This window comes from Bremerella volcania (assembly GCF_007748115.1).
GTDB classification, from domain to species: Bacteria; Planctomycetota; Planctomycetia; order Pirellulales; family Pirellulaceae; genus Bremerella; species Bremerella volcania.
This window is the reverse complement of record NZ_CP036289.1, coordinates 3516043-3746728: the sequence shown is the minus strand read 5'-3', so window position 1 is coordinate 3746728 and position 230686 is coordinate 3516043. Positions and strand designations below refer to the sequence as shown.

The 230686-nt window shown below is 56.4% G+C and carries 170 protein-coding genes, 2 tRNA genes and 1 pseudogene (1 of these 173 cut by a window edge); 74 read left to right on the top strand and 99 right to left on the bottom strand.

What is annotated here, in order from left to right; translation table 11 throughout:
- Positions 1 to 87 precede the first annotated feature (87 nt).
- Positions 88 to 1152, bottom strand: coding sequence for a hypothetical protein (locus Pan97_RS14930; RefSeq protein WP_144973853.1), 1065 nt, complete (start codon positions 1150 to 1152; stop codon positions 88 to 90).
- A 337-nt stretch (positions 1153 to 1489) separates the two neighbouring features.
- Between Pan97_RS14930 and Pan97_RS14925 the strand changes: the two genes are divergently transcribed.
- Both Pan97_RS14925 and Pan97_RS14920 read left to right on the top strand, forming a co-directional pair.
- Positions 1490 to 2182 carry a hypothetical protein gene (locus Pan97_RS14925; protein WP_144973851.1) on the top strand — a complete coding sequence of 231 codons (693 nt, stop codon included), beginning with the start codon at positions 1490 to 1492 and terminating at the stop codon, positions 2180 to 2182.
- A gap of 198 nt (positions 2183 to 2380) precedes the next feature.
- Entirely contained in the window at positions 2381 to 2974 is a 594-nt protein-coding gene (locus Pan97_RS14920) for a DUF1796 family putative cysteine peptidase (RefSeq protein WP_144973849.1), read from the top strand.
- 23 nt (positions 2975 to 2997) lie between these two features.
- Here Pan97_RS14920 and Pan97_RS14915 read toward each other — a convergent pair whose 3' ends face one another.
- Entirely contained in the window at positions 2998 to 4029 is a 1032-nt protein-coding gene (locus tag Pan97_RS14915; protein ID WP_144973847.1) for a phosphotransferase enzyme family protein, read from the bottom strand.
- 251 nt (positions 4030 to 4280) lie between these two features.
- Here Pan97_RS14915 and Pan97_RS14910 point away from each other — a divergent pair, with 251 nt between their 5' ends.
- The 5 genes from Pan97_RS14910 to Pan97_RS14890 all read left to right on the top strand — a co-directional run bounded on the left by Pan97_RS14910 (position 4281) and on the right by Pan97_RS14890 (position 9724).
- Positions 4281 to 5225 carry an acyl-CoA desaturase gene (locus Pan97_RS14910; RefSeq protein ID WP_144973845.1) on the top strand — a complete coding sequence of 315 codons (945 nt, stop codon included), beginning with the start codon at positions 4281 to 4283 and terminating at the stop codon, positions 5223 to 5225.
- Positions 5226 to 5396: 171 nt separating this feature from the next.
- On the top strand, positions 5397 to 6002 hold the full coding sequence (locus Pan97_RS14905) for a hypothetical protein (RefSeq protein ID WP_144973843.1): 606 nt from the start codon (positions 5397 to 5399) through the stop codon (positions 6000 to 6002).
- A gap of 283 nt (positions 6003 to 6285) precedes the next feature.
- Positions 6286 to 7293 (top strand): DUF1559 domain-containing protein, encoded by a 1008-nt coding sequence (locus tag Pan97_RS14900; RefSeq protein ID WP_144973841.1) that lies wholly within the window; start codon positions 6286 to 6288, stop codon positions 7291 to 7293.
- A 92-nt stretch (positions 7294 to 7385) separates the two neighbouring features.
- On the top strand, positions 7386 to 8540 hold the full coding sequence (locus Pan97_RS14895) for a PepSY domain-containing protein (RefSeq protein ID WP_144973839.1): 1155 nt from the start codon (positions 7386 to 7388) through the stop codon (positions 8538 to 8540).
- Between the two features lie 50 nt (positions 8541 to 8590).
- Positions 8591 to 9724: a CREC-EF hand family protein gene (locus Pan97_RS14890; RefSeq protein WP_144973837.1), complete on the top strand. Its 1134-nt coding sequence runs from the start codon at positions 8591 to 8593 to the stop codon at positions 9722 to 9724.
- A 66-nt stretch (positions 9725 to 9790) separates the two neighbouring features.
- Here Pan97_RS14890 and Pan97_RS14885 read toward each other — a convergent pair whose 3' ends face one another.
- Together Pan97_RS14885 and Pan97_RS14880 are read right to left on the bottom strand one after the other, a co-directional pair.
- Complete coding sequence (locus Pan97_RS14885; protein WP_144973835.1) at positions 9791 to 10264, bottom strand: hypothetical protein; 474 nt, start codon at positions 10262 to 10264, stop codon at positions 9791 to 9793.
- Positions 10265 to 10409: 145 nt separating this feature from the next.
- A complete protein-coding gene (locus Pan97_RS14880; RefSeq protein ID WP_144973833.1) occupies positions 10410 to 11243 on the bottom strand; it encodes an alpha/beta hydrolase in 834 nt (277 codons plus the stop codon).
- 277 nt (positions 11244 to 11520) lie between these two features.
- Here Pan97_RS14880 and Pan97_RS14875 point away from each other — a divergent pair, with 277 nt between their 5' ends.
- The 3 genes from Pan97_RS14875 (at position 11521) to Pan97_RS14865 (ending at position 14824) form a co-directional block, all read left to right on the top strand.
- Positions 11521 to 13491, top strand: a complete 1971-nt coding sequence (locus Pan97_RS14875; protein WP_165698774.1) for a CASTOR/POLLUX-related putative ion channel — start codon at positions 11521 to 11523, stop codon at positions 13489 to 13491.
- A 182-nt stretch (positions 13492 to 13673) separates the two neighbouring features.
- Complete coding sequence (locus tag Pan97_RS14870) at positions 13674 to 14150, top strand: cupin domain-containing protein (RefSeq protein WP_144973829.1); 477 nt, start codon at positions 13674 to 13676, stop codon at positions 14148 to 14150.
- 200 nt (positions 14151 to 14350) lie between these two features.
- A complete protein-coding gene (locus Pan97_RS14865) occupies positions 14351 to 14824 on the top strand; it encodes an EF-hand domain-containing protein (protein ID WP_144973827.1) in 474 nt (157 codons plus the stop codon).
- Positions 14825 to 14876: 52 nt separating this feature from the next.
- Here the strand turns inward: Pan97_RS14865 and Pan97_RS14860 are convergent, their stop codons facing one another.
- On the bottom strand, positions 14877 to 15278 hold the full coding sequence (locus Pan97_RS14860) for a transthyretin-like family protein (protein ID WP_144973825.1): 402 nt from the start codon (positions 15276 to 15278) through the stop codon (positions 14877 to 14879).
- A gap of 104 nt (positions 15279 to 15382) precedes the next feature.
- Positions 15383 to 16297 carry a DUF1559 domain-containing protein gene (locus Pan97_RS14855; RefSeq protein ID WP_144973823.1) on the bottom strand — a complete coding sequence of 305 codons (915 nt, stop codon included), beginning with the start codon at positions 16295 to 16297 and terminating at the stop codon, positions 15383 to 15385.
- An 898-nt stretch (positions 16298 to 17195) separates the two neighbouring features.
- Here Pan97_RS14855 and Pan97_RS14850 point away from each other — a divergent pair.
- Both Pan97_RS14850 and Pan97_RS14845 read left to right on the top strand, forming a co-directional pair.
- A complete protein-coding gene (locus Pan97_RS14850; RefSeq protein WP_144973820.1) occupies positions 17196 to 18134 on the top strand; it encodes a DUF1559 family PulG-like putative transporter in 939 nt (312 codons plus the stop codon).
- Between the two features lie 112 nt (positions 18135 to 18246).
- The gene (locus tag Pan97_RS14845) at positions 18247 to 18657 is read left to right on the top strand and encodes a hypothetical protein (RefSeq protein ID WP_144973818.1); all 411 of its coding nucleotides are present in this window, start codon (positions 18247 to 18249) and stop codon (positions 18655 to 18657) included.
- A gap of 93 nt (positions 18658 to 18750) precedes the next feature.
- On the opposite strand, the gene Pan97_RS14840 is transcribed toward Pan97_RS14845, so the two are convergent.
- Both Pan97_RS14840 and Pan97_RS14835 read right to left on the bottom strand, forming a co-directional pair.
- Positions 18751 to 20202 (bottom strand): catalase, encoded by a 1452-nt coding sequence (locus Pan97_RS14840; protein WP_144973816.1) that lies wholly within the window; start codon positions 20200 to 20202, stop codon positions 18751 to 18753.
- Between the two features lie 245 nt (positions 20203 to 20447).
- A complete protein-coding gene (locus Pan97_RS14835; RefSeq protein ID WP_144973815.1) occupies positions 20448 to 20936 on the bottom strand; it encodes a DinB family protein in 489 nt (162 codons plus the stop codon).
- A 241-nt stretch (positions 20937 to 21177) separates the two neighbouring features.
- Between Pan97_RS14835 and truB the strand changes: the two genes are divergently transcribed.
- Positions 21178 to 22056, top strand: coding sequence for a tRNA pseudouridine(55) synthase TruB (truB, locus tag Pan97_RS14830; RefSeq protein ID WP_144973813.1), 879 nt, complete (start codon positions 21178 to 21180; stop codon positions 22054 to 22056).
- A 180-nt stretch (positions 22057 to 22236) separates the two neighbouring features.
- Positions 22237 to 25137, top strand: a complete 2901-nt coding sequence (locus tag Pan97_RS14825; protein ID WP_144973811.1) for a DNA translocase FtsK — start codon at positions 22237 to 22239, stop codon at positions 25135 to 25137.
- A gap of 68 nt (positions 25138 to 25205) precedes the next feature.
- Here the strand turns inward: Pan97_RS14825 and Pan97_RS14820 are convergent, their stop codons facing one another.
- Both Pan97_RS14820 and Pan97_RS14815 read right to left on the bottom strand, forming a co-directional pair.
- Positions 25206 to 25589: a carboxypeptidase regulatory-like domain-containing protein gene (locus tag Pan97_RS14820; RefSeq protein ID WP_144973809.1), complete on the bottom strand. Its 384-nt coding sequence runs from the start codon at positions 25587 to 25589 to the stop codon at positions 25206 to 25208.
- Positions 25590 to 25625: 36 nt separating this feature from the next.
- Positions 25626 to 26612 (bottom strand): DUF1559 domain-containing protein, encoded by a 987-nt coding sequence (locus Pan97_RS14815; protein WP_144978434.1) that lies wholly within the window; start codon positions 26610 to 26612, stop codon positions 25626 to 25628.
- Between the two features lie 638 nt (positions 26613 to 27250).
- On the opposite strand from Pan97_RS14815, the gene cimA reads away from it, so the two are divergent.
- Positions 27251 to 28873, top strand: coding sequence for a citramalate synthase (gene cimA, locus Pan97_RS14810; RefSeq protein WP_144973807.1), 1623 nt, complete (start codon positions 27251 to 27253; stop codon positions 28871 to 28873).
- 210 nt (positions 28874 to 29083) lie between these two features.
- Positions 29084 to 32242 carry a valine--tRNA ligase gene (locus Pan97_RS14805; RefSeq protein WP_144973805.1) on the top strand — a complete coding sequence of 1053 codons (3159 nt, stop codon included), beginning with the start codon at positions 29084 to 29086 and terminating at the stop codon, positions 32240 to 32242.
- A gap of 36 nt (positions 32243 to 32278) precedes the next feature.
- Here Pan97_RS14805 and Pan97_RS14800 read toward each other — a convergent pair whose 3' ends face one another.
- Positions 32279 to 33052, bottom strand: coding sequence for a trypsin-like peptidase domain-containing protein (locus Pan97_RS14800; RefSeq protein WP_165698772.1), 774 nt, complete (start codon positions 33050 to 33052; stop codon positions 32279 to 32281).
- 260 nt (positions 33053 to 33312) lie between these two features.
- Between Pan97_RS14800 and Pan97_RS14795 the strand changes: the two genes are divergently transcribed.
- The gene (locus Pan97_RS14795; RefSeq protein ID WP_105359611.1) at positions 33313 to 33714 is read left to right on the top strand and encodes a bifunctional nuclease family protein; all 402 of its coding nucleotides are present in this window, start codon (positions 33313 to 33315) and stop codon (positions 33712 to 33714) included.
- Between the two features lie 278 nt (positions 33715 to 33992).
- Here Pan97_RS14795 and Pan97_RS14790 read toward each other — a convergent pair whose 3' ends face one another.
- The 6 genes from Pan97_RS14790 to tdh form a co-directional block, all read right to left on the bottom strand.
- Positions 33993 to 35033 carry an IS110 family RNA-guided transposase gene (locus Pan97_RS14790; protein ID WP_144972314.1) on the bottom strand — a complete coding sequence of 347 codons (1041 nt, stop codon included), beginning with the start codon at positions 35031 to 35033 and terminating at the stop codon, positions 33993 to 33995.
- A gap of 312 nt (positions 35034 to 35345) precedes the next feature.
- Positions 35346 to 37127, bottom strand: a complete 1782-nt coding sequence (locus tag Pan97_RS14785; protein ID WP_144973801.1) for an aspartate kinase — start codon at positions 37125 to 37127, stop codon at positions 35346 to 35348.
- A 72-nt stretch (positions 37128 to 37199) separates the two neighbouring features.
- Entirely contained in the window at positions 37200 to 38402 is a 1203-nt protein-coding gene (locus Pan97_RS14780; RefSeq protein ID WP_144973799.1) for a cofactor-independent phosphoglycerate mutase, read from the bottom strand.
- 156 nt (positions 38403 to 38558) lie between these two features.
- Positions 38559 to 39866: a homoserine dehydrogenase gene (locus Pan97_RS14775; RefSeq protein WP_144973797.1), complete on the bottom strand. Its 1308-nt coding sequence runs from the start codon at positions 39864 to 39866 to the stop codon at positions 38559 to 38561.
- A gap of 175 nt (positions 39867 to 40041) precedes the next feature.
- Positions 40042 to 41229 carry a glycine C-acetyltransferase gene (locus Pan97_RS14770; RefSeq protein ID WP_144973795.1) on the bottom strand — a complete coding sequence of 396 codons (1188 nt, stop codon included), beginning with the start codon at positions 41227 to 41229 and terminating at the stop codon, positions 40042 to 40044.
- Positions 41230 to 41370: 141 nt separating this feature from the next.
- Positions 41371 to 42402, bottom strand: coding sequence for an L-threonine 3-dehydrogenase (gene tdh, locus Pan97_RS14765; RefSeq protein ID WP_144973793.1), 1032 nt, complete (start codon positions 42400 to 42402; stop codon positions 41371 to 41373).
- 353 nt (positions 42403 to 42755) lie between these two features.
- On the opposite strand from tdh, the gene Pan97_RS14760 reads away from it, so the two are divergent.
- Positions 42756 to 43157, top strand: a complete 402-nt coding sequence (locus Pan97_RS14760) for a VOC family protein (protein ID WP_165698771.1) — start codon at positions 42756 to 42758, stop codon at positions 43155 to 43157.
- An 88-nt stretch (positions 43158 to 43245) separates the two neighbouring features.
- Here the strand turns inward: Pan97_RS14760 and Pan97_RS14755 are convergent, their stop codons facing one another.
- Positions 43246 to 43773: a hypothetical protein gene (locus tag Pan97_RS14755; protein ID WP_144973789.1), complete on the bottom strand. Its 528-nt coding sequence runs from the start codon at positions 43771 to 43773 to the stop codon at positions 43246 to 43248.
- 245 nt (positions 43774 to 44018) lie between these two features.
- The gene (locus Pan97_RS14750; RefSeq protein ID WP_144973787.1) at positions 44019 to 45320 is read right to left on the bottom strand and encodes a Gfo/Idh/MocA family oxidoreductase; all 1302 of its coding nucleotides are present in this window, start codon (positions 45318 to 45320) and stop codon (positions 44019 to 44021) included.
- 383 nt (positions 45321 to 45703) lie between these two features.
- Here Pan97_RS14750 and rpsD point away from each other — a divergent pair, with 383 nt between their 5' ends.
- The 7 genes from rpsD (at position 45704) to Pan97_RS14715 (ending at position 54471) form a co-directional block, all read left to right on the top strand.
- Positions 45704 to 46312: a 30S ribosomal protein S4 gene (gene rpsD / locus Pan97_RS14745; RefSeq protein WP_144973785.1), complete on the top strand. Its 609-nt coding sequence runs from the start codon at positions 45704 to 45706 to the stop codon at positions 46310 to 46312.
- 189 nt (positions 46313 to 46501) lie between these two features.
- Positions 46502 to 47932 (top strand): dihydrolipoyl dehydrogenase, encoded by a 1431-nt coding sequence (gene lpdA, locus Pan97_RS14740; protein ID WP_144973783.1) that lies wholly within the window; start codon positions 46502 to 46504, stop codon positions 47930 to 47932.
- A 290-nt stretch (positions 47933 to 48222) separates the two neighbouring features.
- The gene (gene aceE / locus Pan97_RS14735) at positions 48223 to 50922 is read left to right on the top strand and encodes a pyruvate dehydrogenase (acetyl-transferring), homodimeric type (RefSeq protein WP_391529989.1); all 2700 of its coding nucleotides are present in this window, start codon (positions 48223 to 48225) and stop codon (positions 50920 to 50922) included.
- 96 nt (positions 50923 to 51018) lie between these two features.
- The gene (locus Pan97_RS14730; protein WP_144973779.1) at positions 51019 to 52401 is read left to right on the top strand and encodes a 2-oxo acid dehydrogenase subunit E2; all 1383 of its coding nucleotides are present in this window, start codon (positions 51019 to 51021) and stop codon (positions 52399 to 52401) included.
- Between the two features lie 191 nt (positions 52402 to 52592).
- A complete protein-coding gene (locus Pan97_RS14725) occupies positions 52593 to 53537 on the top strand; it encodes an MJ0042-type zinc finger domain-containing protein (protein ID WP_144973777.1) in 945 nt (314 codons plus the stop codon).
- A 35-nt stretch (positions 53538 to 53572) separates the two neighbouring features.
- Entirely contained in the window at positions 53573 to 54004 is a 432-nt protein-coding gene (locus tag Pan97_RS14720; protein ID WP_144973775.1) for a hypothetical protein, read from the top strand.
- A gap of 29 nt (positions 54005 to 54033) precedes the next feature.
- Positions 54034 to 54471 (top strand): hypothetical protein, encoded by a 438-nt coding sequence (locus tag Pan97_RS14715; RefSeq protein ID WP_144973773.1) that lies wholly within the window; start codon positions 54034 to 54036, stop codon positions 54469 to 54471.
- 55 nt (positions 54472 to 54526) lie between these two features.
- Here Pan97_RS14715 and Pan97_RS14710 read toward each other — a convergent pair whose 3' ends face one another.
- From Pan97_RS14710 to leuS, 3 genes are all read right to left on the bottom strand, one after another.
- A complete protein-coding gene (locus Pan97_RS14710; protein WP_144973771.1) occupies positions 54527 to 55819 on the bottom strand; it encodes a glucose-1-phosphate adenylyltransferase in 1293 nt (430 codons plus the stop codon).
- Between the two features lie 160 nt (positions 55820 to 55979).
- Positions 55980 to 56528, bottom strand: coding sequence for an inorganic diphosphatase (locus tag Pan97_RS14705; protein WP_144973769.1), 549 nt, complete (start codon positions 56526 to 56528; stop codon positions 55980 to 55982).
- A 172-nt stretch (positions 56529 to 56700) separates the two neighbouring features.
- Entirely contained in the window at positions 56701 to 59535 is a 2835-nt protein-coding gene (gene leuS, locus Pan97_RS14700) for a leucine--tRNA ligase (protein WP_144973767.1), read from the bottom strand.
- A gap of 322 nt (positions 59536 to 59857) precedes the next feature.
- Between leuS and map the strand changes: the two genes are divergently transcribed.
- The 6 genes from map to Pan97_RS14670 all read left to right on the top strand — a co-directional run bounded on the left by map (position 59858) and on the right by Pan97_RS14670 (position 66710).
- Complete coding sequence (map, locus tag Pan97_RS14695; protein ID WP_144973765.1) at positions 59858 to 60655, top strand: type I methionyl aminopeptidase; 798 nt, start codon at positions 59858 to 59860, stop codon at positions 60653 to 60655.
- A gap of 99 nt (positions 60656 to 60754) precedes the next feature.
- Complete coding sequence (locus Pan97_RS14690) at positions 60755 to 62047, top strand: SH3 domain-containing protein (RefSeq protein WP_144973763.1); 1293 nt, start codon at positions 60755 to 60757, stop codon at positions 62045 to 62047.
- 111 nt (positions 62048 to 62158) lie between these two features.
- Positions 62159 to 62824, top strand: a complete 666-nt coding sequence (gene rsmG / locus Pan97_RS14685) for a 16S rRNA (guanine(527)-N(7))-methyltransferase RsmG (RefSeq protein WP_144973761.1) — start codon at positions 62159 to 62161, stop codon at positions 62822 to 62824.
- 171 nt (positions 62825 to 62995) lie between these two features.
- On the top strand, positions 62996 to 63904 hold the full coding sequence (cysD, locus tag Pan97_RS14680; protein WP_144973759.1) for a sulfate adenylyltransferase subunit CysD: 909 nt from the start codon (positions 62996 to 62998) through the stop codon (positions 63902 to 63904).
- Between the two features lie 125 nt (positions 63905 to 64029).
- Positions 64030 to 65961: a sulfate adenylyltransferase subunit CysN gene (cysN, locus tag Pan97_RS14675; RefSeq protein WP_144973757.1), complete on the top strand. Its 1932-nt coding sequence runs from the start codon at positions 64030 to 64032 to the stop codon at positions 65959 to 65961.
- Between the two features lie 86 nt (positions 65962 to 66047).
- Positions 66048 to 66710: a metal-dependent transcriptional regulator gene (locus tag Pan97_RS14670; RefSeq protein WP_144973755.1), complete on the top strand. Its 663-nt coding sequence runs from the start codon at positions 66048 to 66050 to the stop codon at positions 66708 to 66710.
- Here Pan97_RS14670 and Pan97_RS14665 read toward each other — a convergent pair.
- The 4 genes from Pan97_RS14665 to Pan97_RS14650 form a co-directional block, all read right to left on the bottom strand.
- On the bottom strand, positions 66707 to 67225 hold the full coding sequence (locus Pan97_RS14665; protein ID WP_144973753.1) for a DinB family protein: 519 nt from the start codon (positions 67223 to 67225) through the stop codon (positions 66707 to 66709). The genes Pan97_RS14670 and Pan97_RS14665 overlap by 4 nt on opposite strands.
- Positions 67226 to 67247: 22 nt before the next feature.
- On the bottom strand, positions 67248 to 67694 hold the full coding sequence (locus Pan97_RS14660; RefSeq protein WP_144973752.1) for a MarR family winged helix-turn-helix transcriptional regulator: 447 nt from the start codon (positions 67692 to 67694) through the stop codon (positions 67248 to 67250).
- A 104-nt stretch (positions 67695 to 67798) separates the two neighbouring features.
- Complete coding sequence (locus Pan97_RS14655) at positions 67799 to 69982, bottom strand: FdhF/YdeP family oxidoreductase (RefSeq protein ID WP_144973750.1); 2184 nt, start codon at positions 69980 to 69982, stop codon at positions 67799 to 67801.
- Between the two features lie 215 nt (positions 69983 to 70197).
- Positions 70198 to 71301, bottom strand: a complete 1104-nt coding sequence (locus Pan97_RS14650) for a glucose 1-dehydrogenase (protein ID WP_144973748.1) — start codon at positions 71299 to 71301, stop codon at positions 70198 to 70200.
- A gap of 202 nt (positions 71302 to 71503) precedes the next feature.
- Between Pan97_RS14650 and Pan97_RS14645 the strand changes: the two genes are divergently transcribed.
- Positions 71504 to 72001 carry a DinB family protein gene (locus Pan97_RS14645; RefSeq protein ID WP_144973746.1) on the top strand — a complete coding sequence of 166 codons (498 nt, stop codon included), beginning with the start codon at positions 71504 to 71506 and terminating at the stop codon, positions 71999 to 72001.
- Positions 72002 to 72006: 5 nt separating this feature from the next.
- Here Pan97_RS14645 and Pan97_RS14640 read toward each other — a convergent pair whose 3' ends face one another.
- Positions 72007 to 74532: a tetratricopeptide repeat protein gene (locus Pan97_RS14640; protein ID WP_144973744.1), complete on the bottom strand. Its 2526-nt coding sequence runs from the start codon at positions 74530 to 74532 to the stop codon at positions 72007 to 72009.
- 260 nt (positions 74533 to 74792) lie between these two features.
- Between Pan97_RS14640 and Pan97_RS14635 the strand changes: the two genes are divergently transcribed.
- The 5 genes from Pan97_RS14635 (at position 74793) to Pan97_RS14615 (ending at position 79931) form a co-directional block, all read left to right on the top strand.
- A tRNA-Met gene (locus tag Pan97_RS14635) sits at positions 74793 to 74866 on the top strand.
- A gap of 784 nt (positions 74867 to 75650) precedes the next feature.
- Positions 75651 to 76625, top strand: coding sequence for a hypothetical protein (locus tag Pan97_RS14630; protein WP_144973742.1), 975 nt, complete (start codon positions 75651 to 75653; stop codon positions 76623 to 76625).
- 217 nt (positions 76626 to 76842) lie between these two features.
- Positions 76843 to 77244 carry a hypothetical protein gene (locus Pan97_RS14625; RefSeq protein WP_144973740.1) on the top strand — a complete coding sequence of 134 codons (402 nt, stop codon included), beginning with the start codon at positions 76843 to 76845 and terminating at the stop codon, positions 77242 to 77244.
- An 80-nt stretch (positions 77245 to 77324) separates the two neighbouring features.
- The gene (locus Pan97_RS14620) at positions 77325 to 78347 is read left to right on the top strand and encodes a hypothetical protein (protein ID WP_144973739.1); all 1023 of its coding nucleotides are present in this window, start codon (positions 77325 to 77327) and stop codon (positions 78345 to 78347) included.
- A gap of 573 nt (positions 78348 to 78920) precedes the next feature.
- Positions 78921 to 79931 carry a hypothetical protein gene (locus tag Pan97_RS14615; RefSeq protein WP_144973737.1) on the top strand — a complete coding sequence of 337 codons (1011 nt, stop codon included), beginning with the start codon at positions 78921 to 78923 and terminating at the stop codon, positions 79929 to 79931.
- Positions 79932 to 80538: 607 nt separating this feature from the next.
- Here Pan97_RS14615 and Pan97_RS14610 read toward each other — a convergent pair.
- Positions 80539 to 81117, bottom strand: a complete 579-nt coding sequence (locus Pan97_RS14610; RefSeq protein WP_144973735.1) for a recombinase family protein — start codon at positions 81115 to 81117, stop codon at positions 80539 to 80541.
- Positions 81118 to 81571: 454 nt separating this feature from the next.
- Here Pan97_RS14610 and Pan97_RS14605 point away from each other — a divergent pair, with 454 nt between their 5' ends.
- On the top strand, positions 81572 to 82282 hold the full coding sequence (locus Pan97_RS14605) for a hypothetical protein (protein WP_144973733.1): 711 nt from the start codon (positions 81572 to 81574) through the stop codon (positions 82280 to 82282).
- A 105-nt stretch (positions 82283 to 82387) separates the two neighbouring features.
- On the opposite strand, the gene Pan97_RS14600 is transcribed toward Pan97_RS14605, so the two are convergent.
- From Pan97_RS14600 to Pan97_RS14500, 22 genes are all read right to left on the bottom strand, one after another.
- Complete coding sequence (locus Pan97_RS14600; RefSeq protein WP_144973731.1) at positions 82388 to 82861, bottom strand: hypothetical protein; 474 nt, start codon at positions 82859 to 82861, stop codon at positions 82388 to 82390.
- The gene (locus tag Pan97_RS27045) at positions 82861 to 82995 is read right to left on the bottom strand and encodes a hypothetical protein (RefSeq protein WP_261342355.1); all 135 of its coding nucleotides are present in this window, start codon (positions 82993 to 82995) and stop codon (positions 82861 to 82863) included. Before Pan97_RS27045 ends, Pan97_RS14600 begins: the two co-directional genes overlap by 1 nt.
- 304 nt (positions 82996 to 83299) lie before the next feature.
- Entirely contained in the window at positions 83300 to 84082 is a 783-nt protein-coding gene (locus tag Pan97_RS14595; protein ID WP_144973729.1) for a sulfotransferase, read from the bottom strand.
- Positions 84079 to 84276, bottom strand: coding sequence for a hypothetical protein (locus Pan97_RS14590; protein ID WP_144973727.1), 198 nt, complete (start codon positions 84274 to 84276; stop codon positions 84079 to 84081). The genes Pan97_RS14595 and Pan97_RS14590 overlap by 4 nt, the downstream gene beginning before the upstream one ends.
- A gap of 3 nt (positions 84277 to 84279) precedes the next feature.
- The gene (locus tag Pan97_RS14585) at positions 84280 to 84990 is read right to left on the bottom strand and encodes an HK97 family phage prohead protease (protein WP_144973725.1); all 711 of its coding nucleotides are present in this window, start codon (positions 84988 to 84990) and stop codon (positions 84280 to 84282) included.
- Complete coding sequence (locus Pan97_RS14580; RefSeq protein ID WP_144973723.1) at positions 84977 to 85471, bottom strand: hypothetical protein; 495 nt, start codon at positions 85469 to 85471, stop codon at positions 84977 to 84979. Before Pan97_RS14580 ends, Pan97_RS14585 begins: the two co-directional genes overlap by 14 nt.
- Positions 85472 to 85479: 8 nt before the next feature.
- Positions 85480 to 85734, bottom strand: a complete 255-nt coding sequence (locus Pan97_RS14575) for a hypothetical protein (RefSeq protein WP_144973721.1) — start codon at positions 85732 to 85734, stop codon at positions 85480 to 85482.
- Between the two features lie 521 nt (positions 85735 to 86255).
- The gene (locus tag Pan97_RS14570; protein WP_165698770.1) at positions 86256 to 86561 is read right to left on the bottom strand and encodes a methyltransferase family protein; all 306 of its coding nucleotides are present in this window, start codon (positions 86559 to 86561) and stop codon (positions 86256 to 86258) included.
- 64 nt (positions 86562 to 86625) lie between these two features.
- Positions 86626 to 87753, bottom strand: coding sequence for an ISAs1 family transposase (locus Pan97_RS14565; RefSeq protein WP_144970136.1), 1128 nt, complete (start codon positions 87751 to 87753; stop codon positions 86626 to 86628).
- Between the two features lie 92 nt (positions 87754 to 87845).
- Complete coding sequence (locus Pan97_RS14560) at positions 87846 to 88127, bottom strand: hypothetical protein (RefSeq protein WP_144973717.1); 282 nt, start codon at positions 88125 to 88127, stop codon at positions 87846 to 87848.
- Positions 88127 to 88753, bottom strand: coding sequence for a tellurite resistance TerB family protein (locus Pan97_RS14555; RefSeq protein WP_144973715.1), 627 nt, complete (start codon positions 88751 to 88753; stop codon positions 88127 to 88129). Before Pan97_RS14555 ends, Pan97_RS14560 begins: the two co-directional genes overlap by 1 nt.
- Positions 88754 to 88912: 159 nt before the next feature.
- Entirely contained in the window at positions 88913 to 90868 is a 1956-nt protein-coding gene (locus Pan97_RS14550; RefSeq protein ID WP_144973713.1) for an MBL fold metallo-hydrolase, read from the bottom strand.
- A 118-nt stretch (positions 90869 to 90986) separates the two neighbouring features.
- The gene (locus Pan97_RS14545) at positions 90987 to 93722 is read right to left on the bottom strand and encodes an MGH1-like glycoside hydrolase domain-containing protein (RefSeq protein WP_144973711.1); all 2736 of its coding nucleotides are present in this window, start codon (positions 93720 to 93722) and stop codon (positions 90987 to 90989) included.
- A gap of 205 nt (positions 93723 to 93927) precedes the next feature.
- Complete coding sequence (locus tag Pan97_RS14540) at positions 93928 to 96681, bottom strand: hybrid sensor histidine kinase/response regulator (RefSeq protein WP_165698769.1); 2754 nt, start codon at positions 96679 to 96681, stop codon at positions 93928 to 93930.
- 258 nt (positions 96682 to 96939) lie between these two features.
- Entirely contained in the window at positions 96940 to 98142 is a 1203-nt protein-coding gene (locus tag Pan97_RS14535) for a VWA domain-containing protein (protein WP_144973707.1), read from the bottom strand.
- Positions 98143 to 98155: 13 nt separating this feature from the next.
- A complete protein-coding gene (locus tag Pan97_RS14530) occupies positions 98156 to 100504 on the bottom strand; it encodes a DUF5682 family protein (protein ID WP_144973705.1) in 2349 nt (782 codons plus the stop codon).
- Complete coding sequence (locus tag Pan97_RS14525) at positions 100501 to 101625, bottom strand: AAA family ATPase (protein WP_144973703.1); 1125 nt, start codon at positions 101623 to 101625, stop codon at positions 100501 to 100503. Before Pan97_RS14525 ends, Pan97_RS14530 begins: the two co-directional genes overlap by 4 nt.
- 44 nt (positions 101626 to 101669) lie before the next feature.
- Positions 101670 to 103484 carry a HEAT repeat domain-containing protein gene (locus Pan97_RS14520; protein WP_144973701.1) on the bottom strand — a complete coding sequence of 605 codons (1815 nt, stop codon included), beginning with the start codon at positions 103482 to 103484 and terminating at the stop codon, positions 101670 to 101672.
- A gap of 35 nt (positions 103485 to 103519) precedes the next feature.
- Positions 103520 to 104962 (bottom strand): SWIM zinc finger family protein, encoded by a 1443-nt coding sequence (locus Pan97_RS14515; RefSeq protein ID WP_144973699.1) that lies wholly within the window; start codon positions 104960 to 104962, stop codon positions 103520 to 103522.
- 181 nt (positions 104963 to 105143) lie between these two features.
- On the bottom strand, positions 105144 to 107621 hold the full coding sequence (locus Pan97_RS14510; RefSeq protein WP_144973697.1) for a hypothetical protein: 2478 nt from the start codon (positions 107619 to 107621) through the stop codon (positions 105144 to 105146).
- A 41-nt stretch (positions 107622 to 107662) separates the two neighbouring features.
- Complete coding sequence (locus Pan97_RS14505) at positions 107663 to 109126, bottom strand: CBM96 family carbohydrate-binding protein (RefSeq protein WP_144973695.1); 1464 nt, start codon at positions 109124 to 109126, stop codon at positions 107663 to 107665.
- Complete coding sequence (locus Pan97_RS14500; RefSeq protein ID WP_144973693.1) at positions 109126 to 109698, bottom strand: sigma-70 family RNA polymerase sigma factor; 573 nt, start codon at positions 109696 to 109698, stop codon at positions 109126 to 109128. Before Pan97_RS14500 ends, Pan97_RS14505 begins: the two co-directional genes overlap by 1 nt.
- Before the next feature lie 172 nt (positions 109699 to 109870).
- Here Pan97_RS14500 and Pan97_RS14495 point away from each other — a divergent pair, with 172 nt between their 5' ends.
- Together Pan97_RS14495 and Pan97_RS14490 are read left to right on the top strand one after the other, a co-directional pair.
- The gene (locus tag Pan97_RS14495) at positions 109871 to 110800 is read left to right on the top strand and encodes a DUF1559 domain-containing protein (RefSeq protein WP_144973691.1); all 930 of its coding nucleotides are present in this window, start codon (positions 109871 to 109873) and stop codon (positions 110798 to 110800) included.
- Positions 110801 to 110897: 97 nt separating this feature from the next.
- Positions 110898 to 111329 (top strand): hypothetical protein, encoded by a 432-nt coding sequence (locus Pan97_RS14490; protein WP_144973689.1) that lies wholly within the window; start codon positions 110898 to 110900, stop codon positions 111327 to 111329.
- Between the two features lie 11 nt (positions 111330 to 111340).
- Here Pan97_RS14490 and Pan97_RS14485 read toward each other — a convergent pair whose 3' ends face one another.
- From Pan97_RS14485 to Pan97_RS14470, 4 genes are all read right to left on the bottom strand, one after another.
- Positions 111341 to 115102, bottom strand: coding sequence for a family 16 glycoside hydrolase (locus Pan97_RS14485; protein ID WP_144973687.1), 3762 nt, complete (start codon positions 115100 to 115102; stop codon positions 111341 to 111343).
- Positions 115103 to 115254: 152 nt separating this feature from the next.
- On the bottom strand, positions 115255 to 119298 hold the full coding sequence (locus tag Pan97_RS14480) for a PVC-type heme-binding CxxCH protein (RefSeq protein WP_144973685.1): 4044 nt from the start codon (positions 119296 to 119298) through the stop codon (positions 115255 to 115257).
- Between the two features lie 192 nt (positions 119299 to 119490).
- The gene (locus Pan97_RS14475) at positions 119491 to 120897 is read right to left on the bottom strand and encodes a DUF1501 domain-containing protein (protein ID WP_144973683.1); all 1407 of its coding nucleotides are present in this window, start codon (positions 120895 to 120897) and stop codon (positions 119491 to 119493) included.
- A 9-nt stretch (positions 120898 to 120906) separates the two neighbouring features.
- Entirely contained in the window at positions 120907 to 123393 is a 2487-nt protein-coding gene (locus tag Pan97_RS14470) for a DUF1553 domain-containing protein (RefSeq protein ID WP_144973681.1), read from the bottom strand.
- Between the two features lie 229 nt (positions 123394 to 123622).
- On the opposite strand from Pan97_RS14470, the gene Pan97_RS14465 reads away from it, so the two are divergent.
- Complete coding sequence (locus Pan97_RS14465) at positions 123623 to 124558, top strand: GNAT family N-acetyltransferase (RefSeq protein WP_196782108.1); 936 nt, start codon at positions 123623 to 123625, stop codon at positions 124556 to 124558.
- A 9-nt stretch (positions 124559 to 124567) separates the two neighbouring features.
- On the opposite strand, the gene Pan97_RS14460 is transcribed toward Pan97_RS14465, so the two are convergent.
- The 3 genes from Pan97_RS14460 to Pan97_RS14450 all read right to left on the bottom strand — a co-directional run bounded on the left by Pan97_RS14460 (position 124568) and on the right by Pan97_RS14450 (position 130507).
- Positions 124568 to 126001, bottom strand: coding sequence for a sulfatase family protein (locus Pan97_RS14460; RefSeq protein ID WP_165698768.1), 1434 nt, complete (start codon positions 125999 to 126001; stop codon positions 124568 to 124570).
- 88 nt (positions 126002 to 126089) lie between these two features.
- Complete coding sequence (locus tag Pan97_RS14455) at positions 126090 to 129647, bottom strand: proline dehydrogenase family protein (RefSeq protein ID WP_144973678.1); 3558 nt, start codon at positions 129645 to 129647, stop codon at positions 126090 to 126092.
- Between the two features lie 140 nt (positions 129648 to 129787).
- On the bottom strand, positions 129788 to 130507 hold the full coding sequence (locus Pan97_RS14450) for an AraC family transcriptional regulator (protein ID WP_144973676.1): 720 nt from the start codon (positions 130505 to 130507) through the stop codon (positions 129788 to 129790).
- A 258-nt stretch (positions 130508 to 130765) separates the two neighbouring features.
- Here Pan97_RS14450 and Pan97_RS14445 point away from each other — a divergent pair, with 258 nt between their 5' ends.
- The gene (locus Pan97_RS14445) at positions 130766 to 131269 is read left to right on the top strand and encodes a hypothetical protein (RefSeq protein WP_144973674.1); all 504 of its coding nucleotides are present in this window, start codon (positions 130766 to 130768) and stop codon (positions 131267 to 131269) included.
- 48 nt (positions 131270 to 131317) lie between these two features.
- Positions 131318 to 132205 (top strand): hypothetical protein, encoded by an 888-nt coding sequence (locus tag Pan97_RS14440; RefSeq protein ID WP_144973672.1) that lies wholly within the window; start codon positions 131318 to 131320, stop codon positions 132203 to 132205.
- Here Pan97_RS14440 and Pan97_RS14435 read toward each other — a convergent pair.
- From Pan97_RS14435 to Pan97_RS14420, 4 genes are all read right to left on the bottom strand, one after another.
- A complete protein-coding gene (locus Pan97_RS14435) occupies positions 132202 to 134823 on the bottom strand; it encodes a sodium:solute symporter family transporter (RefSeq protein WP_144973670.1) in 2622 nt (873 codons plus the stop codon). The two genes, Pan97_RS14440 and Pan97_RS14435, sit on opposite strands and share 4 nt — an antisense overlap.
- Before the next feature lie 223 nt (positions 134824 to 135046).
- Positions 135047 to 136636, bottom strand: a complete 1590-nt coding sequence (locus Pan97_RS14430) for a sulfatase family protein (RefSeq protein WP_144973668.1) — start codon at positions 136634 to 136636, stop codon at positions 135047 to 135049.
- A gap of 98 nt (positions 136637 to 136734) precedes the next feature.
- Entirely contained in the window at positions 136735 to 137997 is a 1263-nt protein-coding gene (locus Pan97_RS14425; protein WP_144973665.1) for an NAD(P)/FAD-dependent oxidoreductase, read from the bottom strand.
- Positions 137998 to 138034: 37 nt separating this feature from the next.
- Complete coding sequence (locus Pan97_RS14420; protein ID WP_241676306.1) at positions 138035 to 138982, bottom strand: dihydrodipicolinate synthase family protein; 948 nt, start codon at positions 138980 to 138982, stop codon at positions 138035 to 138037.
- Positions 138983 to 139116: 134 nt separating this feature from the next.
- Here Pan97_RS14420 and Pan97_RS14415 point away from each other — a divergent pair, with 134 nt between their 5' ends.
- The gene (locus Pan97_RS14415; RefSeq protein ID WP_144973663.1) at positions 139117 to 139854 is read left to right on the top strand and encodes an AraC family transcriptional regulator; all 738 of its coding nucleotides are present in this window, start codon (positions 139117 to 139119) and stop codon (positions 139852 to 139854) included.
- A gap of 6 nt (positions 139855 to 139860) precedes the next feature.
- On the opposite strand, the gene Pan97_RS14410 is transcribed toward Pan97_RS14415, so the two are convergent.
- On the bottom strand, positions 139861 to 141873 hold the full coding sequence (locus tag Pan97_RS14410; protein ID WP_165698767.1) for an SHD1 domain-containing protein: 2013 nt from the start codon (positions 141871 to 141873) through the stop codon (positions 139861 to 139863).
- A gap of 312 nt (positions 141874 to 142185) precedes the next feature.
- On the opposite strand from Pan97_RS14410, the gene Pan97_RS14405 reads away from it, so the two are divergent.
- From Pan97_RS14405 to Pan97_RS14395, 3 genes are all read left to right on the top strand, one after another.
- Entirely contained in the window at positions 142186 to 142920 is a 735-nt protein-coding gene (locus Pan97_RS14405; RefSeq protein WP_144973659.1) for a TetR/AcrR family transcriptional regulator, read from the top strand.
- Between the two features lie 67 nt (positions 142921 to 142987).
- Positions 142988 to 144223 carry an efflux RND transporter periplasmic adaptor subunit gene (locus Pan97_RS14400; RefSeq protein ID WP_165698766.1) on the top strand — a complete coding sequence of 412 codons (1236 nt, stop codon included), beginning with the start codon at positions 142988 to 142990 and terminating at the stop codon, positions 144221 to 144223.
- A gap of 8 nt (positions 144224 to 144231) precedes the next feature.
- Positions 144232 to 147390 (top strand): efflux RND transporter permease subunit, encoded by a 3159-nt coding sequence (locus tag Pan97_RS14395; protein ID WP_144973655.1) that lies wholly within the window; start codon positions 144232 to 144234, stop codon positions 147388 to 147390.
- Here Pan97_RS14395 and Pan97_RS14390 read toward each other — a convergent pair.
- The 5 genes from Pan97_RS14390 to Pan97_RS14370 form a co-directional block, all read right to left on the bottom strand.
- Positions 147381 to 149273, bottom strand: coding sequence for a metallophosphoesterase (locus Pan97_RS14390; RefSeq protein WP_144973653.1), 1893 nt, complete (start codon positions 149271 to 149273; stop codon positions 147381 to 147383). The genes Pan97_RS14395 and Pan97_RS14390 overlap by 10 nt on opposite strands.
- A gap of 8 nt (positions 149274 to 149281) precedes the next feature.
- Positions 149282 to 150079 (bottom strand): phosphonoacetaldehyde hydrolase, encoded by a 798-nt coding sequence (gene phnX / locus Pan97_RS14385; RefSeq protein ID WP_144973651.1) that lies wholly within the window; start codon positions 150077 to 150079, stop codon positions 149282 to 149284.
- Positions 150066 to 151229, bottom strand: a complete 1164-nt coding sequence (locus Pan97_RS14380; RefSeq protein ID WP_144973649.1) for a TIGR03364 family FAD-dependent oxidoreductase — start codon at positions 151227 to 151229, stop codon at positions 150066 to 150068. Before Pan97_RS14380 ends, phnX begins: the two co-directional genes overlap by 14 nt.
- A gap of 17 nt (positions 151230 to 151246) precedes the next feature.
- Positions 151247 to 152620 (bottom strand): DUF5690 family protein, encoded by a 1374-nt coding sequence (locus Pan97_RS14375; protein ID WP_144973647.1) that lies wholly within the window; start codon positions 152618 to 152620, stop codon positions 151247 to 151249.
- 96 nt (positions 152621 to 152716) lie between these two features.
- Positions 152717 to 153250 carry a shikimate kinase gene (locus tag Pan97_RS14370; RefSeq protein WP_144973645.1) on the bottom strand — a complete coding sequence of 178 codons (534 nt, stop codon included), beginning with the start codon at positions 153248 to 153250 and terminating at the stop codon, positions 152717 to 152719.
- 242 nt (positions 153251 to 153492) lie between these two features.
- Between Pan97_RS14370 and Pan97_RS26300 the strand changes: the two genes are divergently transcribed.
- Complete coding sequence (locus Pan97_RS26300; protein ID WP_165698765.1) at positions 153493 to 153666, top strand: hypothetical protein; 174 nt, start codon at positions 153493 to 153495, stop codon at positions 153664 to 153666.
- A gap of 184 nt (positions 153667 to 153850) precedes the next feature.
- On the opposite strand, the gene Pan97_RS14365 is transcribed toward Pan97_RS26300, so the two are convergent.
- Positions 153851 to 154999 (bottom strand): Gfo/Idh/MocA family protein, encoded by a 1149-nt coding sequence (locus Pan97_RS14365; RefSeq protein WP_144973643.1) that lies wholly within the window; start codon positions 154997 to 154999, stop codon positions 153851 to 153853.
- A 216-nt stretch (positions 155000 to 155215) separates the two neighbouring features.
- Here Pan97_RS14365 and Pan97_RS14360 point away from each other — a divergent pair, with 216 nt between their 5' ends.
- The 3 genes from Pan97_RS14360 to Pan97_RS14350 all read left to right on the top strand — a co-directional run bounded on the left by Pan97_RS14360 (position 155216) and on the right by Pan97_RS14350 (position 160071).
- Positions 155216 to 156376: an AraC family transcriptional regulator gene (locus tag Pan97_RS14360; protein ID WP_144973641.1), complete on the top strand. Its 1161-nt coding sequence runs from the start codon at positions 155216 to 155218 to the stop codon at positions 156374 to 156376.
- A 257-nt stretch (positions 156377 to 156633) separates the two neighbouring features.
- Positions 156634 to 158826 (top strand): DNA helicase RecQ, encoded by a 2193-nt coding sequence (gene recQ / locus Pan97_RS14355; RefSeq protein WP_144973639.1) that lies wholly within the window; start codon positions 156634 to 156636, stop codon positions 158824 to 158826.
- Positions 158827 to 159180: 354 nt separating this feature from the next.
- Positions 159181 to 160071, top strand: a complete 891-nt coding sequence (locus Pan97_RS14350) for a hypothetical protein (RefSeq protein WP_144973637.1) — start codon at positions 159181 to 159183, stop codon at positions 160069 to 160071.
- A gap of 110 nt (positions 160072 to 160181) precedes the next feature.
- On the opposite strand, the gene Pan97_RS14345 is transcribed toward Pan97_RS14350, so the two are convergent.
- Together Pan97_RS14345 and Pan97_RS14340 are read right to left on the bottom strand one after the other, a co-directional pair.
- Positions 160182 to 160388, bottom strand: a complete 207-nt coding sequence (locus Pan97_RS14345; RefSeq protein WP_144973635.1) for a hypothetical protein — start codon at positions 160386 to 160388, stop codon at positions 160182 to 160184.
- A 156-nt stretch (positions 160389 to 160544) separates the two neighbouring features.
- The gene (locus Pan97_RS14340) at positions 160545 to 164177 is read right to left on the bottom strand and encodes a caspase family protein (RefSeq protein ID WP_144973634.1); all 3633 of its coding nucleotides are present in this window, start codon (positions 164175 to 164177) and stop codon (positions 160545 to 160547) included.
- A gap of 106 nt (positions 164178 to 164283) precedes the next feature.
- On the opposite strand from Pan97_RS14340, the gene Pan97_RS14335 reads away from it, so the two are divergent.
- The gene (locus Pan97_RS14335; protein WP_165698764.1) at positions 164284 to 166374 is read left to right on the top strand and encodes a vWA domain-containing protein; all 2091 of its coding nucleotides are present in this window, start codon (positions 164284 to 164286) and stop codon (positions 166372 to 166374) included.
- 243 nt (positions 166375 to 166617) lie between these two features.
- On the opposite strand, the gene Pan97_RS14330 is transcribed toward Pan97_RS14335, so the two are convergent.
- Together Pan97_RS14330 and dps are read right to left on the bottom strand one after the other, a co-directional pair.
- The gene (locus tag Pan97_RS14330; RefSeq protein ID WP_144973630.1) at positions 166618 to 169155 is read right to left on the bottom strand and encodes a WD40 repeat domain-containing serine/threonine protein kinase; all 2538 of its coding nucleotides are present in this window, start codon (positions 169153 to 169155) and stop codon (positions 166618 to 166620) included.
- Between the two features lie 248 nt (positions 169156 to 169403).
- Positions 169404 to 169874, bottom strand: coding sequence for a DNA starvation/stationary phase protection protein Dps (gene dps / locus Pan97_RS14325; protein ID WP_144973628.1), 471 nt, complete (start codon positions 169872 to 169874; stop codon positions 169404 to 169406).
- 435 nt (positions 169875 to 170309) lie between these two features.
- Between dps and Pan97_RS14320 the strand changes: the two genes are divergently transcribed.
- Positions 170310 to 171758, top strand: a complete 1449-nt coding sequence (locus Pan97_RS14320; protein ID WP_144973626.1) for a sigma-54-dependent transcriptional regulator — start codon at positions 170310 to 170312, stop codon at positions 171756 to 171758.
- Here Pan97_RS14320 and Pan97_RS14315 read toward each other — a convergent pair.
- The 4 genes from Pan97_RS14315 to Pan97_RS14300 all read right to left on the bottom strand — a co-directional run bounded on the left by Pan97_RS14315 (position 171755) and on the right by Pan97_RS14300 (position 176431).
- The gene (locus tag Pan97_RS14315; protein ID WP_144973624.1) at positions 171755 to 172252 is read right to left on the bottom strand and encodes a hypothetical protein; all 498 of its coding nucleotides are present in this window, start codon (positions 172250 to 172252) and stop codon (positions 171755 to 171757) included. The genes Pan97_RS14320 and Pan97_RS14315 overlap by 4 nt on opposite strands.
- Before the next feature lie 158 nt (positions 172253 to 172410).
- Positions 172411 to 172581, bottom strand: a complete 171-nt coding sequence (locus tag Pan97_RS14310; protein WP_144973622.1) for a DUF1328 domain-containing protein — start codon at positions 172579 to 172581, stop codon at positions 172411 to 172413.
- 238 nt (positions 172582 to 172819) lie between these two features.
- Positions 172820 to 176083 carry a response regulator gene (locus Pan97_RS14305; RefSeq protein WP_144973620.1) on the bottom strand — a complete coding sequence of 1088 codons (3264 nt, stop codon included), beginning with the start codon at positions 176081 to 176083 and terminating at the stop codon, positions 172820 to 172822.
- Between the two features lie 192 nt (positions 176084 to 176275).
- On the bottom strand, positions 176276 to 176431 hold the full coding sequence (locus Pan97_RS14300; protein ID WP_144973618.1) for a DUF3309 family protein: 156 nt from the start codon (positions 176429 to 176431) through the stop codon (positions 176276 to 176278).
- Positions 176432 to 176799: 368 nt separating this feature from the next.
- Between Pan97_RS14300 and Pan97_RS14295 the strand changes: the two genes are divergently transcribed.
- From Pan97_RS14295 to Pan97_RS14285, 3 genes are all read left to right on the top strand, one after another.
- Positions 176800 to 177141, top strand: coding sequence for a hypothetical protein (locus tag Pan97_RS14295; RefSeq protein WP_144973616.1), 342 nt, complete (start codon positions 176800 to 176802; stop codon positions 177139 to 177141).
- 254 nt (positions 177142 to 177395) lie between these two features.
- The gene (locus Pan97_RS14290) at positions 177396 to 177866 is read left to right on the top strand and encodes a PA2169 family four-helix-bundle protein (RefSeq protein ID WP_165698763.1); all 471 of its coding nucleotides are present in this window, start codon (positions 177396 to 177398) and stop codon (positions 177864 to 177866) included.
- 67 nt (positions 177867 to 177933) lie between these two features.
- Complete coding sequence (locus tag Pan97_RS14285) at positions 177934 to 178122, top strand: YqaE/Pmp3 family membrane protein (protein WP_144973612.1); 189 nt, start codon at positions 177934 to 177936, stop codon at positions 178120 to 178122.
- 86 nt (positions 178123 to 178208) lie between these two features.
- On the opposite strand, the gene Pan97_RS14280 is transcribed toward Pan97_RS14285, so the two are convergent.
- Positions 178209 to 180284 carry a prenyltransferase/squalene oxidase repeat-containing protein gene (locus tag Pan97_RS14280; protein WP_144973610.1) on the bottom strand — a complete coding sequence of 692 codons (2076 nt, stop codon included), beginning with the start codon at positions 180282 to 180284 and terminating at the stop codon, positions 178209 to 178211.
- 294 nt (positions 180285 to 180578) lie between these two features.
- On the opposite strand from Pan97_RS14280, the gene Pan97_RS14275 reads away from it, so the two are divergent.
- Positions 180579 to 180652: transfer RNA gene (locus tag Pan97_RS14275), tRNA-Met, on the top strand.
- 589 nt (positions 180653 to 181241) lie between these two features.
- Positions 181242 to 181763 (top strand): DUF4279 domain-containing protein, encoded by a 522-nt coding sequence (locus Pan97_RS14265; RefSeq protein ID WP_144973608.1) that lies wholly within the window; start codon positions 181242 to 181244, stop codon positions 181761 to 181763.
- A gap of 186 nt (positions 181764 to 181949) precedes the next feature.
- Here Pan97_RS14265 and Pan97_RS14260 read toward each other — a convergent pair whose 3' ends face one another.
- Positions 181950 to 184841, bottom strand: coding sequence for a protein kinase domain-containing protein (locus Pan97_RS14260; RefSeq protein ID WP_144973607.1), 2892 nt, complete (start codon positions 184839 to 184841; stop codon positions 181950 to 181952).
- 12 nt (positions 184842 to 184853) lie between these two features.
- Complete coding sequence (locus tag Pan97_RS14255) at positions 184854 to 185456, bottom strand: sigma-70 family RNA polymerase sigma factor (protein WP_144973605.1); 603 nt, start codon at positions 185454 to 185456, stop codon at positions 184854 to 184856.
- A gap of 127 nt (positions 185457 to 185583) precedes the next feature.
- Between Pan97_RS14255 and Pan97_RS14250 the strand changes: the two genes are divergently transcribed.
- The 5 genes from Pan97_RS14250 to Pan97_RS14230 all read left to right on the top strand — a co-directional run bounded on the left by Pan97_RS14250 (position 185584) and on the right by Pan97_RS14230 (position 190383).
- Positions 185584 to 186222, top strand: a complete 639-nt coding sequence (locus Pan97_RS14250) for a hydrolase (protein ID WP_144973603.1) — start codon at positions 185584 to 185586, stop codon at positions 186220 to 186222.
- 82 nt (positions 186223 to 186304) lie between these two features.
- Positions 186305 to 186976 carry a hydrolase gene (locus Pan97_RS14245; RefSeq protein ID WP_144973601.1) on the top strand — a complete coding sequence of 224 codons (672 nt, stop codon included), beginning with the start codon at positions 186305 to 186307 and terminating at the stop codon, positions 186974 to 186976.
- A 77-nt stretch (positions 186977 to 187053) separates the two neighbouring features.
- The gene (locus Pan97_RS14240) at positions 187054 to 187593 is read left to right on the top strand and encodes an antibiotic biosynthesis monooxygenase (protein WP_165698762.1); all 540 of its coding nucleotides are present in this window, start codon (positions 187054 to 187056) and stop codon (positions 187591 to 187593) included.
- A 23-nt stretch (positions 187594 to 187616) separates the two neighbouring features.
- On the top strand, positions 187617 to 189398 hold the full coding sequence (locus Pan97_RS14235; RefSeq protein ID WP_144973597.1) for an amidohydrolase: 1782 nt from the start codon (positions 187617 to 187619) through the stop codon (positions 189396 to 189398).
- Positions 189301 to 190383 (top strand): zinc-binding dehydrogenase, encoded by a 1083-nt coding sequence (locus Pan97_RS14230; protein ID WP_315861148.1) that lies wholly within the window; start codon positions 189301 to 189303, stop codon positions 190381 to 190383. The genes Pan97_RS14235 and Pan97_RS14230 overlap by 98 nt, the downstream gene beginning before the upstream one ends.
- A gap of 206 nt (positions 190384 to 190589) precedes the next feature.
- Here the strand turns inward: Pan97_RS14230 and Pan97_RS14225 are convergent, their stop codons facing one another.
- The 3 genes and pseudogenes from Pan97_RS14225 to Pan97_RS27175 all read right to left on the bottom strand — a co-directional run.
- On the bottom strand, positions 190590 to 190877 hold the full coding sequence (locus Pan97_RS14225; protein WP_144973593.1) for a hypothetical protein: 288 nt from the start codon (positions 190875 to 190877) through the stop codon (positions 190590 to 190592).
- Positions 190878 to 190993: 116 nt separating this feature from the next.
- Positions 190994 to 192553, bottom strand: a complete 1560-nt coding sequence (locus tag Pan97_RS14220; RefSeq protein WP_144973591.1) for a recombinase family protein — start codon at positions 192551 to 192553, stop codon at positions 190994 to 190996.
- Positions 192550 to 192942: pseudogene (locus tag Pan97_RS27175) on the bottom strand (DUF2924 domain-containing protein); the annotation flags it as partial. The gene Pan97_RS14220 and the pseudogene Pan97_RS27175, both read right to left, overlap by 4 nt.
- A 208-nt stretch (positions 192943 to 193150) precedes the next feature.
- On the opposite strand from Pan97_RS27175, the gene Pan97_RS14210 reads away from it, so the two are divergent.
- The 10 genes from Pan97_RS14210 to Pan97_RS14165 all read left to right on the top strand — a co-directional run bounded on the left by Pan97_RS14210 (position 193151) and on the right by Pan97_RS14165 (position 207073).
- Positions 193151 to 194325, top strand: a protein-coding gene (locus Pan97_RS14210) for an IS3 family transposase (protein WP_144970036.1) whose coding sequence is annotated in 2 segments (ribosomal slippage) — positions 193151 to 193415 and positions 193415 to 194325 — 1176 coding nt in all. Because the reading frame shifts where the segments join, the coding sequence is not laid out codon by codon here.
- Positions 194326 to 194417: 92 nt separating this feature from the next.
- Positions 194418 to 195539 carry a DUF58 domain-containing protein gene (locus tag Pan97_RS14205; protein ID WP_144973588.1) on the top strand — a complete coding sequence of 374 codons (1122 nt, stop codon included), beginning with the start codon at positions 194418 to 194420 and terminating at the stop codon, positions 195537 to 195539.
- The gene (locus Pan97_RS14200; protein ID WP_165698761.1) at positions 195529 to 197826 is read left to right on the top strand and encodes a transglutaminase-like domain-containing protein; all 2298 of its coding nucleotides are present in this window, start codon (positions 195529 to 195531) and stop codon (positions 197824 to 197826) included. The genes Pan97_RS14205 and Pan97_RS14200 overlap by 11 nt, the downstream gene beginning before the upstream one ends.
- 62 nt (positions 197827 to 197888) lie before the next feature.
- Positions 197889 to 198803, top strand: coding sequence for an AAA family ATPase (locus tag Pan97_RS14195; protein WP_144978426.1), 915 nt, complete (start codon positions 197889 to 197891; stop codon positions 198801 to 198803).
- A gap of 3 nt (positions 198804 to 198806) precedes the next feature.
- Positions 198807 to 200381, top strand: coding sequence for a permease (locus tag Pan97_RS14190; RefSeq protein WP_144973584.1), 1575 nt, complete (start codon positions 198807 to 198809; stop codon positions 200379 to 200381).
- Positions 200378 to 202177: a protease modulator HflK gene (hflK, locus tag Pan97_RS14185; protein WP_144973582.1), complete on the top strand. Its 1800-nt coding sequence runs from the start codon at positions 200378 to 200380 to the stop codon at positions 202175 to 202177. Before Pan97_RS14190 ends, hflK (Pan97_RS14185) begins: the two co-directional genes overlap by 4 nt.
- A gap of 21 nt (positions 202178 to 202198) precedes the next feature.
- On the top strand, positions 202199 to 203227 hold the full coding sequence (hflC, locus tag Pan97_RS14180; protein ID WP_144973580.1) for a protease modulator HflC: 1029 nt from the start codon (positions 202199 to 202201) through the stop codon (positions 203225 to 203227).
- A complete protein-coding gene (hflK, locus tag Pan97_RS14175; RefSeq protein ID WP_144973578.1) occupies positions 203224 to 204309 on the top strand; it encodes a protease modulator HflK in 1086 nt (361 codons plus the stop codon). Before hflC ends, hflK (Pan97_RS14175) begins: the two co-directional genes overlap by 4 nt.
- Complete coding sequence (locus Pan97_RS14170; RefSeq protein ID WP_144973576.1) at positions 204306 to 206246, top strand: heavy metal translocating P-type ATPase; 1941 nt, start codon at positions 204306 to 204308, stop codon at positions 206244 to 206246. Before hflK (Pan97_RS14175) ends, Pan97_RS14170 begins: the two co-directional genes overlap by 4 nt.
- Before the next feature lie 47 nt (positions 206247 to 206293).
- Positions 206294 to 207073, top strand: a complete 780-nt coding sequence (locus tag Pan97_RS14165; RefSeq protein ID WP_144973574.1) for a HoxN/HupN/NixA family nickel/cobalt transporter — start codon at positions 206294 to 206296, stop codon at positions 207071 to 207073.
- A gap of 952 nt (positions 207074 to 208025) precedes the next feature.
- Here the strand turns inward: Pan97_RS14165 and Pan97_RS14160 are convergent.
- From Pan97_RS14160 to Pan97_RS14085, 17 genes are all read right to left on the bottom strand, one after another.
- Entirely contained in the window at positions 208026 to 211106 is a 3081-nt protein-coding gene (locus tag Pan97_RS14160) for an error-prone DNA polymerase (protein ID WP_144973572.1), read from the bottom strand.
- Positions 211106 to 212641: a Y-family DNA polymerase gene (locus Pan97_RS14155; RefSeq protein ID WP_144973570.1), complete on the bottom strand. Its 1536-nt coding sequence runs from the start codon at positions 212639 to 212641 to the stop codon at positions 211106 to 211108. The genes Pan97_RS14160 and Pan97_RS14155 overlap by 1 nt, the downstream gene beginning before the upstream one ends.
- On the bottom strand, positions 212592 to 213314 hold the full coding sequence (locus Pan97_RS14150; protein WP_144973568.1) for an ImuA family protein: 723 nt from the start codon (positions 213312 to 213314) through the stop codon (positions 212592 to 212594). The genes Pan97_RS14155 and Pan97_RS14150 overlap by 50 nt, the downstream gene beginning before the upstream one ends.
- 530 nt (positions 213315 to 213844) lie before the next feature.
- Positions 213845 to 214405, bottom strand: a complete 561-nt coding sequence (locus Pan97_RS27090) for a LuxR C-terminal-related transcriptional regulator (RefSeq protein ID WP_144973566.1) — start codon at positions 214403 to 214405, stop codon at positions 213845 to 213847.
- 369 nt (positions 214406 to 214774) lie between these two features.
- The gene (locus tag Pan97_RS14140; RefSeq protein WP_165698760.1) at positions 214775 to 215932 is read right to left on the bottom strand and encodes an AraC family transcriptional regulator; all 1158 of its coding nucleotides are present in this window, start codon (positions 215930 to 215932) and stop codon (positions 214775 to 214777) included.
- Between the two features lie 136 nt (positions 215933 to 216068).
- Positions 216069 to 217034: a dihydrodipicolinate synthase family protein gene (locus Pan97_RS14135; RefSeq protein ID WP_144973562.1), complete on the bottom strand. Its 966-nt coding sequence runs from the start codon at positions 217032 to 217034 to the stop codon at positions 216069 to 216071.
- 37 nt (positions 217035 to 217071) lie between these two features.
- A complete protein-coding gene (locus tag Pan97_RS14130; protein ID WP_144973560.1) occupies positions 217072 to 218784 on the bottom strand; it encodes a sialidase family protein in 1713 nt (570 codons plus the stop codon).
- A gap of 7 nt (positions 218785 to 218791) precedes the next feature.
- The gene (locus Pan97_RS14125) at positions 218792 to 219241 is read right to left on the bottom strand and encodes a hypothetical protein (RefSeq protein WP_144973558.1); all 450 of its coding nucleotides are present in this window, start codon (positions 219239 to 219241) and stop codon (positions 218792 to 218794) included.
- A gap of 60 nt (positions 219242 to 219301) precedes the next feature.
- Positions 219302 to 220240: a DUF1559 domain-containing protein gene (locus tag Pan97_RS14120; RefSeq protein ID WP_144978424.1), complete on the bottom strand. Its 939-nt coding sequence runs from the start codon at positions 220238 to 220240 to the stop codon at positions 219302 to 219304.
- 40 nt (positions 220241 to 220280) lie between these two features.
- On the bottom strand, positions 220281 to 220754 hold the full coding sequence (locus Pan97_RS14115) for a hypothetical protein (protein ID WP_144973556.1): 474 nt from the start codon (positions 220752 to 220754) through the stop codon (positions 220281 to 220283).
- Entirely contained in the window at positions 220755 to 221684 is a 930-nt protein-coding gene (locus tag Pan97_RS14110) for a DUF1559 domain-containing protein (protein WP_144973554.1), read from the bottom strand.
- 621 nt (positions 221685 to 222305) lie between these two features.
- On the bottom strand, positions 222306 to 223736 hold the full coding sequence (locus Pan97_RS14105; RefSeq protein WP_165698758.1) for an HTTM domain-containing protein: 1431 nt from the start codon (positions 223734 to 223736) through the stop codon (positions 222306 to 222308).
- A gap of 107 nt (positions 223737 to 223843) precedes the next feature.
- The gene (locus tag Pan97_RS26295) at positions 223844 to 224302 is read right to left on the bottom strand and encodes a hypothetical protein (RefSeq protein WP_165698757.1); all 459 of its coding nucleotides are present in this window, start codon (positions 224300 to 224302) and stop codon (positions 223844 to 223846) included.
- 63 nt (positions 224303 to 224365) lie between these two features.
- Positions 224366 to 225316, bottom strand: coding sequence for a DUF1559 domain-containing protein (locus tag Pan97_RS14100; protein WP_144978422.1), 951 nt, complete (start codon positions 225314 to 225316; stop codon positions 224366 to 224368).
- 56 nt (positions 225317 to 225372) lie between these two features.
- Positions 225373 to 226359, bottom strand: coding sequence for a glycerophosphodiester phosphodiesterase family protein (locus tag Pan97_RS14095; protein WP_144973550.1), 987 nt, complete (start codon positions 226357 to 226359; stop codon positions 225373 to 225375).
- A 221-nt stretch (positions 226360 to 226580) separates the two neighbouring features.
- On the bottom strand, positions 226581 to 228146 hold the full coding sequence (locus tag Pan97_RS14090; RefSeq protein ID WP_144973548.1) for a LamG-like jellyroll fold domain-containing protein: 1566 nt from the start codon (positions 228144 to 228146) through the stop codon (positions 226581 to 226583).
- Positions 228143 to 228670, bottom strand: a complete 528-nt coding sequence (locus tag Pan97_RS14085; protein WP_165698756.1) for a sigma-70 family RNA polymerase sigma factor — start codon at positions 228668 to 228670, stop codon at positions 228143 to 228145. Before Pan97_RS14085 ends, Pan97_RS14090 begins: the two co-directional genes overlap by 4 nt.
- Before the next feature lie 983 nt (positions 228671 to 229653).
- On the opposite strand from Pan97_RS14085, the gene Pan97_RS14080 reads away from it, so the two are divergent.
- Positions 229654 to 230686, top strand: partial view of a DUF1592 domain-containing protein gene (locus tag Pan97_RS14080; RefSeq protein ID WP_144973544.1) — the beginning only. It continues 1331 nt past the right edge of the window; only the first 1033 of its 2364 coding nucleotides appear in the window; it begins with the start codon at positions 229654 to 229656; the stop codon falls past the right edge of the window.

The window sequence follows — 230686 nt, the reverse complement described above, 5'->3', positions numbered from 1 at the left end:
AACGGGTGTGGGGAGAAAGGCTGCATCGCACTCGTTATGTTCTGACCCTCAAAGATCTTGTTTTGACTGCAAGACACGAATGAGTTACTAGTTACGTGCCGAAACCCAATTGAGAAAGTCACCCAGGACCTTCAACTGGGACTCGTCTACATTCCAATTCCCATTTTCTCTAAACATAAAGCCTTTCTTTTCCAGCCAATCAAGCCGCAAGGAATGAAAGGGGTGACGACGAGCCATGGAGTCAATAGACTCAGAATCGTCTGAGCCTCGATGGAGATCATCACTTTCCTTCTTTCGAGACTGCTCCCGTAATAGTCTCAGATAGTCTTTTAATTGCCACGCGATGATATTCAGTTGATGAATTCCATCCAATATAAAACTATTGAAGATAGAGTCATACGAAGAGTTCTGTGTTGCTGGATTTGACTCACGAAATTCCCTCACGATTTTCTTGCGTCTTCGTCTTGTCAGGTATTCCGTGGGAAGAGCAATTAAAAGCATCAGCAGAAAGATCGAAAAAAAGGTGCCAAAAAAATATCCGATGCCACGAAGAAATTGAACCAGAAGGTTACCTCCGAAAGATTTGGTTAGTAGTCCTTCATCATCTTGCGTTGAAGCACTATTGATAATGTCAATGTTTTTAACGTTTGCAATCTTGCCGGTTGATGAGAAATTCGGCATTTTTTCCTTCGGGTGTAAGATAATCGTTTTGACTCGGATCCATTCATTGGATTCAAGAATGCAAGGTGTAATCAATACATCAGTTTTTGTCGTCTGTTTAATCGACGCATTTTGCAAGTATTCACTGCTTCCATCTAAGACTTCTAACCTGACGATCTCACCTCCGATTAGTTCGAATCCGAAAGGGTATGAACTGTCAAAATGAGATGGCAATATCGTGGCATTGCCATCATTTTCGAGTTGCAGTACGACAACTCGAAGTGACAATCCCGCGCTATGAATGTCTTGGCCGCGGTATGTAATTCCGAGATCACTGATATTCTCATTTACGTTCAGAACACTCGCGTCACTCAACGTCGTCAGCGTTATCGATGGCGTGTCATCGCGTATGAATTCCGTGTAGACGGTTAGGATTCCAAAGAACGCCCCAATCAGAAAACCAAGAAATGACCATGCGAAACGTTGGTCCATCGTTCTTAAGTAGTGGAGCACGTGCATGGATATCCCTTTGCTTCTACATAGGTGTCAAAATGAGACGTGCAATTACCGCGATAAGTCATATCAAATAGCGATTTCTTGTGCAACTTACGACAGAGTTGGAAGAACTAACTGACGAAACGATTCTTGCGTGCGACAGGCTATCGGTTGCCGGGGGCAACCCACCATAAGAAAGGAAGATATACAGTAACTCGCCCCCCCAAAAAAAATTTCCCGCGCGCACTATCTCACTGAAGCGCTCCCCCACTAAACTGCAATCAGAACATTCACCCATGTCTCATTTTCACCACGTACCGGAGCATCTTTCGCCATGTCTTTGTCCCACGAACCACCTGAACACAGCGGCCAGCGCTCGACCGAGCGCGCGCCCCAGGTGGTCGTGCGCGCTGGCAAGACTTTTGTTTGCTCGTCGTGTGGGACGCTGGTGGAGGTGCCGGCGGACGTCGTGGGGCAGTTGGTGATTGCGGTCGGTCATTCAGGGGAGGAAACGCATATCGATCCGGCGCCCTCGAAGGAAGGGCAGGTTGCCGTGAAGCCTTCACCTCGCGTCCACCCGCGACCAAAGTTTCCGCGACCAAAGTCTTCGCAACCAAAGTCTTCGCAACCAAAGTCTTCGCAACCAAAGTCATCGCGACCAAAGTCATCGCGACCAAAGTCATCGCGACCAAGGCGGCCCCAACCACCGAAGCGTGTTGGTTTCAGCGGTGAGATGATCGACGGGCTCAACGTACCCTCGGCCAAGCAGTTGGACCGCGCGCTGGCCTGGGTTTCGTTCCACCTGAAGGTGCTCGACCGGCAAGGGAGCGAGATGAAGCGGCTGCGGAAGCTGCTGAAGCAGCCCCCAAAGCAGCCGATGGTTTGCGATCGTGCTCGGCGGCATGCGCAGGCAGTGCCTGGGCGCGAGGTCCGCGCGCCTGCCTGTCCTAAAGGGAAAGGCCATGCCCCTGCAGACCAGGGGAGGGTGCCCGGATCGGTAAACGACCCGGGGCGAGGTCCGCCGTGACCTGGCGGCAGACAACGGGAACCTCGGTAAGCGACTCCGGATCGGCGGGCGTCGTGAGTCGTTGCGTGCGCGGCTGGGCCAGGCATAGGCAATTGCTCGCCAAATATTAACCTCCTGGTCGAGCCAAATTGAGTAAGGTGTGAGAGGAAGCGTTATAGTATGGGTTCGATTGATAGGATCATTTTCCGATAGACTGTTATGCCATCTTCCCAGCCGTTGTTTATTTCCCTTGGTCAAGACTGCGAGCCTGCCCATCATATTTGGCGGCTCAAGCTACCCACCGTTCGCACGCCGTTCGATAGTGCCCGCGTGCCGGACGAAGCCTTGCGGCAGTGTCTGCTTTCTGATTTCAAGCGGGCATTTTCCGACAATTCCATGCGGGTTGGCTGTTACGAGACGAATCTGACTTGGGGGCATATCTCGTACCAGGCACTCAGCCAGGAGATGCGCGATCGGTGGACGTGGCAGGTGAATAATTTCCTGAGCCTGAAGGAGAAGCAGGTACTGTTCGTTCGCGAAGTGAGCGAAGTCGATGACCTGGCAAAACAGCATGACGAAATATCTCACTGGTTGAACGAAGCGGGCTACCGCTCGTTTCGATTGGCATTGGCCGTGAAAGGAGCGTGCGAGAGGACCGACCGCTGGTTTCCCTTGACCCGCGAGCCTGACGAGCAAGGCGTCGGAAGCTGGAAAGGAAGCCGCGCCGACTGGGACGAGTTCTTCGCGCATGTCCAACAGCCAGGGCAGTCGAAGAAAAGTACCTTGTACTTTCGATCGGATGTGACCTGGTAGTTGGGCACTGAGTTGCAGGAAGGTTATACCTGGCTCAAATCAACTTCCAGTTGATGCCCGGTGAGCCACAGGTTTTCCAGCCAGACCATGCTTTCGGCGACCGTGCATGACTCGCTTTGAATGGCCAGTTGCCAATGCTCGATCGCCGGGCGAACGATGACGTAGTTCAACGTGCTGTGGATGAGCACCATATCGGCGACCGTTTCCAATTGATCGTCGTCGACGGTGTACTCTTCGCGGTACCCCTGCACCAACAGGCCCAGGCACGCGCCTGCTTTCTTCGGGGATGCATCCGGCACGCTGATGCTGGGGAAGTAATACCTGGCAAACAGCAGCGTCGCGAAATCCATCGTTCGCCAGCCGTAGCAGCCGAGATCGAAATCGATGATCTCGATCTTGCCAGCGTCGACCAAAAAGTTGCCGGCGTGAATGTCGCGATGCACCAGGCCGTACTGCCGCGGCTGCGTGGGACGCTGGCGAATGTTGCTTAAGAAGGCCTGCATCACGGCGACGACCTCGGTGTTGTACGCCGGAAGGAGCGGATCGGGGAAATGCGTTTCCTCGATTTCATACCACTGCTTGCGGTCTTTATCGGGCGGCAGATGAAACTCATCGGAAAGGCGATGAATGCGACCAATCTGCCGTCCCAAGTCGATCAGCAGTTGATCGTTCCATTCATCCGTCGAGTTCTTGTGCAGGTGCTTGCCGGGGAAGCGCTCGAAGCAGGCCACATGCAGCACGGCGTCGTCGCGCTCGATCGTTTCCAGCAGTTCGCCACGCCTCGACGGAATCGGATGGGTGACCGCACAGCCGTTGTTTCGCAAATGCGCCAGCCACAAGAGTTCGCCGAACAGTTCCGCCTCGCTCCGGACCGCCCCGTCAGAGATCCGCACGATCACCGGGGCCCCGTCGCGGGTCTCGGTGCCGTAGACGTGATTGATCCCGTCGCGAATCAGCGAAGTCTTGTCGAGAACCAAACCCCAGTGGTCGACGCACTGGGCGAGCGCATCGTGATAGGCAGACGAATCATCGACAGGCAAATGATTAGGATCCACGGAACGCTCCTGGCAGTCTGCGCGGGTGGCTGGTTATGGGCTGGCTTCGATGATAAGGAAATGCCAGCGATGGGAAAAGCTTTTGAACCAGGCTTACCTATTTTGGGTATCAACAAAGACACCAACCCATTAAAATCCAGCGTACCCTTTTTCGTTTGATCTCCAAATACATGCCGTCGCGATCCGCACCGCGTTAAGCTGGGTGGCGATTGCGGGGGAGGATCCCCTTTCATCTTTGGCTAGGAGTGCCCATGGCTAGCGTTTCGCGAGTGCCGCTGCGTCAGGAAAGACCGCCTGGGGCTGTCCCGTCGAAAATCTGGTGGCCCTATGCCATTGGGATCGGCGGGATGCATGTGCTGGCGCTGTTGGCATTCTGGCCATGGCTGTTCAGTTGGTCGGGCGTGGCCGCCGTGCTGATCGGCCATCATCTGTTCGGCATGCTGGGCATGACGGTGGGATACCATCGATTGCTGACGCATCGCAGCTTTCAGTGCCCGCGTTGGCTTGAGCATACGTTTGCCGTCCTGGGTGTTTGTTGTTTGCAAGATACGCCGGCTCGCTGGGTGGCGACGCACCGGCTGCATCATCAGCATTCGGATCAATCCCATGACCCGCATAGTCCCCTGGTCAACTTCATGTGGGGGCAGATGGGTTGGCTGATGGTGAATAACCGAGACGTCAACCGGCTTTCGCATTTGGAGAAGTACGCGAAGGATTTGATGCGTGATCCTTTTTATATGTGGCTGGAACGATCGCACCACGGGCTGTTGGTATTCGCCGCCCATGCCGTGGTCATCTTCTTGCTGGGAGCTGGCATCGGTTGGCTGACCGGCGGACCCGACCATGTGCTGCGAATGGGCTTGAGCCTGTTGGTTTGGGGCGTTGCCGTGCGAACGGTTTTCGTGTGGCATGTCACATGGGCGGTCAACTCGCTGACGCACTTGTGGGGCTATCAAACGTACGCGACCAGCGACAACAGCCGCAACAACTGGTTGGTCGGATTGCTGGCCCACGGAGAAGGATGGCACAACAATCACCACGCCTTGCCAACCGCCGCGGCACATGGACGCAAGTGGTGGGAGCTGGATCTATCGTATCGCGTGATCTGCTCGCTCGAACGGATGGGTCTGGCCTGGAACGTATCGCGGCCGGAAGCCCGGAACGAGCGGGTGTTGGCGACCGAAGACGCCGGGTAGCCGCTCGACGTGGCGGTTGGGGGATCGTCGGAAGTCTTCCTTGCCACTTTCCGGCAAGTTGCCGTCACCCCCACCATTTGTGTCATAAGCTATTAGTAGCCTAAGCATGTCGCGTGCTGCCAGGGCGATCGGGGCGTTCTCTTCCGACTCTCTTCATAACGGAGCCTATCGATGGGTGCTGTCCGTACGCTCGTGGTCTGTAGTTTGGTATGGGTAAGTACGAGTTGTGCCGTACATGCCGAAGAAGCCAGGACTTGGGTTGATACTCACGGGAATCAAGTCCCCGGCGAACTGGTGGATGTGACGACCGATCAGATGGTCGTCCTGCGGGTTGAAGGGGCGGAAGTGTCGATTCCGCTCGATGTATTTTCAGAGGACGACCGAGCCTATCTTCGCCAGCAGATGCCCGAAAAGGTGAAAGAAGTTCAGGAAACAAAAGAGCCGCCTGAGGCTAATTCCAGCGCCAAGTCCACTGCGAAAGAACAACCGAAGCAGAAACTCACCGGGGCCGACCTATATCAGCCACCTCGTAAGAATCAGACCCTTCAATATTACTGTACCGGCTGCTACGGGGATCTCTCGTCAAGCATCGGCGTGGGAGATCACTGCCCTCGCTGTGGCATCATGATTCAGTACGAAGAAGACGAGAACGGCAACGTCATCAAAGGAAGCAAGCCTCCCTGGTTCGCATACCTGCCGGTGCGGACGATCGGGTTTTTGATCGTCATGGTGCTGAGCACTGCCTGGAAGTTTCGCCGATTGATTCCCATGGGATAGACCGATTCTCCCAAACGACACCGCTACAGTCGCATAGAGGTTGCTTGTACGCCATTAAGGCGGTGATCCTGAATTTAACGGCTGTCGGGGTGCTTTGATACTTGACGTGTGGACGTGGGGATCATTATGGTATTGAGAATCGATCTCATGATGTTTGCCAGCCACGTCTGATTTTCTTAGGCCGAGCTAGCTTGCCAATCAAGCCAGCCACTGGACCGAGCCAGCTTCAGGACATCTGCGGATATTCAATCCCTCCCCTGAATCAACCTGGAGCTCTTGGACCATGCGCGAACGCCGCGGTTTCACGCTAGTCGAACTGTTAGTTGTCATTGCCATCATTGGCATTTTGATTGCCCTGCTGCTGCCGGCCGTTCAGCAGGCCCGCGAGGCAGCCCGGCGCATGTCTTGCTCGAACAACTTGAAGCAAATCGCGCTGTCGATGCACAACTACGAAAGTGCGATGCGGCAGTTTCCACCCATTGGCGAATCGATCAATTATTCGTTTTCGGTTCAAGCACAATTGCTTCCGTTTTGCGAGCAAGAGAACCTCCGGCGGCTGATCGACTTCCATGTCGAACTGGGCCATCCGCGAAATGGGGTCAACCCGGAACACGCCGTACCGGCTCTTACGCCGGTCGAGTTCTTCACGTGCCCGAGCGATGACACGCCGGTTGTCAAAACGGTGGAAACGGCCTCAGCGGGTCCGTTTGAATTTGCCGGCACCAACTACTGCGTGAACGTCGGGAGCGGTACCGGCGACTACGTCAGCTTTGGTGATCCGACTGACGGGATCTCGTGGGCAGGTGCCAAGGTAAAGTTCCGCGACATAACCGACGGAACGTCGAACACGGTTGCGTTTGCGGAAACATTGATGGGGCCCGGTACCGAACCGGCGAGCACCCCGCAAGGGAAGCTGATGCAGAAATACATCGCTAAGGGCAGCGGTCGCAACATTTCCGACGTCCACGCTTTACGAAACTACATCGACGCCAACGATTTGTCGGGCATGTTGAGCCAGGTGACCGGCTGGGATGGTCAGCGCGGATCGACTTGGATTCGCGGCTTCGGTAGCGGCGGTGGGGCGATGAACGGCTACATCACGCCCAACAGCAAGTTCCCCGACATTTCGATTCGTGCTTACGTGGTCATGGGACCGCGCAGCAATCACCCAGGTGGAGCGATGACGGTGTTCTGCGACGGCAGCGTTCACTTCCTGGCCGATACGATCAACGTCGAGACCCTTCACAATTTGTTCGCCCGCAACGACGGGGAAGTGATCGGCGAATACTAACACCCGACGCGAACGCATCGGATCGCTGCCGAAGCCGCGATCCATTTTCTCGTACGCGGCGAGACTTAAATCAATTACCTCAGGACCGACTTATGTCGACAACGGAAGCAACGCCAGAAACACCGTCGCAGGCTTCGGCAGCCGATGATACGGCTTCGATACTCGCTGCCGCCCGTGCTAAGTCTTCTGGCAAAGAGAAGCCTGCCCCGAAGCGAAAGAACTTCGCCGAGAAGGCCTGGAACGAGTCGCTGAAGCTCATCCGCCGCATTCACTTGTATTCCGGCATCTTCATGCTGCCGTGGGTGCTGCTGTACGGCTTCACGGGTTGGTTCTTCAATCATCCCGGCTACTTCACCGGCGATCAGGTCACGTCATTCAGCGCGGCCGACGTCGCAGGCGGGCAGTTGGCCGTACTTCCCCAAGCCGACGCGATGGCTTCTCAGATCGTGGAAGAACTGAACATCGAATCGTTCCTGGTGGATGGTCCCGAGATCAAGCTGACCGATTCCCGCGCGCCGGAGTTCAGTGGCTTTCTGAAGTTTACCGTCGTCGCCGAAGATGCTTCGCACGACGTCGAGATCGATCCGGTGAGCGGCAACGGTACCGTCCGTACGACCTTCTTCCGCGACGAAGACAAGTCGGATCCCGACTTGCCACCCGCCAATCCGCTGCAAGATATCCGCGGCGTTCAGATTCCGGAAAACGCCTTGGCAAAAGCTCAGGACGCGACGCCGCAGGTACTATCCGACCTGGGGCTATCCTCAGGCACGGCCAACACCGGTCGGCGATCGGCGAACTTGACTTTCTCGGCCGAAGTCGACGGTACGCCCTGTATCGTGACATGCAACCTGGGTAACGGGAGCATCACGGCGCTGCGAGAAGACGCCAAGGCCGAGATCGAAACGAAGAGCTTTTTGCAGCGACTGCACCTGGCTCGGATGTATACGCCTCACTGGAATGTCCGTTGGTTCTGGGCATTGATGGTCGATGCGATGTTTCTGTCGATGGTCTTCTGGGGCATCTCAGGCATCTTGATGTGGTGGCAGATCAAACGCTCGCGGCTGTGGGGGGGCGGGTTCCTCGTGGCCAGCGTCATCTGCGCCGTCCTGTTGATGGTCGGCATGCACGATAACCTCTCGACCTCAAGCCGTGGTCGAGGCGCCGGCGGGCCAGGCGGCGGTGCTCGACCAGCAGCGGCTGAGGTAGAAACGGACGCCGACGTCGATGAAGTTGCCGCTGCCAGGTAAATCGAAATTTCGCTCGCTCACCCTCACAAGAATCATTCAGGAACCCACCCATGCGAACTGCTGTCTTCTTTATCGTGGCCATCGCGGCCGCTTCGACGGCGTCGGCGATTGCCGCTGAATCCGAGTCGCCATCGATTGATACGATGACCGCTTCCCTCGAACAGGGCTTCCAAGCACTCGATCAAGACCACGATGGAAAACTACCGTTGCTCGAAGTGATCAAGGCCGTGCGGCCACTGGGATTCGGCGCCCAAGCGGAAGCTTCGAGCGAGGCTCGCGGAAATCAAGGTCGCGGTGGCAATCGTGGTGGTCGTGGTCAACGCGTCGGCGAAGCAGGGCGAGATCAACGCGGCCAAGGGGGCGGTAACCGAGGTGGTGGTAATCGTGGCGGCGGCGCTGGCGGGCGAGGCGGTTTCGACCCAGCCGAGCGTTTCAAGTCGTTCGATCAAGATGGAGATGGCGTGTTGAAGGGAAGCGAGATCAACGCTCGTCTGACTGGTTCGAAGTATGCCGAAGATGGCGAGGTGAGCCTGGAAGAATTCCAAGCGGCCTTCGAGGAAATGCGTGCCCAGATGGCATCCGGCGGTGGGCATAGCCACGGCGGCGGAGGGCCCAGCCACGGTGGCGGCGGTCCTGGTGGTTCGTCGGCTACGACTTCCCAAGACGCTGCATTGTTGGTTTCCTTCGACGGCAATCGCGATCGCCTGATCAGCATCGACGAAATCAAAGCGGCCTTGCAAAAGGAAGTCGATCGACAGACGCTTGAGAAGTTGAAGCTCGATAAGGATGGGGACGGCCAGGTTTCCAAAGCGGAATATGCCGCCCAGATCGAAGCCGAGGAAGGAACCGAATTGGACGAAGAGGGGCTCGATCGTCGCTCGCGAATGACCTTCTCGCGCGAGGATGCCGACCAGGATGGCGTAATCACCAAACAGGAAATCACGCAGCAGGTTTTGCGTCAGCTTAGTCTTCGCGCCGAGGCACTCGGCTACTGCTTGCTATTGGCCAGCGTCGATGCCAACGATGACGAAAAGATCTCGGCGGATGAATTGAAGAAAGCCGCACCGAGTGAGTTGGTCGAGTTGCTGAGCATCTCGGCCGAAGAGCCGTTAGCCAGGCAATCGTTCTACCCAACGGTTCGTCGCCGACTCGCCCGCCGAGCGTCGGCAATCGTTGGCTCATAAAAAAAGCCAGGTCGCCATTTTGTTAGCGGCCCGGCCTTTCGTGATTCGTGCCAGCGGATGGCGTGATTACTTCGTTTCCGACTTCTTCGCGTCGGCGACTTCGAAGCCGGCCTTTTCCCAGGCCTCTTCGCCGAACAAAGCGGTCAACTGTTTATCCCCTTCCATCCCTTCGGCTTTACCTTTGCAGTTGTTGCAGCAGAACTTAATGGTAGCGCCGTTAACCGTCAGTTCGGTCTTCATGGGGCCGCCGGTGAATGGGCAGTGTTCCTGCTTGGCTTGTTTCGTGGCGACCAACTGAAGGTTGCCTTTGGCCATCACGGTTTTGTCTTTGGCGTCCAGCTTCTTGGCGAAACCCTTGGGGCAGTTGTCGCAGCAGAAGAAGACTTTGCCCCCTTTGTAGTCGAGCGACTTATCAGCCTTGGCGGCGGCCTTGGGGTTCATGATGCACTTGACCCCTTCCAGGTCAATTTCAGCAGCGACGAGGGACACCGTCGCAACGGCCAGGAGGGCCATACCGGCGAGCAGAAAACGAGCTTTCATCAGAAAGATCCTTTCGCAGGAGGGAATAAGGGCAGATCAAAATCTCGGCGATTTCCCGTATTATCAACGTAGCAAATGGGGCGAGTCAAGAAAAACTGGGGGATTTAGAGGGTAAAGTCGGCTGGGTAACGACCGAGCCGACGAATCATGGGTTCGTTATGTTGAGCTGACTCGCCAAGAACTCTAGCATCGTACTACTGGTTTCCTGGTGGTACTTGCCAAGATTGTGATTCGTGTCTTCCAGCACCACGACACGATGCGGAATCATCCGTTCATCCAGCACGGCTTGGAGCGGCTTGAAAGCGTCAGGCCGGTCCTGGTCGCCGTTGATGGTGAGCAGAGCGTAGTGGTTGGCTTTCAACTTGTCGGCGTTCTGCTTGGCGACGGCCAGGAGCGGGCTGTCTTCGCCGCTGCCTCGAAACGAGAGGGCCCCACCCCAACTACCGGCCCCGCAGAACAGCTCCGGGTGATTGAGCGATAGATGCACCGAGCCGGCGCCACCCATCGAGAAACCGCAGATCACGCGTCCCGATGGCTGGACCTGGGTGGGGTAGTCTTTGTCGACCAGGGGAATCAGTTCGTCGATGATCATTGCTTCGGCGTCCCCTCGATAGCCGCTCATGCCGCCGTTGGGAAAGACGCAGATCGCCGCAGGGAACTTGCCTGAGCGAATCGCCCCGGCCACTTGCGAGGCGAAACCGGCGGCGTCCGACTTTTCGCTGCCGCCTGCTCCGTGCAGGAAGTAGACCACCGGGTAACGCGTCTGGCCGCTGATATCCATCTCGGGAGGCGTCCAGATGACGTAGCCGACCGGATGACCGAGCGATTTGCTGTCGAGCACTTTGTGCACCAGACCCGGCATGGTGGGGATGTCCGGGTTCACCCATTGAACCTCGCGCCGCGGACGTTGGGCCATCGCCATTGAAGTCATGCCGATGGCAAGGAACAGGGCAAGTGCCAAAGTCGAGCGGGCATTCATAGCGGATCACCTGAGTAGGAAGAGTGAGCGGGAAAAGAGACGCAGCCTACACGATAATCGTAACGAGAAAGTGAAAGAATCCTGACAAAACTTACCAAGATCAACTGGCGAGAATAAGGAATCTTTCAAATCCCACCTGAAAACTGTTGGTTTTCCGCCGACAGGTACGTTATAAGATTTCCAACCTTCAACGTGGGATTCGATGCGGAACTCGCTTCCGTTCCCGCTGCCTCGTTTCGATGCCTTGCCCCGGATCTTCACCAATTCAGGAGTCATCGTGAAACCAGTCACTTTGCGTCAGCGGCTTCGTTACCAGTTCGACACGTTCATCTCCAAGGGAGGTGGTTCGATCTTCGTGAGCCTGGTGGTGGTGTTCCTGGTGTTGTTCGCCGTCCTGGCCGGGCTGCGCGGCCTGAGCATGTTGATCGAGCCGGCCGGCGTTTCGCACGAAACCCACAATTCGTTTCTCGGCCAGGTCTATATCATTTTTCTGGAGCTGACCGACCCGGGGAACATGAACCAGGACAAGTTCTCGTCGCCGCTGATCAAGATCTCAGGCATCTTGGCCGGGCTGGCCGGCGTGATCATTCTGTCGATGCTGATCGCGTTCATCACGACGGCACTCGATCAGAAACTCGCCGAGCTTCGCAAAGGCTTTTCCCGCGTCATCGAAGATGACCACACGCTGATCCTGGGTTGGAATCATCGTGTGCCGGAGATCCTCCGCGAACTGGTGATTGCCAATGAAAGCGAACGCGATGCCTGCGTCGTGATTCTGGCCGACGTCCCGAAAGAAGAGATGGACGACTTCCTCAGCGTTAACGTCACCGACCGCCGCACGACCCGCATCGTCACCCGTAGCGGCAAGCCGTCGGCGAAGCTGAACCTGGAAATGGTTTCGCTGTCGACCAGTAAGAGTGTCGTCGTGCTGGCCTCGTGTCCGGAAGCAGCCACCGACGCGGAGAAAGCGGCCAGCGATATTCGCACCATCAAAACGATTCTCGGCGTGATGGCCTCGCGCGATGAGAACGAACATGAAGAGCTGAACATCGTGGCCGAACTGTTCTTCGAGCGGAGCCGCAACATTGCCGAAGACATTTCGCCGGAGGTCACGGCGATCGACGGGCAAGAGATTCTGGCGAAGTTGCTGGTCCAGACGAGCCGTTCGTTGGGCTTGAGCGTGGTGTACGCCGAGATGCTTTCGTTCGACGGCTGCGAGCTGTATTTCCATCGCGCTCCGTGGAACGGCATTACCTTTGGCCAGGTGCTGTATCACTTCCCCGATGGCGTTCCGATTGGCCTGCGGCATGCCGACGGGACGGTCGTGATCAACCCCGAGGCCGACCTGGTGCTTGAGGAAGAGGACGACATTTTGATTCTGGCGGAAGACGATTCGACGATCGAGTTCGTCAAAGACGCCGTCGCGAAGCCCAATGGATTGACGCTGGCCGACGGTAAGAAGAGCGAGCAGACGGTCGAACGCGAACTGCTGATCGGCTGGAACGAGAAGCTGCCGCTGATTGTCCGCGAGTACGCCGACTACGTTCAGCCAGGCTCACAGATCGATATCATGCTTCGCGAACCGACCGATGCGATTCGTCAAAAGGTCGACCAGTTGGACCAAGAACTCGATAACATGAGCGTCCGCCTGATCGAGGGAAACCCGACCGATATCCCCTCGCTGACCGCGCTCGAGCCGTTTCGTTACGACAACATCATCATCCTCAGTTCCGGCGACGTCGAAGCCGATTCCGAGACGTCTGACTCCGAGACGATCGTCATCCTGATTCTGCTGCGGAAGATCTTCTCGGAAGCTGGGGATGGCGTCGATACGACCAAGACGAAGATCATTACCGAGGTGATGGACTCCGACAATCAGGAACTGGTTGCCAGGGCAGGGGTGCACGACTTCATCATCTCGAACCGCTTCGTCAGCACGATCCTGGCCCAGATCAGCGAAGAGGCCAGCATCAAGGCCGTCTACGACGACTTGTTCTCGGAAGATGGTTCCGAGATTTACCTGAAGCCGGCCCGGCTCTACTTCGAGTCGTTCCCGGTGGAGGTCACCTTCGCCGACATGATGGACGTCGCCCAGCAGCGCCAGGAGGTATGCATCGGTGTCAAAGTCCAGGCCTTGGAAAACAACATGAACCAGAACTTCGGCGTGAAGCTGATCCCCGAGAAGAACACCAAGTGGACCCTCAATGCGGAAGACCGTTTGGTGGTGGTTTCGGAGGATGAGACTTAGTGTGGCGGCGTTAGGCTGGGTCAAGACCCAGCGACTACAAAGCGGAGGCGGATACGTCATCCATATGAGATCATGGCGGTATAGTAAGATCGCCCTCATCACCCTACCGCCGAACATCGTTCGATAGCGGATTGTCAAAGCGGGTCGCGCCCCGGCCTACCAAGGAAGAAAGACTCAAACCGATGATGCACCCCGCTACGATTCGCCCCGCCAATGAAGGCACCCGAGTTGCCGTTGTTGGCGATCTGTACCGCTACCTGGCCACTGGCAACGAAACGGGCGGCGCGTATGCGATGATCGACGCGTTGATTCCGCCGGGCGGTGGACCGCCGCCCCATGTTCACAGCCGCGAAGAAGAGTCTTTCTTCGTGCTGGAAGGGGAGATCACGTTTCGGCTCGACGGTGAAGTGGTCGTCGCCGGACCGAACACCTTTTTGAACATGCCGATCGGCAGCCTGCATAGTTTTAGGAACGAAAGCGGACAGCCAGCTCGCATGCTGATCACCCTCGCCCCGGCTGGCCTAGAGAAGATGTTCTTGGAAGTAGGTAAGGTGTTGACCACCGAAGAGGAACCACCGCAACCGCCAACCGAGGAAGAAATTCACAAGCTTTTGGAAGTGGCGCCGAAGTATGGGGTGGAGATTCGTCTGCCGCATTAGGTTGGGTTGAGGTCATGAATGTGGCAAGACGCGAGCCGAACGGGCAATGGGCTGGTAGGAGACCGCGCCAATAAGATTTCTACTGGTTTTGCCGTAATTCTTTTGCCAAAACCGAGTATCGCATGTGGCTGACAGGTACGCTGGCAGCAGGCCAGTCGATTTCCCCCTTGTCTCCTGCATAAAAGAATACGGTGCTTTCCATGATGAACCAACGAAGCGTTGTTACCTGCTTGACGATTGTTTGCCTGGCTCTTTTCGTGTCGTTCGCGGTTGCTCGCGGGCCGAAGAATCAGGGGGCCCAGCAGCGTGGGGCTGGCGGGGCGAACAACGCCAATCCGCAGGCCGCCGGTGCCGCGAACGGGAACGCCCAGCGTGGCAACGGGATGGACCAGAATAGGATGCAGCAGCAGAACATGCCCACCATCGAGCAGCTGGCCCAGGCACTGCTCGCCCAGTACGACGCCGACGGCAGTAACGCCCTGGATCAAGCAGAACTACAAACGGCTTTGGCGGGTCTGCGACAGATGATGATGCAGAACCAGGCAGCTGCCGGCGGGCAGCAGCAGATGGGGGCGATGATGCCGCAAAATCAGAACGGCATGCCCCCAGCGGGACGCGGACCAGGACGCCCCGGCGGCGGTCAAGGAGGCCAAGCCGGGCGCGGTGGTCGCTAAAGGTTTGGTCTTAGAACGAGCCAGGCTGGGTTGAGGCCCAGCCTGACGTCCGCTATTTGCTCGTCAGCTCGAAATCAAACTTGTTCTCGCCGGAAGTGACGGTCGCTTTCAGGTCGGAATCTTTGTTGTACTTGGGAGGAACCCGCATCGTCGTTCCGTCATCGAGCGACTCGCCTCCCGAGATGCGAACGATATAGTCACCCAGGGGAGCCCCGGTCTTATACCCGGGGTAAACCAAAGCGTAACTGCCGTCTTGCTGGGTGTAGCCGGTCGCGGTCGTTCGATCTTTGGTGTCTCCAGTCGGCTCGAAGTTGACTTCGAGACCGGAGACCGGCTTGCCATCGAACGTGACCACCCCGGTAACGGGAGCCATCGAGTCGCCAGAGCAGCCGGCAAAACCGATCAAAACAGTAAGCAGTGCGAAGCAGGAAGCAGTCTGAACCGACAGACGCATATCATCAGATCCTTGAGATATTAGCTATCAGAGCGACAACACGCTCATCTCGTGTTGTCGCCTGAGTTGCGAGTGAAGAAGTGGGAACGACGACTCCGTGAGCCTTAGAAAGGCGCCTCGAATGGAGTGCCATCGTTACGAAGGCTTAGCGGCTTCAAGACGTTGTTCTTGTCGGTCGTTTCGGGAACGAAATGGACCGAGGCGTCCGCGGTGAGCGACATGACGCCCCCAGGATGCAAGCTCGACCAGCCCTTGCCGGCGTTCTGTGGTTGACCTGCGGCAGAGTAGTCGAAGTTAATCGTGAAGGCACCACGGAAAACAGTTCGAAGTGTCGCTTCATTTCCGTAGCTATTGTTCCTCCCGACCCCAAGCCAGGTTGCGGCGCGCCCCTTGGGATATTCGCGTTCGGAAACGAGCAGTGTGTTGCTGGTGCCGTCGGTAATGTCCGAGAAGTTCAGGAAGCTGTTGCCCCACAAGAGACCACCAGCGTCTTTGTCTTGAACGGGATAGTCGGGGGTGTTGCTCCAGCCGGCACAGCCAACGTAGTTCGACACGGCCACGTCAAAGTGATCGGTGCTGCCAAACTTCTGGCTTTGGGCAAGTTCTGGAGCGGCATCCGAAGGACAGATATACGCTTCAAGTCGCTGCTGCAGCAGTGCCTTATCGGCGGCGGTGGCGCTACTGGTGTAGCGGTTGTACAGCGGCGTCTTGCCGGGATCGAGTTGGTCGTAGAAGTTCTGCTGTTCGACGAAGGGCAGAATGGCCACGGCCCAGCCGTAATTGCATTTGCCACTGCCGCCCCGGTAGAGCCAACCAGCTGGCAAAGCACCATAAGTATCGTGATAGTTGTGCAGAGCCAAACCGATCTGCTTCAGGTTGTTGCTGCACTGCATCCGGCGAGCGGCTTCACGGGCTTGTTGAACGGCCGGCAGCAAGAGGGCGATCAGAACGCCGATAATCGCGATGACTACCAGCAACTCGACAAGGGTAAAGCCTCGATTAATGAACTTAGCGCGCATAGAAGATTTCCAACGAAAAAGAGTAGAGACAGAAAAGAGAAGAATTCTCATAATTACTGACATTTAAGGTAACAATGTACCCTGAGAGCGTCAACGGAATTCTACACGCGCAATCAACCGTCAATGTTCATCAAGACGCCATTGTTATGGTATTAGAGGGAAAACAAAGTGTAAAGAAACTCAGAAGTATGTGTAATAGTCATCGGTGGGGGAAATGCTATTTCGCTAAATATTTAAAGAACTTGCGACTTTTGTCTAGGCAATGCTGCGCTGACAACACGCTCAACTGCTCGAAGAGTCAAAGAGTGGGGCTTTTTTCGAGAAAAAATATGGCGGATAAATCCTCATGAAGCGCTAAAGAACTCATCGCTATTGAGCAAGTGCGCCTAACCGCAAGTGCCGCCTGACGAGGGAATTGAAAAACAACCCACCAATAGTTTGTTGCTTTCTGCGAGAGTTTTCTCGGTCCTTAAGGCCAACCTAGTGCTTGCTACTCTGCTTGTTTGCGACAGGGGTGCCAAGCAAAAAGTCTCAGAAATGTGGATTTCCGAAGCCGCAGGCTGAGTTGCGGCTTGTTGCCTACACGACGTCGCCATATGAGGTTGGACAGCAGGATCGTCGCTCCTGGGCTTGCTCCTTGGGCTCTCAGACTCCAAGCAAGTTCTCAGAACGGGCGTACGAGACGAGCATGGCTCGTGACGCTGCCATCTCGGAGTCGGTTCCTGAAAACGTGGATGAATTTCCCAAAAGCGATGAATGGAGTGTTTAAAGTGTAGTCAGCTAATGGTGTTGTCCTACATTAGGCAGCCCTTAGCAATTGCGATCATCCAAAAACATCCCATGCCACTGGTTGCGACATTCCCGTTCATTCCTGTTTCATTTTCCGTCGGAGACTTCGATGCCAAAAAGATCGTACGGATTTACGTTAGTCGAGTTGCTTGTCGTCATTGCCATCATCGGTGTTCTGATTGCCCTTCTTTTGCCAGCAGTCCAACAGGCCCGTGAAGCCGCTCGCCGGATGCAGTGCACCAACAACCAAAAGCAGATCGGTCTGGCGCTGCACAACTATCACGACACGTTCTCGCAGTTTCCGCCGGGGTGCTTCGTCAATACATCGAATGCTCCGGAATCAGGTGGCGGGACGTCAAACCCGATGCGTTACGGTTGGATGCACCCACTGCTGCCGATGTTTGAGCAAAACGCACTTTTTGAAGCCTTCATCAAGGAAGTTCATGGCTCAGGCACCTATCCGTGGAATACAACCGTCGACGAGAACATCGTCGATGCGCTGCTGTGTCCTTCGGATCCCAATGCCGGGAAGATCGTCCGCGGCGATCTTGGGTTTGCCGGAAACTACGTTCTGTTTTCTGGTACCAACGGCCTCGACGGGTCCGGAACCAATGAAAACGGGATGTTTTACTGTTGGTCGAAGACGAAGTTTCGTGACGTAACCGACGGCACGTCGAACACCGCCATGGTGGGCGAGATCATCATCGCACCGGAATCTGGCAGCGATCATGATCGCCGCGGTGGCTACTGGATTGCCGACGGAGGAGGCGGAAACTTCCTGGCGGCTTCCTTCTATAACCCGAACTCAACGACTCCGACCTCTGCGGACCGTCAAAAAGCGGGCAACTATATCAGTACGCCCCGTGCGCCCTGTGCCGATTCCGTAAGTGGTGGCTTCTATCGCGTTACTTCGCGAAGCTATCACCCCGGTGGGGTCCTCACGACCATGGCCGACGCGTCGGTGAGTTTCTTCCCCGAAACGATCGACAACCCGATTTGGGTGGCCCTGGGAACTCGTAGCGGCGGCGAAGTGAACAGCGGCAACTAGGTCTGCTGGACACTGAGCTAATCAAGAAGTCCCGAGAACATCGGTCGGACGCATCACCGATCGATGTCTTCGTGAGTGCATTAATCACAACATGGAAATTAGATCGATAGTCATGATGAATTCGAAACTCACCAGTCTCATCCTCTTCATGCTCGCGGCAACCCTAAGTTGTGGCTGCCAGTCTGGGGATAGCGGCCCGCCTAAATACTCCGTCTCCGGCAAGGTGTCTTACCAGGGGAAACCGGTTGAGGATGGAACGATCATCTTCGTTCCCACAACGACCGGTGGAGGTGGCCAGGTGGGTCTTCCCATCACCAATGGGACGTTCCAAGGAGAAATCACAGCCGGGGCCAAGAGGGTCATGATCGAAGCAAGTCGACCGGGACCGCCAGTCACGAACGACTTGGGCGAAGTGCACCAGAGTCAGGACTGGTACATTCCCGTCAAGTACAACGAAGCGTCCGAATTGACGTACGAAGTCCTTCCTCAGGAAAACGTTGAAGTCAACTTTGAATTGAAATAGCGTCTGCGCCGAGCATTTCTCTGCGTCACGCATGAACAAACGATCCCCAGTCGAGTCAAATCGTCTGGGGATCGCTCTTGTTACGCGTACCGTTTAGCCCTTCACCCCCTTCTCAATTCTCTTCCCAATATCGGGGTCAATGTTCTTCCAATACTCGAAGGCCCGCTGGAGCACCGGCTCGGTGATGTCCTGGCGTAAGTGGCCGACGACGTTTGAGACCAGTCGATCTCGCGCCGCGTCGTCCATCACCTCGCGAACGAGCGTGCCGGCCTGACCCCAGTCGTCGTCATCTTTACGCTTGGTGTAAGCTGCCCGGACGAACTCGCCATCGGCGCTCCAGGCTTCCGTTTCCGGGTTTCGTGAGGGATCGGCGGCGGGACCTCCTTTCGAGTTCGGAGCGTAGACCGGATCGGTCACGTTCTGGGTTCGCATCGCGCCATCCTTCGAGTAGCTATGGAAGGGGCACTGCGGCTGGTTGACCGGGATCTGCTTGTAGTTGACCCCCATCCGTGCTCGGTGAGCGTCAGCATAGGCGAACATGCGTCCCAGCAGCATTTTGTCGGGGCTGACGCCGATGCCGGGAACGATGTTGTTGGGCTCGAACGCTGCCTGTTCGATCTCGGTGTGGAAGTCGGTCGGATTCCGATTCAACGTCAACTTGCCGACTTCATGTAAGGGATAGTCGGCATGCGGCCACACTTTGGTCAGATCGAACGGATTGAAGCGGTAGGTCTTCGCTTCTTCAAACGGCATGATCTGCATCTTCAGCGTCCAACTCGGGTAGTTGCCCTCTTTGATCGCGTTGAACAGATCGCGACGATGGACGTCCGAATCTTGCCCGGCCATCTTTTCGGCCTCGTCCTGGGTGTAGAACTCGATGCCTTGATCGGTTTTGAAGTGATACTTCACCCAGAAGCGTTCTCCCTGGGCGTTGACCCACATGTACGTATGGCTGGAATAGCCGTTCATGTGCCGCCATGTTTTAGGAATGCCGCGGTCTCCCATCAGCCATGTGACCTGGTGGGCCGATTCCGGCGACAGCGTCCAGAAGTCCCACTGCATATCGTGATCGCGCAGACCGTTGTCGGCACGACGCTTCTGCGAACGGATGAAGTGTTGGAACTTCAATGGATCGCGAACGAAGAAGACCGGCGTATTGTTGCCGACCATGTCGTAGTTCCCCTCGGTCGTGTAGAACTTCAAGGCAAATCCCCGCGGATCGCGCCAGGTGTCGGGGCTACCCCGTTCGCCCGCCACGGTCGAGAAGCGAATGAGCGTATCGGTCTTGGTGCCAGGCTGAAACACGGCGGCCTTGGTGTACTGGCTGACGTCGTGCGTGACTTCAAAGAAACCGAAAGCGCCCGAGCCTTTGGCGTGTGGCTGACGTTCCGCGATGCGTTCGCGATTGAAGTTGGCCATCTGCTCGATCAGGTAATGATCGTGTAACAGGATCGGGCCATCGGGGCCGACGGTTAACGAGTGTTCGTCACTGGGAACCGGAATACCGGCATCGGTGGTCGTGGGTTTAGGCTTATCGCTGGACATGCTTGTCTCCCTGGTTGACGGTTGCGGGTTGGTACGGGAGTGGTGACACGCTCATTCTAAGAAGCATGGAAGAGAGTAAACCGACAACTCGCCACGGTGTTGCCCAGGGCAGGCGCATTGATGCCGGGCGTGGAAGGAATTATTTTCAGCGTGCGGGACAATTGTTCTCGGCGACTGCTGGGCCTTCGCGGCGAAGATGCACGCGTCGAGTTCCGCCAGCTTTCCGTCGAGCCGCTTAAGCCGAACTAAAACAGCGGAGCAAAACCAGCTTCGCGGCGGCAACTCGATAACTGCGCGAGGTGAAAGCCGAAGTGATTGGTCAGCAGCAGCGTGATGACGTCCCCGACATTTTGGATTGGCGATCCATCGAACAGTCCAATGCCGTGCGGCTGGGCAAGTCGCTCCGGCGTTGCGTCCTCGAGGGCCATCTTCTGTAGCTGCGCGTAGGCGCCAGTGACGGCGTCGATCATCGTTTGCTTGGTCAACCCGGTATCGGTGGAGACTTCACCTGAACTGCCAGGCGCAAACAACGGCATCCAGTCGGGGTGAGCCACGGTTCCACCCAATGCTTGCTGCCCCATCTCACCGGTCAGTGCCAGGTGCCCCATCACCCACACCGGCAGATGCTGATGACCAGCCGCCGGCTTGTAGAGGACCTCGTCGGGAACATCCGCCGCGATCTTCTGAAAGCCGGCGAGTTGAAACTGATTGATAGCAACGGCGCTAGACAGCATGCGTGGTCTCCGCGAAGCAACGGTGGTTGTGGGGACGAGCGGGAGAGTCCCGATGTTGGCTCCTTAGATGACGCCGGGGCGAGAAGGTTACAAAGAATTATGGTTTTGTTTGGAGGTCGAGTTGCCATTTGACTGCTCGCCAAGTCGATCGCGTCGACTTGAACCGTTGATGATTCTTGCTCACCCAGTTACAACCATGGATTCGATTGCGAAGACTGGTTAAGGGAAAGTAGCAGGCAGAATGCACGGAATTCTGAATATCAATAAGCCGGCCGGTAAGACGTCGCGCGACGTCGTGAATATCATCCAGCGGCTCATGCGTCCGGCGAAGACGGGGCATGCTGGTACGCTCGACCCGCTGGCGACCGGGGTGCTGGTTTGCCCAGTGGGACACGGCACGAAGCTGATCGAGTACATTCAGCGGATGCCCAAGACGTACGAGGCCTGCTTTCTTTTGGGCCGGCAAAGCGATACCGAGGATATCGAAGGCAACGTGCAGCTTTTGGACGATCCGCCGCGCCCCTCGCGTGACGAGATTGAAGCCGTGTTGCTCAACTACCTGGGAACGATCGAGCAGGTCCCGCCGGCGTTCTCGGCGCTGAAGGTCGCCGGCAAGCGTGCGTACGACCTGGCTCGGCAGGGCAAGGAGGTGGAACTGGCCAGCCGCGAGATCGAAGTCTACGCATTGGAGATCCTGGCGTACGACTATCCCCAGCTTCGCATGCGGATCGAGTGCGGCAGTGGAACGTATGTTCGTTCTTTGGGACGGGACATTGCCCGCGATCTGGGAACCGAAGCGATCATGTCCGAGCTTATGCGCACCGCGATCGGGTGCTTCCAGATCGACGATGCGATTCACCCGGACGATCAGTTAAGCCGAGGAACGCTTGCTGCCGCGCTGCAGCCCACCTCGCTGGCCGTGTCCCAGATGCCGCAGGTAACGGTCGATCACGACAAGATCGTGCGGCTGGCCCAGGGGAAGCTAATCGAGGTGGACGTGGATACCGCTTCCCAGGAAGTCGCCGCGATGACGCAGGCCGGTCAACTGGTGGCCGTGCTTGTTCCCGGAAAAGAAGGCGGGTGGCGGACGGCTCGCAACTTTGCCAACGACTACCTGTAACGATTCTATCGATCTTGCGGCGGTTGTCGGATCTGCGCGTTAGCGAATCGCGCGTATGGGCGAGAAACGAACTGCGGCATTCTCGCTAGCAGTGCCGAAGGAGGAAAGTGGAGCGCTGTAACTCATGTGCGAGCTTGGGTCAGCCGCTGACGTTCTCCCCCCAGTTTTCCGGCACCGTGCATGTTCGAAGAACGAAGTATCCAGCGAGACCTGATCGCCATTGGATTGTCCGCGTTGACGATCTTCCTGGCGCTGTCGCTGCTGTCGTATCGTGCGGATGACGCCATCGGCGAACTGCCGGCTCCTTTCGCTGCGATCTATCAGCCCGATCAAGTCGCCTACCCTCAGCCGCACCAGGTACACAACTTGTGCGGTGGCGTTGGGGCGCTGGCCGCCGACTTCCTGCTGGTCAATTTAGGAGTCGGAGCCTACTTTGCCGTGGTCAGCCTGGCTGCGTTCGACGTCATTCTATTGATGCGAAAAGAAATAACCTCGCCTGCGGCGCGGCTGATTGGTTGGTTGATGACGCTCACCGGCATCACTACGCTCGTCACGATCGTCGCCCCAGGGGCCTCGCCCGGACCCATCAGCAGTTCAGGCGGACGGCTCGGCCTGGTCGGTCAGCAGTTCTTAAGCGAACACTTCGCCACGACCGGGGCCGTGATTCTGTGCCTGGCCGTTACCGCGTGTGGCGTGCTGCTGTGCACCGAGTACGAACTGGTTCGCTTGACCGTATGGAGCTTTCTGAAAGCCAAGGAAAAGACGCAAGCCGGAGCCGCTGCCTGGAAGACGCGTCGCGAACGATTGAAGGAAGAACGCAAGGCGAAGCTATTGGCCGAGTTTGGCCTGGATGATGAAGAGGGGGAATACGAAGAAGAGGAAGTCGAATACGACGAACAAGGCGTCCGCATCAAGATCGGCGGCCGTCAGATCAAGACCGACGTCGACCAGGAGATTCCGTTCGAAGACGGCGAAGAGGTCTTCGAGGAAGAAGCAGCCGGCGACGAGGATGAGGTCGAGCAAGAGGAATACGAAGAGGAGGAAGAGTTCGACGAAGAAGTCGAAGAGGAACTCGACGAAGAAGAAGTGGAGGAGGAAGTCCCCATCACGCGCGTCGAAAAGCCCGAAGAATCGCCGCTGGCAGTCAAGAACCGCAACAGCAAAAAGCAGCAGCAAGAAGATGCCCGCAAGAACGTGATGAGCGAGTTGGACAGTGCCGCCAACGGCCGGGCGAACCCCAAGAACTACGAACTACCTCCGATCGAACTGTTGATCGAGAGCGACGACTTCTCATTTGAAGAGCAGGAACGCGAAGTTCGCAAGAAGGCCAAGGTCCTCGAGAAGACGTTCCTCAACTTCGGCTTCAACGTGAAGGTGGTCGAAATCGAAACGGGCCCGGTCATCGCTCAATACGAAGTTGAACTGGAAGCCGGTCTGCGTCTGTCGAAGATCACCGGCCTGGCCGACGACCTGGCGATTGCTTTGCGTGTGCCGAGCGTGCGTATCGTGGCCCCGATTCCCGGCAAGAATACGGTCGGGATCGAAGTCCCGAACGACGAACGCCAGATGGTTCGCCTGCGCGAGGTGATGGAAGAAGCGAGCGGCCGCATCAACAAGATGAAGGTGCCCATCTTCCTGGGTAAGGACGTTTCGGGGAACTCGCTGGCGGTCGACCTGGCTTCGATGCCTCACCTACTGATCGCCGGTCGGACGGGCACCGGTAAGTCGGTCTGTTTGAACGCGCTGATTACGTCCATCCTCATGACGCGTCGTCCGGATGAAGTGCGGATGTTGATGATCGACCCAAAGATGGTCGAGTTGTCATGTTATCGCACGCTGCCGCACCTGATGCATCCGGTGGTGACCGATATGAAGAAGGCCGAAGCCATCTTGGCGTGGGCGGTCGAGAAGATGGAAGAGCGTTACCAGTTGCTGGCCCAGGTGGGCGTGCGTCACCTGAGCGCGTTCAATGCGCTGGGTGAAGAAGAGATCTGGGATCGCCTCGGCTGCGAGGATGAAGGAGAGCGGAACAACGTCGCGACGAATCTGCCGTACATCGTGATCGTGGCGGACGAAATCGCGGACATGATGATGACGGCCGGTAAAGAGGTCGAACAGCACATCATTCGTTTGGCTCAGAAGTCGCGTGCGGTCGGTATCCACTTGATTCTCGCCACGCAGAAACCAACGGTCGACGTCATTACCGGTCTGATCAAGTCGAACTTGCCGGCGCGTATTTCCTTCCAGGTTGCCAGCCGTACCGACAGCCGCGTGGTGCTCGACGAGATGGGTGCCGACAAGCTGCTGGGCAACGGTGACATGCTCTTCCTCTGGCCAGGCACCTCAACCCTGATGCGTGGTCAAGGGACGTACCTGTCCGATGAAGAAATCAACCGCGTGGTCGAGTTTGTCAGCACCGGCGAGCAAGACTTCGTGAAGGAACTCGTGCAGCTGAAGGTCGAAGACGGCGCGACCGCTGACCCAGCCAAAATGAAGAAGCGCGACGACCTGTACGAGCAGGCCGTCGACGTGATCGTCGCCGAACAGCGCGGCAGTGTTTCGCTACTCCAGCGTGCCCTGGGCGTCGGCTACGGACGTGGTGCCCGGCTGATCGACTTCATGGCCGAAGATGGCATCGTCGGCCCGTACAACGGATCGCAGGCCCGCGAGGTGATCATCACGCCGGAAGAATGGGAGCTGATGAAGTCCGGCCAGTCGAGCGGCAGTAGTGTCGCCGATGAGATCGAAGAGGAAGCCCCAGCCCCAAAGGCGAAACGTTCGAACAAAATCCGCCCTCACCTTGTCGAAGATGAGGAGGAAGAAGAGGAAGTCGACGAAGAAACTGAATACGAAGAGGTCGATGGAGAAGAGGAAGCCGAGTACGAAGAAGAAGAGTACGAGGAAGGCGAAGAGGCGGAATACGAAGAGGAAGAAGAAGCCGAATACGAAGAAGAGGAAGACGCGGAGTACGAAGAGGAAGAGTACGAAGAAGAGGACGCCGAGTACGAGGAAGAAGAATACGAGGAAGAGTCCGAGGAGGAAGACGACGAGGAAGGCAAGTACTACGAAGAGAGTGCTTAATTCCCCATCAAAAAACAGCTAAGGCTACCGAGGGCGTTTCCTGGGTAGCCTTTTTTTGTTATCCGTTTCTAACGCTTCGTGGTCAGCTCGAAATTAAGTTCGTTCTTCCCAGGCGTGACTTCCGCGGTCAGTTCCGTCTTGGCGTTGTAGCGAGTCGGGATTCTGACCTTGGCTTCCGAACCGGAGGGAATGTCGATCCGCACACGGTACTTGCCCAGCGAGGCACCTTCCTGGCTGGCCGTATATTGCAGCTGATAGTGCCCTTGGGCATCGGTGAACCCGATCGCCGGTCGGCCGCTCTCAGGCTCAAAGGTTACTTCCAGGCCTTCGGCCAGTTGGCCGTCGACGGTAACGTTGCCTTCGACTGTGGCAAACGACGGATCGCTGCCGACGCAACCCACAATGCCCAGCACGGCCACGCAGGCCGACAGAAGGATCCAACGAGTCATCATATTTGCTTTCTCTAGCTTAGGAGTGTTTCGATTTGATTAGGGAAGTTCCACCGGCTGACCGTCGTTGCGAACGCCCAGCAGTTGATAGACGCCCAGGTTCGTGACGTCGTAGTGGGTCGGATCGGGATCGTCCCAATAGAAGTCGCTGGTGCGATACTCGATCGTCTCAGGGAGGAAGCGAACCGAACCGTCGACCAACAGAAACTGCGAGCCGCCTGGGTGCAGACTGCCGAACCCTTTACCGTTGTGGTCGGCACCGGCGACCGTCTCACGGTTCATCGGCTGGGCAAAACTTGCCAAAACGTCCATCACGCCGCGTGGCCACTTACGTGAGGCATTCATCGTGCCGGCCCACACACCACCACGACGTGCATTGCGGCCCGACGTGGTGCCATCGACGTCAGCCCCGTCTCGTTCGCCCACGAAGATCGTATTGCTGGTGCCGTCGGTCACGTCACGCATCTTGACGCCGCTGTTGCCGTGGAACATGCCATGCGACTTCTGGGCTTGGCTGATGTGTACCATCCCTTCGCTGCCGATGTAGTTCGACTCGGCGATGTTCTCGTTGTTGCTGCCATAGGTTGCCCAGGGATTGAGGTCTGGGGCGGTATCCGAAGGGCAGCGATAGCCGTCGATCGGCGTCTTGACTAGGGCCAGGCAGTTAGCGTTGCCAATGCAGTCGGTCAGCCGCTGTTTCGTGACGCCAATCTGATCGTGCATCGAACCTTGCTCGATGAACGGCAGAATCAACGCACCCCACGACCATTGAACGTTGCTGGTCGAGTCGTACATGAACCCGCTGGGAAAGGTTTGGTAAGTGTCGTGGTAATTGTGCAGGGCCAAGCCAATCTGCTTGAGATTGTTGGAACACTGCATTCGTCGAGCGGCTTCGCGAGCCTGTTGCACTGCGGGCAACAGCAGGGCGATTAGCACGCCGATGATTGCGATCACCACCAGTAGCTCAACCAGAGTAAAAGCATGTCGGCGCGCACTGTGCGCGCAGAATGAGTTCGGGGAACGCATGGGGGATTCCTCGTGGGTAGGCCAAAAGGGGAGGGGTTAATCGGGTGGGATAAAACCTGATAATTAGTATGCTATTTATAGTTAATTGTCCACAAGTAGTAAATGACAGAGCGGCCCTTGGGCGGTGCGGACAAGCTCACTGGCAAGTCAAAGACGAAGCGGCTGATAATGTAAGTCGATCAATTGACTTGATTTACGACATGCTGCCGTAAACTCTGGAGTAAATTCCAAGTCGACCGATGAGATTTGGTAGGCCAGAAGACACCCTACCGCTGTGCGATGTTCCGGAAGCGGAAACGAGCCTTAGACGATCGACGCGTGTCTTTCGCAAAGTGGGGGATTTCTGTGACGGGGCCGCCAACCAGTCACAACTTGACAGTTCTTATTGCCACACCTAAACTTACGACTTCAATAGACTTGAAAATAGCCCTTCGGGGAACCTATGTTGCAGCCCGTTACTGTCATTACCGTAGTAAGCACGATTAGTATTGTGGGAGATCCCACAACCTTGGCGTAGGGACTGCGAACACGAATGATTCAAAGGTAAGCCCTGACGCCGCAACGGCTTCAGGGCTTTTTTGTTGAACCGATCGAACTGGCTATGCCGGTAGACTCGGTACCACTAAGCGGATCGCCCCATGAAAAAGATTGAAATCTACGACACGACCTTGCGTGACGGCGCCCAAGGAGAAGGGGTCAGCTTTTCTCTGCAGGACAAGCTGGCCATTACCGAGCGTCTGGACGAAATTGGCGTCGATTTCATCGAAGGGGGCTACCCTCTTTCCAATGAGAAAGATGCCGAGTACTTCCGTCGCGTCCAAGAGATGGACTTGAAGCAGATCAAGGTCTGCGCCTTCGGGATGACGCGCCGCAAAGGGATGCTGGCCAAAGACGATCCCGGCATGCAGGCCCTGGTCAACTCCGGCGCCCCGGTGCTGACGATCGTCGGCAAGACGCACGACTTCCATGTGACCGACGTGCTGCGCGTGACGCTGGAAGAGAACCTGGCGATGATCGCCGACTCGGTAGAACTGATGGTGACCGAGGGGCGCGAGGTGATCTATGACGCCGAACACTTCTTCGACGGCTGGAAAGCAAACCCTGAGTACGCGGCCCAAACGATCCAATCCGCCGCCAAGGCCGGAGCACGCATGGTCGTTCTGTGCGATACCAACGGTGGTAGCCTGCCGGAAGAGATTGCCGAACTGACCAAAGCCGCGATCGACGCCCTCAGTGAATTCAACGTTCCGGTGGGCATCCATACCCATAACGATGGCGACCTGGCGGTGGCCAACGCGTTGGCCGCGGTGGATGCCGGGGCGCTGCAGATTCAAGGGACCATCAACGGCTTCGGCGAACGCTGCGGCAATGCCGACTTGATTTCGTGCGTGGCGAACCTCGCGCTCAAGAAGGAGGGCTACGAAGTCCTCGGCGGAGATGGGTTTGAGCACCTGACCGAGCTGTCGCGATTCGTCTACGACACGGCTAACGTCAATCGCCGCAACAACCAGGCCTTCGTCGGTCAAAGCGCCTTTGCCCATAAAGGTGGAATGCACGTGCACGCGGTCAACCGGGCCGCTTCCAGCTACGAGCACATCTCGCCGGAAGCGGTCGGCAACGAACGCCGCGTGCTGGTCAGCGAACTATCGGGTCGCTCGAACATCATGGCCCTGACGACCAAGATGAACATCGAGCAAGACCGCGAGGTCATGGACAAGATCCTGGCGAGCGTGGTCGAGCTAGAGAACCGCGGCTTTCAATTCGAAGCGGCCGAAGCGTCGTTCGAGCTGTTGGTTCGTAAGACGCTCGGAACGTTCAACCCGCACTTCAAAACGCTCAAGTATCACGTCGAAGTCGAAGACGTCGTGCATTATCAGGACCTGGAATTGACCACTGAAGCGACCGTCAAGCTTGACGTCGCCAACGCGATCAAGCACGAGGTGGGTGAAGGAGACGGCCCGATCGACGCACTTAGCGCGGCACTGCGCAAGGCGCTGTTGGAAACCTATCCGAACTTGAATCAATTGAAGCTGGTCGACTACAAGGTCCGCGTCGTCAACAGCGAAGCGGGCACGGCTGCCCGAACACGCGTACAGATCGAGTGCAGCGACGAACACGACGTATGGGGAACCATTGGCGTCAGCGAAAACATCATCCAGGCCAGCTGGAATGCGTTGGTCGATGCCGTCGAATACAAGCTGCACAAGGACGAAGCGGCGAGCCAAACGCCGGCCAAGTCCCAGATCGTAGCAACCAATTAGCCAGTCATGCCAAGGCGGAATCGGCAAGGGATTCCGTCTTTTGTCTCATGTCCCCTCTCCCTTTCAAAGGGAGAGGGCTAGGGTGAGGGTTGAGAACGGGTACACGTTTTGCCCCCACCCTAACCCTCTCCCTCGCAGACGGGGGCGAGGGGACATGAGACCAAACATTCGAACACTTCACACTGAAAACTAAACACATAGCGAGTCATACTGGTGGCGTTCTCCGCTCAGGATATTCCCAATCGATTTGATTTCTCGATCTCGCCCAAAATCTACGAATACTGGGAATCGCAGGGATTCTTTCATAGCGAGCCCGACCCCAATCGCGAGCCGTTCACGATCGTCATCCCTCCGCCCAACGTGACTGGGGCACTGCATCTGGGGCACGCGCTCAACAACACGCTGCAAGACGTGTTGATTCGTTACAAACGCCTGAAGGGCTTCAACACGCTGTGGATGCCTGGCACCGACCATGCCGGCATCGCCACCCAGGCCGTGGTGGAACGACGCATCTTCGAATCGGAAAAGAAGAGCCGGCACGATCTCGGGCGTGAAGAACTCGTCAAGCGAATCTGGGACTGGAAAGATCAGTACGAGAAACGCATTCTCGGCCAGCTCAAGCGGCTGGGCAGCAGCTGCGACTGGGAGCGAACCCGATTCACGCTCGACGACACGTGCGCCCGGGCAGTGCGGCGGACGTTCTATGATCTGTTCGCCAAGCAGTGGATCTACAAGGGTAAGCGGCTGGTCAACTGGGATACGTTCCTGCAAACAGCGGTGAGTGACGACGAGGTGTTCCACGAAACGACCGACGGTAGTTTCTGGCACTTCAAATACCCGGTGATCGATCCGCAGCCGGGCGAACCAAAGTTCGTGACCATCGCGACGACGCGTCCCGAAACGATGCTGGGCGATACGGCCGTGGCCGTGCATCCCGATCCGGCCAAGGCGCTCGACACGATCGAAGCCGAGCTGAAGCAGAAGCTCCAAGAAGCCGCTGGCAAGGATAAGCCAGCCATCCAGGAACAGCTGGACCAGATTGCCGATCGCCGCGAGACGATGCTGCCGCAGCTGATCAAGCTGCGTGACATGGCGCTCGATGGCCGCAAGCTGATGCTGCCGCTGGTCGATCGCGAGATTCCACTGGTGGCCGACCAATGGGCCAAACCGGAACTTGGCTCAGGCTGCGTGAAGATCACGCCTGCTCACGACCCCAACGACTACGAAGTGGGGCGTCGACAAGAGTTGCCGATGATCAATATTTTGAACGCCGACGGCACGATGAATGAGACGACCGGCGAGTACGTCGGGCTGACCATTCCCAAAGCGCGGCAGGCCGTGGTCGAGGATCTCGACAAGCTGGGCCTGTTGGAAAAGATCGAAGACCGCAAGATCGAGCTGGCCTATTCCGACCGCAGCAAGACGCCGATCGAACCGTACCTGGCCGACCAGTGGTTCATCAAGATGGACCAACTGGCCCAGAGCGCGATGGACGCGGTGAAGGATGGCCGCGTGAAGATCTTCCCGTCGCGTTACGCCAATGGCTACCTCGATTGGTTGAGCGAAAAACGCGACTGGCCAGTCAGCCGTCAGTTGTGGTGGGGGCACCAGATTCCGATCTGGTCGATCGAGTGCGAATACAAGGAAGAGCACGACAAGCTGATCGCCAAGCTCCAGGCCGACCCCGACATCAAGAGCGGCAAGGCCAACTTCCAGGTCGAACGGGACGAAGAATTGGAAGTGGCTGAAAAGACCGGCACCATTCAGGGCGCGGTCCGCGTGACCATGCCTTATGCCCAGGTGCACGTGTGCATTGCCAACGAAGACGAGACGCTCGCCAAGAAGTACGAGGCCATGGGCTTCGTGCGCGAACAGGACGTGCTCGATACCTGGTTCAGCTCGGCGCTGTGGCCGCACTCGACCCTCGGCTGGCCGGAGCAAACGCCGGAACTGGCTTATTATTACCCTACCAGCACGCTGATCACCAGCCGCGACATCATCACGCTGTGGGTGGCTCGCATGGTGCTGGCCGGGCTGAACAACATGGGAGAAGTGCCGTTCCGCGAGGTGTTCATTCACCCAACCATTTTGGATGGCCTGGGCGAGCGCATGAGCAAGTCGAAGGGGAACGGCGTCGATCCGTTGGACGTGATCGAGAAGTTCGGTGCCGACTCGCTCCGCTTCGGTTTGGCTTACCTGACCACCGAAACGCAAGACGTGCGGATGCCGGTGCAGTTCGAGTGCCCCCACTGCGACGCGCTGATCGATCAGACGAAGAAGAATCGTCAGCTGCCGCGCGTCGAATGCAAGAAGTGTGGCAAGCCGTTCAGCACCCAGTGGGCCGAAACGGCCGAAGACAAGGCGCTGCCCCGCGGTGCGGTGGTGAGTGAACGTTTCGAGCTAGGTCGTAACTTCTGCAACAAGCTGTGGAACGCCGCCCGGTTCACGATGATGAACCTGGAAGGGTACACGCCTGGCGATGTGTCGCCTGAAGAGATGCAGTTGGAAGATCGCTGGATCCTTTCACGCTTGTACACCGTCAGCCAAGAGGTGACCAGGTGTTACGAAAGCTACGGCTACGCAGACGCGGCTCGGGCAACGTATGACTTTGCCTGGGACGAGTTCTGCAGTTTCTACGTGGAAATCCTCAAAGAACGTTTCCAAGACGATAAACAGCGGGCAGCCGCCCAACGGGTGATCACCTACGTGCTCGACGCGATGCTGCGGCTATTGCACCCGATCATTCCGTTCATCACCGAAGAGATCTGGCAGACGCTCGGTAAGATCGCTCCGACGCGCGGTATCGAATCGCCCACCGAAGCGACCGAAAGCATCATGCAATCGACCTGGCCCGAGATCGACCCTAAGTGGGAAGACCGCTCGATCGAACGCCAGTTCGCCGTGTTTCAAGAGACACTCGGCAGCCTGCGGGAAATCCGCAGCCGTCAGAACATCGCGCCGAAGGACACGATCGAATTCGTCATCCGCTGCGACGAGCCAACCGCCAAGCTCCTGGAAACGATGTCGCCGTACTTCCTCTCGATGACCAACGCCAAGAGCTGCGGCCTGGGTAAGGACGTGACGGTGCCGGAAACGAACGCCGCGATCACGGTGGGAGATATGGAGATCTTCGTCGATCTGAAGGACTTCATCGACGTCGATGCCGAGATCGAGCGTCTCGAGAAGCAAGAGCAAAAGCAACAGCAATTGGTGACCAGCAAAGAAAAGAAGCTCGGCAATGAGAGCTTCGTTGCTCGCGCCCCAGCCGATGTCGTGGCCCGCGAACGGGAGAGCCTGGAGCAAGCCAAGCTGGAACTTGAGCGTACCCAGGCTGCTTTGGCGAAGCTACGAGAGTCGGCGGCGAAGTAGGTTTTGCCTACGATGCGTGATGGTCACGCTTGGTCGTTACTTCATAAGATCAATCGTCTCGATGATAAACGACGAGTGCACGACAATCGCCAGGCCGAATTGGTGGTGCGTCTTCACCGTGATGTAGTCTCCTTTCACGGTGTTGTTCACGAAACGCTGGCCATGGATGATTCCTACAATCATGGGGACATTTGCGGCTGAGTCATCGCCGCGGCGGGGCATGTAGACGGGGCCACCGCTGTCGCCAGCGAAAATATGGGTACTGACGTAGAATGTCTTTATCTTTTGCGTGGGGAGCAGCGGGAAGGACGCGATCGGGCCGCCTCGCAGAATGGGAAAACCTGCTTCGCTGGCTTCCTCTCGGTGAGGGTAGCCGAGGAAGACCATCTGCTTTCCGGGATGAACCTGGTATTTTCTCAGGTCGTCGTCGGTCGCCAGAAGATCGGTGGAAACGTGCGCCAGGTCCGCATCCTCAGGCGGCGTGACGGCAATCACCGCGACATCCTCACTGGGGTGCTTCGTCCAGAGGGGCGTCTCATCGTTTCGGATGATGAGTTTGAGCGGGAGCTTCTTGTAGAGCCCCTTTTCGACCTTACGGCGGAATAGGATGGTAGTCTCGCTCCCCTTCGTGTTGGCGAGAACGTGATTGGCCGTGACCAGCAGAAAGCTTTTTCCCTGGTCAGGCGTCAGGATGAAACCGGTGGCGGTGGAATCGTCATGGCTCAACTTCACCGTGGCCCGCAACATCCGCGTGTTCAGGTCTTCGACCTCGGCCGATAGAGGTGACGCCCCGAAAAGGAGAAGTGTCATGGAAGAGAATAGGAACCAGCGGGAAAGTATTCTTAACATCACGGGCAAAGTTGGGTTCGGGTTGCGAGCGCGAGCTGTGTATCTTAAGTGAATGTATACTTTTGCGAATGAGCGTGCTATCCGGTAAAGGCGTTTTCTCTGGATCGGAACTTTGCCATTTGCCGCAGCGGACCAATTTGGGGACTGTTCCCTCAGAAATTTCCAGGGATATAATCGAGTTAATTGAACGAGAATCCCTGAGCAAGAATTCAGATCCCCTTATGCCGATTCAGATGGAACTCTCGCGGATCATCATCAGCGAGATTAACGACCAGCAGGTAATCTACTTGAAGGAAGTGGACGGAGAACGCCAGTTTCCCATTATGATTGGCATCTTCGAGGCGACCAGCATTCACCGCCGCGTGAAAGATTTCGTCCCGCCTCGTCCATTGACGCATGATTTGATCGTCAGCATCGTCGAACGCCTGGGGGGCGAACTCGACAGCGTCATCATCAACGATCTGAAGGAAGGAACCTACTTCGCCAACCTTCGCGTGAAAGTCGACGGCGAACTGGTTTCAATCGACGCCCGCCCTTCCGATGCAATCGCCGTGGCCGTCACCAGCCAGCCGCACCTACCGATCTACGTGGAAGAACACGTGCTGGAAGAATCGGAAGTCTAATTATCGGCCTGATTTCTTTCAGGGTGGCCCTCTATGAAGACAGACTCGTTGTCAAGTGTTTTCACCGGTGGTTCCCTTCCTCTATCCGAGCGTTTCCCGTGGTGGGATAGCCCCTGTGGGTGTTTTCGAAGTAAAGGGGAAGGCTGCCCTAACCAGAGACGAGCTTGAGCCCAGGGCCACCTCGAGCGTACCTTCCCGCCGGAACAGGTGAATGCTTGACCAGTCGCTTCTTTCGAAGGATCTCCCAGAGTTCTATCGAGTTGTGGGGATTCCTTAATTTAAACGGCTTGCTCTAAAACGCGATCCGCTTGGGGCGTTTCGCGGCGTAGTTCGTGGTGCAGCCAGCGAACCCAACGATTGGCGACCGCCGCGACCACCACGTTCTTCGGTTTGCCTCGACTCAGCATGCCGGTCGCTAGCTTGGTCCATGGGCCACTTGTTTGTCGAATCAGTCGATGCCCCAATTCGATCAACACAGTCCGCAGGTCGGGGTTGCCGGCCTTGATCAGTCCTGCATCTGCCTGACGTTGTCCACTGCTGGCATTGCGAGGCGTCACTCCGCAGAACCGAGCCAGTTGCTTGCCACGCGTGAAGCGATCGAAGCGACCGATCTCGGCGCGAAGCGTAACCGCCGTCACCAGCCCCACGCCGGGCATTGTCAGAAGCTTCGCAACGACCGGATCGTCTTCGACCGTGTGCCTGATCTTGGCTTCCACAGCACGGATGCGACGCCCCAGGGAAGTCAATTCCTCGAGGTGGTCTTCCACAAGCCACCGGTCGCTTGGTGCCAAGTCGTCTGTTTCCTGCAGCCATGTGAGCCACTTCTTCGTCCAAGGCGTGCCGCCCGGTGAAGGCACCCGGTTTTCTCGTAAAAGCCCACGAATCCGCAGTTTAACGTCCCGCCGCCGCCGCACCAATTGAGCCCGATGGCGGACCAGGCGTCGCAGTTGCCGCGTTGCTTCGGGGGCCAGCCACACGCTCGGCAGGTAATTGACGCGAGCCAGATCGGCCAGCAGTTGGGCATCGGCCAGGTCGGTTTTGTCAGGCGAACGCTTCATCCGTGCGACGTAGCCTGGATGAGCCAGCTGCACCGGCAAATTGCGATGGGTGACCAGTTCCTCGGCCAGATCGGCCGCCCCGCAACAGGCCTCGATCGCCACGCGTTGCGGCGTGCCATGCTGCAACGCAAAGCGGGCAATCAAATCAGCCTCATTCCGCACCGACCGATTCGCCAGCGTCCGCCCTTCCGAATCCAAAACACACACCTGAACCAAATCCTGATGGTAATCAAGCCCGACGAAAGTTGGTAAACTAGACATCGCTCGTTGCTCCTTTTGGGTTTATGGGTTACTAACACACTCGTAGTAAACCCTAGGAGCAACGGGTCTTCATCCCTATCCAGAGGGCATCTCTGGGTGCCGAAGGCACAAGCGGCTCATGAGTTCGGCTTGAATCAAACAGAGGCATCGCTTCCCGGTAACGTTCTTGCATTAGCCGCTTGTGGCCAGTGGCCACCTAGAGATGCTCTCTGGGCTACTCAGGTTGAAGTTTCGCTTGAGAAGTCCATAAAAAATGGCCACCGAATCAGGCGGCCATTTCCTTGAGACCTTTTATGTTGCCGGCCGACGCATTCACGTGTCGAGCAGGACGTCTTTGAAGGCGGCTTGCAGGGCCTTGAGGCCTGGTTCTCCTTCGTGTTCGTCGACGATGACGTTCACGCGGACTTCCGAGGTGCTGATCAGGTCGACGTTGATGCCAGCGCTGCTGAGGGCCTGGAACATGCGGACGCCGACGCCGGTGTGGCTTCGCAGTCCGATGCCGCTGACGGTCAGCTTGGCCGCTTCGCGGTTGCCTTCGACTTCTCCTTCACCCATTTCCTTCACGACTTCTTCCAAGGCCGCGAAGGCCTTTTCGTAGTCGGCCACCGGGCAGGTAAAGCTGACGTTGGCACAGTCATCACGGCCGACGTTCTGAATGATCACGTCGATGTTGATTCCCTTGGCGGCAACGGCATCGAATACCTGGGCGGCGATCCCGGGGTGATCCGGCACGCGACGAACCAACAGCAGCGATTGGCTGCGATCCAGCTCGATGTCGTCGATCGCCAGGTCTTCCATTTCGCGTAGACGTTGTACGACGATCGCCGGATCGGTCACGTCGCGAACGCGTACCGAACTGACTTCCGCCGGGGAATCTTCCGGCGTGACGTCGAGTTCGAATCCGTTATGCACGGCTTGCAGCGCCCGCTGGGCATCGGCCTGGCTGACCAGGACCGAGATCTTGATCTCGGAAGTGGAGATGGCTTGGATGTTGATTCCTGCTTCCGAAAGGACCTGGAACATTTTGTTGGCGACGCCCGGCAGCGTGGCCATTCCCAGACCGACGACCGAAACCTTCGAGACATGATCGTCGAAGGTAACGTTCTCTGGCTGCAGCAGTTCCGAGGCCTGTTTGACGGCGTCGAGCGTGACCTTCAATTCATTCTGTGGAACGGTGAAGCTGATGTTGGCTTTGCCGTCCTTACTGATGTTCTGCACGATCATGTCGACCGAGATCGCCTTGGCGGCGATGCGGCGGAACAGTTCCAGCGAGACGCCAGGTTCATCCGGAATGCCTTCGAGCGTGATGCGGGCTTCCTTCTTGGTGATCGCCGCGCCGCTCACCGGACGCGTGCGCGACTCCGGATCGTGCACGATCAGCGTGCCGGGGACGTCGGTGAAGCTGCTGCGCACGTGGATCGGCACGCCGAACTTCTTGGCGAATTCAATCGAACGGCTGTGCATCACGCCGGCACCCAGACTAGCCAGTTCTAGCATTTCGTCATAGGCGATCTGCGGAACGCGACGGGCATCGGGCAGCACGCGCGGGTCGGTCGTGTAGACGCCGTCGACGTCGGTGTAGATTTCGCACGTGTCGGCATCGAGCACGGCGGCCAACGCAACGGCAGTGGTGTCGCTACCGCCGCGGCCGAGGGTCGTGATGTTGAGGTTCTCGTCGATGCCTTGAAAACCAGCGGCGATGACGATGTTACCTTCATCCAGCAACTGCTTCACGCGAGACGTTTCGATCGAGCGGATGCGGGCCTTGGTGTGGGTGCTGTCGGTGCGGATACCGATTTGGGCACCGGTCAGGCTGACGGCCTTCGAACCGAGCGCGTCGATTGCCATCGCCATCAGAGCGACGCTGACCTGCTCGCCGGTCGAGAGGAGCATGTCCATCTCACGGGCAGGTGGGTTGTCGCTGACCTGCTGGGCCAGATCGACCAGGACGTCGGTGTTCTTGCCCATCGCGCTGACGACCATGACCACTTGGTGGCCTTCTCGCTGGGCGCGAATCGCCTTTCTCGCTGCGGCAACAATCTTCTCGCAGTCGGCGACGCTGGTACCTCCAAACTTCTGAACAATCAATGACATGGGATCGTGTCACCCGTAATAAATTTCGACTTGGCAAAGAGACTCACGCCGGCGACCGCCGGAGTCAGCGATTTACACGCCGAGGAAGTATGGCATCATCTTCCAACCTTCGTCGAAGCTTAGCGACGAGGCGTCGGCGTTGCGTTCGTTGTAAGCCTCGAACGCGTCGGCTTCGATGCCGCTGCCACACATGGTCAGCGGGACGAAACCGTGGCTATGGGTTTTCGTGCGGCAGAACGTCGGATGATCAGGGAGCACGATCATGCGGTACTCGCCGTACTTCTTGAGCGCTTCATGCAGCGGGCCGACGATCTTTCCATCGATCGCTTCGAGGGCCTTGATCTTTTCTTCGACGTCCCCTTCGTGCGAAGCTTCGTCGGTGGCTTCGACATGCACGCAGATCACGTCGGTGGAATCCAACGCGTTGATGGCATACTGCCCCTTAGCGGCGTAGTCGGTGTCGGTATAACCGGTCGCACCGGGGACTTCGATGCGGTCCCAACCGATCAGCGCGGCCAGGCCACGCAGCAGGTCGACCGCGGTGATCATCTTGCCGGTCTTACCATATAACTCGTTGAACGGCGTCAGGGCAGGGCGGCGGCCCAGGCCCCACAGCCAGATGTTGGTAGCCGGCGGCTTGCCTTCGGCGATACGCTTTTTGTTGACTGGATGATCGGCGAATAGTTCGACGCTACGGCTCATCATGTCCGAGAGCCAATCGCTGCCGAGGCCACGTGGGTAACTATCGGCGACCGACTTATCGCTTAAATCGTGTGGCGGCGTGGTGCGGGTTTCCATGCTGAACGGGGCAGGGCGGTCCTGTCCGCGATAGATCAGCAGATTGCGGTAGCTGACACCGGGATGGAATTCGACCCTTTCGCCGCCCAGTTTCTGTTGGGCCGTTTCCAACAGGGCCTTGGCTTCTTCCGACGAGATCTGCCCGGCGGTGAAGCTCTTCATGATCTGGTCTTCGATGGTGACCAGGTTACAGCGGACGGCCCAGTCGTCGGCACCCAGCTCGATGCCTTGCGCGGCGGCTTCTAACGGGGCGCGGCCGGTGAAGTACTGCAGAGGGCTATAGCCGAGCAGGCTCAGGTTGGCCACGTCGCTACCGGCGGGAAGATGCGCCGGGACGTTATCGGCACGACCGACGACGCCTGCTTTGGCGATGGCGTCCATGTTCGAAACGTTGGCAGCTTGCAACGGAGTCTTACCGCCGAGCGACTCTTGAGGTTCGTCGGCGCAGCCGTCGGGAATGACAATCGCGTATTTCATTTTTCCCGAATCTCCTTGTTGGGTTGGGCATGACCGAAGGTTTGGGCGCCACTGGCATCCTACCAGCGGTTACATTTGCAATCGCGAGTCCGCTTCCTAAGCACTGGCCAGAGGCCAGTGGCACACGGACAATCGCACCTGACGGTAAACGCTTCGCTAGTCTTGAACCAGCATCTTGCGGGCGCCTGGTTTGACCGTGGGCATCTTGCTGATCGTTTCCAGCGCGCGGGCAGCTTGTCCCTGGGTTGCCGTGTGGGTCATGATCACCAGCGGCGTGTAACTCTTGGTGTCGCCATCGAAGTTCTCTGGTTCGTGTTGAATCACCGAGGCGATCGAGATCCCTTGTTCGCCCAGGACGCGGGCAATTTCGGCCAGCACGCCGGGACGGTCTTCGACGCTGAAGCGGAAGTAGTGTCGGCCGCGAATCTGGTCGGGCGAGCACATCTGGACGTCGCTGTGGTTCTCGGTGAAGAGTTTCAGCGTGCGGAACGTCAGGGCAGTACGTCCCACGGCCATGTCGATCATGTCGGCGACGACCGCCGATGCGGTTGGCTTCTGACCGGCACCTTGCCCATAGTAGAACAACGGTCCGACCTGGTCTCCTACGACGCTGATCGCGTTGAAGGGGCCACGCACTTCGGCCAGCGGTTCGCCGGCGCGGATCAGCGATGGCGAGACGTGTAGTTCCAGCCCTTCGTCGCTCAGCTGAGCCGAGGCCAGCAGCTTGATGCGATAGCCGAGTTCCTTGGCAAAGCGAATGTCGACCGGCAGCAGCTTATCGATCCCTTCTCGGGGAATCGTCTTCCAATCGATTTTGATGCCGAAGGCAATATGCGCGAGGATGGCCAGCTTCTGGGCGGCGTCGGTGCCGTCGACGTCCATCGTTGGATCCGCTTCGGCGTAGCCGAGTCGTTGGGCTTCCTTGACGGCCCACTTGTAGCTCGCCTCTTGCTCTTCCATCGCCGAGGCGATGAAGTTGGACGTGCCGTTCAAGATGCCGCTGAGCGAACTAAGCTGGTTGGCGGTCAGGCACTGGCTGAGATTCGTGATGATCGGAATCCCGCCTGCCACGGCGGCGTCGAAGGCGATGCTGCGGCCCAGCTCGCGTGCCCGGGCAAACAGCTCGGCGCCATGTTCGGCGATCAATGCTTTATTGGCGGTAACGATATCTTTACCGCTTTCCAGCAACTGCAGCATGATGGTTCGGGCGGGCTCGATCCCCCCAATCAACTGCGCCACGACCTTGATTTCGGGGTCGCCTGTCACCTGGCTCAGGTCGTCCGTCAGCACGCCGTCAGGCAGTTCACAGTCTCGAGCACGGCCCAGATCGCGAACGACGGCTTTCTCTAACCATAAGGTAGTGCCTGCGTTACGCGCAGTTCGGTCGCCATGATCGAGTAGGATTTTAGCGACGCCAGCTCCGACGGTTCCTAAGCCGACGATGGCGACCTTCGTTTTGTGCATAGGTATGGACAAACGGTATGAGGATGAACGAAATCGGTCGTGAAAGGGATCATCCTAGGTTGCCTTAGGGCGACTAGTCAACTGGGCTAAAGTTGTTGCCCGCCAATAGGTTGGGCCAAGCGGCGCGTCATTTTGCGCAGCTTGGGGAAGGTGGTCCCGCGAGGGGCGGGGGAACCTAGAGCCCCAGTTCCTCTTTCACGGCCGCGAATTGCTCGACGGCGAACTTCAATTCTTCGATCGAATGTCCAGCGGAAACCTGGGTGCGGATGCGGGCCTTGCCTTGCGGTACCACGGGGTACGAGAACCCAATCACGTAGATTCCCCGCTTCAGGAGCCGCTCGGAGAACTCGGCCGCGACCTTGGCGTCGTAGAACATCACCGGCACGATCGGGTGCTCGCCGGGCAGGACATCGAGCCCTAGCTTGGCGATTTCTTCGCGGAAGAACTTGGTATTGGCTTCGAGCTTGTCACGCAGCGCGGTCGAACTTTGGATCAGTTCCAAAGCCTTCAGCGAGCCAGCGACAATGGGGGGAGCCAGCGTGTTAGAGAACAGGTACGGCCGCGAGCGTTGACGCAGCAGGTCGATGATTTCCTTGCGGCCGCTAGTGTAACCGCCGGAAGCACCGCCGAGTGCCTTGCCAAGGGTTCCGGTGATGATGTCGATGCGGTCGATCACGTCGTGGTGCTCGTGCGTACCCTTTCCGGTCTTGCCCATGAAGCCGACGGCGTGCGAGTCGTCGACCATCACCATCGCACCGTACTTGTCTGCCAGATCGCACAGGTCCGGCAGGTTGCAAATGTAGCCATCCATGCTGAACACGCCGTCGGTCGCAATCAGCTTAACGCGGGCATCGGCGGCTTCCTGTAGCTTGGCCTCGAGATCGGTCATGTCGTTGTTCTTATAGCGGAACCGCCGTGCTTTACAGAGACGGACGCCGTCGATGATGCTGGCGTGATTCAGTTCGTCGGAAAGAATGGCATCTTCCGGACCGAGGATCGTTTCGAACAATCCGCCGTTGGCATCGAAGCAGGACGAATAGAGGATGGTATCCTCCATACCCAGGAACTTGGTGATCTCGTCTTCCAGGTCTTCGTGCGCCTGCTGCGTACCGCAGATGAAACGCACCGAAGAGAGCCCGTAACCCCAACGATCGAGACCTTCCTTGGCGGCCGCGATGATCTCGGGGTGATCGGACAAACCAAGATAATTGTTCGCGCACATGTTCAGCACTTGCTGCTGCTTTGGCAGGTCGATCTTCGACTTCTGCGGCGAAAGAATCGTCCGCTCGCTCTTGTACAAGCCCGCTTCACGGATCTCGTCGAGGATGCCTGAGTAACGCGATTTAACTTCTTCGTTCCACATCAGAATGTCTCAATCAATTGTCCCTTCTCCCTCGAAGGGAGAGGGCTAGGGTGAGGGATTTTTTGAGTTTAAAGTATTCAGTTTTCCGTGTTCAGTAAGAAGTTGGTAGGCGGCTACCACCGAACACTTCAAACTCAATAACTATTTCTCCGACCAATCAAGCACAACCTTCCCGGACTGTCCGGAGAACATTGCCTCGAAGCCTTGTTCAAATTCGGTATAGTGCAAACGGTGCGTGATGACCGGATCGAGGTCGAGCCCGCCTTGCAGTAGCACGGTCATCTGGTACCAGGTTTCGTACATCTGGCGGCCGTAAATGCCTTTAATGGTCAGCATGTTGAAGATGACGTCGTTCCAGTCGATCGCGATGTCATCCGGCGGAATGCCGAGCATCGCGATCTTCCCGCCGTGGCACATGTTTTTGATCATATCGCGGAAGGCCGTGTCGTTGCCGGACATTTCCAGACCGACGTCGAAACCCTCGTGCATGCCGAGTTCTTGTTGCACGTCCGATAGCTTCTCGTTACGCACGTCGACCACTCGCGTAGCGCCCAGCTTTTTGGCCAACTCCAATCGCCAAGGGTTCACGTCGGTTACCACCACGAAGCGTGCCCCAGCGTGTTTGCATACGGCGGCAGCCATGCAGCCAATCGGACCGGCACCGGTGATCAGGACGTCTTCGCCGAGCACAGGGAAGGTGAGCGCCGTATGGACCGCGTTGCCGAAGGGATCGAAGATCGAAGCGACGTCTAGGGGAATGTCGTCGGCGTGATGCCAGACGTTGGTCATCGGAATCGAGATGTACTCGGCGAACGCACCGGGGCGATTGACGCCTATCCCTTCCGTTTCCGAGCAAAGATGCCGACGGCCGGCCATGCAGTTGCGACACTGACCGCAGACGACGTGCCCTTCGCCACTGACGATTTGGCCAGGCTCGAAGATGCCGACGTTCGAGCCGACTTCGACGATCTCACCGACGAACTCGTGACCGACGACCATCGGTACCGGGACGGTCTTCTTGGCCCAGGCATCCCATTTATAGATGTGAAGATCGGTCCCACAGATGCCAGTCTTGAGAACCTTAATCAGAACGTCGTTGATGCCGATGGCTGGTTCCGGGACGTCTTCCAGCCACAATCCCTTCTCTGCGTGACGCTTGACGAGCGCTTTCATGAAAACAACCTATTGATGTTTGCGCACGGAATCTAACGATACTTCGAACCGAAATGCTACGAATTCCGGGGCTTCCGTTGGTCGCCCCTACCAGGCTGATTGCACAAGCCTCGGGCAGTTAGCTTCTGCGCAAAGTTAAACATTGAGTTCAAGCTTTGATTGTAACGCCGACGCGCCGCAAGCGAATGCCCAACAGGCCTTCCAAGGCAACAAAGTTGGCGGATGTTTGGTGGAAATCGCTGACAGCTAAACAACCGTTTGGTGACAGTGGCAACTGTACCCATGGCGAGAGGGCATTTGGTTGCATTATGTTAGAGCGGAACCACAACCAGTCCTTCCCGAGAGATTGCCCCATGCCCCGTCCGATTCCCATCCAAAGCTTGAATCACCTGGCCCTGGCCGTTCGCGATGCCCGGGTTGCTTGCGGCTTCTACCGAGACGTTCTCGGGTTTCGCGAAGTCGAACGCCCGCCGTTCAACTTCCCCGGGGCCTGGCTGGTGGGATATGGCATTCAGATTCATATCCTGGAAACGGAACACCTCGGAGATTACGGCGACAACCCGAACTCCCGCGCGAATCATTACGCGTTCGCCGTGGACGACAACAGCGACCTGGTCGAGATCCTCAACGAGCACGGCATCGAGTTCATCCAGCGCGTTAATGCCGGCAACGTGCACCAGACGTTTTTTCAAGATCCGGATGGGCACACGATTGAAGTGGCGGTGTATCCGGCGGATCCACCGTTTATTGATTAGTATCCAAGGAATACGAAAGCCCTGGTTGGTGATGCCAGGGCTGAGAGCGTTCTCGTCTGGAACTTCATTGATCTTACCGATAAAGTCGTTAAGTACTTCTTCGTGCTTTCGCTTCAGCAAGTATTTCGTCGGCAACTCGCTTCTGCGTCTTGTTGAACTCAGGGGACCATCGGTCATGTATGTCTTGAAGTGCCTCTAGTGCTTCGTCATTGCCAATGGCAGCCAGGGCTTTGAGGGAAGCAGATATCGGGTTCCAATTATCGATGTGATCGAATCGTTTGATGAGAGGTATGATTTCAGGGCATGATTTGTCCACAGAAATGAGCGTGTTGAGACATTCCGGATAGGCCTGGGGTAATCCGGTATGGTCGACATATGCCGCGGCTGCGAGTAGATCGGGAACAGCCTCTCGGGCGTTCTCCTTCATCTTGCCTATGGCGACGGCAGCACATTTGACAAGGTGATGATCGCCTGAAAGCAGCGCTTCTCGCAAAACAGGTAAGGCGTCTAGTGTTGGCTTTCGTTTGCAGTAGTTATCGAAGTAGATGCCTCGAAAACGCTTGTCTTTCCCTTTCATGCAGGCGACGAGATCCACCACCTCAACACGCTTTGGCACCGTCTTCTGGCATTTGCGGCAGAGTCCGCCGGTGTCTTGATGGACTGCGGGAGGCACAGTTACATTACATCGGTAGCAAACCGGGGCTTGATCCGTATCCACTGAGATACCCTGGGCGACGAACGTCGAATTGATGCGAGAGGTCTTCTGGAAGAGTTTCTCTAATCATAAACTCTTTGACTCAAGAAACCAAAAAAGCCCTGGACATTTTGCCTAGGGCTTTTTGGCTTTCGCGACCTAGGACCTTAGATCCGCCACCCTTCGCGGTACTTCCGCTCAATGAACTGGTTTGCCGAGTCGTTGTTGGTGACCTTCAGGCTAGCTGCGTCCCACTCGATCGGTCCGCCGCTACGGTAGGCGATGTTGCCCAATAGAACCGTTTCGGTCAGGGGGCCGCTGTAGTCGAAGCTACAGGTCGTGGGGGTGCCTTCCTTGCAGGCCTTGATCCATTCCTCGTAGTGACCGATGGAATTGGGGATGCTCTGTTCAGGGGCTTTCCAGTCCTTAAAGTTTTCTTCAGGCAGCAGGGTGAAGTTGCCGTAGGTGGCCAGCATCATTCCCTTGTCGCCGTGGAACATTACGCCGGAGCCGGGAACCTTGTGCCCGTTGATTTCTTTCGGGCCGTGGTTGCCGTCGCGCCACTTCATGGTGATGGCCGGGGCGACGTCGGTCTTGGGAAACTCGTAGTTCACGGTAAGTCCCAGGGGGGCCGTGTGGGCATCGGGCTCGGGGCCTTCAGCCGAGACCTTCGTGGGATACTTCAGCTTGAGTGCCCAGAAGACCAAATCAATGTAATGGCAGCCCATGTCGCCGAGCGTGCCGCCACCGAAGTCCCACCAGCGTCGCCATTGGGCTGGCATGTAGACTGGCGAGTAATCCCGGTAGGCTGCCGGGCCGAGCCACAAATCCCAATGCACGTTATTAGGGACCGGAGGCTTATCGGTGGGGACTGTGCCGCCACCCCAGCCTTTGCCGACCCAGACGTCGACGTGTTGCATGTTACCGATGGCACCAGCCTGAACCGCTTCGACCACGCGGCGATAGTTATCGCCAGCGTGAATCTGCGTGCCCAACTGCGTGGCCAGCTTGTTCTTGACCGAGAAGTTGGTCATCTCACGGGCTTCGTGAACCGTGTGCGTCATTGGCTTTTCGCAGTAGACATGCTTGCCCAACTGCATCGCCCACATCGAGGCCGGCGCATGCGTATGATCCGGCGTGCTGACCACGACGGCGTCGATGTTCTTCTCTTTGTCCAATAGGACGCGGAAATCGTTGTACTTGTTCGACTTGTGCTTGCTGTACTGACCAGCAGCCTTGTTCAGGTAGTTATCGTCGATATCGCACAGCGCGACCAGGTTTTGGCCACTTACCCCGCTGACGTTTGCCGAGGCACGATTCTGAACACCGATGCACGCGATATCCAGTAGCTCGTTGGCGGAGTTCGACTCAGCAGCCGAGGCCAATTGGTGAAAACCAGTGCCCGCAACCATGGCGGCTGCGGCAGAAGTTTGGAGAAAAGAACGACGGCTTAACGCTGGTTTTCTCATGCAGAAAATCCTTCAGGCAAGAAGTCTAGTAGAGGGGTAGCCGAAAAAATGGCTGGCAGGAAGTTACATCATTCTCACTGATGTATCTCCAGGATACAAAGTTTCGCGACAAGAACCACAACGTTTTTATCCACTTTATTCAACGGAAAAGGGTTGAATGGCTGAACTGCGGCGGGTTTTACGGCACTTAAGTACAGCCCCAATTTTGACTAAAGGGCTGTAAGAGCCCCTTGTCAAAGGAGGGTAGGTGCGGCACAATGTGTGGTTTCCACCCGGTCTAAAGTTTTGACCTGGGAACAAACGTGGATGTAGGAATCACGTTTTCGTCGCTGATACAGCGGTATGGTGATTCCTGGAAATCGAATCTTAGGAGTGAATCGCACATGGGCCATTACACAGGTCCCAAGGCCAAAATCAACCGTCGCCTCGGTGCCGTTATTTACGAAAGTCGCGGCGCCATGCGTGCTGCCGACCGTCGGCCTAACCCCCCCGGCATGCACAATCGTCCAAAGCGCCCGTCCAACTACGGTGCCGCTTTGATGGAAAAGCAAAAGATCAAGCACTATTACGGCATTGGTGAAAAGCAGCTCCGTCGCTACTTCGCCCACGCCAAGCACAGCAAGGGGAACACGGGTGAAAATCTGCTGTCGCTTTGCGAACGCCGCTTGGACAACGTGGTTCGTCGTGCCGGTCTGGCTCTGACTCGCTGCCAGGCTCGCCAGGGGATCGTTCACGGTCACTTCCTGGTCAACGGCCACAAGGTCGACAAGCCTTCCTATCAGATGCGTCCCGGCGACGTGGTTAGCGTTCGCAACCGTGAAAAGCTGCAGATCCTTTACCGCAGCATTCACGCGGACGCTTCCGGCGAACCAGCGGCATTTCTGTCGCCTGATCCGGAAACCCTGTCGGTGACCTACGACGCCGTTCCAGGCCCGGAAGACATCAGCCTGCCGGTGGACGTGAACATGGTGGTCGAATTCATGTCGCGTTAATTTCCGAAATCAATTTTTCGGCAATTCGCAGATTTCAAAGGGATTCCGGCACGACAGCCCGTCGCGGAGTCCCTTTTTTTTTGGTTCAATGTGCCACTGTTACCAGTGGAACTTGAGACGCATCTCCCCACTACCGCATCTCAAGTCAGTAACTCAATTTTGCCTTAGTAAATTTGCTAGAGAGACATCATGGCTCATACCCAATTGGCGGTCATCGGTGGTGGTCCCGGGGGCTACGCAGCAGCATTCTTGGCTGCCGACGAAGGAATGGAAGTCACCCTCATTGAAAAAGAACCGCGTCTCGGGGGGACGTGCTTGTTGCGTGGATGCATCCCGTCCAAGGCACTGCTGCACGTGGCACGCGTAATTGATGAAGTCCACGAACTGAACAAGGACTGGGGCGTTACCTTCAGCGACCCTCAGATCGAGCTAGACAAGCTGCGTGCTCGTAAAGAAGGGGTCATCAAGTCCCTTTCCACCGGCCTCGGTCAGCTCGCCAAGAAACGTAACGTGACCGTCATCAAGGCGAAGGCCAGCTTTGTTGATTCGAGCACCCTCGAGTTTGAGGGGGACGACCCTTCCATTCCCGAGGGTGGCAAGCTGACGTTCGATCATGCGATCGTCGCGACGGGCTCGGTGGCCGCCATGCCGCCAGCTTTCCAGATCGACTCGCCACGGGTGATGGACTCGACCGGCGCGCTGGAGCTACAAGACATTCCCGAGACCATGCTGGTCATTGGTGGTGGCTATATCGGGCTGGAAATGGGCACCGTCTACGCCCATCTGGGTACCAAGGTCAGTGTTGTCGAACTTACCGACGGGCTTCTGCCGGGTGCCGACCGCAACCTGGTCAAGCCGCTGGCCAAGAAGCTGGAAGAACTGTTCGAGGGGCGTATCTTCACCAACACCAAGGTTGGATCGCTGGGCGATCGCGACGGCAAGGTTGAAGTCGCGTTCGAGGGACCCAACAAGTTCGGTACGTTCAAGTATGACCGCGTTTTGGTTTCGATCGGTCGTTGGCCGAATACCAAGGGAATTGGCCTGGAAAACACGCAGTGCGTCGTCGACAAACGCGGTTTCATTGGGGTCGATAAGCAGCTTCGCACGGCCGATCCGAAGATCTCGGCGATCGGCGACGTGACCGGCAATCCAATGCTCGCTCATAAAGCGACCCACGAAGGTCGTGCCGCCGTCGAGGCCATTTTGGGGCATCCCGTTTCGTTCGAGCCAGCCGCGATTCCGGCCGTGATCTTCACCGATCCCGAAATTGCCTGGGCTGGTCTGATGGAAGAAGAAGCCAAGGCCATGGGGAAGAAGGTCGAGGTGGCCATGTATCCCTGGGCGGCCAGTGGTCGTGCCCAAGCATTAGGTCGTACTGATGGGTTGACCAAGTGGATCATCGACCCCGAAACGCAGCGTGTTTTGGGTTGCGGGATCGTCGGGCCAGGTGCCGGTGAGATGATTTCCGAGGCCGTTTTGGCCCTGGAAATGCGTGCCGAAGTCTTTGATCTGACTTCGACAATTCACCCGCATCCGACCTTGAGCGAGACCGTTATGAACGCTGGCGAGGTATTTTTCGGAACCGCCACCGAAATTTACAAGCCGAAGAAGAAGTCGTAACGTCTTATCATTAAATAACTTGTGGTTTTAATTGGGCTTGTGCCGATTCTGCTGCCTGCAGAACACGGAGAGGGTTCGCCTACCACTCGCTGACAAATATACTCAGCGCGGTAGAATTCAGACTCGAAGCCCGCCTCGGGCCTAAACCGAGATTGATCTTTGAGATAAGTTAATCGAGGGTTGCTTCGCCAGACCTCGTCGCGCAAATAGAAGTCGCGACGGAAGAAATTTTTTCCTGGCGCAAAGCAACGGACTGAAAAAAGGGAAGTTGCATGGCGAACGCCAAAATCATGCCAGCGGAAGAGAACTTGATGCGGAACAACCCGTCGACCTTTTCCCAAGATGTGGACCCAGCCGAAACGCAGGAATGGCTTGACTCACTCGACTATGTTCTGGAAGGAAAAGGGGATGACCGCGTTCGCTTTCTTCTCTCAGCATTAGAAAACCGAGCCCACGCACGCGGCGTGGATGTTCCGTTTGCGGCCAATACGCCCTACATCAACACGATTCACGCTTCGGATCAGCCGGCCTACCCAGGCAACCGTGAATTTGAACGCCGCATCAAGAGCATCATCCGCTGGAATGCGATGGCGATGGTCACGCGGGCCAACAAGAACTTTGAAGGCCTAGGCGGTCACATCAGTACGTTCGCCTCGAGCGCGACGCTGGTCGAAGTCGCATTCAACCACTTCCTGCGTGGTCGTGGAAGCGGCTACGAAGGGGACCAGGTTTACTTCCAGGGGCACGCTTCACCGGGGATTTACTCGCGGGCGTTTGTCGAAGGTCGTCTGACCGAAAAGAACCTCGAGAACTTCCGCCGCGAACTGCAGCCGGAAATGGGGCTGTCGTCCTATCCGCATCCGTGGCTGATGGACGAATTCTGGGAATTCCCAACCGTTTCGATGGGTTTGGGGCCGATCTGCTCGATCTACCAGGCTCGCTTCAATCGCTACCTGCACGATCGCGGGCTGAAAGACACCAGCAAGACGCGCGTCTGGGCGTTTCTCGGCGACGGCGAATGCGACGAGCCCGAAACGTTGGGTGCGATCAGCCTCGCTTCGCGCGAACAGCTCGACAATCTGACCTGGGTGATCAACTGCAACCTACAGCGTCTTGACGGTCCGGTCCGTGGTAACGGCAAGATCATTCAGGAACTGGAAGCGGTTTTCCGCGGTGCCGGCTGGAACGTCATCAAGGTGGTCTGGGGAAGCGACTGGGATCCGCTGCTGGAAGCCGACAAGACCGGCCTGCTGGTCAAGCGAATGGAAGAAGTCGTCGACGGCCAATACCAGAAGTACGTCGTCGAGTCAGGCGATTACATCCGCAAGCACTTCTTCGGTAAGTACCCAGAACTGCTGGAACTGGTGAAGAACTACTCCGACGAGAAGCTGCAGAAGCTGACCCGCGGCGGTCACGATCCCGAAAAGGTTTACGCGGCTTATAAAGCGGCGACCCAGTGCAAGGGCAAGCCGACCGTCGTGATCGCCAAGACGATCAAGGGATATGGTTTGGGCGAAGCTGGAGAAGGCCGCAACGTTACCCACAACCAGAAAAAGCTCAACGAAGAGGAACTGCGAGAGTTCCGAACGCGCTTCAGCATTCCGATCTCGGATGAAGAAGTCGTGAAAGCTCCATTCTACCGTCCGCCGGAAGATAGCGCCGAGATGCGTTACCTGAAGAAGCGACGCGAAGAACTGGGTGGCCCGGTTCCGTCTCGCCCAAAGTCGCACCCGACGTCGACGATCCCGACCTTGGAGGAATACAAAGAATTCCTCGGTGGCAGCAAGGGGAAAGAAATGTCGACCACGATGGGCTTCGTCCGCCTGCTTTCCAAGCTGTGCAAGGACCAGAACATCGGTCAGAACATCGTGCCGATCGTGCCGGACGAATCGCGTACCTTTGGTATGGAAGGGATGTTCCGCCAGGTTGGTATTTACGCCCACTCGGGCCAGTTGTATGAGCCGGTCGACTCCGATCAGCTGATGTACTACAAGGAAGCCAAAGACGGTCAGATCCTGGAAGAAGGGATCACCGAAGCGGGTTCGATGTCGTCGTTCATCTCGGCTGGCAATTCGTACTCGCAGCACGGCATCAACATGATTCCGTTCTTCATCTACTACAGCATGTTCGGCTTCCAGCGGATCGGTGACCTGATCTGGTGTGCGGCAGACACGCGTGCCAAGGGTTTCATGATTGGCGGTACCGCGGGTCGTACGACCCTCAACGGTGAAGGTCTTCAGCACCAGGACGGCCACAGCCACCTGAACGCGATCGCCTTCCCAACGGTTCGCTCGTACGACGTCTGCTACGCCTACGAAACGGCTGTCATCACCCTCGACGGGATGAAGAAGCTGTACGAACAAGGCGAAACAGCCATCTACTACATCACCGTGGGTAACGAAAACTACGTGATGCCTGAGATGCCTGCAGGTGCCGAGGAAGGCATCATCCGCGGGATCTACAAGCTGAAGTCGCAAGACGCCGACAAGCCGCGTGCGAAGGTTCAGCTTATGGGTAGCGGGACGATTACCCGCTGCGTGCTCGATGCCGCTGTATTGTTGGCCGAGAAGTACAACATCGCCAGCGACGTCTGGGGCGTGACGAGCTACACCGAACTGCGTCGCGACGCTCAGACGTGTGAACGCTGGAACATGTTCCACCCCACCGAAGAGCCGAAAAAATCGTACATCGAGACGGTCATGGAAGGGGTCGAAGGGCCTTTCATCTCGGCTTCGGACAACGTCCGGGCCTGGGGCGAACAGATCCGTCCTTACCTGCCTGGCAACATGGTTGCTTTGGGAACCGACGGCATGGGCCGCAGCGAAACTCGCGAAGCTCTGCGTCGTCACTTTGAGGTCGATGCCGAGTCGGTGGTCATTGCTACGCTTTACGAGTTGGCTCGCACCGGCGTGATCGAGCGAACCGAAGTCGCTCAGGCGATCAAGGATTTAAATTACGACGCGGAAAAGCCAAATCCATATTTTGCCTAGCGGCATATTGGCAGCATCGTCGGCCGGCCAGACCCCCGGCCGACGACCGCTTTTCCATGCGACTTGAAATACGCATTCCAAGCAAGGTTATTCACCATGTCGATAGACGTACAACTGCCTGATCTGGGCGATGGAATTGAATCGGGAGACGTGCTGGCCGTCCATGTTTCGGTTGGCGATACGGTCGAAAAGGGACAGACCCTGATCGAAATCGAAACCGACAAGGCGACGGTCGACGTTCCCAGCACCGAAGGGGGCAAGATCGCGAAGGTCCATGTTAAGACGGGCGATACCGTCGCGGTTCATGCGCCGATCGTGACGCTCGAAGGTGCAGGTTCCGGTGGTGGAAGCGCTCCAGCCGCTGAACCACCGAAAGAAGAGAAAGCTCCCGAGCCAGAAGCCAAAGAAGAAGCTCCTGAGCCTGCTCCTCCGAAAGAAGATCCCACACCTGCGCCGGCACCGCCGAAGCCAGCTCCGGCGCCAGCAACTCCGCCTCGCATGACCACGCCTCCACCGGTACCCGTTGCCGAAGCACCGTCCGCCGACGACAGCGTACCAGCCGGTCCCGCCGTGCGTCGCTTCGCCCGGGAAGTGGGTGTCGATCTGCGTAACGTGCAAGGCTCTGGCCCCAACGGACGCATCGAGCGGGACGACGTGCTGCGAACGGTTCGCGATCTGAATCAAGGGGGGCCATCGACGAAGTCGGGCACGGCTTCCGCTCCGGCCGCGACGGGTTCGCTGCCATCGCTCACCGGTGAAGCGAACGAGGACAAGTACGGTCCAGTTCGCATCGAGAAGATGAAGAAGATCCGCAAGGTCACCGCCGCTCAAATGAGCAAGAGCTGGACGACCGCCCCGCGGGTTACCAACTTCGACGACGCCGACATCACGGCCCTTGAAGAACTGCGTCAGCAAAGCAAGGACGACTACGCCGAAGCGGGCGTCAAGCTGACTACCATGCCGTTTCTGATCAAGGCCGTTGCCGTTGCTCTGCGTGAGCATCCGGAACTGAACGCCACGATCGACATGGAACAAGAGCAGATCATCTACAAAGATTACGTGAACGTCGGCATCGCTGTCGATTCCGACCGTGGTCTGCTGGTGCCGAACATGAAGAACACCGATCGGATGTCGATTCCGGACATCGCTCGCGGCCTGCAGCAAACGGCTTCTGACATTCGCGGCAACACGTTCGAGATGTCGGCCCTGCAAGGCGGAACTTTCACGATCAGCAACCTCGGCGCGATCGGCGGCACCTACAGCACGCCGATCATCAACGTTCCGGAAGTTGCTATCCTGTTGGTTGGCCGCTCGCGCAAGATGCCGGTCGTCGTGAAAGACCAAATCGTGGCTCGGTTGATGATGCCACTGAGCCTGTCGTACGATCACCGCCTGGTCGATGGTGCCACGGCTCAGCGATTCCTGAACGACGTGAAGAGCCTGCTGGAGAACCCCAGCAAGCTGCTGATGGCTCCTTAGGGTTCCGAGCCTTCATCGATTTACCTACGAACAAGCCCTCTCGCGCAGACAGATTGCGAGGGGGCTTTTTTATGGACGGTGAAGAGCACGACGTTCCAATTCTATGCCACCCAACAGAATGGAGTTCAATCTCCTATTTCTGGTGGTTATAATTGACGCGAATTTAAACCCGATCTTGCTAGTGGGTGATCATGGCTAAGCTTCATATTGTCTGTCCCAGCTGCGGCACCAAATATCCGGTTGCCGACCAGAAGCTCGCCGGCCGGCGAGTGACCTGTAAAAAGTGCTCGCAGAAGTTCGTCGCGGAAATTCAAGGGGCGGCTCCACCTCCGGAGGAAGAGCCCTTGCTGATCCCTGCGAGCGCTCCGGATCCGCTCGGGGATGATCTGTTCGGCGACATTCCGACTTCCGAGCCAGCCCTTTCCGGCCCAGCGCTCGGGACGTTGCCACCGAAGCAAAACAACAGTTCATCCGGTTCGTTTTCTGTCGTGCCTGTGTTACTGGGCATGGCAAGAGTCACAGGCGTAACGGTCGTGGTCGTCATCGCCTTCTCAACACTTTATCCAGTGGCTGGTTCGGGACAGGGAGCGCCTCGGGATCGAGATGTATCCGGTGGCCAATTTGGCCCGGGACCATCGCGAGGTGAAGGGGCATTCGCACCTCCGCGTGGCCCAGGAGGCGCGCGAGATGAAGGAATCTATGTTCCACCACATGATGGCACGAACCAGTCGCAATCCCAACAGCCAGGCCCGCCTCCTCAGGGGCAACCTTTTGGCCCATTGGGTCAAGGGGGGCGCCCGCCGGGTATGCCTGGCGGCCCAGGATTCGGCGGACGAGATCTTGCGAAGGAAGCAATCAGCCGGATGGAGCAGGAGTTTGGCGCGGATAAGCTCGTGCGTCTGGAGTGCGAGTCGATCAGTCGTGAGCAAGCCAAGGAGATTTATGAAATCCTCAAGCAGGAGATGATCGCCCATACCCATGTGCATTGGTTTGATCCTAATATCCGCCAGCGCGTCTTCACGTTTCCATACGACGGTGATGTCCGGGAACTCGCGTCGAAGATCACCTTTGGCGAAGTGGACGAGGTCCTGGTCAGTGAACGAAGGATTCGCTTGAAATCAATTACGCTGCCGTAGGATAGCCGGAGAGCGATCCGGCTTTAGCCTTTCTAATGAAAGCCAGCCCGCTTGTTCAGCAGATCATCAAGACCCCGCAACTTCTCCATCAGCATGCCGCGCTGATGGAGAAGCTTCCCCCTGGCAAGTCGATCGAGTTGGTGCCACAACTGGTTCAAGCTTTCCATGAGCACAAGTTGTGGCCGAAGGATGCGGCCTGCATCATCGCGGTTTGCCGGCCGACGGACGAGCAACTACTTGATCTATTGAAAGATGACGGTGAACGCTGCCAGAAACTAGGCCTCCATATCCTTGCTCGATTGATCGGTAATGAAGATTTCAAGCAGCGCCCCCACCATGCCTTGGCACACGAGGCACTTCGGCTGTTGCAGACGGAGGCGGTTCGACCGAAGCGAAAGCAGTTGAAGCCGTTGAAGGACTGGGCGGAAGCCCATGTCACCGAGATCGACCGCATTAGTCCTCCATAAACTGTCATTGGGAATCGGAGAACAACTCAGTGCTTCTACGTAGTATCTTGGGCCTGATTGCAGGCCTCGCAGTTGCGTTCGTCTTGGTGATCGCCGTCGAACTGTTCAGCGCGGTGGTGCATCCGTTTCCCGAAGGCTTTGGGGGAACGAAAGAAGAGATCTGCGCCCACGTCGAGAAATATCCGGCCTGGGTGTTGGCCGCGGTCGTACCAATGTGGGCGCTGGTCGTGTTTTGTAGCGTGTGGGTTGCGCGGAAGATTGGCGGCCTGGCGACGTCGATCGTCGTTGGGGCGCTGCTATTGGTTGCCGTGGGATTTAACCAATGGATGCTGCCTTATCCCGTTTGGTTTGAAGTGGCGAACTTCGTGGCGTTGCCACTAGCGATGCCGGGTGCGATTCGCTTGGCTCGCCCCACGGTAGTATCTTTGCCGGAAGAGGATGGAGACGAAGAGACTCCCTCACCCTAGCTCTCTCCCTTCGAGGGAGAGAGGACTGGAGATCATTTTTGGGGACGCGCTTCGACTAGGTAAGCGTCCAGCCGTCGGGTAGGCAGGCACCTTTTTCGACGACGGGGATGCCATCGACGATGGTGACCCCTTCCGGATATTCCTTGTCCGGCAGGTTGTCGCTGTTCACCACGCGGACGTTGTTGCCGATGTGGCAATTCTTGTCGACGATGGCTCCCTTGATGACGCTGCCGGAACCGATCTTCATGCGCGGTCGTCCGGATGATTCGTCGGCTTCGGTTTCCATGCGGGTCGCGTAGTAGTCGCAACCCATCAGCACCGAATCTTCGATGGTGACGTTTTCTTCGATGACGCTACGCAGACCAATGACGCTGTTCTTGATCGTGCAACCTTTGCCGATCTGGCAACCATCGGCAATCATGCTGTTGGCGAAATTGCCTTCCATGACCATCGTGGGCGGCAGGAAGCGAGCTCGGGTGAAGATCGGGGCTTCTTCTTCGACGAACTCAAACGGAGGCGTCGGAGCCAACGTGGCGAGGTTCGATTCGTAGAACGCTTTGATCGTCCCGATGTCTTCCCAGTAGCTGTCGAACATGTGCATCTGCACCTTCTTAGCTCGAATGGCGGCCGGGAAGATCTCTTTACCGAAGTCCTGGTAGTCAGTCTTTTCCAGCAGTTCGACCAGCGTATCGCGGTTGAACAGGTAATTGCCCATGCTCGCCAAGCAGTCACGACCGTTCGATTGGATGCCGCGAGCATCAATCCAGGCCGGGTCGGTACGGACGTGAGCCAGTTCTTCCGGCGTCTTGGGCTTCTCAACAAAACCATTCACGCGGCCTGTCTCGTCGATCTTCATGATGCCCAAGCCGCTGGCGTCCTTCGAGTGAACAGGCAGGCCTGCGATCGAGACGTCGGCGCCCGACTCGATGTGCGAGTCGAGCATCTCGCGGTAGTCCATGCGGTACAACTGATCGCCGGAAAGGATCAGAACGTATTCGATGCCGTGCTGCTGGATATAACGCAGGTTCTTACGAACGGCATCAGCGGTGCCTTGGTACCAGTCGGAACCTTCGCTGGCAGTCTGTTGGGCAGCCAGCAATTCGACAAAACCACCGCTGAAGTGATCGAAGCGATACGTCTGCCGGATGTGGCGGTGCAAACTCACCGACATGAACTGCGTCAGCACATAGATGCGATTCATCTGGCTGTTCAAGCAGTTGGAAAGTGGAATGTCGATCAAGCGGTACTTGCCCGCCAGCGGAACGGCTGGTTTCGAGCGGTATTTGGTCAATGGATAAAGCCGGGTTCCACGGCCTCCGCCCAGAACCAGGCAGATGACATTACGCATAGGTCACCTTCTTTCCATGGAAGAAAAGCATTGGGGATATTTCAGTCGGTGGCGTTCGAACGATAACGTGAGGCATCGCGACTACGCAAGCCAATGCGCATCCGCCCACCCGATATTGCCGCAACTTAATGCAATTATTGCGCCGCAACGGATGCGACGCTTACTTTCGATAAAATCCGCGGCGACGCTGTTCGCTGTAGCGTTCCAGGGCTTCGTTGATGATCGGCAGGGCCAACTCAGAAGGAAGGATCTCGTCGACCTCAACCGATTTCCCTTCCAACATCTTGTAGTCTTGGAAGAAGCGCCGCAACATGTTTCGGCGATGATTAGGCAGATCAATCGCTTCATTATAGGAAGAGTATTCCGGATCGGTCACCGCGACGGCGATAATCTTGTGATCAAGCTTGCCGCTATCGACCATCGTCATAAGCCCCACGGCACGTGCGGTGATCAGAGTCAGCGGGGCGACTGGTTCCTGGCACAACACCAGCACGTCGAGTGGGTCGTCGTCTTCAGCCAGCGTTTGCGGCACAAAACCATAGTTGGCCGGATAGTGAACGGCCGAGTAAAGCATGCGGTCCATTCGCAAAAGCCCGGTGTCTTTGTCCAGTTCGTACTTGATGCTGGACCCAGTGGGGATCTCGATGACCGCACAGAATTCCCTTGGGATGTCTTCACCGGGGGTCACGTCGTGCCAAGCGTGCGTCATAGATGCGAATTTTCCTCAAGAGTCAGGCTTTTTTCTGACTCCAATAGGTTTACCAAATTGCCATACGTCGGTCCGGCCTCCGCTATTAGACATAGTCTAACGGAAGCAAATCATTGCTTGTAAGCATCCGTCGTAACTGGCGCCGCGTCAACCGCAGGCAGCGGAGCTAAGTTCATTTCACAACGAAATTCACAAGACGGCCGGGTACGACAATCGTCTTGACAATTTGTTTTCCCTCGAGAAGCTCTTGAACGCGAGCATCCGACTTCGCGAGAGCTTCAAGATCATCCTTCTTAATGTCGGCAGGAACCGTGATACGGCCGCGAACTTTACCCATAATTTGTACGGGTACTTCGATCTCGTTGTCCTTGGTGTACGACTCGACAAACTGTGGCCATGGCTCGTAGGCCAAAGTGTTATCGTGCCCCAATAATTGCCAAAATTCTTCGGCCAAGTGGGGTGCCAAGGGGGAAAGCATCAACGCGAACCACTCCATCGCTTTTTTCGGCCGCGTCGACTCCTTGGTGAAGAAGTTGGTGAACTCCATCAAACGGGCAATGGCCGTGTTGAAGCTGATGTTGTTGAGGTCGTGGGTGACGCTCTTGAGCGTGCGGTGGAGCATCTTGTTCTGCTCTTCGGTGGGCTCGACGTCTTCAATGGCCGCGTTGAGGACCAACTCTTCCGCGTTGTGATCGATGAGCATGCGCCACGCTCGATCAAGAAACCCACGAACCCCCTTCACGCCATCCATTGCCCAAGGCTTGGTGGCTTCGAGAGGGCCCATGAACATTTCGTAAAGACGAAGACTATCGGCACCATAATCACGAACGACGTCATCCGGATTGACCACGTTGCCGCGGCTCTTCGACATCTTATGGGCCCGAGAGTCGACCCGAATGTCGTTGTCGGCGGCCAGGACGAAGCCGTCTCCCTTCTTGAAGACGTCCGCCTCGGTAAGGGCAACCGACTTCACTGGGTTCCCCTTGTCGTCGACGAGCGATCCATCTTCCTGCTTCTTGACGAGGTTGCTGCCGATCCAGGCGCCATCCTCCAATTGGAAGCCCATGTATTCGATCTCGCCCAAGATCATCCCTTGGTTGACGAGCTTCTGAAACGGTTCCGGCGTCGAGACGTAACCACGGTCGTAAAGCACCTTGTGCCAGAAGCGGGAATACAAGAGATGAAGCACCGCGTGTTCGGCACCACCGATGTAAAGATCGATCGGCATCCAAGCCTTTTCTTTTTCGGGATCAACAAAGACGTTGTTGTTCTTTGGATCGATGAAGCGAAGATAGTACCAGCACGAGCCAGCCCACTGAGGCATGGTATTCGTTTCGCGCTTGTATTTCACACCGTCGATCACGGGATAGAGCCATGACTCGTCTGCTTTTTCAAGTGGCGGTTCTGGCCTGCCGATCGGTTTGTAGTCTTCGATCTGCGGCAAGTCGACCGGAAGCTCTTCGACAGGCACGGCGCGGATCTTGCCGGTGGGTTCCCCCTTGTCGTCAAGCTCTTTGAGGATTGGGAAGGGCTCGCCCCAGAAACGCTGGCGACTGAAGAGCCAGTCACGAAGCTTGAAGTTGGTCGCTTCGCGGCCGAGGCCGTTCTGTTCGAGGTCGAGTGCGATCTGCGCTTTCACCTCGCCGGTCTTCATGCCGTTGTATTTGCCCGAGTTGATCGCCACGCCGTCGAAGGTCGCACAGGCCTTGCCGGCAAGGACCGCGTCGCGGTCAATGTCCGACTTGTCGCCGGGATCGACGACGGCAATCACGGGAATGTCGAACTTCTGAGCGAATTCGAAGTCGCGATCGTCGTGCGCCGGAACGGCCATAATGGCCCCCGTGCCGTAGCTGGCAAGGACGTAATCCGCGATCCAGACCGGCACCGGCTGGCCCGTTACCGGATTGATCGCATGCGAACCAGAGAAGACGCCTGTCTTCTCTTTGGCGAGTTCCGTACGTTCCAAGTCGGACTTGAACGCGGCGGCCTGACAGTACTTGTAGACAGCGTCGGCCTGCTCGGCGGTGGTCAACTGTCCGACAAGCGAATGCTCCGGGGCGATGACCATGTAAGTTGCCCCAAAGAGCGTATCGGGGCGCGTCGTGTAAACGCGAAGGACCTCGGTGCCTGGCTTGCGAGGATAGCCGAGTTTCTTCCGCTCAATCTCCCAAGGGGTGTATTCTTCCTGGGTGCCGAGGAAGAAGTCGACTTCGGCACCAACGCTACGGCCGATCCAGTTTCGCTGAAGCTGCTTGATGCTATCAGACCAGTCGAGTGATTCGAGGTCGCTCTCAAGTCGGTTTGCGTAGGCGGTAATGCGGAGCATCCACTGGCGGAGGGGCAATCGCTGAACGGGATGGCCGCCACGTTCGCTCTTGCCGTCGATCACTTCTTCGTTCGCCAAGACGGTACCAAGTTCAGGGCACCAGTTGACCGGGGCTTCGCTGACGTAGGCCAAGCGATGCTCGTCCTGATAATCGCGAATCGCTTCGTCCCCAGCGGCTTTCACATCGTCTGGAATAGGAAGCTCGGCGATGGGGCGGCCTTTGCCGGCGTCGTGGTCGTACCATGTGTCGAAGAGAACGAGGAAAATCCACTGCGTCCAGCGGAAATAGTCGACGTCGGTGGTGGCAATCTGGCGATCCCAATCGTAGCTGAAGCCGAGCATCTTCAACTGGCGGACGAACTCACCGATGTTCTTTTCGGTCGTTTCGCGCGGATGGACGTTGTGCTTGATCGCGTATTCTTCAGCCGGAAGGCCGAACGAGTCGAAGCCCATCGGGTGCAAGACGCTTTTGCCGTTCATGCGGGCAAAACGGCACACGATATCAGTTGCCGTGTAACCTTCCGGGTGTCCTACGTGCAAACCAGCACCACTTGGATAAGGAAACATATCCAAGACATAAAGCTTTTCGCCTTGCGGTATTTCGGGCGTGCGGAAAGTGTGATTCTCGTCCCAGTACTTTTGCCATTTTGGTTCGATCTGGGCCGGGTTGTAGCGAGGCATGGGTGATATCCAGTTGTCTAATTTGCGGTGGTGCCGCAGCTCGGTCTGCTTATAAGTTGGGGCGCTTCGGGCAGGGATCGCCGCAAAATGTTGTTACATAGGGCTTTCCCGCAGTCTCGCGAAGGTAACGATTCTAATGGTCCTCGCGAAAACTGACAATTCAAGGACCCGCTAGGTTCTGCGGAACGTTCGCGCTAAATCGACCACCTGAGTAAAATCTGTACTAGGATTTCGCGAGAATTGCATGTTGCCAGGACGATTACCCTGGTAGACTGCTGGTTTCCCAAAATTTCACCCCCCCAACACAAACCCCTGAATCCTTATGCTTCACGGACGACGTCATCTTCAGCTGGTTGATTCCGAACGCGACGCAATGCGAATTGCCTGTCAGTTCAACGCGCAACTGATGGACTTCGTACGCCCCCATGTCAAAGCTGGCATCACGACCGAAGCCATCGATCGGATGGTGCACGAGTACACCTTGGATCACGGTCACACGCCTGCTTGCTTGAACTACCAGGGCTTCCCTAAGAGCTGCTGTACCAGCATCAACGAAGTCATTTGCCATGGGATTCCGGACAAGTACGAGCTGAAAGAAGGGGACATCGTCAACGTCGACCTGACTTCGATCGTTGACGGCTGGCACGGCGATCAGTCGGAAACGTTCCTCATTGGCGAAGTAAGCCCGGAAGCGAAGCAGGTTACCCAGTGTGCGTTCGATTGCCTGTATCTGGCCATTGACGCGATTTACCCCGAGTGCCGCGTTTCGGAAATCGGCCGGGTAATCGTCGAAGAGGCAAAGAAATACAACTTTGGGGTTGTCGAAGAATTCGTCGGTCATGGGCTCGGACGCCGTTTCCACCAAGATCCGTCGATTCCTCACGTCCCGACACGTGCCGCCCATTCGGTTCGCCTGCTGCCAGGCGTCTGCTTCACGATCGAGCCGATGATCAACATCGGTGGTGCGGCCACTCTGCTCGATCCAACCGATGGTTGGACGGTCCGTACCCGCGACCGCAGCCTGAGCGCCCAGTTCGAGCACACGATCCTCATGACCGAGAACGGTCCTGAGATCCTTTCGGTGACGAAAGATGGTCCGCAGAAGGGACATAAGTTCTAAATCGTGCCGCGATAGCACTGAAATTAATCTTGCCGGCGACGGTGCTTTTTTGGTAATTCCTCGGGCAATGACTCAAGTTCTTGCCTGAGGGATCCGGCTATGTTCTCTTTTCGACCACTTTGCTTGCTGATGCTGGCTGGCATTTGGCCTTGCGCTTCGACGGCTTTGGCCGGTGAGCCTTACAAAGGGCGTGTGACCACCGCGCAGGTCTTTACACGCAGCGGTCCGGGCCAGAACTACTATCCGACGGCCTACCTCGAAAAGAATACGGTCGTGGATGTCTACCGCGAAGATGTCGGCGGCTGGCTGGCCATTCGCCCTACCGAAAGCGAGTTCAGCCTGGTCCGGGCCGAAGACCTTTCATACGGTGACGACCGCCGAATTGCTTATGTGCGGACGGCCGATGCACCCGCTTTCGTGGGTAGTCAAATCAGCGACCAGCACCATATTACGCACGTGAAGCTCGACCAGGACGAACCGCTGGAAGTGCTGGGAATCGTCGAACTTCGCGACCCTGAGACCGGCAAGAAGGAAGCCTTCTATCGCATTGCGCCTCCTGCCGGAGAGTTTCGTTGGATCAACAAGCATTTCGTCGAAGCGATCGGCATTCAGCCGCGCCCGCAGGGACCAACCGTCGATTCGGCCGCCATGGCCGAGTCGATTCAGGATGACCAGTTTTGGAAAGAGAACGAGCAGAAGCTGAGCGTCGTTCGGCCGGTTTCGTTCGACGAAGAAGCCGACAAGCCGGGCGCGACCATCACCGGCGAGCTTCAACCACTGGATGAAATCGGTCCCGGCACCAGTTTGAACCTGATCGAGCTTGAATTACACGTCAGCCGCGAATGCATCAAGCCAGTGGAAGAGTGGAATTTCAAGCCGCTGAAAGATCAGGCCAAACGCCTCATTGTCGAAGGGGAAACGCCGCTGGAGCGGGGTAAGGCCCGATTGCTGCTGGAGAAAATCGAGCAATTCAACGATCTGTACGAGCGCAAACTAGCGGCGAAGGAAGCGATGGCTAATGTATCCCTTCCGCTGAGATCCCCCTTGGTCGGTGATGACGAGCTGGGAGAAGTCGAGCCCTCGACCGACCCGGCCGCTTCGTTCAAAAAAGATGGCGTCGACCCACGCTACGATGGCAAAGGGTGGCTGATGCCGGTCATTACGCGGGCCTCGTCCACCCGAAATCCGAATCAATACACGCCGCCGTTCGCGTTGACCGACGCTCAGGGGAACGTACTGCAGTTCGTCAGTCCTTCGCCAGGGCTGAACTTACGACGATATGCCCGGATGCAGGTCGGTATTTACGGGCAGATTTCTCCGCTGGACCAATACACAAAGCAGCATCTGACGGCGCACCGAATTGTGGTGCTGTCACGGCACGAAAAGAAGTAGCTTTGCGATGAGTGTCATGGCCCAAATGGGCGAATCATGGTCAAATAGTGGGAATTGACAGGCCATTTGGTTTCGGTCTGTCTGCTTGACGAATTCTCACTGAAAGCCAGCATGAGCGAAGACGGTTCCCCCAGCGCCACTCTTGAAGATGCCCTGCAGAAGTATGGGGCCCCGCTGCCCGCTGAAATCCGCGACCAACTTCAGCGGTACATCGACGCGCTTTGGGAGATCAACAAGTCGCTGAATCTCACGCGGCATACCGACTACGACAAGTTCGTCGCCCGTGATCTGATCGACAGCCTGGCATTGGCAGGGCAGTTGAAGCCGAATGAAGAAATCCTCGACATGGGAAGTGGCGGGGGAGTGCCTGGCATTGTGATCGCGATCCTTCGTCCTGACGTTCGTGTCACGCTGTGTGATTCGGTGGGCAAGAAGGCTCACGCGATGCAAGCCATCGTTGAACAGCTCGACCTGGAGGTTCCCGTTTACCACAATCGAGCGGAAGAGATCCTGGAAGACCTCAGCTTCGACGCCGTCGTGTGTCGCGCCGTTGCGCCGATGAAGAAACTGCTGACGTGGTTGGATGGGCATTGGCTGGCTGCTGGCCGACTGTTGACGATCAAGGGTGGCCGTTGGCTCGAAGAAGTGAAAGAAGCCCGTCATCATGGTGTGACTAAGGGAGTTGAGATCCGCAACGCCCACGAATACGAGACGCCCGGCAATGATCACCCCAGCGTGATCGTGAAAGTTTGGCCGAAAGGCCGCAAAGAGCCTTAAGCCCGTTCAACTTACGGCCGATTAGTGTCGTTGTTGATATGAGTTACGACCCGTATAATCAGACGATTCTCTCCTGGCTTCCCCAGGCAGTAGAGAGAAACCGCCCCCAGCGTTAGTTGGCCCCACGCAAAATGGCCAAGCTACCTAACTTCAACCCACAGCGATTGATTGATGTCCGGTTATCAGATTACGCATCTCAAACAGCTGGAAGCAGAGAGCATCCACATCATCCGCGAGGTCGCGGTCGAGTTTGAGAACCCGGTGATGTTGTATTCCGTCGGAAAAGATTCTTCCGTCATGGTTCAGCTGGCGTTGAAGGCCTTCTACCCGGCAAAGCCACCGTTTCCCTTGATGCATGTCGATACGACGTGGAAGTTCAAGGAAATGATTCAGTTCCGCGAGGATTACGCTCGCAAGGAACTGGGACTCGATTTGATCGTGCACATCAACGAAGAAGGCAAGAAAGTCGGCATCGATCCGTTCGAGGACAGTGTCCGTCACACCGACTTGATGAAGACGGTCTCGCTGAAGCAGGCACTCGACAAGTACAAGTTTGACGCTGCATTCGGTGGTGCTCGCCGCGATGAAGAGAAGTCGCGAGCCAAGGAACGAGTTTTCTCGTTCCGTGATAAGAACCACCGCTGGGACCCAAAAAATCAGCGTCCCGAGTTGTGGAACCTGTACAACACCAAGGTGAACAAAGGGGAAAGCATTCGCGTGTTTCCTCTTTCCAACTGGACGGAACTCGACGTCTGGCAGTACATCCACTTGGAAAAGATTCCGATCGTGCCGTTGTACTACTCGGCCAAACGCCCCGTCGTTTGGCGAAACGATATGTGGATCATGGTTGACGACGACCGCATCAACCTTCAGCCAGGCGAAAAGGTGGAAGAGAAAATGGTTCGGTTCCGCACGCTCGGCTGCTATCCGCTGACCGGTGCCGTGGAATCGGAGGCCGACACGCTTCCCGAAATCATTCAGGAAATGCTTCTGACCACGACGTCCGAACGCCAAGGACGCGCAATCGACAAAGATCAGGGCGCCTCGATGCAGAAAAAGAAGGAAGAGGGTTACTTCTAACGCTCGAGGCGAGTGTTCAGTTTTCAGTTTTCAGTTTTCAGCAAAGAGAAGAAGACTGAATCGTTGTGAAGGCTGGACCGCAAATCCTACTGAAAACCGAACACTGAACACTGAAAACTAGACTCATGTCTCACAAATCTGACCTGATCGCGACCGACATTCACGCTTATCTCGCTCAACACGAGAAGAAGGAACTGCTGCGGTTTTTGACGTGCGGCAGCGTCGACGACGGGAAGAGCACGCTGCTAGGCAAGCTTTTAATCGAATCGAAAGCGGCGTACGAAGATCAGTTGGCGGCGATCGAAAAGGAATCGGCCACGCACGGTACGGTCGGCGGCGAGATCGACCCGGCCTTGTTGACCGATGGTCTGAAAGAGGAACGCGAGCAGGGCATCACGATCGACGTGGCCTATCGTTACTTCTCGACCGCCAAGCGAAAGTTCATCGTTGCCGATACTCCAGGGCACGAGCAATATACCCGCAACATGGCTACTGGCGCTTCGACCGCCGACTTGGCCATCATTCTGATTGATGCTCGCCAAGGAGTACTGACCCAAACCAAGCGGCATAGCTTCATCACGTCGCTGCTGGGGATTCGCCACATTGTGGTCGCCATCAACAAGATGGACCTGGTCGACTACAGCCAGGAAGTGTTCGAGAAGATCAAGCAAGATTACATCGACTTTGCCGCGAAGATGTCGGCCGACGACGTTCACTTCATTCCACTCTCGGCCCTCAAAGGGGACAACCTGGTCGAGAAGAGTGCGAAGATGCCATGGTACGAAGGTGCCACGCTGATGCACATGCTCGAGAACCTGTACATCGGTTCCGACCGCAACCTGCAAGACTTCCGCTTCCCGGTGCAACTGGTCAACCGGCCCGACCTGAACTTCCGTGGTTTCTGCGGCACCGTCGCCTCAGGCACGATTCGCCCCGGCGAAGAAGTCATGGTCCTTCCGTCCAAGAAGACCAGCAAGGTGAAACGCATCGTCACGATGGATGGCGACGTCGAAGAAGCCTATCCGCCGATGTCGGTCACACTGACTTTCGAGGATGAAATCGACTGCAGTCGTGGTGACGTCATCGTACGTCCTGGGAACCGTCCGAAAGTCGACAGCAAGTTCGACGCGATGGTGGTTTGGATGTCCGAAGAACCGCTGGTGCCTGGCAAGCAGTACTTCGTTAAACACACCACCAAGATGATGAATGGGACCGTTTCGCGGATTCGCTACAACGTCGACGTGAATACACTCCATCGCGAAGACACGCCGGCCCTCAAGCTCAACGAAATCGGCCGCTGCAGCATCAAACTGAATCAACCGGTTTGCTTCGATCCGTACGCGAAAAACAAGACGACCGGGGCGTTCATTCTGATCGACTACATGTCCAATCGTACCGTGGGTGCCGGTATGATCATCGATCGCGATGCCAGCGACACCGACGAGCTGTGGGACGTCGAAGGGGACGAGACCTTGCAGAGCACCAAGGGGAACGTTTCCGCCGACGAGCGAGCGGCCCGCTTCGGTCAGAAGCCGGCGACCGTGCTGCTGACCGGTTTGACCGGTGCCGGCAAGACGACGATCGCTTACGCTCTGGAGCGTCGTCTGTTCGACGAAGGCAAGACGAGCGTCGTGCTCGACGGGCAAAACCTGCGCCGCGGTATCAGTAAGGATCTGGGGTACACGGCCGAGCAGCGCAGCGAGAATCTGCGTCGCGGCAGCGAGATTGCCCGAATGCTGAACGATTCGGGCATGCTCTGCATCGCGGCCTTCCTGGCACCAAACGCCGAAGTTCGCCAGCGAGCCAGCGAAGTGGTTGGTACCGATCGATTCCTGACCGTTTACCTTTCGGCTCCGATCGAAGTTTGCCGTCAGCGAGAAGACTCCGGCATGTACGCCAAAGCCGACAGCGGCGAGATCGCCAACTTCCCGGGGGTCAGCTACGAATATGAAGTCCCTGAGAGTGCCGACCTGGTACTTCCCACGCACGAGCTAAGCGTAGACGAGTGCGTCGACAAGATCTACGAACTGCTGCAATCGCGCGGGTTGATCGACTAAGGCCGCGGCGCGGGATTCCACAGATTGTCGCCTTGGTGTGAACCGTCTAAAATTCCGGTGCCTTGATACCTCCGGAGCCGACCCTCATGCCCAGCCTGACGATTGAAAACTATGTCAAAGCGATCTATCAGATCGCGCTTCAGACACCGGAAAAGGCGGCCTCGACCGGTGAAATTGCGATCGCCCTGCAAGTTTCGCCCGGCACCGTCACCAGCATGCTGAAAACCCTCAGCGAGACCGGTCTGGCATCGTACACCAAGTACGAAGGGGTTCGCCTAACCGAGAGTGGCCGCAAGCTGGCGCTACGTGTGCTGCGTCGCCACCGATTGATTGAACTGTTCTTAGTTCACACGCTCGACCTTGCCTGGGACGAAGTCCACGAAGAGGCCGAGAATATGGAACATGCCGTCAGCGATTTTCTGGTCGACCGCATCGATCAGTTTCTGGGGTACCCTTCGTCCGATCCTCACGGTGACCCTATTCCTACGGCGGATGGCAAGATTCGCACCGAGCAAGGCGTCAAGCTCACCCAGTGGGAGCCTGGCAAGTCGTTTCGGCTGGTGCGCGTGATGGATCAGAGCTCGGAGTTCTTACGCTACCTGAGCGAAGAATCGCTGCAGCCAGGCTGCGAAGCCAAGTTGCTTACCAGTCGAGCCGAAGCGGGGATCGTCACCATCGAAATCGAAGGCCGCATCACGGCATTGGGGTTGGAAGCGGCCGAAAAGTTGATGGTGACGGCGGTTAGTTAAACCCCCGGCGTGCTCGGTGGCGGCGTCATGGCCGGTTGATGCCCCAGCGAGCGGCGGACCATGGTTAGCTGACCGCTATGTAAACCTTCGTGCCAGATAGCGGTCTCGAATACCTGGCCATAGTCAGCCAGGAAGTCAGGGGTGCCATCCGGCGTTTTCTTAGCCAGGTCGTCGTCACTGAGCGATGCGAGAATCTCGAGAAGCACTTTGCGGCGCTCGTCCATGTAGCCGCGCACTTCTTCAACCGGGGGATAATCTTCCAGTTTGGGTGAGGGTGTCGAGCCGAGACCGAACATCTCTTGGTAGTGCTCTTTCGCCACGGCCTTCTCGGGGGCCAAAAGCGAGATAAAGAAGTTATCGGTCGTGGCCATATGACCAATAAACCATAGGGCATGGTTGCTTTGATTGCAGATCTGCGCCACCCAGTCTTCAGTTTTCTGAAAGTCGGCCAGGATTCGTGTCGTAAAGCCGCGGGCCGATTCAAGTTGATGTTGTAGACGCTCAATCATGGACATGATGTCTCTCCTGGGATTGGGACTAGCTGGGACGATCTAGGGAAGAGCCTGCACTCCGGAGTATTTCCAAGAAACACGCAACTTGCTCGTCGCTGTAACCGCCGAAGAAGTCCTCGTGAACTTTTTCCTGTAACTTCATGATGACGGGCTTGAGTTGCTCCACGGTTTCTTTCCCCTGTGGCGTCAGGTAGATCCGGAGAGCGCGTCGATCGGCTGGATCGCGCATGCGGCGAATAAGCTTCGCTTTCTCGGTGCGATCAAGCAGGCCGGTCATGCTGCTGGCATCCAATTGGACCTCTTCGGCCAATTCGCTTGGCTTTTGTCCGTTACGACAAGCCAGGCAAGAAAGCATAAACAACTGGGCTGGGGTGACTTCGTACGCTGCCAAACCTTCGGCGTAAATTCGCGAAATTTTTCGCATCGCCACGCCCAGATGAAAGCAGAGCAGATCGTCCTTTTTCCAATTCATTCGGAAGATATTTAAAAAGAGGATGCCGCGCACCCACCATTCTAGCGATGGGCGAATGCGGGGTAAAAGCAAATCAACGGGGAAGGTTTCAAACTAGCGCCAGACTAGGTGGGACGCACCGTGACGACGACTCCCTTGAACGCTGGTGTCTTCGACTGGGGATCTGCCGTGCGGGAAACAAGGGTGTTGGCCTCGGGGTAATACATCAGGGCGTTTCCAGGCTTGATATCGGTAAACTCGTGGACGACGAAACCATCAATCTGGCCAATGCTTGACTGGATCGTTACCTTTTGCCCGGCTGTTACGCCGAGACGCTTGCAGTCGTCGGGATGAAGCACGATGACGTCGCGGCGGTCGATGCCACGGTAAACATCATATTCCTCGTACACCACCGTGTTGAACTGTCCCTCACTCCGCACGGTCATCAACCGAAGTTCGTTTTCTCCGGTCCCTTTCAGTTCGGGGATCTCGTGATGGTGCAGAATCAAGCGTCCGCTAGGCGTGGGGAACTGGGGTGTGTGGAAGGTTCGCCCGTCGATCTGGAATTCCTTTTTGGTTTTGTCGATGTCGGCGATCTTTTCAAAGCCAGGCACGACCTTGGCCAGGGCGGCACGAATTTTGTTCGTATCTTGCATCGACTTCCAATCGATCGGCGTGCGATTCTCGAGAACCCCTTCGCCGATCGAAGCAATCACATCGACCTCACCCCGCGGGCCTTCCAAGCGTCGTGGTCCTCCTTCCGACATGCGAACGTAGTTGAACATCGATTCCTGCGTCGATGGGTAAGGCTCTTCGTCACGGGCCAACACCGGCAGAATGATCGTTTCCTTGGCCAGGCCATGCGCGTGACCGGTGTTGAGCGTCGTGCTGAGGTAGACCATCGTTTCAAGGCGTTGGATCGACTCCGCGGCAAATGCCAGATCGGGATTGCTGCCGTAAAGGTTGCCACCCAGGCAGAGGCCCATCTTCAGTTTGCCGGCGTGAGCATCCTCCATGCATCCGAGCGTATCGAGCCCTGGCGTGGTGGGGAGCTGAACGCCGTATTCCTTTTCGAGACCATCGAAGATGGCTTGCTTGAGCGTGGGAGTAACACCGACCGAGCCAATCCCTTGCACGTTGGAATGCCCGCGAATGGGCATCAGGCCGCAACCAGGTTTTCCGACCATTCCGCGCATCGCGGCCAGACCGGCAATCGCCTGAACGTTATTCACACCGTGCGCATGATGCGTGATACCCATCGTCCAGCTGAAGATGACGCGTTTGGCTTTGATGTAACGTTGGGCAATATCCTCGACCTGAAGCTTGCCCACGCCGGACTTCGCTTCGATTTCTTCCCAGGGAAGCTGCTGCAGGAAGTCGATCCACTCGGCCGTGTTCTCGCAGTGGTTATCGAGGAACTCCTGGTCTTGTCCACCTAGTTCCAGGACCCGCTTGGCGATGCCGTAGAGCAGGGCGAGGTCGCCTCCAATGTCTGGCTGAACGTAGAGCGTCGCGATCTTCGTACCGAATAGCAGGCTGATCGGATCGCTCGGCACGCGGAAGTTGACCAGGCCGGTTTCAATGACCGGATTGATGACGATCACCTCGCCACCGCGGCGGCGAACTTGTTTGAGCGTCGACATCAACCGCGGGTGATTGCTGGCCGGGTTGCCGCCGATCAAGAACACCAGGTCGGCGTGCTCAACGTCTTCCAGTACGATCGTCGCCGTGCCACTGCCGACGGTACTTGCCAGCCCAACGCCACTGGCCTGATGACAGTAGTAGCTGCAATTGTTGACGTTATTGGTGCCATACAGGCGCGCAAATAGCTGCAGCAGAAAGCCGGCCTCCATGCTGCTGCGGCCACTGAAGTACCAGAAGGTTTCGTCGGCGGCGAGCGACTTCAGCTTGTTGATCACGCGGCCCAGGGCATCTTCCCAAGAGATCGGACGATAGTTCTGCTGCCCTTCCTCCCACAGCATCGGCTGCGTCAGGCGACCGGCGTGCTCCATCTGATAGGGAGTGAACTTCTTCAGCTGGGGGATGCTATAATTCTTCCAGAAGTCTTCGGGAATCCCACCTTGCATGTCGGCGGCCATGGCCTGCATCGACTTTTTGCAGACTTCCGGGAACGAGCCTTGCTCGTTGACCATGCCTCCCTTTTGGCCGCCCATGCCCAGGGCGCACGTCTTGCACGCGTTCTTACTCCGCATGGCTTTCCAAAACTTCCAATAGCCGCCCGCCTCGCGCGCTTTCTGAAAGGTGTATCGGATCGCTTGCCAGCCGCCGCCACTGGTTGGCTTTTTCATATCGGGTCATCCTGAATGAGTAAGAAGGGCAAGGAGCAATTCTTTCGATATTCTCCTGAGAATTACCATTCTAGCAGATCGGGCGAATTGCGAAATGTCGATGCGCAAATCTCAGGCCCGTATGATCGTCGGGGGCAAAGGCGAGCAATTGTTATGTTGCTCGCCGACTTCCCAGACCTCATGACGGGCCTTGTTTTCAATGATCGAATAGGCGGTTATTCGGAAGCGACGTTCACGTAAACCTTCAGCGCCGAATTGTCCTCGACAAGCAGTCGCATCATTTCGGCGTAATTGTCCAAGCCATTAACCGGGTTGGTCAGAATCTTTTCCACGACGCCAGGGTACATCATTTCGCCCAGGGCCAGATCCTTGATCCCCATCTCGAAGTGGTCGCGGTTGGCGTTCACGCTACCCAAGAGCAGCTTATTGCCCAACACCCATTCCAGGTTGATCTTCGAGGTAGGCAGTTCGTGCTTGTCACTGTCGCCGGTAACGCTGGTGAAGACCAACACACCGTTCAGGCCCAGGTACTTCATGCTCTCGAAAGCAATGATACTGCTACCCGTGGCGTCGACGATGACGTCCGGTCGGCCGGTCTGTTTGACCAGTTCGTCCAGGTCGGTGGTCTTGGTGCTGACGTAGTTGGCTTCCATCCCTTCGGTGATCTCTTGCTTGAGATGCGGGCCGGGGGAACGGGCAATCGTGCTGACCTGCAGACCGCGAAGACGGAGGCAAAGCGTGGTGAGCAAGCCAATCTGACCGGCGCCCATCACCCAGGCCACCTTCGGGCTCCAGACTTTCATGCGACGCTGCACTTCGTACGCTTGATGAACGGCCTTGGCGGCGCAGCTCATCGGCTCCATCAGAACGTGCAGGTGCGTCAGACCCTGCGGGACGCGAATGATGTAGTCTTCTTCGTCGACAAACTTCTCGGTGAGGTAACCATGCAGCAGGTTGATGCCGCGTTCGTAGTAGGTTTCCTCGCTGGTCATGTCGTAGGTGCCGATCTTATCGTAGATCGAACCACCGGGACGACGAACCGTAGCGGTAACGTAGTCGCCTGGCTTGAAGCGTGTGACGTTTTCGCCGACCGCTTCGACGATGCCGAACGACTCGTGACCGATGACCATGAATTCGTCCCCTGGAGGGGCGTTGCCGTAGAGGGCTTCGTTAATTTCTTTGTCGGTCGCATCGACCCCAACTTTAAGCACCTTCACCAGCACGCCCTTTCCGTTGGGGAACTGATCGAGGGAAGGTTCAGGAATATCACGAAGATGAACGCTGTTGGGGGTCCCGGGGTTAACCGCAATCGCCTTCATAAGGAGCCGACTCTTCAGGATAGTAGGGTGAATGGTTGGACGCGTTTTTGCGTTAAAGCAGCGTAATTTACCATAATGCCCACCTTAGAGGAATCGGGGCGACCACATGAAGTTCAATTCCGTTAGTGAACTTTGTACGCTGTCAAATTGTCCTGCATCTTAGTTGGTTGGCATCAAAGTAACTCTACTTTTCGGGGGAATTATGACGGAACCTGCACCCTTTCAGCGTTACCTGGACCTGGCTCCTGAGCAGAACTGCGAGATCGCACTCCAGATTCAACACGAGCAGGAACTCCCCAAATTCCAGCTGGTTTCGGAAGACCAAGCGTGCATCGTCCATCCCCCGTATCAGTGGACCATTAAAGAGGTCGTCGGACACTTGAGCGATACCGAACGTGTATTCGCCTATCGAGCGTTAAGGTTTGCACGAGGGGACGCCACGCCACTGCCCGGTTTCGATCAAGATGCCTACATGTTGACGGCCAACTTTAACGATCGACCGTATGAAGAGCTGGTACAAGAACTGAACTTGGTACGGCAAGCGACGGTCGAGCTGTTTCGCACGCTGCCCGAAGAGGCCTTCGAACGCGAAGGGACCGCCAGCGGATATCAGTGGACCGTGCGGAATCTAGGCCGCTGCTGCGTGGGGCATGTGCGGCATCACTTAGAGATCGTGCAGCGACGCGTTAGTTCCGCTTAATACGTCTATTGCCGCTGCTGTGCCTGTCGCGGTGAATACCGAGCGTCGATCTGCTGCTTCAAACCGCGGAAGTCCGGGTTGTTGGGATCGAGTTCCAGCAGGTCGGCGATGGCCTGATCGGCTTCGTCCCAGCGTTCGAGGTACTGCGAAATCAGGGCGAACATGTAGGCGTACTGCACGCTGTTCGGTTCCAGCTCTTTCGCCTTTTCGTAGGCGTCGAATGCTTCATCGTAGAACGGGGCGGCACTGTCTGGTGTCGTATTCCGCGCGGCCAGGTAAAGGGCCGATCCGAACTGATACTGCAGCGGAGCGAAGTCCGGCTGCTGGCTGACGTCGCGTTTCAAGTTGTCGAGTTCTTCCAGGCGGAAGCGAGCAATCTCGACAGCTCGTTTGGCGAGGTCAGTCGTCATTTCTTCCGCCGCAGGGCGGTTGCCCTGGACGACCAACTGCCGCATCCGCTGCTCTTCCATGTCTTGTCGCTGTTGCAACAAGCTGATCAGATTGGAACGCGGTCCGGTGAAGTTCGGTCCGATGCGAATGGCGGTGCGGTACGCTTTTTCTGCCTTGGCGACGTCTCCCATGCGTTCGTAGAGCACACCCAAAGAGAGATGCGCTGACGGCTGATCACTATCGCGTTCGAGTTGGACGATCGCTTCGTTCAATGCCTTTTGGAAAGCCTCGCTCTTGCCACGCAGACGCAGTGCTTCAGCATCTTGATTGGCCAGCGACCAGGCCGCTTCCGTCCGCACGGCGCGATCTTCATCGGTCAAACGCGTGAGCAGGGCATCCAGCACCTGGCCCTGAACGTCCGGGGCCACGGCCGGCAGGTCACGTAATGTTTCAATCGCGGCGATACGCACCTGGGGGTCGTCGTCGGATAGGTACCGCAGTGCGGTCCGCACACCATCCTCGTTCAAGTAATTGGCCAGATACATCATGCCGCTGGCCCGGACGATGCCTGGCTGCTGCGTGTCGCGAACCAACTCGATCAAGTCTTTGCCGGCATTGGGATGGTTGTCCCAAGCCTTACTCAGTTTGTACGCGAAGTGCTCTCCCTTGGGAATCTTCGAGGATTCGCGATACCACTGGTCGACCGCATCCAGTGCCCACTTGTCGACTTTGGCTAGCGCCTCGCGAACCTTTTCATCGCCGCCGCGGGCCAAGGCCATCCATTGGTCGTAACGTTTCGCCTCGGGATGCTCTTCGGTGGGAAGCTCAGCCTTGTCGAGATGGCACTTGGTGCATGCGTTGGGTGTCCCTAAGTTGACCGAAAGATCAGGGCGGGGAATACGGATGCTATGGTCGCGCCGCGGATCAACTTCCATGTAGGTCGTTTCCGGCATGTGGCACTCGACACAGGAAGCCCCGGTTGAGCCAGTCTTGTGGAAGTGGTGAGCTGGCGTGTCGTACTTGCCTGCGGGATGCTGGTGGCATGACGTGCAGAGCAGGTTCCCTTCAAACTTGATCTTGGTCGAGTGAGGATCGTGGCAGTCGGTGCAGCGGATCCCTTTGTGGAACATCTTGCTTTGCAGGAACGAACCATAGACGTAGTCCTCGTCCATGATCTGACCGTCGCAGTAGTAGGTGTGCTCGGAAATCAGCTCGTTGCTGTACTGGTCGTAGTAGTTGTCGCCGCGCTGATAGTCGGGGCAGATCACCTGGCGGCGCGAATGACACGTGCCGCACGTTTCGACCTGGTTGAGCTGAGCCTCGGTCGTATCCCCCTTCAGCTTCTTGAGACCATAACCGAGGTTGCGATCCCAGAACAGGCTGGTCGACTTGGCGAGCTTCACATGCGCGCTGCCAGGCCCGTGACACGTCTCGCAGCTGACATCGATTTCAGAAAACGTAGTGTGGAACGTATCGGTTGCCAGGTCGTGGTTCTTCTTCAAATTGGTCGAATGACAGTCGGCACAATAGTGATTCCAATTCTGCGTGCGGCCTGTCCAGTGCAGCGGATCGTCAACTTCCAGCTTTTCGTGCACGTCTGGCGGCGAGAGATAGAACCATTGTTTCTTCTCGGTATCCCACGAAACACGAAGCACCTGGACGCGGCCAATCGAGCCTTCTTCCGAGCCAGGCGTCGGGGGTTCGATTTCAACCATGTACTGCTGCAAAGGGCTCACGCCGAAGACGTACTTGATCTCAAAATCTTTTAGCTCGCCGTCGGGGCCTTCGGTGTTGATCATGTACTTGCCGTCGCGGCGGAACATTTTCGACGTGATGCCGTAGTGTTCGATCTCTTGCCCGTCAAAATCGGCCAGGACGGTCTCTTCGGTCGCCAGATCCATCGCCAGATCATGGTACGAGCCTTCCCATTTGGCGTGCTCGGACTGATGGCATTCGATACACGAGTTGCGTCCCACGTAGGTCAGCTTGGTGTCCGACGGCATCGCGTAATACCAATCGGCCGTGACCAGAGAGACCGCCAGGAGAATGAAAATCAAACTTCCACCGGCCAGAAGTACCGAGCGAGGAATGGTCTTGGAAGCGGCGGGCGATTGCTTGCGTTTTTGCTTGCGTGATGACATGGATGATGGGGGAAGAGATGATCTTATTTCGTGATAAGTGCGGCAGGAAACATACCATTATTACGAGTGTGTCCCCGAGAAGGGAACATGCCGAGTCACTTATCAAACAATTCCCCCAAATCGACAGCCCAACTGAGCCATTAGGTCGACCTATTCCATCTATACCAATGATCCGTGTTTTCCGCACGAAGTTTACCGCAGACAAGATGTTTCCCCCGTTGACGAACCTAACGGGAAATCTTAATGTCTAGAGTTCCCATGGCGGCATAGCTCAGTTGGTTAGAGCAGCGGAATCATAATCCGCGTGTCGGGGGTTCGAGTCCCTCTGCCGCTACTTCTAAGCTGTTTCTCAGCAAGAGTTTACGTCAAACCGGGCGAGGAGTGATTCGTCCGGTTTTTTCGTGCTTTGAACCCAAAGTGTTCCCTAACTGTTCCTTTGGTGTTCCCTAGGTGTACCCGATGGTCATGTTCGATCTGTTGAGATCGGGCTTTCGGCCATTAGGAGTAAACCCGGAGTCCCTCTACAATCTTGCCCTCACCGGCCCCCACAAGTCGGAAATTTTGAGGGAAAAGTCATGCCATTTAAGTATCAACTCACTTGGGTTCCAAACGCTGGGAAATGGAGAAAGCGATACCTAGGCCGAACGTACTATTTGAAAACCGAGACAAACGGCAAGCGAGATCGGGAAGGATACGAAGCTGCCTTGAGAGAATGGGAGCGTTTGAAAGCAAGCATCGACGGGCTAGGTCCCGATCCGTACACCAGGACCGGGGCACTCATTCCTGAGAATCAGGTTGTTGTCTCTGCCCCCGCTTACTTTCCACCCATGCCGGAAGCACCAAACGGGCAACAATCGAACGTTGCCATCTCTTCCGCACCGAAACGGGAAGAGATCGAACCGACTCCCGCACGCTATGACGATACGCCGGATTGGATTGAATCGTTTGGGATTGGGGCATCGCTTCACCCCGAGCTATTGATAACCAACGGGAAAACTGTTCCGTACACTGGAGAGCGACGAATAGGGACCTTGGCTCAATCGTGGCTAGATCAGCGGAAAGCCCAAGCCGAGCGGGGAGAGCTTTCACTTAAGCAATGGTCCGAAGATCGGGCAAAGTTGGAAGTCTTCCGCAACTTCATCATTGCGAACTATCCAACGGTTGTTTTCATCGACCAGATATCCCCGTCGATGCTCAATCTCTACCGAGACAAGCAATGGGAATTCATCGACCACGAAAACCCCCAATACCGAATCAGCAAGGCAACCCTTAAGAAAAGACTCGACGCCGTTTCAAAGTGGCTGCATTGGTTGGTTGATCAAAACATTCTGGCAGAACTGCCCAAGGACCTGAAAACCTACGGGCGTGTGAAGCTCGACAAACCCAAGCCGATATTCTGGGAGGTGTCAGACGTTCGGAAGCTGTCCGAGAATTCGCCTATCCGGACTCGGTTATTCATCATGTTGGCACTCAATCTTGGGTACACCCAGAAGGACATAGCAACTCTAGAGCCCGATATGATCGACTGGGAAACGGGAATCGTTACCCGTGCGAGAAATAAGACTGGGGTCTATGGCAAGGCAAGACTTTGGCCGTCTAGCCTAAAGCTACTTATGAAGCTTGGGAATTGCCAAGCAGACGGGCCAATACTCACTGGCAACAATGGAGCACCGCTCTACGCTGAAACCGTAAACGAAAACGGCAAGCTCGCAACGAATGACGCAATTCGGCTTGCCTTTACTCGGGCAAAGAGACAGCTTGCTAAGGTAGAGCTTGAAAGCCGATACCCTGAGACGTTTTCTCTCAAGCGGGAAGGGGTCAACGGTGATATCTCAATGGAGCAGTGGCGAGAGATTCAGGAAGAGCGACGAGCCGAGCGGGAACGACTAATTAAGAATTGGCTTGCTGACGAAAAGCGAAGTTTCAAGCACCTGAGAAAGACTGCAGCGAACGAGATAGAGAAGGTCCGGCCCGATCTAACCGAGTTGTTTCTGGCTCATTCTGAGGGCGGCATGAAGCGAGCTTATGTCGAAAGACACTTTCGGGAGTTGTTTATCGAGACCGACAAGCTAGAAAGTCTCTTCGGGTTTTGAACCCTCCCCGCAACTTTACCCCTTCTTAAGCCCGGTTAGCTCCCGGGCTTTTTTGTTTGTCCTCACGGTTGGATAGGATATTTTTCCGAGTCCGGAATAATTAAGAAAGTGCGTATCTGTTGTTTCGGAAGTCCTGAAGAATTGACATGGGATACGCTAGCCGTATAATACCCTGGTTGACTGATAGTCCGATAGCAATGTTATAAGGAGAGGTGATATGCCCGAAGGTAATAGCTTGCGGTTCTTGGCGGTTTACGAGCACGCTTTCCCCCGCCTTTTGGAATTGATCGACCAAGGCTACACCCAGGCGGAAGCAGCTAGGGTGCTCAACGATGAAGGAATACGGACTTCTACCGGTGCTCCTCTCAATCAGCCGACAGTATGCCGAATGCTCAAATTTGCTCGGCAACGTCAAAGGGCTCAACAAGTCGTTGCCGTCGAATCACCCGGTAAAACATGGGATGATTTGAACATGGTTGAACGATATCAGCGTATCGAGGCAATCGAGCAAGCTCCCAGAATCGATGATTCTGATTTCGTCGCCAGAGAGCTAAACAAGCAACTTGAAGAGCAAGCCCAAGCAATTCGATACGCTACGTCTGGCAAGTTTATCGGCTAACCAAAAAAAGAGCCCGCAGCTATTTGCAGTAGCTACGGGCATGTCCACCAGGAATTTCTTACCACTGGGAGAGAGGCAAAATGGACTCGCATATTATACCAATAGAACCTTATAACTCAAAGCAGCTTGTCTATGATTGCGGGTGGTATAAGACGGTCGATCTACGGATTGCCTCCCGCTATCTTCCCGACTATCCCGAGGAAGACGGTTCTCTCGTTCTTCCTTGGGCTTTGCTTCGGGCAATTGGCGTCAAGCGTACGCATGCTTTAGCCGCCCTCTGGAACGTCCCAGAGTTGCGTTCAAAAGGATCGACCAACTTTGCCCAAGACAACATAGCCAAGCACGCTTGTATTCGTCCCCGCACGTTCAAGCGTCACCTAGCCGAATTGAAGGAAGCGGGGGCAATCACAATCGAGCGGGTAAGCCGTCGATCCCCCGCCAAGATTCGACTAGCCCCAGAGATTCGGAAGCTCTTCAAAGCGGGATCAGACGAGAACTTTCTTCTCCTCCCGAAAATCTGGTTCTCCCGCCATGCCGGGATGAACGATAACAACCTAGCTACCCCGCTAGTTCTGCTTGCCTACTACCGTTTCCGCATGGGCCATAAAGCGGGCTATTGTGTCGACTCGTTCGATACGATCACTGCCAACATTGGCGGAACGGCTACGACTTGGAAGCGTGCATCGTCGCTCATTGCTGACATCGGGGAGGTTAAGCGGGCACCGATGAAGCGGGGAAACTATTGCGTCAGTGATCCTAGCAACCGGTACGACTTCCCCAACTCCCGACAAGAGCGGGAGGACATCGGGCAAGCGATCCTAGCCGTTTGGCGGGAGTCGCACTTCGAACGGTTCGGAACCGAGCCAACTACGGGCAGTGTGCTTGACGCTTGGTCGATCTACGAGACATCCCGCAGGCAGCTTGATTTCGCCCTCTCATACGTTCGGGAGGTGGTTTGCGAATCCGAGGGCCGTCTCACCTTCCGGGACGTTGTGAACCGACTGGGGCGGGAGTTCTCGGCACTCGCCCCCGAGGGGTCAACTATCAAGGCAACAATTGAGAGCTTCCCCGAGCCGTTCGCCTATAAGCCGAAGATGAAATAAATCCCATGCTTTCACGGTCCATATTGGCACAACAACTCCGCACGTTTGGAGTCCAAAATTCACGGTCCAAATTGGCACAACAAAAAACGATTCACGGTCCATATTGGCACTGCAAAATCAATTCATGGTCCAAATTGGCACAACTATAAGGAACTAAACCTGATATGGAATGGAACGGGATAAGGAATCTGGAACGGCAACCGCGTACGCGATTGCCCTATCGGGTGAAGGGGATGTTTTTGGGGAGAGGGAATTCCCTTTACGAAGAGGAGAGGAAGATACGCCGGCCACACCCCTAAAACATCCGGAAACATTACAGCCAGGCATGGCTACTTAGGTTCGCCCCGAAGCTCCTCCCAGATGTCATCGAGAATAGCCTCATCCTCTTCGGAGAGATCGTCTATGAAATCACCCTCACTCATTTGCCTTTCTCCCGGTTTGGCTCTGATACGGCTTGCTGGGGCCGATCTGTTGAAATCGGCCACTCGGGCATTTTGAGGAAATCGAACCACTTTGTAAACTGTCCCAGCTTTGTAGCGAGTAACTTTGAACTTTGTCAGGAGTCAGTGAAAAATGGCTAACGTAATTTCCCCCGATGAATTTCAAGAGAGCATCTCTCAACACGTTCGGTCGATGGGGCCGGAAATTGCCGAGAAGCTTTCCGAGGTAGCAGAACGGGAGGTGAAGCGGGCTATCTGGGATGAGTTCGACCGACTCAAGCGAGAAGGTCAAATTGTGGGCTCTGACGACGTTTGGAAGAAAGCCCGTCTACAGTGCTTGTTTGACTTGGCGAGTCACTTTGAGGCATTGCTGGAAGACATGGGGGAAGGACTCCAAGAGGAAGTGCTGGAGGAGCAGCAAGAGCGTTCTCGCATCGTTCGGGAGTTCTCGATTCTTAACTACGTTGGCAGCGATCTGCCCGCAGACATCGAACTTACGCGACGTTCCAAGTGTGCTCGGCTTTTGGATGAAGCTTTCCCCGATCCCGCTTTTGAGCAAGCGTCTCGGGACCTAGTGAAGCTCTGCCAGGATGCCGGAGGCATCATTAAATCTGAGGAGCGTTCTCCCCAAGTCGATTTTGGGGATCATCTGACCATCGACGAGGACGGCAACGAAACGCAACTAGCCGAGTCTCCCGAGTTCCTCCGCACGTTTGAAGTTGTTGCCGAGTTCCAGACGATTGAAGCAGCGAACCAAGTTTGCCGTGAGTTCATGTCTCGACATTCCGAGACAGGCCGGATTATAGCTTGGTACTCGCTATTCGCTCAGACGCCCTCTTTCGAGTTCACACGTTTGGAGGCGTCCGAAAGCGAGGAAGCCCGTCAGTACGTCGATGAGGTAGCCAAGCAGCATGGCGGAATCTATTTCGGGCCGGAACACTTCAGCTATAACGCCGAGGAAGTCTATTGGTTTGCCGATCCTGCCAACGTTCGACCGGTCATCCAAGCGATTGAAGAACGCTATTCGGGTTTGATAGGCATTCGATCCCCCGAGTTTCGAGATAAAAGCTGGATGGAATGGGAGGACCCAGTCCCAGAATTAGACCTGGATGACCACCTTCACCACTTCGAAGATGAGGAGTGACACGCGGTGGCTCGATCACCGTACTGATTCACAACACCTTTAGGGGGTGTATCTAGCTATAGCCCGGGAAAAACGGACTTTTCCCCAGGTTTGGAAAATGGCACGTTTGGCACTATTGGCACTATTGGCACTATTGGCACGGTGACAGGCTCCACACGTTTGGAGCCCGAAAGATGAGCGGGAGGCCCGAGAATCGGGCGGGAGGACAAAAAACAAGAAATATCGAAAGCACCTAAAGTTTTTCCCGAGTAGCGTCGATCCATTAGAGAAGTTACGACCAACTTTTCTAAGCAAGGATAGGACGATACTTAATCATCATCGACTTGAGGGAACGTCTGTCTTAAGTGAAAGTCGGGGGATTCCCTGGAAAACCATGGTAAGCGGACTTGTTGTTGTGGTAGCAGTCTCGATTCCTGCCACCGCGATAGTTTGTCTAATTGAGCAATGGTGGGTTCCCATTTTCATCACTATGTATTATGGCGTCATGGATATGACGTATCGCATTCCGAGGCTGTCACGAGAAGAATAGCGGCAATGTGCTTCAAAATCTCAATTCTGAGTGCCCGCGTATATGTGCGGGAAGTGATTCTCCCCACCGTTATACAATTCAGCCCAGATATCGGATGACCGTGCTACGGCTTACTCCCATTGCCGTAGCTATCTCTTCATGAGTGAGGCCCTTTTCTCTGAGAGCTTGGGCTCTAGCTGGCTTGGCTTTCGTTGTCCCCGGTTTTCTGCCCTGGTAGACGCCCCGTTCCTTCGCAGCGAAAATTCCAGCGGCTTGCCTTTCCCGTCTGGTTTCTTGCTCCATTTCGGCAACGGCAAACAGAACCGACGCTACAAGCTTTCCCGTCGCCGCTGAGAAGTCGAGTTGCTGAGTTACCGAGACAACCCGCAAGCCGCTTTCGCACCAATCACAGAGAGTATTGATCCCATCCCGCAACTTTCGGGAGAGTCGATCCAATTTCCAAACAATGACGGTTCCCACCTCCCCGTTGAAGATAGCCGATCGAAGCTTCTCGAATTCGGGGCGGGCAAGAGAATCGCCAGACTCTTTATCAGAGAACCAAACAACCGACTCGGGAGAGATACCGTTACCGTTAAGCCAACGAGTTATCTCCCGTTTCTGGCTTGCTGAATTTTGGCCTACGGTACTGACTCTGACGTAACAGGCTACCTTTTTCATGGCTTGAACTCACTCGCTTGGGCTTGGTTGGTGTCTCACATGGAGTGTACCCAAAATGGAACAGGCTAGCAAGCGAAAAAACCAGTGAGTTAGCAGCCAGAAACAGCCAAAACAGAGAGAGACCCTAAATGACATACTCGGACATAAAGAGCGGGGAGCAGGACCGACAGCGTGTCTACCTCTTACGCTGCCGATCCGCTCAACCCTTCACCACTCAAAAAGAAAGCCCGGGGGCCTAAGAATCGGGGAGAGAAAACGAATACAGTTACAAGATTGATATGGGCTCACATATTGGGGATGATATCGGGCTCGGTAGTTGGGCTAGTTCGGGCAAAGCTGGATTTTGAAAAATGCTTAAGGCGAGTCCAGACGCCATTCCGCAAGCCCTACACTCCTAGCTATTGTGTATTTTTATTTTTCTGAGAAATCGGCAATTCAAGAGGCTTCGCTCGCTGTGTCAATCTTTGCTCAACTTCGCAAGCATTGGTTTAGTGTTCTAATGCTTTCTCTATTGGCGGTCGGTGTAGTTGCTTTGGTCGTTAAGGATAATCCTTGGATTCTCGTGAAGATCAATTATCTAGGCTTTTGGACACTCTACTGGCTCGTATTGAACTGGCAGTTCTTGCTCACTCTCTTGGTGACGTTGATTGCAGCCGCAGCGGCTTGGTACGGTCCCCGTTCTAGTGTTCGCATCGCTCACGAAATGATGGAGAAAGAAAATCGTCGTCGTGATACTTCGGCACTCTTTCGAGAAATCGTCAGGGATGCGAAACGTTTTTGCGATGTTGTGCGGCAGGGGCTACTAAATCAAAAGCTCGAAGACATGGCCACGGAACGTCTCAATGAAAGTGAATCGGTTGAAGAATTCAACATTGAAAAGAAAAGCCATGATGAGCGATCCAGAATCTTGGAGGCCAGTGAGAATCTAAGGATGGAACTTGATGGGACTATTCAAACTCATATTTTTGCACTTCAAGAGGCCTATCCGGACAAGTGCGAAAGTGCAATAAGTCATCTGGCTGACCTGATTATTATTGCGGAGGAATGGGAGGAGGAAGGCGACACTGAAGAAATGAGTAGGTTTTCGGCAAGGTTGCAGCGAAAATACAATGAACTTTTTATTGACCTGAGATCGCTTTCTGAATCTATACAGGGAAGGGCTTAGCTCCTCCCGCCCCGACTCCAAACGTTTGGAGCGATAAAAAATCGCCAGGGTCCCGAAGGACCCGAGCGACTTGCAAGCCATAAAAAACGGCTACGCTGGAATGAGCTAGAGATTCCCCTTGCGGCGTTGGAAAAGTTCCCAGTCGGAAACGTCCCGCTCAAGTTGGCTTTGGGGAAAGTGTTTTGGTCGATTGGGATCGGGGGCCTTTCCCCGCTCATTGGCTTGATAATCGTTGAAGAATTCCCGGGCTTCATTCTCGGATAGGTACGTCAGCAAGTTTCCGTGAGACTGAGCCGCAGCAATCTGAGGATCGTTGTATTGATCGACTACCTTGCTGACGAGTTCCCAGGTTTTGCCCTTGTCGTTGTAATTGCGTTGCATCCGTGCGTGCAAACGTTGCTCGGCTTGCTCCCGGTTTTCAGCATAGACCCAAACGTATTTTTCGGGCCGACAGCGGAAGCGGAAAAACGTCTTGATACAGGTCGGCAGCAATGCCCGTAACTCATCGATGCGGGCTTCAAGCTCGGCAATTTCGCTTAAGATTTCGCTACGGGATCGGGTTTCTGTTTGAGTGCTCATTAGGTGGTGACCTTATCGGGAATGAGTTGGTGAATCAGCTTTACAATTTCCGGCTTGAGGTTTCCTTCACTTCGCTGCCGGTAGTACCGATCTTGGACAAGCGAAACAAATTCACCGTGAGGGAGCCGTTTCAAAAAATGTTCATGGTGTCGGAAGGAAACTTCACGTTCTGGGATTTGACGAGTCCCGGTGACCGAATAACGAGACCGCTCAAGCCCATTATTTCCCATTCTCTTGTCGAATCGTTCCAGAGCGGTATCGAGGTGATCGCAGTAAATCGGCATAGCCGAAATTTCACGTCCCCAAACCTTGTAACGAATTACGAAAAGAGACCGCATTTTTAACTCGCAAAATCGGCTTGAAGCTCTGCCCAATCTTCGGGGGTGAGAACGTCCTCAAGTCGCAGATTCGATTTCAAAAATCGGGGGCTGTATTGGTTCACTCCTCCCGTTTCAACAAGATAGGACTTTGAAACCGTACCCGTTCGCAAAAGGCTAGGGTCAAGTTCCAATACTTGGTCAAGAACTTCCGAGCTTGGCGAAAGCCGAGAAGCAAGTTTTGTCCTAGCCGATGACTCATCGGAGGCGTAGACGTGGGCTCTGACTCCTCGTAATTGGGAGGCTTTTTTGTGCCAGAGAATGAAGATCGTTTTGAGCATTTGAATTTCTCGCTGATTTGTTGGAGCTTTCGCTCCCCAGTGTTCAGGCGGGGGAAGCCGATATCGTTTCTCGGTAGTTCTAAAAAGTCCGCTATCTTCTGGGCGGCTTTGTCCGGATCAGAGCAAACGTCAACAATCAAAAGTTGGTCAAGCTTGCCCAATCGTTTGAACGTCTCCCGGACTCGGCTCTCGTGCTCCTCTTTCTCCCGTCGCCAAGCTTGAGTGTCTATTTCCGTCCATGACCGTTTGCCCGTAACGGTGCGATTGTGCAGTACGTGAATGATGCGGCTATCCACCCATTGTTTTGTGTCCCGAGTCGTCATGATGTAGCGGGCATCCGGGAACCGCTCCAGCAACCTCTCATGGTCGATATCTTCGGGCAGGTCGAAAAAAGCATCATTCGAGAACATGAAAGGGACAGCCCTTTTACCCCGGTTGATAGCATCTCGAATGCTCTTCCCATTAGGCCGGTCGTGCATGGTTCTCAGTCCGAGTTGCTTGACAAATTGTGCGGTACTTTTCGTCCCGGTCTTATTTATCCCAATTCCGAAAACCTTTCTCATCGTTCCCCGTCCTTGTCGTCAAAGTATCGAGCCAAGGCCCGCAGGGTCGCAAGACTCACACGCTTGCCAGAAAGCACGTTACAAACGGTTGCCCCCGACAGGTTGCAAGCCGTATAGACTGCTTTCGGCTTTTCATCCAGCAAGCGGGCTCGGACTTCCCGCTCTATCGCTTCGAGTTGTTCGAGTCGAGACATCGTCTACCGCAGGTATTCAGGGAACAAATTTGTAAGGTCAGGATCGTTACCAAGTCCGGAGCCCAAGCCGTTCGAGTCGTCGTCTGCTTTTTGAATCTCTTCCGTCTCTTCGTAGGTCGGGAAAATCCGCCCATCGTCGAACACCGAATTCGGGTCTCCGAGGGACTTTGCAACAACGAACTTGGCGTTGGGATTTGCGGGGGCAGCTACCAACGAGATTTCAGCAAGATCAATGTCGGTGAGGTACTTGGTAGCAATTCCAAAAATGTTCTTAAGAACATGAGTCAGGCCACGCCACGAAAAGCCCTTGAAAATGCCAGATTTCGCCTTCTCGACAACTTCGGGTTTTGTAACTTCCGCAGTGACGAAAAGACCGAGCGTCCCGTTCTGATAATCGGGGGCATTCTCTCTGGGGTAAGTGTTGATTTGCTCCCCGCTCTCGGAGTCGAATACGCCCCAATTGTCGATATCACCTATCTCGCTTAGGAATGCCTTGTTGAGCGTCATAATCTGGCCTACGGGTTCTCCCTTGTGCTCTTCCAATAGTTGGGGCCAATTGTTCCAGTTGAAGCTTGAAACGTTGACGGTATGTCCGTGAAGGTCGACATCGGGAGTTGACGCAAAACCTTTGACTACGCATCGGTCAGGGTCGGCAGACTTGGAGACGACAAGCGTCGAACCTAGCAAAAATTCGATCAACTCATTCTGAGGCATCGGAAACCCTCTGAAAGAAGAAAGGACGGGAGCCGTATTCCTTCATGCAAAGCTCATCGGCAGCACGCATAGCCGAGGCAAAGTCCGGAGCGTACGTCTCGTGAAACTGGACATGTCCGTCCTGATCGGTTGCCGAAAATTTGAACCGTTGCAGTTTCAATTTCTCGGTAAGCATCCCGACATGAACGGCCAAAGCCTTTTGTAGCGTGGCGATATTGTCCTGGAGGGAATCAATGATTTCGAGAATTGCGTCCGCCAGGAATTCAATCTTGCCATCTTCATTGACGTACTTGAGAAGTCCGTTTCTCTTCATCGTCCCGAGCGTTGCCTCACACATCGGTATGAGGTGCGTGATTCGGTCCCTTGTCCCGAGTCGTCGGCTTGCCCTGGAAACGCAATCGTCGGGATTGTCGGCAATGATGAACGCCCCGACAGGAAGCCCGCTCTTAATGGCAGTTACGGCATACAGTGTTTTCGGCATCTGGGGACCTACTCGGGATCGGGGAAGACGAAAAGAGAATCTAGGATTGCGTTAGGGTCAGAGCTTGCGGGGGAAAGCACTTCATCAAAGTTCGTGACCTTCTCATCCCGGAAAGTCTCGTAGGGGATAAGCTCCCCGTAAGCTTGGGCCGTCTTGGCAACCTCTTCCCGCTTGGTCTCAATAAAGCTCTGAATAGCTCCAATCTCGAAAGCCATTGCTTTCAGGATGAGCGGAGAAGCTTGCTTGAATTCGTTGACGCTCATTTCCGAGGGATCGAACCCAAGCCGAGTCTGGCAGTATTGAGAGAGTTCTTTCATGGCACTAACTGAAAAACCGGGGAGGAGTGTTTCGCTAGGCGAATCGTACCCAAATTCAAATAGTTAGTCAAAAAGAATTATCGAAATAGTTGTGATTCAGTGAAGCACTATTTAAGAAATTATTCCGACCCCGGAAGAATTTAATCCAATCGACTGGAGCGAGATACGGCAGAATCTTCCCAGAGAACCCTAGAGCGGCGGAATGAATGGGGTTATAAAAGGGATAGAAAAAGGTCAAAAAAGGGTCAAAAAAGGGATAAAGATTGTCGCCTAGTGCGACGTAAACCCAGAATTAGAAATAGCTTACGGCAAAACCACTCGGAGGCATCATAATCCGCGTGTCGGGGGTTCGAGTCCCTCTGCCGCTACTTTGCAGTAAGTTATTGCTGAACCAAGATTTATGTAAACGCCTTGCGAGATTTCGTGAGGCGTTTTTTTTGTGGATTTTGGCCGGTTTTCATGCAAGGTCAGTGCGCGGCGGCGGCCAGGACTTTGTCTTCTCGGCGAATGCGCCACATAGAGATTGGTGCTAAGACACAGCCGGCGACAAGTGCCGACCATGGGGCTTGTAGCACGAGCGGTCCGCCCACGGTGATTGCCAGCAGGCCTATTTCCGACGGATGCCGCAGGTATCGGTAGATACCGACCGAGACAGGTGGTGCGTCGCAGCAGACGTCGGAGACGAATCTTGGTCCTAATGCGTGAATTGCCGATGCGCGCAGAAAGATGCCTGCGATCAACAGAGTAGCGCCGCAAACGGAGAGAGGCCCCATTTGCGGTTCTGTCAACCAACGCTCGAATTGGGCTCCCCAGTACGCACGGCGATTGCACCATAACTCACCGTCCCAGCAGGACTTCCATGCGGTAGTCATCGCCCCAGCCGCATTTTAATCGTTTGTTCTTCACGCCGACCTTGGCTGTCTTGTTGTTCTTCAGCAGGCTCAGGCTCGTCCTTCGTAGCAGGCTAAAGTTGGCGTCGGCGTGCCCTTTGCGGATGCGAGATTGATCTTCACCGAACGTCACGTCCAGTTGCCAGTGCAGGCTGTTTTCAATGCCCCAATGACCGCGAACGGCCTCGGCGAAACGCTTGCCGGAAAGGTACTTGCTCAGGATATAGTATCGCACCTCGCTCGTCTCGTTCCCGCCTTGCTTCACGATATTGATCGTCATCCCGATCGCCCTCAAGTTCGACCAACGATCTCGTGTGATGATCTCGTCGTTCACAGGGCAGATATAATAGGAACGCGACTCCTCGCGACCATGCCCTTTCTCGTGCGTTTCGTGACGGTGTACTTTGGCTCGCTTGAAATTGCTTTCCTGCTGCGCGACAAAAAAATCTTCGATCGAATCGTGGAGGGTCGGCTGATTGCGCTTCACGGCCAGGCAATAATCGGCTCCCTGGTCGACGATCTTCTGAGCGATGTCCTGTTGGCAACCTTGAGCGTCAATCGTCACTAAACTGCCGGAAACCTCGACGATTTCAAGCAGTTTGGGAATGGCGGTGATCTCGTTGCTCTTCGCGTCGGTTACTACCTGGCCGAGACTCACATGATTGGCAGTCGCCCAGGCACTGACCATGTGAATGGCCGCCTTGCTGCTGGCCTTGTCGAAACTCCGCCGCAGCGTCTTGCCGTCAATCGCGATGATCTGCCCGTCGGTGATTTCGTGTAAGGCGGTGATCCAAGTCAGCAAACACTTCTCAAACTCAGCCGGATTCAGCGAAGCCAAGATCGCATTAAAGCGATCGTGCGAAGGGATGCCGGAACTCAAATCAAGGAACTTACCCAGCCACTCCTTCTTCATCTCGGCCCAGTCGGCGATAGCCACAAAATCATCCGCCCCACTCATCACCGCACACAGCGCGATGGTCACGATATTCGTTAACGGATAAGTCACCTTGCGAGTCCGCGGATCGGTCAGATCGGCAAAGCACTCTTGAAGGGAAACAGGCGAACGTGACGACATGAGAAAGGCACCTGAGAACACCGGATCAGGCCGCGACAACCTCCGTCACAAAATCGCCTGACCGCCATTGCCTCAGTGTCGCAGATAACCCATCATGGCGCAATCGCCGTGCCCCAGTACGTCAGCAGAATGATCAGTCCGACAAGAGCCGCGACTTGCAAGGCACGCGGGTCATGCTGGCTTTCCAGCTGGGGTGGCGTAACGAGCAGGCTTTCGATTAGTGCAGCCGCTGTGACCAGCACGGCAAATAACGTAACGGAAGCCTGACCGACTCCGTTAACGGACAATATGAGAGTCGGTAACAGGACGAGAATCAGATGAAGCAAATGCCCTGCGACGAACGTCACCGCGCCACGAGGCGATAAGAGCGGCATCAGGCTAATTCCTCGTGCTGCGATTCCTGGAAGTGCTTAATCAGCTCCATGAGTTGGACTTTCTGGATGCCAAGCGTATCGGCCAGTTGATCTAACGCTCGATCCTGAGAAGGCGTCATTTCGCCGGCGGCACTCATGACGTGGTAAGCGAGCTTGAGAACCAAGGCCCGGCCATGTCCCGAAAGCCCGTCGACCATTCCGCCGACGAACCGACTCAGCGTGACTTGAGATTCGACCGCCATTTTGATTTCCTGGTCGAGGGTCGAGTCCGCGACCGGCAGCCCGGTCAGCTCCATGTACTGCTTCTTGATCTCGGCCCGCTCGAAACGATCGACTTCCTCGTCGGCCAAGGCTGCCATAATCATGACCCGCAGCATCTTCTGCATCGTCTCGGCGTGCTCCTGATCCGGGTCGTATTGCCAAACCTCTTCGGCAAAATTACCGCCGCATGAATGGCATTCGACGTACTTTCCACGCGAGCCCATCGGGATGAGAGGAATGAAGTAGAGGGTGAAAAACGTGCTAACATTCTTCAGACTGCCGTCGCGCTTGGTGCGGCACTGTGGGCAGTTAAACTGATTGCTTTCTACGGTCGAGGTGATTCCGCGCGTACCAAAGATGATCATCGGCAATGTCTTTCATGGAGCGGAGAAGAGGATTTGAATCGGTCGCCAAGGGCGAAATCAGTCGATCGAACCCTGTGGAAATGGAGATAAGTGGGGTTTCCAAAAGTGGTGCTTATTAGACTCTCTGCAGAGGGGGGAGTCAAATAGTTTTAGCATCCGCTAGTTCGATGAATTGCTTTGACGACCGATCAGAAAATCGAACCACTGACCGTAGTGCTTTCCATCGAGTTCGATATCAAGCGGGATGATTTCGACCTCAGCAAGACGATCCGGATCCTTTGCCAATATCTGAATCTCGTAAGACTGCCTGCTTTCCGCGGGGACCGTTCCCTCAAGGATGGCAGGCTCAGCGGTTATCCCTTCCGGGAGAACCAACTTCACGCGGTGCTTCTGCGGTTGGTCTCGGAAATTGCGGACCGTGATGACCACCCGGTGTGGCCTGCCGTCAATCAGGTTCACGCGGTAGGGATAAGCCGATACCCAGTAGGGATCGAAGAGATATTCGTAGTCCTTTTCTGGCAGCATCTCTCGGAAAAGGGCAGCCATCTCTTTTGACCAGTTGTGGTACCGCTGAAGGATTCCTTGTGGTTCCGGCATCACGTATCCGTGGGCGGCCATGACGATGTCAGGCTTCAAATCGAGCAGGTACTTGCTGCCCAGGATGTGACCTTCCTCAAGGATGGCACTGTTGCGTGCGACGACGCAGTCATGAGCCGTTTGGGTTTCGTCCCGTGGGTCACCAAATAAATTGTCTCCGGTGAACGCGATTCGTTTGCCGTCGATCTCCAACCACAGACAACAGCCGAACTCGGTTTGGCCGGGTAGCCAGTCGACTTGAATCTTATAGCCTTCCCAGTCAATCGTTTCCCCGTCAGCAAAGCCTTTGTCGATCGGCATGCCGTCGAAGCCATCGCCGTAGGCGGATACCAGGGCTGCGTAGTCATACTTTCGTGGGTTCTCGCAGCGGTCGACGATTTTATCGAGCGTCCAGGCCTTGGCTCCGTACTTCTCTCGGAGCAGTGGACCATGCAGGAAGTGGTCGCCGTGCATGTGGGAGATCCAGAACGCGTCGATCTGTTTCAGACCTCTGTGCTGCCGAAGGCCGAGGATGACTTCTTCCAGCACTGACTTGGGAAAGAGGCCGCAGTCGAGGATCAGCCCATGACCGCTATCGGAAACAATGATTGAGAAGTTTCGGCCTTGGAACTCGTCGTTCAGTTTGTAGAGATGGGGCGTGACTTGATTCAGGTGAGGGATCTCGGTCGGCTTGGAAATACGATCGCGTTTGTCCGGGTCTTTGTCGAAGACGGGGTAGCCGCGAATATATGCGGCGAGAAACGTATCAAGGCGTTCTCGGTAGGTCTTCAGCTGAGCTTTTGCATCGCGAATGGCTGGTCCCTGGATCGGCAGCATGACGTTAAAGTCTTCTGCAATGAGTCGATCGACTGAGGCTGTCAACGCGTCGATTCCTTTTGCGAAGCCGTAGTCCCACTCTGAGTCGAACCAGTTGGTAAACCGCGATCCGTCATGCATGAGCCCTCCGGAGAAGGCCACCGTTTGGCCATTCTTCGAGATCAGATAGGTCACCTCGCCCGGCGAGTGTCCTGGCGTCAAGAGGCACCGTATGCGGTACCCGTGCCAAGTGAATTCGGCGTTGTCTTCCAACGGTTGATCGACGGGAATCGGTTTTTGTGGCGGACGGGCATAGCTGGCACCGTAGACCGAGTACTGGTCACCTAGTGTTGGATACCATTTACGAAAGCTGGCAGGTGACTGAAGGATCTCGGCTTCGATCTTGGAGGCGGAAACCTCGGTCGCGCTCGTATCGACGCGGGCAAACCCTTGCAGATTTTCTCGATGGTGGTTGTTGAGAAGAATCTTGTCGACGCGCTTGATACCGATCTTCGGCAGCACGTCGAATAGCTGGCCTGCGCCGACATTGATCAAAAGCGCGTCGGCGTCGTGCTTTAGAATGTAGACGTGGCAAGTGTCGGTGAACTGGTACAGTTCCGGGAATGATTCCGGCAGCGGTTGTGACAATCCTGGCGGCATCGGGTTGGCCAGACAGGCAGTTGCCAACCAAAACGAAAGGAGTAACCCCAGAAGCTTCTGCATGGTGCGGCTCTCTTGCAGTAACAAACGCAAAAAACAGTTCTGCTCGCATCTTGTTTTAGCAGAACGGGCTTGTGGATGTCCAAGATTGCTCGGAAGCTGAAAGCCGTAAGGGGAACGGTCAGGTTTGCTTGCTCAGCGTTTTCTTAGGGCTGGTTGCCGCGGCGGCGGCTTCATTTCGGCGTGAGGCGAGGGTACCCAGAATCGGAGAGATCAGCGCCGTCCAGCCGGTCTGATGGCTGGCGCCCAGGCCTTTGCCGGTTTCGGCGTCGAAGTACTCGTAGAACAACACCAAGTCGCGCCAGTGCGGGTCCTTTAACAGCACTTCGGTACGAGCATAGCTGGGTCTGTCCCCTTCGGAATCGGCCAAGAATAGTTTGGCTAATCGTTTGCGAATCTCGTCAGCGACTTGCTGTAGATCCATGTACTTGCCGCTGCGTGCCGGACATTCGACCCGCAGTGACTTGCCGTAAAACTGATGGTATCGTTCGAGCGCCTCGATGATCAGGTAATTGAGTGGGAACCAGATTGGTCCGCGCCAGTTCGAGTTGCCACCGAACAGCCCACTGTCGGACTCGGCCGGCAAGTACTTTACGCAAAGTCGCTCGCCGTGCAGTTCGTATTCAAACGGATGTTCTTCGTGGTACTTCGACAGGGATCGAATTCCGTACGGGGAGAGAAACTCGTCTTCGTCCAGCAAATATCGGAGCATCCGCATCAGGCGATCTTTGGTAGGAATCGCCAGCAGTCGATGCCCGTCGTTTTCCCCTTCCGGTTCTTTCTCCATGTAGGTCATGAACTTGGTCAGTTCCGGGCGGAAATTGAGAAACCAATCCATGCGTTTGCGAAACGCGGGAAGTTTGGCGATCGTTTTCTCGAAGATCACGTCGACGGTCAGCAGTGGAATCAGCCCCACGATGGAGCGGATCTTCAAGGGGATGCTCTTTCCGTCGAGATGCAGGTGGTCGTAATAGAAGCCGTCTTCTTCGTCCCACAGTCCCGTCCCGTCCAAACTGTTCATCGCCTCGGCGATCGAGACGTAATGCTCAAAGAACTTGGAAGCCATGTCTTCGTAGGCCGGGTTGCCATCGGCCAGTTCGAAGGCGATCGAGAGCATGCTCGAGCTGTAGAAGGCCATCCAGGCGGTCCCGTCTGCCTGTTCCAGGTGTCCTCCGGTGGGAAGCGGTTTCGAGCGGTCGAAGATCCCGATGTTATCGAGCCCTAAGAAGCCGCCGCTGAAGACATGCTTTCCACGAATGTCTTTGCGATTCACCCACCAAGTGAAGTTTAACAGCAGCTTCTGGAAAACGCGTTCCAGGAAGACACGATCGCGGTCGCCGTTGGAAGCCGTCATCTGGTAAACCCGCCAACATGCCCAGGCATGCACCGGAGGGTTGACATCGCTGAAGTTCCACTCGTAGGCCGGCAATTGGCCGTTGGGGTGCATATACCATTCGCGGAGGAACAAGATCGCTTGATCCTTGGCGAAGAAGGGATCGATCTTGGCAAACGGTATCAAATGAAACGCCGAATCCCATGCCGCATACCAGGGATATTCCCACTTGTCAGGCATCGAGATGATGTTCTTGTTGTACAAGTGTCCCCAGTCGGCATTGCGAGGACTGGGCGCGCCGGGCATCGCTATGTCGGCGTTCTTCTTGGGATTGCCTTCATTTTCCAGCCATCGCGGGATGACGTAGTGGTAAAACTGTTTGGTCCACAGAAGGCCGGCGTCAGCCTGGCGAAGGACCGTTTGTTCATCTTCCGATAAGCCGGAAGAAACTCGCGACCTGGCGTAGCAATCAGCCTCGTTGATACGTTGGGCGAAGACTTCCTCGAACTCGGCTCCAAAAGGGGTCGCGGGAAGTTCACCGGTAGGAGCGATCCTCAGGCGAAACTGAACCGACTCCCCAGCAGGGACAGTGCACTGAAAGTGTGCCGCAGCTTTCGTGCCGCTGGGCTTGGGATTAACGACCCCTTCCATGCCATCGACGACCGCCAGGTGAAATGCGTCTTTGCACGAAGGACGTCGGCTTTCGCCATCTTCGAAACGCCAGGTATTCGTTTCGTTCTCGGTGAACAGCCAAGGCGGCGTCTCGCCGCCAGGACCTTCATCGACGAAGATTCGATAGTCGCCCAGGGTTTCGTGGCGGACCTTGAGCTGATCGGGGCTGACTTCCGAGAGGTACGGTTTGGCTTCCGGCTTTTCCAGCGTAGGGCCCCAAGCCCAAGTGTTACGAAACCACCATGTCGGCAACAGGTGAATGGGTGCCTCATCCGGTCCGCGATTGAAGACGGTGATCCGGATCAGAATGTCTTCAGGGGTTGCCTTGGCGTACTCGGCCTGGACGTCGAAGTAGCGCCCTTCGTCGAAGATGCAGGTATCGGTCAGTTCGAACTCCGGCTCTTGACGGTTTCGACGAGCGTTTTCGTCTCGCAGCTGTTGGTAGGGGAATTCGGCCTGAGGATACTTGTAGAGTGCCTTCAGGTAAGAGTGCGTAGGGGTCGAGTCGAGGTAGTAGTATGCCTCTTTAACGTCTTCGCCATGGTTCCCTTCGGGGCCAGTCAGCCCGAATAGACGCTCTTTGAGAATGGGATCTTTCTCGTTCCAGAGGGCCAATGCGAAGCAAAGACGACATTGCCGATCAGAAATGCCCAAGAGGCCGTCCTCACCCCACCGATAGGCTCGCCATCGAGCCTCTTCGTGGGTGAAGTTAAGCCAGGGTTCGGCGTTGACCGTGCTTTCTCGCACGGTGCCCCATTGTCGCTCCGCCAGGTAGGGCCCCCACCGCCGCCAATTTGCTCCCTCGTCTCGACGAGCCTCCGCAGTAAGCCGCTCCCATTCCGCTTCAGGCATAGATCTCCCATCGAGTAGGCACTATTGTGCCTACAAAAGTTGCTAAACGTGCGCACAAATCAAGCTGGTCACCGTCATCCTGACGGCTCTCGACCGTATCTTACCAATGTCGAAAAAATCTATGCGAATCCTATTCCCAATTTGCGGAAAGATCGACGATTTTCTTGGGGACACGCGAGTTTGCAGGCACCAGCAGCCTAACCCGCTAGGGGAGTGTCTGTCGGCCCTCAACAACGTGAGACGCTTCCTCGAAAAGCGTATCGATATGGCTGCGTAGTTGCTGAGAGAGGTCCCTGGCCCCGTCGACTGTGCCTTGGTGGGCTACTTTCTCGATTTGTAGGGCAACGTTGCCTGCTTCGGAAGGGCCAATGATACGAAGCGAACCGACCACCGTATGAGCCGAGCGGTGGATGGCCTCGTAATTCTCCTCTTCGATTGCTTTGTCCAGCGCATCCAGTAGTTCTGGTGTTTCCTCCAGGAACAGGTGCAGCAGATCGAAGAACAAATCTTTGTCACCATCACATGCCCGCAGCGCATGAGACCAGTCAACCCGAGGCTCGTCCGCCGACACCGTAGGCTGTTGCTGATCTTTGGTAGGGGAATCTGAGGCGAAGAACTGAGCAATTGCCTGATGCAATTCCTGGATTCGCAGCGGTTTGGACGTGTAGCCATCCATTCCGGCGTCCAGGCACTTCTCGCGATCGCCGGCCAGAGCGTGCGCGGTCATGGCGATTATCGGTACATGCCCGCCGCGCTCTTGTTCGCGCTGGCGAATGATTCGTGTTGCCTGCAGGCCATCCATCTCCGGCATCTGCACGTCCATCACGACTAAATCGAACTTGTCGCGCTCCCAATGGTCGACGGCTTGCTTGCCTGATTCGGCGAGCGTGACGTCGTGGCCCCATTTTTCCAGCAGCGCGATCGCCAGGCGCTGGTTGGCCCGGTTGTCTTCCGCCAACAGAACTTTGAGCGGGCGAATCTTTGGTAGGCTTCCAATCGACTTGACTTCGTTTTCATCCTCAGGCGAAGCAACGCCAAGGGCCACGATGATCGCATCGAATAGTTCCGACTGTTTCACCGGCTTCATCAGAAAGGAACTGATTCTCAGGTCTTCACACCGCTTCCGCGTGGTGGGGCGTTCTGAGGAACTGAGTACGATGACCAGCGTATCCTTCAAGTTGGGGATGTCACGCATTGCGGTGATCAGGTCGATGCCGTCCTTGCCGGGCATTTCGACGTCGGTCAACAAAACCGCATGAGGGTCGCCTATCGAATAGGCTTCTTTCAGAAGCATCAGGCCTTCTTCGGCATCGGCGGCCAGCTGCGTTCGCATTCCCCAACTTCGTGCGATTTCATCCAGAATCGTCCGGTTGGTGGCATTGTCGTCCACGATCAGTACGCGGGTGCCTTGGATGCGGGCGGCTGCCCGAGGGTGCGGTACTCTATCGGCGCGTGTCACAGGGAAAGGGGCCGTGAAGTGGAACGTGCTACCGTGCCCGACTTGGCTTTCAACCCAAATCTTGCCCCCCATCAAATCGACGAGTCGAGCACAAATGGCCAAACCCAGGCCAGTTCCGCCGTACTGCCGAGTCGAACCTGAATCGGCCTGTTCGAAAGCTTCGAAGATCGTTCCCAGCTTGTGTTCCGGAATACCGATGCCGGTGTCGCGGATCTGGAAATGAAGCTCGACATTGCCGTTGTCTCGTGACTCGACCGAGACATCGAAGTCGATCTCGCCTTGTTCGGTAAATTTGATCGCATTGCCTACCAGGTTCACGACAATCTGGCGGAGCCGGTGAGGATCTCCTTCAATCACCGCCGGAACGTCCGATTCAAAATGGCATGTCAGTTCCAAGCCGTTGCCGCCTGCCCGGACGCCAAGCGGCTTCATCATATCGCCCACGGTTTCACGCAGGTCGAATGGTTTGCTGACCAGGTCGAGCTTGCCGGCCTCGATCTTTGAGAAATCGAGAATGTCGTTGATAACCGACAAAAGCGACTCGCCCGACTCGTGCACCATTTTCAGGTAGTCACGTTGCGTCTGCGTGAGGGACGTATCGAGCAGCAGTTCGGCCATGCCAATGACGGCGTTGAGCGGCGTGCGAATCTCGTGGCTCATGTTTGCCAGAAACTCGCTCTTGGCGCGATTGGCCTCTTCGGCGGCTTCCTTTGCTTTTAGCAACGCGTCGACGGCCATTTGACGTTCGGTAACATCCCAGAAGATGGCCTGGGTGCCAACGACGTTTCCGTGAGCGTCGCGAATCGGGGACTTGATGACTTCGACCCACGAGGTATGCCCATCGGTCGTGTTGACCTCGATGTCGCGGAATTGCTTGCCCGACTCTGACACCTTGCGATCGTCCTCGCGAAACTTTTCCGCCACGTCGGGCGGCGAGAGGTCGAAGTCGGTCTTGCCCAGGATGTCTTCGACGACGTGCCCCGTGAAGTCGCTGTACGCCTGGTTGGCGAAGATAAATCTTCCGTCCAAGTCCTTCTGCAAGACGCAGACGGGAAGCGAATTGACGAGACCGCGGTAACGGGCCTCCGAGTTTTCCAGCGTCGATTCGACCAGTTGGCGATGCGTTCGCTCGATCGCGTAGCGGACGCATCGGGTGAGCGAATCGGGATCGACATTCGACTTGGGAAGACAATCTTGGGCGCCGTCTTGAATGGCTCGGGCGGCTAAGTCACGATCGACTCGATCGGAAAGGACGACGACCGGCAAATGGGGCGACTTGGCGTGCAGCGACCGAATGGTTTCCAGGCCGTGGCTGTCGGGCAAGTCAAGATCGAGCAAAATGACGTCGATCTGGCCGGCCTTTAGCTTGGCGAGACCTGTGTCGAGACGATCGACGTGAACGACCGAGAAGTTCTCTTCCGCTTCGCGCAGATATCGCTCGACCAGCCCAGCCTCTTTGGGTGAGTCTTCGATCAGGAGAATGCGGATATTTTCAGGCATCGCGCAGCGCATCCTTCCCCAAGGGGTGCCTACCTTCCTGGCGGCAAACGTCTGATGTGGTGATGGTGTGAAAAGGAGGGCGAAACTAGCGAATGGGGCAGTTACGCCTATCTCTTATTCTAAAAGAGCGAAATCTTGCGAAAAGACTTTTGTTCTAATCTTTTACCGACAAACCAATAGCCGGGCAGGTTTTTACGTGGAATGTTCGCAAGGGTTACGATGCGGAGTGAATCCTGGCAGGTTTTGCCGAATGATTCGCTACTTGTCGGTTGCTGTCTCGGCGAACTTCTTTAGATCGTTGCCACGCAAGACGGCCTCAAGCATGTCCGGCAGGCGGTTAGGCGTACAGGCAAAGCAGGGCATGCCCAGTCTCGCCAGCTTGTTGGCCAGATTTTCGTTGTACGAGGGCTTGCCTTGATCGGAAATGGCCAGAAGGCCGATCGCTTTGAGACCTCCTTCCAAAAGCCCCTCCATCTTGCGGACGAAACGGTTTTCGTTGGGGCTTGTGTCGTACAGGTCACCCAACACAATGTACAGCGTCTTGTCAGGCGTGTGCATGAAACGCTCGCAGTAACTGGTTGCCATCCAATAGTCCTCGGCTCCGCTTAGCTGAACGCCGAAGAGCAGATCGACCGGGTCGTGACAATGCTCGGTCAGGTCGACGACTTCTTCATGGTTGAACGCCACTACGTGCGTTTCCACGGCCGGCATGCTGGCCAGGATCGCTCCCATGATGCCGCCGAAAATGAGGGACGAGTGCATCGACCCTGACTGGTCCATCGCGATGATGATGTTCCAGTCATTTTGCCGCTGCTGTCGGCTGAAAAACGAGATTTGCTCGGGGATGATCGTTTTGAGCGTCGGATTGTAATTCTTGATGTTCTGTCGAATGGTTCGCGTCCAATCGAGATTCGGCAAACTGCGAAAAGGGGAATGCCGATTTCGATTGAGTGCTCCGCGAACCGCTTGGACAAAACGCTGTTCCAGACGGCGGCGAATGTCTTCCACAACGGTTCGTACCAAATCCCGAGCCGCCTCTTTCGCTTTCTCGGGTACCAGGTTCTTTAGTTCGAGCACGGTGCTCGCCAGGTCCAGCGAGGGCTCGACCTTGGAAAGAATCTCTGGCTCAAACAGCAGTTCCTTCATCCCGCGCCGCTGGATGGCATCGTGCTGGATCAAGGTCACCACGTCCGTCGGAAAGAAGTTCCGAATCTGGTCGAGCCATTTGGCAACCTTCGGCGTAACGCGACCCTTGGAAGGGCCATGTCCCACTTTCTTCTCTCCGGATGCCCAGTCTTCCTGAGAAAGCTCTTCGTCGCCGCCGCCGTAGATCTCTGCCAGGGCGGCGTCCATTTCCATCTGCTCAGCCGACAAGCTGCAGCCAGGCCCCATACCGCCGAGCGATTCCTGCGAGGCTGCCCCGAGAATCAGACGCCAGCGTGCGAGTTGTTCTGCATCCATCAGCTGCGTCCTGCTAAAAGTCGTCGAAGTCGAATTCGTTCAGATCCGAGAGTTTTTCTTCTTCCTCATCGCTCAGCGGAGCTTCCAGAAGCTCTGCGGTCTCATCCCGATTGAGCCCCCAATGTTCTGCCAGGTTCTCGCAAATCTGACGTCGTTCGCGAGGGAGAAACTGGGCGAAAGCTCGGCGGAGGAAGACGAGTGCCCGTTTGAATTGGTCATCATCCAGCGAAGCCACGTACTCGGCGAGTTGCTCCCACAGTGTTTGCCGCGCCAACAAGGCGTAGCGGTTGCGCTGGGCAAGCCCCTCGAACCAGCCGGCTCCCAGGTCGGCCGGAACACCAGGCGACAATCGCCGCGAGACTTCCCGCGACAGGGCCTCGTTGGGAATCAGTCCGCGTTCCAGTAATAAAGCACACGCGTAACCGGATAAAAGCGGATTGCGATCGTCGGAGTCGGCCAGTTGTTGCAGGCGATCGGTCCAAAGACTCTCTTCGACCCGTTCGGCGAATTCCAACCCGACACGATTCACCTGGTCGATCGCTTCCAGCAGGCTCGCGGCGGCACTGTCGTCGCAATTAGCGGCCGAGTAAAGTGCCAGCGAGGCCTCAACGAAGAGTTCCTCAATCAAGGGAATCAGCGGTTCGGGATCAAAGCGGCGGACGTTACCGTAGCGTACGACCTGGGCCAACTCAAACGCTGCCCGAGCAATGGCCACAAAGTCAGACGTACCGGACGATAGCTCTTGCAGCCGTTGCCGGGCCTGGTCCATGGCTTCCATCATTCCGCACTGGCAAGCATCGTTGACCAGCTTGGCGGCATCGGCGATTGTGCGACTCTTTTCCAGTAGCGTGTTGAAGCGGAACGCGGTCGCCAGGAGGATCGTTTCTCCTTCCAGCACGGCCTCAACCAAGGCAATCTCGCTTTCAGGCGTCCACTGCACCACCCACCGTTCGGCCCACGTGGTCGACTGTTGACGCGTATGATTCCACGTGGCAAAGGGAACATCGAGCATCCTGAGACGATGAAACAGGGACGACCGATTGAGGTCCAGGAACGCGGCTTCTTCACTCGATACCTGGCGATTTTCACGCAGATCGAGATCCAGCGTCTGCTGGACGGCGGTCTTGTATTTTGAAAGCTTGAGCCGCTTCAGTTCGCGTTCGAAGTCGGCTTGGATCGACGTCTGGCTGACCCCCTCCGGCAATTCACCGATCTCGGTTCCCACATCGACCCGTACCAACGCATCCTTCACGGCGGTCAGTTCTCCGTGGCCAAGCAGCGTGACCGCCGCGTCGCGTAGATCGGTCAAGGTAGGAGCATGCCCTCCGTTGAGTGCCGAGAGGGTCTCGGCCAAGCGAACCCCCTCGATGACCTCAGCCGTCGAGCGGTGCGTGCCTGCGTTTCTTAAATTGGTAGCAACCTGCGATAGATAACGATGCGAGAGCGCGCGAACGTTTCCTTCGTTAAGCGATCGCCAAAGCAACTCGAAATAGGCCGGCGCCCGATTGCCAGCCCCATAGCCAGACTGCGAGGAAAGCTTGAAGTAGGAGTAGGGCATCAACGTGAGTTTGCTCGATCGGCGACGCAGCGAAGCCAGTTCCTCGTCGGTCATTGCTGGTAGATCGCCACGCAGCACTGGGGCATGAAATGCACCCACAACGGCAACGATCTTTTCCGGTGGCGTGCCATCGTCGATGGTCTGTTGAATGCGACGACGCATGTAGGCCTCGCGAACGAGGTTCTCGGCCCGCCAATGCGGTTGGGCTTCTTCCAGGTCACGCACGGCGGCCCCGAATTCGTACGAGGAACCGCGGTAGCTTCCCTGAGCCAGGTTGTGCTCGAAGTGGCGTTCCCAATAGGTCTCGAAGTCGGTTTCGCCAGCCTGCCTGGCCACGCGCTGGTAAAGCGAAAGCTTGGGCTGATCGAGTGGCGTGGCGATCTCATCCGGGTCGGAGAACTCAGTCTCTGCTGTTTCCTTTTCAGCCGCTTCCAACGCCTCGCGCCGCTCCTTGTCGCGCCGTTCGTATTCGGCGTCGATCAAACCAAGGAAACATTCCGACGGAAGATCGAAGAATTGGGCCTCGACCTTATTTTCAGCTGCCCAAAGGATGGCCTGGTATTCGGGGCTGTACCGGGCAAAGGGGGTGACGATCGTCCGAACAGGGAGCGTATCGGTATAGGCCAGGATCGCGATCGGGGGATGTGTCGTCTTACGAGTCATATCGCCGACCAGCGGCGTGGCATCGTCGATCCCTTCGACGAGAATCACCTCGGGGCGTATCTCGTCGAGATAGGCGCGCAGCTGCCAGGCTCCCATCGGTGAGAGGTGACGTACGCCGAAGACTGGGATCTGCCAGCTCACGAATTATGCTCCGAGCAGGCTTTGTAAAGCGGCCGCCAGTCCGAGCCTCGCTTCTTTAGAACGTTGGTCAGGTATTCTTGCCAGGCGATGCGATCTTTCTCTTCGTCTTTCACCACCGCGCCCTGCAGGCCTGCGGCGATGTCTTCGGCGGAAACGCGGCCGCTGCCGAAGCTGGCGGAAAGGGCCATGCTGTTAGCCAGCACCGAAATGGCTTCCGCCGTAGAAAGAACCCCGGATGGGGACTTCAGTTTATTCTTGCCATCAAGGGTCTGCCCGCTGCGCAGTTCGCGGAAGATGGTCACGACCTGCTCGATCGCATCGGTGGCCGGCAATTCCGATTTAAGGGCCAGGTTCGACGCAAGTTCCTGGACCCGCTTTCCGACGATCTCGATCTCGGTTTCGATCGAACTGGGGGTGGGAAGGACGATGATGTTGAATCGCCGTTTGAGAGCCGCCGACATATCGTTCACGCCGCGATCGCGCGTGTTGGCGGTCGCGATCACCGAGAACCCTTTTTGGGCCGGGACTTCGACCGCCAGTTCAGGAACGGAAAGCCGCTTTTCGGATAGAAGCGAAATCATCGCGTCCTGGACCTCAGACGCGCAGCGCGTGATTTCCTCGAACCGAGCCAGGCTGCCGCTTTCCATCGCGCGGAAGATGGGGCTTTTGATCAATGCTTCCCTGCTGGGGCCATGGGCGATGAGCATCGCGTAGTTCCAGGTATACCGGACCTGTTCTTCGGTGGTGCCGGCGGTGCCTTGAACCACCTTGGTGGAATCGCCATTGATGGCGGCCGTAAGGTGTTCCGAGAGCCAACTCTTGGCCGTGCCGGGCTCACCAATCAGCAGCAGTGCTCGATCGGTCACAAGCGTGGCGATTGCAATCTCGACCAGGCGGTTGTGCCCAATGTACTTGGGAGAAATGTCGAGCTTGCCGGCCTTGCCACCGCAGATGTACGTATGCACGGCCCTGGCCGACATCTTCCAGCCTGGTGGTTTGTCGTGCTTGTCTTCCTTGATCAAAGCCTCGATCTCTTCGGCAAACATCTGTTCGGCCGGAGCGCGAAGATCGCCGCTTGAGTCCGTCTTGTTCGCGGCGGAGGAAGTCGACTTCTTCGCCATGGGAGGATCCTTGCTATGGGGTGAGTTGGATGTGAACGATGTCATCAGCGGCGGTTCTTCAGTTCGGCCACGGCCAACACGTAGCGGTCGGCTTCGTTGTCAGGCAGTTCGCTTAAGAGCGCCTCGAGTTTCGGTAGTGCGCTTTTGTCCAACGCAGGAATCAAGCGGGCCAGGGCATATGCGTAATAGCCGGTGCCGCGTTTACTGGCATTTCGGATCGTTTCAATGATCAGGTCGGCCGAGTCCGGGTGCTTCGCGCGGACGACTGCCTGGACGAAGTCCATCAGGTGATAGTCGACCCGTTTCGCCTTCAGGCGTTTCTGGAGTTCCGCCTCGAGCGCCTTGTGAGCCGGTTTGTGATCGGGCCGAGCCAACGCGTAGACCAATTCCATGTTGTTATGCTTGACGGCCAGGTCGAGCCAGCGAGGATCGAATTGGTCGCGTTTTCGGACGACTTCCTGCTCGCGTTCTTGGTTGATGATTTCGTACCAGTAGTGATAGACCGAGCCTATCTCGTTGCAGATTGCCTGGGTGATCGCTTCGGCCTTCGACTGAGCGGATCGCTTCTTGGTTTTCGCGTTTTTGCCGCTCTCGATATAGACGTGGAAGACGTCGTAGAACTTGGCCGGGTCATCTTGTTGCAGGGCCGCTCGGGCGGCGATGGCCAGTTCGTAGTCTTCGTAGGTCTCATGCTCGGCAATGAGCAATTCGCGCGTTTTGTCGCTGCACTCCGACATACGGGCTAAGATACAATCGGAACATGTCTTGGCGCCATGTTTCCCTTCGGCCTTAGTGATCGCAGCCCGTTGCGGAAACAGCTCGAGAAGAAGCTTCTCTGTTTCCTTGTCGCTGCGATGCTCGAGGGCCGACAGAAGCGTTACCAGGCGAGTGTGGGCTGCCTCGTGCGCCTTCTTGTCGGTCTCCTTCGTGTCGAGCAGCGTTTGCCAGGCCGCGCGCGTTTCATCCAGCAGCACTTTCACGGCCTTTGGGTGACGGCTCTTGAGCCCTTCGCGTATCGACCTCAGATGTCCTTTCTCTTTCATCCGCTCGATGAGATACTTCGCGCCCTCGTCGCTGTCGATTTCAGCAAGAGCCGAGAATGCGGCGTCGCGCACTTTGGACGCCTTGGCTTTCGATTGTTCAATCAGAAAGGGAACACTCTTCGGATCGCGCAGCTTCGAGATCGCGACGATTTTCACCTCGCTCGAACCGTCCTCGAGCACTTCATGAATGATCGATTCGGCTCCCTCAGGATCGACGCGATGCAACAGCGATAGTCGCCGGGCATCGCCAGCCCCTCCTTTGCGGTCGAACTTTTCGAGCACGATCGGAACGATGGACTTGCCGTACTGGGGGAGAACGGCCTTCTCGACCAGGTCGCCAACCTCGTAGTAGGAACCATCGAGCGCATCGATGGCGGGCCCGAGTAGCCGTGGGTCGGGGAAGGGATCTTGCGCGAGAGACTCCTGGACTAGTTCCAGCCGCCCCGAGCCGGCGGTCGTCAGGGCCGTGGCGACCGATTTCAGCAAGCTGGCCGGCGTCCGTTTGGGGAGGATGCCTTCGCCGATCTGCTCTACCGGTTCCAGGTCTCCTTCGGCACCGACTTCCCCTTGCGTGTAAAGGATGGCGTTGACCAGGGTGCTCAAGTCGAGCAGTGCTTCGGCAGAAGTGGTTTCGTTGCTTTCGATGACTTTGCTGACCGATTCGGCGACCTTCTTGAAAACCGGTGCCTTTTCGCCGGACTTTTCGAGCGGGGCGATCAGTTTCTTTAAACGAAAGTCACCCGGGGCGACGCTACTGCCGGCGATTGAGAGTCGACGTACTTCGTCGTAGACCTGGGCGAGAACCGCGATACTCATCGGAAGACTCCTCCAACCAATTGGGGTATGCGACGTCAGTACGTGAGGCGATCAATGGACGTGGACGTGACGATCGACAACGGTTTGACCTGTAGCTTGCGCGTATCGAGGTCATGTCGAAAGCGAGCGATCAGAATCTGCCCAGCCAGCCGCGAAGAGGGCAAGAGGGGCAAAAGATTGCAGGTACTTGGCTCTTCGGCGAGACCCACTTCGGTGAGAACCAGTCGCTGTCCTTGGGAATCTTGAACGACCAGTTGATCCCCAACGCGGCCGATGCGATCGAAGTTCAACGCATACACCGGCAACTTATCGGCCAAGGGACTTTTGAGTTGGTTTTTTACCTGCTTGATGACCTCGGCAAAGCTGTCGTGCGCAAAGCTGCGAATCCTTTTGAAGTCGTTGGCTTCGAGCGGTCGCATGGTCATCCCTTCCCAGCGGATGCGCGGATTCACATCGCCGGGATAGACGCATAGCTCACTAACCTGGGCAACCTGGAAGAAGCTGTCTTCCGCTTTGATGTGCTTGGCGGCCGAGTAGGGACGATAGTTTTGCGTAAGTTGAATGGCCCCCGTGCTGAGATTCATCCAGGTACCCGTATCGACCCATTCGCGGCGGGCCACATCGTCGTAGCTGTTGAAAGCCAGTTGAACGAGTTGCACGTCGGACTGCACGAGGCCAGCATCTTTCAGCTCGCGAAGCTGCCAGGCGTGTCCTAGCCAGGCAGCAATCGAAGTTTCTGTTTCTGGCGCAAGCTCAGGATCGTCCAGGCGGTTCTGAAGATAAGAACGTCCTTGTTTCACCAGTGAATGGAGCCGTCCTAACTGGTCGAGGGCCTCGCTGTAGACGGCTTCCTGGGCGGCCGTTGTTTTGACTTCCTCCTCGTCGAAGAAGAGCTTGGTGTAATCGTGCAGCGCCGACTGGGCACCAGGCAGATAAGCGTTACCCAACAGCTTGGCCTGCTTCTCGATTTCGCTGGCCGACTTGGCATTCATATTGCCAATGCCGAGTCGTACCAGGTCGAACGTCAGCTTTTCGAGCAGATCGAGGCCATCGAGCTGGGCTTTGATCTTTTTGGCCAAGGCCGACTTGTTCACCTTGCGAGGCTTGGCCGCATCGACTTTTTTCTTTTCGGCCCTGGCGGCGGCCTTCTCGCGCTTCTCCTGTAGCGACTCGGGGACCTCGCTTGGCGTGAACGACTTGCCTTCGACGTAGGCGTATAGGAGTCCTAGCGAGTGCTTGCAGGGAAACTGCCGGCTGGGGCAACTGCAGCGATAGGTGACCGATTGGGGGTTGGTAAAGTCGGCCGAGCAAAGATACGGCGTCTTGCCACTTCCCTGACACTCGCCAAACAGCAGCGATTTGTCGTCGGAGTGATGCAGCGCGATGAATTTGTTTTTCAGTACGAGCCCGCGTCCATTCTTGGCTGCCGCTGCATTAGGAGCTGCCGCCGCGATGAAATCCTCATCAATCGATATCATGACATCCATCTCGCGCCATGTTGCAGAAAAGATCGTCCATCCAAGACGTTTCGCATTTTGGCCGGGTGGTGCGCCACAATCAAGTTAGGGGGCGGCGGATTCTAGGAAATTCCTGAATCCTTAGCCCACAGCCAGCGACATCAATTATTGCCGCTGGCGTGTTGTCACCATGGATGAGCACCTACTCGTAGGTCAACTGCCCGGTGACGGTCGCGTCGTGCGAAGATACCAGGCGAACCCAATAGGCCTGAAATTCTTCCGGGAACGAGAGGGACTTGTTCTCTCCTTCACCGAGGCTCAGCGTCTGGTAAATTCGCCAGGTGCCGGTTCCATCGACATCGACTTCGACGCGGATATCGGTTGGCTTATCGCTGGAAACCGCGAGGGTCTTCTTGTCGTACCCGGTCATCAGGTACGGATCGGAAGGGGTGTCGGCAGTGACCTGGGTGTTCTTCCAGGGACCTCCGACGCCAACGGGTTTGCCGAGCTTCCACAGATCGTCGATCACACCTGCCCAGACGGCGACGCGGCCGTCTTCGGAGCGAATGATGTGCTCGCCGGAAGCGCCGGAATCGACGCCGGTCAGAATCATCATTCCGCGGTAGCTGCAGTAGTCGTTGATCGCGTAGGGATGACTGCAGACGGGACGAATCTTGGCGATCCCGTTCGCGTTGCGGGCAGGCAGTTCATAGAACGTGCCACCGCAGTTAAACAGGTCACGCTCGGTGGCCACCTCGCGCGCGATTCGTAACGGCCCAAAGCCAGCAATGTCGGTCTTGGTGCTTCGGGGAAGACGCCAGCGATTCCCTTCGTCGTCGACGTACAGAATGGATGCGTCGTCAAATGTCAGCACGCCTTCTGGAATGGGGGCGTTGTCGTGAGTCCACTCGAAGGCAATTCGGTCATGCTTGTTGGTCAGGTTCAAGTTGGCGTCGAGTTCGTAGAGGCCTTCATGGGTCGGCTGGCCATCGACGACCTGGGTCGCTGCGAAGGACATCGTTTGCAGGCGATTGCCACGAACGCGAACGATCCCTTCCGAGTAGGCTGTCGAACCCGGCTTGCGTAGTCCTTCGAAGATCGTTGCCTCGTCCGTATCCCGGACGTCCCTATTGGCATATTGGAACTGGGCGGTCGCTTTCGGGCAGTCCTTATCGGTAGCGATACGCAGCCAGACGCCAGCTTCCTCTTGGGGGAAACTATGCCAGATGGTTTCGCCTGCCGGTACGGTGACGGTCGTCAGTTCGATCCACTGATCCTTGCCCTCGCGGTCGACTTCCAGGCTGAACGTTACCGGTGTCTTCGCGTCGTGAAACAGGCATAGTGAACGGCGCTCGAAGCCTGAGAAGAGATAGGGATCGGACGGCACGCCTGCTTTCACATCGTCATTCAGCCAGACACTCCCGCGTCCGATTGGGGCCCCCAGCTTGTCGAGGATATCGGTCGAAGTGAACCACAAGTTGGAGTGCGACTGACCTGGCCCGGCGACTTTGCCTTTGGCGCGGCGGGTATTGAGGAACTCGCTTTGAGCGGCATCATCGCAGCCGAACACGAGTTGGTCGTTCCAGCGGCAGTAGTCGCCGATCACCTTCAAATAGGTGGAACGGGGAGCGATGCCAGCAGAGTTGGCTCGGGTAAACGTCTTGGGAAAATGCCAGAACATGCCGTGCATATTCATGGCGAAATCCTCTTCGCCGATGTCATGAATGCGTGGCCATTCGGTGTTCCAGCCGTGGGCGCCGTCGTAGCAGTGCGAGGCCTTGGGCAGGCGGTAGGTGTACCATTTTCCCTCGTCCAGCAGCATCAGCAGTAGCGAGCGGTGATCCCAGCCGATGGCCCAAACGGGATCAGTTTCGGGGTGGGGATTACCGAGCAAGTCGCCAGGGCCGCGGACGTCGGTGAACTGATTGCGGCGAACGACCTGCCAGGTCTTGCTCTTTCCGTCCCACTCGGCCAGACAGCCGGAAGGAACATCGGGGCGCGAGCGAGCAAGTCCCGAAGCTTCGCCGTTGTTCGCGTAGATCAAACGGTTCTGTCCGGAGTAGAGACCCTTGCCGTGATAACCAGGGAGTGCGGCGTAGGGGACGTCGTGAGCGGTTGGGTCAGGACCAACCTTCTTGCCGTGCGACTGATCGTCTTGGAACAGCTCGGTCACTTCCAGCGTCTTCAGGTCGACTTCGTAGAAGCCTTCTTCCATGGTCGCGTAATAGGCTTTGCCGGTAGGATCGAACAAGTGCCGAGCATTACCGGTCAGTCGACCGGGCATAGCGTCGGGTGGAATGACGCGGATGTTCGCCTTCTCGTCGATCACATAGGGGCCGATCAATAGCTGATTGGTTTCCTTGTGAATCATGCGATTGGCCGGAGTACCCCCCACGCTTCCCGCAAAGGCTTCGATCTGCATGTCGGGCGTGATGGAGTAGAGCTGATCGGTAGAGCCATGGGGGTAGTGAGGGCCGTAGGTGATGACCCACAGCTTGCCTGCCCAGGGAACGACTGCGCCGGTTCCGCATTCGCCATGATCGTTCCAATAGGCCAGGTGAGGATATATGCCGCTGATACTGCGCGGCTTGGCTTCGGTCTTCGCTTCGTCCGCCAGTAGGAAGCTGGAAAACGCCAATGACAAAACTACGGTAAGACAGGCAAGTCGTCGATGAACCATCGTGCTGATCGCGCTAGGGGGGAATTTGGAAAGGGACAAACCTATTTCTCCATGATGAGTCGAAGGGTAGGTGGGGGCAAGGTTAAGTGGTTGCCGGCGGCGAAGCCATGGACGAGCGCGCCGCTGATTGCTTCACGCGTCTTGGGAACAATGATGAGAGTAACCAGTCGATTGGCGTCCGACTTGATGAGGTCGACCAGGGAGGCACCCGATATCGAATACGTACCCTGTTTTCGACCGCGGGGAATCGTGAACGTTCCCAAGGGCGTGGTTTTGGTTTCGTCGAGTTGGTCGCCTGAGGGAACATTCGCGGGTGCGTTTTCCCAGGTCAGATCGTCCATCGCCCAGGCATCGAGTTGGTCGTCGGTCAGGGCAAAGACCTCGAAGGTGGCGTCCGGCATTCGCGACGCATAGCCGATTCCGGTCGGTGAGGCAGTCATCGTCAACGAAGCCTCTTCCAATCGCGTGAGATCGATCTTCGTCAGATCGAACTGAAGGTAGATCTTACGGTCGAACTGCTTGTAGTCACGTTTGGCGAGCTTGATCATCAGTAGGTCGTCCGGGCCGTATCGCTCGTCCGGATCACGAATGATCCATTGGTCCTGGCCGGCACCGGTGGCGGTGGTAAGCTGGATCTGGCGACGTTCCTCCTCGCTATCCGACTTGCTGAAACCGCCGCGGAATGCTTCCGTAAAGTTTGAATACTTGGCAACCCCTTGCTGCGAAATCTCGGCTGCTTCCTGTTCGCGGATCGAAAGCTTGGTGCCGCTTTCGTGGTGCTTGATATCGACCAGGCCGTCGAAGACCTGCAGGCTCGACATGCCCTGGTCGGTCACGTTCACGCCAAAGCTGGTGCCTTGGTCGATGAGCAGCGCGTCAGGCGTTTCGATCGAAAAACCCTTCGAGGTCGGGCTCATCGTCGCGACCAGTTTTCCCGTGTGCAGTTCGCATCGCATGTCGCTAAAGATTTCGAAGTCGGCAGGCCCTTCGATCTCGACCTTGGCGCCGTTATCGAAGACGAACTTCGCGATGCCGTCGGCGAGTTGGACGCGACCAACCCCGATACGGGTGTCGTTGGCCGTGGGGATCGAAGCGGAGATCCAGCGGCTTCCGTCGGTGGTCGAGATCGTCGCGAAGGTCAGGTTCTTCGGGGCCTGCGGAGCGGGACGGAGGATCATCACCAGTGAAAGTGCCAACGCCAGGGTCGCCGCGACGGCGGTCCAGATCCTGGTTTTGCCGCCGGAAGGACCTGGCAGCGATGCTTGCTTGGATGCTTGTGTTTCTGGCGTAGAAGCTTCGCCATCGAGGATTGCTTGCCAGCCTGCTTTGCGGGCCATGGAAGCCAATGAGGCGTGCAGGTGTGAAAGCTCGACGAACTCGCGCCGCAGGGGCTGCGAAGAAAGGAACAGCATCTCAAGTCGCGTCATCTCTTGGGCCGTGATGCGGTCTTCGAGAAGCTTTTCGCACAGCTCGCGGAATTCTTCTAGGTGTTCTGGGGCGTTCATCACGCGTCCTCGAGGATGAGTTGATCGGTTACGCAATCTTGCAAGCTGCGCCGTATGCGACTGAGCAGGCGATAAACGGCGTCGATACTGCGTTGAGTTTGTTCGGCGATTTCGTTGATGGCATGCCCAGACGAATAGCGGTAGGCAATCAGTTGACGATGATGTTGTGGAAGTTTGGCGATGCAATCATGCAGCAACTCGTACCGCTTCTTGAGGTAGTCCGCGCTGGAATCGAGTTCCTGGCTGAGGGCATCGAGAAACTCGTCGGAAAACTGAAGCCGGTCTCGCTGCTGTTTCTTTCGCCACGCCCGGACTTGATTCAGGGCTACCGTGCATGACCACGCCATGAAGTTGGTGCCGGACTCAAAACGTTCGAACTCGCGCCACAGAACCAACATCGTCTCTTGAAAAATATCGTCCGCGGAATTCTGGTCGTGGACCAGGCTGACCAGATAGATGTAAATCTGGTGCTGATTCAGCGTAAAAAGCTGCACGAATTCCTCGTCCCGGGTGGTGGGTCCACCTGGGGGACTGGGCATTGGGCGATCGTTTTCGTCGTCGGATTCGGGCATGAATTGGGTCTCCTAGCAGTTAGAGCCTAACATGCTGATTTTGGACAGAAAAACTTCGTCAGAAAAATCTGAGCAGGAATGTCCAATTCTGCGTGGAAGTGCTCTGTTCTTTTAGAGGAGAGGCAATATTCCTCGTTTTCTTCTTATCTCTCCTACATGTTGGAGTCATTTCATGACGTTTCGAGTGGGCTTTTCTTCCGGGAAATACAAAGGATTTACGCTCGTTGAATTACTAGTTGTGATTGCCATTATCGGTGTGCTGATTGCTTTGCTATTGCCAGCCGTGCAGCAGGCACGCGAGGCCGCGCGGCGGATGCAATGCAGTAACAATTTGAAGCAACTCGGGCTGGCCCTGCACAACTACCACGATACCTTCGGCAAACTGCCATCGGGGGGACATCAAGAGACCGAACTGAGTTGGCACGTTTCGGTGCTGCCGTTTATGGAGGAATCGGCGCTGTACGACCTGTTTGCCTTCACGGCCGGCGGCTATGCCCAGACCAATAAGGTGCAGCATGCCACCCACCGTGTCGATGGTTTTTTATGCCCTAGCGGTACGCTTGAAAAGGCCACCGACTCGGGACATACCGATAAGTACACGACGCACTACTACGGTGTGATGGGGCCCAAGGGGACCAACCCTGTTTCCTCAAATGCGTACGTCGGTAATTACTCTTCCACCGGTGGTACTTGCCCGGTTAGTTCCCACGGCGGTCTTGCGGATCAGGGAATGCTTCGTACGAATCAGAATCGAGCCTTCCGGGATGTTACCGACGGAACCTCCAACACGTTGATGATCGGTGAGAAGTCGTGGGATAAGCCCTCAGGCGGCGCCGACTTCGCTCGTTACCGACCTTGGACGCGCGGCTCGGCCGGCACCAGCGGCGGATGTTGGGCATCGGGAGTGAAGAATTTGGCCTACCCCATCAATTCGCAGCACGTCACGCAGTTCAACGACATCTCGTTTGGCAGCGAGCATCCAGGCGGAGCCATGTTCCTGAACGTGGACGGCTCGGTCGCATTTCTTCCAGAAACGATCGACTTTGGCGTGCTGCTTTCCAACGCCAGCCGCGATGGTGGTGAACCAGTGGTGCGGAACTAAGCTGCAAACGAACTGGTTCGACGGCGGACGCTCGGCAAGCTCACAATCGTTGCCGAGCTACCGATCTTCTCGTCTCTCTACTTCTAGACCCAAGAAAATGAATAATCGATTCCCCATCGTTTTGCTTTTCTCGCTGGCTGTTTTTTGTGGTTGCCACGATTCATCGGGTATCCAACGTTTCGATGTCCGCGGTACCGTGACCTATGACGGCAAGCCAGTTCCCGCGGGCACCATCATGCTGACCCCTTCTCCTGGCAACACAGGGCCAGGCGGTTACGCTGAGATACGTGACGGTAAGTTTGACACGGCCGAAGGTGGCCGCGGACCCACAGGTGGACCGCATCACGTCGTCATTCAGGGATATGACGGCAAAGCCAGTCCTGCGAACGAACTGCCGATGGGAAATGCTCTGTTCGATCCCTACGAAACCGACGTAAACCTGCCGACTGCAGATTCGCAGAACGCTTTTGATATCCCAGCCTCGGCGATCCGCAAGCCGACTGCCAGCGGATCGCGAGGAAAGGTCTGAGTCGCTAGCGACTACTTGCCTTTGCTGTAGCGTTTGTCGTTGGGGTTGCCGGAGGCCATCAGATAGTTCACCAGATCGCGAACTTCTTCCGGGCTCAGAGGATTGAGCAGGTCCTTCGGCATTTGCGAAACGGGAGACGGTTGAACGTCTTCAATTTCATCCCGGGCAACCTTCACCGGTTCAGCGTTCGGTTCGTTCGGATAGATAGTGACCTCGTCGTCATTTTCGACGAGCAGGCCTGTCACGACCCGGCCGCTGTCCAGCAGCACCACCGACGATCCATATTGATCGGAGATATGCTTGCTCGGATCGACGATCGCTTCAACGACGTAGCGCTGATCGAACTTGTGCGGAATGCTGGTCAGGTCGGGACCGATGCTTCCGCCGAGCGTTCCCAGGCGGTGGCACTTGCCGCACGTGGCACTAAAGAAAAGCGAACGGCCACGCTCGAAGTCAGGCTTGCCGCGAACGGCTGCCATGGCAGAATCCAACGTGTACTCCTTGCCGGGGCCCTCGATCTTGGCGATCGGGAAATCGGGAACCGGGTTGAAGTCTTCGCCGGTAATGCTTTCGAGTGCCTTACGCTCGGCATCGGTGCAGTTGCCCAGTGCTTCGTCGCGAATGCGCGTGAGGTAGCCTGGGTAACTGGCACCGCCAGAGGCCTTGGCCGCTTCGTTCAAAAAGGTGAAGTACGCCTTACGCTGATCGAGCGTCCAGCCGGTGCGCATGTTTCGCAGGATGAACGCATAGCCAAGTTCACGTGTCGGCGGGTGGTTATTCAGCAAGGCATTCACCGTCCCGCCATACCGGGCATTACGTGAGGCAAGCGTCGACCAGTCAGGAATCTCGGGAGTTGAACGCTCTTCGATCAAGGTCATCGTCTTGGCAACGACGCTATCGGCACGAAGATACGTGAGAACACGAATCAGTTCGGTATTGACGTCGGCGTCGCTACTGGGAAGCAGCGGATCGAGCTGAGCAATGATCTGCGTGCGTTCTTCTTCGGTTGGGGCACCCAGTCGAATGAACGTAAGAGCGTAAGCCCGCAAAAGACCAAGTAGTTGTCCCTTGTCGAGCGACTTGGCGTCCATCTTCACAAGGCTGGCCAGTTGCGGTGCTCGGTGCTCTTGGCTGCCCATGCGTGCCAGGGCAACGGCTGCCGTCACGTGGGCTTGTGGGTTGGGTTCGGTGAATACCGAAGCGGCCCACGTCTCGACCGGTTGGCTTTCAATCGCAGCGCGCGCGGCATTTCGCAGGAAACGGTCCTCGCTGGAAAGAAACGGCCAGGCAAACTCAACCGCTGCCGGTGCTTTCGTTCCGTGGAATGCTTCCAGTTGACGCCGTTTCATGCGGGCCTCGGCGGCCGCGGGATCGACTTCGCTGGGAACGTCGAGCGACTCGTCACCGATATAGCGAACGCGGAACATGGCCGACTGCGTTCCTCGTCCACCGATGGTGAAATACAACGCACCATCCTCGCCAACAATGGCATCGGTTACGGGAAGAGGGGAGCCAAAGGTAAAAGGCTCGGCCTCGCCTTGGTAGCCGGCTCCGTGCGGTTTGAGGTGAATGGCATAGATCGTACCGAAGGTCCAGTCGAGTGCGAAGAGAGCATCCTGGTAGCGAGTCGGAAAGGCGGTACCCGCGCCGGAGACAACGCCGGTTGGCGAACCAGGACCGATGTCGACCACCGGTGGAACGCTGTCTTCGTAATAGGCTGGCCACTTGCCGCTGCCACTACGCCAGCCATAGTCAGCACCGCTGGCCACATGGCAAATGCGAGTCGGGCGATACCACGGAAGGCCCAGGTCCCATTCCATGTCGGCATCGTAAGTGAAGACGTCACCGAAACGGTTTTTATCGATGTCGTACTGATTGCGGAAGCCGATCGTGTAGACCGTTTGTTCTTTCGTTTCGGGGTTCAGACGCGTGACCCATCCGCCAGGGGCAAGCCGACCGCGAGCATGACCGTTGGCATCCCACATTCGCGGCAGCAAAAGATCTTCGTCCCAAGTCGCGACATGCGTCTGCATGTATTCGCCGAGTGCGGCATGGTTGCCTCCGTCAAGATAAAGTTCGCGTCCATCCTCGGTCACGATCACGGCGTGGTTACCATGCTCGCCGCCGCCGGTCCCGCCGGGGATCTCTTCGGCCGTGTCGAGCTTGTCATCGCCGTTGGTGTCGGTCAAGCGATAGAGGTGACCGCCGTTGCGATGGACCCAGAGGCTGTCGAAGGCCCAGATCATCCCCTGAATGCCGGAGATCGACTTGAGGGCATCGACCGAGACAGGCTCGATCCGTGGCTGCTCGTTTTCACGAACAGTAATGCGGTAGAGGCCAGCTCCCCCTTGATCGCACGCGTAGAAACGTCCCTTGGGGTCGACGGTAAGTGAAACCCAGCTCCCTTGTTCTTTGGGGACCGTGTAGATGTGATCCACTACGAAACCCGGTGCGGTCAGTATGTTTTTGGGATTGAGCGGGTCCTTGGCTTCCCCTTTGGCGGTCTGAGAAGTGTAGTTGGGGATGCCCCAGGGACCATCCCCCAAGGTGCCCTTGATGGTAGGCTTGGTCCAGCTTGCATCGTCGAAGGTGACTTGCTCCCATCCGGCTGCTTTCGCGTCGCTGATCTTCCAGCTTTCGTCGGTGACGATCGTTTGCCTCGTGCCGTCGGCAAGCTGGACGACCAGCTTCAAAACCAGCGCGGCGACGCCACCTTCGTTTTCGCCGGCAACGGCCAGAACGTTCTTGCCTGGCTTGAGCGACTTGGTGACGTTCAGTTCGATGGGCGACTGCCAGTTGTTGCTGCTTTTGATGGGCTTGCCATTGAGGATCAATTTCATGCTATTGTCGCACGTGGCATACAGCCGAGCCGCTTTGACCTGGCCGCCAACTTCAAACGACTTGCGAAGGTTGAGCTTGTGACCGTCAGGCGAATCTTTGGCCCAGATCCACTTGGCGATGGGCTCGGTGGTGAGCCAGGCCTCGTTGGACTCGGGAGCCAAATCGGTAGGCGTATCGGATGCGGTCTTCTCGCTGGGTGTGCCTGAGGCGATCGCTTCGTTGAGAATGGCCTTTGCCTGGTCTCCCTTGAGTTCGCGGAGAAGAAGGTTCCGGAATTCAACCTTCATCGGAGGACCCTGGTGAAGCTGCAAACCCAGGACGCCCTTCAGCAAGGCCTCTTTGCTGTTGTCGGTTACATCAACCGTGGTGACGCCGTTGACCTGGTGAATAAGGCGGTGGCCGACGACGACGATTCGCAGATCGTTCCATTCGTCGTCGGTCAGTTGGGTACCATCGCCAACCTTGCCGGTGACTTCCTTTTTCCCTTCGGCGTTGATCATGACTTGCTCGCCGCGGGTAGCGATGATGCCTCGGCCGGTCTTTTCGCCATAGAGCATTCCGAAGTATTCCTGCTTCGGATGCAGATCGGCCTGGTACCCTTTGAGGACATAATTATCGGCATCGACGATCTCGCTACGATATTGCACGCCGGAGTTGTTGCCCTGGAAGCGGACCTTGCAGCGGAACTCAAAGTCACTCAGTTCGGGGCCTTGCCAGACGAGAAACGTGTTCCCCTTGGTTGGGTTCTCGGAGGTCGTTTCACCGACAATCGATCCATCTTGGACCGACCAGAACTTGTCGTGTCCCCTCCAACCGGAAAGGTCCTTTCCGTTGAACAAGACCTGGAATTGCTCTTCGGCTGCCAGCAGAGAACTTCCAAGGGCCAAGCTAACAGTCAAAGAGAGAAGGAGGCGCGAATAGAGTGTCGTCATGGGTTGTGTTTTCTGGGAGGAGCTTGAAGGGTAGGAAGGTCGTGCAGGCGTGCCTGAGAGCCGCACAGCATATGCTCTATATTACCTCGCTGGCAGGTTGAAAGTGAGCCAGCGAGGGAGTTTTTCCAAAGGAGATATGCCGAAGACTTGGTTTAGGGCAGAATTTCCAACTTCAAATTGCGGAATCGGACTTCGGTCGGTCCGCCGGAATGAAGTTGTAAGGCGAAAACGCCGCGTTTGGCTCCCTGGTCATCATGCAGCTGTACGCACGGCTGACCATTGAGAAACGTCTTGATATCGGGTCCATGGGCGACGATTTCGTATGTGTTCCACTGGTCCGGCTTCAAGTGCGGTTCGCCTGATTTTTCCCAAAGCAGACCACGGCCGTGCTCCTCGTAGAGCTTGCCCCACCAGCCGGCGCCGATATCGGCCTGATATCCTTTGACCGATCCGCCGGCCAATGGTTGGCTGCGGAATTGCACGCCGCTGTTTCCTTCGTTCTTCACCAAGCGAACTTCCATGGTCAGGCGGAAGTTTTCCGCGGCAAGGTCACTCACGAGGAAACTATTGTGCGGAATCCCTTTGGTCGTCTTGCCAACGATCTCTCCCTCTTCGGCAGACCACAGCGCGGGATCGCCTGACCACCCCTTCAGGTCGGTACCGTTGAAGAGTTCCACGGCATTCTCGGGCGTTGCCAAGAGCGCCGTTTGTCCTTTCCCTTGCAGGTAGGCCACCAGCGAACGCACGTCGTGCTCGGAAAACGGTCGCAACTGATCGTCGGGCATCATTGATTTGTCGCTGAGACGTCGTTCTTCGATTTCTTCTTTGGGAAGCGTCAGAACGTCTTCGGCCGTTTCCAGCACGATTGTCTTTTCATCTTCCTTGCGAACGATGCCCGTTAGTACGCGACCGGAATCCAATAGAATGATCGAAGGCTGATATTCCTTGGCCATCACGGCACTCGGGTCGACGACGTTGCTTAGCAGATAATCGAGGTTCGCCCGGTTCGAGCCGGTCAGATCAGGTCCGACCGCTCCGCCAACACCGTACAGCGTATGACACCGCTGGCAGGTCTTGGCGAAGATCGCGCGGCCCAGTTCCAGGTCGGCCTTCGGCAGGTTCTTCTGGGCGATTAACTTTTTGTACTGCTCGATCAGTTGGGCCTTTTCTTCGGGGGTATCGCGGATCGAACCCCAGACCGAACCAAGCTGCGTATCGATCTCCTTGTCCTGCAGGTTCGAAAGCTGGCGAACCAGATCAGCGGTCAGATCACTCGCAGGAATGTCTCCGCTAGCGATCGTCGCAAGCAAGGCTTTGCCATACGCCGGTCGCGAACACAACGTAGCCAGGGCCAAACGTTTGGCAGTGGGGGACATCTGCCCGTACAGCGCGAGCACTTTGCTTGCCGTCTGAGGATCGTCGTACTGGGCGAGGCCCTTCAGAGCGACTTCGCGGTAGGTGGGATTGCCAAGCAGCGACTGCAGCGTGCTCGGCAAGTTGGGGTCGGCGGCGGCAAGCAGGGCTTCGATCGCCGCAGTGCGCGAGCGCTGGTCGGCGCTTTCATCCTGGGCCAAGTGACGCATTCGCTGCAGCGCGTTGGCATCGCCAAAGGTAACGCCCAACGCGGTTGCTTCCACGGCAACTTCGCCATGGCTACCCGACATTAGCTTGCCACTTACCTTTTCCCAGCCTGCCGGCATGGCAACTTGACGCCGCCCAGCCAGGGCCGTTCGCATGGCTTTCAGGAACGTGAGCTGAGTGGCTGGAGCTTCCACGGTGGAAAGTCCTTTGACGAGCGTTGCCAGCGAACTCTTCGAGTCACCACTGCCGATCCGGCGGAGCATGAACTGACCCAATTGTGGTATCGACTCGCTCGCGGCCAACCCCAATGCCAACGCACGCTCAGGTGCGGCATCGGCCAGCGGTTCGGCGGCGTACCAGTACATCAGCGGAAGATTGTGATCCTGGGCGTCTTCGGGGTGAGAGGTCAAGGCGGTTAACAAGTCCCAACGCGAGTCGAGCGACATCCGCTGGGCTGCCGATGCCAGGTACAGCCGAACGACCGGTGACGGATCCTCTTTCGCCAAACGTACCATGATTTGCTCGAGGGACTTCGAAGGCTGATGATTCTTTTCTAATGCCAATTGAAATGCCCACGCGCGAACATAGGCATCGGTATCGTTGGTCATCTGTTCGATCTGCTGGGCATCGAGCTTACCAATCGCATGCAATGTCCAGTAGGCGCGCAGGCGTCGCGTGGCATCGGCATGCGTGCTGGCGATCTCTTTCAGGCGAGCGATTGCGTCCGGGGCGATCTCAACCCTCGACGTTCGATGTTGCAGGACCTTGCGGGCATGGCGTACGTACCAGTCGTTCACGTGCAAGGTGAGTTCGGCCAGTTCCAGGTCGCTCATACCGGGCAGGTTGACTTTCACCGACTCGCTCTTGCCGTAGCAGATTTTGTAAACGCGGCCGTTACTGCGATCGTGAACGTCGGCATTTCGGCTATGGCAGGCCTGCATGTCGTACCAGTCGATCATGTAGGCATTCCCATCCGGCAAATAGCGGATATTCAAAATTTGAGAAGCTCGATCTCGGGTAAGCAGGAAGTCAGGACCATGACTGCCCACGTAGCCTGAGCCTTCCGGCTGCAGGATGTCGACATTCAGACGCTGGCCATGAATGTTGTTCATGAAGATCTGGCCGCGGTACTCGCTGGGCCAGCGATTGCCCAGGTAGATCATCGCGCCTGCGTGCGCATGTCCGCCGCCGGCCTCGTCCGATTTGTTGTTGCCGCTATGCGGAGTGGCACCCAGATAGTGCAGGTGGTCGGCGATGGTCTTGATATCGTTGTAGGTGTGCGGGTTGAAGTGCGAACCGGCCTGGCGCTGGTACCTTGCCCCTTGAATCATGTGGTAGAGATGCGGAATCACACAGGCGGTCGCGAATGCCTGACCGTAGTCGTTGAAGTCGACCCCCCAAGGATTACTCGTGCCGTGGCAGAATACTTCGAACTCGTGCCGCAGGGGATGGTAACGCCAGATGCCAGCGTTGATCCGCTGCCGCTCCGAGTCGGGTGCCCCGGGCTTGCCCACATGGGAATGGGTAAACACTCCGTGGCAGCCATAGAGCCAGCCATCGGGACCCCAGATGAACGCGTTGAGCGTTTCGTGCGTGTCTTGATATCCCCAACCGTCGAGCAGCACCTTAGGCTCGGCATCAGGGACGTCGTCGCCGTTTTCGTCGGGGATGAAAAGCAGGTAGGGAGCCGCCCCGACCCAGACGCCACCAAAACCAACTTCCAGGCCACTGACGAGATTCAGCCCCTCGTAAAAGACCTTCCGGCTATCGAACTTGCCGTCTCCGTCGTTGTCTTCAAAAATCAGGATGCGATCGCGTCCCTCGCCATCTTTGGCACGCAGTGGGTACTCAAACGCTTCCGCGACCCACAGCCGCCCGCGATCGTCCAAGGCCATGGCGATCGGCTGCGTGACGTCAGGCTCGGCGGCGCTCACGATTACCGAGAATCCTTCCGGCAACCGCATGGCGGCCGCCGCTTCTTCGGCCGATAGGCCTGCGTGCGGGTAGTCATCCGCCACGAGTGGTTTTTGAGGCGGCTTCGGTTTGGCGGGGGCTTCGTCGTAGAAGCGGAAGTTGTCGAAGTTCAAGTGTCCCCAACCGCCGCGATGCTCGTCGACCAGGCGAATATAGATGTTTTTGCCTTGCATGCGTTTCAAGTCGACCACGACCAGTCGCATGTTTTCACGTGCTTCGCCGACGGTGAAATAGAAGACCTTGTCGTTTTCAGCATCGACCAACTCAACCCGCGTTTTTCCGTCAGATCCACCGTTGTGCAAGAATGCCGCCCAAGGGTGCGTGACCTTAAAAGGGACCGAGGTAAGCGTGCCGATCGGCTGATCCTGCTTACGTTCGTACCCGCCGATCCAGAACTTGCCTTGGTGCTGGCTCTTCATGTCGCCGCGTCGACGATTGACCGTGTCACCTTCGATCGGCTGCTGTTGGAAAGCTTCCCCGTGGGCCGACCAATCTTGGAGCGTGCCGGTCTCGAAGTCGAGGTTCAACGGTCGACCGTCACCTCCCTTGGGAAGATGACCTTCAGGGGCGGCTGCCGGTAATGCCGATACGAGGCAACACAAGAAGCAGACAGCGCAGGCGGAGATCACGATCGTTCGCATGGTCGGGATCCTTTGTCGGGCAAAAGGCAAGACGGGATGAGGGTACTGGGAGGGAATGACCAGGGCGTCATGCCCCGTAAGGTGAACCAAAACAACCGCGGCGGGCTGCTTGGGGTGTTCAGTCTACCACCCATTCCTAGGAGGTTTCCTTGTAAATAATGTCCAACACCTAGAGAAATTTACCAGCGGCGGTCAGGCAAGAATCGGACGAATCAAGCTCCCGTGGACGTCGGTCAGGCGGAATTCGCGACCTTGGTAACGGTACGTGAGCCGCTCGTGATCGATGCCCAGGAGATGCAGAATGGTGGCGTTAAGGTCATGAACATGGACGCCATTCTCGACGATGTCCATGCCGAAGTCATCGGTGCGACCGTGACTGACGCCTCCTTTTACGCCCCCCCCGGCCAGCCACATGGTGAATGCGTCTTTGTGATGGTCGCGGCCTGCCACGGAGTTTCCTTTGGCATTTCCCCCTTGGCGAAGTGGCGTTCGGCCAAATTCGGAACCCCAGACGATCAAGGTATCGTCCAGCAGTCCACGCCGCTTGAGGTCCCTGATCAGCGCGGCGATCGGCTTGTCGGTTTCCTTGCACTTGGCCGGTAGGCGTTTATCGAGCCCGCTATGATGGTCCCAGTCGGCATCGTAGAGTTCGATCAGCCGCACGCCTCGTTCGACCAGTCGCCGAGCCAGCAAGCAGTTATTGGCAAACGATGCCTTGCCAGGCTGGGCCCCGTAAAGGGCGAGTGTTTCCTTCGTTTCCCCTTCCAAGTTCATCAGATCCGGGACCGAGGCCTGCATGCGGAAGGCCATCTCGTACTGCTCGATCCGTGTTTCAATCTCGGGATCGCCGGTGGTTGCCAGCTGCTGCCGGTTGAGATCGGACAAGGCGTCGAGAACATTTCGGCGGTCTTGTGCGGTGTGGTCTTTCGGGCTGGAGAGAAACAGGACCGGGTCTCCTTCGGAGCGGAACTGAATTCCTTGGTGAATACTGGGCAGAAAACCACTTGACCAAAGACTCGTGCCTGCGCCCCCTTTAGGACCGCTTAATAGAACGATGTAGCCTGGCAGGTTTTCGTTCTCGGATCCGAGACCATACGAAACCCAAGATCCGAAACTGGGACGACCGCCGCGACCAAAGCCAGAGTGCAGGAACATCTGCGCCGGGGCATGGTTGATCTCTTCGGTATGGATCGAATGGATCATCGCGATCTCATCCGAAACGCCGGCCAGGTGGGGCAAGAGTTCCGAAAAGTGGTGACCACACGCGCCATGCTGGGTGTATTTAAAGGGGGAACCGGCGAGCGTGGACGTCTTGCCAATGAAAGCAAAATCGCGGTCCTTGGTGACTTCCGCGGGGCACGGTTGATTGTGGCGTTTGACCAGCTCCGGCTTCGGTTCAAACAGATCCAACTGCGAAGGAGCGCCGATCATATGCAGATAGATTACGTGCTTGGCCCGCGGCATGACATGCGCGGGGAGCGTTCCGGCGATCGTCTCTTGCTGCAGGAGAGACGCCAGCCCGATGCCGCCAAACCCGATGCCTGAGTTTTGCAGAAACCCGCGACGCGTCATGGCTGGTGGTTGGTTTTCGATGCTCATCGCGTCACGCTAGTCCTTGGTGATGGTTTCGTGCAGGTTCAACAAGGCCGTCGAAACGTTGAACCACGCTTTGTCGGCGTCGTCGGGATAAAGCTGGACCAGATTTCTCAGGGTTGCCATTTCCGATTCGCTGGGCGACCGCGCGGTGCACAACTGGAAGGCGTAATTCAACTGCTCGTCAAGCGGCTGATCCTTGGCTTCCGTTTGAATACGCTTGGCCAAGGCCTGGGCGGCCTCGACATAGACTGGGTCGTTCAACAGCGTGAGGGCCTGCAGCGGAGTATTCGTTCGCGATCGCTGCACCGTGCAGGCGAGCCGCGCGGTCGCATCGAAGTTCAGAAAACTGGGGTAGGGGGAACCCCGTTTCAGAACGACGTAAATCCCGCGGCGATGTTGTTCGCTGCCGGGGCTGACCTGGTAGTTGTACTTCTGGCCACCCACTTTGGTCCAAATGCCACTGGGTTGATAGGGACGAATCGGAGGCCCGAACTGCTTGAGGCTCAGCAGTCCCGAAATTGCCAGGGCGTTGTCCCGGATCATTTCGGCATCCATTCGAATACGCGGCCCGCGTGCCAGCAGCTTGTTCTGATCGTCGACTTCCAGTAGTTGTTTGGTCATATTCGACGACTGCTGGTAGGTCGCCGAAAGAACGATCTCGCGGAGAAGCTGTTTGCGCGACCAGCCGTTTTCCATCAGTTCGACCGCCAGCCAGTCCAACAGCTGTGGATGCGTGGGCAACTCTCCTTTGATGCCGAAGTCTTCTTCGGTGGCCACGATCCCTTGGCCGAAGAGTTCCGCCCACCAGCGGTTGACCACCACGCGGGCAACCAAGGGGTTCTCTTGCGAAGCAAGCCAACGTGCCAGCGTCAGTCGATTGGCTGGCCCTTCCGGCATCGCATGCAGCGCCTCGGGCGTGCCGGGCTCAACCAACTCGCCAGGGCTTTGGTAGTTTCCTCGCTCGAAGATATGGGTCGGTCTCATCTCTTCAAGTTCGATCATTACCAGCGTGGTGTCTGGCTGGGCGGCTTTCAGGTCTCGCTCGATCTTGCTGAGCTGCTTGTCCAGCTTCTGACTCGAAGTGTCTTGCTCGATGCAAAAGTCCAGGAGTGTCTTCTCTTCCTTATCCGTCCACTTTTCCGGGCCTTTGGCGATCGCCTTTTTTACCGGGTCTGGCATCGACTCCATGGCTTCGGCCTCGATGCTGGTGACCCAAGTCTTCAGGTCCGCTTCGAGTTCGCCCCGTCGTTGCGTCTTTTGTTTCTTAATTTCGGCTTGTTGCGTTTGTAGCTGCTTACGGCGCTTCTCTTTCTCGGGATCTGTCAGATCCATTGAGGGACCTTGGAACGCAATCGAGCTGGGCTTTTTGGGATCGGTGCGGTCGGCCTCGCGTTTGGTGCTGTTGAAGAAGGCCAGCATCCGGTAGTAATCCTTCATTAGAAAAGGATCGTACTTGTGGTCGTGGCATTGGCAGCATTCCAGCGTCGTCCCCAGCCATACGGCTCCCGTGGTGTTGACGCGGTCGATGATTTGTTCGGTTCGGGTTTCTTCGGGGAGGGAGCCCGCTTCAACGTTCGTCGGCGCGCAGCGATGAAAACCTGTCGCGATTCGCGTCGACTCGGTCGCATCGGGCAAGAGGTCGCCGGCGATCTGCTCGATCGTAAATCGATCAAACGGCATGTCATCGTTCATTGCTTGAATGACCCAATCGCGATAGGCCCAAATATCGCGGAGGTCGTCGCGCTGAAAGCCGTGCGAGTCCGCATAGCGCGCCAGGTCCAGCCAGGGGCGGGCCCAGCGTTCGCCAAACTGAGGTCGTGCCAGAAGCTCGTCCACGATGCGTCGGTAGTGTTCCGCAGAGGGATCGGCAACGAAGGCATCTACCTCGGCAGGCGTCGGCGGAAGACCGATCAAGTCGAAGTGGACGCGGCGGAGCAGCTTCTCCGGCGTGGCCGCCGGTGACGGTTCCAGCTCAGCCGATTCGAGCCTGGCCAGAACGAACCGGTCGATCGGCGACTGAACCCACTGCTTGCGTTTCACCTCGGGAAGTTCCGGCCGCTCTGGTTTGACGTAAGCCCAGTGCTTGGGTGGAGTGAAGTCCTCAGGCCAGTTTGCTCCGCTGGCAATCCAGCGGCGAAGAGAACGAACTTCGCCAGGTGAGAGGGGATCGCCCACCGCCGGCATGATCTCGTCGTGCCCCTTGGGCAAGGTCACACGACGCAGTAGTTCGCTATCTTCGGGATGCCCAGGTACAACGCTGCCAGAATCGAAAAGCGCGGCACGCTCGTCGACGCGTAATCCGGCCTCTTGCGTATCGACCCCGTGGCACTCGAAGCATGCCTTATGCAGAAGGGGGTAGATCTCTTTCGCAAAGCTCACATCCGACGGTGATGCGGAATCTGCTGCAAGAGCAAACCCCGACACGAGGCCGACAACGACAATCGCTGTGATCATCGTTCGAAGGCGAACGAAATAGGTTGAATGAGGCAGCTTGGTCATGCGATAGCCACGCTCGAACAGGGAAGGAGGGAAATCGAAAAGATTAGGGGGAAGGGCATGGAATGGTACCGCGGTGCCCGAATTGCCATTCTAATGGATTGTCGGAAATAAGGCGAGACTTTTCTCCATGAAAATGATCCCACTGCCGGCAGGGTGGCAGGAAGATTCCGATCGTTGCAGAATATCGTCAATAACCTAGCCAGCCGCCAGCCGCGATTCAGGACGAAACATGTCGAGCTACACGATTCGATCGATGACGACCGAAGATCAAGATGAAGTGACGTCGTTGATCTACCATTCGACCAACGCCTGGTACCAGTCGCATGCTCGTCCGCCGATCTTCACCGGCGACGTCTCGGTTGCCAGCGTGTTTTGCGACGTGTACCAGGCCCTCGATCCTGGCTGCTGCGTCTTGGCCCAGTGTGATGAAACAGGAGCGATTGCCGGGTCATGCTTCTATCATCCTCGCCCGTCGCATATGTCGCTGGGAATCATGAACGTTCATCCCAATCACTTCGGCGGAGGGGTCGCGCGGAAGCTGTTGGACTTCGTCATCGCCGTCGCGGAGAAAGAGGACCAACCGGTGCGGCTGGTATCAAGCGCCGTGAATCTCGATTCGTTTTCGCTCTACAACCGTGCCGGCTTCGTTCCCCGCATGACCTTTCAAGACATGTACTTGGAAGTTCCCCCGGAAGGCATTCAACGAGGCATTCCGCCACAGCGATTGGATCGCGTTCGCCAGGCAGCCCGTGAAGATCTCGATGCAATCGTCGCGCTGGAAGAGGAACTACATCACATTCGGCGGCCAGACGACTATCGCCACTTTCTGGAGAACCAGTCTGGCCTGTGGCACATGTCGGTCATCGAGAACGACACCGGCAGTATCGATGGGTTCCTGGCCTCGGTATTCCACCCAGGCTCGAACATGCTGGGGCCTGGTGCGATGCGAACGGAGGAAGACGCCGCGGCGCTAATCTATTTCGAGCTACAGCATCACGCCGGCCGCACGCCAGTCTGGCTCGTTCCGGTAGAAGCGAACCAACTGGTCCAACAACTGTACAGCTGGGGAGCGAGAAACTGCGAGCTGCACTTTTCCCAGGTTCGAGGCGATTGGAAAAAGCCTCAGGGGATCGTCATGCCGACCTTCATGCCTGAGACCAGCTAGGACGTGGCGTCACTGCTTGAGCCCCAGTTCTTTCTCCCACCATTCGAGATACGCTTGCGGCTCGACGTCGCGCGTCATGCCGCGGCGATCGTATGCTTTGTCAGACCACTTTCGACTGGCCTTGAGGGTGTCTTGCAGCTTAGGTTCGGGTTGATAGCCTTGATCGTTGGTATCGGCGATCCACTGATCGAGGTCACCTCGAAGATCGGCCAATACCTTCTGGTATTTTGGATCACCGGCAACGTTGTTGGTTTCGTCCGGGTCGGCATTCAGGTCGTACAGCTCTTCCGCCGGTCGAGACTCTTCCCAGAAAGCCGCCGGGGGACCTTCCAGCTTGCCCTGCTGCTTGAGCACACGAGCGACCGTCATGCCGGGGTATTGAAGCTCTTTGTAACTGCTTGTCTGCGTGTAGGGGCGTTCGGGGAAGTCGTTGCGAATATATTTGAACGAGTCGGTTCGCACGCAGCGAATTCGATCGACCGCATCGCCGCATCGATCGCGCGCCGCGAAGATCCTTTCTCGACCCTTGAAGTCGCTGGCAAGAAAATCCTGGCCATCCATCCACGGGGGAACCGCGATGCCTGCCGCCGCGATGGTGGCCGCGCTGACGTCGATCAGGCTGACTAAATGGGGCTTGACGACACCAGGCTGCAAATGTCCCGGCCAGCGCACCAGCAGCGGCACGCGCAGGCCTCCGTCGTAGAGCCACTGCTTGTCGCGATAATGAGGCCGGCCGTGGTCTCCGAAAAAGAAGATCACCGTGTTGTCGAGTTCCCCTTCTTTTTCGAGCCGCTGAAGCAATGCGCCGACATGTTGATCGAGCGTTTCGATACTGGCGAGATAGTTCGCCCAATCTGCTCGGATGACAGGGTGCTGAGGGTAATACGTAGGAATCTCGACGTCGTCGGCCCGAGTGACGTCCTTGGCTTGCACGAACGGGCGGTGCGGTTCGTGGATCTGAACTTGAGCGAAGAAGGGTTGCCCTTGGGCACGCTTCGACCAGTCGATGCCGTCGAACAAGTTGCCGGTGGTGGTAAAGTTGTAGTCGGTCTTGCCGGCGCGCGTCAGCGTGTTGTTGCCGTTGCTCAGATAGTACCCGGCATCTTTTAGTAGCGCAAGGATCGGCGCGACTGGACTTGGCAGTGGGCGTTTGACTTCGGTGCGGTGGTGGTGCGTCCCGGTGGCCGTTTGATACACCCCGGTAATGAACGCGGATCGCGACGACGAACAGACCGGCGCGGTGGAAAACGCCGCCGTATAGCGATGCCCCTGGTTGGCAAGCCGATCGATGTTGGGCGTGCTGACCCCTTGGTAGCCGTAGCAGCCCAACTCGGGGCTAAGGTCATCGGCGATGATCCAAACGATGTTGGGGCGCTCTGCCGCCATGGCGGCAGAGGTCAGCGAGCAGACGGCAACCAGGACGAGCGTGCGAAGGATGTGCATGAGAACGTGAGTCGATGGGGAAATTAGGGAGGGTTTTTCCAGAGCTGCCATCATACCATCGACTCGGACCGCGTTCTATCGAGCCACCTTATCGCCGCTGTGGTTGCCGAGATGTCGTGTTTCCGTGCCGGTGGACGATTTCAGTGACCGATTGCTCCCTCAGGAATCCGAGCCATTCGAGCCGACCGTTGGAGTAGCAGTGGGAACTCAAGATCCGATAGCCACAGCGTTTCAGCTTTTCGATCGAACCGAGATCGGACGTACCGACAAGTCGCAGGCTACCCGGTTCCAATTGCGACAACCGCTGGGTGAACTGCTCCTCGGTTTCCACGCAGGCCTGCTGCTTCATCACCGCAGGCAGCATGGCCAACCAATCGCTTGTCGAGTCGGTACTCAACTCCCATGGAATATCGGCGATGTGGCACAGCAGAAAACTCTTCGCCAAGTCAACTGTCGACACATCGTCTCCCACGGCACGCACGACATGCGACGGCAACGGGCGATAGCGGAAGTGATTCGTCTCGCCATGGAGTGCCGACGGATCATGCTCGAGCGAGAAGCATTGATCCCACCAGTATGCATAGCTTGCCGCGGCAGCATGTAGCTCTTGGCGATCTTCGTCCGAGGCCAGGCCTTCGCAGAGCTTCGTGACCAGGTCACTCTGTTTAGATGACGGTGGTTGATTGCTTGTGGGGAGAGCGTTCTCCGTCCAATCTCGGAATGCCGCCACGTAGTTCGGTCCGCCAGCTTTGGCACCTGGGCCTACGGCGGAATGCTTCCAGCCGCCGAACGGTTGCCGCTGAACAATCGCGCCGGTCGTCGTGCGGTTGATGTAGGCATTGCCAACTTCGACCGACTCGCGCCATGTTTCGATCTCGTCGACATCCAGCGAATACAAACCGCCGGTCAGGCCGAACTCATTATCGTTCTGAATGCGGATCGCCTCTTCAAAGGAATTGACGCAAATGATCCCCAGCACCGGACCGAAACATTCCGTGCGGTGATACCAGCTACCAGGCTTCACGCCCAGCCGAATGCCAGGGCTCCACAGGCACGGATTGTCGTCGATCATCTTGGGCTCCAGCAGCCAAGATTCGCCGGGGTCGAGCTGGGTCAGACCTCGCTTTAGTTCGGCATGCGGAGGGCGGATGATCGGCGTGACGTCGGCCGAGAGATCCCAGCTCGGAGCGACACGCAAGCTGGCTGCCGCGTCGCGCAGCTGATTGCGGAACTGATCGCTTTCGTATACATCGCGCAATACGATCGCCAGGCTCGCTGCCGAGCACTTCTGGCCTGCGTGACCGAAGGCGCTGCGCACCAGGTCTTTGATCGCCAGATCGAGATCGGCCGCCGACGAGATGATCATGCTGTTCTTACCGCTGGTCTCGGCATACAGCCGCATCTCTGGCCGCCACGATCGAAACAGCTGAGCCGTCGAGTAGGCACCGGTCAAAACGACGATTGAGGTACGAGGATCGCTCAGCAACTTCTTACCGTCGTCGCCGTCGACCAGGGGAAGGAATTGCAGAACGTCGCGGGGAACGCCTGCCTCCCATAGCTGACAAGCCAAGTGCCACGCCGTCAGTACGGTCTCGGGAGCTGGCTTCAGGATGACGCTGTTGCCGGCCATCAACGCGGCCAGGCAACCACCGGCAGGAATCGCGTACGGGAAGTTCCACGGCGGCGTGACCACTACCACGCCGGCCGGCGACGAGGTCGTCCCGTCGTCCCATCCTGCGGTATCGAGCGAGCGGCTGTAGTACTCGGCAAAGTCGATCGCTTCGATGATTTCGGCATCACTCTCGGAAACGGCCTTGCCCGCGTCCCCCATCATGATTCCGATCGTTTCGCCACGCTGCTGGGCGGCCACGACAGCGAATTGCCGTAGAATCTGCCCACGCTTCTCGACTCCCAATTCTTCCCAAGTCGGTTGAGCACTAGTAGCCGTTTGCAAGGCAAGTTCGACGTGCGAAGCGTCACCGTTGGCGAAGCGATAGAGAACCTTTCCGGGTCGCGATGGATCGAGCCCCTGCGAGAGGTTCTCGGTCGTCTCTTCCACGCCACCGACTTGCATGGGAATGGTGCCGAACGTCTTGCCTCGCCATACATCGACCAGTTCTTCAATCCACTGGCGATTGGCACGTATCGCAAAATCGGTATTGGGAACGTTGGTGAAGGGTTCGTCTGCATTCGTAGGCGTGATGTGCTCGGTGCCCCGGTCCTGGATGCGGTTGGGTGTGCTGGCCAGCTGATCGGACTGTGCCAGACGGCAGGCGTCGAGGAACCGTTGGCTTTGGTCGTGCCAGGCAGGCGAGTCGACTTCCATGGCGAAGAGCGAACCGAGGAAACTGCCTGGCTGGGTGTTCTCGTCGAAGCGACGAACCAGGTAAGCGACCGCCGAGTCGAAATCGGCGTCGTAGCAAATAGGAGAGTAGACCAGCAGGTCGCCCGTGCGATCACGCATCTCGCGAGCCTGGGCGTTTGCCATCCCTTCGAGCATCTCGAAGTCGACACGCCGAGTAACCTCGCGGTGTTGGGCCAGGCGTAGTGCGAACGCAATATCAAACAAGTTATGACTTGCTAGACCGATGCGTACTGCTTCGGCGTTTTCCGGCCGGAAGGCATACTCGACCATACGCTTGTAGTTGGCGTCGGTTTCGGTCTTGGTGTGGTAGGGTGCTTGGGGCCAGCCATTGAGCGAGGCTTCGACCTGCTCCATGGCCAGGTTCGCTCCTTTGACCAGGCGAATCTTGATATCGGCTCCGCCCGCCGCGACACGCTGTTTCGCCCACCGCGTCAGAGACTTTTGCACGGCATGGGAATCAGGCAGGTAGGCCTGCAGAACGATGCCCGCCGACAGATCGTGAAACTCAGGCTCTTCCAGCACCGAGCGGAAGACGTCGACCGTCAGGTAGAGATCGCGATATTCTTCCATGTCGAGATTTACGAACTTGTGCTTGCCTTCTCCCTGGCTCATCGCCGCGCGATACAGTACGCGCAGCCGCTCTTTCAACTCGGGAAGCGTTTCTTGATACCCCGTCAAACTGATATGGGCCGCGACCGACGATAGCTTCACCGAAACGTATTTGATCGCCGGATCTTCAAGGCGCCGGCGATACAATTGCAGTCGGCGCTCGGCTTCTTGCTCGCCAAGAACGGCTTCGCCAAGCTGGTTCAAGTTGATGCGAATGCCGTCGCGCTGGCGCTGTTCCAGGTAGCGCGCAAATGGTTTCGGCTCGGCCGAGATGATCACGTGGGACGAGTCGGCTTGAATGCGCTTACGAATCAGCGGCATCACAACGCTTGGTGCCACCTGAGCGGCCCATACGCCTAGCTGAAGTAAACATCGATCGAGCGGGCTGAAGTACTTGGGCAGTCCGTACTGCTGTACCAGCGACCGCAGATGATGCGCCGAGCGACGCGGATTTTTAATTCGCAGCACCTGGTCGACCATCGCGACGGTTAGCTCTTTGCCGTCGTGATCGCTGATCAGCCCGGCTACCTTGGCCAGGTTAGCTCGGTCCTGGCTGGTTTCACGTCCCTTCGATGCCTGAAGGATCTCCGCGGCAAGCGGAATCGCTTCCTGGGCGATGACGTCAAAGACCGAAATATCCATTTTTCGCTGCGACGGCGTAACGATAGACACAAATGCACCTTCAAGGGTAAGCCTAGTAATTCAGTTCACTGAATTCTAGAAATGACTACCCTTAACGGTATTGAGCATTTCCGGCGCCGGGCGTGCTGGTTTCCGTAAAAATGCGACTGGGAAAAAAAGTTCTGTTTTTCCTAACCCTGCTTCTGGTGCGACTTTCGGTAGGCAAGCGGCGTCTGATTGGCAGCCGCGCCAAAGTGCCGGGTGAAGGCGCTTTGGTCACTAAAACCACACTCCAAAGCGATTTCTGAGAGGGACTTTTCGCTGGAGACTAGCAGCTGCTGGGCCAGATCCAACCGATACTTCATCACGAATTTCTTCGTGGAGAGACGAAACACGCGGCGCATCCGTCGATCGAGCTGGGTGACGGATAGACTGACTTGTTCGGCAAGCTCTTCCGTCTTCAGCGGCTGGGCAATGTGCTGTCGAATGTGGTCGACGACCACCTTTAAGTCGGCCAGTTCCAGGTCGCTGTCGCTGGGTTGTTTCAGGTCCTGCGAAACGCCTACCAGGCCGATCGTTTCGCCGCTGCTATTGAGAAGCGGGAACTTGTTCGACAAATACCATCCCCGCGAGCCATCAGCCTGAGAGATCAACTCCAATTGATCGCGAAGTGGTTGACCGGTGCGTATCACTTCGCGGTCCTGGTCGTCGTAAACTTTGGCCAGTTCCGGAGGGAAGTACTCGGCGGCCTGTTTCCCGATCAGCTCGGAAGGGTCGGCCACGCCGATGCGTTCGGCGAATGCATGATTGACGAACGTATAACGTCCGTGCAAATCCTTAACGCAGTAAACCACGTCCCCCAGGCAGTCAAAAATCTGCTCGAGCAATCCGTCTTGAAACTCGTATCTCATCCGACTTCCTACGTGGCGCGCTCAATCGTCGCAATCTAGCCCAGTCCCATTGCTTTCCATTTATTCATATCGCCCGAGAGAGCATTCCGCTACCCGTGCGACTTCAGGGCATGCCATGGGATAGGCTATCTCCGGTCGAAGTCGAGAGAATTTTAAGATCTGATTTTTTGCACGGAATTCGAGGGAAACTTCTTGGTGCATCGGGTACGTTGAGGGGAAAGGTGCTTCTCTTTTATCGACCATCGGGGGTGGTTTTCCATGAACAACTGCCAGGCATTCTCGCGACGGTTTTTGCTTCTGATTTTGGTCTTCTGCCCTGTGCTTTTTGGTTGTCGGGAGTCGGAGTCGCGTTGGGACGCGGCCCAACAGGCAACCCAGGATGGATCCACCGCCGTTTCCGAGGCCGCGCTGGACGGGGCGGTATTCAACAAGTTCTTTCCTGCCCAGACGGACGGTATCGATATCGTCTACAAGCAAGAGAAAGCTGGCTTTTCGCAGGCCTCGCTTTACCGCGATGGCAAACTGCTCGCCATGCTTTCGATTTCCGACACGCGTAACAATCCGGCGGCTCGCGATAAGTACCAGGGGTCGACCGTTTCCGTTCAAGGTTACCCCGTTGTCCATCGCGACGACACAACTTCGATGCTGGTAGCCGATCGCTTTCAGGTTCAAATTCAATCGGAAGGAGACGCGTTGACCAAAGAGGACCGGATGAAGTGGCTCGAGAAGTTCGATCTGGGTGGATTGGCCAACGCGTTTTAGCCGTTGGGTGGCGACCTTCGCAGTTCTTCTGGTAAGGAATAACGAATCATGGCACGACCTTTCTTTAAAGTCGTTGACGATCTGCCAAGCATGGGACTGACGGCTGGCCTACTTGGGGCGCTCGACTGGGTGACGCCGGGCGAATATACCAACATCACCAGCTTTGAGGGGATGGTGAAGGACGTCACCAAGTCGACCGACGAGAAGTTCATTCAACAAGTCGGCGAACGGGCGATCTTCCTGTTCAACGATTCGTCGCAAGGTTATCAGCGGGCCTTATGGCTTTACCAGACGATCGATTCGACCCAAGGGGTTGCCGGGTTTGCGTCTTTTCTTTCCAAGATGGCTGAAAACTTCAGCTTTCTCAGCTTCTTGAACAATGTCACCCCCAAGGCCGATACGACGCAAGCGGTCGATCTTGGCCTGAAGTTGGTTGCCGAGATCGTTGCGTTTTGCTCGCTCAATGGACTGCCGGGGGATAGCATTGGCGACTTCGTCGAGTCGCTGGCCGACTATCGACATGAAGCATTGATGCGGATGACGGCACTGGTGTGCGTGGATGGAGTCTTGCCACTTGGCCCTGACTTCGTCTCGAAGGCGATGGGTATGCTCGATTCGTCCGGCATGACGGAGCTGGCCGGCAACGAACGCTTTCAGCGCGTCTCGGGGATGATTCCCGGCGACTCGACCAAAGAGCAACTTGGTTTCATGAAAGAAGGACTTGGCTCGATTAAGGACTGGGCAGGCAACTTCGTCGCCAAGCACAGCATCACGGTCGAAAAGGTCGCCGGTAGTCTGAAGGGAGTTTCCGATCGCTGGGAAGGAAGCATGGACTGGATGGCGTCGGTGATTGACATGACGACCGACTACTACGAGCACACCGGCGTGCAGACCGTTGCCCGGCAACTGATCAGCCGAGCTGCCGCCGAAGTTTAGTTCGCCGGATGGCTGACCTCCACCTGCACATGGTCTGCGTCACTGGTCGGGGCATCGTAGATCGTCAGGCCGGAAAGATCTCGCGGCGATTGACCGGTAACAAAGCTGGCCAGGTACCCGACGATAAAGCAAACCGACAGTCCCGCCGCTGGGTAAACGAAGCCGTTCACCTTGGTGAACTTCCAAAGAGCAAGCATCGTGACGGCTCCAACCAACGCGCCGCAAAGCGCCCCCAGCTGATTCGTTCTTCGCGTGAACGCCCCCAGCAGAAACAGTCCACCCAGGATTCCCATGAAGATTCCCAGGATCATGATGAACGCATCGAACAGCGAACGAATATCGGGATTCACAAACAGCAAACCGAGAAGCGTTCCGATGGTTCCCACCGCGAAGGTACAGATCCTGGCGGCATTCAGGTAACCACGTTCGGTCGTGCAGAAGCTGAGCGGGCGAAGGAAGTCGACGATGATGGTCGTCGCCGAGGAGTTCATGCTGGTCGAAACGGTCGACTGGGCGGCGGCGAATACGCCTGCCACGATCAGCCCTGCCAGCCCCACGGGAATTTCCCGCGCGATGAACAGCGGAAAGATCTGATCGGTCGTGATCAGCGGATCGAGCTTGTCTGGCTGGCTTTGGTAGTAGGCGAACAGTGCCGTGCCGATGCCAAAGAAGAGAAGGGTTGCAGGTATCGTCAGGATGGCACTCATCCAGATCGATCGAGCGGCGAGTTTTTCAGTGGACGTCGTTACGTACCGCTGAACGACTGCCTGGTCGGCCGTGTACGAAGAGACGTTCTGGGCAACGGCCCCGGCCACGATGACCCACAGCGCGACCTGCGCGTTGGTGACGTCCCAGTTCGCATTGACCATGTTGAATTTGTCCGCCGTGTGGGCAATTTCCCAAAAGCCGGCGAAGCCGCCTTCTATGCCGCCAACAAGCAAGGCAAGTGCCAGGATGGCCCCGCCCAAGAGGACGAACGTTTGGATCGTATCGGTCCAGATCACCGCCTCGATGCCCCCCATAGTGCAGTAGACAATACTCAACACGCCCATCAACAGAACCGACTGCACCGGCGTCAAGGGCGTTGCCACGGCCAGGGCCAGAGCAGTGAGCGACATCACGATCGCCATGCGAAAGAGATGGAAGAAGACGAAGCTCATGCTGGCAAACATGCGCGTCAGACGTCCAAATCGCATTTCCAGGTATTCGTAAGCACTCGTCGCATCGATGCGACGGTAGAATGGCAGGGCCACAAAGACCGCCAGAATCGCGACGAAGGGAATCGTTAAGTTCGAGACCGCGTAGACCCAGTCTTGGGCGAATGCCTTGGAAGGCAGCCCGGTGAAGGTCAACGAACTGAGCATCGTCGCGAAGATGCTACAGCCAGCCGCCCACCAGGGGATTTGCTTCCCGCCGCGGAAGTAGTCGTCGGTGTTCTTGTTCTTCTGCGTGAAATAAACCCCAATCCCGACCATCGCCAGCAAGTAACCGAACAGGACCACGTAGTTCAATACGCCAAAGCTCTTCGCAGGCGTACTCGGTGTGATCTTCCAGATGTGTGGCGAGCGGACGCGAGGGCGGATTTCTCCACTGGGCAGAATGATCGAGTTGCCCCAGCGAACGGCAGTGGTCGTCACCGGACTGGCTGGCGTTTCACCGGCGCGGATCCATGAGTCGGTGATCGTATGGTAGGCGTAGGCTTCTTTAGGGAAGCCAGGATGGTTGTCTTTAAGCTCATCCTCCTTGCCCCAGTTGCTTTGGTCGGCCCTGCTGAGCACAAAGATGTGACTCTGGCCAACCCCAATGGCCTCGCCGGCCATCATCACACGCGGGGCATCTTTCCGTTGCCGCCAGGTGTTGGTCTTGGGGACGAACTGCCAGACATCTTGTAAGAACTGCGTCTGTCCGTCGGCATCGCGGCGCCCTCCGATGACGTAGATCGCATCGTTGAAGCCATCATGCTGAGCGGCGACCATCGCGAACGCACGCGTCGGCCCTGGCAGCGGCGGCAACTCCTTCCACTGGAAGTCCTTCGGCTGGCCTGGCTGCGAAAGATCGAGACTCCACAACGCGTTGGTCGCGCTCGAAAGTGCTGGCTCGCTCTGACCGCAGGCAACGTAGACCGTCTCGCCGATCATCGTGGCTTGAGCGTAGACGATCGGTCGGGGCAGGGGAGCGCAAGGGACCGTCTCGATCTGCTGCCCATTCCATCTCAAAAAATACGCGTCGGAGAAGACCTGCTCGGCGTCGTTGCCTCCCACGCAGAGGACGCCATGCCTGGTCGAAACGCTCGCTCCGTATGCCGTCGGACGAGGCAGCGAGCCTCCCTCTTTCCAGGCGTAGCCCTCGTCTGTCGGAGCCAGTACATGGATCGTGTCGACCCACTGCTTATTGGATTGCCAGACGGGCTGCGGAAAGTTCGCGCCGCCAGCGACGATCAGCGCGCTGCCGCTGATCCCGGCGAATGGCCCGGCGACACCCAGCGGGTTGGGGAGATCGGGTAGCTTGTTCCAGTCGAGATGCGTTTCTCCCCGGCCAACTCGAGCCGATGAAAAAGCGAGCAGAGCGATCGCAACGACGAGAAGCGTACGCCGGAAAAGATTCCGTCGGAAGAGCATCGGAGACCTTTTGAATGTTTCGCAGATGAAGATGAACGACCGCGGTGGGCCGCGGGTGGGGGCTCATGTTGGCAGAGATTTAAGCAGAACTCAATTGGCAGAAATATTTCTGGCGTTTATTTCTGCGATTCGCTCTATTTCGATACCATATCGCGCTTAAAAAAGGCCCTTCAATACGTTTTGAAGGGCCTTCGCTCCATTGATTGCCTCGAAGTGTGCGACGTTATTCGTAGTCCCACTTCATGATCCAAGGGTCGTCCAGCTCTTTCTGCTTGGCTTTGAGCTTGGCCTTGTACGCTTCCAGCTGTTTCGCGTAGGCCGGATCGTTGGCCAGGTTCAGCGATTCATGCGGATCGGTTTCGACGTTGTAAAACTCGAACTCGGGACGATGAATGTACTCGCCAACGGTCTTCTTGCCGTAAGGGGCATCTTCACCCTTTTGGAACTGAGCTTGCCAGCTCGATGCGGCCCACAGGTCAGACGCGAACGGATAGTCGAGCTTGTGGGCGATATTCCAAATCAGCTTGAAATGGTTGTCGCGATAAACTCGCATCGGGTAGTACATCTGGATCTCGTGGAACGTGTGCGACGCGAAGATCGAATCGTGCGTGGTCGCTTCCGGATCGCCCAAGAGCGGAATCCACGACTTGCCGTGATACTGATCGAACTTGTTGCCGCCGTTGCGATTCTCTTTCAGGGCTTCGCCGCGCTGCTTCCAGAAGGCATTCGCGTTGATCGGATGCTTCGGACGCTGTGCTTCGCGATCCAGGGCCCCGGCAAAGTCGAGAATCGAAGGAGTTATGTCGACGTGGCTGATCATCGCATTGGTTTCCACGCCGCGATTTTCCTGGTAGGGATCTCGCACGACGAAAGGAACACGCAGGCCCCCTTCGTAAACGGTCGTTTTGCCGCCCGAGAACGCCATGCCGTGGTCGGATGTGAAGACGATCATCGTCTTGTCGTACAGACCGTTCTCTTTCAAGATGTCGACCAGCTGCTTTAGCCCTTGATCGATACGCGAAACGGACTGGTAGTACTGGGCCAACTCTTCCCGCGTGTCAGGCGTGTCTGGCAGAAACTCAGGAATGGGAACCTTGGCAGGGTCGTAGAAGACTTCTTCGATCCCGGGATAGGCCTTCTTGTTGGGCTTGTTGCCGAAGAGGTTCGGCTTCAGTTCCAGCTCTGAAGTCTGATCGTTGCCGCCACCGCGGTGCGGATCGCTGGTGGCGAAGTACAGGAAGAATGGCTTATCGCTTGCTTCGGTGATGAAGTCCTTGCAGTTATTCGCCATCTCGACCGGGGAGCGCGTGTTGCCGGGAATGTATTGGTCGAAGTGAAAGACCGCTTCGGGAGCGACGTGATACTTGCCGCACTGGCCGGTGCGATAGCCGGCCTGGGCCATCAAGCGTGGAAGGGCCAGGCTGACCACATCGTGGTACGACGAGAACTTGTGGAAATGGTGCGTGTGCCCGTATTGGCCGTTCATGTGATTGTGCAGGCCGGTCATCACCACCGAGCGGCTGGCACTGCAACTGGCCGTGGTGGCGAACGCATTGCGGAACAGCGTTCCATCTTTGGCCAACGCGTCGATGGTTGGCGTGACGGCAACCGGGTCGCCGTAGCAACCTAGCGTGGGGCTTTCGTCATCGGTAATGAAGAAGATAACGTTGCGATCGGGACGCTTGGCATCCTCGGCGGCCTGACTGGTGGCGGCAAAGGATGACAGACAAGCCAGCGACAGAACAACCGCAGTCGAAATTCGCGCAAACGATAGGACTGTTTGTTTCAAGGGACACCTCAAACAGTGGAGCATTTTAAGGAGGGGGATGGGAAAGGGAGTCCCCACATTCTAATCAAAAACGAGACCGAAGCAGGGACAACTTCCCAAGAAATGTACTTCTGCGGCGGGAACTAAGCAAATCGCAGGGGAGAGTACGGCTTGGGATCGATGTGCGGAGTCAGTCGCGTCATCATTTCGCTGATCAGTCGCCCGGTCGCCGTGGCCATGCTCAGACCGAGCATGTTGTGCCCGGTCGCCAGGTAAGCGTTCTGCAGTCGAGGTACCTGCCCAATGATCGGCAAGCTATCCCAAGTCATCGGCCGCCAGCCGTACCAGGTTGCTTGCGTCTCTTTGGTGTCCGGGGTCCGCAAATAGGGCGTGGCCGATTGACGCAGTTGCTGAATGCGCTTCTCAGGGATCGACTCGTCGTAGCCGCAGAACTCCATCATCGACCCCAAACGGTAGCCTCCTTCAAACGGCGAGACACCCACTTTGTGTTCCGGCAGAAGCATCGGATACTTGGGGCAGGGAGCCGGCCGCGACATCGTAACCGAGTATCCCTTGCCTGGCTCAATCGGAATGCGGCACTCCAAGGACTTGCCCAGCCGCGTGCTCCAGGCACCTGTCGCGATCACAAACTGATCGGCTTCAAGCTGGCCCTGAGACGTCTGCAAGCACACGATCCGGCCTTTCTCTTTTTCGATGTGCTGCAGTTCGCAATTTTCCAGAAACGTGACGCCGCGCTGTTTCAGCTTGGCTACCCAATCAGCATTCAGGCGATCAGGACGAACCGATGCATCGCCTGTATAGTGAAACGCCCCGGCCAGGTTATCGTTCAAAGCGGGATCGAACTTGGAAAGCTCACTGCCGTCGATTCGCTGCGCCGATACGCCGAAGTGATCGGTCAGAAACCGATCGGTCTCGACGAACGAGCGCATTCCCTTCTTGGTCTGAAGCACGTACAGAAGACCGGTTTCTTTCCACTCGCAGTCGAGCGACTCTTCCTGGACCAGTCGGCGGTACTCGGTCATCGAAGCATCCAGGATCGACTTGAGCGCCGCGCCAGCGGTTAGCATCTGCTGGTGATTGCAGCGGCGGGCGAACTGCCACATCCAGTTCCACATCGCCGGACTGAAGCGAGGCTTCACACGAAACGGGGCGTTGGGTTGCAAGAGCGACTTCGCCGCCGTGCGAATGGCCTCTGGCTCGGTCAACGGCAACACGTGGCTAGGGCAAATGTAGCCGCAGTTCCCATGCGAACAGGCACCCGCGATCGTGCCGCGATCGATCACGGTGACTTTCAATCCCTGTTTCGATAAATAGTGCGCACAAGCGATTCCTACAATACCGGAACCAACAATCAGCACACTTTCAGGATGCGAGGCCGTAATCATGGAGCACTGTCCAACGAAGCATTGACGCGGGTGGAAACTAACCTTGCGAGCCCGGCCACGAATCCCACCACTTGCGGAAAAGTTCCCACTGAGCTTTCAGGTAGTCGCGCTGGCTGGGGCTCAGCTTGTCGGTTTCGTTGAAGTGATGTTCGTACTCAGAGTTCCCTTCGAGGACCATCAAATACTTGTAATACAGCACCAGGTCGGGGCCCTCGTCGAAGGTCGACAGAACGGTCAGGGCCTCGTTCAGTTCCCAGGCCAGCTTGCGCGATTGGGCACAGCCGGCGGCTCCCTTCTCGCACAACTCGACCAGTCGCAAAATCTCTTTGGGCAGCGCGTTACCAACGCCGGTGATGGCTCCCTTGGCGTTGCAGCGGAGAAAACCGTGGTAGACCTGCGTATCGACACCCACCATCAACACCAGGTCAGGGTTGGTTCCGGTGATATGTTCGGCGGCATAGGTCAGCGAGGTTGCTCCGCCAAATTCCTTGAACCCAACCAGGTTTGAAAACTCGCGTCGCAGGTCGAAGAACAAATCGGCTTTCGTTTCAAAGCCGTAGTAGGGACTGTTGTAGATCACCGCCGGCAAGTCGCCAGCCGCGGTGAGAATGGCCGAGAAGTGATCGCGCTGGGCAAGCTTCGACGTGCCGCGGGAAAGGACGCGAGGAATCACCATCAAGCCAGCGGCCCCCACCTGCTTCGCATGCGCGGCGTGCACTGCAGCGAGCTTTGGGTTCTGAGCCCCGGTTCCAACAACCACCGGCACGCCTGCTTGGGTCAACTGGCGAACCCCTTCCTGACGCTGGGCGTCGGTCAGCAGGGGCCAGTCTCCCATCGAACCGCAATAAACGACTGCCGACATGCCGACGTCGATCAGCTCTTTCCCTTTGGCGACCAGGGCCTCGAAGTTGGGCGTGCCATCGGCGTGGCAGGGTGTCATGAGTGCCGGAATACAGCCGCGGAAAACTTGCGATTTATCGTTCACTAGCGCTACTCGGTAATAAGGTAAGGCCGGAGGTAGATTCGATCTTTCCCTGATATTACCCTTCCGGCAGCCGTTTTGTCTTGACAAACGGCCCAATTGCGACTTGAATTTGCGCACATACGAAGAAGGGGCCTATGATCTCGGAAATTCAAGATATTCTCGGTCAATTGGACAAGCCTTTCACCGGCGAAGAGCTGTTCGACCACCTCCCTGACATTGTGTTTTTCATCAAAAACACCAAGGGGCAGTACCTGGTCGTCAACAACACGCTCGTCCAGCGCTGCGGAGCGCAAAGCAAGAGCGACCTGCTGGGCCGCCTGCCAGGCGAGGTGTTACGTCCGCCACTTGCGCAAAGTTTTGAAGACCAGGACCGCAAAGTGCTCGAAACGGGGCAACCATTGGTGGGGCAGCTGGAACTTCATTTCTATGCGACCCGTGACGTGGGGTGGTGTCTGACCAGCAAACTGCCGCTACGAAACCGGCAAGGCGAAGTGGTCGGACTGGTGGGGGTTTCCCAGGACCTTCGCCTGCCTGATCTTTCGACCGACGAATATCAGCACGTGATCGCCGCGATCAACTTCGCCGAAGCCAATTTGCATGATCCACCCAGCGTCGCCGATCTGGCAACTATTGCGGAAATGTCCTCCTATCAACTCGACCGCCGCATGCGACGCGTGTTCGGTCTGACGACTGGTCAGTGGCTATTGAAGCTGCGCATCGACCTGGCTCAGCGCCGCCTGAGGACCTCGGACGAGTCGATCTCGAGCATCGCCATGCAGGCCGGTTACTCGGATCAAAGCGCTTTCACGCGGCAGTTTCGCCGCGCGACCGGGATGTCGCCGCGCGACTACCGCAACGCGCGCCGCGGTTGATAGAACCTAGTTCAAGCCCGAGGCCGTGATGTTCGACTTCCCCAAACCCTCTTTGATGGTCGACTTCAAGATGTACGATGGCATCTTGATCCCGCTAAACCACTTCGGGTTGGGGTGGATGTGTTTTAACACGGCGGTCTGCAGGGATTCGTCTTCCTCGGTTTGAAAGCTACTTGGCGCGCCGCGTGTGTACTCGCTTTTGAACAAGACGTCATTGCCGTTCTTGAGGACGAAGCTGTGAATCCAGGGACGGAACTTGACCTTCTCGGTCGGTCCCGTCGGACGACCACCGAAGGGGCGTGGAGTCGGGGGAAGGACGATGCCACCCAGCGTGCGGCTTTTCTCGGTATAGTACTCTTCTTCTTTCTGCTCGCCTTCCTTCACCGAGACTTCCAGAACGACGCTGGCACTGTTGTCGTTCACCCAGCCACACTCTTTCAGTTTGGCACTGACCGCCTCTTCGATTTGCCGCTGATCCTCGGCTGACACGTTCACGAATTGGTAATTCACGCGGGCTTTACTCCCAGGCGACATCACGTAAAGGGTCTTGGGATCGACCGTTTCCGCGGAATGAAGCGCCGTGTCGTGCGGCAAGGTAGTGATCGTTAATTGGCTCGACTGCTTGTCCCCGAAAACGGCGAACATGCGATTGTCGTAAAGCTGGTTGGCTGAACCTCGCGAGTTGTACGTCCATAGAGGCAAGCTGCGCTCGATATCGTAAATGGTGTCCTCCAACTTGACGTAATCACCTACCCACTTCAGTTCGCCATCGCCCGTGTCAGCCACGGGAATCGTCTTGAGGTGTGAGCCGTCCTCCATGCTGTAGATGACCAGCTTGTCCCACAACTTCACGGCGACGCGTTTGCCGTCGGCTGACAAGGCGACCCGCTCGACGTCGGACTCGGGCTGGATGCTACCGACGAGGTTTCCACTGGCCGTGTCCAGAAAGCCCACGTACTGCTTGGCCGGAAAGGCCATCAATTCGCCAGCCGGTGAAAAGCTGACGTGTACCGAATGGGGAAGTTCCCCTTGCAGCACCCCCCGCGGCACCGAGCCGCTCAGGTCCCAGAACGTCAGCTTCTTATCTTTGGTGATCACCGCCAGGCGGTTGTTGGGCAGAAAGTGCGCCGACGTGAATTCCTTCCAACTGCCTCCCCCCACGGTGAATTCATACAGAGGAGTAATCGCCTGATCATCGATCGTAAACAGAGCAAGATCGTTGCCGGTGTCCCAGCCTTCGACACGAATCGCTGCGAACATCTTCGCATTGGGGGCGACCGCGACGATACGGTAAGGCTGTTCGAATTCCATCTCGCGAGAGGTGTTCTTGGTGATGGGATCAACGATCATGAATCGGCCGTAGTTGTCGGAGGCCTTGCGACCTTCCTGATACACGTTGACGACGACGGTGGGTGCTCGGCCGGCGACTCCCATGGCCATCTTGCCGAAGAAGGGCTTGGCCAGGGGGACCGTGATGATCGAGTCTTCGAGCGAAATTTCCGGAAGCGCGACCGGCGGCTTGACCGACCAGAACTCTCGCCCCGGCGCGAGACTCAGAGGGCGCGCCCCTCCCGAGGTCACGTTCACCTTGTTTACCCGGCCAATGCCCGCCGGTGGTGGCGCGGCGTTGCCCGTCGTGGCCGGCATCGCTGCGGCGGGCTGACCTCCGGCAAACGGATTCTCTGGTTCACCCCCGGCGAACGGATTGTTGGGATCATTTTGGGCCGCTTCCGCCTTCAGGAACTCTTCGACAAACAGGCGGTCCTTCTCACTCATCTTGTCGAGCGGAACAGTGACGACTCGACCGTCCGACTTGAGGATCTGCACCTGCTTCTCGTCGGCCATCTTCAAGGTCCCACCGATCTGGAACTTGCCGGTGGCGTCGACCCATGTCCGGTTCTCGGCATACTTCGACAAAGCACCGGTTGGTTCGCCGCCGAGTGCTAGGTGAGGTAACAACACGCCGCAGATAGCAGCGATCCACAAATAGCGATGGGATAAGAAGCGGATAGGAGTCATTCCAAGCATCCTCAACGGTCACGGGGAGGAGTGAGAAGAATAAATGGAAAAGAATCGGAATCATTGTAGCAGGGTAAAGTTGAGACTCTAGCCAATTCCTCGTGAAATCTCGATACGCCTGCTGGCCATTATGGGGGAGGTGTTGGGGGTGTGCGAATCGCCGATTACGGCGTACTATTCTTGATAACAAGGTCATTCGGTCTGATTTTCAGCAAGTCCGTCGCAAGATATTGTCGCTGCCAGGCCGATTCCGTTAGAACAGAAGCAAATTTCTCTTGCCAAAAGTGGACGAAACGTCCATAATGATCACTGATGCCAACACTAAGCCGTAAACAGCGAGAAATCCAGGACCGCGAAGCCCAGATCCTCTCGGTAGCACGCGAAATGCTGCTGAGGGATGGTTACTTGGGCTTGAGCATGGATCGAATCGCCGAAGCGGTTGAGTATGGAAAAGGGACCGTTTACCGGCATTTTCCCAACAAAGAAGACATCATCCTGGCGCTGGCCGTCGAGACCCAGAAGAAGCGCACCTCCTTGTTTCAGAGGGCATCGCTGTTTCGCGGGGCCTCGCGCGAACGGTTGACCGCCGTGGCGGTCGCTTGTGAGTTATTTGTTCGGCTTTATCCGAGCCACTTCCATGTCGAGCAGGTCGTTCGCTTGTCTTCGATCTGGGAAAAAACGTCGGAAAAGCGGCAAAACGTGATGCGTACCTGCGAACAGGCATGCACGGGAATCGTGGCTGGAATCGTCCGAGACGCCGTCAACCAAGGGGATTTATCCCTGCCTGGCCAGATGACGCCGGAGGACATGGTGTTCGGCATGTGGGCGATCAATTTCGGATCGTTTTCGATCATGTCGACCAGCGGAGCGCTGGACGAAATTGGGATTGTAGACCCCACACTGGCGATTCGGGGTTGCATCAACCACATGTTGGACGGTTTTGGGTGGAAAGCGCTTTCGACCGAACACGACTACGAGGCCGTTTTTCATAAGGCCCTGACGGAGACCTTTGCCGATGAGTACCAGCAACTACTCACCCTCGAGTGAGTCTTTTTTTGGCCAAAAATGGACGGAACGTCAACTTTGGACGTTTCGTGTCGTGGGCGCGACTCTCATGGGTATGCTCGTCGGGGGAGTTCTTTACTGGAACTATCCGTTCGCCAATGCCCAGCCCATGTCGGCGCCAGAGGCACAGCCCATGCCGGTCGAAGTCGTGACGCTTGAGTCGCAAGGAAGTTACGCGGCCCAGCGCACCTACACCGGCGTGCTCGTAGCCGCCAAGACCAGCGAGCTTAGCTTCGAACTGCCTGGCAAGATCACCCAGCTTTCAGTCGACGAAGGAGATCACGTCCAGGCCGGCGACCAGCTTGCCGTGCTCGACGATCGTCACTTGTCGGCGAGAATCGCCCAAACGAAAGCCGAACACGCCCAGCAACTGGCCATTCTGGAAGAACTCAAAGCGGGGCCGCGCGAGGAAGTCATCGCAGCCGCCGAGGCGGAGGTCCGCCAACTCCATGCCGAACTGCAACTGCAACAGGCCAACAAGAAACGTCGCGAGCAACTCATCGAGCGTAGCGCTATCTCGCGCGAGACCTTGGAAGACGCCGTGTTCGGGGCCGAAGCCGCACAAGGTCGACTCGACGCGGCGAAAAGTCGCTTGGAGGAACTGCGCCAGGGAACGCGAGTCGAACAGATCGACGCCCAGCAAGCACGCGTCGCCGGACTCGAAGCCCAACTGGTCGATCTCCAGCACGAACAAGAAGACACTCGGCTGGTGGCTCCTTTCTCCGGCACCATCGCACGGCGCAACTTTGATGAAGGGGCCGTGATCACTGCCGGCCAGGCCGTGTTCCGGCTCGTCCAGCACGAACCACTCGAAGCCTGGTTCGGCTTGCCACCTGAAGCGGCGACTTCGTTGTCGGCGGGCGACGTCCTGCCGGTAACGGTCGACGATCAAACGCGTCAGGCAAAGGTCACCGGCATCGTCCCCGAACTCGACACGATCACCCGCACGCAGACCGTCGTCCTTTCACTCGATGCCAATACGTCGCGTGGCTGGGTGCCGGCTCAGGTCGCCCGCGTTTCCCTGGCCAGCGAGCGAAATGAAGAAGGTTTCTGGCTTCCCAATTCCGCGCTGCTGCAAGGTTCGCGCGGTCTTTGGTCGGTGTACGTCGTGGAAGAAGACCACCGCGTCCAGCGCCGCGAGGTGGAGATCATCTACAGCGAGAGCGAGCGTTCGTTCGTGCGTGGTACGTTATCCTCCGGCGAACGCGTCATTGCCAGCGGCGTGAACCGTTTAGTGCCGGACATGCACGTCCGTATCCATCCAACAAGTGAGTCAGAGAATTGAGCCAATCCATGTTCAACGCATTCTATCGTGACAAACGGATGCTGGTCCTGACCATTGCGGTCATCATCGTGGCGGGGCTCTCCTCGTACTTCGTGCTGCCGCGGCTAGAAGATCCCACGCTCACGCCGCGTTTCGCCATCGTAACGACCCTGTTTCCCGGGGCGCGCGGCGACCGGGTCGAGGTCCTGGTCAGCGATCGTCTGGAAGAAGAACTACAGGAAGTCGAAGAGATCAAAGAGATCCGCTCGACCAGCCGCGCCGGGGCTTCTTCGATGGTGATCGAACTGCGGGACGATGTATACGAGGTGGGGGAGATCTGGTCCCGCATTCGCGACAAGCTCGACGACGCCCAGGTTGGTTTCCCCGAAGGAGTCGGCGAGCCTGACATCGAGCTGATCACCACCAAGGCCTATGCCTCGATCGTCGCCCTGAAATGGACTCAACAGGGCGAACCAAGCTACGCGATCCTGTTGCGGCTGGCCGAACAATTGGAAGATCGCCTGCGAAGCGTGCCGGGGACAGAAGACGTCGAGATGTTCGGCGAGCCGGAAGAGGAGATCTCGGTGGAGGTCCATCCCGCGCAGTTGGCCAGCATCGGTCTCACGGCGGCGGACGTTGCCCGGCATCTATCGGCCAGCGATGCCAAGCTATCGGCCGGCCAGGTTCGTTCGTCGCAGTCCAACTTTCTGATGGAAGTCGATAGCGAACTGGACTCGATCCATCGCATCTCCGAAACGCCGGTGCAGTATGGCCAGGACGGCAAGTTCGTTCGCCTGGGTGACATTGCCAGCGTGAGCAAGGGAATCGCCCAGCCGCCACGGCAGATGGCCATCGTCGACGACCAGGCCGCGGTGACGCTGGGGACGCTCGTGCGCAGCGACTACCGACTCGACGTCTGGAACGCCAGCGCGCAGCAAGTCATCACGCAGTTCGAGTCGGAACTTCCCAAGGGAGTGGAACTGTCCCGCATGTTCGAGCAAAGTCCCTACGTCGAGGCCCGCCTGACCAACTTGTTGTGGAACCTGGCCATCGGGGGCGCGGCGGTGGTCAGCGTCATCCTGGTGATGATGGGCTGGCGAAGTGCCATCGTGGTCGGCACGGCATTGCCGCTCTCGGCTTTCATGGTACTGGCCGGCATGCGGTTCATGGAGATTCCCATGCACCAGATGTCGATCACAGGGCTCATCATCGCGCTGGGCCTGCTGATCGACAACGCGATCGTGATGGTCGACGAGGTTAAAACGCGAATGGAAGAAGGGGACGACGCCGCGCATGCGGTTGCCAGCAGCGCACGTCACCTGGCGATTCCGCTGCTGGGGAGTACGTTGACCACCGGGCTGGCATTCGCTCCGATCGCGCTGATGCCGGGCCCGGCGGGTGAATTCGTCGGCACGATTGCCATCAGCGTGATGCTTGCGATCGGCAGTTCGTTTCTGCTGGCAATGACCGTGACCCCGGCCTTGGCGGCGCTGTTTGTCGACTCGAAGCAGGATGGCGATCACCACTGGTGGACCATTGGATTGGAAAGCCCCCGGCTCGCCGCCGCGTGGCGCAATACGCTCGATTTCTTATTGGCTCGACCTCTCTTGAGCATTGGGCTTTCGGTCGTGTTGCCGATTGTTGGATTCGTGCAGGCCAGGCACCTGCCGGAGCAGTTCTTCCCGCCGGCCGATCGCAATCAATTTCAGATCGAACTGGAACTACCGCCGCAGGCGTCGATCGATCACACTGCGCAGACGGCCCGCAAGATCAGTCAGATTGCCAAAACACACCCAGAAGTCACCGGCATCGATTGGATCTTAGGGGAGAGCGCCCCGTCGTTTTACTACAACATCGTCCGCCGCCGCGAGAACAACGCGCCGTATGGTCAAGCCATCGTGCAGTTGAAATCGGCCGAAAGGGCCGCCGAGGTGATCAACGCGCTACAGCAAGAGTTCGACGAGTTCGTACCGGAAGCTCGCGTGTTGGCGAGGCAGTTGGAACAAGGGCCGCCGTTCGATGCCCCGGTCGAATTGCAATTGTTCGGCCCGGACCTTCAAGTCCTGCGTGCACTCGGGGAACGCGTTCGTGCTGAACTGGCACAAATCCCTGAGGTAACGCACACGCGAAGCGACCTGGGAGACGACCTTCCGAAGTTCGCGTTGGTGCTGGACGAAGAGAAAACACGTCTGGCAGGGCTGAGCCATGCCCAGGTTGCCCAGCAGTTGGCGGCTTCCACTGAAGGGGCCCTGGGGGGAACCATCCTCGAAGAAACGGAAGAGCTACCCGTTCGCGTCCGCGTACCGCAGTCGTATCGCGCGAGCCTGGCCGATATCGCTTCGCTCGACCTGGTGGTCCCCGGCATGGCTCACGAAGGCAAGCTGAACACCGTTCCGTTCTCGGCGGTCGGTTCCTTAGAGCTGAAGCCAGAGATCTCCGCGGTGACGCGCTTGAACAACCTGCGGATGAACGAGGTCAAAGCATACGTCCAAGCAGGCGTGCTTCCTTCGATCGTTCTGACGAAGCTCGAAGACCGCCTCGCGGCTTCCGGATTTGAGTTTCCCGCTGGATACCGCATGGGATTGGGAGGCGAAGCGAACGGGCGCGATCAGGCGGTGGGCAACTTGATGTCCAGCGTCGGCGTGCTGATGGTGTTGATGGTCGCGACGCTGGTGCTCTCGTTTAGCTCGTTCCGGGCCGCCTCGCTGATTGGCGCCGTCGGCTTTTTCTCGGTCGGGCTGGGTCTGGCCGCCTTGTGGATCTTTGGCTATCCCTTCGGCTTCATGGCCATCGTCGGCACGATGGGTCTGGTGGGGATCGCGATCAACGACTCGATCGTGGTGCTGGCCGCGCTGCGCGAAAACGACGAGGCAAAAGCTGGCGATCCGATTGCCGTCCGCGAGGTCGTCATGCGAGCCACCCGGCACGTTTTGGCAACCACGGCCACGACCGTCGTGGGCTTCTTGCCGCTGGTGATGTCGGGAGGTGGGTTCTGGCCGCCTCTGGCCGTTTCGATCGCTGGCGGCGTGGTGGGCGCGACGTTGTTGGCATTGACCTTCGTCCCCACCGCGCACATGGTGATGGCCAACCCGGCGACGCTGCGGCTGCCCTGCAAGCGGGCCAAGCAAACCGAGACGAGCACTTCAGCCGAGAGCTTTCAACACGACGGCGTGGCCGTTTATTCCTGATCTGAGTCCGCCTTCTTTTCGATTACCATCTGATCGAACAGACGGTTGTCGAGATCGTAGGCCTGAAACTCGAGGTTCGATCCGTTGATCCGAACCATCGCGTAATGATGGCCGCGACGAACGGTGTTCATGAAGAAGGGGCGAATGGGGCCGGGCGTTTCCAGGTGACCGCCACCCCCGCCGGTGATCATGTAAACCGGTGCGCCCCCGTCGACCGCTTTGTTCTCGCGAATCGGCCAGGTGCGTTCGTAGGAATGGATATGCCCGTTCCACACGATGTCAACGTGATACTTCTCGTAAAGGGGGACCAACTGCCGAGCCTTGACGTCGCCGCGCGTCCCTTTGTTGGTCTTCCAGAGATTGCCGTAATCGTCCTCATCGGAGGTGTAGGGGGGATGATGGTGGCAGACGAATTTCCAAGTGGCATCCGATTCGGAAAGCTGCTTCTCTAACCAGGCGTACTGCTCGGAATCGGGGCCGACGTTGCGGTTGGTATCGATCATGAAGAACTGGGCATTGCCGAATCGATACGTGTAGTAGTACTCGGGATTGGGAAGCGAGACATAGTCGTAGTAGTACTGGGCGTTTCGCTCGTGGTTTCCCAGAACCGGGTAGAACGGCACGTGGCGGATCAGCGGATTCATGCTCGGAAAGAAGTGCTGCGTCCAGTGCGAGTCATCCGGGCCGTTGGAAACCAGGTCGCCCGGGTGCAGTAAAAAGCTGGGACGCTGCTCCCAGGCAAACCCGGCCAGTTTGCCGCTGACGGCCGGGTTCCCTTGCGTATCGCTGATCACCGCGAACGCGAACGGCGTTTCTCTGTTGACGGCCGTTTGAAACGTTGCCACTTCGCTCAGAAGAGGTTCTCCGTCTTCCACGAGGCGCGTCTCGGTGCGATAGAAATATTGCGTCTCGGGCTGAAGGTTCTCGATGCGGATTTCATGAATCGTTTTGAGGTCACGCACATCGATTCGCTGCTGGCAGTCGGCCGTTTCTCCGTAGCATAGCGTGGCCATGGCAGGGCGATTCGATCGCCACATCACCGTCATTGTCGTTTGTGTGCCGAACTGCAGGTAAGGATCGATCACGAAGGCGAGCGGTTCGTGGATTTCCACCGCGGGAAGCTTGGCCAGGTCGGCGTTGTGCTCGTAGTCATGCTCGACCCAGGCCTTCTTGGCGGCCAGGTCGTACAGTACCACGTCGCGAATCCGCCCGCGATGACCGTAGAACTCGTTGTCATCGCGATAGGCCCCGATCATGAAGGGAGCTTTCGCCGGGTAATGAATGGGGCCGGACTGCGCGGTGCTTTCCGCATCCAACTTGCCGTTCACGTAGAGCTCCATCGTCTTGCCATCGTACACGGCAACCAGGTGATACAGTTTGCCAGGCTCGTACTTGGTGGTCCCCCGCAAGTACGTCAGACTGCCAGGGCCCATCTCGCCACGCAGCGCGAAGGCGAAGGTCGATTCATCGTAACCCAGCAACCAGCCTGCTTCGCTGGAGCCGTTGTCCTGGATCACCCCCACCAGGCCGCCCCACTTTTCCCCGCGATCGATCGAAACTACGGCTGACACGGTAAGTGATTCTTTCGGTAAGAAGCGCGCGGCCTGGTTGTGATCTTCTGCCACAACGATGCCCGACTTCTCGCCAGGGAGGAAGATCGCCTCTTCGTACTTTTCGCCAATGATCTGATGCTTGCCCAGTACGGTCCCGTCAGGGCCGCGACGGGCACGTAGCGTGGTGGCATCTCCTTCGGCGGCGATGCTCTGCGAATCAAACCGCCAGCGTGCCAACGGATCGGGGCCTTCATGGGCCTGGCAAATGTGGGAAGCAGCCGTCAGGAGGACGGCGAAAGCAAGGACGAACCGTGGAATCAAGTGAGTCATGGCAGTCGTTAGATCTGGGGAAGGATGGCAGGCAAATCGGCAATGGTGTCGATGACGAAATCGGCTTCAGCTTCGCGGAAGATCACGCGAATCGGCTCGAGCTTTTCGTGTCGCTCTTCCGGCGAAAGCGTTTCAAACTCGGCTTGCGTCAAACCTAGCTCGTTTCCGGAAGCCGCCAGGGCGACGGTCACGCAGCCGGCTCGTTTGCCGGCGGTGATGCCGACCGGCGTGTCGTCGACTTTGACCACTTGGGCCGGGTCGGTGATGCCGGACAGAGACATGATCTTCTGAATCATGTCCGGGGCAGGGCGCCCCTGCGCGACTTCGTCCGAGGTCAGCACATAGTCGGGCGTGATCCCCTGGCTGATCGCAAACGGCAGCAGCACGTCCATCAGTTCACGCGTGTAGCCTGTGGTGGAACCGATCTGAATTCCCTGCTCATGCAATTGATTGAGCACCTCCACGGCGCCTGGGATCGCGCCGGCATGCTGACTGAGGATCTGCTTTTGCAGCGGAAGGAAGTCGGCATAGATCGCATCGACGTCCGCTTCCACCGGCCGCGCGCCGAACCTGGCTTCCCAGCGATCCGCCACTTCCGGCATCGCCAGAATCGCGGCGATATGATCCCGTTTGGCGGCACCCATCGGTTCGCGAGCCTGGGCGGTGCTCACTGGTACGCCGCGCTGCTCAAATAGTGCCAGCAAGACCTCGACCGGGGCCTGACAGCCGAAGTCGATCATGGTGCCGGCCCAATCGAAGATGACCAGGCGAGCCGACGTTTCGATTGCCGTGTTAGTTGGTTCCATGAAGCACCTCCCATTGTGCGGAATTTCGCCAGCGATGGATGATCGATTCCGAGAAGGCCAAGGAAAGGGTCATTCCGTTGCCACCGAAACCATTGACGACGAGAACTTCCGGGCGAACCTCGCACACGAAACACATTTGCGTCGGGTGCTTGGCGTACAAGCCGTGCCAGCGCCGGGTGATGTTCCAGTTAGGAACGTTCATGATCTTTTGAAGTTCCTCGAGCATCAGCGCGTCGATCTCGGCCTTGTCGGTCGGTTCGATATCGTCCCCGTACTCGTGCGAATCACCCAGGATCAAGCCGCCGTTATCGGCCTGCGAGGCCATCACGTGAATGCCATAGCGATCGAGTTGGGGCGAGTCTTCCGCGAACCGCTGTTTGACGGCGGCCAACGAAGGGCAATCGCGGAACGAAGGATAGTGACGGAGGGTCAGTCCGCTGGCGATATGCGGACCGAGATTCCACCCGGCAGGCTGGGCTTCGGTGAGCATCATCTGCAGTTTGCAAATCAGAAGCCGTTCGGCCTGGTGGGCTTCAGGAAACAGATGCTGAAAGTAAGCACCGGTCGCGATGACGATGCGCTCGGCCGTCCAGGTCTGTCCATGGGAGCTGGTGACCTCGCCCGAATCGACCTTGATGATCGGGGAATCGAAATGGAACTTCACGTTGTGCGCGTCGGCCAGGTAGGCCGAAATCGAACTAACCGCCGTCGGAGGGGTTACCCGCAGTTCGGTATGCGAATAGAGACCACCCTTCAAGCCCGCCTGGTTGGCAGCCGGCGTGAGGTCGGCAATTTGCCTGGGCGTAACCAGTTCAATATCGAGACCGTCGGCAGCCGTCGAGGGAGCAAACTCCTGGAGCACGGCCAGTTCGTCGTCGTGATGAGCCAGGTGGAGCGATCCGCACTCGTGTACCGGGAAGCCAGCCGCGGCGCCCAGTTCTCGCCACAAAGTACGGCTGCGCAACGCGAGTGCCCGCTGCGTTCCCGCTGGCTGACCAACGGGCCAGATCATGCCGAAGTTGCGAATGCTTGCCCCTTCGGCGCGCGGGTTATTGTCGAAGACGGCCACCGTCTGACCCTGTTTCGCGGCCGCCCAGGCATGGCCCAGACCGACAATGCCGCCACCGACGACGATCAAATCGTAATGCATGTGAATGACTTTCGTTCCTATTGCGAGATAACTTCAGCGGCTTGGGGACACGCCGAAGGCTGTGAGCTGTTGTTCTGGCTAAGGACCCGTTTGCGTTGCCCGATCAAGATCGCCAGACCACTGATCACCAGGCAGCAGATTCCGCAAGCCGACAGGGCAAAGGAAAAGTGCTGAAAGTAGGTCAGGCGATCGAGGGAGTCGGCTCCCAGGTCTTTATAAAGTTGAACGCCGATGCTTCCCGTATACCCGAGTGCGTCGGCCAAATAGATTCCGAACACCGCGCTGCCGGCCCCGCGCAGGGCGACGAGTCGTTCAAACAGCACGGCATTGAAAGGGACGTAGGCCAGGTAGCTGCCGAGTCCGACCAGAATCATCCAAGTCAGCCCTGAAATCATTCCGGCGTAAATCATACTCGTCGAGGCAAAGATGATCGCCATGCCCAGGATCATCGAACTATAGATGGCCATCAATCCGTGGCGGTGGTTCTGTACGAGGATCAACGCCCCCAGCGCCAGGGTTACCAGCAAAGCGACCGGGAGTTCCATGCGCGAAAAGATCGCAGGTGCCTCGGCGTAGCCCAGCTTGTTCAAGATCTCGACCGAGTAGTTATCGCGAAAGTCGCGGTACGCCGTCAGACCCATGTAAAAGAGGAGCAGGGGCCACAGCGTATTCCACTGCGTGCGGACAAACGACCAGCGATCGCTGGCGGACATCTCCCCCCGTTTCGAACGCGACTGAACGTCCGCTTCATCCGGAGCCGGCAAACACATCAGCATGCCCAGGGCCAGCAGAAACATGGGCAGGAAACACAGCCCGGTGACTGCTGGCATCCAGTACGGGTCGACCCCGACGCCGATCCATGCCCGACCGACGTCTTTCACGACGCCGCTCGAAACGATGAACGAGCAGCACAAGCACGCCAGTAGCAGGTCGCTGCTGCGTCGTCCTTCCAGGTAGCGAACGACCAGCCCCCAAACCAATCCCAGGGGGAGGCCGTTGAGGAAGATGGCAAACACCTTGCCAGGCGTCGGCAGCACGGCGAACAGTACCAACGCCAACTCGGCGAGCCCAATCAGCGCCAGTAGCGCCAGGGTGCGGAAGCGATCGGGGATTCGCGTACAGAAATCGATTCCGAGATACTTCGACAGCGCATAGCCGATGATCTGAGCGATGACGAACGACGTCTTCAGCTCGATACCACTTCCCCAGAGGCCTTCGCCCGCGTAAGTCGCCGCCGTGAAGGGCTTGCGAAACGCGTACATGGCGAAATAGGTCAGAAATCCGGCCGCCGCGGCCGTGGCAATAACCGACCAGCGACTAGGTGCTGCTTCGCGATTTTCGGGGGAGTGCGGGTTGGTCACGGCTGTCTTCAGGCGAGTGGGAATCGTCATTCGAACGAGCCCTCATTATGCAAAATGCCCCCCTCACGCGACGATGACCCTATGCGTCAACTAAATTGACCTTTTTCCCCTCGCCTTCACAGTTCCTTATTCTGACGTCGGCCGGACCGCTCGTGAGAGGGCCGCTTCGATCCGTTCAGAAATGCGTTCGACGTTCAGACCGTCGCACTCGATGGTGATCTCGGCGTACTTTTCGTACAGCTCGTTCCGCTCGTTGAGCAGATGTTCCAGGCTTTGCCCCGGTTTCAGGGCGATGCCGCGCGTTGCCATGTTCGACAAACGCTGCTCGAGGGTTTGCAGGCTGGTCTTCAGAAAGACGATCCGCCCTAACCGCTTAAGGTGGGCCATCCCTTCCGCCCCGTAGCAAACGCTTCCGCCGGTGGCGATCACGTGGTGGTCGACCTCCAGGCTCAGCACGGCGTTTTCCTCGATCTGGCAGAATCGGTCGAAGCCTTCGGCATCCATGATTTGCTGTAGCGTCCGCTGCTGACTGGTTTGGATGATGAGGTCGGTATCGACGAACTGCAGGTTGATCCGTTTGGCCAGTACGACCCCGATCGTGCTTTTGCCCGAGCCTGGCATCCCGATCAACGTGACGTTGGTTCCAGCTTCGACTGTCATAGAGACTCATTTGAGGAGGAGACGTTTGCGTAAAATCGTTCCTTTCATCTCACGTCATCTTCGGCTTTTTGCCAACCCTTGGCACGGGGAAATGAGAGGGAATCGGCTGAGAATTCGGGGACTTCCCGAAATTCGCGGCTGACATTCAAAGAGGGATAGGAGCTTCGCCCCAGACGAGATTAAAATTAGCTGGTTCGGATTCGCGTGAATCCATTAAGCATGTCCCTGAGGCATCGTTCTATATGACCAAAAAGACCGAGATCGAAAACAAAGTTGCCGTGAAAATGGCTCTCGCCGACAAGTACCGCCGCCTGGCGACGCTGACCCACAGCGTTCCGGCCAAAGCCAGATTTCTTCGCCGCAGCGAATGTTTCCAGCGACAAGCTGGCGTGATCGGTAAAGCTCTGGCCGTTTAGGCCGCAGCTCTCCTAAGCGATCGAGAACCGCTCGACCGCTTGAATGAACTCGAAACGCTTTGCACAACTCCAGCGGTCTTCAAAGCGTTTCTCTCTTTCGCTGTTCGAACGAAAAAACGGACAGCCAAAGCCTCCCAAGGAAGGCTTCAACTGTCCGCTGGGTGGACGGAACGGATCGGGTTGCTTAGGAAGCGGTAACCGTCTTACGGGCCTTCGGCTTCTGCAGCGTGAATTCCGGCAGGCGAACGATTTCGCCACCCTTCATGGCGGACTCGTGGGCACAAATGCCGACGCAGGTCCAATTGGCCGACGTGACGGCATTCGGCATCGGATCGCGATCTTCGATCAACGCGCTGATCATTTCATGGACCAGGTGCGGGTGCGAGCCGCCGTGACCGCCCCCTTGAATGAATGAAAGGTGCGCGGCGTCTTCGATCGACTGCGTGAACTTCTGGATCGGTTCCGGCAGCAGGTGAGCGAAGTCCGGGATCTCGACGTGCGACGCGATTTCTGGTTCCGGCAACTTAGCCGTGTGCAGCACGTGCGGTTCCCCTTCGACGAGCGACCATTCGAAGCTCTTCTTCGTGCCGTAGACGTCAAAGCTTTCGCGATACTGACGAGCCGTATCGAACAGGAATCGCCAGATCTGAGCGGAGATGTCGCTGTCTTTAATCTTGATGTGGCACGATTCAACCGCGAAGGGGTTGCCCGACTTCTGGGCCAGTTCGTTGCTGATGCTGCCTGAACCGAAGCAGCTGACGTACTCGGCCAGGCCATCGACCAGACCCAATACCGGGCTGACCACGTGGGTGGCGTAGTGCATCGGGATCATGCGTTCCCAATATTCCGGCCAGCCTTCCATGTCTTGCGGGTGCGAGGCCTGCATGTATTGGACCTTGCCCAGTTCGCCCGATTCGTAAAGCTGCTTGATGAACAGGTACTCTCGGCTGTAGACGACCGTTTCGGCCATCATGTACTTCAGGCCGGTTTCGGCGACCTTCTCGACGATCTGGCGGCACTCGTCGATGGTGGTGGCCATCGGCACGGTGCACATGACGTGCTTGCCGGCATCCAGCGCCTTCAGCGACATCCAGGCATGGTCCGGAATGGGCGAGTTGATATGAACGAAGTCAACGTTCGGATCCGCCAGGACGTCTTCGTATTCGGTATACAGTTTCTCGATACCGAACATGTCCCCCGATTTCTTCAGCGCAGTTTCGTCACGGCGGCAGAGGGCGTAAACGTTAGCATTGGGATGAGCTTGGTAAATGGGAATGAACTCGGCTCCAAAACCCAAACCGATCATCGCGACATTAATAACTTTTTCGCTCATTGGAATCTACCTGGAGGGGACTAGACGAGGTGAATGGCAATGCCTTACTCCATTCAGCAGAGCAGAAATGACGCGCAAATGCTATGAGAAAACTTGCACTAAACAATAGGTATTTCACAAGCTGGGGGGATTCGCCGCCATAAATCGACTATCATAATGATCCTCGGTTCCCTTTTCAATTTTCACACCAGCTGCTTTTCATCTCCGAGGACGACCATGATTCAACCTCGCAAAGAGGTCGCTCTATTGATCGAGACCTCCAATGAGTATGCCCGGGGGCTCTTGGATGGCGTTGTGAGATACATGGAAGAGTACCAGCGCTGGTCGATCTTCCTACCCGAGCAAGGTCGCGGTGCGACGCCGCCGAAGTGGCTCAAGCAGTGGAATGGAGATGGCATCATCGCGCGGGTCGAAACGCCGGAGATTGCCGCCGCGCTGAAGCCGCTCAACATCCCGATCGTCGACGTTAGTGCTGCCCGCTTGATGCCGGAACTGCCGTGGGTCGAAACCGACGACAAGGCCATCTCGCAGATGGCGGTCGAGCACCTTCTGCAGCGCGGCTTCGCCCACTTCGCCTTCTGCGGCGATAGCACTTTCGCGTGGAGCAAGCTGCGCGAGAAGTTTTTCGTCGAAGCGCTCGCCGCGCATGGCCATGGTTGTCACGTGCTCGATCTTCCGACCGGTGAAGATGGGAAGAACTCGACCCCCAAGAACGTCCAGAAGCTCGACCGCTGGATCGAACGTCTGCCGCAGCCGATCGGCATCATGGCCTGCTTCGATATTCGTGGTCAATTGTTGTTGGAAGCGTGTCGAGAACTGGAGATCGACGTGCCGCGTCAAGTCGCCGTGATCGGGGTCGATAACGATCGCCTGTTGTGCGATCTTTGCTCGCCGCCGTTATCCAGCGTCATTCCCGACAGCCGCCGCACCGGCTTCGAGGCCGCCAAGCTGCTCGATCAAATGATGAAAGGGCAAACGCCCAAAGAGATGAAGAAGCTGATCCCGCCGCTGGGCATCGCCACGCGCCGCTCGACCGACGTGCTGGCGACCGAAGACCCGCTGGTCGGCATGGCGATGCAGTTCATTCGCGAACACGCGTGCGACGGCATCAACGTCGGCGACGTGCTCAAGGCCGTCGATAGCACGCGCCGAATTCTCGAGTACCGCTTCAAGCAGATCACCGGCCAAACGCCCCACGAAGCGATCGTACACCAGCGTCTCGACAAAGTCCGCCAACTGCTGCACGACACCGATTTAAGCATCGGTGACATCGCCGACCGCGCCGGCTTCGAACACGTCGAATACATGAGCGCCACCTTCCGCAAAAAGACGGGCCTCTCGCCAACCGCCTATCGCCGCAAGGTTCAACCGAACTAGCTGTGCAATTGCATCCGTCTGTGCAACTGAATCTGGATGGGGATATACTCTTCTCCTGTCCCCTCGCCCCTATGGGGAGAGGGGACCAGAGAGAGCGTGCCTGCGGCACCTAGAGGCCACCCTGTCTCTTCATCCTCCATCCGCCACGGTTGCCTCCTGGAATCAGCGCCTCTACACTAAACGTTCCTCGCTGATGGCGATGCGAAGGACGGATCGCGCGGGGTGATGTTTCGGTTCTCGCGCTTCGGGCAAAACTCATGGATTCAACGTCGCCAGCCAGTACCGAAGATTTGCTGGCGACCATGCATAAGTACTGGGGGTACGAGCAGTTTCGTCCCTTGCAGCGCGAGGCGATGGAGTCGGTCCTTGAAGATCGCGACTCGGTCGTGGTCATGCCCACCGGCGGCGGCAAGTCGCTCTGCTACCAGGTACCAGCCCTCTGCAAGCCTGGCGTCGCGGTGATTGCTTCACCGCTGATCTCGCTGATGAAAGACCAGGTCGATGCCCTGACCGCGTGCGGCATTCGCGCGGCGTGCATCAACAGCACCGTCACCCCAGCCGAGCGGCGTTCGATTGCCGCCGACATTCGCAGCGGCGACACGAAACTTGTATACCTGGCCCCCGAACGGCTGCTTTCCGATCGTACGCTCGACTTTTTAAGCAGCGTCGACGTCTCGTTCTTTGCCATCGACGAATCGCACTGCATCAGCGAATGGGGACACGACTTCCGCCCCGAGTACCGCATGATGCGGATGCTCAAAGATCGCTTCCCCGGCGTCGGCATTCACGCTTACACCGCCACGGCGACCCAGCGCGTCCGCAGCGACATCGCCCAGCAGCTAGGCCTGGTCAATCCCGAGATGCTGGTTGGCTCGTTCGATCGTCCGAACCTGGTCTATCGCATCCAACGCCGCAAAGATCGTTTCGCCCAGATTCAAGAGATTGTGTCGCGGCATGCCAACGAGTCCGGCATCGTCTATTGCATTCGTCGAACCGACGTCGAGTCGATCGCCCAGCAGCTGAACGACGTCGGCATCAAGGCCTTGCCCTATCACGCAGGCCTCAGCGACGAGGAGCGTCAGAAGCATCAAGAGGACTTCATTCAAGAGCGCGCCGACGTCGTCGTCGCGACGGTCGCGTTCGGCATGGGGATCGACAAGTCGAACGTCCGATACGTCGTGCATGCCGGCATGCCCAAGTCGCTGGAAAGCTATCAGCAGGAAAGTGGCCGCGCCGGTCGCGATGGCCTGGAAGCCGAGTGCGTGCTGCTTTATTCCAGCGGCGATCTGGTCACCTGGAAGCGAATGCTCGGGGACCTGCCCGACACCGCGCAGCAGGCGGCGTTCCATTCGCTCGAAGCGCTCGACCATTTCTGCATCGGCACCGAGTGCCGCCACAAAATGCTCGTCAGCTACTTCGGCCAAGACCTGGGAGAGGCCGAGTGCGAAGCGTGCGACGTCTGCCTGGGCACCGTCGACCTGGTCGAAGATGGCCTCATCCTGGGGCAAAAGATTCTGTCCTGCATCGTCCGCACAGGCGAACGTTTCGGGGCGGATCACAACGCCAAAGTGCTCTGCGGTTCGCGGGACAAGCGCGTGCTGGAACTGGGGCACGACGAGCTGAGCACCTACGGGCTGTTGCAAGATCAAAGCATCCGCGCGGTACGCACCTGGATCGAACAACTCGCCGGGCAGCGTTTCCTGGCCAAGACCGGCGAGTTCAACGTTTTGAAGATCACCGAAAGTGGTCGCCAACTCTTGCGGGGTGAAGTCACGCCGAAGCTGACCAAGCCCGATGGCGATGCTGAAGACAAGCCGAAACGGAAGCGGAAGGGGGACGACTGGGAGGGAGTCGATCGCGGATTGTTCGAGTCGCTCCGATCGCTTCGCCGCGAGAAGGCCGAAGAGGCTGGCATCCCGGCGTATATCGTCTTTGGCGACAGTTCGCTTCGCGAGATGGCTCGGCATCGCCCCTCGACGATTGAAAGTTTCCGCTTGATCAAAGGGGTCGGCGACAAGAAGTGCCAGGACTACGGCGAGGCATTCACCAAGCACATCGCCAACTATTGTCAGGCGGAAGGGGTTGAAGTCGACGCGCTGGAAACCGAGGTCATTGCTGCCCCGCGCCGTGAGGCCCCCAAGAATCAATCGCCGAAACTGAAGGACGCGTTCACCCTGTTCGCCAAAGGGAAAACGGTGGACGAAGTCGCCGCGATTATCGAGCGGGCCAACTCAACCGTCCAAGGCTACCTCGAACAGTTCATCAAAGAGCAGAAGATCGACGATCCCACGGCCTGGGTCACCGGCGAAACGGCCCGCCGCATCGAAGCCGCCATCGAAGAGTGCGGCCTAAGAGCCCTCCGCCCCGTGTACGAACACCTGGGAGAAGAGGTCACCTACGAAGAAATCCGCATCGTGGTAGCCTGTCTCCAAAACCGCGAATCCCCCTAACAAGCCTCCAGTCCCCTCGCCCCGATGGGAAGAGAGCCAGGGTGAAGGGCAAACCGGGTACCAACTTCTCAAATGCAAAAAGAGAAGACCAACCACGGATGGCACAGATGACCACGGATAGAAGAGAAATGGTATGTGGGTGCCACTGCCGCCCCCGGCAGTGCGAAGTTGGTACCCGTTCTCGATTCATTTCCATCCGTGTCATCCGTGGTCAAAAAATTTTTTTCCGCGCGCACTATCTCACTGAAGCGCTAGTCCTCTAAATTGCACGTACACCCGATGAAGCAATCTCGCTTCCGGGTGCCAAGCCCACGTTCGCGTGGGTACGCAAACCTTCAACACACGAATACTGTCATGTCCCATCAACACGCACCACAACCTGAAACACACGGAGCGGACGCATCAGCGCACGCTCCGCAGGTTGCCGTGCGCGATGGGAATCGGCTTCTGTGCCCCTGCTGCGGGAAAGTGTTGATGATCTTGCAGGAAGAGCCGGCCAACGAGTCGCAGCCCAAGAAGTTCTGGCCGCCGAAGATGGCCCCTCCGAAACGAACGCCTCGGCCGCAATCGGCCACGCTCAACGAAATCATCCGTCGGCAAGAGGCCCAGGAGGAAGCCGCGTTTCAGGCCGCGATGGCGAAGGACGTTTCCCACGACGAGCCGCCTGTTGAAGCGTTCGACCCCGACCGGCCCCATTACCGGGCCGACAGCATCGTGGTCGAAATCGATCCGGAGGTCGCGGCGTACGAGTTCCCCGAAATCGATCCTCCCCTGGTGCCCAACGGCCTAACGCCTAAACGTTCGCGAAGTGATTCAGGCGAAAGTCGAGAACCGCGCGAACGCGACGCCGTGACGCGTTACGAGGAACGAAAGCGTTACCGGCTACGGCAACCGTTGCGCGAACCGCTCACGTACGAAGCCGCACGATTGTACGCGTGGATGTTCTACCGCATGAAAAAGCTCAACCTGCAGTTGATCGAGGAGATCACCGCGAAACAGGCCGAGATCGATGCGCTAGAAGAGGAACTCAACGCACCGGTGAAAGAGGCTTCCAGCGAAGAACAATCCGAAAGCGAAACGCAGCCCCAAGTAATCTCCCGAGCCGAAACCAAGCAGATCATCACGCCCACACGACGCGAACGTGTGCTTCGTGCGATCGAAAAGCATGCCTGCGCGGACGTGAGGATGGCGTCCAACAACAAAACACGACAAGTCGAAACGGCCCACGAACGCGGGCCGCCTTGATTCCTGTCCCCTCTCCCCTCAGGGGCGAGGGGACAGGAATGCGCGCGCTGGTGGTTGCTTTAACTCACACGTTCTGCAGCTCCACCAGCGCAAAAACACACGGCACGCCGTTAGGTGCGTGGGCCTCCGCGCTGCGCTGGGCGTTTGTTCCTGCGGCTGAGCCACGGGGGTGGGGTCACGCTGGGGGCGCGTTTTTGTCGGCCGATCGCCCCGTCGAAGTGAGGCGTGAAAGAGCGTGATCCGCTGTTCCAATCTTCGGAAACATGCTGGATGAGCGAAGTAAGCTGGCGAAGGGCTGCCTTCCAATCACACGGCATTGCGCACTCCTCTGCAGGCGGTGAAATGGAGAAAAAGGTTTCCGTTGGTAGTCGTTCCTGGGTGAGACCCACTGCAGGCCAGAAGGGTTCGCGAGGCGCACACCGGGCCGACTTGTTACGGTGTGACCATCGGACTGAAGTAGGGCTCGGGGCAATTTAGTTGGCCGCGCTCGTGGCTAGGGGAACGTCGACCAGCGGGAACAAGTCGCGAGGGAAGATCGTCGGATGCTGCGACTGACCGACGGCCGCCGCATCGCTGGGGACGGTGGCCTGAACGTACTGCGCGACTTCGTTCAGGCTGACTTGGCCATCACCGTTGCCGGCATACGCCCGCTGGTCGGCACTGCCGGACAGACCTTCGACCAGCCGAGCCGTGAAGCGGCCCAGACGTTTGTCGCGCTCCTCAAATGCTTCTTCGTCCCCTTCGCTGGCGGTGATCGTGAGGATGACGTCCTCTTCCATGTCACGCAGCATCACCTTCAAGTCGTCCTGCCGCAGCGGCTGAATCGCACCGCTGTGGCACGTATCGAGGATCGCCACCTTGCGGCACGGCAGACCGGCGAAATACGCCTGAAACGCATCGGACGAGATGCACCGTTCGTAGCGCCTGCCGGCGACGTCGGCAAATCGGCTGTCGCTGGTCAAGAAGAAGTAGCGTTGGGACTCGACGTCCCGGACCCCGTGCCCGGACAGAAAGAACAACACCACATCCTGCGGACGGGCCGTGTTTTGCAGCTGCTGCCACATCGTATCGGCCGCCACGTTCCACAGCGGCTGCGTGACGTTGGCATCGGTCAGCACGATTGTCTCGACGTCCATTTGCGCGGCGTGTGCCTTGAGCGTGTTGGTAAACGCCTTGGCATTTTCCGCAGCGAAGTCAAGCTGTGGAATCTGTTGATCGGAATATTGACTGATGCCGGCCGCGATCACGAACAGCCGCGGACGCGCCGCGTGCTTTGAGGCAGGCTGGACGATCGTGAGCGACTCGGTGGCGGAAATTCCTTCGGTCGTCGAGGCAATCACGTCCAGGCGAATCCGCTGATCCGGCGGTAAGGCCACACGCCAGCGAAGCTTGTGCTGGTGACCATTGACGACCTCGCTCACGGTCACCTCTTCGTCAAGCTTCTCCACCGCGGGGACGCCATTGGCGAAGACCTTGGACGAAGTCAGCTCCGAGCCAGCCGGGACGTGAATCGTCGCTTCGACTAGTACCTGCGATTCGTTTAGCAGCTGGTCGTTGGTGGGCGAATCGATCGTGATTTGCGGACGCAGCGATGCGAGCGCTTCCAGGCGGTTATGCAGGTTGAACGGGACCGTCGCCTTGGCGACCTGCATGGCGGCCGACAGGCTTCCGGCGTCGAGCAGTCGCTCCATGACGCGCGGCTTCTCGAGTTGCTGCTTGAGCTCCGCCGCCAGGAAAAAGTCGGGGGCCTGATCGATCCCGCGATTGATCTGCCAGCCGAAGATCTTGTGTCCGTTGAAGGAAGCGTCGTAGTAACCATACGGCGTCCAATAGGCCCACTCGCGATCGCTGGTGGTTACCAGCGAGGCCAGCGGCTGCCAGGCAGGGTGCAAGTAGAACGGCTTCTGTCGAGCACCGTTGCGTTCGATTTGAAAGCGAAGCATCGTATCGCCGGCGGTCGTCGCCAACGTTTGCACGATGGCGTCCGCGTTGTCGATGGTCTTCTCATCTCGCTCCTTTTCATCGAATGGAGCGTCGGGATTGGCATCGACGCGCTGGGCCAGCGACTCGATGACGTCGCCTGTGCGAACGCCGCGATAATAGAGCGGACCGTCCGCAATCACGTTTCGGGCAACGACCTGGTTGTTGACGATCTCGAAGTCGGCGCCCCAGGCGTTTTGCGATCGCGAAGCGGCAGGCTCTTCGGTCAGTTTCCAAATGTTGACCAGCCCGTCGTCGCTGCCGGTGACGAGGTAACGATAGTCGATCGAAACGCCCACGCTACGAATCGCGGAAGAGTGCCCGCGAAACTCGCGGACGACGCTCACGTTTTGCGGGTTGGTGATGTCGAGCAGGTAAGCATGATTGCGACCGACCGTGCCGACGACGATATGCGAAGGGGCATTGCGACCTTCCTCGGGAGCCAGCCAGCAGACCGAGGTGATGCGTGAGGTGCCCAGGATTGCCTGCGGAATTTCGCAGTAGGACTGGTCCCCCTGAAAGATTTCGTAGACCAAACGAGTGCCGCGATCGACGGCCTTTTGCTGGAGCGACCAGGTTCCTTTCCACGGATTGCTGGGGACGGTCGGTGGGGGTGGCTGAAGGACGGAGTACCGCCGCCGAGCCGTTTCGAATTGAATCACGCTCTCGGGTTGCCCATCGGCAGCTTGTTGCCGGATGACGATGCGGTAGTCGGCATCGAGCGTGAACGCGACGTCCTCAGGCGTGATGATTGGCGTGGTCAGAACGACCGGCGATTTGAGGTCGGCCAGGTCGTGCATCACGACGGCATTTTCCTGCGTGACTGCCAGAAATCTGCCATCAGGGCTGAAGGCCGCATCAGTGGCGATCGTGGCCAGGGGAAGCGTTGACGAAGCTTGCGGTGCGCCCCCCAGAGGCCACTTCCATAACCGAATTTCAAACGGACCTCGCGGTGATTTCGCGATGACGGCGGCAACCTGGCTGCCATCGTTGGGCATGCAAACACTGCGTACGTTGGCACCGGTAGCGATCGACGCGGTGCCACGCGGATTGGCCAGGTCGGCCAGGACGAGCGTGCCTGAGTCGCTGATGTCGGCCGCGGCCAGGCGACTTCCGTTGGCACTACAGGCCATCGCGCCGATGCCGCCGGGAAACTCCTGGGTGATCGCACCGACGAGCGTGGCCCCGGCGTCGTTGGCTTTCCAGCGGCCGATTCGCCAATAGGGGATCCCTTGTTCGCTACGAACCGGCACCGGAAAGATCAGCGTGTCGTCGCCGCTGGATGCCATACGGCTGCCGCGCAGTCGCCACGATCGCAGCTGAGCAGGATCGGTTTTGAGCGTTTCATTCGGATTGGCGCCAGTTGCGAACGACCACTTGCCGGTGGCCGGATCGGCGGACCAGTACTGGATGTCCCCTTCCGAGTCGAGCGAGAAGAGCCCTTCGGGCAGGGCCGCCAAATCGAGGATTTGCGAGCGTGGTCCATTTTCGACGTCGAAGAGGGTCCGCTCGTATGCCATGCGGCCTTGATCGGCCAGCACGATTTCGCCTGTTAGCGCCGAAGCGCCAATCCCGGCGAACGCGAACTTCCCTTGCATGGCGGCCAGTGCATGGATGTCACCGCGCGTCGCTCGCTGGACCTGCCAACGCACCGGGGTCTCGTAGATCCAGCGCTGCGGCATGCCAGGCTGCGGAGCGGCGGCGATCCAGCTATGGACCATTTTGTCGTTGCCAGCGGCAAGCAGCCGGGTGCCATCGCGCGAGAAGCAAAGCGTTTGAACCGGCGCGGTGGGACCACCCAGATTGAGGCGCAGCCATGGAGGGTCTTCCGGCAAGGCGACCTCTTGCACGACCTCAATATTGGGCACGACGTGCTCACCGGCCAGCGGAACTTCGTCGCTCGGTGAAAGCTGTTCGGGGGCCGGTTGTTCCGCTTGCATCGAGTTTACGGGCAGGCCAGGGACGACCGATTCGTCAGGCAAACCTTCGTGCGAGAACTTAGGCGGCTCATCTTGACCTGGCAAAATACTTTCGGCCGGAAGCATTTCTTGGGCAACCGTCAGGGGTAGTGGAGCGATAACCACTACTAAGACAGAGAACCAGGCACGTAGGAGTCGTATCATCATGTACTTTCGGAAAAGCCGTTTTCAGGGCCGTGTGAGGCAGTTTACAATGACCGGCGAATTTTTTGCCAGCGAAATTTGGTCGAAACAACCGCAGGAGGAACGAAACGTGCGTCATACGGAATTGCTTCGACGCTTTGGATTAACGCTCGCTGGTTTGTTGTGTTGCGTACTAATTGGAAACACGCTAACCGTTTCCTCGCTTTTTGCGCAAGACCCCCAACCTACGGCCGCCTCGGCGCTCGATTCGATCTTCAACGTGCGAACCGCGCCCGACGCGAAGAGCATGGGGATCTTTCAAGGAAGCTTCCTCGACGCGATTCGTCCCGAGACGCCGAGCATTCAAATCGCGTTTCTCGTTGACACTACCGAGAGCATGGCCCGAGAACTGCCTGGCATTCGCGCGAAGGTTCCCCAGGTGATCGCCGACCTGAAGCGGGCCAGCGGAACCAAGGTCGAAGTCGCCATCGTTTCGTTCGCCGATAGTGGCAAAAGCAATAAGCCGCTCGTGGGTGTTTCCAACGGGTTCTCAGGGGACGACGCGGCTGTGCAGAAGATGATCGATTCGCTGCAGCCGCAGTCAGGCAAACCTTACTTCCCTGAAGCGGTCGACCTGGCGGTCTTCAAGACGATTCAAGAGCTGCCGTGGTCGGAGGACGAAAAGGCCACCAAGTGGTTGATGCTCATTACCGATGCCCCGCCGTACGACACTTCGTTTGATGAACCAAAGACCCAGTCGCGCCGCTGGTACGAGACCGATGCTTTGGTGAACGTCGCCAACCAACGCGGCATCAACATCCATGGGCTGCTGTGCGAGAGTCGCCCGGAAGAGCACGAAGCGTTTGAGGCGACCGTCGATAAGACCCGTAATTTCATGGGACAGTTGACGTCGCGCACCGGCGGCTTGATGTTGGATCTTTCGTTTTCGCAAATCAAAGAGAAGGTCGCCAGCGCGGCCAAGCGACCACGGGCCGACTTCGCCTTCGTGGGGGCGATCACCGACGACGACATCAACCAGGCGAAGCAGGAAGCGCAGAAGCAGTTTGGCGATCTGACTTCCGTTCGCGTGGCCATCTTGCCGCACGTTCCCTGGAACGCGATGACGTTTTATCACGAAGACCCAGGCGTCCGGTTTGCCTCGCAGCTGCGATACACGCTGGGACGTTTGCCGGGCATCAAGACGATTTCGAGTCGTCAGATCGAGTCGGAGTTTCTGCGACTTAAGTCAGGTCCGGTCGATCAATCGCAGTGGCCGCAGGCATTATGCCTACGCTTGCGAGCCGATATTTTGATCGTGGGTGACCTGCGAGCCAACCGCGATCTGCAGGATGTCCAGTCGCAGGTGTATACCGCGAATTCCGCGAAGCCGATCGCGGCGATCTCAGCCAGCGGATCGGAAGACATCTTGATGGCCTCGTACCTGAAAGCGATTCCGGAAACGCGACCCACCATGGGGCCGATGGTGCTGCTGGCCAAGGCAGTCAGCAGCGAACAGGCGAGCGACCTTCGCGAGTTCTGGCCAGGCATCCTGGGAACCCTCAATTCCAAAGAGCAAGGGGAGCTGCTTTCGGCCATGGACCTGATCGAGAAGTCGGTCGACGTCTCGGTCGATCCATCGCTGCGCGTGAAGGATTTGGACTGGGCGATTGGGCTGCTGAAGCCGATGGCGGCAAACCCCGAAGCCAACGCATTCACCTACGCACTGCTGGCCAGCGCGAACTATAACCTGGCTAAGACGCGCGAAGAGCAGGGGCTGGCCGCCGATGCGAAGTCGGATATGCAGGATGCGATCGGCTACCTGACCAAGGCGTTCGATGGCCGGCGTCAATTGAACGACCGCCTGTTGCAAGCCGAGATCGAAGCCGATCACGCGCTGCTGGTGCGAAAGGATTTTCCGGCGGCAGTACGGCGTTATCAATCGATCACCGAGTTCAGCGAGGCCTCGCTGTTGAAGATGGCCTTGCGTGCCCACTGGATGCTGGCCGGCGTGCAGTGTGGTGACTGGGGAGCGAGCGAGGCGACCGACTTCACGCCTGATACGAAGCTGGCTCGCCAACACCTGATTCACATCCTGGCATTCTGGCCCGAGTCGGAAGAGGCCCACGTGATTCAGAAGTACATGCGATGGGATTCGGGCGACGGCAAGACCGGCACGCCCTACTTCCCGAAGGAAGGGGACTTGCTGCTGACGGCCAATTAGTTCATGGGCTTGAGGATCGAATCCTAAGGGCCGGAGGCCCGGCCGAATGTAGCCAGGGGCGTTAGCCCCTGGTTTAATTTTGCGACAAATGACTTAGCCCTGGAAGGGCGTCCGAAAGTTGTCATTCTCTTTTCGGTCGCCCTTCCAGGGCTTAAATTTCTGTGAAGATCGATACCAGGGGCTGACGCCCCTGGCTACATTCGGTCGGCCTTTCAGGCCTTAGGAGAGGGGACAGGAGAGATCCTAGTGGCTGGCTTTCGCTTGGGCGGCTAGCAGAAGTTGGGCCAGGTTCCACCAGGTGGTGGTGCCGTCTTCGGCCAGGGTTACTACGTCCATCGTGCTGGATGCGATGCGAACGAACTTCAAGCGTTCACCCGGCGACGGAAGCAGCGGCAGCGGCGCCAGCGGCTGCTGCGTCAGGTCGATGGCCAGCATGGCTCCTTCGGTGTCGACGTACACGATCCAGCGGCCGTCGGACGAAACATCGAAGTCCTCGACTAGGCCCTTGATGTCCGGCGGGCGAATGCTGGTGACCTCGCCGGTTTCGACGGAAAGAATCGACAGCGGCTGCGATTGCCCCTGGGTGCTATAGACCAGGTACTTTTGATCGTCGGTCAGTCGGCTGACGACCAGTCCCGAGCGAAGATCGGTGACCAGCTTCGATTGAGCGTTGGTATCGCTATCGGCCAGTTGAATGTCTAGCAGCTTCGTTTCCGTGAACGCGAACAGGCGGTCTTGCGAAATGGGATGAATGGCGAGGACTTCCTCGTCGAGATCGGCGACCTGAAAGTCTTTCGCGGTCGCGTCGCCGAACCCTTCGACCGGCCAGCGGCGAATGTCTCCATCGATCCCCATGGCGAAGCAGAACTTACCGTCGGGCGAAAAACCGACGGCATCGACCCGGGTCGGGAAGCTTGACTCGGCCGACTTGGTGATCGGTTGGTCCGCTTCACGAGCTGTCAGCAGGGAGACCATCTTGTGATCCTGGCCGACCAGAATAGCATCGCCCCTGGGGGACAAGGCCGAAGAGGTTACCTGGCGGAAGAGGGCCTCGCCTGGTTTTCCAAGACTGATTTCGTATGGCTTGCCGGAAGCATCGAGGGAGACGACCGCGGCCGAGCTATCCTGCATCAGGACGGCCCACGGAGCTTGGGTGGGCAGATGGATCTGATAGGGGATCGAACCGATGGCGACGTCTTCGGCGTTCTTGCCGGGTTCGTTCAGCGGAACGACTCCGAGCTTGCTGGAACCGTCGTCGCTGATCGCCGTGGCCAGACGCTTTTGCACCAGCGAATGGGTCACCACGGCAGGCGTTCCCTTCAGCTCGACCGATTCGGGAGAAGGCTTGTCTTTGAGTTCGGGGTGCAATGCCGCCGCTTTGGCGAACTCTCGGGTTGCTTCGTCCCATTTGCCTTGGGCGGCCAACTTGGTGATGTGCTCGAGCATCGACTTGGCCGGGATCGGCTCGAGATTGACTTTCCAGTCGGCGCGAGCCAGCTCGTCAAACGAGTATTCCTTGTCCAGCGGCTGATAGAGCCAGTCTTCCGAGCGAGCCGTTACACGTACCTTGTCGGTCGGCAGCAGGTCGAGATTGGCCGCGGAAGTTCCCGTTGAGGCGACGTTTTCACGCGGCTGCTCGGCAGTGATGGCGATGTCGTAGATCGTCTGTTCTGGCGAGAAGACAATCGTATGCGAAGCCAATTGCGGTCCGTTGCTGGCGCCGCCAGTACCACCGAATCCACCACCGAAGATGCCCCACAAAAGCAGGCCGATCAGCACGACGGCGGCGATGGCTCCGCCGAGCATCGCGGGGACGGGGACTGCGGATTTTGCTCCGGCGTCTGCTACTTCGACAGGGACAGCCAGCGCCTTGGCAAACTCGACGCAGTTCCTGTAGCGCTGCTTGGGATCGGTGGCGGTCGCTTTGCTGAGGACGGCTCGTTCGTGGTCGGATACCAGGGGAAACTGAAGCTTGCCGCGTACGTGAATGTCGACCAACTCGGCGAACGAAACGGTCGGCTCGAAGGGAAGCGTACCGGTTCGCAGCTGGTAGTAGGTAATCGCCAGGGCGTACTGGTCGGAACTCGAAGAGGGGATGCGCTTGATCGATTCCGGCGACATGTAACACAAGCTGCCCACGACGCTGGTGGCCTCGGTGTCGTACTCGCCAAACGCGGCCGCCACGCCGAAGTCACCGACCAGGACCGAGTCGCCGGCGAACAGCAGGTTGGCCGGTTTGATGTCGCGATGCTGGATTCCAACCTTCTCGCCGGCGACGTCGTGCACCGGCGAGTTGAGGAAGTCGATCCCACGAGCTGCCTGAAGCATGTAGTCCATCAGCTGATCGCGGGGGATGCCCCCTTCGGTGAAGCTTTTCAGGCGTTCATCCAGGCTTCCGTCGGCCAGCGTCATGCTGACTACCAGGTACTGTGGATTGCTGAGCGTCTGCGTTTGTTCGATGGCCAGCGTTTGGGACGCGGCTTCTTTCTCTTTGGTCTGGTTGCGGATCAGCAGATCGATTTCGTGATCGTCGAGAACGTCGCCATCGTAGCCCAACAGCCACATGGCATTCACGCTGCAGAGGTTGGCGTGCTTGATCCGTTTTACCGCTTGTATCGATTTTAACTCGCGAATGCCCGTCTTCTGCTGCAGTGCAATGAACTTCAGGGCGACTAGCGTTCCGCCTGGGCCATCGGCCGCCCAGACCTCGCCGAACTGTCCGCGGCCAAGAAAACGCTGAAGCCGATAACCGGGGATCGGCTTATCACCCTTGTTAAACATTGCCAGATTCCTGGTTGCATGAACGAAGAGGGGAACTGCGTGAGTTCTAGCATAGGTTGAAGTTTGGACCCACCCCACCGAAAGAGACAAGTCCAATTCCTAAGATTTCACCGATTCGCTGAGACTATGAGGGGGCAAGAAACCGCTGATTGCGAGTCGCCATTTCAAGAAAAAAAGCACGCCGACGCGGGCGAGGGAGATGTCTGGCGTCGGCGTGCTCGAGGCTTTGGATTGTTATGCGGTACGCGTTATTCTTCCTGGGCCTGTACCATCCAGAGGTGCTTCTCGAGCTGGCTGGAGGTGGCGATCAGCATGTCCTGGCTGATCAGGTCCAGGTCGTCGAGCGTTTCGATCGACTTGCGGAGTTCGCCGATGGTGGTTGCCAGGGCGTCGGCGACGGCCTGAATGGTGTCGTCGATGCCTACGAAACCGGTGGCATACTTGGCAAGGGGCGTCTCTTTGGCGACCGTCTCGCTACGACCGTCAGGCGAAAACCCAATCATGACCATACGCTCGGCCACTTCATCGGTTCCTTCCCGCGTGGTCAACAGGATTTCGTCGAGCTGCAGATGGACGGCGCGAAAGTTTTTCCCGACGACGTTCCAGTGGGCTTGTTTGAGCACCAGGGAGAGGTCGATCAGGGCGATCAAATTCTTCTGCAGCTCTTTGGCGGTTGGCTTGGCTTTATCTTCGGCGAGTACGTGTCGTTTGAATTCCATGGGTCTTCATTCTCCTGGTTGTTGAGGGCAGGAACGGATATCCCGAGCATTCAGCCGGAACATCGATTAAGTAATGAAAATTTCATGCCAAGCAGCGCGGAATCGACGGGGGGGACGTGGATATCCGCAGGTTCCTAAGATATGATCTTCCTGCAGAAAGAATGAATTAGCTTGTACGAACACGTATTTAAGTGTTTCGTTTATCAAGACCAAGAAATGATGTTTTCGGGGACATGGCCCAAATCGGGGATGGGCTGACCGCCGACCGATCGCAATGGCAGGTTGGTGACCCTTCCCCTCGGACATGATGAGTATCTTTGTTGCGCCTAAGTGCTTGAAGGGTCATGGGTTGATCGCTCTAATGGAGATGCGGTCGTGATCGGATTTCAGACCTTTCATCACCAGTCAGGCAAAGCCAAGGCCAGGAGCCCGTTAATGCCAAAATTGCTAGTGATCGATGACGACCGAACGGTCCATCGTTTGGTCGAAAAGACGTTCGAGGAGGTGGACGTTACCGTGCTGTCTTGCAGCACGGCCGAAGACGGTCTCGAACTGATTCGCGGCGAAGATCCCGATGCGCTGCTGTTGGATATCATGCTGCACGAGTCGAACGGACTGGAGCTTGCCACCCAGATCCGGCACCTCGATCCGAAGCTGCCGATCATCTTCATCACCGCCATGAATGACAGCGATACGGCCATCCAGGCGATGTCGCGCGGGGCGTACGACTACCTGCTCAAGCCGCTGAACAAACAAGACGTTCAGGACCTGGTCGAGCGGGCCTTCGATACGCGGCGGTTAATGCAGTCGCCGGTGCACATGCAGGAAGCGGCTTCTACGTCGGAAAAGGGAGATCTGCTGGTTGGCCGCAGCCAGGGCATGGTGGACGTTTACAAAAAGATCGGCCGCGTGGCGCCGCAAGACGTTGCCGTGCTGATCCTGGGGGAAAGTGGTACGGGGAAAGAGCTGATCGCCCGAGCCATCTATCACCACAGCAGCCGCCGCAACGAATGCTTCATGGCGATTAACTGCGCGGCTCTGTCGGACACTCTGCTGGAAAGCGAACTGTTCGGTCACGAGAAAGGCGCCTTCACGGGGGCCGATCGACGCCACATCGGTAAGTTCGAACAGTGCAACGGCGGTACGATTTTCCTCGACGAAATCGGGGACATGTCGCCATCGACGCAGAGCAAGGTTCTGCGGCTCTTGCAGGAGCAGAAGTTTGAACGCGTTGGTGGTACCGAGACGATCGAGACCGACGTCCGCATCATTTCGGCGACGAATCGCGATCTGGAACAGATGATTGAAGATGGCGAGTTTCGTCTCGACCTTTATCATCGGCTCAACACATTCCAAATCAATTTGCCTCCGCTTCGCGAACGGGGAGAAGACGTTCGGCTGCTGCTGGAACATTTCCTGTCGCGCTTCAACAAGTCGCTCAACAAACAGGTCTCTGGCATCTCGGACGATGCGGTCAAGCTGTTGTTGAATTACTCGTGGCCGGGCAACATTCGTGAACTTCAAGCGGTGCTGCGCAAGGCCATGCTGATGGCGATGGGACCGGTGCTCGTTCCCGAGTTCTTTCCAAGCGAACTGAAGGCAAACGGTACAGCCGAAACGCCGATTACCCAAGAGAAGAGCGAAGTCAGTCCTGGGGCGGACTTCAACAAGTTTCTACGCGCTCTTGAGGCATCTGATTCGACGGAGATGTACGCCGAAGCACTGGAATGGATGGAACGCCAGCTACTGACGCGCGTATTGACGGTCACCGAGGGGAATCAGTCGAAAGCCGCCGAACGCCTGGGGATTACCCGCGGAAGCCTGCGGAACAAGATTCGGTCGCTCAATATTTCGATCGACCATGTCATCAATTCCGATGACTAGTTCGTGGGCATGGTCGACGTCCGGCCGTCGCGCGGTGCCGTGCATTTTCCGAAGCGACACAGACGTTCACGCACTTCCAGCAGGTGATCGAGCTGGCGTGCGAGGCGGCGTCGCCACTTAATGTCGGTGATTTGTTCGATGAGCATTCGAAAGCGGCGAATCATCCGGTCTTCATTCTGGATAATCTCGCACAGAAGATGCTGTGAATTCGAGAAGTCGCCGAATCTCCGAAGGCGTGCGCCAAGCGAGTAGATCTGGTTCAAAAAGGGAGAAGGCTGAGTGGGAGGATCTTGGGCGATGGTGTGCGACATTAGTCGCAGCTGTCTCTCGACTTCGCCATGCTGATGAGCGAGTGAGAAAAGTTGCTGCGCTACATCCGTATCGGTGACCTTCCCTGCCGAGTCAACAAGTACCATCTGAAACTCGTGCAGCCCTTGAATTACTTCTGCCACAATCGGCGATACGTTGTTTCTGTCCGTTGCGTGCGTGTCCATGATGATCTCAATGACTGGGGTGAGCTGAGGTCCGCTAGTGACGAGGCCATCTCGTCGTGCGGCGATGGTTGTTGGCTCCTGGAAAGGTGACTCCGTGGTAGGTCAGATTCGGTGGGCCAGGAGGGTTGAAGCGTCAACCCTCCCGTCCAACTTTCCTATTAGGAAACGGGGCGTCGAACGACACCCGTAATCAGGCTGATCAGGAACAAAACGAGAAATACGAAGAACAAGATCTTCGCGATACCAGTGGCCGCACCGGCAACGCCACCAAAACCAAGAGCAGCAGCAATCAGTGCGATCACGAGAAACATAATGGCCCAACTTAACATGGCTCGATTCCTTATCTGGAAGAAGTGATTGATTCTTTTCAAAGCCGGCGAGTGAGTTACTTAGCTGCCGGCTTAGTTCTGCAAACACTCATCGCAGATTGCGTGCCAAATGAGACTTGCGTACCGTATCCCTCGCAAAAAATAGAGGCAAATCGGCTAACGAATCGATATCACGCCCGCAGCTGGTCGACGGCGGGCCAGATCGTGCCCAGATTGGTTTTGGACAAACCAGATAGAGTTACGGGCGATAATTTTGCAGCGCCGCGTCGAGCCGTTCCATTTCGCTCTGAAGCAGTCGTAACGCTTCGGCGGCTTTGGCAAGCTCGCCGTTCTTGCCGATGCGTTCCAAGCTGTACGACGCGTTGACGACCCGCTGGGCTCCGAGATTCGCGGCCAGTCCTTTCAGGTTATGAGCCGCACGATGAAGATCACCGGTGGCCTTGGTCTGGATCGCCTCCTCGATTTGCTGGACCAGTTGCCTGGCGTCCTCGTCGTAGTAGACGATGAACTCCTGAAAGAGTTCGGCATCGTTTCCAAGGCGTTTCATCGCCCCGGCGTAGTCGATGATCGGCGTCGGGTGTGAACTGAAGCTGTCGTCGACTTCGTGCTGGTTGGCCTGGGTCGCGAAGCGATCTTCCGCGACGCTTTCAATCAGGCCCAACAACTGTTTGACGTCGAGCGGTTTCGCGACGTAGGCGTCCATGCCCGCCTCCAGGCATTTTTCGCGGTCGCCGCGCATAGCGTGGGCGGTCATGGCGATGATGGGCGTCGCGCTATTCGCATCGCGTTCCAACGCTCGAATCACGCTGGTGGCCTGAAAGCCATCGAGAATCGGCATCTGCACGTCCATCAGTACGACGTCGAACGTCTGCTTTTTGAACAATTCGACGGCTTCTCGGCCATTTTGCGCGACGGTCACGCTGTGCCCTCGCTTCTTGAGCATCGTCGTCACGACCTTTTGATTGGCTGGCGTATCTTCCGCCAATAGCACCGACAGGGAAGCGAGCGGTTGTCCGCTCCCCGCGGCCGTGGTCGGCGGAGGAGCCTGGGGCGTGGCGAGTCGCATGGCCCGCAAGATGGAGCGAATCAAGTCGGTCTGCGTGACCGGCTTTTGCACGAACGCCGCGATGTCGGTGGACGCTTCGTTCTCGCGAAATTCTTTCCGATCGGCCGAGGAAACCATCAAGATGACCGGCGACTCCGAATCGGGTCGAAGCTTGCGAACTTCCCGAGAAAGCTCGTACCCGTCCATGCCCGGCATGAGGGCGTCGACGATGATCAAAGGAAACGACATATCGTTTTCAAGATTTTGCCGTAAGATACCAATCGCTTGCTGTGCGTCGTTGGCCGTGATGGGTTTCATGCCCCAGGTGGTTAACGTTTCGGCGATGATTTTACGATTGGTGGCGTTGTCGTCGACGACCAGCACCGGCAACTCGCGCAGCTTTTCGAACGGCAGCGAGTCGATCGTGTCCATGTTTTGGCTGATCGGCAGATCGAAAGAAAGTCGGAACGAAAAATTGCTTCCCTGTCCCACCTCGCTCTGCAGCGACAAGCGGCCACCCATCATACGCAGTAGTTCGGAACTGATCGCCAGGCCGAGGCCGGTGCCGCCGTGAATGCGCGTCGAGGAGGAATCGACCTGGGTAAACGGCTCGAGAATCCGCTGTTGTTCTTCCACGGGGATGCCAATCCCGGTGTCCTTCACCGCGAAGCGAAAGCGTGCTTCATCAGGCCAGATGCGAACGACTTCGACCGAGACGACGATTTCTCCCTGGTCGGTGAATTTGATGGCATTGCTGATTAGATTGGTCAGAATCTGTCGCAGGCGGATGCCGTCGCCGATTACCTCGCGGGGTAGATCGCGGGGAATGCGGCAGACCAGTTCCAGCCCTTTGGCGAACGCCTGACTGGAGAGGGTCTTGATCGATTCCTCAACGACGTCGGCCAGGATGAAGTTTTCTTTGACGATCGAAAACTTGCCTGACTCGAGCTTGGAGAAATCGAGAATGTCGTTCAACAGAGTCAGAAGCGAATGGGCCGAATCGTTGGCGGTTTCTAAATAATCACGCAATTGTGGCGTCAGATCTTCATCCAACGCCATCGAGGTCATGCCGATGATGGCATTCATCGGCGTGCGAAGTTCGTGGCTGACATTGGCCAGGAACTCGGCCCGCGTGCGACTGGCGCGAATGGCCGAATCGCGGGCACGCTGCAGTTCCTCTTCGGCTCGCCGGCGTTCGGTTATGTCGCGTTCGATCGTGGAGGAGCCAACCACCTGTCCGGTCGAGTCAACCACCGGCGACATGGTCACGCTCACCGCGATCTTGCGACCATCTTTGCGAACGCGAATCGTTTCGAATTCCTCCAGACGTCTGCCCAGCGCAATCGCCTCCAGGATTTCCGGCTCTTCGTTCTCTTGATCGTCGGGAAGAACTAGCTCGGACGTCTGCCCGACCGCTTCTTCCGCCGAGTAGCCATAAACGAGTTCTGCGCCGTAGTTCCAACTGGTGATGCGGCCGTCGAGCGACTTGCCGATGATGGCGTCGTACGAGGAGTCCACAATCGCGGCCAGCCGGGCACGCTGCTGCTCAAACCGCCGCGACTGGGCGACCTTTCCCATCTCTTCGCCAACGCGTCGCACGATGTCGAGCAGTCCCTGGTCTTGTTCGACCTTTTCGGTATGAAAGAACTCGAGAATGGTGACGACGTCTCCGTCGGCAATCACCGGAAAGCCGAATGCACTACGGATCGGAATGCCGTCGTGTGATCGCATGCGGATCATCGCCGAGATTTCCGACTCCTCCATCCAAACAGGCTCGCGGCGTTTCCAAATCGTGCCAGGCAGGCCTTCGCCGTAACGAAATTGAGTGGCTTGCGTCCTCTTGACGAAGTCGGAAATGTCGAGCCCCGATTCCATATGCCAGATGTGGGAAGAAGAAAGCATCAGCCCCGAATCGTACGGCATCCAGACATGGCCAAAGGGCCACTCGATCTGCGTACAGATCAAATCCAAGAGCCGTTTCAGGGATTCGGCGAACGTTTCAGCGGTAACGGCGTGCGAAGTTGCTTGGCTGAGAAGCTCCGCTTCGAGCAACTTCTTGCTGTGAAGCTCTTCTTCCTGGCGCCACTCGGTGATGTCTCGTACGAACGCGTTGAAGTACGTCTTGTCCGAGATCGTGACGCGACTGATCGAAAGTTCGACTGGCAGGAGATTGCCATTCGCGCGACGCGCGACCAGTTCAATCCGCTGTCCGTTGCTCTGGGTATCGGTCAGCGTTCGAATGCTGGAGATGATCTCCTGCAAATCCTCCGCTTTGAATAAATCGGTCAAGCGGAGGCGAGAAACCCTTTCCGGCCAAAGGAAAGTCGTATTCGCTTTGGCATTCCAATCGACGATCGCCCCAGCGTCGTCGATGGCAATGATGGCGTCCGGGGATGCGTCAAGAATAGACCTCAGCCGTTCGTCCCAAAGCTTTCCGGCGGGCTTGTTCAACGACATCGGGGTTTATGACCTAACTCTTTTAGTGTCCAACACTAGCCATCGAGATCCTCGTGGATCGTTCCATCGTTCCAAAATGGTTGGCTAATCGTTTAATCTTCGTCGCATGACCTTACCATTTCCCCGCGTTTTTGAAACCATGTCTCTTCCAAGATGCGTCAAGGGTAAGGTTCGCGCAGCAATTGCTTCCTATCAGAACAGCAAGATGAGAAGCAGCACAATGATCAGGATCGTGGCGATACCGCCACTGGGAGCATAGCCCCAGTTTCGACTGTGAGGCCAAGCCGGAATCGCTCCCATCAGAATCATGATCAAGACAATTAGTAAGACGATTTCTAGCAGACCCATGGTGGAATCTCCTGCGCTATTGGGGGTGTTTGAACCAGGTAACTCGTATTGAGCAAAAGGTGTACCAAACTCAGGGGTCCGCTGGATATTCGCGTGATTTATCGATTTGATGGGCTCATAGCCAGGCAATAGCTTGCTAAATTCGCCCCGTTGATCGAATAGAAATCAATCTGATCCGAAACACGACGCTAGAGACGGCATCGTCAGTCGTAACCTCAAGTCGGACTACCGCCGGTGGCCTGATCAGGCGTCTTGGCATGCGACGTGCATCTTGGGTTGGCAGCCACGCTCACGATTAGGTCTGACTGAGATCCGAGTCGACCCGATCCGAGGTAGTCATTCAACCACCTAGTTAAGGAACAAAAAACATGAAAAGTCGCAATAAGGGTAATGCACTCGTTGGAATCTTGGCAACGATCGCCGTGCTTGTTGTCTTGTTTGCGGGCCTAGGCCTGACATTCGGTTGGGTCACGCTCAGTGACTCGCCTGACAAGAGCACGATCGAACTGAACAAGACCGAATTGAAAGAAGACACCGATCAGGCCGTGAAGGCCACCGAAAAGTTCATTCAGGACTCCGCGGAATCGGTCGAACAGGCAGCCGAAGAAACTTCGGAGAGTCTGACGAAGGACAGCGACCAGGAAACCATCACCCCGGTTCCTGAAGAGCCAGAGCCGCAGCCGGTTGAGCCGGACAGCGAAAACTTGTAACGGCTGACGGTCGACGAACGTCCAGTGGAAGGGTCATCGATCACCCATCGATGACCCTTTCTTCGTTCTTGCTTACCTTCTTGCGACCACCGCGCGCGGAGGCCGACCAGTTTGTCTTGAAAGGGAGAGCGAATCACACGGAGTTTCCCGAATGGCATGCTGATTGCAACTAACAGAGATACTTCTCGGATTGTCCAAGAAGGATCGCCGATTGGCGAATAGCCGGAATATCGGTGCCCATGAGGAGAAGGATTATGTCACTCGAAACCAAAACCAAGCTAACGGCGGAGACGCTCTCGATCGTGCAAGAGTTGGTCAAGATCAACGTCGACAGCCGAGACACCTTTCTGGAACTCGCCGACGTCACGGGAAATGCCTCGGTGGCCATCATGTTTCGCGAGCTTGCGGGCGAGCGAAATCGAAACGTTGCCGAGTTGGAATCACTCATGAATTTCAATCGCGAGAAGCCTGATGAATCGGCTAGCGTCGCCGCCACCTACCACCGCATTCTGATTGGTCTGCGAAGTGCGCTGGGCGCCGGTACGGCGACCATGCTGAACGAAGCGGAATCGGCCGAACAGAAGATTCAAGATAAATACGAAGAGGTCCTGAAACGCGAGCCTGGCTCGGCCGTCAGCGACATTCTTCATCGCCAATATGGGGCGGTTCGAGCGGCTCATGAACGAGTGCGTGCCATTCGTGATGCCCACCGCCGAGCATCCTGACGCGGGGAACGAGTACTTCCTCGCATCGTTACTTTGAATTCGACCTTTCTACGAAGGAAATTTACCAATGACCGCTGTTACCAAAAACGAAGGAACTGCTGACGTTATTCGCATTTTGTTGGCCATCGTCCTCCCGCCAGTCGGTGTGTTCTTTGAAGTGGGGCTTGGGCTTCACTTCTGGCTGAATATCCTGCTGACGCTGTTTGGCTACATCCCCGGTATCATCCACGCCGTCTGGGTGATCCTGCGAAAGTAATCGTCAGATAAACGCACACGGCGCCCATGTTTTCGCTTAGCTGGCGCGGCGAAAGCATGGGCGTTGTTGTTTCTTGCTTCTGAAGGCTAACCACCGGTGAAGTGGTGCTTGCTGTAGATCGGCAGATGCCGGTAATAGACTTCCAGCATGTAAGTGCACAGACAGGTCATGAACAGGCGGCCTGCTTTCACCCCATTGTCGTCACGAGCCGGGTCCCAGCTTCCTTTCTCGCGGCCGCGCTTCTCTTGATTCTCGGGAATGATTTGCCGCATGTCCTTGTTCCAGTTTCGCCAGGCATCCCCTTCCAGGTGATGGGCAACCTGGGTGGCGTAGTACCAGTAGTAGACGTCCGGCTGTTCCCATTGGATGGGATTGTCCAGCAGGTAGTCCATCCCTTCCACCAGCCGCGGGTCGTCCTGGTTCCAGCCCCGATATTGTCGACAAAGAAGCCCCTCGGCGGTCATCGTGGGTGTTGCCTTTTCGGCCCGGGAGTCGCGGTATTGATAGCGGCTACCAAGCGTGAAGCCTTGTCCCTCGATTGGCTTCGAGGCGACCGTTTCCAGGAATTGATCGACGTTGATTAGCGCCTCCTCAGGCACGTCGAGATTCCCCATTCGAGCACTTTGCAGCGCCATCAGAAACCAACCGGTCACCGACAGATCGGACTCAACCCCAGGCGTATACCGCCAGCCCCCTTCGGGTGCCTGCCATTGGAGGGAGTAATTGATCGCCGCTTGGGCCCTGGGCTTCAACTCTTCGTCGCCGGTCATCGCGTACAGTTCGCATAGGGCGATCGTCGCTTGAGCCTGCGTGTAGGGGCGATGCTGATTCGGTATCGAGCCTCCTTGCAGAAAGCTTCCGTCCGCGTCGAGTTGCCGGAAGAGATATTTCCAACCCTTCTCGACGGTGGCGGCGTGGGTCCCGGCTCGATCAGTGTGGCCGGCCCCTTGGAACGCCAGCAGAGCCATCGCGGTGGCGGAAACTTTGTTCTCGATGCTCGATCCGTCGGAATAGTCCCCCTTTAAGCTCCACGAACCATCTTTCATCTGGTTGCGCTTGAGCCAATCGAGCGCGTCGGCGACGGCCTGTTCGGTGGTTGCGTTGCCGCCGTACGCTTTGAGCAGCACGCGCCGCGTGGCCCCATCGCCCCGTGCTTTCAGGTCGACGCCAGGCGTATCTTGATCGTCCAGCTTGGCCGCCTCGGTGCCGATCAGTTCGACATTCATCAGCGACTTGGGCATCGGCATCTCTCGCGAATCGATCAGCGTCTCGAGCGCCCCGGAGTTGGCATCGACTTCAAACTCTTCCGTGTCGAGGACCAGGATCTCGTGTTCGAGTTGTTCGCCGAGTTCCTCGGAGTAGGTCGCCTCGACGGTATGCACGTCCTGATGGTAGGTGGCCACCGTGAACAGAGCCAGCACGATCACGATGGCGAAGTGAATCACCAGGCTCACCGCCCAGGCCGGTGTCTCGTGAATCGCGAGACCGCGAATCTTATTGATCAGCGGCTCGTCATCGGTCGCGTCGGTCTCGACCAGCGAAGCGACTTCGGCGGGCTTCTCGACGATGGGGATCTCGGGATGCCAGCGGTGCTTCCTGGCGTGTGTTTCGGAAGGAGACGCTTCGGAAGCAGGCTGTGCAGGTTGTGGTCTCGGCTTCGACTTTTCTGGCGACGAGGCCGGGGCTTTCGACTCGACCGCTTCCTGGCGTTTTTCAGCGGAAGGAGCAGGCTGTTCGACAGGCTTTGACTTGGGTTTGGGCTCCGCGGCCGGTTTCTGCTCGGCCTTCAGAGTCGGCTTCTTCGCTTTCGCGGCGGGGGGAACCTTTTCAACCCTTTTCGGCTTCTCGGCCGGTGATGGGTTGGTGGAATTCTCTTGCGGCTCTTTAGCAGCTTCCTCCTTCGGTGCAGGGGAGGGAGGCGTCTGAGGAGACAGCGGGACCTTGTTGTTCTTTTTGGGTGCCGGCGTCTTCAGAGGCTGAGCATTAGGATTACTGATCGGCGCGGGAGAAGTGGGAACGACATTCCAAGCGTCGGTGCTCGAAGGGGCACTGCCGAACGAAATCGGGGCCTTCTTGGGGCTTTGGCCGCCGGGACTCTGATCTGCACCCGGCTTACCGGCGTCGTGCGAGTCTTTTGGCGAAGTGTTGTCGTCTCCAGTCACGTAATCGTGAACTCCCTGTTAAATGCCGCAATCCCTTGCAATTTTAGCGCTTAGGAGAATTTAGGTGCCAATTATCCTCGCGCCAAAGCAATGATATCCCTTTCCGGAATGAAGGACACAGTCGTAGTCGGTGAATATAACGATTGTGCCAGGAATTCCAGGGAAAAATGACGCAAGCCCCGCCAACCACACCAAAACGACCAGAAAAGCCCGTCGGCCCCCTGGACAAAGAATGCCCTTTACCTAAAATTCAACATCTCACAAACGACGTAATAAGTCGTTTGTACTCATTGACGCGGGGTGGAGCAGCTAGGTAGCTCGCGAGGCTCATAACCTCGAGGTCGTCGGTTCAAATCCGGCCCCCGCCACTTAAACCCTGGTTTAGCAAATAAAGCTCAACCAGGGTTTTTTCGTGCCTCCGCTGGGGATGGGATAGAAGTGTGGCGTTTTATCCCGTGAACTCGCAACGAGTTGTGAAGACGCGGTTTCTCTACGCCGCTGTCTCTGTCTAAGAGAGACAGAACCCGGCAGTTCTCACCGCGACCAACGGACGGCTGAAAATGGCGTTTGTCTCACCGATTTGCCAGAGACATTACCGTCGGGTTAATAGGGTGTTGGGTTCGGTAGAGCGAGGCAGACGCGAACTGTGGGTCAAATGCATCTTATCTTCGCGCGTTCTCGGTCGCATTTGCCTACCCAGGTCGGTTCGTCCTGGAGCGTGCATGAAGTTCCAGGGCTTAGCTCATCTAATCGAGGCGGGCTATGACATCCGCATGGTACAGGAATTCCTTGGTCAAAGTGACGTTAGGACGAAGATGATTTATACTCACGTTTTGAACCACGGAGGCCGTGGCGTCCGCAGCCCGGCTCATTTTGACAGCCTGGATTCCGAATAACGTGCGCACGTTATTCGGAATGGTTCTGAATTAACACTAGTTCTGCCTTAGATCCACCGACATGCCAGCTCGATCCGAATCACTGGTAACCGCAGGACTCGACGACTACCGATTTGTCGCTTCGTTGCATGTCCAACATCCTTCGGTAGATCCTAATGAGGTGACAGTCGCGCTCAAGCAGGAACCCAAAAGCGTGAAACGGCGTGGCGAGCGGCGGAGAAGACCGGACGGAGACCTGCTTACCGGAAACTACGATGAAAACCACTGGAGTGTTGATCTCGAAATCGTTGCCGGTCACGACGTTCCGGAATTCCTACGATACCTGATTAACACACCAACATCCGATGCGATGGACTTGACCCGAAGAATAGACGACACTGGCGGGTCAGTTACGGTATTCATAGGGGTGTTTGCAGACCGACTCTGCGACTTTGAGATACCAGCATCTACCCTGCGTCAACTAGGCGACGCCGGCGTTTCTGTCCGGCTCGACTACTACGGCGTTAGCAACGAACAAAACAGCGACGCGGCAGAACAAAGCGGTGAACGGGAGCCGCCGGTGATGCGGGATTTGAAATCATAGTTTTTTGGCGGCGACCCCATTACCGCCGTCGTGCTTGCCCGGTACTTGGCTGATCGTTGTGAGGCCCGCCTTTCAAGATGCGTAATGAGGGCGTGTCCTTAGTCGCAGGTAAAATGACGGTTCGTCTAAGTTTTCATGAAACACGAGATCTTGCGATCCTGAACATCGCGTTTACATGAATGGCCTTTAGTTGATTTTGATTACCGGGGCCGAGTCCGCGAGTGTGGCTACAAGTTCGCGACGAAGTGTCAGTGCCTCAAGCCAATTATGTAAGTGAATCCCGTCCGGCTTGGTTGTACTCTGATCCAGCAAATTATTGACTTGGCCGAGCCACATTCGCGCGGCATCCTCTTCCTCCAGGCTTAGGTTTGCACGCGAAAGCCAGACCCACGTAATAATGCAGTCCTCTGGCCGCGAATTGGCACGGAGACTCTGCTCTAGCACAGCAATTGCCTCCCGATGTTTTTTTTGTCGACAAAGTAACGCGCCCCGCTGCGTCAGAGACCAAAAGGTCTCGGCGTGCAGATCCAGTTCCGGCATCCCCTCTTCTGCGGCTCGTGCCAATTCTTGATCTGTACCTCTCACGAGCGTACATGCTCGCGCCACCAGAAATCTGCGTAAGTTGTCTTTCTCGCACCGATCAAGCATCGCGGTGCACACCTCGCGGTGGCCCGTTGCATCGTCTGCCAAAATGCGAACCGCAGCGTATTCAAACCACACTTCCGTATTGATGGCGTAGCCTCCAGCGATCGCGTCAGCGTAAGACTCGACCGCGAGCGGCCACTGTTGCTTTGCGGCTGCTGACCGGCCGCGGCACAGGCGAAGCACGGCGGCTGTTCCCTCGTGCTTCATAATTGGGGAGTTTGCAGCCAGGGCATCTCGTTGTGCAGCAAGTGCCTCATCCCAGCGTTCTGAAGCTGCCAGCGCGCTAATCAGAATCTGCCAACTCGTCGGATACTCTGGGCGAAGCGAGATAGCTCGGCGAAGTGACACAATTGCCGCCTCCGAGTTCGCGTTTGAAAGCTGCGCACGACCCAACCAGGTCCAAGCGACAAAGTGCGTTGGCTTCAGAGCAACAGCCGCCCGAAAGTACTGGATCGCCTCGGCGTTTTTATTCTGATGTGAGAGAACATGACCAAGCTCGAGGTTTACCCAGAAGTCTGAGGGATCACGTAGGTGAGCTTCTCGCAAGATCTCGATCGCAGTGTGGTTGTGATTTAACGAGCTGAGCAGAAATCCGACCATAACCATCTGATGGCTCAATGGGGGTGGTTGGGCGGTTGAAGCATCGTTGACAAGTCGCTGGAGACTCGGAAGATCCTTCCAGGTAGCTGGGTCCCGAAAGCGGTCCTGCCAGTGGCTCGGTGCTGCAGTGCGACCCATGCTTAGAAGCCTTCGCAGTTCGGAGTCGTCAGCATTGAAGTTTTCCGTGAAGGCAGCGTAGTCCAAAGCCATCAGAAGTTCTTCGCGAAGGGATGACTCACTGATACGCAAAGCAGCTGTTTTCACCTCAACGTCGCTTCCAATCCCAAAGCGGTGAAAGACTTTGGCGTAGGCGTCGCGGGCGGGTAAGTAGTTGTAGCCCGCATCGTTGGGCTCTGGAAAACTTTGGCGGATGCGTTCGAGTTCTTCAGCAATCTCGAACTCCTCCGCCGCCGCAGTTAGTCTAATTTCGAGATCCGATGATTGAGCGTCTTCTAGACGTGTCCTCGCTGTGCGTAGTACGCCCTTGGCATCCGACCATTGCCGGCTTCTAACTAATTGCGAGAGCAGCGGTAACGAGGATGTGATGTATTTTCGCGCTCCCTCACGACGAACAATTTCTTCGGTGTGCCGAGCGTGCTCCAGTTGTTGAATCCAGAATCCCCCGGTAATAGCTCCGGTAAGAGCGATGACGGATACTACCATAGCAACGGAAATGGCAGGACGTCGCCTACACCATTTGAACGTCCGCTCTGCGAAACTGATAGGTCTTGCATGAATTGGCTCACCACTCAGGAAGCGATTGAGGTCGTCGGCAAGGTCTGCCGCACTTAGATATCGTCTCGTAGGATCCTTCTGAAGACATTTAAGACAGATCGTCTGCAAATCGCATGGCACACGCGAGTTTAACTGCGAAGGTGACACGGGGTCATCATGGATAACCTGCTGAAGGGTCTCGGCGGAAGTCTCGGCTTTGAAGGGCGGACGTCCAGTAAGTAGCTCATAGAGGACGGCTCCTAACGAGTAGATATCGACCGTTGGCTGAATCGCGTTGCGTTCGCCGGCGGCTTGCTCGGGGGCCATATAACTGGGCGTGCCGGCACGTGGTACTTTCGTTGATCTAGTCGAGTCGAGTTCAACCCTTCTCGAAAGACTGAAGTCTCCGATTTTTGTGGTCTGGTCCTCGTTGAGAAGAATATTGCCAGGCTTCAGGTCGCGATGAACGATGCCTGCAAGATGCGCCGCATGGATCGCATCGGCCAGCACGCGAACGAGATCCGCCGCATCCTTTGCGGGGCGTGGTTTCCCCTGGAGCATTTGGGCGAGATCCCCTTTCTCGAGAAGCTCCATGGAGTAGTAGGGAAAGCCGTCATGCTCCGCGACGTCATATACCTGTACGATGTTGGGATGACGCAAAGCCGCGACATTCTGAGCTTCGCGCAGCAAGCATTCCAAGTCCTCACGGGATGCGTACGCCCCAAGCAGCACCATCTTGATCGCGACCAACCGGTTGAGTTTGAGGTGCCGAGCGCGGTATACGACCCCCATTCCTCCCGTGCCAATGACATCGAGAACTTCGTATCCGGGGATCTCGGGAAGGCGATCATTGCTCTGGAAACTGTCCCGCAGCAAACGTCGGGTCGGGCTTGTGCCTGCAACAGGTGTGGGAAACATCGCCTCCATCTCGGCATGAACTCCGCGTAATCGGTGCAGCCGTTCTTCAAGTATTCGCTCAAGTACGATGTCGCCGCCACTCACCTCACGAGGCAATTTGTTCGTCTCAAGTATCTCCTCAAGGAGCGCACGGATTTGAGCCTCATCACGTGGTGAAGGCTTGTCGGCGGGACCATCGTTACGGGGCGTCGATTCACCCACAGGCTAACTCCTTTAGGCATCAGGGGGACGAAGATCGCTAAGCTGCTCACTCAAGATCACGAGACCGCGATTCAGGCGGCGCTGCACTGTCTTGCTCGAAACCTGAAGGATCTCAGCGGTCTCACTCTGCGTGATACCTTGGATACGAACCAACTCGAAAACTTCGCGTTCTTCGGCCGGGAGATTCTCGATCGCTTCCAGCATTCTGATCGCATCGGCCCCGAGAATCGATCCTGAAGTTTCCGGAGAGGGAATGGCGTCCTCGTAGAGCTCAGGCATTTGTGCCTGTTGATCTAAGCGTCGGGCCAGGTCATTTAGTTCCCATCGCATGTGGCGATTTGCCAGCGCGAAGAACTGCCTGGGGGTCTCGGGGTGCACGCTCCGCATGGCTTTGAGGAGTCGCTCAACGATCGCGCTCAGCATCTCTTCCGACTGAAGACTCATGGGGGGGCGCAACAGTCGAGGATACCGGCGAACCAGCATCGTAGTGCATAGCGTTTGCAAACGAGCGGCCGACCTTTCTAGCAAGGCACGTACGATCGGTTCGGACGGGGCATCTCCACCGAGTTCCCGCAAGTATTTCTGAACTTCGATCGTCGTGTTTCCCTGGTCCATGCCTGGATTATAGGCCTGCTATTGCTGCTGAGCGAGTGTCAAATCCAGGGATGTCCACCTCTCACGCTCAGGATAAGTAGCTGGAGTCGAGTGGCCCAGCAATTCGCTTACTCGAAGGAATCTCGCCATGACCAAGACTGGGCTTCAAGCTCTCCTAACTCCTGAAGAAAGCGCACTTCTGCTCATTGATCACCAGCCCTTTCAGTTCGCAAACCTACATAGCCACGAGCCGACGATGGTCGTCAACAATGTTGTCGGATTGGCCAAAGGAGCCAAAGTATTCGGTGTGCCAACGATCCTTACCACCGTGCTCGAAGAACGTGGTGGCCTGCTGATCAAAGGTTTACAAGAGGTATTTCCCGAACAAAAGCCCATCAATCGAACGCTTATCAATACCTGGGAAGACCATCGCGTTGTGGAAGCGATTGAGAAAACAGGACGAAGGAAGCTAGTCGTCGCGGCTTTATGGACAGAGATCTGCCTCGCGATGCCGGTCATTCAAGCCTTGGGGGACGGTTATGAAGTTTTCATTGTCACCGACGCTTCCGGCGGAGTCACCCTCGAAGCTCACGAAATGGCGGTTCGCCGGATGGTCCAAGCCGGTGCGGTACCGCTCACCTGGCTGGCCGTTGTTTCGGAGTGGCAGCGTGATTGGGCGAGAGAAAGCACGCTCCCTGGCATGGTCGAAATTATGACAGATCATGGTGGCGGGAGCGGAGTTGCGTTCGCCTGGGAAATGCAACTGCTTGGTTCAAGCCCCAGATGAGCTGACTTTGGCGGAAATTTTCCCGTCGGACCACGTGTAACCCAAACTTACTGAAACAAAAAAGGATCAGGAAATTCATATCATGGCAAACATCGCTTCTCATACCGACGGCGGCTTACTGACCAAGGACAATTGTGCCCTTGCGTTTATTGACCTTCAACCTCAAATGTCATTTGGCGTTGCTAGCGGTATCGACCGGCAATTGCTCGTCAATAACGTTCTCATGCTCGCCAAGGGAGCCAAGGAATTTGACGTTCCGACGATCATTACGACCGTCGAAACGGAGTCGTTCAGCGGGCCGACATGGCCGCAACTACTCGACGTGTTCCCCGACCATACGCCGATCGAACGAACCGGCATGAACTCTTGGGACACGCAAGCGTTTCGCGATGCCATCAAGGCGACCGGTAAGAAGAATATCATTCTTTCCGGACTCTGGACCGAAGTCTGTATCACTTGGCCGACACTTAACATGTTGGCCGAAGGGTACAACATTTACGTTGTGGACGACGCTTGTGCCGGTACGTCGCCGGCTGCCCATGAGGCGGCTCTTTCGCGGATGGTTCAGGCCGGTGCGGTACGAATGACAACGGTCGCTACCGTGCTTGAATTCCAACGCGACTGGGCCGACAAGACGCATTACAACGCGTTGATGGATCTCTTTCGTGAGCATGGTGGCGGATACGGCGTTGGTATCGAGTATGCCTATACGATGGTCCATAAGGCTCCTCCGGCCCGCAAGTCTCTGAAGTAACGGCTGCTAAGAACAACCGGTAATGCGGAGCAGCCATAAGTTGAGTGCTCCGTATGCCATTAATTGTCGAGGCTTCAATGGACAGTATTCATGTTGCCGTGACGAGGCAAGTCAAGCCGGGTTGTGAGGAAGAATTCGAGCACGCTTTGCGAGAGTTTGCCCGCGAGTCACTGCGCGAGCCAGGCACGACTGGCGTACACCTGATCGAACCGGTTCCGGGAACCAATGGGTGCGAATACGGCATGCTTCGATCTTTCGACAGTGAAGATGCAAGCCGCCGCTTTTACCAATCGGAGATCTTCCTTCAGTGGCAGAAGCGAGCCGAACCTCTCGTGGTCGGAGATTCGGCAGTTCGACGACTGCATGGCTTGGAGGCTTTTTTCCGTGAATCAAAACACGCGCCTCCTCGTTGGAAGATGGCACTCGTTACTTGGCTTGGCGTCTTTCCAACGGTATTGCTCTGGTCGTCTGCGTTACCGCCATTGCTGGTCGTCATGCCGAAACTGATCGTTGCGGCGATCGTCAATATTTTCGTCGTAGTCACGCTTACCTGGGCTGTTATGCCACTACTCACCAAGCTTTTGGCCGGATGGCTACAGGCGTCGAGTAAAAAATAACTCAAACCAACAAGGCTGGAACCATGGCTGCACAGCTAATCTTACACAATGGCAAAATCACAACACAGGCCGCTGACCGACCTGACGTCGAAGCTATTGCTATCGAAAATGGAAATGTGTTGGCAATTGGTACGAATGATGAGATCCTTGCCCTCGCTGACATGTCGACTAAGACGATTGATCTTAAGAACCGACGGGTGATTCCAGGTCTTAATGATTCTCATTTGCACGTGATTCGAGCCGGACTTTTTTACAACCTAGAACTTCGCTGGGACGGCGTACCTAGTCTTTCACAAGCATTGGAACAGCTTAAGCAGCAGGCCGACAACACGCCGCCGCCGCAATGGGTCCGCGTTATCGGCGGCTGGAACGAGTTTCAATTCAAAGAGGGGCGGATGCCGTCTCTAGATGAAATTAACAAAGCAGCCCCCAATACGCCCGTTTTCCTATTGCACTTATACGATTCGGCACTGTTGAATCAGGCCGCGCTCCGCGTGCTTGGTTTCGATCGCAACACGCCGAACCCTCCCGGCGGACTGATCGCCCGCGACTCCAAAGGCAACCCGACCGGGCTATTGATCGCCGAGCCGAGCGCTCTAATTCTCTATTCGACGATCGCCAACGCCCCGAAACTATCAATGGAGGATCAGCTAAACTCGACTCGACATTATCTCCGAGAACTGAATCGGTTCGGAGTGACGAGTGTGTCCGATGCCGGTGGAGGGGGCCAAAATTATCCAGAAGACTACTCCGTGGTGAAGAAGCTCGATCAAGACGGTCACCTCACGGTACGGATTGCCTACAGCTTGTTTGCCCAGAAGCCGGGCGAAGAGTTGGATGACTACAGTCGCTGGCTTGGCATGACGAAACCAGGCGATGGGAGCGACCTGCTCCGCGTGAACGGTGCTGGGGAGAACTTGGTCTGGAGTGCCGCTGACTTTGAAAATTTCCTGCAACCACGACCAGACCTGCGTCCTATCATGGAATACGAGTTGGAAGCCGTCGTGAGCAAGCTCGCCGAATCACGCTGGCCGTGGAGAATCCATGCGAGCTATGACGAGTCGATTGGTCGATTCCTAGACATTTTCGAACGCGTCCACCGCGATAATCCGATCGACAAGCTTCGCTGGTTCATCGACCATGCCGAAACGGTTTCGGAGAAGAATCTGGAACGGATTCAGGCATTAGGTGGCGGCATCGCCACCCAGCACCGTATGGCCTATCAGGGCGAGTATTACATTCGCCGCTATGGGGTAGAGTCAGCAAAGCGACGACCTCCTCTCAGGCGGATGTTGCAAATGGGTTTGCCCGTGGGAGCTGGTACCGATGGCACCCGTGTGGCGAGCTACCATCCTTGGACCTCCCTGTGGTGGATGGTCACTTCCAAGACCGTCGGTGGAACGGTGCTGCATGATGAAGCCGACCGTCTGACTCGAGAAGAGGCCCTGCGGCTCTATACACACGGTAGTGCTTGGTTCAGTCATGAGGATGGGAAGAAGGGAACATTAGAACCGGGGCGGTTTGCAGACCTGGCTGTATTGAGCCACGACTATTTTGCGGTTGAGGAGGATGCGATTCGTCAACTGGAGAGCCTTCTGACGATCGTCGGAGGACGCGTCGTACATGGAGCGGGTGAGTATGCCAACCTCTCGCCATCCCTTCCGCCCGTGAGCCCAGATTGGTCTCCGGTAGCTCGGTTCGGCGGTTATGACAATTCCCAAGCCGTCCCGCCGATCCATGAACACACTCCGATCATGGCAGCCGATGGCCGCATCTGGGAAACAGGCTGCGGTTGTGGAGTTTAGACTAGCGCAATTTTGGCAGAAAGGTCGATCGATGAAAGCTGTGATTTTCGATAGATTCGGTGGGCCGGAAGTGCTGCAAGTAGCTACACTCCCGGACATTCACCCCCCTGGCCCGACTCAGTTACTTGTCCGTGTGCTCGCGACCTCCGTTAACCCTCTCGACATCCAGAAGCGGAGGGGCGATTACCCAGAGGCAGTCCCGCTCCCTGCAGTCATAGGATCTGACGTGTCAGGAGTGGTGACGGCGGTGGGCGAATCTGTCCAGTCATTTCGACCGGGCGACGAAGTTTACTACACACCACCACTCTTCGCTCCCGGTGGATATGCTGAACACCATGTCATCGAGGAAACGGTCGTCGCCCGCAAGCCCGGCGGTATGTCCCATACCGATTCAGCTGCGTTACCTCTGGCAGGCGGTACAGCCTGGGAGGCTCTCTTCGAGCGAGCATGTCTCCAGCCGGGTGAAAAGGTGCTGGTTCACGCCGCTGCGGGTGGTGTTGGTTCGCTGGCCGTCCAGATGGCGAAGGATGCAGGCGCCGTAGTACTGGCCACTTGCGGAGGAGGAAACATCGAGTTCGTGAGATCGCTCGGTGCGGATCATGTGTTCGACTATCGCACATGTGACTTTGTGCGGGCAGTCCTCGATGTAACCGAAGGTGTCGATGTCGTGTTAGACACAGTCGGGGGAGAAACACTTGCCCAAAGTATTGAAGTTGTTCGCGCAGGCGGGCGAATGGTGAGTATTGTAGACACGCCTTACCAGTTGTCGTTGCTCCCGGCCTACGAACGGAATCTGACGATTCATTTGATGTTCACAACGCTGAACGGTAACCGGCTGGCAAGAATAAGAGAAATGGTGGAGCGGCAATCCATCCGCCCTGTCATCCATGCCGTTTTCCCAATCAGGCAGGCCGGGGAAGCTCACCGTCTGATCGAGGCGGGCGGAATTCGAGGCAAGGTCGTGTTGGACTTGTCCCAATGGTGAGGGTCGCAATCTCGTAAAGATTTGGTCCTCCATCTCACCTTACGTCCAGCGAAGGGCTTCGCTATACATCGTACGTGAGTGAATTCGTTCGTCTTAGCGACAAATCTCATTCCAGGGACTAACGAAACAGCAGTAGTCCGCTTTCTCAAACAGCGTAAGGAGGGCGTGTCCTTTACTTTTTTGCAATCACGGCAATTTCATCTAGCTCAGCGAGTAGCGATATAAATTTGGCGGATTGAATTCCATGTCTCATGCTGCTTCAGAAAACTTACTTCTGCGGCAATAGGTCGAAGCAGCTTCTCATGAATCGGATCCTTGCCTTCTGATACCTTCGGCAAATGCAGAATCTCTTCCTGGATCTCAGGGGCCAGCAAGAGCAAGTTCATGATCTGTGTGATCCTCGGCTGGGTAACATGTGAAAGTCTGGCTAGATCAGACTGGTCTTCCACAACACCTTCCTGCAGCAACTCTTGGAAGTGAATCGCGAGCGCCATGAGCTTAGAGATACGTGGTACGCGACCTTGGGGAGCAATGGCTCTTGGTTTGGGTTCCCGATCGATTCGCTTCCGGCCATGACTATCGGTATCGAAGTGAAGAACTCGTTTAGTACTTAACATGGGGCAAGGCTCTGGTTAGGGACATTGGAGGTCGGCCGGGTATCGATAAAGTCGATCTTGATCGAGTTGTCGGAGGCATCAAATTCGATCCGGCTGACGAGTAGGGCGAGGACGCGTTGTTGTTCGCGAGGTCGAAGCGCATCCCAGAGTTGGTCAAAGTCATTGAGTGCGGTGACAACCTCGTCCATTTCAATAGACCGTTCCGTCTGTTCGGTTGATTTCCGTTTCAGCCGATTCAACTCCGTCTTGTTCTGATGAATCCTTTCGTTTAGTCCAGCAATGCATGTGGCGATTGCATTCGAAGGATCAGGTGACTCCGACAGCCTTTGCAGTTCGTTGTGGTCTTTGCTGAGCTGACGGGAAAGATTGGCAATTGAGCGTGTGGTACCTTTCTGGTCCTCCTCAAGAAGTGCCTTGGCGCGGTTGAATACCTCCGCCTGAAGATCTTCGTCTTGGGCGATCATCTGAATCTCATCAACGACGGCCCTTTCAATCTCGGTAGCAGGTAAAGACGGGGTAGGGCAGGAGGTGCGTCCCTGCTTGATCAGTTGGGCACAGCGATAGTACCGGTACCGTCTGTTGCGTTTGTTGGTAAACGTGTGGACCATCGCGCTATTGCAGTGTTTGCAGAATAGCAGCCCCCTAATCAGAGCGTTGTGCTTGTTGCGAACCTGGCCAGCAGGCGTGCGGCCATTCGCTTTTAGCTGGGTCTGCACATCGGCGAAGATATCCGCGTCAACGATCGGTTCGTGCTCACCGTCGAACACGTCAGCCTTATGCTTCACCTCGCCAACGTAGATTGGGTTGGTAAGCAGGGAATGCAGACGGCATTTGCCGAATGGCTTTCCACCTTTGGGTTTGCCTCGCCTCGTGTGCCAGGTCTTGTTGGGTAGGTCGAGTGTTTTCAGTTCGTCGACGACCGGAAGCAGGGAGCCAAGTTCGAGATAGAGCTCGTAGATCTGTCGGACATGGATGGCTTCGGACTGGTTGACGATGAGTTTGGGGCTACCGCCGGAGCGATCGACGTCGTATCCGAGCACAGGAGTGCCCCCGGCCCACTTTCCCTTGCGTCGCTGCGCAGCTATCTTGTCTCGGATGCGTTCCCCGATGATCTCTCGCTCGAACTGGGCGAAGCTCAACAAGATGTTAAGGGTCAGTCGTCCCATCGAGTGTGTCGTGTTAAATTGCTGGGTGACCGAGACAAAGGAGATGTCGTGCTGCTCGAAAGTCTCCATCATCCGGGCGAAGTCCATCAGGGAGCGAGATAGGCGATCTACCTTGTAGACGACCACACAATCGATCTTATCCGCCTCGATGTCCGCTATGAGCCGTTTGAGGCCAGGCCGCTCGACGTTCCCGCCTGAGAACCCACCATCGTTGTATTGTTCAGGCAGGCAGACCCACCCGGCTGATTTCTGGCTGGCAATGAATGACTCTGCCGATTCACGTTGTGCATCCAACGAATTGAATTCGGAATCGAGTCCCTCTTCAGAAGACTTGCGCGTGTAGATCGCACATCGAATTATATCGGTGTTGTTTTTCTTCGAGTTCATGCGTGGTCCTCCAACCGAAAGAATCGATAGCCGTTGCAGTGGCTGCCTGTAATCGCCTTGGCGACCGCTGAGAGGGATTTGTAACGCGTGCCTTCGTATTCCAATCCGTCGTCTAAGACGCGGACCTCGAGCGACTTGCCTTTGTACGTGCGAATGATTGAGGTGCCAGTGGGTGGTAGGCGTGGATCGGTCGGAGGCTTGATTCGCTTGGTCTTAGTGGCGGAAGGAGCAGGCCTTTCTAACCTTGAATCTTTCGGTGGGGTTACTCGTACATCGGCGACGTTGACCAGCTCGGCCGCTCGATCCTTGGCACGCTGGGACAGCCCTCCGAATTCATTGGCTTGTAGACGCCATGCGATTCTCCGGATCAGCCAACGTTTATTCCGCCCGTTGGTCGCTTCGCTGACCTGCCCCCTTCAACAGCGTCCATTCGGTAAATTAGTTTTTGCTGAATGCATGCCCATTTGAAGGGAGATTTCTTATGCCTAGAAGAAGATTCACGCCTGAGCAGATCATCCAGTGACCTGCCCCCTTCAACAGCGTCCATTCGGTAAATTAGTTTTTGCTGAATGCATGCCCATTGAAGGGAGATTTCTTATGCCTAGAAGAAGATTCACGCCTGAGCAGATCATCCAGCATCTCCGCGAAGCGGAGGTGCTTCTCTCTCAGGACAAGACGATTGCCCAGGCCTGCAAGGCGATCGGCGTCACGGAGCAGACTTACTATCGCTGGCGGAAGGAGTACGGCGGTGTTCGTACCGATCAGGCCAAGCGTTTGAAAGAGCTCGAGAAGGAGAATGCTCGCCTGAAGCGACTGCTGGCTGATGCCGAACTCGACAAGGCGATCCTGAAGGAAGCCGCTTCGGGAAACTTCTGAGCCCGGACAAGCGACGGCGAATCGTCGAGCACGTGCGAGATACTTTGGGACGCGAGCGAGTATCAGAACGGAGGGCCTGCCGGGTGCTGGGACAGCCTCGTTCCACTCAGCGCCGTGTTCGCTGGGTCCCCGACGACGAGCCTCGCCTAGTCCGGGAGATGATTGAACTTGCTGAACAGTATGGCCGTTATGGCTATCGGCGAATCACTGAGATGTTACGCCGGAAAGGTTGGCAGGTGAACCATAAACGCATCGAACGCTTATGGCGTCGCGAGGGCTTGAAAGTACCAAAAAGGCAGCCGAAACGACGTCGCCTGTGGCTTAATGATGGTTCGTGCGTTCGCCTGCGGCCGAGTCATCGTGATGAGGTCTGGAGCTATGACTTCGTGCATCACCGAACGCACGATGGTCGAGCCTTCCGTATGCTGACGCTGATCAACGAGTATACTCGCGAGTGCTTGGCGATCGATGTGGCTCGTCAACTGACCAGCGAGGATGTCTTGGAGCGTCTTAGCGACCTGTTCGTTCGCCGTGGCGTGCCAGACTTCATTCGCAGCGACAACGGCTCAGAGTTCACCGCCACTAAGGTCCGTGACTGGCTGGAGCGAGTCGAGGTGAACACCCTGTACATCGAACCTGGCAGCCCGTGGGAGAATGGCTACATCGAATCCTTCAACGGGAAGCTGCGAGATGAACTACTCGATCGAGAGATCTTCGACACGCTGCTGGAGGCAAAAGTGTTGATCGAACGGTGGCGAGTCGAGTACAACACGGTACGCCCGCACAGTTCGCTGGGGTACCGTCCACCGGCACCGGAGGCAATTCTTCCAGGGGAAGCTGCTTCCGCTACGCTCCAGCACCTTCCCCTGGAAGAATCCTTGAAGACTACAACTTAAAGACTGGTTTCATTCGTGGGGGCAGGTCATACGTCTATTGGCTGAAGACGCCCATCGGTATTTTGCTGGCTCTCGCGGCGGTGGCACTGGCCATGGGGATCTTTGTGACCCCGCAAGGCTACGTGCTATTGCTGACGATCCTGGCGGTCGTTGGGCTGGGCGTGGTGTGGCCTTGGGTTGGGCTGCGAGGCGTTTCGTGCGAATTGAAGTTCCGTACGCGTCGTTGCCGTGAAGGAGAGAAGGCAGAAGTCATTGTCGAAATCGTCAATCGCTGGCCCATTCCGGTATGGGGGTTGGCAATCGAAAACGGCTTCTTTGTCGAAGACTCGGTAAGCGACGCCGCGGTGGCGCTGGCCCGCATTCCTGGCTGGTCGCGATGCGAGTTCGTCTGGCGGTTTCAACCACTTCAGCGTGGCGTCTACCCACAAGCTCCGCCGCGAATCGTTACTGAGTTTCCCTTTGGACTATGGAAGGCCAAGCGGCCCGTGAAGGTCCAGCAGGAACTGAGCGTCTGGCCGAAGACATATCGCTTGTCGAACTTTCCACTACCACAAGGCAACCATCGCAGCGTAACGTCCCCAAGTGATCAGCGGATCGGTCAGGAAGGAGAACGCACCGGCGTTCGACCGTTTCGACAGGGAGATTCATTACGCACAATTCATTGGTCGCTGACAGCACGACATGGTCGATTCATCGTTTCGGAGCGGCAAGGATCCGCTCAAACTCGGGCACGCATCTATGTCGATCTTGATCACAATTCTCATCTAGGGTTTGGTCCAGATAGCACCTTCGAATGGGCGATCCGCATTGCGGCAAGTATCGCTACAGAACTCGTTCAACAGCACAACGTCGTCGTGCTGGACTTTGGGACACACGAAGAGCAGATGACCGGAGCCCAGGCCAGCATTCATCGCACCATGGATCGTTTGGCTCGTCTAAAACCAACCAAAGAGCCGGCAACCATGCGAAGGACTGGCAGTGGGTGCGACTGGTCGGTTTCCGTTGCTACCGATCTCAGCCAATCCGAGAAGCCAACCAAACGGACGATCGTGCTTCGAAGCGATGGTTTTCGAGCGGCACCTGACGCTTCTGAGAAGCAGGCCGTATTGGCACATGTCAATCCTTGGATTTGCGTCCAAGACCATGACAACGCTGCTCGCCAGTTGCTTTCGCAGTGGACCACGAAGGGACGGGAGGCTTGGTGTGGAAGCTGATAAGTTCACCCAAAGAACCCATCTCGCGATGGTGCTGACTGCTGCCTTGGGCGTGCAGTTGGCAATCAACCACGGTGAACTGGGGTTCTGGTGGCAGTGGTTGGAAGTCGCGATTGTGGCTGCGGCCGCATGGCTGTGCGCCCGCTACCTATCGCCATCGGATCCGCTTCGTGATACGCGCGTGATTGGGCTGCTGATCGCCGTAGTCGCCGGTCACTTCGTGCTGGAACAAGTTCTCTACCAGACTTTTCCCCGATCAGGTCAGTTGTTCGAGGGGCAGGTGTCTCTCGCACTGCGCAACCTCATGATTGCATCTCTGCCGTTTCGATCGGAGAGGCGGCTCGCAAACCTGGCCACGTTGACGAGCCTGGCCTTGATGGCCGTGAGCGTCTTCATGAGTGTCTACTGGTCGGTGACGATCTGCGGAATTGTTTACGCAGTGCTCGGCGTGGGTTGGCTCGTGACCTCGTACTGGGATCGAATATCAGGAAGGTTTCCGGAGGGGACGAAGTCGGAGATTCCTCGTGGCGCCGTCGGGCTCGCGTTCTGTCTGGCCGTTTTGCTGGCTGCCGCCGCGATCGGCATCGCAGGTACGAACCATGCGACGCGAGCCCTGGCCGGCTTCATGCCCAGCTCGGGAGGGAATCGGGTTTCCGATGTGCGATCCCAAGGGGGTGTTGGCGATGGGGATGACTTGGTGCAAGGCACCAAGGATGCCATGAGCTTCGGACCGACCGAGAGCGAAGTCTTTCTCGAATCGAAGATGCCGAGCCTGTTCGACGTGTTCGATGACACCTACGACGCGCCAGTCGTTAAGAAGAGAACGTTTCAGAAAGCGGTGAGCCTTCCACCGTCCGAACTCGAGCATCGACACTCGCGCGTGGCGACAACGAAATCGAAAGGAAACGACTTTAGCCTGCTGCGAAAGAATGAGGCACGTCGTCAAAAGTCGCTCGACGACAAAAAGTCGCCGGCGTTGTTCTATGTCAAAGGGCGAGTTCCGCTTCACTTGCGAACGACGATATACGACCAATTCGATGGTGTGAACCTGCAAGCCAAGGAGACTCACCAGGAACCTCCCGTCAAGTTGATCAAGGAAGATGGAGAGCCATGGTTCAACGTTTCGTGTCCCTTGTCGGACGAACACATCCATTCAACCGAAGAGCATCTGCTGAAGTTCATCAATTTGAAAACGGATCGTATTCCCGCCCCTCCGCGTCTGGCTCGGTTTCAGATCAAAGACGTCGACCGCGAGGACATGTTCGGCCTGGCGGATGATGGGCATCCGCGAATTACCGTCGACTTCATTCCGCAGCTTACGGTCATGCGGGTGCAGTCGTTCCTGGTCAGTTCGCCAACGCTGCTGGGCGACTACGCAACCAGCAAACTCCAGAGAAGCATCTCGCTTCCAGACCCGGAAACTTCGATCCCGCGAATCCGCGAGTTGGCTCTTGAGTGTACTTCCGGCAAGCAGCCGGGATGGGAGCAGGTATTGGCCGTGCAAGACTATCTGCGCAGTGAATACGCACATGCGTCCGATAGCCAACTAAGCGAGGATGTCGAGTTCCCTGTTGAGACGTTTCTGTTCGATACAAAGCGGGGGCCTGACTATCTCTTCGCTACGGCTACCTCACTTCTCCTGCGCGAATTGGGGTACACGTCACGCGTGGTAAGCGGATTCTACGCAGATCCACGGCATTTTGATGCCGGAACCTGGCAAACTCCAGTCGCTAAGGAAGACGTTCACTTCTGGGTGGAAGTCTCCTGGGATGGCAAAGTATGGCATCCTGTCGAACCCACTCCCGGATACGAACTGTTGGCACCGAGGCTGACTCCTTGGCAGCGGCTTCAGGCTGCCTGCATTGCGGTAGGCACGTGGTGCGTCAGCAACTGGATACTACTTAGCATCACTGTAGTTGTGGTTCTCACCATCTATATGTTGTTCGCCCGCCTGGTGGATATTGTCCTTCGCCTGGCAAATCGGTATGCCTGGTTTGGCAGTGATCGAAATCGAATCCTCTGGACGGCGCGTTTGATGCAGTGGCGAGCGAGGATTCAAGGCCACCGTCGTCCGCAAGGAAAGACCTTTGCCCGTTGGATTCAAGAGTGCTGCCAACCCATCTCGCAGGATTTTGTCGCTGCCACGAATTGGGCGCTCTATTCACCGACGTTAAGTTGTCCATTCTCCCATAGCGAAATCGATCGTGTTTGCAACGAGGCATTCACCGCGTTTGTTCATTCGCCTCACCCGAAAAGTCCAGCATCCGCTTCCAAGGAGCTATCGTGAAAACTGTGTCCGAAAATGATCTGCAAGTTCTCGCCCCTGAGGGGGAGTGCGAATTTCAGCCAATGATCGACGGCATTCGCCAGGCGCTAAATCAGACTCTGAAGGGTAAGCAAGACGTCGTGGAGAAGGTGATTGCCTGCGTGCTAGCTCGGGGGCACATCCTGCTGGAAGACCTTCCCGGGCTAGGAAAAACCACGCTGGCCAAGGCACTTTCGACCGCCATCGGGGGTGACTTTGCCCGCGTGCAGTGTACGCCGGACTTGATGCCCAGTGATGTGACTGGCTTCAACATGTTCAATCAAAAGACGCGGGAGTTCGAGTTCGTCCCGGGGCCGGTCTTTTCCGACGTACTGCTGGCCGACGAAATCAATCGTGCCACGCCGCGTACGCAGTCCTCGCTTTTTGAAGCGATGGCGGAGCGGCAGGTGACCATCGACAAGCATTGCCACCGCTTGTCGGAATCGTTCTTCGTGATTGCCACGCAAAACCCGGTGGACAGTCACGGTGCTTATCCCTTGCCGGAAGCCCAACTCGACCGGTTCGCCATGCGGCTGAGTATTGGGTACCCCGGCAAGGACAACGAGATTGAGATGTTGGCCTCCAACATCCATCGTGGCGATCGAGAGCGGCCGGAAATCGAGACCGTGCTGACACCCAGGCAACTGCAACAACTTCAAAATCATGTTTCCCAGGTACATATCGAGAACAACCTCTTGCGATATATGGTCGAGTTAGCCGAATTCACTCGCAACCGTAGCGAAGTTACGCTGGGCGTCAGTCCCCGTGGACTATTGACGTTGCAGCGCGTGGCCCAGGCTTGGGCTCACCTGCATGGCCGCGACTACGTCACGCCGGACGATATTCAAGAGATGGCCCACCCTGTGCTGAATGTCCGCCTGTCGGGTGAATTCGACGATTCCGCGGAACTCATTGAAGAGATGCTGCGAACCGTTCCTGTTCCCGTGACGCGGGGTTGATCCATGGCATTTGGTGATTTCTGGCACACATTCTCGGTCGAACAGTCGGTCGTTACGCTGTTGATAACGATGATTCGCATTCTCGTGGAATCTTCCGCCACGATTCTCATCGGAATCCTTGGCGCAGCGGCTATTCGCGTCAGCGGTGGCTATAGCGTATTACGGAAGTGGCTGGGACCGGCAGGCAGCTTCGAGCGAACGTTTCGTTTGCTGGCAGCTTGTTTATGCGTGCCGGTGTGTGCTCTCGGTGTCATTCCGATCGCGAAGGAACTTTCCGATGGAGGCATGCCACGTCGCGACTTGGCCGTGTTGTGGCTTGTTGCTCCACTGCTCAACCCCTTGTCGATTCTCTACGCGATCAGCGTATTGCCAATCTGGCAGTGTGGTGTGTTTCTGTTGGTTGCCTGCGTATACGCCGTCGTCGTTGCCGAGGTTGCGGGGCGGTTCTCAGATGAGCCCCAGGACATCAATACAACTTCCGTTCCCGAGGTAACCAACGGCACAACGAGACTCTGGAACGCCGCCGTCGCTGCTGGGCAAATCGTGACCGGGTGGTCGATCGTCTACATCGTGCTCGGCATGGTTGTCTCAGGCTTGGTAGTCGGTCTGGTTCCATCGGGAGCGTTCGAGAAGATCTTCTCGTATCAGAATACGACTGGCCCTTTGGAAACGATGGCGTTGACGGGGCCGCAGATGGTGACCCCCATCACGTTCACCATGGCGGTGTCAGCCATTCATTCCACACACCTCGCGTTTGCGTGTGCCATCGTTCTGCAACTACTTGGTGTTGCGTGGGGTGGCGGTACCGTCCTCGCGATGCGTTCGGTTTGGGGAGCACAGCGTACGCTGGCACTCCTCTTGGTGACAATCGTTCTGGCGACGACCGTCAGCTATGGGACTTACTCCGTGTTCCCACCGGCCCCGGGCGACGAAGAGGAAACCCACGGCCTCGATACACTGGCCCGCCCCTACCATGCGACCTTCGGCCAGTTCTCTCTGGCGTTGAGTCAACAACTGAACCATACCGACCTGATCATGCAGGCCGGCACGACGCTATTAGGAATCCTTACGTTGTGGGGCATCGTGGTTCGGTCCCGGGGCCTTCATTTTCGTGAAGATCCCATCCCTTCGGCCGAGGCGAAACCGTCGGCTGGTCGCTGGAATGTCGAGTTGACGCCGGGACAAGTTGGCATGTCGCTTATTGGCGTGGCCGCCTTCGGAGTCATCATGCTGATGTATTCCATCTTCCCAGGCGTGGAAGAATCATTCGAACAAATGAAAAAGGTATCCGCCGACGCGGTAATCGCGGTGAAGACCAACAAGACGCATGTCGCCCAACAGAAGCTTGCCGAGTGGGATACGGTTGCGGCGCGGATGCCGGTTGGGTGGGTTCTGAGGATGAGCGTTCCCAATAGTCAACAGGCGTCAGAAATCCGGGCCCTTCGAGAGCTGCTTTGGAAGACGCGTCAACAGTTCGCTCAAGCCGAATTGACGGATGCTGAGGTGAAAGAACGAGGAGCCGAATTGATCGATCAATTTCAATCGTGCCGAGTTGCCTGCTTAGGAGACAAGACATGAGTAGTGTTTCTGAGCAAGACTCATACGTTCCACCTTCCCCTGAAGTTCGTGCCTGGATCGGGCAGCTTTTGTGGATGGTTGGCGTAAGTGCCGCGCTGACCTTCGGCTATGCGTTCTACAGTGAGTCGGCACTGTTTCGCGGTTTGGGGATTCAACTGCTGTTGACGGTCGTTCTGTTGTGGTCGACTCGTCGGTCGATCGACATCCGAGCATCCATTCCGTCGGGACAAACCCAACCAATTGAAGCGTGGTCGCTGCATACGATATTTACGGCGGGACCTTTGTTCGTACTGCTGATTGGCGTGATCATGTCGTTGCTGGTGGGGCGTGTCGAAGTCGCTCGTACACTGTCTCCGCAAGAGATCGCGACCTCGGCGATTCTCGCTGTGCTCATGGCAAGCTTGTGGACTGCCTTGGGGAAGATGACTCAGGGGATTTCCGAGGAACCATCCAGCGATCTAGACACGATCAGGCTAACACTCCACGAAGCTCGTGTGGGGTGGTTCCTCGCTGCGGCGGCTCAGCTGGCATCGTCCGTGCTGGCGAGTATTCCCCAGTGGCTTGCCGTCATTGTTCACGTCTATCTGGCCATCGTAATCGGCGAGAGCGTACTGCGATTGTTGATTGCCTGGTTCCAATTGGAACGCGTTAGCGGTGCTGATCGTGGAGAGTTGCCTGACCCCCTCGACTCGCTCTTTCGTGAAGTGTTGCTGTCCTCGTTGAATCCTCTCGACACGCTGTTTCACATTGCTGAGCGGCGTTTCGGATTGAGTCTTCGCTCTTCCTGGTCGATTCGATTCTTCCGCCGGGCAACGCCGGTAGCTTTGCTCGTGTCGATACTCGTATTCTGGTTGTCGACTTCGCTTGTGATCGTACAGCCTGACCAGTTGGCACTCTCGGAAGTATTGGGACAAGTCCAGTCGGACCCGCTTCAGCCTGGTTTGCACACCAAGTATCCTTGGCCATTTGGGCGTGTGCGGCGTGTATCGGTTGGCGAGATCCGTACGCTTCAAATTGGGTTCTCGCAGCCGGTAGATGAAAGGGCCGTCGTCGCTGTCGAGCCACGTTCGATGCTTTGGACCGAACCCCATGCCAACGAGTTCGCCTTGGTATTGGGAACCCAATCGGAGTTGGTTGCCGTGAATGCTCAGATCTATTACCAGGTTGGCAGGAGCGTCGAGCAACTCAAAAACTATCTCGTTCGCCATGCGGAACCTGCCCAGGCGCTCGAGGCGGTTGCCTACCAGGTACTGCGTGAAGAAACGGAAAATGCGACTCTTGACCAGGTGCTGACCGAAGATCGCCAGGCATTTGCCCAGCGAATTGCCAGCAAGGTGACCGAGAAGTCTCGGGACATGCAACTGGGGATCGAGATCGTGGATGTCAGCTTGCTAAGTTTGCATCCGCCTGTCGAGGCAGCCGATGCCTATTTGGATGTCAGCAATGCCGAGAGCGATGCCCAGCGACGTGTGATTCAAGCACGCGGCGACGCTCAAGCCAAGCTCCTGGGTGCGGAAAAGGAATCCGCCGCACTGGTCGCGTCCGCTAAGCAGGCTGCCGCCAAGCGTGTTGGGCTGGCAGGCCAAGAAGCATCCCACTTTGCTGAGGCCAGCAAAGCCTATCGCGCGGCACCGGAAACCTATCGAACGCGGCTTTGGTTCGACACCTACGAAAAAACCCTTCCTGGCCGGCAAGTCTACGTGATTGACTCGCAGCTTCAGGATGTACTCGTAACGGAGCCCAATGCCTCGTTAACTCCTTCCGTCATACCACCACTCGCATCACCGTCACCCTAGTTGGCCGGTACAAGATATCTCATGGAAAACGTAACCGAACAGCAATCGAATCAGGCAGCACCTCTCTGGACGAAAGTCGTAAGGATTGGTCTGGGTATTTCGATCTTTATCCTGCTGGTGGCCTATCCCTGCTACGTTCAGGTATCGGAAGGGACATCCGTGGTCGTCACTCGCTTTGGCAAGCCAACTCGCCAACTGATGGAACCCGGGGCCTATTTCAAACTTCCGTGGCCTGTCGAGGATGCCCGCGTTGTCGACTTGCGGCAACATGTCTTCAACACGCCCTACACGGCAACGCTAACGCACGATCGTCGCAACGTGGTCCTCTCGACCTTTGTGGTGTGGAACGTAGCCGACCCATTGCTATTTCTTCAATCCGCCGGAAGCGTCGAAGCCGTGTCTGCCAAGATCGATGGCATGGTAACGGCCGCTAAGAATACGCGGATGGGAGGCTACGATCTGTCCGCGTTGGTTTCAACCGACGTAGCTCAACTGCAGACCCAGCGCATCGAACAGCAGCTTCTGCAAGACGTGCAGCAAGATGCACGCGAAAAGTTTGGAATTCAGATCCTTCAGATCGGGATCAATCGAATTGCCTACGAGTCTTCCAATGTCTCGGCCGTCCTTGCCCAAATGAAGGCCGAACGGGAAGCTGCAGCGAAGCAGTTGCGAGCCCTGGGCGAGAAAGATGCCAACGCGATTCGCGACGATGCCGTCGTGCGGAGCGAAGAGATTCTGCGAGACGGACGTTTGGAAGCAGGTCGCATCCGTGCCGACGCCGAACAAAAGGTGTCGGAGATCTATGCACAAGCCCACCTGCGAGATCCCGAGTTCTACCGGTATTGGCGTTCGCTGGAGGCACTCAAGCGAAGTCTTGGGAGTGACGCGACAATTATCCTGCGAACCAACGAAGGGTTCATGGATCTGCTCACGGATCCGCCTCCGGTTCCCCAAAAGGCCTCTCCGTCCTCGCTACCAACAACGTCCGAAGATCGTACGGCCCAGTTTCCTCCCGGCAATACCCAGGCAACCGCGGAGAAGCAGCCATGAGCGATCAGCGTACCTTCTCGCCACCACCTCCGCCGAGAGAGAATCGTGCCCGACGTTCCGAGCAGATCGGCGTGGGCGTCGGTGCCGGCATGCGGATCATCGGGTTTTTGGCTGTCTTGTTGATGATTTTGTTTTGGTGCTCTGGCATCACCATGGTTCAACCCAACGAAGTTGCCTTGTTGACTCGCTTTGGCAAGCTGGTTGGCAACACGCCCGGAGAGCAAGTCCAGCCACCGGGCATCTTGTTGGCGTTGCCCTATCCTATCGATGAGGTCATTCGCGTTCCTGTCAAAGAAGAGCGGGAAGTCTCGATTGATCGACTGAAACTAAGTTCTGTGGGTGGCAGTACAACCGCACTCGATCCCATTCGGGATGGTTACGTGCTCTGTGGCGACCAGCACATTCTGCAGACCAACGTTCGTGTGAAGTATCGGATCTCCGATCCGGTCGCCTTTCACTTTCAAGCCGATCAGCCGGAACGGGTTCTCAAGGAAGCGGCTGCAGCTTCGATCGTCCAGACGATCGCTGGTTGGAATGCGATGGATACTCTGCGTCTGCAACGTTCTTCCAATGCGGAAGAAGTCGAGCGTTTGCCGATATCGGTTCGCGAGCGTCTTCAGAGGCGACTTGATCAACTTGGCCTTGGCATCGAGGTCAGTGCAATAGAGTTCCGTGAAATCATTCCCACGCCGCAACTGGCTGAAGCATTCGAGAACGTTCAGAGTGAACAGATTCATATCGAAACCCGAAAACGTGAGGCCGAGGGTTTTGCCGCCCGAACGATTCCCCAAGCCGAGGCCGATCGCTACACGCTGGTTAACGAAGCAACTCGCTTCCAAACCGACGTGACGACCAAAGCAGACGAGGAAGTCACTCTCTTCGACAAAGTTTACGCCCAGTACCTTGCGAATCCTGACTTGGTCTGGTCGCGGCTCTATCTGGAAGCGATGGAACAGATCATGCAGTCGGTGGGACGCCTTAGGTTTGTCGCCCCTGGGGCGCGGATCGTCATCTCTCCGAAGAGTTCTACCGAGAAGTCGCCGGCTGTTGTTAGCGACCAAACCAAGGAGCAAAGCCCATGAGTTCGGTATCGGTAGCGAAAAGAATCCAGACCGACCTTGACGCCGGCCTCACGGCCTACGAAAAGTGGCGAATGAGCATTCGCTTCAGCACGGCCTTGGTCGCGGCATCGCTGCTTGTGGTTGGAATTTTGATTGAGCGTCTAATGCCCGCCGAGCAGCTATCTCTGGGGGCCGCATTTCAGGCAGCGGCAGCACTCCTGGTACTTGCTCCTATCCTATGGGAAGCGTTGTGGGGATTGTTTCGCGAATCCCCGGAATATTACAGCGCCCAGTTGGTAAGCATCGCGGCGCTTGCCGCATTCGCGATTGGTGATTTTGCCACGGCGGTTATTGTTCCGGTGATATTGAGCGTGGCGTTCTTCCTGGAAGAACGCAGCATCCTCGGTGCCAATTCGGCGATTGCTGGTCTTCAAGCGTTGCAGTCGAACCTTGCCCGCAGGTTGACCGAAGACGGCACAGAACGATCAATCGCGGCATCGGAATTGAGGGTCGGCGATACGATTGTCATTGCTCCTGGTGAAAGCATTCCGGCCGATGCGGTCGTTTTACACGGACATGCGGCGATTGACCAGTCTTCGATTACGGGCGAATCGACTCCGGAAGAAGTTTGCCCTGGCTCGAAAGTATTCGCTGGTTCTATGAACTTGAACGGATTGATCCGAGCGCGAGTCACGTCGGCGGGCGACGACACGACGCTCGCCAAGGTTCTGGAGCTATTTCAAGAAGCAGAACGGTCCAAAACGCGTGTACTTCGCTTGGTCGAACAGTATGCCAAGTACTTTGTCTTGGCGGTCCTGATGATCGCTGGGATCACTCTCTTTCTGACGCACGATGTGACTCGTGCGATTACCGTGCTGGTGGTGGGTTGCCCCGGTCCGTTTCTCATCGCAGGTCCCGCAGCGATGGTCGCTTCTCTGGCCGTTGCCTCGCGGCATGGCATTCTCGTGAAGAATGCTCGATTCCTCGAGGCCCTCAGCGAGGTCAATAGTGTTGTTTTCGATAAGACGGGAACCGTCACCACCGGGCAGTTGGATGTTTGTCGCGTAGTACCATGTTCCGGCGAAGAGAAAGAGATTATCCAGGCGGTTCTGCCTGGCGTCTCTGTCAACCAGCATCCTGTTTCTAAAGCCATTACCCGATATGGCAAGCTGCAAAATCTGTCTTTCGTAGAAGTTGAAGACGTTGAAGAAGTCCCAGGACTTGGCATTCGGATTCACTACCCAGACGGACGAGTCATCCTCTTAGGGCGTGAAAGCTGGCTCAATCAGGAAGGAGTCGAGACGGAGTCGGTCGACCACTCTGGCCCGATGGTCTGGGCCGCCGAGATCTGTGGTCTGGCCAAACGACCGCTTGGATGTATCTGTCTTTTGGATCATGCCCGTGCCGACTCGTCGCAGGTAATCCGATTGCTGCGAGACTTGCGGGTTGAACGTACCGTTCTCCTGACGGGGGATCGCTCCGCGGTTGCTCTTCATATCGGCCAGGAGGTCGGTGTCGACGAGATTGTGTCCGAGGTGCTCCCTTCTGAGAAACTGCAAGTCGTCGAGTTGGAAAAGAAGGCTGGCTACAACGTCATGGTTGTGGGAGACGGCATCAACGATGCCCCAGCACTTGCAGCAGGAAATGTCGGCGTGGCGATGGGTGTCGGGGGGGCAGACATCACGATGCGCAGCGCGGATATCGTCCTGATGACCCATCAACTGGATCGGCTCCCCATGGCGATGGTACTGGCCGCCAAGACCAAAGCAACGATCCACCGGAACGTACTCATCGGTGCGGGACTAACGCTTTTGATGCTTGGGATGGCCTCGGCTGGAACGATTACCCCAATCGCCGGTGCGATCCTCCAGAATGTCGGTGAAGCATTTGTGATCATAAACAGCGCTGCAATCCTACGGTGGAAATGGCAGCCCGTCAGCCAACCAATTTCATCCTGAATTGTATGTAGCTTACTGCCCCGTGCATTCTCGACCAGGATAAAACGATGCATAACCACACGCACGAATTGACCCTCGGATTTGCTTTTCTACTGGGAGCGATCCACGCCCTGGAACCTGGCCACGGAAAGACGGCCATGCTGGTATACCTGGCCGGAGAAAAGCGGAGTCTCTGGCACCCGGTCGTCATGGGATTGAGCACCGCGCTATCCCATTCGCTTTCCCTGTTTGCGATTGCCTTTGCGGTTCACTTAACCCACCACGTCGTGTCTGGCGACCACCACCACGAGCATTTCGTGTCCGACTTGCTCCAGTGGATCAGCGCTGGCCTGGTTCTTTGCGTAGGTGCCTGGATGCTGTGGAAGGCAATGTCGGGAAAGAAAACGGCTTGCTGCCATCACCACTCGGATGACTCCTGCTGCGAACATACGAATTTGGTAACCCTCGAAGCTCTGGGAGCGACTGCGCCAAAACAGGATGCGATGGAGCGGCAACGCAAGAGTAGTTTCTCGACAACAGCTCTCCTGGGAATTGCCGTAGGACTATTTCCTTGTCCATCCGCCTTGGTCGCCTACTTTACCGGTCTCTCGACCGGACAGCCCTGGGAAGCTTACATAATCATTGCCCTCTTCGCCGCCGGTATCGCAACGTCACTTACCAGCGTTGGCATTTGTTTGCAGTTATTCGGAGCAAGACTGGCGAAGTTCTCTACGCAAGCGAAACTCCTGCCGTGGGCCCATATTCGTGCCTTATTGATCCTGGGCGTTGGTCTATTTTACCTCATCGCCCTGGTAGGTGATTCCGACCCAACAGCCCATATTCACTGACGTGTACCGAGAAATATGGCGAAGTGGAAGAGCCTAATGTTAGCTGCTCAATGACCAGATGTGCGTGAGTTCAGCTACATATGTCTACACATTTTGCACCTCGAATACGCGCAATTCCCAAAAATTATTGCGAGTGAATAAGGCGATCTGCAACGTTTTGCGAATCGTCGTAAACTAGTTCTGTTGCACGGTGTCAGGCTAAAAGAGCAGGGGGCTAGGCGGCCTCACAAGCCTGTGACGAAAAGCTGATGCCCGAAATTGCTGCGCGATCTAAGGTGCGTATTGTCCGCTCTGTACAAAAACGATGCCAACAGAAAACAGCGGCAATTTCCGAGCGAAATAGCGACGAAACACGATTCCGAATGCCAACGAAAAGAACAATTTCATCCGAATAGATTGAGCCAACGAACCAGAATCACATCAAATCCATGATTGGCGCGCACCTTCATCGCAGGCCAAGATGCAAATAGTCTTTGCAAGATGCACTGAAGCAGCCCACGAATGGTGCTTCAGAATCCCGGCCAGACTCATATCTCTATCAGGGAGTCACTGATTTTGACTCCCATTTATTCCGAACACCGTCAGTCTCACTCCACTTAAACCCTGGTTTAGCGAATAAAGCTCAACTAGGGTTTTTTTGTGCCTTGGCTGAGGCAGGGCTCGAAGTGCGTCGTTTTATCCCATGAACACGCCACGAGTTGCGAGGACGGGGTTTCTAAGTGTGGTTGTCTCCGACTCAGGGAGACATAACTCGGCCGATCTTACCAAGAGTCAACTATGGCTTAACTTGGCGTTTGTCTCACCAATTTTGTTGAGACACTACGGCTGGGTTAATAGGCCGTTGGGCTCGGTTGAGTGAGGCTGACGCGAACTCGTGCTTAATTGGAAATGCTGGATCCGTGTTCTAGGTGGCACCTATATATTTGGGACAGTTCGCGCTTTGCGTTTCCATTTAACGAAAGTCCCGTGATTTAGTTTGAAGCGAGTGTAAGCGCGAACTCAAATCTTCCAGCCGCCGCACGATCACGTGAATTACGGTATCCTTAGCTTCCAGTTTTCCATGGGCGATCCACGCTTGGCTATGCCGCGTTATTTTCCGAAACCGCTCCCAAGTCTTTTGGTGTAAGACCAGGTTCATCGTGCCGGTTTCGTCTTCCAGCGTCACGAAGGTGATCCCCTTGGCTGTGCCTGGGCGTTGACGCAAGAGGACAATGCCAGCGACTTTGACTGAGGACTCATTCGGAATATTGGGTAGTTCCCCAGCGGGCGTGACTCGTAGGCGGTTCAAACGTTTCCTCTGGAAGGCGATCGGATGTGACCTTAGTGAAAGTCCGGTTGTCCGGTAGTCGGCGTAGACTTCTTCCTCCTGGGACATCACCGGCAAGGGGGCGAGTGGTTCGGTCGGATCGTCGACTTGATCGAACAACCATTGTTGTCGCGGTTTTCGGTCAAGAGAAAGAGCATTCCACAGGGCGTCTCGGCGAGATCCCTGTAAACTCGCTAACGCATCCGCATCGGCCAGGATTTCAATTTGTGCCTGGGGAAGCCTGGTTCGCCGAACAAAGTCCGTCATGGAGCTAAATGGGGCTTCCCTTCGCATTTGCGAGATCTTCTCCGCGACTTGCTGCTGGAAACCTCCCACCAGGCGAAGTCCCAGTCGAATCCCTTGGTTCTCGATCGTACAGTCCCACTCGCTACGATTGACATCGATCGGCCAAATCGAGACGCCATGCTTCCGTGCATCGCTGATAAGTTGAGACGGAGCATAGAACCCCATCGGCTGACTGTTGATGATCGCTGCGGCGAACTCGGCCGGATAGTAATGCTTGAGCCAGGCAGAAACGTAAACCAGGAGAGCGAAACTTGCTGCATGACTTTCCGGAAAGCCATACTCTCCAAACCCGCGGATCTGCTGAAAGACTCTCTCGGCAAATTCCCCTTCCAGTCCGTGCTTCTGCATGCCGTCTAACAGCTTGGCACGGAACTGGTCGATGATCCCCGGACGTCGCCAGGCTCCCATGGCCCTTCGAAGCTGATCGGCTTCGCCGGGGGTGAACCCTGCGGCGACGATCGCCAACTGCATGCATTGCTCTTGAAAGAGGGGTACACCAAGCGTCTTCTTCAGTACTTCGCGAATTGCCTCGTTGGGATAGGTCGCCTCTTCTTCGCCAAACCGCCGGCGCAAGTACGGGTGAACCATGTCCCCTTGGATTGGCCCGGGCCGAACGATCGCCACTTCGATGACCAGGTCGTAATAGCATCGTGGTTTCAAACGGGGCAGCATGCTCATCTGGGCACGGCTTTCGATCTGAAAGATGCCAATCGTGTCTGCCTGACAGATCATGCCGTAAACCTTGGGATCTCCTTCGGGGATGCTGGCCAGGGTATGCTTTTGGCCGGTGTTGGCTTCGACCATCTGAAACATTTTGCGAATCGCGGTCAGCATGCCCAGTGCCAGGCAATCGACCTTGAGAATGCCCAGGTCGTCGAGATCGTCCTTGTTCCACTGAACCACGGTACGTCCCGGCATGGTTGCGTTTTCGATAGGAACCAGGTCATGCAGCGGACCTCGAGTGATTACCATGCCGCCTGTGTGTTGCGACAAATGCCGGGGGAATCCGATGAGTTCTCGGACCAGGAAAAGAAACTTCCGGCCTAGATCGGATTTCGCATCCAGCCCCATTTCACCGCATCGCACTGCGAAGTCGGTGGTGGCTCGATAATGATCGGCGTTTTTGGCCAGGCGATCAACCATGTCGAGCGATAGTCCTATCGCCTTGCCCACGTCGCGAATAGCGGAACGAGGGCGATAGGTGATGGTTACCGCGGCGATGCCAGCTCGGTCTCGCCCGTACTTTTCGTAGATGTACTGCAGCACTTCTTCCCTGCGTTCGTGCTCGAAATCGACATCAATATCCGGGGCCTCGTCTCGTTCCCGACTGATGAACCGCTCAAACAAGACATCGATACGCGCCGGATTGACCGAGGTAATTCCCAGACAGTAGCAGACGGCTGAGTTGGCGGCCGATCCCCGTCCCTGGCATAAGATCTCTTTCGAGCGGGCAAATCGCATCAGATCCCACACCGTGAGGAAATAAGGCTCATATTGCAGGTCTTCGATTAGTTGCAGTTCATGCTCCAATAACTGTTGAACCTTCCCAGAAATGCCTTCGGGAAAGCGTTTGGCCGCTCCCTCCCAGGTGAGTTGTCGAAGGTACTGCATGGGTGTCATCCCCGCCGGCGCTAGTTCTTCCGGGTACTCGTAGCGAAGCTCATCCAACCGAAACGTACAGCGATCGGCAATTTCCTGCGTGCGACGAAGGGCCTCGGGGATTGCGGCGAAGATCGCCTGCAGTCGGTCCTTTGGTCGTAGATGTCGATCACCATTGGGTTGTAGGTGTGCTTCTACCTGGGCGACTGAAGAACGCAGCCGGATGGCAGTCAAAACATCATGCAGCGGTTTTCGCTCTGGGATGTGGAACAGCACGTTCCCAGCTGCGACCAAAGGGAGAGTGGACTTGCGAGAACACATTCCCAGCCAATCGAGACGATCTCGGTCGTGCGGGCCGTGGTGTAGTTCTGCCAATAGGTAAGCGGCATCGCCGAAGGTGTCGCGATAGCGATGCAAGTCTTCCAGGGGCAGTTCCTCGGAATGCTTTGGAGGAACGATGCCTGCTAAAACCCCTGGAGTGTGGGCTGCGATATCTTCGACGGTAAGATGACATTCTCCTTTGGGAGCCAGCCGCCGTCCTAGCGTAATCAGCCGGCAGAGATTGGCGTAACCCTCTCGATTGGTAGCCCAGAGAACCACCGGTGGGCCGTCGATCGGTACGATCTCGGAACCGATGATGACCTTGAAGTTGTGGTCTTTCGCGGCAGTGTGAGCCCGCACGACTCCGGCAAGTGTGTTGCGGTCGGTGATGGCCAGGGCGGAATAGCCCAACTCAGCCGCGCGGGCAACTAATTCTTCCGGATGGGAAGCTGCTTCCAGAAAGGAAAAATTGCTCAGGCAATGGAGTTCGGCGTAACGCATCAGAACCATTCCCCATGCCAGAACCAGCGGTCGTCTTGCAAGCGTCGAAACACCCACAGCCGTTTCCCTTTGGTCGTTTCTACGCGGTAATAGTCGCGACGCACGAACGGTCCCAGCCACCAGCCGAATTCGATTCGCTCCGGTCCCCAGCATTGGGCAATCTCCAAGCGATCTGATTTCCAAAATAGCGCAGTGGGTGGTCCATCAGGGATTACCGCAATCACTTCGATGGGACGGGGACAGGGGAACAGGGCCGTTGGGCGGTCCAAGGGGAGCAATGCATCCTGTTCTACGGTTTTGGCGGAGAATACCTCGGTTACAGGGACCAATCGGACCGACAACTCCGGTATGGGATTGGGCTGACCGGCAGGCCGTGTCACAGCTTCATTACCGAGCCGACTGCTAAGCCGATCTAATAGTTGAGAAAAGCGGCATGCCTGATCATGAGATGCTCCCTCAAGCATTTCCCGTTGGGTACGATCCAGGGGAGCGACCTCTAGGGCTTCCAGCCGAATTCCAACCAAGGGGGCGTTCCAGTGCTGTCGTTCCAACTGTAAACGCAGCAGGTTGGCCAGCCGGCGAACGTCGGCCGTAGTACCACAAAGCCGAATATTGATCTCGTGTTCGCTTCGATTATCCATGACAAAATGGCAACGCAGATGCCGCGTGCCCAGCCGCATCGGGGACAGTAAGCTCACCAATCGTTCGAGCAGTGAGAGCCAAAGCTGCTCGATGGTTTCGGGCTGGGTAAGTCCATACTCCAGTCGTCGTGAGGCGATAAACCGTGGTACAGGTCGACAAGAAGTGATGGATTCCGGACGCTCGCCAGCTAACTGATCCATTCGCCGCAGCAGTTCCTCGCCGAATCGGGACCATAGTGAGCAGCGGTCTAATTTCTGCAGTTGACCGATCGTGTAAATCCCCAGCCGGCCCAGCTTAGCCAAGACCGTCTCGGGAAGACGCAAAGCTCCTATTGACAACTTATCTTTAAACGCACGATCCGTGGCAGGGACAATCATCCTCTGGCTTGTTTCCAGGCAATGGGCTACCGCCCATGCCATGCCCACTGTGTTGGCGATCGCTAACCTGGTCTCGAATCCTTGAGAGGAAAGTTCCTGTTGCAATTGTTCCAGCAGTGCGTGTTCACCCGAGAAGAAGTGGGCGATGCCGGTCACATCCATCAACAGACATTCGGGACGATCCGTTTCTTCCAGGCCGATGCAAAAGCTGTAGGGCTCACAGCGTAAAGCCACTTCAACCAGGGCTGTCTTGTCCTGATCGAGACTTGCTTGCCTTATCTTCAGAGAGTCGTGGGTTTTGGCAAAAGTCTCTGCTTCCGAGGCAGGCATGCCAGGTCGCACTCCACGTCGTTTCGCCAGATCATTGCATTGATAAACGAAGTCACCACGTTTTGTAGACTCAGTGAGAACCACCATGGATCGTCTCAGTTCTGGTTGACTCGCAATGAGTCGTTGAACGGACCAGTCAGGAAACCAGCAGCAGAGAACCCTTTGTGGCCGGGTGTGAGAACTCATCGATCGTTCCTCGGTGTCGGTCAATCTGAATGTCCGTCGTCGAACGAAGGGTTCTTCCTTGGCTGTAGGCAACCGAAACTCGGTATCGGGGAGACTCGCTATGTGAAGGTTGAGGCTCAACCACCAGACGCACTTCCGCCCAGGATGGCTGCTGCAAAGCTTGGTGGGGGCGAATAAGAAAACAGACGCTTTCCGAGTCTTCCACTGCCAGTCGCAAGCGTCTCGCCGCAGTTACTGAAAGATGGTCGATCTGTGCCCACACGATTCCTGCTGAGCGGGAACGCAAGGCCTCTTCACAGGCCCAGAGGGCATCCCGCTTGGTAGTTGGCCGCACAAGCACCAAACGCGAAAGATCGATTCCCAAGGCGGCCAATGAGGGGGGATAAAGTTGCTGCCTGGGATCTATCAGGAAAATCGGGCGCATTGGTTGGCAAACCTGTCTGCCTATCAGTAACGACAACGTTCCGGCGCCACTGGCCGTTCCACTTTCGATCCATTCCACCAGGCTGCCTGGACGAACTCCTTGCTGCGGAAACATGGTGTCCAGGGCTAGGCAACCCGTTTTTCTGATGGTTATTTCAGTCGAGACCGTACCCCTCTCCAGACTGCGAATTTGCTGCTGGAGGTCGGCAATCGTTTGTCTGGGGTCGTTAAAATGATGATCAGTACTCATTGCTGCTTCCTCGGCAATGAATATGTACGCATGTACACTTTCTGTCAAGCATCAATCAGCAAATTACAGCAAGCAAGGATAGGCTTCATGTGCGGCCGCTACACGCTTCGTGCCCGGCTTAATCCTCGTCACATTCCAATTTAAGTTCCGTGCGTTGGATGATCGCAAACCGGCAAAGCAAAGTTTCGATATCGCGTATCCCCGCTCGTGCAGCCTGAGCGCTCGTCCGGAACGCGTCGAGTTAATCCAAAAGTACCTCAAGCGATGGAATATCGACCTTGCCGAATCTCCTAAATACGCTCTTGCCTAGGTGGGACGTTGATCCACCGATTTTATCTGCCGAGGAAATGACTCGATGGGATTGTCGCGCTCGTCATGGCAGTTGACTTGGCGACTTAGCATGTGGGGTATGTGAGTCCATATAGCGAGCGGGGGATGTTGTTTTTGTAAGAAGACAGACGAGAGCACCGGAAAGGCACTGCTCCCCAAGCGGTTCAGCACTGGCCAGACAACTTTTGAAGCGAGAGTTGCTAACGGAGAAGAGAACGAGTTTCACCTCGAAGTTGAATCGAAGTAAAAGGACGTACTGCTTGTCCGCCTTTGCGGATCATTGCGCACGGTGCAAGTGCTAAAAGGGCATCCATTCCAGGGTGTCCCTTTTTTGTCGCGAATCCAAATTTTTTGATCGAGCGGCATCCCGTAAAAGTGAACATCCGTCTGCGATTAACCTTGTTTATCAGTGAAACGCGGTTGTTGACGTGTAGCTTGTCATAGATGTTGCGAACATGGTAGTCGATCGTACTAAAGCTGACTTCCAACTCCTCGGCGATTTCTCGTTTTATCTTGCCTTTCACTAGCCCGTGTAGGCAGTCTCGTTCGCGCGGAGTCAGGTCAAGATCGTCCGAAGACGTCTTCCGTTGATGGAAAGATTGGAGGATCTTACTTGCAACTGACGGAGAGATAGAGGCCTCTCCAATCAGCGTACAACGAATTGACTTGACAATTTCATCAATGTCTTCTCCCTTGAGCAGGTATCCATTGGCCCCTGCACATATCGCACTGTAAATCTTTTCCGAGTCGTCAAACACCATCAGGATTCCGCCCAGCCGCGATTTGTGCTGGATGTCGGCGACAACTTGTAGTCCTTCTCAGTTCGCGAAGGGTTGTGTCCAGGGCGCAAAGCCCACGCAACTGCGTAAAGGTTTCGGTTCAATGTAGGGTGGACCGAATGGACTCGGAACTTCTTAGTTCCTTTTCTAACGATAGATAACGCGGAATCGCAAACAGAGAACATTCACGAAAAGGGTTTTGCTTGGGGGAGGGCACCGGACGACCAAAGCTTCTATTGACGTCTGCGCATCCAATCCGATAGGGGCGACCAGCGGAAGTCTCGGAATTCGTGGCAAAATGGCTGGCAGAGGCATTCGATTTAGGGCGCATACATCAATAAATCGGGCCAGCTATGCGCTTCGGTATTGAGTTGGGGTCTTGCCGGTATACTCGCGGAAGGCACGAACAAATCCGCTGGTGCTTTCAAACCCACTACGAACGGCAATGTCGACGATGCTCAAGGACGTCGATGCCAGCAAGTGCTGCGAATGGCGCATCCGTGTCAGTCGAATCTCTTTGGCGATCGAGTGCCCAACGACGGATTCAAAACGGTGTTCCAGCGTTTTGCGACAAAGCCCCGATCTTTCTACAATGTCGGTAACTGTGATGGGGTAGCCACAACGCATGCGAATAAATTCAATGGCTTTCGCAACTTCTGCATCGTCAAAGGCAAGGAATTCGGACGAGCGTCGTTTGACAATTGGTCCGGGCGAAACCAGAAGCGGTTCGGAAGGAACCTGCTTTCCGTGAATCATTTGATCTAACAATTCCGCCGCTAGGAATCCAATGCGTTCAGCGTTCTGAGTAATGCTCGACAACGGTGGCAAGGTCGTATCGCATATCAATCTGCAATCGTTAACGCCCACCACCGACATACCGAACGGGACCGCGATTCCTTCCCGCTTGGCGCATTCAACAACTTCATGCGAAAATTCATCGTGGCACGTCGCCACACCGCACGGTTGCGGCAGGTTGACAAGTTGACGTCGTAGATTCTCTTGGTCGATTTGCCGAAACGGCAGCCCATCTTGAAGGTTCGATTTATTGACGTCAAACGCGATGTCGATCGAAGTCGCATCGAAATCTGATTGGCTGAGCCGTGATAAAAAACCTTCCCGGCGAAGTTGGTTGTGGTACCAAGCAAAATGTCCTGCAAATGCAAAATTACGCAACCCCACTTCAATCAAGTGGTCCGCCAGACGCCAGCCAATTTCAAAATTGTCCGAATGGACAACCGCAACCCCATCGGTTGGTGGCATCAAGAGATTCAAATTCACGGCGGGAACCTGAAGTGACTGCAGAATTGCAATCTGTTGGCGTGATTCGGCGTACGCGACAACTCCATCGGGCCGACAATCCTTCAAGTAGTTCCAGGAAATATACGGAACTGCGGCGTTTTTGATCACCTGAAGACGCGATGTTTCCGCTGCGTATTTCAGAATACCGCGTAGCATACGAGACTGGTTGTCTGAGCAAGGGATGACGGCAAGAGCAATCTGATGTGGCATGCCGCGAATCCTGGGAAGCGGGCCCATAATGCATTGGTTTCTGGGGCATGGCTTTTTCATAACGAAGTCGCTTGCACCTAAGTGATCACCCGATTGTATACGTAATCTGTCAATGACAGGTTCGCTTTCGCGGTCATCATGGTCCGTTGTTCAGAAAAGGCTGTGGCGTGGTGCGCAGCTTGCTTTGAGCAAAATCAAGTGCAAACAGACATTTCAGATGCTGCAAGCCTTGATGCAGCGTTTTCGATTCGGACTTCGACAGACTGCGCTGCGGTGACCGGCAAGTGCCAAAGTCGTGCCCGAGCAATCGAAGCAGTTCTTTCATCGACGTATGAAAAGGATACATGCCTAGCTTGCAAATAAACTCGATCGATTGCAACTGTATTTGTTGCGCCTCGGCTAAGCGGTTGGATTCAAAATCACGGATCATTTCGAGGTAAAGTGGGGCAAGCACATTAAACGTGCTGCCAATCGCGGCTCGGGCACCAGTCGCGATCGCCCCCAGAAGCATGTCGTCACAGCCCCACACCGCGTCGAATTTGCCTCCACCAAGACTTAAGCACCGCTGGAACTCTGCCAGGTTTTTATCAGTGTATTTGATGCCCGCAAAATTCGGAATTTTGCCATCGGCAAATTGTAGAAATGACACGATGTCCACCTGAGATCCGGTTACGGCAGGGATATGATAGTAATAAAACGGCAAGCGAGGAGCCGCCGATGCAATCGCTTGGACGACCTCAAAAAGCGACACGATGTCCACGACTTTAAAATACGAAGGACAAGTTGCCGATACCGCATCAGCACCAATTTCTTCAGCATGTGCGGCCAGGTGTTTTGCTTCGGCAATACAGTTGTGGCCAACTTGCACTATCACCGGAACGCGTTTATTGGCTGCTTGCGCATACGCCTCCGCAACCTGACAACGTTCAAGCGTCGTAAGCGATACACCTTCACCGGTGCTACCACAAACGTACAGACCGCGATTCCCGGCACGGATGAGATGCTCGACCATAGGAGCAACTTTCGAAAGTGCCAGCGTTCCGTCGGCATGGAAGGGGGTGTAGGTTGCGGCGATCAGGCCACTTAATCGACTGGAAACCATGTTTTTTATCAATCCTCTGTTGTCCTATCTTCTGACCCTATCGATAGCTTGTTTCGATAACGTCTAGCAGCGGAATTCTCTGAAACACGAGCTGCGACGTGCTTCCTTCGTAAAGAATACCGATGGTGTCTTTGTCGATCATCGTCATGCATGAGTACCCCGCTCCCCGTCCTTGATCAAGCAACAGCTGATGTGCTTGGGGCCAGCTGTGCCCGCCGTCGCTGGAAGCCTTAATGGTGATGTTCTCACGCGCTCGAGTGCTATTTGGATTAGAAAAAAGCAGCCACCGGTCAGGTGGCTCTACATCCGTCGATTCGTCACCACTTGGTTCGTCAACCGCAATAAGACTAGCCATGCAGGCCCTGGGCTCAATCAGCGCTTTCTGGGAACTGGGGTGTTCTTCCCACGAAGCCCCAAGGTCTTTGGTGGTCATCACCACACGCGAGGCTGCGAGGTTGTAGCGACAATTCAACATGAGTTCGCCAGGCCGATATTCAACCACCTGAGCCTCTGTGGTTTGAAGATGCGCACCTGTGCCAATTTTCCATGTCCTACCCCGATCGAGAGAATAGACAATCGTAGAATGCGGAACACGATTCTTATCCTGAAATTGCGCCGGAAAGACTAACGTCCCGTCCTGTAAACAAATCCCTTTGCCGGGCCCATTAAATACCAGATTCCACTGGGGATCTTTTACTTGGTTGGTGATGTTGATCGGATTAGACCAGGTTTTACCATCGTCATCGGAGCGCACCAAAACAAACTGGCCTGTTTCTTCGGGGCGCAATCCAGGGCCGGAATGTCGCCACGCTCGGTTGCCGTGACTCCAAATAGCAGCCACCCATATGGTTCCGCGGATTGGATCGACAAGAACCGTCGGATCACCAATTCCATCACCATGCCATTTGAGTTCATTCCCCATGTCCATGATAATTCGCATCGGTTCCCAGCTGCGTCCACCATCGACACTGCGCGACATTCCTACATCAATATCTGCCGGCAAATCGCGATTGCTGTCGTAACGAACATCGTATACGGCGATCAATGACCCCGCCTTGGTTGTTGCCAGACCTGGGATACGATATGTGTGGACTCCATCGTCCCCTGCCCGGCGTAGGGCATACCCAAGTCGCAAAGACGCTGTCGGTCCGGTGGACTTAAGCTGATGCGTTTGTCCGTCGATGGTAACTGCAGGGCACTCGATCTGTAACGTTTTCGACATATCGGCTTGATCCGTGATCTTAACCGAGACGAAAAAATGATTAACTCCCTGCTGAAGCTTCGCGCTACCACGAACGTGTATCGTGTTGCTTGTGCTTTGAGGTTGTGCGTCGCCGAAAAGTGACAAATCTTGATGTCGGTTCAAATTGCCAACGTTGGTCCACGACCGTTGCGGCAGAGTGCTGGCAATGACATCCACTTTTTCAATGTCTTCCAAATCAAGCGAGCCACCCAGAGAAAGTTCTACATCTTGTAACGTTCGTGACGCTTGGGAAAGCTCGACATGGATGGTAAGCTCCAATACGACGTTCCAGCGGTTTCTCACCAACACTGGAACGACATGAGGACGCGCAAATGCACGAACATCGTTTGGTGGATCTTGCAGAGGCCGCTCCGCCAAAGCGCGTGTGGCGGAAAGCAAAGTCAATAGACCGCAAAATAGCAAGGTCGTCGCAGTACGTTGTGAGAAAGAAGATGACATTGGGCAGGTAGCTTTCTGTTGGGCATTGTCGCGAGGCAAGGGAAGCATGCTGAGATTAACCTTTCCGACCGGTTGTGATCTCGAAATCAAATTGTTTTGAGTCTTCAGTCACTGTGGCACGCAGTTGCGTCTTGACGTTGTACTGCGGTGGAACAACTACCACGGGAGCCGCTAGAGGCATTTCCATCGCGTCAGAGGCGTCTCCGTTCTCGTCTTCGTCTGTGGTTTCACCCGTCCAGGCAATTCGAACCTGGTGATCTCCTAAAACAGCACCTGGATAGTCTTTCAAATATGCCAGAGCATACTGACCGTTGTGATCCGTCACACCGGTCGACCGTCTTCCTTCGATCGGTTCAAAGCTAACCTGCAAACCTGCAATCGGGGTTCCGTCCACGGTAACTTTCCCCGAAACAGGGACTAGCAATGGGATATCGCTATCGTTTCCACAGCCAACCGTACCGCATACTACTAGCAACGCGATGCCCATTTTTACATGCAATCCCATCTTCAACTCCTGACGAAGAATTGGTCGAAAAGAAGCAAACAACTGAACAACTTGGAACGATTAATATTCACCCACGACATTTCCATCGCTTCGTTGACCCAGATCGGAATAGGTAGCCATCTCGATCGTTTCCGCCAGAAAGCGTACCGACCCGTCACACAGAACAAAATTGGCCCCACCGGGATGACGGCTGGTGAAGACGCGTTCTTCTTGCCAGCCATTGGTCCCTCCATCTTCATTGATGGCGAAGTCGACGACCCCCACGGTTCCGAAGACGGCCCCGGTAGAACAACCTGCGCATTTGTCGTAACGCGGACCCATCCAAACGGCCTTTGCATTGCCGTGCAATTGGCTTTTTTCACCGATAGCCAGCGTATTGCTTGTCCCATCGTTGATGTCGCGAAACTTAATTTTACTGTTGGGGCCAAACACGCCATCCGGTCTGAATTTCGCGTTGTCTGCGTCTGAACGACTGTAGAAAGGATATGGCGTTGCCGCTACAGGCGGCGAATGGGATGTTCCCGCCAAAGCAACATCATATCTTCCCATCACGCCATTGTAGTTGGAGGCGCCCAGTCGGAAGGTACCTGCTACTACGGGATTAGGTGGGTTGTCTGAAGGGCAACGAAATGCGTCCAGTTTGGTAGAGCTTAGCTCCGCCGCGACAGCGCTGTAACTTTGACTCCCCGTTTGGAGTTGCTCAAACAAAGCACTTTGTTCGATATATGGAAGCACTAAGGTGCCCCAGCCAAATGAACCGCTTCCAAATGTGTTTACGTCGCGACCTGAATTCAGGTAAATCCATCCGGGAGGGAACGTATTCAGCGAATCGTGATAATTATGTAACGATAGCCCAAGCTGCTTCAGATTGTTTGTGCAATGGATGCGTCGTGCGGCTTCGCGAGCCTGTTGAACGGCAGGCAACAGCAGAGCGATCAAAATGCCAATAATGGCAATGACAACGAGAAGCTCAACGAGCGTAAAGCCCTTTTTCGTCATGGCGGTTGACCTTTTATGGTGAGTTGGCGATATGAACGGACTAGGAGTCAGAGAGTGAGATGTCAAAGTGGTTCTCTCCGGATTTCACCTCGACTTCGATTTGCTTGTTCGAATTTGCACATGGGGGTAGCTTCGCTCGTCTGCGTGCGCGAGGCACAACGTCCTGAAACTCATCATCTTCTCGGACGAGGTCGGCTAGTTCTTGGCCAGCAAACGTAACGGCAACGCGGTGTTTACCGATAACAGCGCCGTCTTGGTGCTTGTAGGTGGTCAGTTGGAAACTTCCATCCGCCTCCACAGCCCCCGTGGCTGGTTTCCCGATTAACGATTTGCCGGCAATAGGCACGGGCGTAAAAACGATCGTCGCGTTGGATATCGGTTCGCCTTTACAAGTCACCACCCCGGTTACCTTGGCGGTTTGGAAATCTCCGTTGCCGCATCCTCCAGCGATGGCAATAAAGCAGAAGGCAACAAACGCGATGGTGTGCTGAGGTAATATGTTTTGCGGAAACATTCAAAAATTCCCCACGGGTAATCTGTCATCAATCTGTACCAGAGCGGACATGAGTGTGTTCTGATCCAGGTTTTCACTTATAAAGCGCGCCGATCCATCACAAAGTGCAAACTGGGCGCCTCCCGGATGTTGGCTCATGAATACCATGGGGGCCCAGCCGAGCGATCCGCCAGCGGCTTCCGGATCACCGTTGACCGGATGTAGCGGATGTCCTCCTCCAAGAACACTGCCAACTGAGTCGGAGGTCGTTGTGTGGGTGCCCATGACGTTGGTTCGATTGGACGCAGCCCAGACAGCACCGCCGAGAACGTTGCCACTTTGTAAGTTTTTAAGCATCTTCTCCCCAGCCAGTAACGTATTGCTCGTTCCGTCATGGATATCTGCAAATGTGACCTGACTGTTGCGATACAATGGGCCGCCTCGCGTTTCAGCATTGCCAGCTACCTGGGACCAACCAAACCCTGTAACACCTACATAATTCGACAACGCGAGATTGCTGCCATTGAAATCCCAGTGGGGGTTGATGTCGGGATCGGGAGCGCTTGGGCAACGGTATGCGGGCAAGTTGGTTTGCAGCAGCTCAAGATTGTTCTGCACCGCTTGGCTTACGTTCTGTGCGCCGACACTTAATTGGTCTCGCAGCGCGGTTTGTTCGATTTGGTCAAGAATCAAGGCCCCCCAAGCCCAACCAAACCCATCGACACCACCCGAATCATTAGGGTCGTCGACGTATCCTGACGGGAGCGAGCCAAAGGTGTCGTGGTAGTTATGCATTGCCAACCCAATCTGTTTCAAATTGTTGCTGCACTGCATCCGGCGAGCCGATTCTCGCGCTGCTTGAACGGCTGGTAGTAGCAAGCTGATTAAGACTCCGATGATGGCGATCACCACCAGTAATTCGACGAGTGTGAACCCGTAGCGTTTTGCCATGATTTCGATCCTCAAGGTATGTAGAGTTGTGTGAACCTCCAACGAGCCGGATATTAGGCGAGCCATTCATTTCGTGCTATTAAAAAATGGCATTGCAGTGTGCGCAAATTAACGCACCTTGGCGGGTGGCATTGAATTGGTCGTTTCGCAGCCCACTATCCACACAGTCAGGTCGGTGTGCGGTAGCAGCATCCACGGACTTGCAGCCGGCATTGCGTAAAATGGCAATGCGCCTTTCCACAGCACAAAACCACGATCCAGGTTGGATGCGCAGCCGCAACGGATGGCGGCCCAATTATTTCAGAGGGGCGTCACGATGGGGCAAGATATTGAATTTAAGCAGTAGCTGAGACGAACAAGCCCACTCAGTAGCGATTGATTAAGTTCAGGTGAATCTGTTTGCTCAACCCGCTAGTCGCCGGCGGCGATTTTCCAGATAGGGGGGCTGCTCTGTACGCCTGACTTCATCAGCGTTGTTTGCGTGAAAACTCTGTGTTTTCAAGGACCACGCGTCCTGCCATGGGTGCATTGTCACCCCCTCAAGAGTAGACCGAAAGGGACTCGGAATCGTTAAACCCTTTTCCCCGTATCAGATGGCTCAAAATCCCAAACAGAGACCATTCACGAAGAGGGTTCTGCACGGGGAGGCATGTAGGAATTCAAAGGGTCGGTCATAACTAGCTGCTCCCAAGATGTAAGTGGATGCTCCCAGATCTCTTGGGGCAGCGGTTCAGATAGGGGGATAACCCAATCCTCTGTCGATCGTAGCTCGGGAGAGGTTAAATCAACCTCGGGAGAGATCAAGAGTTGAGGACGCCGACCGTTTAGCGAACAAAGCACGAATGCCCTCACTTCGACATCACGAAAGCCATGCGATTGGCAAGTTGCTTCAATGTGGCAGGCAAAGTCTCGTATAAGTTCTGGGTCACGCGACATTCGTGCCAATTGATGGGTTTGCAGGTCATTCTGCAAAGGATAGATGCCACGACGCCCTGTGACCGGATCGAGAATGTGGAAGCGAATCGCGGAGCGTTTACCTCGCAGCATCATGTGCCATGAAAAGTAATGTCCACGTTCGGTCCAATTGACGTTGCCAGGATAAAGCCAATGCCGAAAGGGAAGTGTAACTTGGACGAGGCACCAGGCGACCAGGAGGGTCACGATTGCCGTTCGCCAAGAGGACAGGGTATCGGTGTTGGACCGACTGACAGGAATCGACTCCTCCTCTGGGCGTAATAGCCGGCGGGGCCAATCGGGCTCTAGGAAGATGCTTGTCAGCCCGATCATGATCCAAGGAAATATGCCGATCGGAAACATGATCGAATTCGTTATGTGAAAGAAAACTACGAGACAGAATGCCAGAATGCGCGTTCGCTTCCAGAGAAGGAGCGGGACGATCAAAAGATCGAACAACATTCCTCCCCAAACAATCGTCTGGACAGCCCATTCCTCGTGGGCAAACGGTGCCAAGAGAACGTGAGACTCTTGCTGCGCCAGCATTCCACGCATGGGGAAGCCTTGAATCCAGTCTGGACTGATCTTTGCGACTCCGCCGAAGAAATAGACAACGCCTACCTGAAAACGAATCAACCAAATCGACCACATCGGCACAGAACTAGACGTGGCGATCCGCCCCAATCGGTTGTCGACGCTCCACGCCCGATTGGCAGGTACGCTCGCCATCAACAGACTCATCAAGCAGACAAAATAGTAATGATTTTGGTAGGTTGTTTTATCGACCAGGAATACGTAGATGAATAGGATCGCGAACCCAATCGCTGCGATTCGATAGAACCAGCCCAAAGCAATGAGAAGTGCGGAAGCCCCCATCAAAAGGAAGATGCTCGTCATTGCTGACTCAGACGCCACCTGCACCCAGTGGAAGCCCACATACTTGAAGTGGTAAGTCGGTTCGACGTAAAAGTTCTGGATTTTGCCCAAGGCCAGGTAGGAAATGCACCAGGCAAACATGACGAGACCAAATAAGATTCGCACGACCGCCAGTGACGCCCCATCGACCGATTGAAACAGCGTGTTCGTCAATCGCTTCATACTCATTGGCCTATTAGCTTGACCTCGGAAAGGTGTCGAACGGGACTTTATAAACTTGGCCGCCCTCGGTTCGCTTGACGTCGGGCGGCTAGCCTTCAAGCGACTCGTTAGCCGTCGTATGCCGGACGGCGACTGGCCGTGCGTCGTGACTTGGGCTCTAACTCGATCACGAAGTGATTCGCTTCGCCTGGTTTCACTTCCAGAATCAATTCTTCGGGCAGCTGACAATTGTGTTTCTGGGGAACTGGTACTCCTTGAGCGATCTCGCTGGGATCTGGCATGGTCGGCTCCGTGATACGGATTCGATGTTTGCCAACCACCGCTCCATCTCCTTTGGAATAGGTCGACAGAAGAAAGGTTCCGTCCTGCTTGATTTGTCCCATTGCCGGTTTGCCTGGCATCGTTTGAGAGTCTTCGGAGATCGGCGAGAACTGGATCCAGCCTGCTGTGATCGGCGTTCCATTGCAAACACATACGCCCTGCACGTCGGCGACTTCAAATTCTTTCGTGCTACATCCCGAGGCAAAGATCGCCAAGGCAAGAGGCACCAGGTACCAAGTTTTCATCAGGTAGATTCCTTATGTCATTCTTGTTCGGTTGAGTGTGATTGGCATTGAGCAGCGGTAGGCCTAGTAGGCCCCGAGGACTTGACCGTCGTTGCGGTTGCCCAGATTGGTATAGGTTTCGTATTCCATGTTCTCACTCAGAAAGTGAACCGATCCATCCGCGAATACAAACTGGGCTCCGCTGGTGTGGTAGCTCATCGCACAATCATCGTCGATCGCTTCCCAGAAGCGGCTGGTCGACGTCGCCCCACCGTTGATTGGGTCAGTCGTCTTCATGATGACCTGTTCGTCCGATCGCCCCGAAGCAGCCCATACCGGCCAATCACTCCTGCCATTTCGGCCTGGATAGGATGATTCGCCGATGGCCAGTGTATTGCTCGTTCCATCGGTGATGTCTCGGAACCGAACATTGGGGGCCGAACCACCGCCGCCATTTCCCCATACCACGGCATCGCCGTGACGCATAAAGATTCCGTCGAGGTAGTATCCGGACGATCCCTTATAGTCGGAAACGGCATACCCCACGATCTGTTCGTCGACCATCTCTTGGGAACCATCGACATTGATAGAGGCTGGTACGTGATCAGGTAGAACCGACGAGGGACAACGGAAAACGGATAGAACCGTCTCGGCACCAGCAATCGGCGCGCTTGTCGAGTCGTAGGTGCTGGCCACAATACCGTACTGACCTTGCGGATTGAGGAGTTCGTATAAGCCTGGCTGCTCAATGAAGGGCAAAAGGGCAACCGACCAACTCCATCCGTCATTGGCATTGGAAGCATAGGGATCCGGGTTGGTGAATGTCCCCAGCGGCAAACTGCCAAAGGTGTCGTGGTAATTATGCAGTCCCAGCCCAAGTTGCTTTAAGTTGTTTTTGCATTGCATACGGCGGGCAGCTTCACGAGCCTGCTGTACCGCGGGCAAAAGTAACGCGATGAGAATCCCGATGATGGCAATAACAACCAGAAGTTCGACGAGCGTGAAACCGGACGAATGTTTTTGTGAAATGGACATGGTTTATTTCTCTATGAATATTTGAATGTGATGTTCTAAGCGAACGGAAGGATGTTCTAGTCGTGTCGACCTTGGGAACGGAGATATTCCAAGAGTTCCCGGGGTTGGTCGGTGCACAGCATTGTGGCGCCGCGATCGAGTAGCCAACCCCAGTTTCCTGCCGGATCCTTCAGGGCTCGCTCGTCGGTATGTCCGGCACAAAGTTCGTCCCACAAGGGACTTGCCCAAACGCGGATGCCAGATTGGCGGATCGTATCGAATTGGGTCAGGACTGACGAATCATCCTTGGCAAAGCTTGTTACAAAAGCGAGTGGCTTCTTCTGTTCGGTGAAGGATGCGATGTAATGACTCGCGTTAGTAGTCGAGTCACCCAGCTTGGGTAGGTAATGAAACTCCTCGAACACGTCACCACAGTGGGACTTCAGTTCGTCCACGGTGCGGTTGCCGTAGAAGAAGACATGATCCTCCATCCCGTATTGTTTAACGATTTTATAGACCTCGGGGATGTCGTATTCGGACTTGTCGAGGTACAGCAAGATCTTGCCTCGCGCCAACTGCAAGCCTTCTTCCAGTGTGGCAATCCGGTGATCGGTGAGCCGACCCTCTTCGTCTTTGAATCGTAACGACTGAATTTGCTGGAGTGAGTGATGGCTGACCTTTCCGGTACCGTTGGTCGAGCGTTCAAGTGTTTTGTCGTGAAGCAAGACGTAGCGTCCATCCATCGTGGGACGCACGTCGATTTCGACCATGTCGACGCCCAACTCGATACAGCTTTGAATAGCGGCAAGCGAGTTTTCCGGGGCTGCGTGCCAGTGCCCTCGATGTGCGACCACGAAAACCTTATCGTTGGTCACGTTCTTCAATTCAGAAAGTAGCTGCGCTGCGCGCGAGTCGCTCGCGATCGGTGGCATGTCGGCAACTTGCCTGGACAGGGCGGCCATTCTTTCCGGTGGACTTGCCTGCGTTTCTGCTGGCGATAGTGGCAACTCACCACATCCGCAAACAGTCGCCAAGGCAAGCGTCAAGAACACAAGAACTCGCATGGGTACTCCTCGTTAACCGGGATAGTTTTAGTCTCACATGTATCCAGCGCGAGTCGAGATTCCTTTCATGAAGGTTAGATGAATTCAAAGACATTGGTCACGCTTGACGCGCGGTCGAACTGCAAGCAGGTGGCTATTTCCTGCGAAGTGTGGACGAAAAAAGCCCCGGCCATCCTATGGATGACGCGGGGCTGCTGATTTCAAAGACAATGGAGCCGAAGCTATTGCGACCGAAAGTCTGCGAGGGAGCGAATCTGCTCGGCATCAAGCGCTCGATTCCAAATCATGACATCGTCGAGGTCCCCGTTGAGGGAGCGGTCATCGGTTTCCGGTTCGGCGCCTGGTGCCCAAGCCCCTAAAGTACATTCACCTAAGGAGACCTTACCTATGACGGATTGGACCCGCTGCTGGCCAACCTCGACGCCATCAAGATAATGCGTAACTTTGCGTTGATCGAGATCGATGACACTTGCCAAGTGATACCAACGATCGTTCTCAAGGCGTCCGGTGGGGGCACGAAAGATTTCGTGTTGGCCTCTTTTTCCGGTCGAGATGGTCAAGCGGAAGTCGTGTCCTTTGCGCTGCCAGTGGACTTCGCCGCGATCTTGAAAGGAATCGGACATGAGGATTCCCCGATGTTCACGATCTGGTCCCTGCTCCTTGCTAAAGCGTACCCAGGCCGCCAAGGTCAGCTGACGATGGTTTCCAGGGACATTCATGTGCAAGGCATCGTGAGAATTCGTCACCGACAATTCATGCAGGCCTGAGTCGCTAGCGTGGAATGCAATGGCGGTCTGAAGGACAACAGGGTTGCGACCGCCCATTGCCAGATTAACTGGAGTGGTTTGCCCCTGCAGTCGAGACATGGGCAACCAAAGCAAAAGATTAGAATCATTCGCCAAGTTGGCCTCACCACCGGCACGCTTGAGTAGGGATGGCATCTCCCAGTCACGTTGACGATAGAAAGTGCTTGGAGAAACGTTGGCGGAAACGACGCCCTGAGCCTTGGAAATTCGAGCCGCGTCTCCGACCTTCAGCGTGACCCTATTGTTCGCATTTTGTGCAACGACCGTTCCTTGAAACACGTAGACATGCGCATCTCCAAACTTGTCGACTTCGACACCAAATTCCGTTCCCAGATCAACGATGTCTCCATGAGGAACCTTCACGCGAAAGCCGCGACTGTCCCGGGAAGGGCAAGTCACTGCGATCTGGCCTCGATGCAATCTGACGGAAGAAATTGAATTGATTTGGAATTGTGTTGGGGCACGTATGACACCTAACGCTCCTCCATGGAATCTGATTAGCAATTCACCATTGGTCAATGAGTAAGTTCCACCGGATAGAATTCCCGAATGATGTGGAGACATGGAACTAGATTCGAATACGGCATCGCGCTGCTCAAGGACCCTGGCGACACCGACAATCTCTTGCTCGAATGGCGGGACAAGTGTCCATGCGGTAATTCCAATGCCGACAAGCAGCGACAACGCGATTGAGAACCACAACGTGCGTCTTTGCGGAAGGTAAGCGCTTTCGGAGTGGTCGCTATTTGCGAGATCGCAAGTGTCGTTTGCAGGCGATGCTGATTCATCCGCTTCTATTTCCGAGCGTAAGACTTCTTCTCCCGAAAGATGATCGCGGATGGCCTGGTGCAGGTAAACGGCTCTCGTGAATTCACGAACGTTCTCTGGCGTTTGTTTTAGCCATTGCTTCAGCTGTCGCGAATCGTAGTCGGTTGAAAGGCCGAATAAGTACTTCGACATGAGCTCTTCTGGGTCGGTCATGACACTCCAATCCTTTTCAATTGCTTTCCGACGCACAGCCGGAGGGCATTTCTCGCACGATGCAGCGCAACGAAGACAGAATTCTCGGTCGACATAAGCTGGCTCGCGATTTCGCGGGGGGACATGCCTTTACCGTAATGCATTTCATGAACCTGGCGGACTCGGCCACTCGTCTTGCTCAGGCAAGCTTTCAGCGCTGCCCGAATCTCACCGATCTGTTCGTTTTCCTGTTGGACGGCTTCGGCAACGAGGTCCAGGATCTCGTTGTCAAAAACATGCCGGTCTCTTCCTCTTTTCTGGCGATAGCGAAGGGCCTCGATACGAGCCAGGCCAATTGCCCACGCAACGAAAGGTCGCTTCGAATCGTACTCAGGGAACTTTTCCGTCGCGGTCACGGCGGTTTGCTGTAGGATCTCTTCCGAGTCATGGAAGTCAGGTTCCAACGAAGAAATAAATGCCGCCACCGCCGGTTGGGCTCTCACCCACAGGGCCGCTAAGACGGGAGTTGGATGGGTTTCAGTCATGGATCCGTTCATCTCGCAAGAACTGAAAAATGAGCTGTCCAACAAGTAAACGTGAGGAACAGACCTACCACGCGAATCGCGCATTTTCTATGGGCATCCATAGCTACCGCCGCAGTTCTTACATCAATTCCTGACAATTTCAGGAATTCGATCGAGTTTGATACGTCTTAATGCGACCTTAACCATTTCACGGTGAGCGTCTCCCAAGAAAAGAAGGTGAGTGCCATGATTTACCTGTCTGGGAATGGCTGAGATCTTAACCAAGAGTTAAAAACCGAACAGAAAGTCTCCCAGCAGGGCGTGCCATGCGTACGATTTATGATCTCCCAATGCCGAACGGTCGTTGCGTGAACAATCCAGGATTGATACTCGCCAGGCTATTGGTTGATCAGACGCCTCAGGACTTGCGTCACCCGCGACCTATTATCTGGCCAGGCTAGTTTGGCCAGATGAAGATCTCGGGTTTTCTTACTTATGCTGATACAGAAAAGGGTAGCGGTTCGATGTTTTCGGTAACGTCTTTCTGTCCTGGACGACCGCTTGGGTACATCGGCGCTAAATCGCCAGCGCTAAGTATCCATTCGGGAGCCGCGGTTGGCTGCTCAAACTTTGCCGCATTTTAATTAGAAACGACACGGACGTTGCACTGCCTGCCAGCGAATCATTTGAGTTTACAAAAGTGCGTCATTCGTTTGTGATCCCGGATCCCGTGGAATGCACAAAAACCAAAGAATCAATTGATGCGCACCGAGCAAACTGTCCAAGGACGATAATCTTAGAAGCGAGTTGGACTTTCCCAGCCATTCTGGGAATGACGATTTAGGGGCAAAATCGGGCGTAGCCTCATCAACATCATTCGTTCTCTTTGAATCATTGTTCGTTGCTCACTAAACGTTGGGGAATTGGCTAGATTCAAGGGGCTGCGGGAAGATAGAATTGATTTGAATAGGCACTACGCTTCCATCCTGCTACTCCCTAACGATATGCGTCCTCATCTTCTACTCATCTTGTGTTTGTTCATTACGTTTGCATGGAATGTGCGCGTAGCAGGGGCGGAAGATACCCCAAATGAGCCTGCGCGGCTCACCGCGCTGATCGAACGATACTGTTTGGATTGTCACTCCGGCGGCGAGCCGGAAGGGCAATTCAGCCTGGATGGCTTTGCCTCTTCTTTAACGCGGACGAATCAACACGAATGGGAGTCAGATCGTTGGGAAAAGGTGCACCGACGTCTGCTGACGCGGCAAATGCCCCCGGCCAACTCTGACCGTCCCAGTAACGAACAATACGATCAAGCGATCGATGCAATCGATACGATGTTGCAGAAACATGCGACAAAGTTTCCCAGGCCAGGTGCTACGGCCTCGATGCGACGGATGACGAGATATGAGTATCGTCAAGCAGTACGTGACTTGCTCAGATTGGAAGTCGATGTGGATGAACTACTGCCCGCTGATTCGGAGAGTCATGGTTTCGACAATGTCACGACAGGTGAGCTATCCCCAACTTTGCTAAGCCGCTATCTGACCGCAGCAGAGCGAATTAGTCGTACAGCAATTGGTCGTCGTGTTGATTTTGTTGAGGGGAGAACTGTCCGTCTTCCTCCCGATCGAACACAGGACCGCCACGTTGAGGGGCTTCCGCTAGGTACCCGTGGTGGCACCGTTGTCGACCATCACTTTCCTCAAGATGGACAATACGAAGTCCACGTGAGGCTGACACGTGATCGAGATGAGAAGGTGGAAGGAATTCATGGAGTCCACGATCTTGATGTTCTTTTGGATGGTAAAAGAATCGATCGGCTGACTACTAGTCGTCCCCAAAATGGCGACTACAGCAATGTCGATAGCGAATTGAGTAGTCGGTTTGCTGTTAAGGCGGGCAGGCATCGATTGGGAGTCACCTTCCCGCAACAGTACCGTTCCCTGATGGAAATCAAACGCCAACCCTTTGATGCTTCGTTTAATCGACATCGTCATCCGCGGCAAGAGCCCGCCGTCTTCGAAATTTCGATTG

Bases quoted from the DNA above. Each gene is read 5' to 3' on its own strand.
- phnX (WP_144973651.1), bottom strand. From the start codon at position 150,079: ATGGAACCAACTAACACGGCAATCGAAACGTCGGCTCGCCTGGTCATC.
- Pan97_RS14340 (WP_144973634.1), bottom strand. From the start codon at position 164,177: ATGATGATACGACTCCTACGTGCCTGGTTCTCTGTCTTAGTAGTGGTT.
- cysN (WP_144973757.1), top strand. From the start codon at position 64,030: ATGTCTCACAAATCTGACCTGATCGCGACCGACATTCACGCTTATCTC.
- Pan97_RS14925 (WP_144973851.1), top strand. From the start codon at position 1,490: ATGTCTTTGTCCCACGAACCACCTGAACACAGCGGCCAGCGCTCGACC.
- dps (WP_144973628.1), bottom strand. From the start codon at position 169,874: ATGGAATTCAAACGACACGTACTCGCCGAAGATAAAGCCAAGCCAACC.
- Pan97_RS14750 (WP_144973787.1), bottom strand. From the start codon at position 45,320: ATGAGAAAACCAGCGTTAAGCCGTCGTTCTTTTCTCCAAACTTCTGCC.
- Pan97_RS14520 (WP_144973701.1), bottom strand. From the start codon at position 103,484: ATGAGTATCGCGGTTCTCGCCCAGGTCTACGACGAAGTACGTCGACTC.
- Pan97_RS14540 (WP_165698769.1), bottom strand. From the start codon at position 96,681: ATGCCTGAAAATATCCGCATTCTCCTGATCGAAGACTCACCCAAAGAG.
- map (WP_144973765.1), top strand. From the start codon at position 59,858: ATGCTTCACGGACGACGTCATCTTCAGCTGGTTGATTCCGAACGCGAC.
- Pan97_RS14710 (WP_144973771.1), bottom strand. From the start codon at position 55,819: ATGCGTAATGTCATCTGCCTGGTTCTGGGCGGAGGCCGTGGAACCCGG.
- Pan97_RS14240 (WP_165698762.1), top strand. From the start codon at position 187,054: ATGGACAGTATTCATGTTGCCGTGACGAGGCAAGTCAAGCCGGGTTGT.
- Pan97_RS14130 (WP_144973560.1), bottom strand. From the start codon at position 218,784: ATGCTTCCCTTGCCTCGCGACAATGCCCAACAGAAAGCTACCTGCCCA.
- Pan97_RS14360 (WP_144973641.1), top strand. From the start codon at position 155,216: ATGATTCAACCTCGCAAAGAGGTCGCTCTATTGATCGAGACCTCCAAT.
- Pan97_RS14505 (WP_144973695.1), bottom strand. From the start codon at position 109,126: ATGAACGCCCCAGAACACCTAGAAGAATTCCGCGAGCTGTGCGAAAAG.
- hflC (WP_144973580.1), top strand. From the start codon at position 202,199: ATGGAAAACGTAACCGAACAGCAATCGAATCAGGCAGCACCTCTCTGG.
- Pan97_RS14380 (WP_144973649.1), bottom strand. From the start codon at position 151,229: ATGCATTACGATTTGATCGTCGTCGGTGGCGGCATTGTCGGTCTGGGC.
- Pan97_RS14570 (WP_165698770.1), bottom strand. From the start codon at position 86,561: ATGGGGCCTCTCTCCGTTTGCGGCGCTACTCTGTTGATCGCAGGCATC.
- Pan97_RS14525 (WP_144973703.1), bottom strand. From the start codon at position 101,625: ATGGCGAAGAAGTCGACTTCCTCCGCCGCGAACAAGACGGACTCAAGC.
- Pan97_RS14100 (WP_144978422.1), bottom strand. From the start codon at position 225,316: ATGTCCATTTCACAAAAACATTCGTCCGGTTTCACGCTCGTCGAACTT.
- Pan97_RS14515 (WP_144973699.1), bottom strand. From the start codon at position 104,962: ATGATATCGATTGATGAGGATTTCATCGCGGCGGCAGCTCCTAATGCA.
- Pan97_RS14780 (WP_144973799.1), bottom strand. From the start codon at position 38,402: ATGAAATACGCGATTGTCATTCCCGACGGCTGCGCCGACGAACCTCAA.
- Pan97_RS14110 (WP_144973554.1), bottom strand. From the start codon at position 221,684: ATGGCAAAACGCTACGGGTTCACACTCGTCGAATTACTGGTGGTGATC.
- Pan97_RS14265 (WP_144973608.1), top strand. From the start codon at position 181,242: ATGCCAGCTCGATCCGAATCACTGGTAACCGCAGGACTCGACGACTAC.
- Pan97_RS14225 (WP_144973593.1), bottom strand. From the start codon at position 190,877: ATGGCGCTCGCGATTCACTTCCAAGAGTTGCTGCAGGAAGGTGTTGTG.
- Pan97_RS14445 (WP_144973674.1), top strand. From the start codon at position 130,766: ATGAACAACTGCCAGGCATTCTCGCGACGGTTTTTGCTTCTGATTTTG.
- Pan97_RS14535 (WP_144973707.1), bottom strand. From the start codon at position 98,142: ATGGATGCAGAACAACTCGCACGCTGGCGTCTGATTCTCGGGGCAGCC.
- Pan97_RS14730 (WP_144973779.1), top strand. From the start codon at position 51,019: ATGTCGATAGACGTACAACTGCCTGATCTGGGCGATGGAATTGAATCG.
- Pan97_RS14770 (WP_144973795.1), bottom strand. From the start codon at position 41,229: ATGTGGAACGAAGAAGTTAAATCGCGTTACTCAGGCATCCTCGACGAG.
- Pan97_RS14250 (WP_144973603.1), top strand. From the start codon at position 185,584: ATGACCAAGACTGGGCTTCAAGCTCTCCTAACTCCTGAAGAAAGCGCA.
- Pan97_RS14410 (WP_165698767.1), bottom strand. From the start codon at position 141,873: ATGACTCCTATCCGCTTCTTATCCCATCGCTATTTGTGGATCGCTGCT.
- Pan97_RS14890 (WP_144973837.1), top strand. From the start codon at position 8,591: ATGCGAACTGCTGTCTTCTTTATCGTGGCCATCGCGGCCGCTTCGACG.
- Pan97_RS14395 (WP_144973655.1), top strand. From the start codon at position 144,232: ATGTTCAACGCATTCTATCGTGACAAACGGATGCTGGTCCTGACCATT.
- Pan97_RS14435 (WP_144973670.1), bottom strand. From the start codon at position 134,823: ATGCTCTTCCGACGGAATCTTTTCCGGCGTACGCTTCTCGTCGTTGCG.
- Pan97_RS14565 (WP_144970136.1), bottom strand. From the start codon at position 87,753: ATGTCGTCACGTTCGCCTGTTTCCCTTCAAGAGTGCTTTGCCGATCTG.
- Pan97_RS14625 (WP_144973740.1), top strand. From the start codon at position 76,843: ATGCCCGAAGGTAATAGCTTGCGGTTCTTGGCGGTTTACGAGCACGCT.
- Pan97_RS14320 (WP_144973626.1), top strand. From the start codon at position 170,310: ATGCCAAAATTGCTAGTGATCGATGACGACCGAACGGTCCATCGTTTG.
- Pan97_RS14860 (WP_144973825.1), bottom strand. From the start codon at position 15,278: ATGCGTCTGTCGGTTCAGACTGCTTCCTGCTTCGCACTGCTTACTGTT.
- Pan97_RS14390 (WP_144973653.1), bottom strand. From the start codon at position 149,273: ATGACTCACTTGATTCCACGGTTCGTCCTTGCTTTCGCCGTCCTCCTG.
- Pan97_RS14255 (WP_144973605.1), bottom strand. From the start codon at position 185,456: ATGGACCAGGGAAACACGACGATCGAAGTTCAGAAATACTTGCGGGAA.
- Pan97_RS14235 (WP_144973597.1), top strand. From the start codon at position 187,617: ATGGCTGCACAGCTAATCTTACACAATGGCAAAATCACAACACAGGCC.
- Pan97_RS14220 (WP_144973591.1), bottom strand. From the start codon at position 192,553: ATGAACTCGAAGAAAAACAACACCGATATAATTCGATGTGCGATCTAC.
- Pan97_RS14365 (WP_144973643.1), bottom strand. From the start codon at position 154,999: ATGAGCGAAAAAGTTATTAATGTCGCGATGATCGGTTTGGGTTTTGGA.
- hflK (WP_144973582.1), top strand. From the start codon at position 200,378: ATGAGTAGTGTTTCTGAGCAAGACTCATACGTTCCACCTTCCCCTGAA.
- Pan97_RS14655 (WP_144973750.1), bottom strand. From the start codon at position 69,982: ATGAAAAAGCCAACCAGTGGCGGCGGCTGGCAAGCGATCCGATACACC.
- Pan97_RS14820 (WP_144973809.1), bottom strand. From the start codon at position 25,589: ATGATGACTCGTTGGATCCTTCTGTCGGCCTGCGTGGCCGTGCTGGGC.
- Pan97_RS14105 (WP_165698758.1), bottom strand. From the start codon at position 223,736: ATGAAGCGATTGACGAACACGCTGTTTCAATCGGTCGATGGGGCGTCA.
- Pan97_RS14690 (WP_144973763.1), top strand. From the start codon at position 60,755: ATGTTCTCTTTTCGACCACTTTGCTTGCTGATGCTGGCTGGCATTTGG.
- Pan97_RS14555 (WP_144973715.1), bottom strand. From the start codon at position 88,753: ATGATCATCTTTGGTACGCGCGGAATCACCTCGACCGTAGAAAGCAAT.
- Pan97_RS14495 (WP_144973691.1), top strand. From the start codon at position 109,871: ATGACGTTTCGAGTGGGCTTTTCTTCCGGGAAATACAAAGGATTTACG.
- Pan97_RS14295 (WP_144973616.1), top strand. From the start codon at position 176,800: ATGAAAAGTCGCAATAAGGGTAATGCACTCGTTGGAATCTTGGCAACG.
- Pan97_RS14590 (WP_144973727.1), bottom strand. From the start codon at position 84,276: ATGTCTCGACTCGAACAACTCGAAGCGATAGAGCGGGAAGTCCGAGCC.
- Pan97_RS26295 (WP_165698757.1), bottom strand. From the start codon at position 224,302: ATGAAAACTTGGTACCTGGTGCCTCTTGCCTTGGCGATCTTTGCCTCG.
- Pan97_RS14170 (WP_144973576.1), top strand. From the start codon at position 204,306: ATGAGTTCGGTATCGGTAGCGAAAAGAATCCAGACCGACCTTGACGCC.
- Pan97_RS14795 (WP_105359611.1), top strand. From the start codon at position 33,313: ATGCCGATTCAGATGGAACTCTCGCGGATCATCATCAGCGAGATTAAC.
- Pan97_RS14665 (WP_144973753.1), bottom strand. From the start codon at position 67,225: ATGTCCATGATTGAGCGTCTACAACATCAACTTGAATCGGCCCGCGGC.
- lpdA (WP_144973783.1), top strand. From the start codon at position 46,502: ATGGCTCATACCCAATTGGCGGTCATCGGTGGTGGTCCCGGGGGCTAC.
- Pan97_RS14405 (WP_144973659.1), top strand. From the start codon at position 142,186: ATGCCAACACTAAGCCGTAAACAGCGAGAAATCCAGGACCGCGAAGCC.
- Pan97_RS14785 (WP_144973801.1), bottom strand. From the start codon at position 37,127: ATGTCATTGATTGTTCAGAAGTTTGGAGGTACCAGCGTCGCCGACTGC.
- Pan97_RS14160 (WP_144973572.1), bottom strand. From the start codon at position 211,106: ATGCGTTACGCCGAACTCCATTGCCTGAGCAATTTTTCCTTTCTGGAA.
- Pan97_RS14900 (WP_144973841.1), top strand. From the start codon at position 6,286: ATGCGCGAACGCCGCGGTTTCACGCTAGTCGAACTGTTAGTTGTCATT.
- rsmG (WP_144973761.1), top strand. From the start codon at position 62,159: ATGAGCGAAGACGGTTCCCCCAGCGCCACTCTTGAAGATGCCCTGCAG.
- Pan97_RS14400 (WP_165698766.1), top strand. From the start codon at position 142,988: ATGGGTATGCTCGTCGGGGGAGTTCTTTACTGGAACTATCCGTTCGCC.
- Pan97_RS14140 (WP_165698760.1), bottom strand. From the start codon at position 215,932: ATGCCACATCAGATTGCTCTTGCCGTCATCCCTTGCTCAGACAACCAG.
- Pan97_RS14460 (WP_165698768.1), bottom strand. From the start codon at position 126,001: ATGCACATCCTTCGCACGCTCGTCCTGGTTGCCGTCTGCTCGCTGACC.
- Pan97_RS14425 (WP_144973665.1), bottom strand. From the start codon at position 137,997: ATGATTACGGCCTCGCATCCTGAAAGTGTGCTGATTGTTGGTTCCGGT.
- Pan97_RS14465 (WP_196782108.1), top strand. From the start codon at position 123,623: ATGTCGAGCTACACGATTCGATCGATGACGACCGAAGATCAAGATGAA.
- truB (WP_144973813.1), top strand. From the start codon at position 21,178: ATGCACGGAATTCTGAATATCAATAAGCCGGCCGGTAAGACGTCGCGC.
- Pan97_RS14150 (WP_144973568.1), bottom strand. From the start codon at position 213,314: ATGAGTACTGATCATCATTTTAACGACCCCAGACAAACGATTGCCGAC.
- Pan97_RS14600 (WP_144973731.1), bottom strand. From the start codon at position 82,861: ATGAGCACTCAAACAGAAACCCGATCCCGTAGCGAAATCTTAAGCGAA.
- Pan97_RS14430 (WP_144973668.1), bottom strand. From the start codon at position 136,636: ATGCTCCACTGTTTGAGGTGTCCCTTGAAACAAACAGTCCTATCGTTT.
- Pan97_RS14165 (WP_144973574.1), top strand. From the start codon at position 206,294: ATGCATAACCACACGCACGAATTGACCCTCGGATTTGCTTTTCTACTG.
- Pan97_RS14910 (WP_144973845.1), top strand. From the start codon at position 4,281: ATGGCTAGCGTTTCGCGAGTGCCGCTGCGTCAGGAAAGACCGCCTGGG.
- Pan97_RS14725 (WP_144973777.1), top strand. From the start codon at position 52,593: ATGGCTAAGCTTCATATTGTCTGTCCCAGCTGCGGCACCAAATATCCG.
- Pan97_RS14855 (WP_144973823.1), bottom strand. From the start codon at position 16,297: ATGCGCGCTAAGTTCATTAATCGAGGCTTTACCCTTGTCGAGTTGCTG.
- Pan97_RS14650 (WP_144973748.1), bottom strand. From the start codon at position 71,301: ATGAAGGCGATTGCGGTTAACCCCGGGACCCCCAACAGCGTTCATCTT.
- Pan97_RS14310 (WP_144973622.1), bottom strand. From the start codon at position 172,581: ATGTTAAGTTGGGCCATTATGTTTCTCGTGATCGCACTGATTGCTGCT.
- Pan97_RS14815 (WP_144978434.1), bottom strand. From the start codon at position 26,612: ATGCGTTCCCCGAACTCATTCTGCGCGCACAGTGCGCGCCGACATGCT.
- Pan97_RS14670 (WP_144973755.1), top strand. From the start codon at position 66,048: ATGCCCAGCCTGACGATTGAAAACTATGTCAAAGCGATCTATCAGATC.
- aceE (WP_391529989.1), top strand. From the start codon at position 48,223: ATGCCAGCGGAAGAGAACTTGATGCGGAACAACCCGTCGACCTTTTCC.
- Pan97_RS14450 (WP_144973676.1), bottom strand. From the start codon at position 130,507: ATGAGATACGAGTTTCAAGACGGATTGCTCGAGCAGATTTTTGACTGC.
- Pan97_RS14550 (WP_144973713.1), bottom strand. From the start codon at position 90,868: ATGCAGAAGCTTCTGGGGTTACTCCTTTCGTTTTGGTTGGCAACTGCC.
- Pan97_RS14610 (WP_144973735.1), bottom strand. From the start codon at position 81,117: ATGAAAAAGGTAGCCTGTTACGTCAGAGTCAGTACCGTAGGCCAAAAT.
- Pan97_RS14580 (WP_144973723.1), bottom strand. From the start codon at position 85,471: ATGCCGAAAACACTGTATGCCGTAACTGCCATTAAGAGCGGGCTTCCT.
- Pan97_RS14790 (WP_144972314.1), bottom strand. From the start codon at position 35,033: ATGTCTAGTTTACCAACTTTCGTCGGGCTTGATTACCATCAGGATTTG.
- Pan97_RS14645 (WP_144973746.1), top strand. From the start codon at position 71,504: ATGACGGAACCTGCACCCTTTCAGCGTTACCTGGACCTGGCTCCTGAG.
- Pan97_RS14850 (WP_144973820.1), top strand. From the start codon at position 17,196: ATGCCAAAAAGATCGTACGGATTTACGTTAGTCGAGTTGCTTGTCGTC.
- Pan97_RS14880 (WP_144973833.1), bottom strand. From the start codon at position 11,243: ATGAATGCCCGCTCGACTTTGGCACTTGCCCTGTTCCTTGCCATCGGC.
- Pan97_RS14300 (WP_144973618.1), bottom strand. From the start codon at position 176,431: ATGGGTCTGCTAGAAATCGTCTTACTAATTGTCTTGATCATGATTCTG.
- Pan97_RS14490 (WP_144973689.1), top strand. From the start codon at position 110,898: ATGAATAATCGATTCCCCATCGTTTTGCTTTTCTCGCTGGCTGTTTTT.
- Pan97_RS14885 (WP_144973835.1), bottom strand. From the start codon at position 10,264: ATGAAAGCTCGTTTTCTGCTCGCCGGTATGGCCCTCCTGGCCGTTGCG.
- cimA (WP_144973807.1), top strand. From the start codon at position 27,251: ATGAAAAAGATTGAAATCTACGACACGACCTTGCGTGACGGCGCCCAA.
- Pan97_RS14835 (WP_144973815.1), bottom strand. From the start codon at position 20,936: ATGCTGTCTAGCGCCGTTGCTATCAATCAGTTTCAACTCGCCGGCTTT.
- Pan97_RS14480 (WP_144973685.1), bottom strand. From the start codon at position 119,298: ATGCGAACGATCGTGATCTCCGCCTGCGCTGTCTGCTTCTTGTGTTGC.
- recQ (WP_144973639.1), top strand. From the start codon at position 156,634: ATGGATTCAACGTCGCCAGCCAGTACCGAAGATTTGCTGGCGACCATG.
- Pan97_RS14375 (WP_144973647.1), bottom strand. From the start codon at position 152,620: ATGACGATTCCCACTCGCCTGAAGACAGCCGTGACCAACCCGCACTCC.
- Pan97_RS14870 (WP_144973829.1), top strand. From the start codon at position 13,674: ATGATGCACCCCGCTACGATTCGCCCCGCCAATGAAGGCACCCGAGTT.
- Pan97_RS14245 (WP_144973601.1), top strand. From the start codon at position 186,305: ATGGCAAACATCGCTTCTCATACCGACGGCGGCTTACTGACCAAGGAC.
- Pan97_RS14510 (WP_144973697.1), bottom strand. From the start codon at position 107,621: ATGGTTCATCGACGACTTGCCTGTCTTACCGTAGTTTTGTCATTGGCG.
- hflK (WP_144973578.1), top strand. From the start codon at position 203,224: ATGAGCGATCAGCGTACCTTCTCGCCACCACCTCCGCCGAGAGAGAAT.
- Pan97_RS14470 (WP_144973681.1), bottom strand. From the start codon at position 123,393: ATGACCAAGCTGCCTCATTCAACCTATTTCGTTCGCCTTCGAACGATG.
- Pan97_RS14155 (WP_144973570.1), bottom strand. From the start codon at position 212,641: ATGAGTTCTCACACCCGGCCACAAAGGGTTCTCTGCTGCTGGTTTCCT.
- Pan97_RS14760 (WP_165698771.1), top strand. From the start codon at position 42,756: ATGCCCCGTCCGATTCCCATCCAAAGCTTGAATCACCTGGCCCTGGCC.
- Pan97_RS14440 (WP_144973672.1), top strand. From the start codon at position 131,318: ATGGCACGACCTTTCTTTAAAGTCGTTGACGATCTGCCAAGCATGGGA.
- Pan97_RS14090 (WP_144973548.1), bottom strand. From the start codon at position 228,146: ATGACCGACCCAGAAGAGCTCATGTCGAAGTACTTATTCGGCCTTTCA.
- Pan97_RS14560 (WP_144973717.1), bottom strand. From the start codon at position 88,127: ATGCCGCTCTTATCGCCTCGTGGCGCGGTGACGTTCGTCGCAGGGCAT.
- Pan97_RS14370 (WP_144973645.1), bottom strand. From the start codon at position 153,250: ATGACAGTCGAAGCTGGAACCAACGTCACGTTGATCGGGATGCCAGGC.
- Pan97_RS14350 (WP_144973637.1), top strand. From the start codon at position 159,181: ATGTCCCATCAACACGCACCACAACCTGAAACACACGGAGCGGACGCA.
- Pan97_RS14195 (WP_144978426.1), top strand. From the start codon at position 197,889: ATGATCGACGGCATTCGCCAGGCGCTAAATCAGACTCTGAAGGGTAAG.
- Pan97_RS14595 (WP_144973729.1), bottom strand. From the start codon at position 84,082: ATGAGAAAGGTTTTCGGAATTGGGATAAATAAGACCGGGACGAAAAGT.
- Pan97_RS14305 (WP_144973620.1), bottom strand. From the start codon at position 176,083: ATGTCGTTGAACAAGCCCGCCGGAAAGCTTTGGGACGAACGGCTGAGG.
- Pan97_RS14125 (WP_144973558.1), bottom strand. From the start codon at position 219,241: ATGGGATTGCATGTAAAAATGGGCATCGCGTTGCTAGTAGTATGCGGT.
- Pan97_RS14705 (WP_144973769.1), bottom strand. From the start codon at position 56,528: ATGACGCACGCTTGGCACGACGTGACCCCCGGTGAAGACATCCCAAGG.
- Pan97_RS14345 (WP_144973635.1), bottom strand. From the start codon at position 160,388: ATGCCGTGTGATTGGAAGGCAGCCCTTCGCCAGCTTACTTCGCTCATC.
- Pan97_RS14620 (WP_144973739.1), top strand. From the start codon at position 77,325: ATGGACTCGCATATTATACCAATAGAACCTTATAACTCAAAGCAGCTT.
- Pan97_RS27090 (WP_144973566.1), bottom strand. From the start codon at position 214,405: ATGGTGTTTGACGACTCGGAAAAGATTTACAGTGCGATATGTGCAGGG.
- Pan97_RS14115 (WP_144973556.1), bottom strand. From the start codon at position 220,754: ATGTTTCCGCAAAACATATTACCTCAGCACACCATCGCGTTTGTTGCC.
- Pan97_RS14500 (WP_144973693.1), bottom strand. From the start codon at position 109,698: ATGCCCGAATCCGACGACGAAAACGATCGCCCAATGCCCAGTCCCCCA.
- rpsD (WP_144973785.1), top strand. From the start codon at position 45,704: ATGGGCCATTACACAGGTCCCAAGGCCAAAATCAACCGTCGCCTCGGT.
- Pan97_RS14330 (WP_144973630.1), bottom strand. From the start codon at position 169,155: ATGTTTAACAAGGGTGATAAGCCGATCCCCGGTTATCGGCTTCAGCGT.
- Pan97_RS14895 (WP_144973839.1), top strand. From the start codon at position 7,386: ATGTCGACAACGGAAGCAACGCCAGAAACACCGTCGCAGGCTTCGGCA.
- tdh (WP_144973793.1), bottom strand. From the start codon at position 42,402: ATGAAAGCGCTCGTCAAGCGTCACGCAGAGAAGGGATTGTGGCTGGAA.
- Pan97_RS14290 (WP_165698763.1), top strand. From the start codon at position 177,396: ATGTCACTCGAAACCAAAACCAAGCTAACGGCGGAGACGCTCTCGATC.
- Pan97_RS14315 (WP_144973624.1), bottom strand. From the start codon at position 172,252: ATGGACACGCACGCAACGGACAGAAACAACGTATCGCCGATTGTGGCA.
- Pan97_RS14775 (WP_144973797.1), bottom strand. From the start codon at position 39,866: ATGCACAAAACGAAGGTCGCCATCGTCGGCTTAGGAACCGTCGGAGCT.
- Pan97_RS14720 (WP_144973775.1), top strand. From the start codon at position 53,573: ATGAAAGCCAGCCCGCTTGTTCAGCAGATCATCAAGACCCCGCAACTT.
- Pan97_RS14485 (WP_144973687.1), bottom strand. From the start codon at position 115,102: ATGACGACACTCTATTCGCGCCTCCTTCTCTCTTTGACTGTTAGCTTG.
- Pan97_RS14205 (WP_144973588.1), top strand. From the start codon at position 194,418: ATGGGGATCTTTGTGACCCCGCAAGGCTACGTGCTATTGCTGACGATC.
- Pan97_RS14085 (WP_165698756.1), bottom strand. From the start codon at position 228,670: ATGACTGAAACCCATCCAACTCCCGTCTTAGCGGCCCTGTGGGTGAGA.
- Pan97_RS14865 (WP_144973827.1), top strand. From the start codon at position 14,351: ATGATGAACCAACGAAGCGTTGTTACCTGCTTGACGATTGTTTGCCTG.
- Pan97_RS14120 (WP_144978424.1), bottom strand. From the start codon at position 220,240: ATGACGAAAAAGGGCTTTACGCTCGTTGAGCTTCTCGTTGTCATTGCC.
- Pan97_RS14285 (WP_144973612.1), top strand. From the start codon at position 177,934: ATGACCGCTGTTACCAAAAACGAAGGAACTGCTGACGTTATTCGCATT.
- Pan97_RS14845 (WP_144973818.1), top strand. From the start codon at position 18,247: ATGATGAATTCGAAACTCACCAGTCTCATCCTCTTCATGCTCGCGGCA.
- Pan97_RS14230 (WP_315861148.1), top strand. From the start codon at position 189,301: ATGACAATTCCCAAGCCGTCCCGCCGATCCATGAACACACTCCGATCA.
- Pan97_RS14585 (WP_144973725.1), bottom strand. From the start codon at position 84,990: ATGCCTCAGAATGAGTTGATCGAATTTTTGCTAGGTTCGACGCTTGTC.
- leuS (WP_144973767.1), bottom strand. From the start codon at position 59,535: ATGCCTCGCTACAACCCGGCCCAGATCGAACCAAAATGGCAAAAGTAC.
- Pan97_RS14135 (WP_144973562.1), bottom strand. From the start codon at position 217,034: ATGGTTTCCAGTCGATTAAGTGGCCTGATCGCCGCAACCTACACCCCC.
- Pan97_RS14920 (WP_144973849.1), top strand. From the start codon at position 2,381: ATGCCATCTTCCCAGCCGTTGTTTATTTCCCTTGGTCAAGACTGCGAG.
- Pan97_RS14415 (WP_144973663.1), top strand. From the start codon at position 139,117: ATGATCTCGGAAATTCAAGATATTCTCGGTCAATTGGACAAGCCTTTC.
- Pan97_RS14800 (WP_165698772.1), bottom strand. From the start codon at position 33,052: ATGACACTTCTCCTTTTCGGGGCGTCACCTCTATCGGCCGAGGTCGAA.
- Pan97_RS14545 (WP_144973711.1), bottom strand. From the start codon at position 93,722: ATGCCTGAAGCGGAATGGGAGCGGCTTACTGCGGAGGCTCGTCGAGAC.
- Pan97_RS14190 (WP_144973584.1), top strand. From the start codon at position 198,807: ATGGCATTTGGTGATTTCTGGCACACATTCTCGGTCGAACAGTCGGTC.
- Pan97_RS14475 (WP_144973683.1), bottom strand. From the start codon at position 120,897: ATGAGCATCGAAAACCAACCACCAGCCATGACGCGTCGCGGGTTTCTG.
- Pan97_RS14615 (WP_144973737.1), top strand. From the start codon at position 78,921: ATGGCTAACGTAATTTCCCCCGATGAATTTCAAGAGAGCATCTCTCAA.
- Pan97_RS14095 (WP_144973550.1), bottom strand. From the start codon at position 226,359: ATGCGAGTTCTTGTGTTCTTGACGCTTGCCTTGGCGACTGTTTGCGGA.
- Pan97_RS26300 (WP_165698765.1), top strand. From the start codon at position 153,493: ATGACCAAAAAGACCGAGATCGAAAACAAAGTTGCCGTGAAAATGGCT.
- cysD (WP_144973759.1), top strand. From the start codon at position 62,996: ATGTCCGGTTATCAGATTACGCATCTCAAACAGCTGGAAGCAGAGAGC.
- Pan97_RS14575 (WP_144973721.1), bottom strand. From the start codon at position 85,734: ATGAGCGTCAACGAATTCAAGCAAGCTTCTCCGCTCATCCTGAAAGCA.
- Pan97_RS14660 (WP_144973752.1), bottom strand. From the start codon at position 67,694: ATGAATTGGAAAAAGGACGATCTGCTCTGCTTTCATCTGGGCGTGGCG.
- Pan97_RS14930 (WP_144973853.1), bottom strand. From the start codon at position 1,152: ATGGACCAACGTTTCGCATGGTCATTTCTTGGTTTTCTGATTGGGGCG.
- Pan97_RS14840 (WP_144973816.1), bottom strand. From the start codon at position 20,202: ATGTCCAGCGATAAGCCTAAACCCACGACCACCGATGCCGGTATTCCG.
- Pan97_RS14905 (WP_144973843.1), top strand. From the start codon at position 5,397: ATGGGTGCTGTCCGTACGCTCGTGGTCTGTAGTTTGGTATGGGTAAGT.
- Pan97_RS14640 (WP_144973744.1), bottom strand. From the start codon at position 74,532: ATGTCATCACGCAAGCAAAAACGCAAGCAATCGCCCGCCGCTTCCAAG.
- Pan97_RS14825 (WP_144973811.1), top strand. From the start codon at position 22,237: ATGTTCGAAGAACGAAGTATCCAGCGAGACCTGATCGCCATTGGATTG.